The 226305-nt window shown below is 64.7% G+C and carries 220 protein-coding genes and 2 pseudogenes (2 of these 222 running past the window's edge); 112 read left to right on the plus strand and 110 right to left on the minus strand.

The window, feature by feature from the left end; translation table 11 throughout:
* On the minus strand, positions 1-1620 hold the 5' portion of the coding sequence (locus tag EA798_RS09195) for an ATP-binding cassette domain-containing protein (protein WP_122098752.1). The gene continues 291 nt to the left of window position 1, outside the view; the window shows 1620 of its 1911 coding nt (coding positions 1-1620); its start codon is at positions 1618-1620; the stop codon falls past the left edge of the window.
* 69 nt (positions 1621-1689) lie between these two features.
* On the opposite strand from EA798_RS09195, the gene EA798_RS09200 reads away from it, so the two are divergent.
* Positions 1690-2166 (plus strand): TIGR02444 family protein, encoded by a 477-nt coding sequence (locus EA798_RS09200; protein ID WP_106156015.1) that lies wholly within the window; start codon positions 1690-1692, stop codon positions 2164-2166.
* Here EA798_RS09200 and EA798_RS09205 read toward each other — a convergent pair.
* The 9 genes from EA798_RS09205 to EA798_RS09245 all read right to left on the minus strand — a co-directional run bounded on the left by EA798_RS09205 (position 2142) and on the right by EA798_RS09245 (position 10521).
* Positions 2142-2975 (minus strand): AlgP family protein, encoded by an 834-nt coding sequence (locus EA798_RS09205; protein WP_122098753.1) that lies wholly within the window; start codon positions 2973-2975, stop codon positions 2142-2144. The genes EA798_RS09200 and EA798_RS09205 overlap by 25 nt on opposite strands.
* Before the next feature lie 104 nt (positions 2976-3079).
* A complete protein-coding gene (locus tag EA798_RS09210; protein WP_015278405.1) occupies positions 3080-3547 on the minus strand; it encodes an Rsd/AlgQ family anti-sigma factor in 468 nt (155 codons plus the stop codon).
* 257 nt (positions 3548-3804) lie between these two features.
* Positions 3805-4296 carry a disulfide bond formation protein B gene (locus tag EA798_RS09215; protein ID WP_106156017.1) on the minus strand — a complete coding sequence of 164 codons (492 nt, stop codon included), beginning with the start codon at positions 4294-4296 and terminating at the stop codon, positions 3805-3807.
* Positions 4297-4414: 118 nt separating this feature from the next.
* The gene (locus tag EA798_RS09220) at positions 4415-5635 is read right to left on the minus strand and encodes a heme biosynthesis HemY N-terminal domain-containing protein (protein WP_122098754.1); all 1221 of its coding nucleotides are present in this window, start codon (positions 5633-5635) and stop codon (positions 4415-4417) included.
* Positions 5632-6810: a uroporphyrinogen-III C-methyltransferase gene (locus EA798_RS09225; protein WP_122098755.1), complete on the minus strand. Its 1179-nt coding sequence runs from the start codon at positions 6808-6810 to the stop codon at positions 5632-5634. The genes EA798_RS09220 and EA798_RS09225 overlap by 4 nt, the downstream gene beginning before the upstream one ends.
* 16 nt (positions 6811-6826) lie before the next feature.
* Positions 6827-7597, minus strand: coding sequence for a uroporphyrinogen-III synthase (locus tag EA798_RS09230; protein WP_106156020.1), 771 nt, complete (start codon positions 7595-7597; stop codon positions 6827-6829).
* Positions 7594-8532, minus strand: a complete 939-nt coding sequence (gene hemC, locus EA798_RS09235) for a hydroxymethylbilane synthase (protein ID WP_106156021.1) — start codon at positions 8530-8532, stop codon at positions 7594-7596. The genes EA798_RS09230 and hemC overlap by 4 nt, the downstream gene beginning before the upstream one ends.
* A gap of 166 nt (positions 8533-8698) precedes the next feature.
* Positions 8699-9445: a LytR/AlgR family response regulator transcription factor gene (locus EA798_RS09240; protein ID WP_015278411.1), complete on the minus strand. Its 747-nt coding sequence runs from the start codon at positions 9443-9445 to the stop codon at positions 8699-8701.
* On the minus strand, positions 9442-10521 hold the full coding sequence (locus EA798_RS09245) for a sensor histidine kinase (protein WP_204156844.1): 1080 nt from the start codon (positions 10519-10521) through the stop codon (positions 9442-9444). Before EA798_RS09245 ends, EA798_RS09240 begins: the two co-directional genes overlap by 4 nt.
* 186 nt (positions 10522-10707) lie before the next feature.
* Here EA798_RS09245 and argH point away from each other — a divergent pair, with 186 nt between their 5' ends.
* The 8 genes from argH (at position 10708) to EA798_RS09285 (ending at position 18777) form a co-directional block, all read left to right on the plus strand.
* Positions 10708-12102 (plus strand): argininosuccinate lyase, encoded by a 1395-nt coding sequence (argH, locus tag EA798_RS09250; protein ID WP_122098756.1) that lies wholly within the window; start codon positions 10708-10710, stop codon positions 12100-12102.
* Positions 12099-12656: an AAA family ATPase gene (locus EA798_RS09255; protein ID WP_122098757.1), complete on the plus strand. Its 558-nt coding sequence runs from the start codon at positions 12099-12101 to the stop codon at positions 12654-12656. The genes argH and EA798_RS09255 overlap by 4 nt, the downstream gene beginning before the upstream one ends.
* A 25-nt stretch (positions 12657-12681) precedes the next feature.
* Positions 12682-13161, plus strand: a complete 480-nt coding sequence (locus tag EA798_RS09260; RefSeq protein WP_122098758.1) for a GNAT family N-acetyltransferase — start codon at positions 12682-12684, stop codon at positions 13159-13161.
* Positions 13158-14351 (plus strand): NnrS family protein, encoded by a 1194-nt coding sequence (locus EA798_RS09265; protein WP_122098759.1) that lies wholly within the window; start codon positions 13158-13160, stop codon positions 14349-14351. The genes EA798_RS09260 and EA798_RS09265 overlap by 4 nt, the downstream gene beginning before the upstream one ends.
* 90 nt (positions 14352-14441) lie before the next feature.
* Positions 14442-14969, plus strand: coding sequence for a hypothetical protein (locus tag EA798_RS09270; protein ID WP_106156025.1), 528 nt, complete (start codon positions 14442-14444; stop codon positions 14967-14969).
* Positions 14970-15043: 74 nt separating this feature from the next.
* A complete protein-coding gene (locus tag EA798_RS09275; protein WP_122098760.1) occupies positions 15044-15487 on the plus strand; it encodes a hypothetical protein in 444 nt (147 codons plus the stop codon).
* A gap of 78 nt (positions 15488-15565) precedes the next feature.
* Complete coding sequence (locus tag EA798_RS09280) at positions 15566-15811, plus strand: TIGR02647 family protein (RefSeq protein WP_015278419.1); 246 nt, start codon at positions 15566-15568, stop codon at positions 15809-15811.
* Between the two features lie 140 nt (positions 15812-15951).
* On the plus strand, positions 15952-18777 hold the full coding sequence (locus EA798_RS09285) for a class I adenylate cyclase (protein ID WP_122098761.1): 2826 nt from the start codon (positions 15952-15954) through the stop codon (positions 18775-18777).
* 141 nt (positions 18778-18918) lie between these two features.
* Here EA798_RS09285 and rnk read toward each other — a convergent pair whose 3' ends face one another.
* Both rnk and cyaY read right to left on the minus strand, forming a co-directional pair.
* Positions 18919-19323 carry a nucleoside diphosphate kinase regulator gene (gene rnk / locus EA798_RS09290; RefSeq protein WP_015278422.1) on the minus strand — a complete coding sequence of 135 codons (405 nt, stop codon included), beginning with the start codon at positions 19321-19323 and terminating at the stop codon, positions 18919-18921.
* Between the two features lie 159 nt (positions 19324-19482).
* Entirely contained in the window at positions 19483-19815 is a 333-nt protein-coding gene (cyaY, locus tag EA798_RS09295) for an iron donor protein CyaY (RefSeq protein ID WP_106156028.1), read from the minus strand.
* 188 nt (positions 19816-20003) lie between these two features.
* On the opposite strand from cyaY, the gene lptM reads away from it, so the two are divergent.
* The 6 genes from lptM (at position 20004) to EA798_RS09325 (ending at position 24600) form a co-directional block, all read left to right on the plus strand.
* Positions 20004-20144: an LPS translocon maturation chaperone LptM gene (gene lptM, locus EA798_RS09300; protein ID WP_003283423.1), complete on the plus strand. Its 141-nt coding sequence runs from the start codon at positions 20004-20006 to the stop codon at positions 20142-20144.
* Between the two features lie 12 nt (positions 20145-20156).
* Positions 20157-21404, plus strand: coding sequence for a diaminopimelate decarboxylase (gene lysA, locus EA798_RS09305; RefSeq protein ID WP_122098762.1), 1248 nt, complete (start codon positions 20157-20159; stop codon positions 21402-21404).
* 10 nt (positions 21405-21414) lie between these two features.
* Positions 21415-22245, plus strand: a complete 831-nt coding sequence (dapF, locus tag EA798_RS09310; RefSeq protein ID WP_106156030.1) for a diaminopimelate epimerase — start codon at positions 21415-21417, stop codon at positions 22243-22245.
* Positions 22242-22934, plus strand: a complete 693-nt coding sequence (locus EA798_RS09315) for a DUF484 family protein (protein ID WP_106156031.1) — start codon at positions 22242-22244, stop codon at positions 22932-22934. Before dapF ends, EA798_RS09315 begins: the two co-directional genes overlap by 4 nt.
* 68 nt (positions 22935-23002) lie before the next feature.
* Complete coding sequence (gene xerC, locus EA798_RS09320) at positions 23003-23902, plus strand: tyrosine recombinase XerC (protein ID WP_122098763.1); 900 nt, start codon at positions 23003-23005, stop codon at positions 23900-23902.
* Positions 23899-24600, plus strand: coding sequence for an HAD family hydrolase (locus tag EA798_RS09325; RefSeq protein WP_122098764.1), 702 nt, complete (start codon positions 23899-23901; stop codon positions 24598-24600). Before xerC ends, EA798_RS09325 begins: the two co-directional genes overlap by 4 nt.
* A gap of 67 nt (positions 24601-24667) precedes the next feature.
* Here EA798_RS09325 and sutA read toward each other — a convergent pair whose 3' ends face one another.
* From sutA to glnK, 5 genes are all read right to left on the minus strand, one after another.
* Positions 24668-24997 (minus strand): transcriptional regulator SutA, encoded by a 330-nt coding sequence (gene sutA / locus EA798_RS09330; RefSeq protein ID WP_106156034.1) that lies wholly within the window; start codon positions 24995-24997, stop codon positions 24668-24670.
* Between the two features lie 78 nt (positions 24998-25075).
* Positions 25076-25501 carry a secondary thiamine-phosphate synthase enzyme YjbQ gene (locus EA798_RS09335; RefSeq protein ID WP_122098765.1) on the minus strand — a complete coding sequence of 142 codons (426 nt, stop codon included), beginning with the start codon at positions 25499-25501 and terminating at the stop codon, positions 25076-25078.
* Positions 25502-25604: 103 nt separating this feature from the next.
* Entirely contained in the window at positions 25605-26855 is a 1251-nt protein-coding gene (locus EA798_RS09340) for an ammonium transporter (RefSeq protein WP_015278431.1), read from the minus strand.
* Positions 26856-26970: 115 nt separating this feature from the next.
* On the minus strand, positions 26971-28287 hold the full coding sequence (locus tag EA798_RS09345; protein ID WP_122098766.1) for an ammonium transporter: 1317 nt from the start codon (positions 28285-28287) through the stop codon (positions 26971-26973).
* Between the two features lie 38 nt (positions 28288-28325).
* Positions 28326-28664 carry a P-II family nitrogen regulator gene (glnK, locus tag EA798_RS09350; RefSeq protein WP_003096476.1) on the minus strand — a complete coding sequence of 113 codons (339 nt, stop codon included), beginning with the start codon at positions 28662-28664 and terminating at the stop codon, positions 28326-28328.
* A gap of 396 nt (positions 28665-29060) precedes the next feature.
* Between glnK and EA798_RS09355 the strand changes: the two genes are divergently transcribed.
* The 3 genes from EA798_RS09355 to betT all read left to right on the plus strand — a co-directional run bounded on the left by EA798_RS09355 (position 29061) and on the right by betT (position 32957).
* The gene (locus EA798_RS09355) at positions 29061-29321 is read left to right on the plus strand and encodes an accessory factor UbiK family protein (RefSeq protein ID WP_013981620.1); all 261 of its coding nucleotides are present in this window, start codon (positions 29061-29063) and stop codon (positions 29319-29321) included.
* Positions 29322-29357: 36 nt separating this feature from the next.
* Entirely contained in the window at positions 29358-30854 is a 1497-nt protein-coding gene (locus EA798_RS09360) for a YifB family Mg chelatase-like AAA ATPase (RefSeq protein ID WP_106156037.1), read from the plus strand.
* Positions 30855-30983: 129 nt separating this feature from the next.
* Complete coding sequence (gene betT / locus EA798_RS09365) at positions 30984-32957, plus strand: choline BCCT transporter BetT (protein ID WP_122098767.1); 1974 nt, start codon at positions 30984-30986, stop codon at positions 32955-32957.
* A 39-nt stretch (positions 32958-32996) separates the two neighbouring features.
* Here the strand turns inward: betT and EA798_RS09370 are convergent, their stop codons facing one another.
* Positions 32997-34634 carry a putative bifunctional diguanylate cyclase/phosphodiesterase gene (locus tag EA798_RS09370; protein ID WP_122098768.1) on the minus strand — a complete coding sequence of 546 codons (1638 nt, stop codon included), beginning with the start codon at positions 34632-34634 and terminating at the stop codon, positions 32997-32999.
* A 244-nt stretch (positions 34635-34878) separates the two neighbouring features.
* Here EA798_RS09370 and rep point away from each other — a divergent pair, with 244 nt between their 5' ends.
* Both rep and trhA read left to right on the plus strand, forming a co-directional pair.
* Entirely contained in the window at positions 34879-36888 is a 2010-nt protein-coding gene (rep, locus tag EA798_RS09375) for a DNA helicase Rep (RefSeq protein WP_122098769.1), read from the plus strand.
* A gap of 96 nt (positions 36889-36984) precedes the next feature.
* Positions 36985-37602 carry a PAQR family membrane homeostasis protein TrhA gene (gene trhA, locus EA798_RS09380; RefSeq protein ID WP_122098770.1) on the plus strand — a complete coding sequence of 206 codons (618 nt, stop codon included), beginning with the start codon at positions 36985-36987 and terminating at the stop codon, positions 37600-37602.
* On the opposite strand, the gene EA798_RS09385 is transcribed toward trhA, so the two are convergent.
* The 5 genes from EA798_RS09385 to gap all read right to left on the minus strand — a co-directional run bounded on the left by EA798_RS09385 (position 37590) and on the right by gap (position 42894).
* The gene (locus EA798_RS09385) at positions 37590-38384 is read right to left on the minus strand and encodes an IclR family transcriptional regulator (RefSeq protein WP_122098771.1); all 795 of its coding nucleotides are present in this window, start codon (positions 38382-38384) and stop codon (positions 37590-37592) included. The genes trhA and EA798_RS09385 overlap by 13 nt on opposite strands.
* 91 nt (positions 38385-38475) lie before the next feature.
* Positions 38476-39978 carry a CoA-acylating methylmalonate-semialdehyde dehydrogenase gene (locus EA798_RS09390; protein ID WP_122098772.1) on the minus strand — a complete coding sequence of 501 codons (1503 nt, stop codon included), beginning with the start codon at positions 39976-39978 and terminating at the stop codon, positions 38476-38478.
* 4 nt (positions 39979-39982) lie between these two features.
* Entirely contained in the window at positions 39983-41149 is a 1167-nt protein-coding gene (locus EA798_RS09395) for an iron-containing alcohol dehydrogenase (RefSeq protein WP_122098773.1), read from the minus strand.
* 159 nt (positions 41150-41308) lie between these two features.
* A complete protein-coding gene (locus tag EA798_RS09400; RefSeq protein WP_122098774.1) occupies positions 41309-41884 on the minus strand; it encodes a cyclodeaminase/cyclohydrolase family protein in 576 nt (191 codons plus the stop codon).
* On the minus strand, positions 41884-42894 hold the full coding sequence (gene gap / locus EA798_RS09405; RefSeq protein ID WP_122098775.1) for a type I glyceraldehyde-3-phosphate dehydrogenase: 1011 nt from the start codon (positions 42892-42894) through the stop codon (positions 41884-41886). The genes EA798_RS09400 and gap overlap by 1 nt, the downstream gene beginning before the upstream one ends.
* Before the next feature lie 186 nt (positions 42895-43080).
* On the opposite strand from gap, the gene EA798_RS09410 reads away from it, so the two are divergent.
* From EA798_RS09410 to EA798_RS09425, 4 genes are all read left to right on the plus strand, one after another.
* Positions 43081-44616, plus strand: coding sequence for an alpha-amylase family glycosyl hydrolase (locus tag EA798_RS09410; protein WP_122098776.1), 1536 nt, complete (start codon positions 43081-43083; stop codon positions 44614-44616).
* Positions 44617-44618: 2 nt separating this feature from the next.
* A complete protein-coding gene (locus tag EA798_RS09415; protein WP_122098777.1) occupies positions 44619-46238 on the plus strand; it encodes an alpha-amylase family protein in 1620 nt (539 codons plus the stop codon).
* 10 nt (positions 46239-46248) lie between these two features.
* Positions 46249-46833, plus strand: coding sequence for a 3-keto-disaccharide hydrolase (locus EA798_RS09420; protein ID WP_122098778.1), 585 nt, complete (start codon positions 46249-46251; stop codon positions 46831-46833).
* Positions 46834-46969: 136 nt separating this feature from the next.
* Complete coding sequence (locus EA798_RS09425; protein WP_106156050.1) at positions 46970-47542, plus strand: xanthine phosphoribosyltransferase; 573 nt, start codon at positions 46970-46972, stop codon at positions 47540-47542.
* Here EA798_RS09425 and EA798_RS09430 read toward each other — a convergent pair.
* The 5 genes from EA798_RS09430 to dadA form a co-directional block, all read right to left on the minus strand.
* Positions 47532-48068 carry a cupin domain-containing protein gene (locus tag EA798_RS09430; RefSeq protein WP_122098779.1) on the minus strand — a complete coding sequence of 179 codons (537 nt, stop codon included), beginning with the start codon at positions 48066-48068 and terminating at the stop codon, positions 47532-47534. The genes EA798_RS09425 and EA798_RS09430 overlap by 11 nt on opposite strands.
* A 133-nt stretch (positions 48069-48201) precedes the next feature.
* Positions 48202-48627, minus strand: a complete 426-nt coding sequence (locus tag EA798_RS09435) for a c-type cytochrome (protein WP_106156052.1) — start codon at positions 48625-48627, stop codon at positions 48202-48204.
* Positions 48628-48789: 162 nt separating this feature from the next.
* On the minus strand, positions 48790-49338 hold the full coding sequence (locus EA798_RS09440; protein WP_015278449.1) for a cupin domain-containing protein: 549 nt from the start codon (positions 49336-49338) through the stop codon (positions 48790-48792).
* Positions 49339-49455: 117 nt separating this feature from the next.
* Positions 49456-49830 carry a RidA family protein gene (locus EA798_RS09445; protein ID WP_122098780.1) on the minus strand — a complete coding sequence of 125 codons (375 nt, stop codon included), beginning with the start codon at positions 49828-49830 and terminating at the stop codon, positions 49456-49458.
* Entirely contained in the window at positions 49805-51103 is a 1299-nt protein-coding gene (gene dadA / locus EA798_RS09450) for a D-amino acid dehydrogenase (protein WP_122098781.1), read from the minus strand. The genes EA798_RS09445 and dadA overlap by 26 nt, the downstream gene beginning before the upstream one ends.
* 146 nt (positions 51104-51249) lie before the next feature.
* Between dadA and EA798_RS09455 the strand changes: the two genes are divergently transcribed.
* The 4 genes from EA798_RS09455 (at position 51250) to EA798_RS09470 (ending at position 55683) form a co-directional block, all read left to right on the plus strand.
* Positions 51250-51738 (plus strand): Lrp/AsnC ligand binding domain-containing protein, encoded by a 489-nt coding sequence (locus tag EA798_RS09455; protein ID WP_003295466.1) that lies wholly within the window; start codon positions 51250-51252, stop codon positions 51736-51738.
* A 103-nt stretch (positions 51739-51841) separates the two neighbouring features.
* On the plus strand, positions 51842-53176 hold the full coding sequence (locus EA798_RS09460; RefSeq protein WP_122098782.1) for an NAD(P)/FAD-dependent oxidoreductase: 1335 nt from the start codon (positions 51842-51844) through the stop codon (positions 53174-53176).
* Positions 53177-53234: 58 nt separating this feature from the next.
* Positions 53235-54782: a phospholipase D family protein gene (locus EA798_RS09465; protein ID WP_106156056.1), complete on the plus strand. Its 1548-nt coding sequence runs from the start codon at positions 53235-53237 to the stop codon at positions 54780-54782.
* A gap of 157 nt (positions 54783-54939) precedes the next feature.
* Positions 54940-55683 (plus strand): hypothetical protein, encoded by a 744-nt coding sequence (locus EA798_RS09470; protein ID WP_106156057.1) that lies wholly within the window; start codon positions 54940-54942, stop codon positions 55681-55683.
* Positions 55684-55689: 6 nt separating this feature from the next.
* Here the strand turns inward: EA798_RS09470 and EA798_RS09475 are convergent, their stop codons facing one another.
* The 3 genes from EA798_RS09475 to EA798_RS09485 form a co-directional block, all read right to left on the minus strand.
* The gene (locus EA798_RS09475) at positions 55690-56214 is read right to left on the minus strand and encodes an Mpo1 family 2-hydroxy fatty acid dioxygenase (RefSeq protein ID WP_122098783.1); all 525 of its coding nucleotides are present in this window, start codon (positions 56212-56214) and stop codon (positions 55690-55692) included.
* A gap of 103 nt (positions 56215-56317) precedes the next feature.
* On the minus strand, positions 56318-57928 hold the full coding sequence (locus tag EA798_RS09480) for a methyl-accepting chemotaxis protein (RefSeq protein ID WP_420849523.1): 1611 nt from the start codon (positions 57926-57928) through the stop codon (positions 56318-56320).
* A gap of 128 nt (positions 57929-58056) precedes the next feature.
* Entirely contained in the window at positions 58057-59583 is a 1527-nt protein-coding gene (locus EA798_RS09485) for a 3-hydroxyacyl-CoA dehydrogenase (RefSeq protein ID WP_122098784.1), read from the minus strand.
* A 118-nt stretch (positions 59584-59701) separates the two neighbouring features.
* Between EA798_RS09485 and EA798_RS09490 the strand changes: the two genes are divergently transcribed.
* Together EA798_RS09490 and EA798_RS09495 are read left to right on the plus strand one after the other, a co-directional pair.
* Entirely contained in the window at positions 59702-60145 is a 444-nt protein-coding gene (locus EA798_RS09490; protein WP_122098785.1) for a PaaI family thioesterase, read from the plus strand.
* A gap of 3 nt (positions 60146-60148) precedes the next feature.
* Positions 60149-61492, plus strand: a complete 1344-nt coding sequence (locus tag EA798_RS09495) for a hypothetical protein (RefSeq protein WP_122098786.1) — start codon at positions 60149-60151, stop codon at positions 61490-61492.
* A gap of 3 nt (positions 61493-61495) precedes the next feature.
* Here EA798_RS09495 and radC read toward each other — a convergent pair whose 3' ends face one another.
* Positions 61496-62170: a RadC family protein gene (radC, locus tag EA798_RS09500; RefSeq protein WP_122098787.1), complete on the minus strand. Its 675-nt coding sequence runs from the start codon at positions 62168-62170 to the stop codon at positions 61496-61498.
* A gap of 138 nt (positions 62171-62308) precedes the next feature.
* Between radC and coaBC the strand changes: the two genes are divergently transcribed.
* The 4 genes from coaBC to argB are packed head-to-tail and all read left to right on the plus strand — an operon-like array spanning position 62309 to position 67512.
* Positions 62309-63517 carry a bifunctional phosphopantothenoylcysteine decarboxylase/phosphopantothenate--cysteine ligase CoaBC gene (gene coaBC / locus EA798_RS09505; protein ID WP_106156064.1) on the plus strand — a complete coding sequence of 403 codons (1209 nt, stop codon included), beginning with the start codon at positions 62309-62311 and terminating at the stop codon, positions 63515-63517.
* A gap of 1 nt (position 63518) precedes the next feature.
* The gene (dut, locus tag EA798_RS09510; protein WP_122098788.1) at positions 63519-63974 is read left to right on the plus strand and encodes a dUTP diphosphatase; all 456 of its coding nucleotides are present in this window, start codon (positions 63519-63521) and stop codon (positions 63972-63974) included.
* A gap of 46 nt (positions 63975-64020) precedes the next feature.
* Positions 64021-66594, plus strand: coding sequence for a phosphomannomutase/phosphoglucomutase (locus EA798_RS20845; protein WP_122098789.1), 2574 nt, complete (start codon positions 64021-64023; stop codon positions 66592-66594).
* 15 nt (positions 66595-66609) lie between these two features.
* Positions 66610-67512: an acetylglutamate kinase gene (gene argB / locus EA798_RS09520; protein ID WP_045159331.1), complete on the plus strand. Its 903-nt coding sequence runs from the start codon at positions 66610-66612 to the stop codon at positions 67510-67512.
* Positions 67513-67569: 57 nt separating this feature from the next.
* On the opposite strand, the gene EA798_RS09525 is transcribed toward argB, so the two are convergent.
* From EA798_RS09525 to pyrE, 3 genes are all read right to left on the minus strand, one after another.
* On the minus strand, positions 67570-69045 hold the full coding sequence (locus EA798_RS09525; protein ID WP_106156066.1) for a DUF3360 family protein: 1476 nt from the start codon (positions 69043-69045) through the stop codon (positions 67570-67572).
* Positions 69046-69243: 198 nt separating this feature from the next.
* On the minus strand, positions 69244-69837 hold the full coding sequence (locus EA798_RS09530) for a DUF4124 domain-containing protein (RefSeq protein ID WP_208643718.1): 594 nt from the start codon (positions 69835-69837) through the stop codon (positions 69244-69246).
* Between the two features lie 20 nt (positions 69838-69857).
* Positions 69858-70499 (minus strand): orotate phosphoribosyltransferase, encoded by a 642-nt coding sequence (gene pyrE / locus EA798_RS09535; protein WP_122098790.1) that lies wholly within the window; start codon positions 70497-70499, stop codon positions 69858-69860.
* Positions 70500-70584: 85 nt separating this feature from the next.
* Between pyrE and EA798_RS09540 the strand changes: the two genes are divergently transcribed.
* Positions 70585-71364, plus strand: coding sequence for an exodeoxyribonuclease III (locus EA798_RS09540; protein ID WP_015278468.1), 780 nt, complete (start codon positions 70585-70587; stop codon positions 71362-71364).
* A 69-nt stretch (positions 71365-71433) separates the two neighbouring features.
* Here EA798_RS09540 and EA798_RS09545 read toward each other — a convergent pair whose 3' ends face one another.
* Entirely contained in the window at positions 71434-71802 is a 369-nt protein-coding gene (locus tag EA798_RS09545) for a DUF4870 domain-containing protein (RefSeq protein WP_106156068.1), read from the minus strand.
* A 16-nt stretch (positions 71803-71818) separates the two neighbouring features.
* Positions 71819-72541, minus strand: coding sequence for a ribonuclease PH (rph, locus tag EA798_RS09550; RefSeq protein ID WP_122098791.1), 723 nt, complete (start codon positions 72539-72541; stop codon positions 71819-71821).
* Positions 72542-72692: 151 nt separating this feature from the next.
* Between rph and EA798_RS09555 the strand changes: the two genes are divergently transcribed.
* The 5 genes from EA798_RS09555 to EA798_RS09575 all read left to right on the plus strand — a co-directional run bounded on the left by EA798_RS09555 (position 72693) and on the right by EA798_RS09575 (position 77276).
* Positions 72693-73556: a YicC/YloC family endoribonuclease gene (locus EA798_RS09555; RefSeq protein ID WP_106156070.1), complete on the plus strand. Its 864-nt coding sequence runs from the start codon at positions 72693-72695 to the stop codon at positions 73554-73556.
* Between the two features lie 69 nt (positions 73557-73625).
* The gene (gmk, locus tag EA798_RS09560; RefSeq protein WP_122098792.1) at positions 73626-74246 is read left to right on the plus strand and encodes a guanylate kinase; all 621 of its coding nucleotides are present in this window, start codon (positions 73626-73628) and stop codon (positions 74244-74246) included.
* Positions 74247-74361: 115 nt separating this feature from the next.
* Positions 74362-74625: a DNA-directed RNA polymerase subunit omega gene (gene rpoZ / locus EA798_RS09565; protein ID WP_015278473.1), complete on the plus strand. Its 264-nt coding sequence runs from the start codon at positions 74362-74364 to the stop codon at positions 74623-74625.
* 60 nt (positions 74626-74685) lie between these two features.
* Positions 74686-76794 (plus strand): bifunctional GTP diphosphokinase/guanosine-3',5'-bis pyrophosphate 3'-pyrophosphohydrolase, encoded by a 2109-nt coding sequence (gene spoT, locus EA798_RS09570; RefSeq protein WP_165362502.1) that lies wholly within the window; start codon positions 74686-74688, stop codon positions 76792-76794.
* Between the two features lie 101 nt (positions 76795-76895).
* Positions 76896-77276 (plus strand): RidA family protein, encoded by a 381-nt coding sequence (locus EA798_RS09575; RefSeq protein WP_106156073.1) that lies wholly within the window; start codon positions 76896-76898, stop codon positions 77274-77276.
* 42 nt (positions 77277-77318) lie between these two features.
* Here the strand turns inward: EA798_RS09575 and EA798_RS09580 are convergent, their stop codons facing one another.
* Both EA798_RS09580 and EA798_RS09585 read right to left on the minus strand, forming a co-directional pair.
* Positions 77319-77873, minus strand: coding sequence for an OmpA family protein (locus EA798_RS09580; RefSeq protein ID WP_208643720.1), 555 nt, complete (start codon positions 77871-77873; stop codon positions 77319-77321).
* Between the two features lie 23 nt (positions 77874-77896).
* Positions 77897-78358, minus strand: coding sequence for a FecR domain-containing protein (locus tag EA798_RS09585; protein WP_106156074.1), 462 nt, complete (start codon positions 78356-78358; stop codon positions 77897-77899).
* 408 nt (positions 78359-78766) lie between these two features.
* Here EA798_RS09585 and EA798_RS09590 point away from each other — a divergent pair, with 408 nt between their 5' ends.
* Complete coding sequence (locus EA798_RS09590; RefSeq protein WP_122098794.1) at positions 78767-80743, plus strand: AAA family ATPase; 1977 nt, start codon at positions 78767-78769, stop codon at positions 80741-80743.
* A gap of 34 nt (positions 80744-80777) precedes the next feature.
* Here the strand turns inward: EA798_RS09590 and EA798_RS09595 are convergent, their stop codons facing one another.
* From EA798_RS09595 to EA798_RS09610, 4 genes are all read right to left on the minus strand, one after another.
* Complete coding sequence (locus EA798_RS09595) at positions 80778-81395, minus strand: TPM domain-containing protein (protein ID WP_106156076.1); 618 nt, start codon at positions 81393-81395, stop codon at positions 80778-80780.
* Between the two features lie 18 nt (positions 81396-81413).
* Positions 81414-82166: a TPM domain-containing protein gene (locus tag EA798_RS09600; protein WP_122098795.1), complete on the minus strand. Its 753-nt coding sequence runs from the start codon at positions 82164-82166 to the stop codon at positions 81414-81416.
* Positions 82163-82771 (minus strand): LemA family protein, encoded by a 609-nt coding sequence (locus EA798_RS09605; RefSeq protein ID WP_106158765.1) that lies wholly within the window; start codon positions 82769-82771, stop codon positions 82163-82165. Before EA798_RS09605 ends, EA798_RS09600 begins: the two co-directional genes overlap by 4 nt.
* A gap of 61 nt (positions 82772-82832) precedes the next feature.
* Positions 82833-83780, minus strand: a complete 948-nt coding sequence (locus tag EA798_RS09610) for a LysR family transcriptional regulator (RefSeq protein WP_122098796.1) — start codon at positions 83778-83780, stop codon at positions 82833-82835.
* 101 nt (positions 83781-83881) lie between these two features.
* Here EA798_RS09610 and EA798_RS09615 point away from each other — a divergent pair, with 101 nt between their 5' ends.
* On the plus strand, positions 83882-84895 hold the full coding sequence (locus tag EA798_RS09615; protein WP_122098797.1) for a zinc-binding alcohol dehydrogenase family protein: 1014 nt from the start codon (positions 83882-83884) through the stop codon (positions 84893-84895).
* A gap of 17 nt (positions 84896-84912) precedes the next feature.
* On the opposite strand, the gene EA798_RS09620 is transcribed toward EA798_RS09615, so the two are convergent.
* Positions 84913-86136 carry a CaiB/BaiF CoA transferase family protein gene (locus tag EA798_RS09620; protein ID WP_122098798.1) on the minus strand — a complete coding sequence of 408 codons (1224 nt, stop codon included), beginning with the start codon at positions 86134-86136 and terminating at the stop codon, positions 84913-84915.
* 122 nt (positions 86137-86258) lie between these two features.
* The gene (locus EA798_RS09625) at positions 86259-87440 is read right to left on the minus strand and encodes an acyl-CoA dehydrogenase (protein WP_122098799.1); all 1182 of its coding nucleotides are present in this window, start codon (positions 87438-87440) and stop codon (positions 86259-86261) included.
* Between the two features lie 174 nt (positions 87441-87614).
* On the opposite strand from EA798_RS09625, the gene EA798_RS09630 reads away from it, so the two are divergent.
* On the plus strand, positions 87615-88517 hold the full coding sequence (locus EA798_RS09630; RefSeq protein ID WP_122098800.1) for a LysR family transcriptional regulator: 903 nt from the start codon (positions 87615-87617) through the stop codon (positions 88515-88517).
* 147 nt (positions 88518-88664) lie between these two features.
* Here the strand turns inward: EA798_RS09630 and EA798_RS09635 are convergent, their stop codons facing one another.
* The 10 genes from EA798_RS09635 to glcD form a co-directional block, all read right to left on the minus strand.
* Positions 88665-89039, minus strand: coding sequence for an SCP2 sterol-binding domain-containing protein (locus EA798_RS09635; protein WP_020306777.1), 375 nt, complete (start codon positions 89037-89039; stop codon positions 88665-88667).
* A gap of 139 nt (positions 89040-89178) precedes the next feature.
* Complete coding sequence (locus EA798_RS09640; RefSeq protein ID WP_003283322.1) at positions 89179-89451, minus strand: HU family DNA-binding protein; 273 nt, start codon at positions 89449-89451, stop codon at positions 89179-89181.
* A 149-nt stretch (positions 89452-89600) separates the two neighbouring features.
* The gene (locus EA798_RS09645) at positions 89601-90785 is read right to left on the minus strand and encodes an NAD(P)/FAD-dependent oxidoreductase (protein WP_122098801.1); all 1185 of its coding nucleotides are present in this window, start codon (positions 90783-90785) and stop codon (positions 89601-89603) included.
* A gap of 34 nt (positions 90786-90819) precedes the next feature.
* Complete coding sequence (rd, locus tag EA798_RS09650) at positions 90820-90987, minus strand: rubredoxin (RefSeq protein WP_122098802.1); 168 nt, start codon at positions 90985-90987, stop codon at positions 90820-90822.
* 114 nt (positions 90988-91101) lie between these two features.
* A complete protein-coding gene (locus EA798_RS09655) occupies positions 91102-92805 on the minus strand; it encodes an L-lactate permease (protein ID WP_038663923.1) in 1704 nt (567 codons plus the stop codon).
* A gap of 219 nt (positions 92806-93024) precedes the next feature.
* Positions 93025-95205: a malate synthase G gene (locus tag EA798_RS09660; protein ID WP_122098803.1), complete on the minus strand. Its 2181-nt coding sequence runs from the start codon at positions 95203-95205 to the stop codon at positions 93025-93027.
* Between the two features lie 20 nt (positions 95206-95225).
* Positions 95226-95630, minus strand: a complete 405-nt coding sequence (locus tag EA798_RS09665) for a heme-binding protein (RefSeq protein WP_003283314.1) — start codon at positions 95628-95630, stop codon at positions 95226-95228.
* A gap of 73 nt (positions 95631-95703) precedes the next feature.
* A complete protein-coding gene (gene glcF, locus EA798_RS09670) occupies positions 95704-96921 on the minus strand; it encodes a glycolate oxidase subunit GlcF (RefSeq protein ID WP_102820658.1) in 1218 nt (405 codons plus the stop codon).
* 6 nt (positions 96922-96927) lie between these two features.
* Positions 96928-97989, minus strand: coding sequence for a glycolate oxidase subunit GlcE (glcE, locus tag EA798_RS09675; RefSeq protein WP_122098804.1), 1062 nt, complete (start codon positions 97987-97989; stop codon positions 96928-96930).
* The gene (gene glcD, locus EA798_RS09680; protein ID WP_122098805.1) at positions 97989-99488 is read right to left on the minus strand and encodes a glycolate oxidase subunit GlcD; all 1500 of its coding nucleotides are present in this window, start codon (positions 99486-99488) and stop codon (positions 97989-97991) included. The genes glcE and glcD overlap by 1 nt, the downstream gene beginning before the upstream one ends.
* Before the next feature lie 235 nt (positions 99489-99723).
* Between glcD and glcC the strand changes: the two genes are divergently transcribed.
* The 12 genes from glcC (at position 99724) to EA798_RS09740 (ending at position 120485) form a co-directional block, all read left to right on the plus strand.
* Entirely contained in the window at positions 99724-100497 is a 774-nt protein-coding gene (gene glcC, locus EA798_RS09685) for a transcriptional regulator GlcC (RefSeq protein WP_122098806.1), read from the plus strand.
* Between the two features lie 108 nt (positions 100498-100605).
* Entirely contained in the window at positions 100606-101160 is a 555-nt protein-coding gene (locus EA798_RS09690) for a chorismate--pyruvate lyase family protein (RefSeq protein ID WP_122098807.1), read from the plus strand.
* 43 nt (positions 101161-101203) lie between these two features.
* Positions 101204-102097, plus strand: coding sequence for a 4-hydroxybenzoate octaprenyltransferase (ubiA, locus tag EA798_RS09695; protein ID WP_122098808.1), 894 nt, complete (start codon positions 101204-101206; stop codon positions 102095-102097).
* 119 nt (positions 102098-102216) lie between these two features.
* Positions 102217-102906 (plus strand): phosphate regulon transcriptional regulator PhoB, encoded by a 690-nt coding sequence (gene phoB, locus EA798_RS09700; RefSeq protein ID WP_003283304.1) that lies wholly within the window; start codon positions 102217-102219, stop codon positions 102904-102906.
* A 68-nt stretch (positions 102907-102974) separates the two neighbouring features.
* Positions 102975-104276: a phosphate regulon sensor histidine kinase PhoR gene (gene phoR, locus EA798_RS09705; RefSeq protein ID WP_106156089.1), complete on the plus strand. Its 1302-nt coding sequence runs from the start codon at positions 102975-102977 to the stop codon at positions 104274-104276.
* A gap of 101 nt (positions 104277-104377) precedes the next feature.
* Positions 104378-105721, plus strand: a complete 1344-nt coding sequence (locus EA798_RS09710) for a hemolysin family protein (protein ID WP_011911661.1) — start codon at positions 104378-104380, stop codon at positions 105719-105721.
* A 191-nt stretch (positions 105722-105912) separates the two neighbouring features.
* Entirely contained in the window at positions 105913-106674 is a 762-nt protein-coding gene (locus tag EA798_RS09715) for an outer membrane beta-barrel protein (protein ID WP_122098809.1), read from the plus strand.
* 607 nt (positions 106675-107281) lie between these two features.
* Positions 107282-108802 carry a TolC family protein gene (locus tag EA798_RS09720; protein WP_244221264.1) on the plus strand — a complete coding sequence of 507 codons (1521 nt, stop codon included), beginning with the start codon at positions 107282-107284 and terminating at the stop codon, positions 108800-108802.
* Complete coding sequence (locus EA798_RS09725; protein WP_122098811.1) at positions 108799-109578, plus strand: efflux RND transporter periplasmic adaptor subunit; 780 nt, start codon at positions 108799-108801, stop codon at positions 109576-109578. Before EA798_RS09720 ends, EA798_RS09725 begins: the two co-directional genes overlap by 4 nt.
* A 49-nt stretch (positions 109579-109627) precedes the next feature.
* Complete coding sequence (locus EA798_RS09730) at positions 109628-117079, plus strand: VCBS domain-containing protein (RefSeq protein WP_122098812.1); 7452 nt, start codon at positions 109628-109630, stop codon at positions 117077-117079.
* Positions 117080-117081: 2 nt separating this feature from the next.
* Entirely contained in the window at positions 117082-118383 is a 1302-nt protein-coding gene (locus EA798_RS09735; protein ID WP_122098813.1) for an efflux RND transporter periplasmic adaptor subunit, read from the plus strand.
* Positions 118380-120485 (plus strand): site-2 protease family protein, encoded by a 2106-nt coding sequence (locus tag EA798_RS09740; protein WP_244221265.1) that lies wholly within the window; start codon positions 118380-118382, stop codon positions 120483-120485. Before EA798_RS09735 ends, EA798_RS09740 begins: the two co-directional genes overlap by 4 nt.
* A 12-nt stretch (positions 120486-120497) precedes the next feature.
* On the opposite strand, the gene EA798_RS09745 is transcribed toward EA798_RS09740, so the two are convergent.
* Together EA798_RS09745 and EA798_RS09750 are read right to left on the minus strand one after the other, a co-directional pair.
* A complete protein-coding gene (locus tag EA798_RS09745; protein WP_122098814.1) occupies positions 120498-121394 on the minus strand; it encodes a peptidoglycan DD-metalloendopeptidase family protein in 897 nt (298 codons plus the stop codon).
* 142 nt (positions 121395-121536) lie between these two features.
* On the minus strand, positions 121537-122454 hold the full coding sequence (locus tag EA798_RS09750; protein ID WP_122098815.1) for a response regulator: 918 nt from the start codon (positions 122452-122454) through the stop codon (positions 121537-121539).
* 177 nt (positions 122455-122631) lie between these two features.
* Here EA798_RS09750 and EA798_RS09755 point away from each other — a divergent pair, with 177 nt between their 5' ends.
* From EA798_RS09755 to EA798_RS09780, 6 genes are all read left to right on the plus strand, one after another.
* Entirely contained in the window at positions 122632-123444 is an 813-nt protein-coding gene (locus tag EA798_RS09755; protein ID WP_122098816.1) for a universal stress protein, read from the plus strand.
* Positions 123445-123829: 385 nt separating this feature from the next.
* Positions 123830-125035 carry an ABC transporter substrate-binding protein gene (locus EA798_RS09760; protein ID WP_122098817.1) on the plus strand — a complete coding sequence of 402 codons (1206 nt, stop codon included), beginning with the start codon at positions 123830-123832 and terminating at the stop codon, positions 125033-125035.
* The gene (locus EA798_RS09765; protein ID WP_122098818.1) at positions 125032-125832 is read left to right on the plus strand and encodes an ABC transporter ATP-binding protein; all 801 of its coding nucleotides are present in this window, start codon (positions 125032-125034) and stop codon (positions 125830-125832) included. Before EA798_RS09760 ends, EA798_RS09765 begins: the two co-directional genes overlap by 4 nt.
* Entirely contained in the window at positions 125825-126529 is a 705-nt protein-coding gene (locus EA798_RS09770) for an ABC transporter ATP-binding protein (protein WP_122098819.1), read from the plus strand. Before EA798_RS09765 ends, EA798_RS09770 begins: the two co-directional genes overlap by 8 nt.
* Positions 126529-127416 carry a branched-chain amino acid ABC transporter permease gene (locus EA798_RS09775; RefSeq protein ID WP_013981555.1) on the plus strand — a complete coding sequence of 296 codons (888 nt, stop codon included), beginning with the start codon at positions 126529-126531 and terminating at the stop codon, positions 127414-127416. The genes EA798_RS09770 and EA798_RS09775 overlap by 1 nt, the downstream gene beginning before the upstream one ends.
* A complete protein-coding gene (locus EA798_RS09780; RefSeq protein ID WP_122098820.1) occupies positions 127416-128402 on the plus strand; it encodes a branched-chain amino acid ABC transporter permease in 987 nt (328 codons plus the stop codon). Before EA798_RS09775 ends, EA798_RS09780 begins: the two co-directional genes overlap by 1 nt.
* Positions 128403-128428: 26 nt before the next feature.
* On the opposite strand, the gene EA798_RS09785 is transcribed toward EA798_RS09780, so the two are convergent.
* From EA798_RS09785 to EA798_RS09800, 4 genes are all read right to left on the minus strand, one after another.
* Positions 128429-129202 (minus strand): ParA family protein, encoded by a 774-nt coding sequence (locus EA798_RS09785; RefSeq protein ID WP_106156097.1) that lies wholly within the window; start codon positions 129200-129202, stop codon positions 128429-128431.
* Between the two features lie 230 nt (positions 129203-129432).
* Positions 129433-130227, minus strand: a complete 795-nt coding sequence (locus EA798_RS09790; protein WP_122098821.1) for a thymidylate synthase — start codon at positions 130225-130227, stop codon at positions 129433-129435.
* A 104-nt stretch (positions 130228-130331) separates the two neighbouring features.
* Positions 130332-131132 (minus strand): prolipoprotein diacylglyceryl transferase, encoded by an 801-nt coding sequence (gene lgt / locus EA798_RS09795; RefSeq protein WP_011911649.1) that lies wholly within the window; start codon positions 131130-131132, stop codon positions 130332-130334.
* A 10-nt stretch (positions 131133-131142) separates the two neighbouring features.
* Positions 131143-131925, minus strand: coding sequence for a sulfite exporter TauE/SafE family protein (locus tag EA798_RS09800; RefSeq protein WP_122098822.1), 783 nt, complete (start codon positions 131923-131925; stop codon positions 131143-131145).
* A gap of 157 nt (positions 131926-132082) precedes the next feature.
* On the opposite strand from EA798_RS09800, the gene EA798_RS09805 reads away from it, so the two are divergent.
* Positions 132083-132838: an NRDE family protein gene (locus EA798_RS09805; RefSeq protein WP_122098823.1), complete on the plus strand. Its 756-nt coding sequence runs from the start codon at positions 132083-132085 to the stop codon at positions 132836-132838.
* Positions 132839-132844: 6 nt separating this feature from the next.
* Here the strand turns inward: EA798_RS09805 and ptsP are convergent, their stop codons facing one another.
* Positions 132845-135118 carry a phosphoenolpyruvate--protein phosphotransferase gene (gene ptsP / locus EA798_RS09810; protein WP_106156101.1) on the minus strand — a complete coding sequence of 758 codons (2274 nt, stop codon included), beginning with the start codon at positions 135116-135118 and terminating at the stop codon, positions 132845-132847.
* A 24-nt stretch (positions 135119-135142) separates the two neighbouring features.
* On the minus strand, positions 135143-135622 hold the full coding sequence (locus tag EA798_RS09815) for an RNA pyrophosphohydrolase (RefSeq protein WP_015278517.1): 480 nt from the start codon (positions 135620-135622) through the stop codon (positions 135143-135145).
* 182 nt (positions 135623-135804) lie between these two features.
* Between EA798_RS09815 and EA798_RS09820 the strand changes: the two genes are divergently transcribed.
* Entirely contained in the window at positions 135805-136458 is a 654-nt protein-coding gene (locus EA798_RS09820; RefSeq protein WP_106156102.1) for a histidinol-phosphatase, read from the plus strand.
* Between the two features lie 33 nt (positions 136459-136491).
* On the opposite strand, the gene EA798_RS09825 is transcribed toward EA798_RS09820, so the two are convergent.
* A complete protein-coding gene (locus tag EA798_RS09825) occupies positions 136492-136920 on the minus strand; it encodes a DUF2269 family protein (protein WP_122098824.1) in 429 nt (142 codons plus the stop codon).
* A 20-nt stretch (positions 136921-136940) separates the two neighbouring features.
* Positions 136941-138455 (minus strand): threonine ammonia-lyase, biosynthetic, encoded by a 1515-nt coding sequence (ilvA, locus tag EA798_RS09830; RefSeq protein WP_244221266.1) that lies wholly within the window; start codon positions 138453-138455, stop codon positions 136941-136943.
* A 166-nt stretch (positions 138456-138621) separates the two neighbouring features.
* On the opposite strand from ilvA, the gene rpiA reads away from it, so the two are divergent.
* On the plus strand, positions 138622-139293 hold the full coding sequence (gene rpiA, locus EA798_RS09835) for a ribose-5-phosphate isomerase RpiA (protein ID WP_122098826.1): 672 nt from the start codon (positions 138622-138624) through the stop codon (positions 139291-139293).
* A 98-nt stretch (positions 139294-139391) separates the two neighbouring features.
* Positions 139392-139739: a YegP family protein gene (locus EA798_RS09840; RefSeq protein ID WP_122098827.1), complete on the plus strand. Its 348-nt coding sequence runs from the start codon at positions 139392-139394 to the stop codon at positions 139737-139739.
* 31 nt (positions 139740-139770) lie between these two features.
* Here the strand turns inward: EA798_RS09840 and EA798_RS09845 are convergent, their stop codons facing one another.
* The 4 genes from EA798_RS09845 to EA798_RS09860 all read right to left on the minus strand — a co-directional run bounded on the left by EA798_RS09845 (position 139771) and on the right by EA798_RS09860 (position 143822).
* Positions 139771-140667, minus strand: coding sequence for an SdiA-regulated domain-containing protein (locus EA798_RS09845; RefSeq protein WP_122098828.1), 897 nt, complete (start codon positions 140665-140667; stop codon positions 139771-139773).
* A 77-nt stretch (positions 140668-140744) separates the two neighbouring features.
* Positions 140745-141647, minus strand: a complete 903-nt coding sequence (locus EA798_RS09850; RefSeq protein WP_122098829.1) for an SdiA-regulated domain-containing protein — start codon at positions 141645-141647, stop codon at positions 140745-140747.
* Between the two features lie 85 nt (positions 141648-141732).
* Entirely contained in the window at positions 141733-142398 is a 666-nt protein-coding gene (locus tag EA798_RS09855) for a fumarylacetoacetate hydrolase family protein (protein ID WP_122098830.1), read from the minus strand.
* A 29-nt stretch (positions 142399-142427) separates the two neighbouring features.
* Entirely contained in the window at positions 142428-143822 is a 1395-nt protein-coding gene (locus EA798_RS09860) for an FAD-binding oxidoreductase (RefSeq protein WP_106156110.1), read from the minus strand.
* 199 nt (positions 143823-144021) lie between these two features.
* On the opposite strand from EA798_RS09860, the gene serA reads away from it, so the two are divergent.
* Positions 144022-145251 (plus strand): phosphoglycerate dehydrogenase, encoded by a 1230-nt coding sequence (serA, locus tag EA798_RS09865; RefSeq protein ID WP_038665977.1) that lies wholly within the window; start codon positions 144022-144024, stop codon positions 145249-145251.
* 80 nt (positions 145252-145331) lie between these two features.
* Here serA and EA798_RS09870 read toward each other — a convergent pair whose 3' ends face one another.
* From EA798_RS09870 to EA798_RS09885, 4 genes are all read right to left on the minus strand, one after another.
* Complete coding sequence (locus EA798_RS09870; RefSeq protein WP_122098831.1) at positions 145332-145625, minus strand: hypothetical protein; 294 nt, start codon at positions 145623-145625, stop codon at positions 145332-145334.
* A gap of 151 nt (positions 145626-145776) precedes the next feature.
* Complete coding sequence (locus tag EA798_RS09875; protein WP_106156112.1) at positions 145777-146148, minus strand: hypothetical protein; 372 nt, start codon at positions 146146-146148, stop codon at positions 145777-145779.
* Between the two features lie 117 nt (positions 146149-146265).
* Complete coding sequence (locus EA798_RS09880) at positions 146266-147339, minus strand: AI-2E family transporter (RefSeq protein ID WP_122098832.1); 1074 nt, start codon at positions 147337-147339, stop codon at positions 146266-146268.
* A 69-nt stretch (positions 147340-147408) separates the two neighbouring features.
* Positions 147409-149124: an OPT family oligopeptide transporter gene (locus EA798_RS09885; protein WP_122098833.1), complete on the minus strand. Its 1716-nt coding sequence runs from the start codon at positions 149122-149124 to the stop codon at positions 147409-147411.
* A gap of 263 nt (positions 149125-149387) precedes the next feature.
* Here EA798_RS09885 and EA798_RS09890 point away from each other — a divergent pair, with 263 nt between their 5' ends.
* From EA798_RS09890 to EA798_RS09930, 10 genes and pseudogenes are all read left to right on the plus strand, one after another.
* Entirely contained in the window at positions 149388-149972 is a 585-nt protein-coding gene (locus tag EA798_RS09890) for a helix-turn-helix transcriptional regulator (RefSeq protein WP_122099121.1), read from the plus strand.
* Between the two features lie 196 nt (positions 149973-150168).
* Entirely contained in the window at positions 150169-150663 is a 495-nt protein-coding gene (locus tag EA798_RS09895) for a curli production assembly protein CsgB (protein WP_122098834.1), read from the plus strand.
* A gap of 24 nt (positions 150664-150687) precedes the next feature.
* A complete protein-coding gene (locus EA798_RS09900) occupies positions 150688-151569 on the plus strand; it encodes a hypothetical protein (protein WP_122098835.1) in 882 nt (293 codons plus the stop codon).
* Between the two features lie 47 nt (positions 151570-151616).
* A complete protein-coding gene (locus tag EA798_RS09905; protein ID WP_122098836.1) occupies positions 151617-152012 on the plus strand; it encodes a hypothetical protein in 396 nt (131 codons plus the stop codon).
* A 134-nt stretch (positions 152013-152146) separates the two neighbouring features.
* Positions 152147-152752 (plus strand): outer membrane beta-barrel protein, encoded by a 606-nt coding sequence (locus EA798_RS09910; protein ID WP_015278536.1) that lies wholly within the window; start codon positions 152147-152149, stop codon positions 152750-152752.
* Positions 152753-152822: 70 nt separating this feature from the next.
* Positions 152823-153500 (plus strand): response regulator, encoded by a 678-nt coding sequence (locus tag EA798_RS09915; protein WP_049340666.1) that lies wholly within the window; start codon positions 152823-152825, stop codon positions 153498-153500.
* Positions 153497-154894: an ATP-binding protein gene (locus EA798_RS09920; protein ID WP_106156118.1), complete on the plus strand. Its 1398-nt coding sequence runs from the start codon at positions 153497-153499 to the stop codon at positions 154892-154894. The genes EA798_RS09915 and EA798_RS09920 overlap by 4 nt, the downstream gene beginning before the upstream one ends.
* 147 nt (positions 154895-155041) lie before the next feature.
* Positions 155042-155593, plus strand: a pseudogene (locus tag EA798_RS20920) (MCP four helix bundle domain-containing protein); the annotation flags it as partial.
* Positions 155594-155986: 393 nt separating this feature from the next.
* On the plus strand, positions 155987-156691 hold the full coding sequence (locus EA798_RS20925) for a methyl-accepting chemotaxis protein (protein WP_376780544.1): 705 nt from the start codon (positions 155987-155989) through the stop codon (positions 156689-156691).
* 112 nt (positions 156692-156803) lie between these two features.
* The gene (locus EA798_RS09930) at positions 156804-157247 is read left to right on the plus strand and encodes a ketosteroid isomerase-related protein (protein WP_106156119.1); all 444 of its coding nucleotides are present in this window, start codon (positions 156804-156806) and stop codon (positions 157245-157247) included.
* A gap of 8 nt (positions 157248-157255) precedes the next feature.
* Here the strand turns inward: EA798_RS09930 and EA798_RS09935 are convergent, their stop codons facing one another.
* From EA798_RS09935 to EA798_RS09970, 8 genes are read right to left on the minus strand one after another with little or no spacing between them, the layout of a single operon-like run.
* Positions 157256-158908, minus strand: a complete 1653-nt coding sequence (locus EA798_RS09935) for a complex I subunit 5 family protein (RefSeq protein WP_122098837.1) — start codon at positions 158906-158908, stop codon at positions 157256-157258.
* Positions 158905-160401: a complex I subunit 5 family protein gene (locus tag EA798_RS09940; RefSeq protein WP_122098838.1), complete on the minus strand. Its 1497-nt coding sequence runs from the start codon at positions 160399-160401 to the stop codon at positions 158905-158907. Before EA798_RS09940 ends, EA798_RS09935 begins: the two co-directional genes overlap by 4 nt.
* On the minus strand, positions 160398-161822 hold the full coding sequence (locus EA798_RS09945; RefSeq protein ID WP_122098839.1) for a complex I subunit 5 family protein: 1425 nt from the start codon (positions 161820-161822) through the stop codon (positions 160398-160400). The genes EA798_RS09940 and EA798_RS09945 overlap by 4 nt, the downstream gene beginning before the upstream one ends.
* Positions 161819-162100, minus strand: coding sequence for an NADH-quinone oxidoreductase subunit K (locus EA798_RS09950; RefSeq protein ID WP_003283241.1), 282 nt, complete (start codon positions 162098-162100; stop codon positions 161819-161821). The genes EA798_RS09945 and EA798_RS09950 overlap by 4 nt, the downstream gene beginning before the upstream one ends.
* Positions 162097-163005, minus strand: a complete 909-nt coding sequence (locus EA798_RS09955) for a hydrogenase subunit MbhD domain-containing protein (protein WP_122098840.1) — start codon at positions 163003-163005, stop codon at positions 162097-162099. The genes EA798_RS09950 and EA798_RS09955 overlap by 4 nt, the downstream gene beginning before the upstream one ends.
* Positions 162998-163291 carry a cation:proton antiporter gene (locus EA798_RS09960; RefSeq protein ID WP_106156126.1) on the minus strand — a complete coding sequence of 98 codons (294 nt, stop codon included), beginning with the start codon at positions 163289-163291 and terminating at the stop codon, positions 162998-163000. Before EA798_RS09960 ends, EA798_RS09955 begins: the two co-directional genes overlap by 8 nt.
* The gene (locus EA798_RS09965) at positions 163284-163535 is read right to left on the minus strand and encodes an MrpF/PhaF family protein (protein ID WP_106156129.1); all 252 of its coding nucleotides are present in this window, start codon (positions 163533-163535) and stop codon (positions 163284-163286) included. The genes EA798_RS09960 and EA798_RS09965 overlap by 8 nt, the downstream gene beginning before the upstream one ends.
* A complete protein-coding gene (locus EA798_RS09970; protein ID WP_106156132.1) occupies positions 163535-164026 on the minus strand; it encodes a Na+/H+ antiporter subunit E in 492 nt (163 codons plus the stop codon). Before EA798_RS09970 ends, EA798_RS09965 begins: the two co-directional genes overlap by 1 nt.
* 263 nt (positions 164027-164289) lie before the next feature.
* Between EA798_RS09970 and EA798_RS09975 the strand changes: the two genes are divergently transcribed.
* From EA798_RS09975 to EA798_RS09985, 3 genes are read left to right on the plus strand one after another with little or no spacing between them, the layout of a single operon-like run.
* Positions 164290-165966, plus strand: coding sequence for a carbon starvation CstA family protein (locus EA798_RS09975; protein ID WP_122098841.1), 1677 nt, complete (start codon positions 164290-164292; stop codon positions 165964-165966).
* A complete protein-coding gene (locus EA798_RS09980) occupies positions 165963-166229 on the plus strand; it encodes a cory-CC-star protein (RefSeq protein WP_003283230.1) in 267 nt (88 codons plus the stop codon). Before EA798_RS09975 ends, EA798_RS09980 begins: the two co-directional genes overlap by 4 nt.
* Before the next feature lie 4 nt (positions 166230-166233).
* The gene (locus tag EA798_RS09985) at positions 166234-167241 is read left to right on the plus strand and encodes an ArsA family ATPase (RefSeq protein WP_122098842.1); all 1008 of its coding nucleotides are present in this window, start codon (positions 166234-166236) and stop codon (positions 167239-167241) included.
* On the opposite strand, the gene EA798_RS09990 is transcribed toward EA798_RS09985, so the two are convergent.
* The 3 genes from EA798_RS09990 to EA798_RS10000 form a co-directional block, all read right to left on the minus strand.
* Entirely contained in the window at positions 167236-167664 is a 429-nt protein-coding gene (locus EA798_RS09990; protein ID WP_122098843.1) for a DUF2628 domain-containing protein, read from the minus strand. The two genes, EA798_RS09985 and EA798_RS09990, sit on opposite strands and share 6 nt — an antisense overlap.
* Positions 167665-167777: 113 nt before the next feature.
* Positions 167778-168431: a dienelactone hydrolase family protein gene (locus EA798_RS09995; protein ID WP_122098844.1), complete on the minus strand. Its 654-nt coding sequence runs from the start codon at positions 168429-168431 to the stop codon at positions 167778-167780.
* Positions 168428-169096 carry a phosphoribosyltransferase gene (locus tag EA798_RS10000; protein WP_122098845.1) on the minus strand — a complete coding sequence of 223 codons (669 nt, stop codon included), beginning with the start codon at positions 169094-169096 and terminating at the stop codon, positions 168428-168430. Before EA798_RS10000 ends, EA798_RS09995 begins: the two co-directional genes overlap by 4 nt.
* A 203-nt stretch (positions 169097-169299) precedes the next feature.
* On the opposite strand from EA798_RS10000, the gene EA798_RS10005 reads away from it, so the two are divergent.
* Complete coding sequence (locus EA798_RS10005) at positions 169300-170385, plus strand: ABC transporter substrate-binding protein (protein ID WP_122098846.1); 1086 nt, start codon at positions 169300-169302, stop codon at positions 170383-170385.
* Complete coding sequence (locus EA798_RS10010) at positions 170372-172738, plus strand: putative bifunctional diguanylate cyclase/phosphodiesterase (protein ID WP_122098847.1); 2367 nt, start codon at positions 170372-170374, stop codon at positions 172736-172738. The genes EA798_RS10005 and EA798_RS10010 overlap by 14 nt, the downstream gene beginning before the upstream one ends.
* On the opposite strand, the gene EA798_RS10015 is transcribed toward EA798_RS10010, so the two are convergent.
* The 7 genes from EA798_RS10015 to EA798_RS10045 form a co-directional block, all read right to left on the minus strand.
* Positions 172735-173262, minus strand: a complete 528-nt coding sequence (locus EA798_RS10015) for a hypothetical protein (protein WP_122098848.1) — start codon at positions 173260-173262, stop codon at positions 172735-172737. The genes EA798_RS10010 and EA798_RS10015 overlap by 4 nt on opposite strands.
* Positions 173263-173439: 177 nt before the next feature.
* Entirely contained in the window at positions 173440-174114 is a 675-nt protein-coding gene (locus tag EA798_RS10020) for a DUF1028 domain-containing protein (protein ID WP_122098849.1), read from the minus strand.
* Between the two features lie 67 nt (positions 174115-174181).
* Entirely contained in the window at positions 174182-174520 is a 339-nt protein-coding gene (locus EA798_RS10025) for a c-type cytochrome (protein WP_122098850.1), read from the minus strand.
* Between the two features lie 55 nt (positions 174521-174575).
* The gene (locus tag EA798_RS10030; RefSeq protein WP_122098851.1) at positions 174576-175844 is read right to left on the minus strand and encodes a PQQ-dependent sugar dehydrogenase; all 1269 of its coding nucleotides are present in this window, start codon (positions 175842-175844) and stop codon (positions 174576-174578) included.
* A 152-nt stretch (positions 175845-175996) separates the two neighbouring features.
* Entirely contained in the window at positions 175997-176455 is a 459-nt protein-coding gene (locus tag EA798_RS10035) for a YehS family protein (RefSeq protein ID WP_122098852.1), read from the minus strand.
* Positions 176456-176518: 63 nt separating this feature from the next.
* The gene (locus tag EA798_RS10040; RefSeq protein WP_122098853.1) at positions 176519-177907 is read right to left on the minus strand and encodes a sigma-54-dependent transcriptional regulator; all 1389 of its coding nucleotides are present in this window, start codon (positions 177905-177907) and stop codon (positions 176519-176521) included.
* Entirely contained in the window at positions 177900-179378 is a 1479-nt protein-coding gene (locus EA798_RS10045; RefSeq protein WP_122098854.1) for a sensor histidine kinase, read from the minus strand. Before EA798_RS10045 ends, EA798_RS10040 begins: the two co-directional genes overlap by 8 nt.
* 149 nt (positions 179379-179527) lie before the next feature.
* Here EA798_RS10045 and EA798_RS10050 point away from each other — a divergent pair, with 149 nt between their 5' ends.
* Positions 179528-179917, plus strand: coding sequence for a DUF4168 domain-containing protein (locus EA798_RS10050; protein WP_122099123.1), 390 nt, complete (start codon positions 179528-179530; stop codon positions 179915-179917).
* 159 nt (positions 179918-180076) lie between these two features.
* On the opposite strand, the gene EA798_RS10055 is transcribed toward EA798_RS10050, so the two are convergent.
* Positions 180077-180961: an alpha/beta fold hydrolase gene (locus EA798_RS10055; RefSeq protein ID WP_122098855.1), complete on the minus strand. Its 885-nt coding sequence runs from the start codon at positions 180959-180961 to the stop codon at positions 180077-180079.
* 389 nt (positions 180962-181350) lie between these two features.
* Between EA798_RS10055 and EA798_RS10060 the strand changes: the two genes are divergently transcribed.
* Complete coding sequence (locus EA798_RS10060; protein WP_122098856.1) at positions 181351-181797, plus strand: DUF2147 domain-containing protein; 447 nt, start codon at positions 181351-181353, stop codon at positions 181795-181797.
* A gap of 84 nt (positions 181798-181881) precedes the next feature.
* Here the strand turns inward: EA798_RS10060 and EA798_RS10065 are convergent, their stop codons facing one another.
* Complete coding sequence (locus EA798_RS10065; RefSeq protein ID WP_038664133.1) at positions 181882-182607, minus strand: response regulator; 726 nt, start codon at positions 182605-182607, stop codon at positions 181882-181884.
* Positions 182604-184211: a DcuS/MalK family sensor histidine kinase gene (dcuS, locus tag EA798_RS10070; protein ID WP_122099124.1), complete on the minus strand. Its 1608-nt coding sequence runs from the start codon at positions 184209-184211 to the stop codon at positions 182604-182606. Before dcuS ends, EA798_RS10065 begins: the two co-directional genes overlap by 4 nt.
* A gap of 245 nt (positions 184212-184456) precedes the next feature.
* Between dcuS and EA798_RS10075 the strand changes: the two genes are divergently transcribed.
* Entirely contained in the window at positions 184457-185770 is a 1314-nt protein-coding gene (locus tag EA798_RS10075) for a 2-hydroxycarboxylate transporter family protein (RefSeq protein ID WP_122098857.1), read from the plus strand.
* 74 nt (positions 185771-185844) lie between these two features.
* Here EA798_RS10075 and EA798_RS20930 read toward each other — a convergent pair whose 3' ends face one another.
* A complete protein-coding gene (locus tag EA798_RS20930; protein WP_420849544.1) occupies positions 185845-186726 on the minus strand; it encodes a methyl-accepting chemotaxis protein in 882 nt (293 codons plus the stop codon).
* Between the two features lie 246 nt (positions 186727-186972).
* Positions 186973-187482: pseudogene (locus tag EA798_RS20935) on the minus strand (MCP four helix bundle domain-containing protein); the annotation flags it as partial.
* Between the two features lie 518 nt (positions 187483-188000).
* Here EA798_RS20935 and EA798_RS10085 point away from each other — a divergent pair.
* Positions 188001-188492: a cupin domain-containing protein gene (locus tag EA798_RS10085; RefSeq protein WP_167462932.1), complete on the plus strand. Its 492-nt coding sequence runs from the start codon at positions 188001-188003 to the stop codon at positions 188490-188492.
* 115 nt (positions 188493-188607) lie between these two features.
* Here the strand turns inward: EA798_RS10085 and typA are convergent, their stop codons facing one another.
* Both typA and thiI read right to left on the minus strand, forming a co-directional pair.
* On the minus strand, positions 188608-190428 hold the full coding sequence (gene typA, locus EA798_RS10090; RefSeq protein ID WP_106156179.1) for a translational GTPase TypA: 1821 nt from the start codon (positions 190426-190428) through the stop codon (positions 188608-188610).
* 167 nt (positions 190429-190595) lie between these two features.
* Positions 190596-192050, minus strand: a complete 1455-nt coding sequence (thiI, locus tag EA798_RS10095; protein ID WP_122098860.1) for a tRNA uracil 4-sulfurtransferase ThiI — start codon at positions 192048-192050, stop codon at positions 190596-190598.
* 338 nt (positions 192051-192388) lie between these two features.
* On the opposite strand from thiI, the gene glnA reads away from it, so the two are divergent.
* From glnA to ntrC, 5 genes are all read left to right on the plus strand, one after another.
* The gene (glnA, locus tag EA798_RS10100) at positions 192389-193795 is read left to right on the plus strand and encodes a glutamate--ammonia ligase (protein ID WP_106156184.1); all 1407 of its coding nucleotides are present in this window, start codon (positions 192389-192391) and stop codon (positions 193793-193795) included.
* Positions 193796-193958: 163 nt separating this feature from the next.
* Positions 193959-194513, plus strand: a complete 555-nt coding sequence (locus EA798_RS10105; RefSeq protein WP_122098861.1) for a DUF4124 domain-containing protein — start codon at positions 193959-193961, stop codon at positions 194511-194513.
* Positions 194510-195139 carry a DUF4124 domain-containing protein gene (locus EA798_RS10110; protein WP_122098862.1) on the plus strand — a complete coding sequence of 210 codons (630 nt, stop codon included), beginning with the start codon at positions 194510-194512 and terminating at the stop codon, positions 195137-195139. Before EA798_RS10105 ends, EA798_RS10110 begins: the two co-directional genes overlap by 4 nt.
* 169 nt (positions 195140-195308) lie before the next feature.
* A complete protein-coding gene (glnL, locus tag EA798_RS10115; RefSeq protein WP_015278583.1) occupies positions 195309-196391 on the plus strand; it encodes a nitrogen regulation protein NR(II) in 1083 nt (360 codons plus the stop codon).
* On the plus strand, positions 196388-197824 hold the full coding sequence (gene ntrC, locus EA798_RS10120) for a nitrogen regulation protein NR(I) (RefSeq protein WP_106156190.1): 1437 nt from the start codon (positions 196388-196390) through the stop codon (positions 197822-197824). The genes glnL and ntrC overlap by 4 nt, the downstream gene beginning before the upstream one ends.
* An 89-nt stretch (positions 197825-197913) precedes the next feature.
* Here ntrC and EA798_RS10125 read toward each other — a convergent pair whose 3' ends face one another.
* Positions 197914-198363 (minus strand): hypothetical protein, encoded by a 450-nt coding sequence (locus tag EA798_RS10125; RefSeq protein ID WP_122098863.1) that lies wholly within the window; start codon positions 198361-198363, stop codon positions 197914-197916.
* Between EA798_RS10125 and EA798_RS10130 the strand changes: the two genes are divergently transcribed.
* The 5 genes from EA798_RS10130 to EA798_RS10150 all read left to right on the plus strand — a co-directional run bounded on the left by EA798_RS10130 (position 198362) and on the right by EA798_RS10150 (position 203850).
* On the plus strand, positions 198362-198844 hold the full coding sequence (locus tag EA798_RS10130; RefSeq protein ID WP_106156194.1) for a tRNA (cytidine(34)-2'-O)-methyltransferase: 483 nt from the start codon (positions 198362-198364) through the stop codon (positions 198842-198844). The two genes, EA798_RS10125 and EA798_RS10130, sit on opposite strands and share 2 nt — an antisense overlap.
* Before the next feature lie 88 nt (positions 198845-198932).
* Positions 198933-201305: an FdhF/YdeP family oxidoreductase gene (locus tag EA798_RS10135; protein WP_122098864.1), complete on the plus strand. Its 2373-nt coding sequence runs from the start codon at positions 198933-198935 to the stop codon at positions 201303-201305.
* Positions 201306-201442: 137 nt separating this feature from the next.
* Positions 201443-201979, plus strand: coding sequence for an ATP-dependent protease subunit HslV (gene hslV, locus EA798_RS10140; protein WP_003297271.1), 537 nt, complete (start codon positions 201443-201445; stop codon positions 201977-201979).
* A 104-nt stretch (positions 201980-202083) separates the two neighbouring features.
* On the plus strand, positions 202084-203427 hold the full coding sequence (gene hslU / locus EA798_RS10145; protein WP_122098865.1) for an ATP-dependent protease ATPase subunit HslU: 1344 nt from the start codon (positions 202084-202086) through the stop codon (positions 203425-203427).
* Positions 203428-203475: 48 nt separating this feature from the next.
* Complete coding sequence (locus tag EA798_RS10150) at positions 203476-203850, plus strand: gamma-butyrobetaine hydroxylase family protein (protein ID WP_106156200.1); 375 nt, start codon at positions 203476-203478, stop codon at positions 203848-203850.
* Between the two features lie 131 nt (positions 203851-203981).
* Here the strand turns inward: EA798_RS10150 and EA798_RS10155 are convergent, their stop codons facing one another.
* A complete protein-coding gene (locus EA798_RS10155) occupies positions 203982-204257 on the minus strand; it encodes a polyhydroxyalkanoic acid system family protein (protein ID WP_106156202.1) in 276 nt (91 codons plus the stop codon).
* 236 nt (positions 204258-204493) lie between these two features.
* On the opposite strand from EA798_RS10155, the gene ubiE reads away from it, so the two are divergent.
* From ubiE to EA798_RS10205, 10 genes are all read left to right on the plus strand, one after another.
* The gene (ubiE, locus tag EA798_RS10160; protein ID WP_122098866.1) at positions 204494-205264 is read left to right on the plus strand and encodes a bifunctional demethylmenaquinone methyltransferase/2-methoxy-6-polyprenyl-1,4-benzoquinol methylase UbiE; all 771 of its coding nucleotides are present in this window, start codon (positions 204494-204496) and stop codon (positions 205262-205264) included.
* Positions 205264-205887 (plus strand): ubiquinone biosynthesis accessory factor UbiJ, encoded by a 624-nt coding sequence (locus EA798_RS10165; protein ID WP_122098867.1) that lies wholly within the window; start codon positions 205264-205266, stop codon positions 205885-205887. The genes ubiE and EA798_RS10165 overlap by 1 nt, the downstream gene beginning before the upstream one ends.
* Positions 205884-207494, plus strand: a complete 1611-nt coding sequence (gene ubiB / locus EA798_RS10170; protein WP_106156210.1) for a ubiquinone biosynthesis regulatory protein kinase UbiB — start codon at positions 205884-205886, stop codon at positions 207492-207494. Before EA798_RS10165 ends, ubiB begins: the two co-directional genes overlap by 4 nt.
* A gap of 50 nt (positions 207495-207544) precedes the next feature.
* On the plus strand, positions 207545-207940 hold the full coding sequence (gene hisI / locus EA798_RS10175) for a phosphoribosyl-AMP cyclohydrolase (RefSeq protein ID WP_015278594.1): 396 nt from the start codon (positions 207545-207547) through the stop codon (positions 207938-207940).
* Entirely contained in the window at positions 207933-208265 is a 333-nt protein-coding gene (locus EA798_RS10180; protein ID WP_106156212.1) for a phosphoribosyl-ATP diphosphatase, read from the plus strand. Before hisI ends, EA798_RS10180 begins: the two co-directional genes overlap by 8 nt.
* Positions 208266-208285: 20 nt before the next feature.
* Positions 208286-208516 carry a twin-arginine translocase TatA/TatE family subunit gene (tatA, locus tag EA798_RS10185; RefSeq protein ID WP_015278596.1) on the plus strand — a complete coding sequence of 77 codons (231 nt, stop codon included), beginning with the start codon at positions 208286-208288 and terminating at the stop codon, positions 208514-208516.
* A 67-nt stretch (positions 208517-208583) separates the two neighbouring features.
* A complete protein-coding gene (tatB, locus tag EA798_RS10190) occupies positions 208584-209012 on the plus strand; it encodes a Sec-independent protein translocase protein TatB (RefSeq protein ID WP_106156214.1) in 429 nt (142 codons plus the stop codon).
* The gene (tatC, locus tag EA798_RS10195) at positions 209009-209812 is read left to right on the plus strand and encodes a twin-arginine translocase subunit TatC (RefSeq protein WP_015278598.1); all 804 of its coding nucleotides are present in this window, start codon (positions 209009-209011) and stop codon (positions 209810-209812) included. The genes tatB and tatC overlap by 4 nt, the downstream gene beginning before the upstream one ends.
* The gene (locus tag EA798_RS10200; protein WP_106156216.1) at positions 209809-210516 is read left to right on the plus strand and encodes a 16S rRNA (uracil(1498)-N(3))-methyltransferase; all 708 of its coding nucleotides are present in this window, start codon (positions 209809-209811) and stop codon (positions 210514-210516) included. Before tatC ends, EA798_RS10200 begins: the two co-directional genes overlap by 4 nt.
* 173 nt (positions 210517-210689) lie before the next feature.
* The gene (locus EA798_RS10205) at positions 210690-211109 is read left to right on the plus strand and encodes a UPF0158 family protein (RefSeq protein ID WP_106156219.1); all 420 of its coding nucleotides are present in this window, start codon (positions 210690-210692) and stop codon (positions 211107-211109) included.
* A gap of 8 nt (positions 211110-211117) precedes the next feature.
* Here EA798_RS10205 and dtd read toward each other — a convergent pair whose 3' ends face one another.
* Together dtd and pip are read right to left on the minus strand one after the other, a co-directional pair.
* Complete coding sequence (dtd, locus tag EA798_RS10210) at positions 211118-211555, minus strand: D-aminoacyl-tRNA deacylase (RefSeq protein ID WP_106156221.1); 438 nt, start codon at positions 211553-211555, stop codon at positions 211118-211120.
* Positions 211552-212526 (minus strand): prolyl aminopeptidase, encoded by a 975-nt coding sequence (pip, locus tag EA798_RS10215; protein WP_106156223.1) that lies wholly within the window; start codon positions 212524-212526, stop codon positions 211552-211554. The genes dtd and pip overlap by 4 nt, the downstream gene beginning before the upstream one ends.
* A 78-nt stretch (positions 212527-212604) precedes the next feature.
* On the opposite strand from pip, the gene EA798_RS10220 reads away from it, so the two are divergent.
* Positions 212605-213030: a hypothetical protein gene (locus tag EA798_RS10220; protein WP_122098868.1), complete on the plus strand. Its 426-nt coding sequence runs from the start codon at positions 212605-212607 to the stop codon at positions 213028-213030.
* A gap of 12 nt (positions 213031-213042) precedes the next feature.
* Here the strand turns inward: EA798_RS10220 and EA798_RS10225 are convergent, their stop codons facing one another.
* From EA798_RS10225 to EA798_RS10245, 5 genes are all read right to left on the minus strand, one after another.
* A complete protein-coding gene (locus EA798_RS10225; RefSeq protein WP_122098869.1) occupies positions 213043-213576 on the minus strand; it encodes a lipocalin family protein in 534 nt (177 codons plus the stop codon).
* A 26-nt stretch (positions 213577-213602) separates the two neighbouring features.
* Entirely contained in the window at positions 213603-213857 is a 255-nt protein-coding gene (gene bamE / locus EA798_RS10230) for an outer membrane protein assembly factor BamE domain-containing protein (protein WP_106156230.1), read from the minus strand.
* Positions 213858-213935: 78 nt separating this feature from the next.
* Positions 213936-214538, minus strand: coding sequence for a DUF924 family protein (locus EA798_RS10235; RefSeq protein ID WP_122098870.1), 603 nt, complete (start codon positions 214536-214538; stop codon positions 213936-213938).
* Positions 214539-214541: 3 nt separating this feature from the next.
* The gene (locus EA798_RS10240; RefSeq protein WP_106156237.1) at positions 214542-215552 is read right to left on the minus strand and encodes a class 1 fructose-bisphosphatase; all 1011 of its coding nucleotides are present in this window, start codon (positions 215550-215552) and stop codon (positions 214542-214544) included.
* A gap of 180 nt (positions 215553-215732) precedes the next feature.
* Complete coding sequence (locus EA798_RS10245; RefSeq protein WP_106156239.1) at positions 215733-218183, minus strand: glycogen/starch/alpha-glucan phosphorylase; 2451 nt, start codon at positions 218181-218183, stop codon at positions 215733-215735.
* Positions 218184-218368: 185 nt separating this feature from the next.
* Here EA798_RS10245 and EA798_RS10250 point away from each other — a divergent pair, with 185 nt between their 5' ends.
* Positions 218369-218788, plus strand: a complete 420-nt coding sequence (locus EA798_RS10250; protein ID WP_228481835.1) for a YkgJ family cysteine cluster protein — start codon at positions 218369-218371, stop codon at positions 218786-218788.
* 183 nt (positions 218789-218971) lie between these two features.
* Positions 218972-219424: a thioesterase domain-containing protein gene (locus EA798_RS10255; protein WP_003281000.1), complete on the plus strand. Its 453-nt coding sequence runs from the start codon at positions 218972-218974 to the stop codon at positions 219422-219424.
* 65 nt (positions 219425-219489) lie between these two features.
* On the opposite strand, the gene cysQ is transcribed toward EA798_RS10255, so the two are convergent.
* Together cysQ and nudE are read right to left on the minus strand one after the other, a co-directional pair.
* Positions 219490-220308, minus strand: coding sequence for a 3'(2'),5'-bisphosphate nucleotidase CysQ (cysQ, locus tag EA798_RS10260; RefSeq protein ID WP_122098871.1), 819 nt, complete (start codon positions 220306-220308; stop codon positions 219490-219492).
* On the minus strand, positions 220305-220871 hold the full coding sequence (gene nudE / locus EA798_RS10265) for an ADP compounds hydrolase NudE (protein WP_003281003.1): 567 nt from the start codon (positions 220869-220871) through the stop codon (positions 220305-220307). Before nudE ends, cysQ begins: the two co-directional genes overlap by 4 nt.
* Before the next feature lie 116 nt (positions 220872-220987).
* Between nudE and yrfG the strand changes: the two genes are divergently transcribed.
* The 4 genes from yrfG to EA798_RS10285 all read left to right on the plus strand — a co-directional run bounded on the left by yrfG (position 220988) and on the right by EA798_RS10285 (position 225993).
* Positions 220988-221668 (plus strand): GMP/IMP nucleotidase, encoded by a 681-nt coding sequence (gene yrfG, locus EA798_RS10270; protein WP_122098872.1) that lies wholly within the window; start codon positions 220988-220990, stop codon positions 221666-221668.
* 169 nt (positions 221669-221837) lie between these two features.
* On the plus strand, positions 221838-224399 hold the full coding sequence (locus EA798_RS10275; RefSeq protein ID WP_122098873.1) for a PAS domain-containing protein: 2562 nt from the start codon (positions 221838-221840) through the stop codon (positions 224397-224399).
* A gap of 85 nt (positions 224400-224484) precedes the next feature.
* The gene (gene fdhD / locus EA798_RS10280; protein ID WP_122098874.1) at positions 224485-225333 is read left to right on the plus strand and encodes a formate dehydrogenase accessory sulfurtransferase FdhD; all 849 of its coding nucleotides are present in this window, start codon (positions 224485-224487) and stop codon (positions 225331-225333) included.
* Positions 225334-225534: 201 nt separating this feature from the next.
* Positions 225535-225993, plus strand: a complete 459-nt coding sequence (locus EA798_RS10285; protein ID WP_122098875.1) for a hypothetical protein — start codon at positions 225535-225537, stop codon at positions 225991-225993.
* 118 nt (positions 225994-226111) lie between these two features.
* On the opposite strand, the gene EA798_RS10290 is transcribed toward EA798_RS10285, so the two are convergent.
* Positions 226112-226305, minus strand: partial view of an acyl-CoA thioesterase gene (locus EA798_RS10290; protein WP_106156253.1) — the final stretch only. The gene runs 238 nt beyond the window's last position; only the last 194 of its 432 coding nucleotides appear in the window; its start codon lies off the right edge, out of view; it ends in the stop codon at positions 226112-226114.

Genomic DNA, 226305 nt, shown 5'->3' on the forward strand with positions numbered 1-226305 from the left:
GTCGGTCTTGTCCGCCGCGGGCTCTCCGCTGGCAACAGGTTGCTGACGCGCCCGGTAGTCCACCAGCCAGCGCGCATAGTCCTCGAGATCGCCGTCGAAACTCTGCACCTGGCCGTCCGCCACCAGCAGGAACTCGTCGGTGGTGCTCTTGAGCAGATGCCGGTCGTGGGACACCACCAGCACCGCACCCTCGAAATCCTGCAGGGCCATGGTCAGTGCCAGGCGCATTTCCAGATCGAGGTGGTTGGTCGGCTCATCGAGCAGCAACAGGTTGGGCTTGCCCCAGGCGATCAGTGCCAGAGCCAGGCGAGCCTTCTCGCCACCGGAGAAATTCAGCACCGGCTCGTCGCAGCGCGCCCCCCGAAAATCGAACCCGCCGAGAAAGTCACGTAATGTCTGCTCGCGCTCGCTCGGCGCGATACGCTGCAGGTGCAGCAGCGGGCTGGCCTTGGAATCGAGCGAATCGAGCTGATGCTGGGCGAAGTAGCCGACAGCCAGATTCTCGCCGCGCTGCAGCCGGCCACTCAGCGGTGCGAGCTCGGCGGCAAGCGTCTTGATCAGCGTCGACTTGCCCGCGCCGTTCGGCCCAAGCAGACCAATGCGCGCACCCGGGACCAACTGCAGCTTGACCTTCTCCAGGACGACCTTCTCGCCGTAACCGAGGCGTGCTTCGGCGAGGTCCAGCAAGGGACTGGACACCTTGTCCGCCTCACGGAAGCGGAAATCGAATGGCGAGTCCACATGCGCCGGCGCCAGCTCCTCGAGCCGCTCCAACGCCTTGATCCGGCTCTGCGCCTGGCGTGCCTTGGTCGCCTGGGCCTTGAAGCGGCGGATATAGTTTTCCATGTGCGCGCGCTGCGCCTGTTGCTTCTCGAACGCCTGCTGCTGCTGCGCAAGGCGTTCGGCACGGGTGCGCTCGAACGCCGAGTAGCCACCGCGGTAGAGCGTCAGCTTGCGCTGTTCCAGATGGATGACGTGATCGACCACTGCATCGAGAAAGTCACGGTCGTGGGAAATCAGCAGCAAGGTGCCGGGATAGCCCTTGAGCCAATCCTCCAGCCAGAGAATCGCATCGAGATCGAGGTGGTTGGTCGGTTCGTCCAGCAACAGCAGATCGGACGGGCACATGAGCGCCTGCGCGAGGTTCAGACGCATACGCCAGCCACCGGAGAAACTGCTCACCGGCAGCGTCATCTGCTCGTTGGCAAAGCCCAGCCCGGCGAGCAGCTTGCGCGCGCGGGCATCGGCGCTGTAGCCGTCGAGGTTGTCCAGCTCGGTATGCAACCGCGCCAGAGCGTTGCCATCGTGCGCCTGCTCGGCAGTGGCAAGCTCACGCTGGACGCGGCGCAGCTCGACGTCGCCGTCGAGGACGTAATCCACCGCCAGGCGATCGAGGACATCGATCTCCTGGCGCATGTGCGCGATGCGCCAGTCCGGCGGCAACTGGCAATCGCCACCATCGGGCACCATTTCACCGCGCAGCAGTGCGAAGAGGGTGGATTTGCCGGCGCCATTGGCGCCGATCAGGCCGGCCTTCTGGCCGGGGTGCAGGGTCAGCTCGGCGCCTTCCAGCAAACGCTGCGGGCCACGCTGTAGAGTGAGATTCTGAAGTCGGATCATAATGCCGGCGAGTTTATCAGTTCGCCTGGAAAGCCAGCCGAGCTAGCCGCAAAAAAAGGCGCACTGCCAATGCCTGACCTGAACCTGTGGAATTTCGCTGTGCGGTGCTATGCACAACCCGGCGTCGAGAGTGCCTGTCTGGAGCTGCAAAGCCAGGGCGCGGATGTGTGCGTACTGCTTTGCGCTGCCTGGCTGGAAGCTCGAGGGGTGGCCTGCAACGAAGAGCGGCTGCACGCGCTGCAGGACGTCGCCGCGCCTTGGCAGCGAGATGTTGTGGAGCCGTTGCGTGCGTTGCGCCAGGCATGGCGACCATTGGCCCAGAGGGACGAAGCGTTGCGCGAACTTCGCGAGACGCTGAAGACGATGGAGCTGCAAGCAGAACGCCACCTGCTCGCGCGGCTACAGGCAACAAGTGACGATTGGGCCCTGTCTTGCGAACCCAACACGTGGCTGAACGCACTGGCGCCGTCGAACCACTGCTGCGCAGACCTGGAAAGCCTGCGCAGCGCGGCGTATCGGATTCAGCGCGAGCTGGACGACTTTTGAGGGCTGGCGGCTGGCTTGCGCGGAGCGGGCTTCTTCGCGGCAGGTTTGCTGGCTGGCTTGCTGGCGGCAGGCTGAACCGATGCCTGCGGGGCGGGTGCCGCTTTCTCGGCAGCCGCAGGAGCGACCGCAGGCTTGGTCGCCGCGCTAGGCCGGGTACGGGCTGGCGCCTTCCCTGCAGTCGGGCGTGCAGTGGCGGGTTTGGAAGCGGCAGTACTGGCTGACGTCTTGGCCGGCGCTTTGGCCGGAGCCTTTGCCGGGGCTTTAGCGGCTGGTTTTACCGCTGTTTTGGTGGCTTGGGTTCTGGCTGGTGTCGCCGCGGTTTTCGCAGCAGCTTTCGCAGCGACTGGAGCCGGCTTGCGCGCAGTCTGCCGAGGCGCTGCAGCTTTGCCGGTGGTGACGGTCGACTGCTGACGACTCAGCAATTCCTTGTCCGCGGCGTCGGCAACCTGCCGGATGCCCTGCGCCAGCTTCAGACTCTGCTCGGCGTCGCGCTTGAGTTCGGCAAGATAGGTCAGGGTTTCGCTCTGCCGATTCTGCAGCAGCGCGAGCGAGTCCTCGAGTTCGGTGAGCCGCGTGCGCGCCTTGGTCTGTGCCTTGGCTTTGCCGGCACTGCCCGCTTCGTCCAGCTTGGCGCGGGCCTTGGTCAGCTTTTCCTGGGCTTTGCCGCGCTGCTTCTGCAGCTTGGCAAGCGCGCTCTCGGCATCCTTGACTGCCTGGCTGCAGGCTTTGTCCAGATGCTCGATGAGGCTGTGCGAAAGCTGTTGCAGCAGATGCAGCGGTGTAGTGACAGACTTCTTCTTCGCGGGCATGAAGGTGCCTCCTGGCAGGAACGATGCAGCCATACTAGACGGCCCGCAGGGTGGCCGCCAGAGGCCAGGAAGCGCCGCATCTGCCGCAGCGCCTGGTGCGTCATTCAGGCAGGAGTGGCAGCTTGCTTGTGGGCGGTATGCAGCACTTCGATCAGGCAATCTTCCAGCTCGAAACGCTCATGCAGCAGCTGACCAAGCTTCTTCAGCTCATCGGCCAGGCCTGGGCTGCCCAGACAGTCGCCCTTCTCGCAGCGATCATTGAAGCCCAGCGCGACCTGGGTGATGGTCTCGATACGCGGATAGATCTGCTTGGCAAGCTCGATGGCGCGCGCGTCGCCGAAGGCTTCGGCCTCGGCGAGCAATTGTTCGTAGATTTCAAAGTGGCCGGCCGAGACGTAGTCGACCAGATATTCGCAGAACTGCTGCAGACCCTGACGAGCAGCGGCGTCGTCGCGCTCGGTGTGCAACCCGTCGTAAGCATTGATCAAAGCGTGGCGCTCGTGCAGCCAACGGTCGATCAGCAGATGTACACCACCCCAGCGTTCCTGGGCATTCCGACAGCTCTCGAGCATGATGACCTCACTTCCCTAATCGATGATGCTTTACGCCATCCCGAGACGTTTTTGTCTTTCGGTATCGGCCTTTGGGTGAGTGGCGGCAGCGAATGGCAGGAATCCGTCACCGCACGAGCAGACTATGCCGCGACGCTCGATGCATCAAGCAAAATGCCGATGAATCTCGCGAGCGCACAGCGGCCCCCACGGGCCGCGCGTCCATGAGAAGACCGTGCAAGCGCAACGGGAGTTCGACAGGAAGGTAAAAGATCTGCTCAGTCGCGACGAAGCAGTTGCCACAGGCAGAGGATCGCCATGCCGATAAAGCCCAGCAGGCTCCACTCCGGGATGCTCATGCCCAGCATCGTCCAGCTCACCTCGGCGCACTCGGCGGTGCCATGCAGCACCAGGCGGGCGATTTCCTGGAACGGCAACGCCTCCATCATGTATTCCAGGCTCGGCAGACAGCTCGGCAGCTGATCGGCCGGCACGCTCTGCAGCCAGATCTGACGAATTGCCGTGGCGGCGCCCGCCAGCACGAACATCAGAGCAAAGCCGGAGTAAACGCGGCGACCGGTCTTGGCCGGCCCGTGAATCGCCGCCGCCAGACAGATCAGGCCGAAACCGATCACGCAGATGCGCTGGACGATGCACAGCGGGCACGGCACGAGGCCCATCACATGCTCCATGTAGAGCGCGATGGCGATCAGCAGGGCGCTGCCCAGGAAGGCGACGAAGAACAGGGGACGGGGGCTGGCCAGGCGCATGGTGGCTCCGCTAGCTGGAAAAGTTCGCTACGGTAGTGGAAACCCCAGCGGCCTTACAAGCGGCGAGCAAGTCGCACCGATGCGTCAGGCCCGCCAGCTGGCGGGCCTGTCTAGCCCATCACAAGGTAGCGGGCAGATTGCGGCCGAGCAGACCGACGCCCTGCTGGAACAACCGGTTGCTGTTCTCGGTGTCACCCAACTGGGCCAGCAGGCGAGCCAGCTCGGCACAGGTTTCCGGACGATGATCGAAACGCAGGCTCGCCTCGAGATAGTCGCGTGCCTTGCCCCACAGCTCGTTACGCAGGCTCAGACGCCCCAGCGCAAGCAACAGCACCGGGTTTTGCGGGTGATCCTTGAGCCAGCCCTCGGCGTGTGCGAGCTGGCGCGCCGGATCACGGCCCAGCACCCGCCCGTAGCGCTCCACCAGACGATCATCGAACTGCCGTTTGATCGCTGCATACAGGACTTCCTCGGCCTTGGGCTGCGCGCCCAGGCGGGACAGCCCGTCAGCATAAGCGCGTACTACCAGCGGCTCGCTGCGCAGCGCGCTGGGAACGGTCTGCCAGCGCTGGTTGAGCCCTTCGATGCCCGCCTCGGCGGCTACTTCGGACGGCTGCCCGGCCTGCTCGACCGCCGCCGTCCAGGCCAGCACTTCGAGTTCGCTCAGGCGCGCCGGAGGCAGCACCCTATGCTTGCGCAGCTCCGGCAGCAAGCGGCACAGCGCCGCCCAGTCTTCGAGCTGCACGTAGAGCTGCTGCAGTAACGTGAGGACATAGGGGTGGCGCGGATGGTCGTTCTGCAATTCGCTGAGCGAAGCACGGGCTTCGACATACTGGCCCCGGGCAATCTGCAGCTGCGCCTGGGTCAGGCCGATCGCCAGCGCCGCCTCGGGCTCGCGCTCACGCGCCTTGTGCAGCAGCTCGTCGCTCTGGGCATATTCACCCAGCTCGTTGGCTGCCCGCGCCGCACCCAGGTAATGCACCAGGGGCTGGCGATCCTTTTCTGCGGCCAACTGCAGGTGCGTCAACGCCGGGCCCCACTGCCCCTCGGCCAGCTCACGCAGCCCCTTGCGGGAGGCGTTTTCCACGCGCCGTGCGCGGTGCCGCCGTGACCATGGATTGACCAGTGCGCCGGACACCTGCAGCACGCCCAACAACCAGTGCACGACCATCGCCAGCAACCATAGACAGCCAACCAGCGCGAGGAATACCCAGAAGCTCGATTCGTAACGGAACTGGTCGTAGGTGATCAGTACGTAGCCGGCGCTCTGACTGATCGCCCAACCGAGAAAGCCTGCGATCGCAAGCAGAAGGATGAATACCAGGGCCAGGCGTTTCATGTGCGCTCTGCCTCCTGCGCCTCGTTCCGCGTCTCAGGCTGAGACGAAGCTTTGCTCGCCGGGCCTTCGTCGCGGCGTTCGCGCTTCTGCACATAGGCCTGCAGAGCCTGCAACGCCGGCGCCAGATCAGGCAGAGTCACCTCCACCTCGCGCTGGGACAATGCTTCGAGACGCTCGCGCAGACCACGCGCCTGGCCGTTGTCTTCGCTGAAGTGGTCCTTGATTACTGCACTCGCCTGTTCCAGCGACTGCCGGTAGACCTTGGCATTGCCGTTGAGCACTGCCCATTGCGCCTGCTCGATGGCCAGCGACAGCGCCAGACGCACCTGCCCCAGCGTCTGGCCAGCAAGCAGCGGCTTGACGTCGCCGCCGGCATCGAAATCCACCCGCACGTAGCGAGTCAGCTCGTTGAGCCAGCGCTGCCAGGGACTGTCCTGAGCGTTTTCCGGCACTGCCTCGCCGTTGATGAATTCGGGCGCGAGCGCGCTGAGCTGGTTGCTCTGCCCACGCAGCGCCCCGAGCTGCAGGAACAGGCCGGTACGATCAAGCTCCGGCAGGCTGCGCAGCGCCTCGAGGCCCTCCAGCAGTTTCTGCCGTGTGCCGTAGGCGCCGGGATCGTCCTGCTTCTGCAGGATCAGGTCGGCTTCGTGAACCAGCATCTCGGCGCTCTTGATGTCCTGCATTGCAGACAGCTGCAACATGGCCATACGCAACAGATGTTCGGCCTCGGCCAGGCGCCATTCCTCACGGCTGGCGCCCAGCACTTGCTCGACTCGCCCGGAAAGCCGCTGCTGATCGCTCTGCAATGCAGCCAGCAATCGACGCCGCTCCTCCAGCTCGCTGGCCGACGGCAGCTGCTCCAGACGGCCCAGGCGTGCCGCCAGCTCGCGCTCGCGTTCAGCGAGTTGGCGAGTCTGCTCGCCGGTGCTCTGCAACGCTTCGAGCTGGCGATCCTCGCTGGCACCAAGCTGCTGTAGCTGCCAGAGGCCATAGCCGCCGAGTGCTACGCCACCCAGACCGACCAGCAGCGCCAGTGCCGCCAGTGATTTGCCTCCTGCATTGGCGCTGGCAGGCCTGGATGGAGCTGGCTTGGCTGGCTTTGCAGTTTCGACGGTCGGCGTCGGCTCACTGGCGGGGGGTTGCAGCGGTTCTTTCTTGGAATCTGCTTCGCTCACGTTTCCATCCTTTGCTTCAGGAGGCAGTCACCGCGGTTTCCCGCAAGGCCGCCAGCAATGCCGCAACGCCTGCGCCACGGCAATCCACAATTCGTTTGGCGCCTAACTGTCGAGCCATCTCCGCGACCCGCGGACTGGGTACGAACAAGGGTAGCTCAAGCCATTCAGGCCAGGTATCGGCTGCCAGCTCACGCAGCGACAGCAAACCCTGCCCACTGCTGACCACCAGGCCGTTGAGCCGTTCCGAACGGACCGTAGCGACCAGCGTGCCCGGCGGGTAGGCAGGAAGCGTGCGCCGGTAGAGTTCGAGGATATCCACCTGCACCCCGCGCCCGCGCAATGTATCGGCGAGCAACTCACGCCCACCCTCGCCACGCAGGATCAGCACCTTGGGATCGGGTCTGGCCAGTGCCTCGTCGAGGCGCGGCAGCGCCAGCAACGCCTCGCTGTCGTCGCCACGCTCCGGCCAGCTGGTGTCCAGACCGTAGTCGGCGAGTATCGCGCCGGTGGCGGCACCAACGCTGAACCAGGCCTGGCCGAATGGTGGCTGTGGCCAGTAGCGGTCGAGCAGCTCGATGCCCAGCCGGGCCGCCGGCTTGCTGACCACGATGACTGCGCAGTAGCGATCCAGCTCGAGAATCGTGGTGCGCTGCTCGGCGGTTTCCGGCAAGGGCTCGATCGCCAGCAGCGGCAGGCTTGCACTGTGAATGCCGGCTTCAGCCAATGATGCCGCGACCGGCCCGCACTCCTCGGCCGGCCGCGTCAGCAGCAGACGCCAATCGCTCACTCGTGGCCAGCCTCACCGTAAACCGCCTGGAGGATCTGTTCGGCGCCCTGGGCCAGCAGCGCCTCGGCGACCTGTACGCCCAGCGCCTCGGCATCGGCGGCCGGCGCACGGCCCTCGGCGCGCAGCAGCAAGGTACCGTCCGGCTGCCCGACCAGCCCGCGCAACCACAGCTGTTCGCCTTCGAGCACCGCGTAACAGGCGATCGGCACCTGGCAACCGCCGTTCAGACGCTTGTTCAAGGCACGCTCGGCGACGACACGGGTCGCGGTCGGCGCGTGGTTCAGGCATTCCAGCAGCGCATGCAGTTCGCTGTCGGCGGTACGGCACTCGATACCGACAGCGCCCTGACCGCCAGCCGGCAGGCTCTCGTCGACGCCAATGCTGGAGCGGATGCGCTCACCGAAGCCAAGGCGGATCAACCCGGCGGCGGCCAGGATGATGGCGTCATACTCGCCAGCATCGAGCTTGGCCAGTCGGGTGTTGACGTTGCCGCGCAGGAACTGGATTTTCAGGTCCGGCCGACGCGCCAGCAGCTGGGCCTGGCGGCGCAGCGACGAGGTGCCGACCACGCTGCCGGGCGGCAGCGCATCGAGGCTGTCGTAGTGATTGGAGACGAACGCATCACGCGGGTCTTCGCGTTCGCAGATGCAGTACAGGCCCAGCCCTTCGGGAAACTCCATCGGCACGTCTTTCATGGAGTGCACGGCGATATCCGCTTCGTTCTCCATCAGCGCGGTTTCCAGCTCCTTGACGAACAGGCCCTTTCCGCCGATTTTCGCCAGCGGCGCGTCGAGCAGCTTGTCGCCGCGGCTGACCATCGGCACCAGGCTGACCTTCAGCCCCGGGTGCGACGCCTCCAGGCGCGCCTTGACGTATTCGGCCTGCCACAGGGCCAGGGCACTCTTGCGGGTGGCGATGCGAATTTCGCGAGACATGGGCAATTCCAGAACAGTGAATTGCCGGCGATGATAACAGGCCGCGCAACCAGCCTGGGTTGGCCGGAATCAAGTAAAGAGCGGGTATGACGGTGCGCCGATTCCCCAGCCGCGGGCTCGCCAGCCGCGACAGCCGGCAAGCACCGACGCCGCGGACGGCGCTGCGTCAGAGGTTCTGCATCAGCTTGCGCACACCGGCTACATGCCGCCGGCTCACGGTCAGCGCCTCGCCCTCGAGCCCCTTGAGGAACAGCTGGAAATGCCCGAGCGGCGTGCGCTGCAGACGCTCGATGCGATCACGGAACACCAGCGCGTTGCGGTGGATACGCACGAAGCGTTCGCCGAACTCGTCTTCCAGGGACTTCAACGGCTCGTCCAGCAGCACCTCGCCGCCGATGTGGCGCAGCGTGACGTACTTGTGGTCGGCGATGAAGTAGATCACGTGATCCAGCGGGATCAGCTCGATGCCCTTGCGGGTACGCGCGCTGATATGGCTGCGCGGCCCGGCGCCGGAAACCGCCGCCGGACGGGTCAAGGCGGCGAGCTGAACGCGATTCGGCCGCTCCGCTTTTTTCAGCGCCTCGGTCAGGTGTTCCGGGCGTACCGGTTTGACCAGGTAGCCAACCGCGCTGACCTGGAACGCCTCCAAGGCGAATTCATCATGGGCAGTACAAAAAATCACCGCTGGCGGCGCATCCGTCTCACAGAGTTTGGCGGCAACCTGCAGGCCATCGAGCCCGGGCATGCGGATATCCAGCAGCACGACATCAGGGCGCAGTTCCTCGATCAGCGTCAATGCTTCTTCGCCATTGCTGGCAGCAGGCTCGAGGACACGATAGCCGTCGAGGTCACCTACCAGTCGGCTGAGGCGCTCGCGGGCTAGAGGTTCGTCATCGACAATCAGGACATTCATATAGATCTGGCTTCCTGCGTTTGTCTCGCACATGGATAGCGTAGACATGTGTAATGGCGGCCTTCACGGCGCTCCACGCTGAGACTCGCTAGCGGACCGAAAAGTGCCGCTAATCGTGCGTCGATGTTCTGCAGCCCCTGACGCGTACCGCGTGAAGCCAGCGCTTGAGCGGTTTCGTCGAACGGGTTGCTGACCACCAACTGAAACATGCCGTCGGCATATTCGGCGGTTACGCTGACCACTCCTCCCTCGATACGTGGCTGAATGCCATAGACCAACGCGTTCTCCAGCAGTGGCTGCAACGTGAGTTGCGGAATCGGCAGGTCGTCCGGTACGCCGTCGATATGCCAGTCCATCTGCAGCCGGTCGCCCAGCCTGTACTGCTCGATCGACAGGTAGCGCTGCGACAGCTCCAGCTCATCGCGCCAGGCCACCAGCGTACCGGGGCGAGCCAGGCTCGCACGGAACAGGTCGGACAGATCCAGCACCGCCTGCTCGGCCTTGGCGGGGTCGCTGGCAACCAGTGCGGCGATGCTGTTGAGGCTGTTGAACAGGAAATGCGGGCGGATACGTGCCTGCAGCGATTCGATCCGCGCACGCAACTCCGCCTGCTCCTGACGCCGCCATTGGCTCTGCAGATAGAAATAGCGTAGCAGCAGCCCTGACATGATCAGGCTGATCAGCGCATGGCGCAGGTAGAGGTTGACCTCGCCGTCGCGAGAGAGCGGGCCGCCGAGCTGATAGATATCGGCCACCGCGGTGCAGGCCAGGGTCAGCCCAACCACCAGCGCGCAGCAGGCAAGCCCCGCGAATGCCGCCCGGAGCCGGGCCAGCAGAGGCCGCAGCAGGCACATGGTGCCGGCCGACAGCAGCACGATCCACTGCACGAACAGCGAGGTCAGCGCCAGGCGCATCCAGTTGAAGCCCGGCTGCATAGGCTCGGCCAGCACCAGCACGAACACCAGCAATTCGGCGAGCAGGACGAGACCGAGCAGGGCCTCGGGCTGGCACAGCTCGGGTACGAAGAAGTCGTCGGTTAGGGCGGTGGATTTCACACGATTCGGCCTGATGGGTATCCGGAGGGCGAGTTTCCTTGGCCGCCCCGGCAACGGCAAGACGATCGCTCGTCGCCATGCTGGGATTAGTCGGGATTTGCCAGCCAGCTCACCCTTCACGCCGAGGTTCCGAGGTGCCCGATCGCAGCGCCATCCCTGTTATCATCGCGGCCTTTCCTCAGCCTTCGGATTTCAGCGAGCGCATTCATGAGCACCGACAAGACCAACCAGTCCTGGGGCGGCCGTTTCAGCGAGCCCGTCGACGCCTTCGTCGCCCGATTCACCGCCTCCGTCGAGTTCGACAAGCGCCTCTACCGCCACGACATCATGGGCTCGATCGCCCACGCCACCATGCTGGAAAAAGCCGGTGTACTGACCGAAGGCGAACGCGACGCGATCATCGCCAATCTGAAGGATATCCAGGGCGAAATCGAAGCGGGCACCTTCGACTGGCGCGTGGATCTGGAAGACGTGCACATGAACATCGAGGCGCGGCTGACCGACCGCATCGGCATCGTCGGCAAGAAGCTGCACACCGGACGCTCGCGCAACGATCAGGTCGCCACCGACATCCGCCTGTGGCTGCGCGACGAAATCGACGTGATCCTCGGCGAAATTACTCGACTGCAGCAGGGCCTGCTTGGTCTGGCCGAAGCCGAAGCGGGCACCATCATGCCCGGTTTCACCCACCTGCAGACCGCGCAGCCGGTGACCTTCGGCCATCATCTGCTGGCCTGGTTCGAGATGCTCAGCCGTGACTACGAGCGTCTGGTCGACTGCCGAAAGCGCACCAACCGCATGCCGCTCGGTTCGGCCGCGCTGGCCGGCACCACCTATCCGATCCAGCGGGAGATCACCTGCGAACTGCTGGGTTTCGAAGCGATCTCCGGCAACTCGCTGGATGGCGTTTCCGATCGCGACTTCGCCATTGAATTCTGTGCCGCCGCCTCGGTGGCGATGATGCACCTGTCGCGCTTCTCCGAAGAGCTGGTGCTCTGGACCAGCGCTCAGTTCCAGTTCATCGACCTGCCGGATCGCTTCTGCACCGGCTCCTCGATCATGCCGCAGAAGAAGAACCCGGACGTACCCGAGCTGGTGCGCGGCAAGACCGGTCGTGTGTTCGGCGCGCTCGCAGGGCTGCTGGTACTGATGAAGGGCCAGCCGCTGGCCTACAACAAGGACAACCAGGAAGACAAGGAACCACTGTTCGACGCCGCCGACACCCTGCGCGACAGCCTGCGCGCCTTTGCCGACATGGTCCCGGCGATCAAGCCCAAGCGCGAAATCATGCGCGAGGCTGCGTTGCGCGGCTTCTCCACCGCGACGGATCTCGCCGACTACCTGGTACGCAAGGGCCTGCCCTTCCGCGACTGCCACGAGATCGTCGGCCACGCGGTGAAGTACGGCGTGCAGACCGGCAAGGACCTGGCCGAGATGAGCCTGGATGAGCTGCGCCAGTTCAGCGACCAGATCACTGACGACGTGTTCGCCGTGCTGACCCTGGAAGGCTCGGTCAACGCCCGCGACCATATCGGCGGCACGGCACCGGACCAGGTACGCGCTGCCGTGGCACGCGGCAAGAGCCTGCTGGCCACTCGGTGATCACGCCAGGCCGACGTATTTCCGTGGTCGGCTGTTCGGGGGCAGGCAAGACCACCCTATCGCGTCGGTTGGCAGCGCAGCTCGGTTATCGCCATATCGAGCTGGATGCCCTGTATCACCAGCCCGACTGGCAAACCCTGCCCACCGAGCAGTTCCAGTCTCAGGTCGCCGAAGCAATACGCAGTGATGGCTGGGTCGTGGAAGGCAACTATTCCGCGGCCCGCCCTTTGGTGCTGGAGCACGCGGATATGGTGATCTGGCTCGATGTGCCGCGACCGACCGTAATGCGCCAGGTGCTCTGGCGCACCTTACGACGGCTTTTCAGCCGTCAGGTGCTGTGGAACGGCAACCGTGAACGCTGGGCCAACCTGTTCAGCCTCAAGCCCGAACAGTCCATTCTGGTCTGGAGCTGGACGCGCCACGCCAAATACCGCCATCGCTATGGCGAAGAAATGCGCAATGCTCCGGCGCATCGCCAATACCTGCGACTGGATTCACGCCAGGCCGTCGAACGCTTTCTTGCGGGCCTGCCAGCCGGCGCAGCCACTCGATAAACGACCAATTTTCTGGATGAACGAGATGCCATTGAACATTCGCCCCGCGGTGCGCGAAGACGCCGCCCTGATCCTGCGCTTCATCACCGACCTGGCGATCTACGAAAAGGCTGAGCACGAGGTCAAGACCGACGTCGCCGGCATCACGAACAGCCTGTTCGCTGACGGCAGCACCGCCCACGGCTTGATCTGCGAGCTGGACGGCGAGCCGATCGGCTATGCGGTGTATTTCTTCAACTACTCGACGTGGCTGGGCAAGCACGGCCTGTATCTCGAAGACCTCTACGTCACGCCGCAGCAGCGTGGCGTCGGCGCCGGCAAGGCGCTGCTGCGCCATTTGGCCAAGTTGGCAGTGGCACGCGGCTGCGGGCGCTTCGAATGGTCGGTCCTTGACTGGAATCAGCCAGCCATCGACTTCTACGAGTCCATTGGTGCCAGGCCGCAGAACGAGTGGATCGGCTACCGTCTTACCGGCGACGCACTGTCAGAGTTCGCAGCGGGTTGATCAACCGTCCGAACGCGCCTGCACCCGACTCCGCAACTGCGGTTCCGGCGCGCAAGCCTCGCCTGCCCTTTGCCAACGCCTGGTTCTTCCCTGCTGCCGCGCTCTACGCAGCGTTCATCCTGCCGTGCTCGGTCCTTGCACTCCTCGGCCTGCTTCCGGCGTTGCCCGGATTGGCTACACCCGCCGGTCATGCTCACGAAATGATCTTCGGCTTCGCCCTCGCGGTGATTGCCGGCTACCTGCTCGGCCCGCAACCGCTGCGTTTTACCCTGACACTGCTTGGCTGCTGGCTTCTGGCGCGGGTGAGCTTTCTGCTCTGGCCAGACTCCTGGCTGGCACTGGCCAGCGCTGCGGTCTTCGCCGCCGGGCTTGCCTGGAAGGTACTGCCACGCTTTCTTGGCGCCGCGAAGAAGTGGCGCAACCAGACAGTCGCACCCGTTGTGGCCGCGCTGGGGCTGCTCAGCGCAGCGGCCAGCAGTGGCTTCGGCGCGAGCTTTGACCAACGGGTATTGCTCGAAGCGCTGCTTCTGCTCGCAGCGCTGATGTTCTTCATGGGCGGCCGGATCATCGCGCCCGCCGTTGCCGGATACGCACAGAGCCAGGGCCGGCAGCTGGCTGCGCGAGTCCAGCCGAATATCGAGGGTGCCGTGCTGATCCTGCTTGGCCTCGCACTTGTGCTCAACCTTCTGTCCTGGTCACTGACCCGGCAATTGACCGGAGCGGCGCTGATCACCGCCGGCGTGCTCACGATCATCCGTCTGCTGCGCTGGCAGCCTTGGCACTGCGCCCGCCCGGACCTGCTGATCCTGCTGCTCGGCTACACCTGGCTCGCGCTCGGGCTACTGCTGTTTGGCCTGAGCACATGGCTGCCGCGGCTGCCGCTCAGTGCAACGCTACACGCACTGAGCGTCGGCGCACTGGGCAGCCTGACCTTCGCGGTGATGGCGCGCACGCGACTGATCTACCGCTTTCGCGATCCCGCTGCGCAGCCATGGATTCAGGCCGTCGCGCTGCTGATCAGCCTGGCGGCCCTGGCGCGCGTGTTGCCCACGCTGCTCAACCTGTCCAGACCGGGCTGGTTGCTGCTGGCCGCCGCTAGTTGGTCGCTAGCCTTTCTGGCGCTGGCGCTGCTGCTCTGGCGCTGTCGTACTGCGCACCCAGACAGCACTCGCGTGAGACCTGACCGCTGAGCCAGCGCCGGAACTCTCGTGCGTTACGCTTGACCTACATGCAGCCGACGGCTAATTCCAGCCGCGCCTCCCGCACTCATCGAGGCCTGCATGACCGACCTGCGCACCCTGCTGCTGAACCAGGACACCCAGGGCGCCGAGCTCTTCGACTCGCCCAAGGAGCGCCTGATCTTCTACCGCTCCGAGATCCACTTCGAGTCCACGCTGCTGGCCGATCGCACCAGCACCTACCTGTCATCGCAGTCATTCCTGATGATCGCGTTCGCCTCATCCATGGCCAACAGCAACCCAGAATGGGGCGACCTGTTCCGCCTGGTAGTACCGGCGATTCTCTCGGTGCTGGGGCTGATCACGTCGCTCCACGCCATGCCCGGCATCAAATCGAATTTCGAGGTGATCGAGCGCTGGCATCAGAAGCAGTCCGAGCTCCTGCAGCTCGAAGGCCGCGTGGGCATGCTGCCGAACAACGAGTCGGCGCTGTTCGGTGAGGGCACCAGCCCGGTAGGCGGACCTCGCTACAAACGCACCCTGCTATTCTCGTTGCGTACACCCATCATCTTCTCGCTGGTATGGACCGCATTCGGCCTGCTGTGCCTGGCGCTGAGCTTCATGGACTGAACCGTTGTGCCACCGCGGCATTGCCCCGACGGCCGCCAGATGTTTAGCTGAGGGCATCCCTACGGAGGATCTCCATGCCCGAATCCGACCGCCCACGCTATCGCATCGATGCCGATCGCCAGGCCGCTCATCGACGGGTACGCTACGTTGAAACCAACCGTCCGGATGATGGCAGCTGTACGATCTGTCAGCTCGATGAGGAAAATCCGGCACCGCTCGACGAGAAACCCGCCATGGCGCAAGACACCCCTAGCAACGAAGAAGACGAAGACTTCGCCGAATCCCATCTGATTCAGGCCATCGAGAACCAGATCGAAGCCGGCGAGCCGGCGGCGACTCAAGCCACACTGAACAAGCTCACCCTGGTTGGCTACGAGCGCGACGAATGCGTGCAGATGATGGCATTGGTTCTGGCACACGAAATTCGCAGCATGCTGGCCGAAGACCGCCCTTTCGACGCCAGCGCCTACGAGGTCATGCTGCGCAAGCTGCCAGAGCTTCCGGAAGCGAGCGAATAAGACCTGGATCAAGGCAGGGCCACTGACAGCATCTACACTCAGCAAACAGGGCACAAGCCCACCATCCGAGGAGCGAGCATGTCGTACACCCCTGAGTTGGTCGCCGAGCTGGACGTACTTCGACAGTTCAATCTGGAAAACCTGCAGGAAGGCCTGAAGGTTCATCACGACGCCAGTCCTTCGACTATCGCCGCCTTTTCACGTCTGCACGCCAAGGGCCTGATCACCCAGGCCGACGGCGGTTACCTCACCAGCCTCGGTCGTGACGCGGCCGAACAGGCACAAACGCTGCTCACCATCCTTTCGGAAACGGCCACGGCCTGAACAACACTGCTTTACTGCCTCTGCCCGGGTCGGAAAATACCGCCCCGGGCTTCGGTCGGTCGCCGACATGGCCCGAGCCAGCCTCAAGCCCTGCGCCTGCTGGCCGATGAACAAGGTTAGCCAGGCCTGCAAGACCCACCATGATCCGCACTCACCACCCTATTCAGCCGATTCTCGAAGACGGCATCGATCGCAAGGTCCTGACGACCCTGCGTGCGCGCTTTCTCGCATTGAACGATGCCCGGTTGAATCGGGCACTGGCAGCCATGTCGACCCGCCAGCAGCAAGTGCTCAAGCTGTTGCCGCTGCTGTTCCACGTCAACCATCCGATGCTTCCCGGCTACGTGTCGGCGAGCACACCGGCCGGACTCGCCCACTTCGAACCAGACAGCGAGCAGTTGGCCGAAGCGCAGCGCCTGAGCCGTTCGTTTGCCTACAGGACCGTGCGGGGCAAGACTCCCCGGCCGATTCAAGGCCTGTTCCTCATGGGCAGTCTGGGCACCGTAGCGCAGGACGAGCACAGCGATCTGGACGTCTGGGTCTGTCACGATCCGGCGCTGGATGCCCAGGGACTCGACGAACTGCGCCGCAAGTGCGAACTGCTGCAAGCCTGGGCAGCGACCCAGGGCAGCGAAGCGCATTTCTTCCTGGTCGATCCGCAGCGTTTCACCCAGGGCCAGCGCGAGGCCCGGCTGACTTCCGATGACTGCGGCACCACTCAACATTATCTGCTGCTCGATGAGTTCTACCGCACCGCGCTCTGGCTCGGTGGCTGCACACCGCTGTGGTGGCTGGTGCCGGACTACGAGGAACATCGCTACGACGATTATGTGAGAACGCTGCTGGCCAAGCGCTTCGTCCGTGCCGATGAGGTTCTCGATCTCGGTCATCTCGGCCAGGTGCCGCCCGGGGAGTTTGTCGGTGCCGGGCTCTGGCAGCTCTACAAAGCCATCGCCTCGCCATACAAGTCGCTGTTCAAGCTGCTATTGGTCGAGGTGTATGCCAGCCAGTACCCGCAACTGCGCTGCCTGGCGCTGGACTTCAAACGGGCTATCTATCAAGGCCACATCGAGCTGGACGAGCTTGATCCATATATCGCTGCCTACCATGCCATCGAACGCTACCTGAGCGAACGCGGCGACCAGGAGCGCCTGGAGCTGGCACGACGCTGCCTGTACCTGAAGATCAATCGCCCGCTCAGCTGGCCGCCCGTCCATCGCAACAAGAGCTGGCAGCGAACCTTGCTCGAGAGTATGACGCGCAGCTGGCACTGGGATGAACGCCAGTTCGCCCTGCTCGATAATCGCAGCCAGTGGAAGGTGCGCCAGGTCAGTCAGGAGCGGCGCGCGCTGGTCAACGAACTGACCTATGGCTATCGCTTCCTCAGCGACTTCACCCGGCGCCTGCAGGCCGTCAGCCCGCTCACCAGTCGCGACCTGGGCGTACTTGGCCGCCGTCTCTACGCCGCCATCGAGCGCAAGGCCGGCAAGATCGAGGTGGTCAACCTCGGCATATCCCCCGACATGGCCGAGGACAGCCTGACCCTGGTGCACGGCTATGACGCAGCGGGCGACGTGCACTGGTCGCTCTACCAGGGCCAGCTCACGGCGCCGGAACTCTCCAATTTCGCGCCGCTGAAGCGCGCCCGCGAACTGCTCGCGCTGCTCGCCTGGTGCCATCGCAACGGCATTGTCGATACCGGCACCCACCTTTCGCTGTTTCCGGGCGATAGCGGCTTGAGCGAGGCGGAGCTGTTCGCCCTGCTCAGCGACCTGCGTCGGACGATGCCAATGCCACTGCCTCAGGTCGACGAAGAGGCACTGCTGGCGGCGTGCAAACCCAGTCGCGTGCTGCTGCTGATCAACGTTGGCCTGGACCCCACGCTTCAGAACGCAGCCGGGCTTGCAGGTAGCGAGCCGGTACTTCCGAGCGCTGCGGCGGAAAGCCTTGTGCTCAGCATCGACCAGGTCACCCTCAACAGCTGGAACGAGATGCTGGTCAGCCGCTACGAAGGACCAAAGGCGCTGCCCTCGTGCCTGCGCGATTATCTGGAGAATCTCGCGCAGAGGGCGGAGTTACCGCAGCTCCAGGTATTCTGCTTCGCGCGCAACCGCGGGCAGCTCATCGCCCGCCGGGTTGAGCAGCTCTTCGATGACGCCTGCCAAAGCCTCGCCGGCGAGGCTCAAGGGCGCTACCTGTTGAAGATCCGCCAACATTTCCACGTGTTGCAACGCGATGCAGGCGAGCTGCGCCTGATCAATCTTGTCGACCGCTCAGCACTGATCGAACATCTCGGCGAAGCGCATCATGCGTACCTGCCACTGCAGCTCGACCGTGCGGCGCTGGAAGGCGACGACCTGGCGCTGATCCTTGCCCAGCAGCGGGCAGGCTGCCTGCAGCTGTTCTACCGCACGGCGGGCGAGCTTGCCGAAATCAGCGTACTGGACGAATACAACGCGCTGTGGCGCCAGCACCTGCCCTATCGCGACGAACGCTCGCTGTTGCGCCCGCTGATGCGTTTTCTCGAGTCGATGCGCTATCGACGCAAGGCGCAACAGGAGAATCAGGCCCAGCTGCTGGCTGATGCGCCCATCATCTTTTACCGCATCCATCCCGAACAGGGTTCGCAACCCGCACGACTGGAGCGCCGCCCTGCGCCACTGGAAGAAATCAACGACCCATTCTATGACGTGCAGGCCATCGTCGAATCCGGCGAGAACGGTCGGTCGCAGGTCACGCTGTACTGTAACCAGCAGGAGTTCTCCGGCCTGGAGTACGGAGCCGGGCTGTTCGCCGCGGTGGCCCGCGCCATCATCTCCCGCCGCCGTGATGGCGAGCGCTACCCTTGCTACATCACCGATCTCGACCTCACCGGCCTGCACGGCGGCGGGCGCAGCCAGACCGTGCAGTACCTGCGCTACAAGGCGCGGCTGGAGGCTGCGTTGAATGCGGCAATCGAATCGTAGGGAGTTACCAGCTCACACGGGCTTCAGACAGCAAGAAACCTGAACGGGCGAGCCGCAGCAGCTAGCGCACAAACCGTAGCCGGCAATCGGAGAGGGCTGCATGCCCGGCAGCGGATCGTGCCGGGCGAGTGCGCGGTGCGATCAGAACGGATCGCCAGCCGCCTCGGGCTGATATTCGATCGCGAGCAGGGTGAGCTTGATGATCTTGCCGGCCGGGGTTGGCCAGTCGATGTGCTGGCCGACGCTCATCCCCAGCAGCGCGGTGCCCACCGGCGCCAGGACGGAAACAGTGCCTTCCTTGCCGGCGTCGTGAGGGTAGACCAGGGTCAGGTGATATTCCTTGCCGGTTCCCTCGTCCAGGCAATGCACCCGTGAGTTCATGGTGACGACACCGGCAGGCATCTCGCTGCGTTCCACGATCTGCGCCCGCGACAGTTCCTGCTCGAGCGCTTCGGCAGCCGGACCATAGTCGTCGAGGCTGTCGAGCAGCCGCTCAAGGCGCTGCAGATCGAGTTGGGTAAGGATGATCGGCGGTGCACTGGTCATGGGTTCTGGCAAGCTCCTGCGAAAAATCAAAAGACGAAAAAAGCAAAACCCCGCCCGAAGGCGGGGTTTTGTTGACCTGCGAGAGACACTATCACAGCAGCCCGAATAAGCAAGGCCCCTGCCGCCAGCCCCGGAACACGGGGCCTGAGCACCGATGCCCTAGATATCCTCGAACTCCAGGGCTTCGCCACCCTGCTCCAGCGTCACTCGCGTCAGCAGCTCACCGAGGCGCTCGCCGCTGGCATCGCACAACCACAGCTGACCGCCCTCGTCGTAGTCGAAATGAAAGCCGCCGGAACGCGCCGCGACCCACAACTGGCGCAACGCCGGCTGACGACTGAGAATCAGCTGGCTGCCATTGGCGAAACGCACGGTCAGCACACCCCCGGAATTTTCCAGGTCGACGTCCATGCTGGTGTCATCGAATACGTCCTCGACGCTCTCCTGCACAGCATCGACCAGATCGTGATAACGGGCTTCGCTCAGGCTCATGCAACATTTCCTCGAATTGTGCTGCGCGCGACCCTGCCGCACGCGATGGCGGCGAGCTTAGCAGGGGGCGGACGGGTCAAGCGAGCCGACCACCACGGCAGCCGCCGTGTGACGTGCTGCTCGCATAGGCAATCCGCCGGGTGCTGGGTATACTCCGGCGATTAGATTTTTCAAGGATTCCAGCCCCCATGAAGCGCCTCCTGCTTCCCTTCATCGCCCTCGCCGTCTTCGCCGCCGCGCTCAGCGGTTGTGGCCAGAAAGGTCCGCTGTACCTGCCGGATGACGAGCAAACCGTCAAAGAACGTTCCAAAGACCGTTTCGAACTCTAAAGGAGGCTGTTCATGGAGGCCTTCTCGTACCGCGACGGTCAACTCTTCGCGGAAGGCGTGGCACTGCCCGCACTTGCGCAACGCTTCGGCACCCCGACCTATGTCTATTCCCGCGCGCACATCGAAGCCCAGTACCGGGCCTATGCCGATGCGCTGGATGGTATGCCGCACCTGGTCTGCTTCGCCGTCAAAGCCAACTCCAACCTGGGCGTGCTGAACGTGCTGGCGCGCCTTGGCGCGGGCTTCGACATCGTTTCGCGCGGTGAACTGGAGCGCGTGCTGGCCGCCGGTGGACAGCCGGACCGTATCGTCTTCTCCGGCGTCGGCAAGACCCGTGACGACATGCGCCGCGCATTGGAAGTCGGCGTGCACTGCTTCAACGTCGAGTCCACCGACGAGCTGGAGCGCCTGCAGCAGGTCGCCGCCGAGCTCGGCAAAACGGCGCCGGTATCGCTGCGGGTCAATCCGGACGTCGATGCCGGCACCCACCCGTACATTTCCACCGGGCTGAAAGAGAACAAGTTCGGCATCGAGATCGACAACGCCGAGGCGGTCTATGCCCGCGCAGCCGAGTTGCCGAACCTGGAAGTGGTCGGCGTCGATTGCCATATCGGTTCGCAGCTGACCAGCCTGCCACCCTTCCTCGATGCGCTCGATCGCCTGCTCGCCTTGACCGATCGCCTCGCCGCACGCGGCATCCAGATCCGCCATCTGGACCTCGGTGGCGGCCTCGGTGTGCGTTACCGCGATGAGCAGCCGCCGCTGGCCGGCGACTACATCCAGGCCGTGCGCCAGCGCATCGAAGGCCGCGGGCTGGCGCTGGTGTTCGAGCCGGGCCGCTCCATTGTCGCCAACGCAGGCGTATTGCTGACCCGCGTGGAATACCTCAAGCACACCGCGCACAAGGATTTCGCCATCGTCGATGCGGCAATGAACGACCTGATCCGCCCGGCGCTGTACCAGGCCTGGATGAACGTCATCGCGGTGCAGCCGCACGAAGGCGATACGCGCCGCTACGACATCGTCGGGCCGATCTGCGAGACCGGCGACTTCCTCGCCAAGGATCGCGAGCTGGCCCTGGGCGAAGGCGACCTGCTGGCGGTGTGTTCGGCCGGTGCCTACGGCTTCGTCATGAGCTCCAACTACAACACCCGCGGCCGCGCCGCTGAGGTGCTGGTGGACGGTGATCAGGCCTTCGAAGTGCGCCGTCGCGAAAGCGTTCAGGAGCTATACGCTGGCGAAAGCCTGCTGCCCACTTGAGGCCAAGATCATGCTTCTGCGCTTTACCAAGATGCACGGTCTGGGCAACGACTTCATGGTCATCGACCTGGTCAGCCAGCACGCGCACATCCAGCCCAAGCACGCCAAGCAGTGGGGCGACCGTCACACCGGGGTCGGCTTCGATCAGCTGCTGATCGTCGAGCCGCCGCAGAATCCGGACGTGGATTTCCGCTACCGCATCTTCAACTCCGACGGTTCGGAAGTGGAGCAGTGCGGCAACGGCGCGCGCTGCTTCGCCCGCTTCGTGGTCGACAAGCGCCTGACCGTCAAGCGCAGGATCAAGGTCGAAACCAAGGGCGGCATCATCGAGCTGGACATCCGCCCGGATGGACAGATCCGCGTCGACATGGGCCCGCCGCGACTGGTACCGGCCGAGATTCCGTTCCAGGCGGAGCAGGAAGCCCTGAGCTACCCGCTCGACGCCGATGGCCAGCGCGTCGAGCTGGCCGCCGTGTCCATGGGCAACCCCCATGCGGTGCTGCGCGTCGATAGCGTCGAGCAGGCACCTGTGCATGAGCTCGGACCGAAGATCGAACATCACCCGCGCTTTCCGCAGCGGGTCAACGTCGGCTTCCTGCAGGTGGTCGACCGCCGCCATGCGCGGCTGCGCGTATGGGAGCGCGGCGCCGGTGAGACCCAGGCCTGCGGCACCGGTGCCTGTGCGGCCGCGGTAGCCGCCATTCGCCAGGGCTGGATGGACTCGCCGGTGCAGATCGACCTGCCGGGCGGCCGCCTGTCCATCGAATGGGCAGGCCCCGGACAGCCGGTTATGATGACCGGCCCCGCCGTTCGCGTATTTGAAGGACAGGTTCGCCTATGACCGACCAGACCCAGGGCAGCACCCCGCTTCCCGACGCCGAAGCCGTCGCCGCCTACCTGCGCGCCCATCCGGAGTTCTTCGTCGACCACGACGAGCTGATTCCGGAGCTGCGCATTCCCCATCAGCCGGGCACCGCCGTGTCGCTGGTGGAGCGCCAGGTCAAGCTGCTGCGCGAGCGCAATATCGAGATGCGCCATCGCCTGTCGCAACTGATGGATGTGGCACGCGACAACGACCGCCTGTTCGACAAGACCCGTCGGCTGGTGCTCGACCTGCTCGACGCCAGCAGCCTGGAAGAGGTGGTCAGCGCAGTCGAAGACAGCCTGCGCCACGAATTCCAGGTTCCCTATGTCAGCCTGATCCTGTTCAGCGAAGCCACGCTGCCGGTAGGCCGTTGCGTCAGCACCGGGGAGGCACAGCAGAGCATCGGCGGACTGCTTGACGGCGGCAAGACCATCTGCGGCGTACTGCGCCCGCATGAACTGAACTTCCTTTTCGGCGAGGATGGTGGCAGCGTTGGCTCTGCCGCGGTGGTCAGCCTGAACAACCAGCTCGGCGTGCTGGCCATCGGCAGCCCGGACCCGCAGCACTACAAGAGCTCGCTGGGCACGCTGTTCCTTGGCTATATCGCCGAAGTGCTGACCCGCGTGCTGCCGCGCTTCGGCAACCCGCTACGCTCGGTGCGCTGAGCACGCTTGCGGACCACAGCCAAGCCGCACGCCCCTCTGGTCGCACCCTGAGGCCTGGAGTGTTGCTCATGCAGAACGAACTCGACGCCTACTTCGAATACCTGCGTAGCGCCCGGCAGCTGTCGGGCCATTCGCTGGACGGCTACCGCCGCGACCTGAACAAGCTGCTGGCCCATTGCGAGCGCGAACACATCTCCGAGTGGAGTGCGCTGCAAGGCCGCCACCTGCGCCAGCTGGTCGGCGAGCTGCATCGCCAGGGCCAATCCAGCCGCAGCCTGGCGCGCCTCCTGTCATCGGTGCGCGGCCTGTATCGCTATCTCAATCAGGCAGCCATCTGCCAACACGACCCGGCCGCCGGTCTGTCGGCGCCCAAGGGCGAGCGCCGTCTACCGAAGCTGCTGGACACCGACCGGGCCATGCAGCTGCTCGATGGCGGCGTCGAAGACGATTTCATCGCCCTGCGTGATCAGGCGATGCTCGAGCTGTTCTATTCATCCGGCCTGCGCCTGTCGGAACTGGTCGGCCTGAACCTCGACCAGCTCGACCTGCCCGCGGGCCTGGTCAGGGTGCTCGGCAAGGGCAACAAGGTTCGCGAGCTGCCGGTCGGGCGCAAGGCGCGCGAGGCGCTGCTGGCCTGGTTGCCTCTGCGTGCGCTGGCCAATCCTGCCGACGGTGCGGTATTCATCGGCCAGCAGGGACGCCGTCTCGGTGCCCGCGCCGTGCAACTGCGGGTGCGTCAGGCCGGTGTGCGCGAGCTCGGCCAGCATCTGCACCCGCACATGTTGCGCCACAGCTTCGCCAGCCACATGCTGGAGTCATCCCAGGACCTGCGTTCGGTGCAGGAGCTGCTCGGCCACGCCGACATCGGCACCACACAGATCTACACCCATCTGGACTTTCAGCACCTGGCCAAGGTCTACGATCAGGCGCATCCGCGCGCCAAGCGCAAGCAGGACACCGACACATGAGCATTCGCCTGATCACCTTCGACCTGGACGATACCTTCTGGGAAACCACGCCGGCCATCCAGAGCGCCGAGACCGCGCTGCGCGACTGGCTGGGCGTGCATGCACCGCGCCTGGGCGAATTCCCCGTCGAAGCGCTGGGCGCGATCCGCCGCATGCTGATCGAACGGGACCCAGCGCTGCGTCACCGGATCAGCGAGCTGCGCCGGCGCATCCTGCAGCACGCGCTGCACGATGCCGGTTATCCCGCCGCCGAGGCGAACGGCCTGGCCGAGCAGGCGTTTCAGGTGTTCCTCGATGCACGCCATGAGGTGCAGATTTTCCCCGACGTGCAACCGACCCTGGAGTTTCTCGCCAACCACTACACCCTCGGCGTGATCACCAACGGCAACGCCGACGTGCGCCGCCTGGGCCTGGCGGACTACTTCCAGTTCACCCTGTGCGCCGAAGAGCTGGGTGTCGGCAAGCCCGACCCGCATCCGTTCGAGCAGGCCTTGCGCCTGGGCGATGCGCGCCCGGAGCAGGCGGTGCATATCGGCGATCATGCCCTCGACGACATTGCCGGGGCGCAGCAGTCCGGCCTGCGAGCAATCTGGTTCAACCCCAAGCGCGCCGCCTGGCCGCACGACTACCTTCCCGATGCGCAAATCCAGAGCCTGGCCGAATTACCCAAGCTGCTGCTCGACTGGCGCGGAGACTGAGCAAGAATCCGCAGCCCAGACGCGAAAAAGCCCGCCGTAAAGCGGGCTTTTTTGCAATTCGTCTGACTCAGATAGGGCGGCTGCCGTATTTGCTGTCCGGCTTCTTCGGCGGATCGGCGACCACATTGGGTTCGACCTCCTGCACCTGACCGCCACGGGCCAGGAACTCTTCCATGGCTCGCGCCAGCGCTTCGCGCTCTTTCTGCTTCGCTTCCAGGCTCGGCAGCTCGTCGGGCTCGACGGCCTTGGCCTTGGTCTTTTTCGCCGGCGTGGCACGCTCGCTGTCGGTGCCCTCGTCTTCGAGGCTGTCGTCGCCCTCGTCGGCGGCGCTCAGCTCCTCCCCGTCCTCCTCGTCGCTAACGTCCAGATCGTCTTGTTCTAGTTCTTCGTCGCTCATGTTCAACCTCATGGCCATGCCAAAGCGGAGTAAGTTATAGCCCAGCGATGCGGAAAGACCGACACCGCCAAAAAAAATTCAACTTGCCGTCCCGTGCAGCGTTGCCACTATCTGCCGCGCCCCACCCTGGTCGCGGTGCTCCCCGAGATAGATCCCTTGCCAGGTACCGAGCGCCAGGCGCCCCTGAGTGACCGGCAGACTCAACTGGCAGCCGAGCAGGCTGGCCTTGAAGTGCGCCGGCAGATCGTCCGGTCCTTCGTAGTCATGCTCGTAGCCCCCCTCGCCCTGCGGCACCAGGCGATTGAAGAAACGCTCGAAGTCGCGGCGCACCGCTGCATCGGCGTTCTCGTTGATCGTCAGCGACGCCGAGGTATGCCGCAGCCACAGGTGTAACAGACCGACCTGACATTGCCGCAGTTCCGGCAATGCGGCGAGCAGCTCGTCGGTGATCAGGTGGAAGCCACGTGGTCGCGCACGCAAGGTGATCAGGGTCTGTTGCCACATGTTCGCAAAGCTCATGTTCAACGGCTGGTCGCGCGCATTCTAGCGTGGCGCCAAAAAAAACAAAGGGCGCCAAAAGGCGCCCTTGTCATGTACCACCGAATCGTTACTGACGAGTGAACTCCGGATAGGCTTCCAGACCGCACTCGACCACATCCACGCCCTCGTATTCTTCTTCCTCGCTGACGCGCAGGCCCATCACCGCCTTGATGATGCCCCAGACGATCAGGCTGGCGATGAACACCCAGAGGAAGATCGACACCAGACCCAACAGCTGCGCACCAAAGGTGGCATCGGCATTGGTCAGCGGCACGGCCAGCAGGCCCCACATGCCGGCGACACCATGCACGGAGATCGCACCGACCGGGTCATCGAGCTTGAGCTTGTCCAGGCCGAGGATGCTGAACACCACCAGCACGCCACCCACACCGCCGATCAGGGTCGCTTGCAGGGCGCTCGGGGTCAGCGGTTCGGCGGTGATCGCCACCAGGCCGGCCAGCGCGCCGTTGAGCACCATGGTCAGGTCGGACTTGCCGAACAGCAGGCGCGCGGTGATCAGCGCGGCGATCAGACCGCCAGCGGCGCCCATGTTGGTGTTGACGAAGACCTGGGCCACCGCGTTGGCGTCCTCGATGGTGCTCATCTTCAGCTGCGAGCCGCCGTTGAAGCCGAACCAGCCCATCCACAGGATGAACGCCCCGAGGGTCGCCAGCGGCATGTTGGCACCGGGGATGGCGTTGATCTGGCCGTTCGGGCCGTACTTGCCCTTGCGCGCACCGAGCAGCAGGACACCCGCCAGGGCCGCCGCGGCACCGGCCATGTGCACCACACCGGAACCGGCGAAGTCGAGGAAGCCGGCCGCATCGAGGAAGCCGCCGCCCCACTTCCAGAAGCCCTGGATCGGGTAGATGAAGCCGGTCATCACCACCGCGAAGGCGATGAAGGCCCACAGTTTCATGCGCTCGGCCACCGCACCGGAAACCACCGACATGCAGGTCGCGGCAAAGACGATCTGGAAGAAGAAGTCAGCGCGGGCCGAGTAGTACGGTGCATCCTCGCCACCGGCAGCGACCAGGTCGACCGCATGCTCGTCACCGATGAGGAAGCCCAGGCTCGGGAAGATGCCGCCTTCCGGGCTGGAGTACATGATGTAGTAGCCGACCAGCAGGTACATGATCGACGCCAGCGAGTAGAGCACGATGTTCTTGGTCAGAATCTCGGCAGTGTTCTTGGCCCGCACCAGACCGGCCTCGAGCATGGCGAAACCCGCCGCCATCCACATCACCAGCGCTCCGCAGATCACGAAGTAGAAGGTATCGAGTCCGTACTGGACGGGTATCAATGCAGTGCTATCCATGTGTCACCTCTTGCTGTCGCGCTGTGTGCGCTATTCGGTCCGCAGGCCGCCGCACGCTGCTCCGGCGGTCCTGCCCTGACCCCGGGTTGGCTCCGGGGTACTGCGCTGAAATGGGTTACAGGTTGTAGCCGCGCTCGTTGTGCAGGCTGAGGTCGAGGCCGATGGTCTCCTGCTCCTCGTTCACCCGCAGGCCCATCACCAGATCGATCGCCTTGAGGATCAGGTAGGTGACGATGCCGGTGTAGACGACGGTGAAGAGCACGCCCTTGAATTGAATCCACAACTGCAGGCCGATGTTCTCCACTTCGCCGAAACCGCCCAGCATGGGTGCGGCGAAGATGCCGGTGAGCAGCGCGCCGACGATGCCGCCCACGCCGTGCACGCCGAAGGCATCCAGCGAATCGTCGTAGCCGAGCTTGCGTTTCAGGCTGGTGGCGCAGAAGAAGCAGACCACCCCCGAGACCAGGCCGATGACCAGCGCGCCCATCGGCCCTACGGTGCCGGCGGCCGGGGTGATGGCGACCAGACCGGCGACCACGCCCGAGGCGATGCCCAGCGCGCTGGGTTTGCCATGGCCGATCCACTCGGCGAACATCCAGCCCAGCGCAGCCGCGGCGGTGGCGATCTGGGTGACCAGCATGGCCATGCCGGCGGTGCCGTTGGCAGCCACGGCCGAACCGGCGTTGAAGCCGAACCAGCCGACCCAGAGCATCGCCGCACCGATCAGGGTCAGACCCAGGTTGTGCGGCGCCATCGGCGTGGTCGGATACCCCTTGCGCTTGCCCAGCACCAGGCAGGCCACCAGACCGGCGATACCGGCATTGATGTGCACCACGGTGCCACCGGCGAAGTCGAGCACGCCCCAGTCCCACATCAGGCCGCCGTCGCCGCCCCAGACCATGTGCGCGATCGGTGCATAGACCAGGGTGAACCAGACGCCCATGAACACCAGCATCGCGGAGAACTTCATGCGTTCGGCGAAGGCGCCGACGATGAGCGCCGGGGTGATGATGGCGAAGGTCATCTGGAAGGTGATGAAGACGCTTTCCGGGAAGGCGCCGACCAGGCTGTCCGGCGTCAGACCGCTGAGAAACGCGCGATCCAGGCCGCCGACGAAGGAATTGAAGTTGGTAACGCCCGCTTCCATTCCGGTGGTGTCGAAAGCGAGGCTGTAGCCGTAGACCATCCAGAGGATGCTCATCAGGCCGGTGACGGCAAAGCACTGCATCATCACCGAGAGAATGTTCTTCGAGCGGACCATGCCGCCGTAGAACAGCGCCAGCCCAGGGATGGTCATGAACAGCACCAGCGCAGTGGCCGTCAGCATCCATGCCGTGTCGCCTGAATCAAGCGTTGCCTCCTGCGCCAGGGCCAGGCCTGGGCTTATCAGAGACAAAAGGGCTCCTAGCCCTGCGAATTTTCGCAGAGTCATGGTTTTACTCCTGGGGCGTGGGGGTTCGGAGGTGCTGCTTAAATCGCGTCGGTATCGGTTTCGCCGGTACGGATGCGGATGGCCTGTTCCAGGTTGACCACGAAGATCTTGCCGTCGCCGATCTTGCCGGTGTTGGCCGCCTTGGTGATGGCCTCGATGACGCGATCGAGCTGATCGTCAGCGATGGCTACATCGATCTTTACCTTCGGCAGGAAGTCGACGACGTATTCGGCACCGCGATACAGCTCGGTGTGCCCCTTCTGACGACCGAAGCCTTTGACTTCGGTGACGGTGATGCCCTGTACGCCAATTTCCGACAGCGACTCGCGCACGTCGTCCAGCTTGAACGGCTTGATGATGGCAGTGACTAGTTTCATGAAAACTTCTCCCGTTTAGGTGGACTTGCCCCAGAAGTACGAACCCGGCTCAAGTCTAAGCTCAGTGTCTGGCTCTTGTAACGCTCCGGCTGTTGCCGAGCCTCTGTCCGACACCACCAATCTCTCCGACGAAGCGCCGCGAATCACCGATGCACCGCAACCGGTTGGTGCATGCGTCGCTGAGGACAAAGCAGAATCGATGCCAGTTTTGCGCAAGCCGCAGGTTTGCGGGCCCGGGGATGGGAACAGCACGTCCGACGGACGGTTCCGCCGCAGCGATGCATCTTTTTGGTGCGCTCGTGCACCATCCGCTGCTCATTTTCTGTGCACTGCTCGCCGCAAAGGCTTAAAAAGCCGCGTGCTACACTGCGCCCCGTTCAATGACAGGTGTTTTCCATGTTGCCGCCAAAAGCTTTTCTAGATGCCATCGGCTCCCAGGCCTCGCGCCTGTTCAACGGCGAGACGCCACTGCCGCGTGGCGAATTCGAAGCCCAGCTCAAGGGCGTGGTACAGGGTGCGCTGAACAAGCTCGACGTTGTCAGCCGTGATGAATTCGACAGCCAGATGGTGGTGCTCGCCCGCACCCGTGCCCGCCTGGAAGCGCTAGAGGCCAAGGTCGCCGAACTGGAAGAAAAGCTAACGCCGCCCGCGTCCTGACAGACCGGGCCGCGACACGATCAAAGGAGTGATCGAATGTCCCTGGCCATCGTCCATAGCCGTGCGCAGATCGGCGTCGAGGCACCATCGGTGACCGTCGAAGCCCATCTGGCCAACGGTCTGCCGGCGCTCACGCTGGTCGGCCTGCCGGAAACCGCCGTCAAGGAGAGCAAGGACCGCGTGCGCAGCGCCATCCTGACCTCCGGCTTCGACTTTCCGCCGCGCCGTATCACCCTCAATCTCGCACCGGCCGATCTGCCCAAGGATGGCGGTCGTTTCGACCTGTCCATCGCCCTCGGCATTCTCGCTGCCAGCGGTCAGCTGCCCGCCGAGCGCCTCGACAATCTGGAATGCCTGGGCGAGCTGGCGCTATCCGGCGCACTGCGTCCGGTGCAGGGCGTGTTGCCGGCAGCCCTTGCCGCCCGGGCTGCCGGACGCGCATTGGTGGTGCCGCGCGCCAACGCCGAGGAAGCCAGCCTGGCCTCGGGGCTCACCGTCTATGCCGCCGAGCATCTGTTGGAGGTTGCCGCGCACTTCAACGGCATCACGCCGCTCGAACCCTATGTCGCCCAAGGCCTGTTGCGACAGGTTCAGCCCTATCCGGATCTTGCCGACGTACAGGGCCAGCAGGCCGCCAAACGCGGCCTGCTGATCGCCGCGGCTGGCGCACACAACCTGTTGTTCTCCGGACCGCCCGGCACCGGCAAGACCCTGCTGGCCAGCCGCCTGCCCGGCCTGCTGCCACCGCTGAACGAACAGGAAGCGCTGGAAGTCGCCGCCATCCATTCGGTGGCCAGCCACAGCCCGTTGCAGCACTGGCCGCAGCGACCGTTCCGCCAGCCCCATCACAGTGCATCCGGGCCGGCACTGGTCGGGGGCGGCAGTCGCCCGCAACCAGGGGAGATCACCCTGGCGCATCAGGGCGTACTGTTTCTCGACGAACTGCCGGAGTTCGATCGCAAGGTGCTCGAGGTCCTGCGTGAGCCGCTGGAATCCGGCCATATCGTGATCGCCCGAGCACGCGACAAGGTGCGCTTTCCGGCACGCTTTCAGCTCGTGGCGGCGATGAACCCCTGCCCGTGCGGCTATCTCGGCGATCCCAATGGACGCTGCCGCTGCACACCGGATCAGATCCAGCGTTATCGCAACAAGCTTTCCGGCCCGCTGCTGGACCGCATCGACCTGCATCTGACAGTGGCGCGCGAAGCCACCGCCCTCAATGCGCCGCCGCAAACCGGCCAGAGCAGTGCCGTGCTGGCCGCACAGGTAGCCCAGGCGCGGCAACTGCAGCTCGCCCGCCAGGGCTGCGCCAACGCTTTCCTCGACCTCGCCGGGCTGCGCAGCCATTGCCAGCTGACGGCCGAGGACCAGGCCTGGCTGGAGCGCGCCTGCGAGCGTCTGGCGCTGTCGCTGCGCGCAGCGCACCGCTTGCTCAAGGTAGCGCGCACCCTCGCCGATCTGGAACAAGCGGCGAGCATCAGTCGCCAGCACCTCGCCGAAGCGCTGCAATACCGTCCCGGCAACCAGGTCTGAGGCACTCCTGCGCGGGCTCTGGCTCGCGCGAAAGGCCGCGGACAACCGCCGCCTTTCGCGGTCTGTGTTAAGTTGGCTGGCTTTCGCCACAGGCGGCCACTCCCCAGACACAATCCGAAGGAGCGCAGCATGGAGGCAAAACAGCCCTCGTCTTCCCACCTCAACGCCCCGGTCTTCTATGGCTCGGCGGTCATCATCCTGGCGCTGGTTATCTACAGCGTCGCGTTCCAGAGCCACGCACAAACCCTGTTTGGCGACACCCAGGCCTGGATCATCGCCAATGTCAGCTGGCTCTACATTCTTGCCGTCGCACTCATCCTGCTGATGGTGGTACTGCTGGCATTCAGTCGCTATGGCGACATCAAGCTCGGCCCGGATCACAGCGAGCCGGACTACAGCGCGTTGACCTGGTTCGCCATGCTCTTCTCCGCCGGCATGGGCATCGGCCTGATGTTCTTCGGCGTCGCCGAGCCGGTGATGCACTTCCTCTCGCCACCGACCGGCGAAGGCGGCACCACGCTGGCCGCGCGCGAGGCGATGAAGATCACCTTCTTCCACTGGGGCCTGCATGCCTGGTCGATCTACGCCATCGTGGCAATGATCCTGGCCTACTTCGCCTACCGCCATGGCCTGCCGCTGACGCTGCGCTCGGCGCTCTACCCACTGATCGGCGAACGCATCTACGGGCCGATCGGCCACGCCGTGGACATTTTCGCCATCATCGGCACCGTACTGGGGGTCGCCACCTCGCTGGGCCTGGGCGTTACCCAGATCAACACCGGGCTGAACCACCTCTATGGCCTGCCGATCTCCGTGCCGGTGCAGATCGGCCTGATCATGGCCACTACCCTGCTTGCCACGATCTCGGTGGTGACCGGCCTGGACAAGGGCGTGCGCCGACTGTCCGAGCTGAACCTGACGCTGGCAGCACTGCTGTTGCTGATGGTGCTCGTGGCCGGGCCGACGGTGTTCATCCTGCAGACCTTCGTGCAGAACACCGGTAGCTACCTGTCGGACATCGTCGACAAGACGTTCAACCTCTACGCCTACGAGCCGAACGACTGGATCGGCGGCTGGACGCTGTTCTACTGGGGCTGGTGGCTGGCCTGGTCGCCCTTCGTCGGCCTGTTCATCGCCCGTATCTCGCGGGGCCGGACGATCCGCGAGTTCGTCGCGGGCGTGCTGCTGGTACCGACCGCCTTCACCCTGCTGTGGATGACCGTATTCGGTGACACCGCGATTCACATGATCCTCTGGGAACACGTGACCAGCCTCGGCGAGGCCATCGAACAGGACAGCTCGCTGGCCCTGTTCGCCTTTCTCGAACACTTCCCGTTCTCGGCGCTCATCTCGCTGATCGCCATCATCATGGTGGTGGTGTTCTTCGTCACCTCCGCGGACTCCGGCGCACTGGTGGTGGACATGCTCGCTTCCGGCGGAAAACAGGGCACGCCGGTCTGGCAACGAATCTTCTGGGCGGTGTCCATGGGCGGCGTGGCCATCGCGCTACTGCTGGCAGACGGTCTGACCGCACTGCAGACCGCGACCATCGCCAGCGCCCTGCCCTTCACCATCGCCCTGCTCTGCTCGATGTGGGGCCTGCTCAAGGCGCTGCGCCTGGATGCCACCAAGCAGGGGCTGCGCTATCAGGCGCTGAGCACCTCGCCCAGCGCGCCACGCACAGCCGGTGGCTGGCAACGCCGGCTACGCACGCTGATGCTGTTTCCGCGGCGCGCCCATGTGGTGCGTTTCATCACCGAAGTGGTGCGCCCGGCCTACGAGGACATCGCCGAGGAAATGCGCAAGCAGGGTTATGTAGTCGAAATCAGCGAAGGCGAAGACCGTCGCCTGCGCTTCGAAATCACCCATGATGGCGAACCGGATTTCATTTACGAGGTGCGCCCGCGCGCCTACGCCATGCCCAGCTTCGTCGCCACCAGCGAGGACGACGAGCGCGAGGAGCGCAAGTACTTCCGTGCCGAGGTGCATCTGAAGGAAGGCGGTCAGGATTACGACGTGATGGGCTGGAGCCGCGAGGACGTCATCAGCGACATCCTCGGCCAGTACGAGAAGCACATGCACTTCCTGCACATGGTCCGCTGAACCGGGCCGGCGTCCTGGCCATTGCCAGGACGCTCCCGATCAGTGCGCCACACCTGCGGACAGACGTTCGGCACTCATGAAGCTCATCAGCTCGGCCAATGGCAGCGGCTGGCTGACCAGATAGCCCTGCACCTGCTGCGCGCCGAACTGGCGCAGCAGCTCGAGCTGTTCTGCCGTTTCGACGCCTTCGGCAACCACCTCCAGATCGAGGTTGTGCGCCAGCCCGACCATCGCCTGCACCAGCTGCAGTTTCTCCGGCCGCAGGATCATGCCGGCGACAAAGCTCTTGTCGATCTTCAGCAGCGTGATCGGCAGGCTGGACAGGTGCACGAACGACGAAAAACCGGTGCCGAAATCATCCAGCGAGAACCGCACGCCCAGCTCGCCCAGCGCATTCATGGCGCTCTGTACCTGTTCGCTACGGCGCATGACCGCGGTTTCGGTGAGTTCGAATTCCAGCCAGTGCGGATCGATGCCACGCTCGTCGATCAGGCGGTTGAGGGTCGGCAGCAGCTGGCTGTCCTGGAACTGGCGAAACGACAGGTTGATCGCCATGTGCAGCGCATCGGCGCCGCCATCCTGCAGGCTTTGCAGATCACGCAGCGCTCGGGCGATTACCCAGTAGCCGAGCGGCACGATCAGGCCGCTCTCCTCGGCCATGGGTATGAAAGCGTCCGGGGCCAGCAGGCCTCTTTCAGGATGCAGCCAGCGCACCAGCGCCTCCAGCCCGACGATGCGCCCGCTTTCCAGGCACAGACGCGGCTGATAGTGCAGCTCCAGCTCGCCACGACGCAGGGCGCGGCGCAGCTCGCCTTCCTGATCGGCCAGGCTGCGCGCGCTGCGGCTGACCTGCTCGTCATAGAAGCACCAGGTGCAACCTTGGCTCGCCTTGGCCTGGCGCATGGCGATCTGCGCATGCCAGAGCAGCGGATCGGCCTTGATGCCCGCACTGGCACGCGCCAGGCCGATGCTGCAGCCAAGCATCAGGCTCTCGCCTTCCACCCAGTAGGGCTCCGCCAATGCCTCGACGATGCGATCGGCTACCGCCTCGGCGCGCTGCGGATCATCGCGGGTATCGAGCAACAGCGCGAACTCGTCGCCGCCCAGCCGCGCCAGCATGTCGCCGACCTCCAGCTGCGCCTTGAGCCGCGCCACCACCTGCAGGATCAGCCGGTCCCCAGCCTCGTGGCCCAGGGCATCGTTGACGTGGCGAAAGTTGTCGAGATCCAGATAACCCAGCACCAGACCCTGCTCCTGGTGCTCGGCCAGGGCATCGAACAGCAGTGCCTGGAAGCCCTGGCGGTTGACGATGCCGGTGTGCGGGTCCTGCTCGGCGAGCTTCTGCAGCGTGCCCTGCAGGTTGCAGCGCTCACGCACGTAGCGCAGGCAACGGCGCAGCACCTCGGGGCTCAGCTGATCAGCGACCAGCCAGTCCACCGCCCCTTCCGGGGCGTCCGACGGTTCTTCGTCGAGCAGCAGGATCAGCGGCCAGGGGTAGCGCCCGACAGGCGGCCGGCATTGCGGCGTGGCCAGCAGCAGGCAGGGCGATGCAAGCAGCTCGCCGGCCGACTCCCAGCTGGCCGCGATGACCAGCCGCTGCGTGCAATGCGAAGCCTGCAGGCAGTCACGCAGCCGCGTCGCCCATTCGGGGCGATCGGCTAGTAACAGCAGCGGCATGGTTTGCACGGGCGCTGACAAGCGGCCTCCAGACTCGATGGGTATGTAGACGGGCGACACGCACCCGATTCCCGCACAGTCCTTTGCAATTGCCCTGCCTCCTGCAGCGCGCACAAGACTAATCCATTATTCCGATCAGCCAAGCCCCAACTGCGACGATCGGCGTTTTATTGAACCCGCAACGGGCCAGCATCGGCGCAGCAGCCTGTTAAACTCCCGCCCCCGCTTCGAATGACTGAACTCCATGTCCCGACTCAACCCTCGGCAGCAGGAAGCCGTGAACTACGTCGGCGGCCCACTTCTGGTGCTCGCCGGTGCCGGCTCCGGCAAGACCAGCGTGATCACCCGCAAGATCGCCTACCTCGTGCAGCATTGCGGCATCCAGGCCCGCCACATCGTCGCCATGACCTTCACCAACAAGGCCGCGCGCGAGATGAAGGAGCGCGTCGGCAGCCTGCTCAAGGGCGCCGAGGCGCGCGGCCTGACCGTGTCCACCTTCCACAACCTGGGCATGAACATCATCCGCAAGGAATACGCGCGGATGGGCTACAAGCCCGGTTTCTCGATCTTCGATGACGGCGACATCAAGGCGCTGCTCACCGACATCATGCAGAAGGAATACTCCGGCGATGACGGTGCGGACGAGATCAAGAACTACATCGACAGCTGGAAGAACGACCTGATCCTGCCCGACGAGGCCCTGGCCAACGCGCGCAACCCCAAGGAGCAGACCGCTGCCATCGTCTACCTGCACTACCAGCGTACGCTCAAGGCGTACAACGCGGTGGACTTCAACGACCTGATCCTGCTGCCGGTAAAACTCTTCCAGGAGCACGCCGACATCCTGGAGAAGTGGCAGAACCGCATCCGCTACCTGCTGGTCGACGAATATCAGGACACCAACGCCAGCCAGTACCTGCTGGTCAAATTGCTGGTGGGCATACGCAACCAGTTCACCGTGGTCGGTGACGACGACCAGTCGATCTACGCCTGGCGTGGCGCGCGCCCGGAAAACCTGATGCTGCTGAAGGAGGATTACCCCTCGCTGAAAGTGGTGATGCTGGAGCAGAACTACCGCTCCACCAGCCGCATCCTCAAGTGCGCCAACATCCTCATCGCCAACAACCCGCACGTGTTCGAGAAGCAGCTGTGGTCCGAGATGGGCCACGGCGACGAGATCCGCGTGATCCGCACGCGCAACGAGGACGCCGAGTGCGAGCGCGTGGCCCTGGAGATCCTCACCGAGCACCTGCGTACCCAGCGCCCCTACAGCGACTTCGCCATCCTCTACCGCGGCAACTACCAGGCCAAGCTGATGGAGCTGAAGCTGCAGCACCACCAGATTCCCTATCGCCTGTCCGGCGGCACCAGTTTCTTCGCCCGTCAGGAGGTGAAGGATCTGATGAGCTACTTCCGGCTGCTGGTCAATCCGGACGACGACAACGCCTTCCTGCGGGTGATCAACGTGCCGCGCCGCGAGATCGGCTCCACCACCCTGGAAAAGCTTGGCAACTACGCCAGCGAACGCGGCATCAGCATGTACGCCGCCGCCGACGAGATCGGCCTCGGCGCGCATCTGGACAGCCGCTACGCCGAGCGCCTGGCGCGCTTCAAGCACTGGATGGACAACGTGCGCCAGCAGTGTGCGCAGAACGACCCGATCGCCGCCATCCGCAGCATGGTGATGGACATCGACTACGAGAACTGGCTGCGCCAGAACGCCTCCAGCGACAAGGTGGCCGACGCGCGCATGGGCAACGTCTGGTTGCTCGTCGATGCGCTGAAGAGCACGCTGGAAAAAGACGAAGACGGCGACATGACCATCGAGGACGCCATCGGCAAGCTGGTGCTGCGCGACATGCTCGAGCGCCAGCAGGAAGAGGAAGAAGGTGCCGAGGGTGTGCAGATGATGACCATGCACGCCTCCAAGGGCCTGGAATTCCCCTCGGTGTACATCATCGGCTTCGAGGAGGAGATCCTGCCGCACCGCTCCAGCATCGAGGCCGACACCATCGAGGAAGAGCGGCGCCTGGCCTATGTCGGCATCACCCGTGCCAAGCGCAACCTGGCGCTGACCTTTGCCGCCAAGCGCAAGCAATATGGCGAGGTGATCGACTGCACACCGAGCCGCTTCCTCGACGAGCTGCCGCCAGAGGATCTGGTCTGGGAAGGCCAGGAGGACGCGCCGGTGGAGGTCAAGGCCGCGCGCGGCAACGACGCCCTGGCGGCGATGCGGGCGATGCTCAAGCGCTGATCGCAGCGCCTGGGTTCGAGGAGCGTTCAACGCCGGTTTGTATCCCGTCATCTAACCGCGGCATGCTTGGCCGATCGCGGTTTCTGGAGGGATTCGATGTACCACGGTGAACGCTTCAATGCCTGGACGCACCTGATCGGTGCGCTGCTGGCTTGCCTTGGCGCGATCTGGCTGCTGGTCCTCGCCGCGCTCGACGGCTCGCCGGTGAAGATCGTCAGCGTGGCGATCTACGGCCTCAGCCTGATCCTGCTCTACAGCATCTCGACGCTGTACCACAGCCTGCGCGGGCGGGCGAAAGTGGTCATGCGCAAGCTCGATCACCTGTCGATCTACCTCTTGATCGCCGGCAGCTACACACCGTTCTGCCTGGTCACCCTGGCCGGCGCCTGGGGCTGGACGCTGTTCGGCATCGTCTGGGGCCTGGCCGTGATCGGCATGCTGCAGGAGATCAAGCCGCGCTCCGAGGCGCGGGAGCTGTCACTGGTGATCTACGCGGTGATGGGCTGGATCGTGCTGGTGGCGGTCAAGCCGCTGTTCGCCGCCCTCGGTGGCGCCGGTTTCAGCTGGCTGCTGGCCGGCGGCATCTGCTACACGGTGGGCATCGTCTTCTTCGTCTTCGACGAGCGTTTCCGCCACTGGCACGGCATCTGGCACATCTTCGTGATGGTCGGCAGCCTGCTGCATTTCATCGCCATCCTGTTCTACGTGCTCTGATCGGCCTCCAGCGCCGCCGCGCTGCCGAGCACCGCTTCCAGCTCGCTCGCCGCCGCGCGCAGGCGTGGCACGAACTCCAGCAGCTGCGCCATCGAGCAGCGAATCACCGGCGCGTGGCTGAACAGGCAGGCCAGCAGCTCGCCGTCGGATGCTCGTACCGGCACCGCACAGGCGACCATGCCGTCGATGAACTCCTCGCAATCGGTGCCCAGCTGCTCTTCCCGCACCCGCGCCAGGTCGTCGCGCAGCGCGCTGAGGTCGGTCAGAGTGTTGCGCGCCATGCGCTGCAGAGGAAGACGCGGCAGCACCCGTTCCAGTTGCTCCGGCGGCAGCGAGGCGAGGTAGAGCTTGCCGCTGGCGGTGCACCAGAGCGGCGTGTGGCTGCCGATGGGCAGGTTGATCTGCAGCGGCCAGTTGGTCTGCACCCGATCGAAATAGAGCATGTCCAGCCCGTCCGGGATCGCCAGCCCGCAGGTCTCGCCGATGGCTTCGGAGAGCTGGCGCAGGATCGCCTGGCGCAGCGCCTTGTGCCGGCTGCTGCGCAGGATGTTCAGCGCCGCGACATGCAGGCGCTCGCCCGGCAGCAGCCCGCCGCGCAGGCCGAACTGCAGGAAGCCTTCCTTTTCCAGGGTCTGCACCAGCCGGTGCGCGCTGGCCTTGGGGATGTCCAGCCGTTCGGCCAGGGCCGTCGGGCTGAGCGGCTCCTTCGCCGCCGCGACCGCCTCGATGATTTCCAGCACGCGGGTGATGGAGGAGCCTTTCTCGCGGGGAATGCTGCGCATCGTCTGCCTTGTCGTTCGATGAAGATGGACGCCCCACAGGGCGCCCGGGAGTGTAGCGACCGGCACCGCCAGTGCAACGGTACCGCGCGGGTCACTTCATGGTCGGCATGGCGAACTCGGCGCCGGCACGGATACCGGTGGGCCAGCGCCGGGTCACGGTCTTCATCCGGGTGAAGAAACGCACCCCATCCGGGCCGTGCATGTTCAGCGGGCCGAACACCGAGCGCTTCCAGCCGCCGAAGCAATGGAAGGCCATCGGCACCGGAATCGGCACGTTGACGCCGACCATGCCGACCCTGACGTTCTCCTCGAACTGCCGCGCGGTATCGCCGTCACGGGTGAAGATCGAGGTGCCGTTACCGAACTCGTGGTCGTTGATCAGCTTGAGCGCTTCATCGAAGCGCTTCACCCGCACCACGGCCAGCACCGGGCCGAAGATCTCCTCGCGGTAGATGCGCATGCTCGGCGTGACCCGGTCGAACAGCGTCGGGCCGACATAGAAGCCGTTCTCATGGCCCTCGACCTTGATGCCGCGACCGTCGCAGACCAGCGTCGCGCCCTCTTCCACGCCCAGATCGATATAGCCGCTGACCTTCTGCTGGTGCTCGCGGGTCACCAGCGGGCCCATGTGCGGCTCGGGCTCGACGCCCAGACCCGGGCCGGTACGCATCTGGCTGATTTCGCCTTTGAGCATCTCGACCAGCTTGTCGGCCACCTCGTCACCAACGCACACCGCCACGGAAATCGCCATGCAGCGCTCGCCGGCCGAGCCGTAGGCCGCGCCCATCAGCGAGCTGACCACCTGCTGCGGATCGGCGTCGGGCATCACCACCATGTGGTTTTTCGCCCCGCCCAGGGCCTGGCAGCGCTTGCCGTGGGCCGAGGCGGTGGCATAGATGTATTCGGCGATCGGCGTCGAGCCGACGAAGCTGACCGATTGCACCCGCTCGTCGGTGAGCAGCACGTCCACGGCTTCCTTGTCGCCGTTGACGATGTTCAGCACGCCGGCCGGCAGCCCGGCTTCGGCCAGCAACTCGCCGAGCAACATGGTCGCGCTCGGGTCCTTTTCCGAGGGCTTGAGCACGAAGGTGTTACCGCAGGCGATGGCCACCGGCAGCATCCACAGCGGCACCATCGCCGGGAAGTTGAACGGGGTGATGCCGGCGCAAACGCCGAGCGGCTGCATCAGCGAGTTGGAGTCGATGTCGCGGCCGACATTGGAGGAGAACTCGCCCTTGAGCAGATGCGGGATGCCGCAGGCGAACTCCACCACTTCCAGCCCGCGGGTGACTTCACCCAGGGCGTCGGAGAAGACCTTGCCGTGCTCGCTGGTGATCAGCCGGGCGACGTCGTCGCGGCGCCGTTCGAGCAGTTCCTTGAAGCGGAACATGACCCGCGCGCGCACCAGCGGCGGCGTCTTCGACCAGCCGTCGAAGGCGGCCTGGGCAGCGGCAATCGCTTCGCGGGTATCGTCTGCCGAGGACAGCGAAACATACAGCCGCGGCTCGCCGGTGGCCGGGTTGTAGACGGTGGCGTGGCGCTCGGAGCGGCCGGCGACGGCCTCGTTGTTGATCAGGTTGCCGAGGGTCTGCATGGCTTCACTCCTGGTTCCAGACGGTTTCGTAGAGGTCGATGATTTCCGCCTCCGTGGGCACGCGCGGGTTGTTGCCCGGCGAGCCGGAGGCCAGCGCCTGAAGCGCCATGGTCTCGCGCAGCTCGAAGAAGCGTTCGCGGGCGATGCCGAATTGTTCCGGACTCGGCACCTTCAATTCCTGATTGATCGCGCGCAGTTCGGCGAGCAGCTTGTCGTTCGCCACCTCGACGCTGTCGGTCTGCGCGGCAACACCCATCGCCCGCGCGCAGTCGGCGTAGCGCTCGGGCGCGGCGGGAATTGAGAAAGCGGTGATCGCCGGCAGCAGCATGGCGTTGGACAGCCCGTGCGGCACATGGAAGAAGGCGCCGATCGGCCGGCTCATGCCGTGCACCAGCGCCACCGAAGCGTTGGAGAAGGCGATGCCGGCCAGGGTCGCGCCGAGCATCATTGCCTCACGCGCGGCGCGGTTGTCCGGCTCGTGGAAGACTGCGCGCAGGTTCGGCGCGAGCAGTCGCATGGCTTCCAGCGCCTGGGCATCGCTGTAGAGGCTGGCCTTGCGGCTGACATAGGCCTCGATGGCGTGGGTCAGTGCGTCGATGCCGGTGTCGGCGGTGACCCGCGGCGGCAGCGAGAGGGTCAGCTCGTAGTCGATCAGCGCGGCGATGGGCATGAAGCCGAGGCCCGCGCAGAGCATTTTCTCGTCGCTGGTTTCGTCGGTGATGATGGTGAAACGCGTCGCCTCCGAGCCGGTGCCGGCGGTGGTGGGGATGGCGATCAGCGGCAGGCCGGCTTCGCTGACATCGCGCGGGAAGCGGTAGTCGCGCATCTCGCCGCCGAACTTGCCGAGGATGCCGATGGCCTTGGCCGAATCGATCGGGCTGCCGCCGCCGAGGGCGACGATGGAATCGAAATCGCCCTGGCGGACCATTTCCACACCCGCTCGAATCGAAGCAGCGGTCGGTTCGGGCAGGGTATCGGCGAAGCATTGACTGGCGATGCCGGCCTCTTCCAGCAGGCCGGCGATGCGTGCGACATAGCCGAGGTCGATCATCATGCGGTCGGTGACGATCAGCGGGCGATTGCAGCCCAGCTCCTGCAGCACGCGGGCGAGTTGCCCGCTGGCGCCGGCGCCGACTTCCATCAGGCGCGGCAGAACGATGCGATGACTCATGGGCATTCTCCGAGAATGGGCCGCCTGAAGGGCTGGCAGCTTCTTATTTTGAGACTTTATGTCCCACTATGATTCGGAGATTAGGTAGAGCAGGCAGCCGCCGTCAACCTGAAACGAGACCTTTCGTCTCAGGATCAGGGTGTGCTTGGGGAAACAGGATCAGCGTACGCTCAGACGATCGCGAAGCTGAGTCGATTGCTGGCGAAGGCGTTCACAAGCGGACTGCACATCGGCCCGCGCCTGGGCATCCAGCTCGTCCATATCAGCCTCGACATTGAGCAGCACGGCATCGGCGCAGGCGCTCAGCAACAGCACCGCCGCCTCGACATCACAGCGCAGCGACGGCTCGACCATCGGCAAGGCGCGCTCGGCCATGCCCAGCGCCTCGACGCAGGCATGTGCCGTTGCCAGCGGCACTGCGCAGGCCTGTCGCGACAGTTCGGGCGCCTGGTCGCCCTTCAGAAAATCCGAGAAGACCGCCACATCGTCATCGGCGAAGGCACCGGGACGCCCCAGCAGTGCGCGGGCTTCGGCCAGCAGCGCCTCGCAGGACGCACTGCCATGCGCGGCACTGACCCGCAGCGCCTTGACGATCAGCGCCACGGCGAGATCCGCGCTGACCGCGGTTACCGCACCGCAGCCGGGCAACGCACGCTCGGCCACGGCGTGACGAAACTGCGCGAGGCTCAGCTGCCAGAGCCCCTGCCCCGCGCCCGGCCGGTCGGCTTCGGCCATCAGGCCGACTTGGCTCCGTCCCAGTGCAGCAGCACATCGAGCATGCGGTTGGAGAAGCCCCACTCGTTGTCATACCAGGCCATCACCTTGACCAGCTCGCCCTGCACGCGGGTCTGGCTGAGGTCGGCAACGCAGGACGCCGGATAGCCGTTGAAGTCGCAGGAGACCAGGGCTTCCTCGTTGCACTCCATGACGCCGGCCGGCAGCTTCTGCGCCCCGGCACGCAGGATGTCGTTGATCGCCTCGACGCTATCCGGGGCGTTCTCGGCGATGAAGGTCAGGTCGACCAGCGAGACGTTCGGCGTCGGCACCCGCACCGAGAGGCCGTCCAGACGCCCGGCCAGCTCCGGCAGCACCAGGCCGATGGCCTTGGCCGCACCGGTGGTGGACGGAATCATCGACAACGCCGCGGCGCGCGCGCGGTAGAGGTCGCTGTGCGCCTTGTCCAGGAGGTTCTGGTCGTTGGTGTAGGAATGCACGGTGTTGAGCAGGCCCTGACGAATGCCGACCGCCTCGTGCAGCACCTTGGCCAGCGGCGCCAAGCAATTGGTGGTGCAGGAGGCGTTGGAGACGACACGCTGATCGCCCAGCAGCTGATGGTTCACGCCGTAGACCACGGTCAGGTCGCCGCCATCGAGCGGGTGCGAGGCGAACACGCGGCCGGCCCCGGCCTGCAGATGCTGCTCGATCATCGCGCGCTTCTTGAACTTGCCGGTGCACTCGAGCACCACATCGACATTCAGCTCCTTCCACGGCAGCTGGGTCGCATCGCGCTCGGCCAGCAGGCGGATCGCCTGGCCGCGCACCACCATCGAATCGCCCTCGAGCTCTACCGGCTCGGGAAAACGACCGAAGGTCGAATCGAAGCGGGTCAGGTGCACCAGCGTCTTGTGGTCGCTGAGATCGTTGATCGCGACCACCTGTACCCGATCCTGCAATCCACGCTCGAACAGCGCCCGTACGACGGCGCGACCGATACGTCCATACCCGTTGATGGCAATACGTAGCATGCAAATCTCCTCGGAGGGGGGTGAAAGTCTGTCGTTAGCTTAGGCGGAGTATCCACCCTTGCGTTCATCGCGGGCCGACCAGGATCAATTAACTGGCGAACCCATGTGCCATTGACCAGTCGTAAACCTGACAGAGCGGTCGTGCAGCATCGACCGCGACCTGAGACGAATCAGGGGGTGCGTGGCATGAGCGAGACAACCCGAACACCGTGGTGGAAAGGCGCAACCGTTTATCAGATCTACCCGCGGTCCTTTGCCGACAGCAACGGCGACGGCATCGGCGACCTCAATGGCGTGCTGCGCCACCTCGATCATCTGCAGCAGCTGGGCGTCGATGCCCTCTGGCTGTCGCCGATCTTCCGCTCGCCAATGGCCGATGCCGGCTACGACATCAGCGACTATTGCGATATCGACCCGCTGTTCGGCTCGCTGGCCGACATCGACCGGCTGATCGCCGAAGCCCATGCGCGCGATATCCGTGTGTTGCTGGACTTCGTGCCCAATCACACCTCGGATGAGCATCCCTGGTTCGTCGAGTCGCGCAGCTCGCGGGACAACCCCAAGCGCGACTGGTACATCTGGCGCGACCAGCCAAACAACTGGCGTGCCGCGCTGGGCGCCGGCAGCGCCTGGACCTGGGACGAGCACACCCAGCAGTACTACCTGCACCTGTTCCTGGCCAAGCAGCCGGACCTCAACTGGCGCAACCCCGAGGTGGTCGAGGCGATGCACGGCGTGCTGCGCTTCTGGCTCGACCGCGGCATCGATGGCTTTCGTATCGACGTCATCCACTGCACCGGCAAGGACCCGAGCTTCGCCGACGACCCGCGCTGCGGGGCCGGCCAGCCGCTGTCCGACTTCAACGACCAGCCCTACAGCCATGAAGTGCTGCGCGGCCTGCGCAAACTGGTCGACAGCTACCCCGGCGACCGCATGCTGGTGGGCGAGGTGAACATCCGCTCCACCGAGCGCGTGCTGCAGTACTACGGCGCCGGCGACGAGCTGCACCTGGCCTTCAACTTCAACCCGCTCGATGCGCCCTGGGACCCCGTGCTGTTCCGCACCTGCATTCGCGAAGTCCAACACTGGCTGCAACCCGCCGGCGCCTGGCCGACCTGGGTGCTGTCCAACCACGACAATGTGCGTCAGCGCAGCCGCTACCAGGGCTCCGAGCGCGCCGCACGGGCGGCTGCGGTGCTGCTGCTGACGTTGCGGGGCACCCCGTTCATCTACCAGGGCGAAGAACTGGGCCTGGAGGATGCGCATATCGGCGATGAGGCGCGCATCGACCCGGGCGGCCGCGACGGCTGCCGCGCCCCGATTCCCTGGCAGGCCGAAGCGCCCCACGGCTGGCAAGGTGCAGAACCCTGGCTGCCCTTCCCGCCGGATGCCGCGGAACTGGCCGCGGAACGGCAGGTCGGCGCAGCGAACTCGATGTTCGCGCTCTACCAGCGCCTGCTGGCCGCGCGCAAGGCCAGCCCGGCGCTGCATCACGGCGACTTCGAAGAATTGCCATCGCACCCCGAGGTGCTCGCCTACCGTCGGCAGTTCGCCGACGACCACCGTCTGGTCTGCATCAACTTCTCCGACCAGCCCCACGCTCACCCGCACGCCGGCGACTGGCATGTCGAGATCGCCAGTGACGGCGTCGGTGAAAACGCGCCTTACAACGGCACCCTGAACCCGGGGCAGGCGGTTGTGCTGCGCCCAATGGAGAACTGAGCATGCGTCCACTCTGGTACCGCAACGCGGCGATCTATCAGATCGACCCGACCCTGTTTCGTGACAGCAACGGCGACGGTTGCGGCGACCTGCGCGGCATCACCGAACGGCTCGACTACATTCGCGGCCTCGGCTGCACCGCCGTCTGGCTGATGCCGTTCTACCAGTCGCCGTTCGAGGATGCCGGCTACGACATCAGCGATCATCTGCAGGTGGACGAACGCTTCGGTGATCTGGCGGACATCGTCGCGCTGCTGGAAAAGGCCGAGGAACTGGGCCTGCACGTCATCATCGAGCTGGTGGTGCAGCACACCTCCATCCAGCACAAGTGGTTCCAGGAGGCGCGCCGCGACCGCAACTCGCCCTACCGCGACTACTACATCTGGGCCGATGAGCCCGACGACTTCATGGAACCGATCTTTCCGACCGTCGAAGACAGCATCTGGACCTGGGACGAGGAAGCCGGACAGTACTATCGCCACCTGTTCTACAAGCACGAGCCGGATCTGGACCTGACCAACCCGCGGGTCATCCACGAGATCGAGCGGATCATGTCGTTCTGGCTGCGCCTGGGCGTTTCCGGTTTCCGCATCGACGCCGCGGTGCACATGGTGCGCCAGGCTGGCGGCGGGGAACTGGAGAAGGGCTACTGGCTGCTGGAACACATGCGTGACTTCGTCACCATGCGCCGGCCGGAAACCGTGCTGCTCGGCGAGATCGACACCGACCCGGAGAAGTACATCGAGTACTTCGGCGACGAAGCCGACCGCGTCACCCTGCTGCTGGACTTCTGGACCAACAACCACCTGTTCCTCGCGCTGGCTCGGCAGCAGGCCGAGCCGCTGGTCCGGGCGCTGAACAGCCAACCGCTGCCGCCGAGCCATTCGCAGTACGCGCTATGGATTCGCAACCACGACGAGCTGAGCCTTGATCGGCTGGAAGAGGATGAGCGCAAGGAAGTGATGGACACCTTCGCCCCTGACGAGAACATGCGCGCGTACGACCGCGGCATTCGTCGACGACTCGCGCCCATGCTCGACGGCGACGAGCGTCGGATCGCCGCCACCCATGCCCTGCTCTTCTCCTTGCCCGGCACGCCGATCATCCGCTACGGCGAGGAGATCGGCATGGGTGACGACCTCGATCGGCCTGAGCGACTGGCCGTGCGTACGCCGATGCAGTGGTCCAATGAGCCGAACGCCGGGTTCTCCTGCACCAAAGGGGAACTGGCCGCCCCGGTGATCGACGAAGGGCCCTTCGCCTACGAGAAGATCAACGTGTTCGCCCAGACCCTGCGCAGCGACTCGCTGATGGCGCGCACCGGCAACATGATCCGCACCCGCATCGGCCTGCGCGAGATCGGCATCGGCAAGCGCACGACTGTCGATGTGAACGACCCGGCGGTGTTCGCCATCCGCCACGACAACGGCTCCACGGTGCTGATGCTGGTCAACCTGGCAGACCAGGAAACCACGGTGGAGATCACTGACGACGACCTGCAGGACATGGTCGATGTACTTGCCGACTGCAATTACGACCAGCCGGAAGGCACGCCGCTGAAAATCCGCCTGGGCCCGTATGGCTACCGCTGGCTGCGGCGCAAACAGCAATTGTTCGGATGAGGGCTGCAGGATGATTCTCGATGCAACGCAGTGGCGCGCCTGGCAGGGCGACGGTTTTCCCGACGAGAGCTGGTACCGGGACGATGAGCAGATGTGTGCCATCGTCGGCGCACCCAGGGTCGATCTGATTTCCCGCGAGCAATATGGCGATTTCATCCTGCGCTTCGAATACGCCCTGCCGGTGGGTGGGAATTCCGGGGTGTTCTACCGCGTCGACGAAGGCGCCGGACTCGCCTGGCATAGCGGGCCCGAGATGCAGCTGCTCGATGATGAGGTGCACCCCGACGGCAACCAGCCAACCACCCGTAATGGCGCACTGTACGGCCTGCTGGCACCGCAGCAGGAAACGCAGATCGAGCCAGGCAGTTTCATGGAAGGTGCGCTGCTGGTTCGTGGAGCGGAGGTCGAACACTGGCTGGACAATCGTCTGGTGCTGAACTACCGCCTGGACGACCCGGCATTGCGCGCGATGATCGGGACCAGCAAGTTCGCCAGGCTGCCGGATTTCGCCCAGGCGCAGACCGGCCATATCGTCCTGCAGCACCACGGCGAGGCCGTGCGCTTTCGCCGCCTGTCGATCGAACCGCTCAGCTGAACGCCGACCTTGGATCAGCGCCGCGAATTGAGCGAGAATGCGCGGCTTTTCCAGGCTGCGAAACGTGGTGACTGCATAAGCGCGATGGCGCCGAGCACCAGGCGTCACGCGGCCGCCCACGCTTGAGGTAGCGTTCGTGGAACAGCTGAAAGATAAGATTCGCAGTCAGGGCATCGTGCTTTCCGACCGGGTACTGAAGGTCGACGCGTTCCTCAACCACCAGATCGACCCCGTGCTGATGCAGGCGATCGGCAAGGAATTTGCCCGCCTCTTCCGCGATGAGGGCATCACCAAGATCGTCACCATCGAGGCTTCCGGCATCGCACCGGCGGTCATGGCCGGACTGGAGCTGGGTGTGCCGGTGATCTTCGCCCGCAAGCACCAGTCGCTGACCCTGCACGACAACCTGCTGACGGCGACGGTCTATTCGTTCACCAAACAGGTGGAAAGCACCATCGCGGTTTCGACCCAGCATCTGTCGCCGAACGACCGCGTACTGATCATCGATGACTTCCTGGCCAACGGCAAAGCCGCCAAGGGGTTGATCTCGATCATCAACCAGGCCGGTGCCAGCATCGCCGGCCTCGGCATCGTCATCGAAAAAGCTTTCCAGGCCGGCCGCCAGGAGCTGGAAGAAGCCGGTTACCGCGTCGAGTCGCTGGCCCGGGTCGCTTCGCTGGCAAATGGCGAAGTGCAATTCATCGACTGAGCGGTGCCACCTCGCCGCGCCATAGCGGCACCAACGCGCCCTGCGTGCCTGCCAGCGGATCGCTGATGGGCACGCCGACGCCGGCGATCCGCTCACGCGCCGCGTCGAGGGTGGCCGCGTCCGGCCGCTGCATGTCGTACTGCTGATCGATCGGATAGCCGGCAACCACCTGAAAGTCTTCGCTGGCCTGCAGTGCACAATGCCCGGTGCCAGCCGGCAGCACCACGGCGTCACCGGCTTTCAGCTCGACCTCCCGACCGTTCTCACCGCCCAACATGACCCGCGCCCAGCCGCTGGCCACACCGAGCACCTCGTGGGCGGTGGAGTGGTAGTGGTGATAGTCGTAAACCGTCCCGCGCCAGGCGGACGGCCAGAGATGGCTGTCGAAAAGCCGCTCGAAGGCTTCGGCCAGAGTCGGGCCGGCCAACGGCAACTGGCGATAGATCAATACGGGGTGCGGGCTATTGGGCGTGCGTCCGTCACTGGCTAGGCGCAGCTGTTCGGGTTGTGGTGCGGAACTGGGCATGCGGGACTCCTTCGTCGCCATGGAATCCGACCGGTCGGCCGTAACGGATTCGACTCGAACCCCGCCTGCTTTGCTCCCGCAGAAACGACAAAGCCGCCCGGAGGCGGCTTTGCTGGTAACGCTCAGCGATCGATCAGAGACCGGACATGTGCTGGATGGCGGCCTTCAGCTCGTCATCGGAGCAGTCGCCACAGGTGCCCTTCGGCGGCATGGCGTTGATACCGTTGATGGCGTGCTTGAGCAGACCGTCCAGACCACCGGCGGCATCGGCACGCGCCGACCAGGCAGCGTTGTCACCGGTCTTCGGCGCGTTGAGCAGACCCGAACCGTGGCAGGCAGTGCAGAACTTGCCGTACACGTCGGAACCGCTACGAGCGGCACCACCAGCAGCAGCGGCAGCGCCGGCACCAGCAGCGGCACACTCTTCACCTTGAATACATACGCTACCCACCGGCTTGAGGCGCTCGGCGATTGCTTCGTCGGTCGCAGCCTGGGCGCTCATTGCCCACAGGGCCAGTACGGCAGTCTGTGCTACCAGGATCTTCTTAATCAGGTTCACCTTACACCCTCATTGTGGCTAGACACGCCCGCGGCCACGGTATCGCGAGCGGCGGTCAGTATAACGGCAAGCCATGCCGGCCGAAACAATACGAAAGACCCGACGATTCCCAGCGACGCTTTGTCGCATCGCAACTTTCGTACGAATCGAGGGCCGATACGGTTAAAAGTTCGCCGGCGTCGTTGCGCTGATCAACCTGGCGGGCGCGTCGAACGGATTGCGAAAACGATGCGGCTTGCTGCTCTCGAAGTAGTAGCTGTCGCCGCTTTCCAGCACATACACCTGACCGTTCACGGTCAGTTCCAGGCGGCCCTCGACCAGCATGCCGGCCTCCTCACCCTGGTGGGAAAGCATGTCCGTACCGGTATCCGAGCCAGGTGGATAGGTTTCGGCCAGAAAGGCGATGGCACGTCCGGGATGGGCCTTGCCAACCAGCTTCATGCTTACCGCGCCGTCTGAGATGTCGATCAGCTCGCTGCCCTTGTAGACCACCTGGGTATCGCTGTCCTGATCGAAATCGGGCGAGAAGAATTCCACCAGCGACATGGGAATCCCGCTCAGCACCTTCTTCAGCGAACTGATCGAGGGGCTGACGCTGTTCTTTTCGATCATGGAAATGGTGCTGTTGGTAACGCCGGCACGCTTGGCGAGTTCACGCTGGGACAGACCCTTGAGCTTGCGGATGGTTTGCAGTCGAACGCCAACGTCCAATACGGGAGCCCCCTTTCAAGAGCGATACGAAGAGGGGCTATCATGGCTACGGCGTTCAGAATTTACAACACCACCTCCGGACGTCTCGTCGCCCGGCGCACGCGGCTCAGCCCGCTGTCAGAGCACCGGGCCTGCAAGGTCGGGCATGGCAGCGATGACGGTGATCTCAACCCTCACATCCGGCGAATACATCAAAGCCTGGACAGTGGTGCGTGCCGGCGCGGTGCCCGGTGCAACCCACGCGTCCCACACCTCGTTCATCCCGGCGTAATCGGCAGCGATATCCTTGAGGTGAATGGTTGCCGAGAGCAGGCGAGCCTTGCTGGTCCCCGCCTCGTCCAGCAGGCGCTCGATGCTCGATAGCGTCTCGCGGGTCTGCTCGCGGATGTCGCCGCTCAGGTCGTCAGCCAGTTGCCCGGACAGATAGACCGCGCCGTTGTGGATTACCGCTTCGCTGTAGCGCGTTTCAGTGTGCAGCCGCCGGATGGGCATGTTTTTGATTCTCCTTGTGCTTGCCGTAACGGAAGATATCCAGCCCCTCGGTGCTGATCTGCGGACGCTTGGAGGCGAGCAGATCGGCGAGCACCCGGCCAGAACCGCAGGCCATGGTCCAGCCCAGCGTGCCGTGACCGGTGTTGAGGAACAGGTTGCGATACGGCGTCGCGCCGATGATCGGTGTGCCATCGGGCGTGGCCGGTCGCAGCCCGGTCCAGAATACTGCTTCGGCCGGATCTCCGCCCTGCGGATAGAGGTCACCCACCACCATTTCCAGAGTCTCCCGCCGACGCGGGTTGAGCGACAGATCGTGGCCGGCGATCTCCGCCATGCCGCCGACGCGGATGCGCTGGTCGAAACGGGTAATGGCGACCTTGTAGGTTTCATCAAGCACGGTGGACTGCGGCGCCATCGCCGGATCGCTGATCGGCACGGTCAGCGAGTAGCCCTTGAGCGGGTAGACCGGCGCACGGATGCCCAGCGGCTTGAGCATCTGCGGGCTGTAGCTGCCCAGGGCCAGCACGTAGCGATCGGCGGTTTCCAGCTTGCCGTCGATCCACACCCCGGCGATGCGGTCACCGGCATGCTCCAGACGCTGGATGTTCTGTTCGAAACGGAACTCGACGCCCAGTTCTCGGGCCATCTCCGCCAGGCGGGTGGTGAACAGCTGGCAGTCGCCGGTCTGGTCGTTGGGCAGGCGCAAGGCTCCGCTCAGCTTGTGCGCCACTTTCGCCAGGGCCGGTTCGACCCGGGCGATACCGGCGCGATCGAGCAGTTCGTATGGCACGCCAGAGCGCTCCAGCACGGCGATGTCCTTGGCCGCGGCATCCAGCTGGGCCTGGGTGCGGAACAGCTGTGTGGTGCCAAGCTGCCGCCCTTCGTAGGCGATACCGGTTTCGGCGCGCAGCTCGTCGAGGCAGTCGCGACTGTACTCGGACAGGCGCACCATGCGCTCCTTGTTCACCGCATAACGCGCGGCGGTGCAGTTGCGCAGCATCTGCGCCATCCACAGGTACTGGTCCACGTCACCGGTGAGTTTGATTGCGAGCGGCGCATGACGCTGCAGCAGCCACTTCATCGCCTTCAGCGGCACGCCCGGCGCGGCCCAGGGAGAGGCATAACCCGGCGACACCTGGCCGGCGTTGGCGAAGCTGGTTTCCATCGCCACAGCCGGCTGCCGATCGACCACCACCACCTCGAAACCGGCCCGCGCCAGATAGTAGGCGCTGGCGGTACCGACGACTCCGCTACCCAGTACCAGTACACGCATTGCAGCCTCCCGCCCGCTCGAACGGACTTTTCCGGATCACTATTGAAGCGGAGTATAAAAAGGCGCAGGCAGTGTTATTCACCATATAAAAAGCTATCTTTGGCCTTTATTCACGCCAAGTGCGCTTTATTCGGAGGGCATATCCCTTGAGAACCCGCCATCAGACTCGCCGCGAGCTGGACAAGATCGACCGCCATATCCTGCGCATCCTGCAGGCCGAGGGGCGCCTGCCGTTCACCGAGCTGGGCGAGCGTGTCGGCCTGTCCACCACGCCCTGTACCGAGCGGGTGCGACGCCTGGAGCGCGAGGGCATCATCATGGGTTACTCGGCGCGGCTGAACCCGCAGCATCTGAAGGCCGGGCTGCTGGTGTTCGTCGAGATCAGCCTGGCGTACAAGTCCGGCGACATCTTCGAGGAATTCCGCCGCGCGGTGCTCAAGCTGCCGCACGTGCTCGAATGCCATCTGGTGTCAGGCGACTTCGATTACCTGGTCAAGGCGCGCATCTCGGAAATGGCTTCCTACCGCAAACTGCTGGGCGACATCCTGCTGAAACTGCCGCACGTGCGGGAATCGAAGAGTTATATCGTGATGGAAGAGATCAAGGAGTCCCTCGACCTGCCGGTCCCGGACTAGAGCGGCGGGCAGCGCATCCGGGCATGCCGCGAGACCCCATTCACGCCACCGTCGGTCCAGGTCGCCTTTGCTCCGAGACACCGCTCCGGTCTACCCTAGAAAGATGCAGACCCTTCATGACACTTCAGTGAATCATCGTGCATCCGCTTCGAACACCAGCGACCATGCACCTTCCTACTATGCCGCGAGCGTCAACCGCGAACTGTCGTTCGAGCCCCTGCAGGGCGAACAGCGGGCCGATGTGTGTATCGTCGGTGGCGGCTTCTCGGGCCTCAATGCCGCCATCGAACTGGCCGAGCGCGGCCTCAGCGTCGTGCTGCTGGAAGCGCACCGAATCGGCTGGGGCGCCAGCGGTCGCAACGGCGGCCAACTGATCCGCGGCGTCGGCCATGACGTCGAACAGTTCAGCAACATCCTCGGTGAAGAAGGCGTCGACGAGCTCAAGCGCATGGGCTTCGAAGCCGTCGACATCGTCCGCCAGCGTATCGAACGCTACGCCATCGACTGCGACCTGACTTGGGGCTATTGCGACCTCGCCACCAAGCCGCGCCACCTGAAAGGCTTCGACGAGGAATATTCCGACCTGCTGCGCCTCGGCTATCCGCATCCGCTGCAGCGCGTATCGCGCCCCAATCTGGCCACGGTGGTGGGCTCGCAGCGCTACCTCGGCGGTCTGCTGGACATGGGCTCGGGACACCTGCATCCGCTGAATCTGGCGCTCGGCGAGGCCGCTGCGGCGCAATCGCTGGGCGTGCGCCTGTTCGAGCAGTCGGCCGTCGAGCGCATCGAGTACGGCACGCAGGTCACGGTGCATAGCGCCCGGGGCGTGGTGCGCGCGGACAACCTGGTGCTGGCCTGCAATGCCTACCTCAATGGCCTGCAGCCGAAGCTGGCGGGCAAGGTCCTGCCGGCCGGCAGTTACATCATCGCCACCGAGCGACTGCCCGAGCCGCTGCAGCGTGAACTGCTGCCGCAGAACATGGCGGTTTGCGATCAGCGAGTGGCACTCGACTACTTCCGCCTCAGTGCCGATGGCCGATTGCTGTTCGGCGGTGCCTGCCACTACTCCGGCCGCGATCCGAAAGATATCGCGGCCTACATGCAGCCGAAGATGCTCGAGGTTTTCCCGCAGCTGATCGGCATCGGCATCGATTATCAATGGGGCGGCATGATCGGCATCGGCGCCAATCGCCTGCCGCAGATCGGCCGGCTGCCTGAGCACCCCAACGTGTTCTACGCCCAGGCCTATTCCGGGCACGGCCTGAATGCCACGCACCTGGCCGGACGCCTGCTGGCTGAGGCCATCGCCACCCAGGAAAGCCAGGGCTTCGACCTGTTCGCCAAGGTGCCGCATCCGACCTTCCCTGGTGGCCGGGCGCTGCGTTCGCCGCTGCTGGCCCTGGGCATGCTCTGGTATCGCCTGAAAGACCGTTTCTGAATTTTCCGACGAAGCGCAGCGTCCAAGCCTGGATGAATGGACGCATATCGGAGAGACCTTGCGCGCTTACCTGACGCTTCTGCTGGCTCTGCTGCTGGTCGGCTGTGCCAGCCATCCTGCCCCTAGCGAGTCCTATTCGGTGGCGCCGGATGCTTCGCCGCTCGGGCGGCGCATCCAACAGCTCGCTGCAGAGCAGCCGCACGGCTATTCGGGCTTTCGCCTGCTGCCCGAGAGCACCGAGGCTTTCGCCGCGCGTACCGAAATGATTCGTGCGGCGCAGCTCAGCCTGGATGTGCAGTACTACATCGTGCATGACGGCATGACCACCCGCGCGCTGATCGAGGAGCTGCTGCAGGCGGCCGACCGCGGCGTGCGGGTGCGCCTGCTGCTGGACGACACCACCAGCGACGGGCACGACTACCGCATCGGCACCCTGGCAGCACACCCCAACATCCAGATCCGCGTCTTCAATCCGCTGCACCTTGGGCGCAGCACCGGCATTACCCGCACCATGGGGCGACTGCTGCACCTGTCGTTGCAGCATCGGCGGATGCACAACAAGCTGATGCTGGTCGACGGCAGCCTGGCTATCGTCGGCGGCCGCAACCTGGGCGATGAGTATTTCGATGCCGATCAAGCCTTCAACTTCACCGACATCGACCTGCTCAGTGCCGGCCCGGTGGCCGAGCAGCTGGCGCGCAGTTTCGACGAGTACTGGAACAATCAGCTGAGCGTGCCGATCCAGCGCTTTCTCTGGTGGCAGCCGAAACCCAGCCGGCTGGACAAGGCACGCAACCAGCTGCGTGACTACCTGCAGCAGGCCAGGCAGGACAACAGCGAACAGTATCAGCGGCTGATGCAGTACAAGCAGCAGCCGCAACTGCAGCAATGGCTGGACGAGCTCATCTGGGCGCCCGGCGAAGCGATGTGGGACGCTCCGGAGAAGCTGCTCGCCGAAGGCATACCGGCCACCTCACTGCTGCTGACGACCCAGCTCGCACCGACCATGCAGACCGTAAGTCGCGAGCTGACCCTGGTTTCCGCCTACTTCGTGCCCACCGACAGCGGCGTGGAGTATCTGGCTGATCGCACCGGTGCCGGCGTCACCGTGCGTATTCTCACCAACTCCCTGGAGGCCACCGACGTCCCGGCCGTGCACGGTGGCTACGCGCCCTATCGCGAGGCCATGCTGGACCTTGGCGTACGCCTGTTCGAACTGCGCCGGCAACCGGAGCAGGAGCCGTCCTACAGTTTTCTCGGCGAGTCGGAGTCGAGCCTGCACAGCAAGGCGGCAGTGTTCGACCAGGAAAAGGTCTTCATCGGCTCGTTGAACCTCGACCCTCGTTCCGTGCTGTGGAACAGCGAAGTGGGCGTTCTGGTGGAAAGCCAGGAGCTGGCCCGCGAGGTTCAGCGGCTTACGCTGGAGGGTATGTCGCCGGCGCTCAGCTACGAGGTACGCCTGGAGGAGCGCGACGGCCGCAAGCAGTTGGTATGGATCGCCGAGGATGATGGGCGGTTGCGCGTGATCGACAAGGAGCCAGGGGGGCTCTGGCGTCGCTTTAACGCGTGGTTCGCCGAGATCATCGGCTTGGAGAAGATGCTCTAGCGTTCGCGTCCGAACACCGCACGATTGCACCGCGAGGCATTCGCTTCGGCATAAATCATTCTTTGGGGTGATACCACTTGGCCAGCGGTCCGTTAGGCTCAGGAACGCTGCTGCCACGCACGCATAGCTTCTATAAAAATAAAAAAGGAGCACGACAATGGACCGTTCCACTCGCCTCTGGCTATTGCTGATCCTCGCAATACTGCCCGGTTTTACCGAAGCGGCTCAGGCCGAACCGACCTCACCGCTGCAGAGCATGCAGATCCATGCCAACCGCGCGACCAGCAGTTTGCTGCTCTACCGCGGCGAAGGCTTTCAGAAAGCCCATCTGCTGCGCCTGGAGGAAGACATCCGCGCGCTGAACGCAGCCTTGCTGCAGGTCGCCAATCCCACCAGTGCACTTCGCGAAAGCCACCTCGAACTGCAGACCCGGCTGCGGGAGGGCGCCAGCTTCGGTTACAAGGAAGACGACATGCCCTGGGGCTGGCCGCTGCAGATGAGCAAGGCATTGCGCGATTTCCTCACGGCCGCCCGCGCACAGCAGGGCGCCGATGCCGAGGCGGAACTGCCGGCGAAAGTGGAGTATCTGGCCGTGCAATACCTTAGCCGCGCCTATATCGGCTCGTTCGAGATCGCCCGTGAACAGCCGGATACCTACCTAGGGCAGGACGAGCGCAATCTGGTACCGGCCATCGACGCGCAGCTAGCCGGGCTGGACGGCAAGCGCGATCCCGCCCTGGCCAAGCTCAAGACCCGCTGGGATTTTCTCAAGGTGGCGCTGGAGGACATGAACAGCGCCAGCAACAACCTCACCACCGCCTCTGGCCGACCCTTCGCGCCGATCATGGTCGACCGTCACGCCCGCAGCCTCAGTGACCAGTGGATGGCCGCCAAACCCTGACCCCTGTCAGCCGTGGGCGGCCGATTCGCGCAGACGCACCGGACCGACGCGCGCTTCGATGGCGAGGCGCAACGGTTCGCGCAGGCCAAGCATGAAACCGAGTTCAGCCGCGACGAACAGCGGCCCGATGATCAGCCCGGTTAGGTCATCGACGAAGGCCGGCTTGCGCCCCTCGAAATAATGCCCGACGAACTGGATGATCCAGCCGAGCACGAACAATCCCAGCCCAACCCCCAGCCACAACGCCGTCGTCGCGCTGCCAAGGCGCGCCCCCAGCCATACGCACAGCAGCAGCACCGCACTCATCAGCAGGCCATAACGCAGATCGAGGCGTAGATAGAACAGGGCCGCCGCAAGCGAGACCAGTGCAGCCGGGCTGAGCCATATTCCGGCCACGTCCATGCCGGGCCGCGACAGCAGCACGGCAACCGCCAGCACGATCAGCGGAATGCCGATGAAATGGGTCAGCAGGTTGCGCGGATCACGATGATAGGCCGCGTACTGTGCCAGGTGATCAGTGAGGGTTTTCATTGGCGGCATCTCCAGAGGTCGCGTCCGCCAAGCTTAGCCGGTCGGTGCGCCGCCGCCCTCGTCAGCAGACAAGGCAATCACGCCAAGATCGGGGTTGGCTGCGCTATTCCTCGGGGCGATAACCCAGTCGCAGCCCGCCCCAGTGCCGACCATTGACCATGATCGGTACTGACAGATCGTGCATCAGCTCACCGGTATCGCGGCTGTAGGTCTGTAGCAATACCCGGCGCTGATGACTGCCACAGCGCCCGCCGGTGCGATCGTTGAACAGGCGCTTGCTGCGGCTCTTGACCCGATCGATTTCCGGGTTGCCCACCGGCGGCTGGCTGAATGCACGGTTGTGCGTCGGCACATAGCCTTCCGGCGTGGTGGCGATGGCATAGACCAACGCCGAATGCTTCTGCAGCAGCGGCTCCTGAACGGCTGGCAGCACCTCGTCGGCGTAGCGGTCGAAACGGGTCTGGTACTTGACCGGATTGGTATTGGGCTGCGCACGGTAATTGCGATCGAACAGGTCATCGAGACTGACTCGTCCGGCGGCAATGTCCGCCTCGAACCGTGCGGCAATCGCTGCCGCACCCTGGCGAGCCAGATCGAATATCGCCTGGTGGTAATCGTCGAGCTGCACCTCGGCCAGCTGTTCGCTGGCACTCTCGGCCTGCGCCACCAGCCGTTCCGCAGCCTGTTCGAGCTGCCGGGTCTGCTTTTCGCTGTCCAGCGCGTCGGCGCGCAGCTGATCGAGGGCGACGAACTGACCGGTCAGGCGCTGATGGTTGTCGGCGGTGCCGGTGGTGATCTGCTCGACCTGGCTTTCGACGCTGCCAGCCAGGCCGGCAATGCCGCTGAGCTGCTCGCCGGTGGCGGCTATCTGTTCGGCAGCGGCATCCAGCTCGCTGCCCTGGCGCTGGATATAGCTGACTACCGCTTCGCTCTGCTGACGAATGTCGCCAACCATGCGACCGACTTCCTCGGTAGCGCTGGAGGTACGGGCCGCCAGGCTGCGAACCTCATCGGCGACCACGGCAAAACCACGCCCGGCTTCACCGGCACGCGCGGCCTCGATGGCCGCATTCAGGGCAAGCAGGTTGGTCTGGCTGGCAATGGACTGGATCACGTCGGTGATCCGGCGGATCTCTTCAGTGCGTGCGGAGAGCCCGTCGATCAACTCGCGGCTGGCGTGGGTCTGCGCGCTGAGCTGCTGCATCCGCTCGATCGCCTTCTGCAGCTCCGCCTGCCCGGCGTCACTGCGCTGGCGCACCGCCTGCGCGGCGTCCAGCGTATGGCGGGCGCGCTCTGCGCTGTCCTGCTCGGTAGCGGCGATGGCCTGCGCGCCGTTGGCAATCTCACTCACCGCCTGCAGTTGCGATTGCAGCCGGCTGGCCAGCTGCTCAGCGCTGTAGGCAACCTGGGCAGCCGACAATGCGTTGTGACAGGTATTGCGCGAGAGATTCTTGCTCAGTTCGGCGAAGGCACCTGGCGTATCGTCAGCGGTCGCGGCGTCGGCATTCGCCGCCAGGGACGCACTGAACCAGGGCCACAGCGCTGCAGCGAGTAACAATATCGCCGTCACTGCCAGCGGCGGGGCCAGCCAGTAGTGCACAAGCAACAAAGCTATGATCAGCGCGGCGTGGAACGCCACAAGCTTGGGATGGCGGTAGGCGGGGCTCATGGACGGCCTCTTGTTCTTGTCGGATCGATCCGACGTTGTACCCATAGCCCCGGATAAAGAACAGTAGTGCCTTAGTAGCAACGTGCCGTCATCGGAGGCTCACTCCAGGCTTAACGGCCGCTCCCACACAAACTGAAGCCATCCAACCCCAACCACCGGTCGGGACACATCCGTCACCGCAGCGTCCCAGGCTGATCGCCGGCGGTCAGCGGCAGCGAGAGTTGCACGCGTCGACGCAACCAGGGGCTGGGACGGTAACGCGCCTCGCCGCCATAGCAGTTCTGCATGGCTTGCAGGATGGCAAGAATCCGCGCCACACCGTAGTGCTCGGCGAACCCCAGCGGCCCCTTCGGATAACCCAGCGCCAGAGTGACCGCGCGGTCCAGCGTCTGAGGGTCGGCGATACCCTTCTGGGCGATCTCGCAGCCCAGATTGACGATGCTCGCAACCACCCGCTGGCTGACGAAGCCGGGCGAATCGTTGATCACCTCGACCGGCACACCATCGCTACCCAGCGCTTGCCGCACCTGCGCTTCGATGGTCGGCGCGAGCGCGGGCTGACGCATCAGCACCCGGCGCCGATCGAAATCGCAGAACTGATCGAGCGCGACGGAGCGCTCCGCTGGCAGACCAAGCCGGGCGATCATGCTGCTGGCATCTTCGCCCAATGGAGTAATCAGGCAAATGGCGCGCGCCGAGGGCACTTGGCCCGACTCAAGCTCCGTACCCGCCGCCTGCAACAAGGCCGCCAGCCGCGAACGCAACACCGGATCCTGACTATCCAACCAGAACGGCCGCTCGATGCGGACCGGAGAGAACTGCGGCTCCGGCGTGCGGATCTGCTGGCCGTTCTCGTAACGGTAGTAGCCCTGCCCGGTCTTGCGCCCGAGCAAGCCCGCGGCGACCCGCTGCGCCGCTTGATAGGACGGCGTATAGCGCGGGTCCTGATAGAACTGCTGATACACCGACTCCATCACCGCATGGGAAATATCCAGCCCGGTGAGATCGAACAGTTCGAACGGCCCCATGCGGAATCCCGGCCCGTCTCGCAGAATGCGGTCGATCTGCTCGGCATTGGCGATACCCTCGGCAAGGATGCGCTGCGCCTCGGTGCTGTAGGCGCGACCGGCGTGATTGACCAGAAAGCCGGGGGTATCCGGCGTGATTGCCGGAAAGTGCCCAGCCTCTTCGGCCAACTTGACCAGCCGCTCGATGACCTGCGGATCGCTGCGCTCACCGCGCACCACTTCCACCAGCCTCATCAACGGTACCGGGTTGAAGAAGTGAAAACCCGCCACCCGTTCCGGGTGCTGGCAGGCCGCCGCGATACGCGTGACGGAAAGCGACGAGGTGTTGGTCGCCAGCACCGCGCCCTCGGCGAGCAGCGACTCCAGTTCGATGAAGAGCGCCTGCTTGGCCTCGAGATTCTCGACAATCGCCTCGATCACCAAATCGCAACCTGACAGATCGGCCAGCGCGGGCGCTGCCTGCATGCGGGCCAGCGTGGCGTCCAGCTCGGCGACGCTCAGTCGTCCCTTGGCCAGGCCACGTTCGAGCAGCTCGCGGTTGAAACGCAGCGCCTCGCTGATCGACTCACTGCGCGCGTCGTACAGCCACACCTGCTTGCCGGCGCTGGCGAACAATTGCGCGATTCCGCGGCCCATGGCTCCTGCGCCGACGACGCCGATACGCTCAAACATGCAAACCTCCTCACGGGCACCGAGATATTTCGCAGTGCGGAACAAGATTCCATCGAATTGACCGTGAGCGTAAAGACTGCCAATCTCCAGCGCAAGTCAGCCGCCGAACCGCTCGTTCATGTCAGATCAGGCCTATCCCGCCGCCACACTTCAGCAGGTCGAAAGCACCTTGACCGGTTTCTTCCAGGACCTCGGCTGCCGCCTGAGGGCGTACGGCCCGGACTGCGTGGTGGTCGAGCTGCTGTTACAGCCGCGCCACCTGAACAACGCCAGCCACCTGCACGGCGGGGTCACGGCGACCCTGCTGGACGTGGCAATGGGCCTCTGCGGAACCTGGGTCGAAGAGCCGGAGCAGCGTCGCGTGGCGACCACCTTGTCGATGAACGTCAACTTCAGCGCACCGGCGCCGGTCGGCAGCCGCATCCGCGCGGTGGCCGTCTGCCGCTCCGCCGGGCACAAGGTGTTCATGGCCAGCTGCGATCTGCTGGACGAGGAGGATCGGTTGCTGGCGTTCGGCGAAGGCGTCTACAAGCGCGGCAAACTGCGCAACGAGCTGCCCTGAACGATGCTCGCCCTGCTGCCACTGGCACTCGTCTGCGAGCTGCTTGCCCTGGCTACTCGTCTGTCGCCACTGAGTGTGATCAGCGGTGCGCTGCTGGTGCTGTTCTTCGCCTGGCACTGGCGCTCGCTGATGCCCTACCCGCGCCGGCTGGGTCTGGTCACGCTGGGCCTGTTCGGCTACTGGGTGCTGTTCGATGAGCCCGACTGGCAGCAGGCGCAGCGGATGCTCTCGTCAGCAGCCTACTACGCCGCCTTTATCGGCGCGCTCGGACTTGCACATTGCGCAGTCAGGCGGCTGCCACAGCTCGGTGAGCTGCATCGGCTAGTGTTGCGCCTGCCCCGTGCCAGCCTTTATCCGAGCTATCTGCTCAGCACTTTCGCCATCAGCTCGGTGCTGAGCTTCGGCATGCTCAATCTGGTCTGCGGTTCGCTGGAACGCTATCTGGAGCGACAGCCGTACAACCAGCAACAGCGTCGCGAAGGCGCCAGGGGCGTAATGGTTACGGCGCTGCGCGGTTTCGCCCTGGTGCCCTTGCTGGCGCCGACCAGCGTGACCGTGGCAATTCTCACCCGCGAACTGCCCGGCCTGAGCTGGAGCGCCCTGCTACCGTTCGGTCTGCTCTGTGGCGCCATTCTTCTGGCCGTTGGCTGGCCGATGGAGAACCGCCGCTTGCGGCAGTTGCAGCCAACCGCTGAGTCACCGCAGACGGTGGCCCCACCCGACACGGCGGACGGGCTGCGCAGTCTGCTCTGCGCCAGCCTGTTAGGCATCCTGCTGATCGCCCTGCTGGCCAATCTGACGTGGCTGTCGGCAACCCAGGCGGCGATGCTGCTGGTGCCGCTCGCGGTGGCAGGGATGCTGCTGTATCAGGGCGGAGCACCGATGGCCGTCTATACCGAAGTGCGCGACACCCTTGCCGGCATGCGCAACGAGACCTTCATCTTCGCCTGCTCGGCACTGCTCGGCGGACTCACGGCGGTGCTGATCCCGGTCGAGCGCCTCGCAAGCCACTTCAGCAGCACGCCAATGGGACTGTTCGGCCTCGGCAGCGCAGGCATGCTCGCGATCATTGCCCTGGCACTGCTCGGCGTCGCGCCGATCATCTCCCTGAGTCTGTGCGCCGCATTGCTGGCGCAGTTGGCCGGACATGGGGTGGCGATCATGCAGCCCGCAGTGGCATTGCTGGTCGGCTTCTCCCTGGCCATGCTGTTGTCGCCCTACGGGCCTTCGGCGCTGATGCTGGCGCGCCACGCACAACTGTCGCCGTGGCGCATCGCCTTCGGCTGGAACGGCCGTTTCGTGCTGCTGGTGCTCGGCCCGCTGCTGCTGGTGCCGCTGCTGGCCTAGCGCCTACATCCAGCCGTACTCGGCCATCGACAGCGGCTCGCCGTCACCGACGATGAAGTGGTCGAGCACCCGCACGTCGATCAGTGCCAGCGCCTCTTTCAGCCGCTGGGTCAACTGGCGATCGGCCTGACTCGGTTCGGCCACGCCGGACGGGTGATTGTGGGTCAGAATCACCGCCGCCGCATTCTGCGCAAGGGCGCGCTTGACCACCTGCCGCGGGTAGACGCTGGCGCCATCGATGGTGCCGTGGAACAACACTTCGAAGGCCAGGACCCGGTGCTTGGCGTCGAGAAACAGGCAGCCGAACAGCTCGTGCGGTTCGTGGCGCAGGCGCGCCTTGAGGTAATCGCGTACCGCCTGCGGCGATTCCAGTGCCGAATCGCGGCGCAGCCGTTCGGCCAGATGCCGGCGGGCCATCTCCAATACCGCCTGCAACTGGGCGAATTTCGCCGGGCCAAGCCCCAGGTGTGCGCTGAACTGATCGAGATCCGCTTCCAGCAACGCGCGCAGGCTGCCGAACTCGGCGAGCAGGTGTCGCGCCAGATCCACCGCGCTCTTTCCGGCGACGCCGGTGCGCAGGAATATCGCCAGCAATTCGGCGTCGGATAGTGCGGCAGCGCCGTGTTCCAGTAGCTTTTCCCGCGGCCGCTCCGCCGCCGGCCAGTCACGTATGCTCATGTCCTCTCCCTGTCGAGCAAGCCCACTTTTCCGCTGTGGGCGCTGTGCTATCTTAGCCCGTCATTTTTCCGGGGTATCAGGCGTTTTCTGACCTGGCTCTCACTCCGGACAGTCCCTACAAGTCAACAAGGCAGGCCTATGCAGCGGCTGTATCGTAAACGCATCGTCCTGGGCGTCGGCGGCGGCATCGCCGCCTACAAGAGCGCCGAACTGGTCCGCCGACTGCGCGACCACGGCGCCGAAGTCCGGGTGGTGATGACCCAGGGCGGGCGCGAGTTCATCACGCCTCTCACCCTGCAGGCGCTCTCCGGCCACCCCGTCCATCTGGATCTGCTCGACCCCGCCGCCGAAGCGGCAATGGGGCACATCGAACTGGCCCGCTGGGCCGATCTGGTATTGATCGCCCCCGCCACGGCCGACCTCATGGCCCGCCTCGCCCAGGGCATCGCCAACGACCTGCTGACCACCGTGGTGCTGGCGACCAACGCCCCGGTCGCGCTGGCACCGGCCATGAACCAGGCGATGTGGGCCGATCCCGCCACGCAGGCCAATCGTGAACTGCTGCTGGAGCGCGGTATTCGCCTGTTCGGCCCCGGTTCCGGCAGCCAGGCCTGTGGCGATGTCGGCATGGGTCGCATGCTCGAGGCGGACGAACTCGCTCAGGCCGCCGCGGACTGCTTCGCAACCGGGCTGCTGACCGGCAAGCACCTGCTGATCACCGCAGGTCCGACCCAGGAAAACATCGACCCGGTGCGTTACATCACCAACCACAGCTCCGGCAAGATGGGCTTCGCCCTGGCCGAGGCGGCCGCCGAGGCCGGCGCTCGCGTCACACTGGTGACCGGCCCGGTATTTCTGCCGACGCCCGATCGCGTGCAGCGCATCGACGTCGTCAGCGCGCGCGACATGCTCGCCGCATGCGAGGCGGCGATGCCCTGCGACATCCTCGTCGCCGCCGCCGCTGTTGCCGACTACCGTCCCGAAGTGGTGGCACCGCACAAGCTGAAGAAAGATCCCAGCACCGGTGACGGCCTGCTGCTGCAGATGGTGCGCAACCCGGACATCCTCGCCACCCTGGCCAGCCGCCCGGACCGCCCGTTTTGTGTCGGCTTCGCCGCGGAAACCGAGAATCTGCTGGAGTACGCCGCGCGCAAGCTGCGCGACAAGAATCTCGATCTGATCGTTGCCAACGATGTGGCCAACCCCAGCATCGGCTTCAACAGCGAAGACAACGCGGTCAGCGTGATCGACCGCCAGCAACATGAAACCCGCTTCGGCCAGGCCAGCAAGGGACATATCGCCCGCGCGCTGGTGGCCTTCATCGCCGACCGCTACAAAGAGTCCTGACATGCACGCACTCCAAGCCAAGATTCTCGACCCTCGCCTCGGCCAGGACTTCCCGCTTCCCGAATATGCGACACCGGGCTCGGCCGGGCTCGACCTGCGCGCCATGCTGCAGAGCGATACCGTCCTCGAACCGGGCCAGACACTGCTGATTCCAACCGGACTGGCCATTCACATCGGCGACCCGGGACTCGCGGCGCTGATCCTGCCGCGTTCGGGCCTGGGCCATAAGCACGGCATCGTGCTCGGCAACCTGGTCGGGTTGATCGACTCGGACTACCAGGGCGAGCTGATGGTGTCCTGCTGGAACCGCGGCCAGAGTGCTTTCACCATCGCCGTTGGCGAACGCATCGCGCAGCTGATGCTGGTGCCGGTGGTACAGGCGCGCTTCGAGCTGGTCGACAGCTTCGACAGCAGCGATCGCGGCGCTGGCGGCTTCGGGCACTCCGGCAGCCACTGAGCGATACGCCCCCGCTTACTTCTTTCAGGATGATCCGAGGAGCTTCATGGCACTCTTCAAGCGCACCGCCAAGGATTCAGGCGTACTGAACCCGGCCCCCCCCCGCACCAAGCCCGCCGGCCTCACCTTCAAGCCACTGCTGGGCGGTCTTGCCAGCGGCCTGATCGGTCTTGGCGCAGCCGCGGCGCTGCTGTGGCTGGGCCTGCAGAGCGCGCAGCAGCAACAACAGACGCAACTGTCCCAGGCCTGGGGCCAGAGCCAGGCCGGCGCGCTGCAGCAGGCACTGCGGCAACAACGGGCCGACATTCAGGCCATGGTGGACCGCCAGCAACTGGCCGATGTGCTGCGCGGCGACGCCGAACGCAGACGCGACGCCGAAGAGCGCTTGCTTCAGCTGCCCGGTGTTGTCGACGCCCACCTGAACATGCGCGGCAGAGCCGTACCGGATACCAATCGCCCGGGGCCGCTCAATTTCGCAGCACTCGATCTGCTACAACGCGTCGAAGCCGGCCAATCACCGGCGCCGGAAGCCTACAAGGTCGATAACCGCTGGCTGCTCTACAGCGCCGTGCCGCTGCGCGCGGAGGGGCAGCAAGCGATACGCGGTACCCTGCTGCTGGTCAGCGACCTCGAGCGCCTTTTCGCGAGCCTCCCGGCGCTACCCGCCGAGGCTGGCCAGTTGCGCCTGACCCAGCAGTTTTCCGGCACACCGGAACAGCTGCTGCTGCAACGCGGCGCGCCGGCAGACGGTGTCACAGCACTGACCCTCTCCAGCGGTAACGCCAACTGGAAGCTGGTCTACCTCCCCGGCAGCGAAGCCGCGCAGGCGACACTCGCACCGCTGTTCCTGATTGGTGCCACGCTGCTGGCGCTCGCCGGCATGCTCATCAGCCTGCAACTGGTGCTTGGCAGCCAGCAACGCAAGCTGCGCGACGACGTGTTGCGGATCAGCCGCCTGCTGCAGGAACTCTCCACCGGCAAGACCATCCAAGTACCGGCCCTGAGCCTGCCGGTCCTCGACGCACTGGCCAGGAACATGGTCCGACTGCCCGTCCGCCCCGCCGGACCGGCTCCGACCCAGGCACCCGCCGCGGCTCCAGCCGTTCGGCCCGCCAAACCTACCGAGTACGTCGATCCGCGCTTGCCGGAGACCGATATTCTCGACATCGATATTCTCGACGAGGACCAGGACATTTTCGGCCTCGACACCAAGGAGCGAGAAACCGCAATGAGCAGCGCCAAAGCCCCGAACTTGCCAGCCAGTATCTTCCGCGCCTATGACATCCGCGGCGTCGTCGGCGACAGCCTGACCACCGAAACCGCCTACTGGGTCGGCCGCGCCATCGGGTCCGAAAGCCTCGCCAAGGGTGAACCCAATGTGTCGGTTGGCCGCGACGGGCGGCTGTCCGGACCGGAACTGGTCCAACACCTCATCCAGGGCCTGCTCGACAGCGGCTGCGACGTCAGCGATATCGGCATGGTGCCGACTCCGGTGCTCTATTACGCGGCCAACATCCTCGCCGGCAAGTCCGGCGTGATGCTTACCGGCAGCCACAACCCGCCGGATTACAACGGTTTCAAGATCGTCATCGCCGGCGATACCCTGGCCAACGAACAGATCCAGACCCTACGCAAGCGGATCGAGAGCAACGACCTGTCCAGCGGCGTCGGCAAGGTCGAGCAGGTCGACGTGCTTGAGCGCTACTTCGAGCAGATTCGCAGCGACATCGCCATGGCCAAGCCGATGAAGGTCGTGGTCGATTGCGGTAACGGCGTCGCGGGCGTCATCGCGCCGCGCATGATCGAGGCACTGGGCTGCACCGTGATCCCGCTGTACTGCGATGTCGACGGCAACTTCCCCAACCACCATCCGGACCCGGGCAAGCCCGAGAACCTGGTCGACCTGATCGCCAAGGTGAAGTCGGAGAAGGCCGATCTCGGCCTGGCATTCGACGGCGATGGCGACCGCGTCGGCGTGGTGACCAACGCGGGCACCATGATCTATGCCGACCGCCTGCTGATGCTCTTCGCCAAGGATGTCGTTTCGCGCAATCCCGGCGCCGACATCATCTTCGACGTCAAATGCACCCGCCGCCTCACTCCGCTGATCAGCGGCTACGGCGGCCGTCCGGTGATGTGGAAGACCGGCCACTCGCTGATCAAGAAGAAGATGAAGGAATCCGGTGCATTGCTGGCTGGCGAGATGAGCGGCCATATCTTCTTCAAGGAGCGCTGGTTCGGCTTCGACGACGGCATCTACAGTGCCGCGCGCCTGCTGGAGATCCTCAGTCAGGACAAGCGCGACGCCGAGCAGGTGTTCGCCGCGTTCCCCTGCGATATCTCGACACCGGAGATCAACATCACGGTGACAGAGGAAAGCAAATTCACCATCATGGACGCCCTGCAACGCGACGCTCAGTGGGGCGAAGCCAACCTGATCACCCTCGACGGTGTGCGGGTCGACTATCCCAAGGGCTGGGGCCTGATTCGCGCCTCGAACACGACACCGGTCCTGGTGCTGCGTTTTGAAGCCGACAGCGAGGAAGAGCTCAGCCGCATCCAGGACGTCTTCCGCGGACAGCTGCTCAGCGTTGCACCCGACCTCAAACTGCCGTTCTGATTTGCGGAGCCCTGCATGACCCTCAGCCGTGAAGCTGCCACCCAATTCGCCAAGGTACTTTCCGAAGCGCTGCCCTATATCCGCCGATTCGTCGGCAAGACGCTGGTCATCAAGTACGGCGGCAATGCGATGGAAAGCGAGGAGCTGAAGACCGGCTTCGCCCGCGACATCGTGCTGATGAAGGCGGTAGGCATCAACCCGGTGGTGGTGCACGGCGGTGGCCCGCAGATCGGCGACCTGCTCAAGCGCCTGAACATCGAAAGCCACTTCATCGACGGCATGCGGGTCACCGACAGCCAGACCATGGACGTGGTGGAGATGGTCCTTGGCGGCCAGGTCAACAAGAGCATCGTCAGCCTGATCAACCAGCATGGCGGCAGCGCCATCGGCCTGACCGGCAAGGACGCCGGCCTGATCCGCGCCAGGAAACTCAAGGCGACCCGCCAGACGCCGGAGATGACCAAGCCGGAAATCATCGACATCGGCCATGTAGGCGAGGTCACCGGGGTCAACGCAGAGCTGTTGGAGATGCTGGTGCAGGGCAACTTCATCCCGGTCATCGCACCGATCGGCGTGGGCGAGAACGGCGAGTCGTACAACATCAACGCCGACCTGGTCGCCGGCAAGGTAGCCGAGGCGCTGAAGGCCGAGAAGCTGATGCTGCTGACCAACATTGCCGGCCTGATGGACAAGCAAGGCAACGTGCTGACCGGGCTGTCTACTGCACAGGTCGATGCACTGATCGCCGACGGCACCATCTACGGCGGCATGCTGCCGAAGATCCGCTGCGCGCTGGAAGCGGTACAGGGCGGCGTCAATAGCGCACATATCATCGACGGTCGCGTGCCCAACGCAGTGCTGCTGGAGATCTTCACCGACGTAGGAGTCGGCACCCTGATCACCAACAACCAGCGCTGACACCCGTAAACGAAAAAGGGGAGCCCAGGCTCCCCTTTTTTCTTGCGTGCGTGAACCTCAGAGATCGATACGGAACGATTCGAGCATCGCCGGGATACCCGGGAACATGCCGATACCCAGCATCACCGCGCACAGCACGATGAACACGATCGTCGGAATCACCCAGCGGTGCAGGTGGCTCAGCGACTGACCGCGCTCCTTGTCACCGATCAGCCCGAGGTTATCCAGCAGCACGGTCAGCGACCAGCCGAACACCGGATTGACCAGCGCCGAAGAGAAAATCACGATGGCTGCAGACTGCGAGGTCTTGCCCTCGCGGGTCATCTGCATGCCCGCTTCCAGCAACGGCAGGAACACGCCGACCATCAGCGCCACGCTCAGTACCGGCGGCCAGATGGCCAGATCCATCGGATAGCCCCAGAGCGCTGCAACCACGCAGAGCAGGCCGGTGAGCAGCGCACCTGCGGGAATCGGACGCTTGGCGATGGCGGCCGGGACCATGAAGGTGCCCCAGGATGAGGCCAGGTTACCGCCACCCAGCGACGTGCCGACGATCTGCCGTGCCGCTGCGACGCACATGGTGTCATCGATGTTCATCAGCACTTTCTTCGCCTTTGGCGGGTAGTTGAGTTGCTGAAACACGCGATGGCCGAGGAAGTCCGGCGACCACATCGCCACCGCCAGCACGGCGAAAGGCGCGACGGCGATGAAATGGTGCAGATCCGGCAGACCGATCTGCCAGCCAGTGTTCTCGCCCCACCAATACATTGGATTGAGATTCGGCACGCCCGGCTCGGTGGTGAACTCGAACGGAGCGCCCATCACGAAGGCGATCAGCGCAGCCAGAGCTGACCCCAACGGAATCGCCAGCCAGCGCATACGGATATGCTCGAGATAGGCGTACATCACGATCGTCGCGAAGACCACGACGAAGGCGATATAGCCCATATCGAAGCTGTCAGCCCAGCCGAACAGCTTCTTGATCTGCGACGTGATACCGATGAAGCCGAGGTAGAGCAGCAGGCCGCCGCACACCCCGTCACTGGTCAGCCGCGCCAGCAGGCTGCCGCCCTTGAACACGCCGAGGGTAAAACCGAGCACCCCAACCATGATGCCCAGCGCCATCGGATGGCCGCCCGAGGCGACGATCAACGGAATCAATGGAATCAGCGGGCCATGGGTTCCGGCCAGGTTGGCGGTGGGATTGAGAAAGCCGGAGAACAGCACCACGAACAGCACCGCGGCGATCAGCATCTCGTAGCGGGCGTTCTCGATGACGAACTCGTTGGACAGGCCCATCGGCCCGGCGAACGCTGCGACCACCGCGGCCACCATGACAATCTTGCCGATGGTCGCCGCCATGGCTGGCACCCAGTCTTCGTACTCGAAACGGTAGTCGCGAAACGGCAGGTTTATACCCCAGCGTTTCGGCGCCATGATCTCCAGTTCGTGCTCCAGGTACTCAGAGCGAGTCGCGAAATTTCCCTTCGGCTTGTGAAGCTCCTGATAACTGCGTAGGTCCCTATCATTCATGCTAGTCAGCCATACCGAAAAATTTGCGCAACGGTACAGACTGACCCTCCTGAACTCATTCCTACCTTGAAACTATTGAGATAGAGCGGCCGTTGTGATAGCAAGCAAGCTACACATTAGGACCCGAAGGGTGGCATTTAGCCATAAGAAGTAAGAGAACCAGCTACTCGGGCACGCTGGAGAAAGCCAAACGCTTGCTTATCGAGTCTGGCCGAGCAGCTCTGCGATGCGCTGGCGATCATCAGCGAAGCTTACCTTCGCATCGGCGCGCGCCTTCTCGAAGCGCTGCAGATCGCGCAACAGGCTATGCTCTTCCTTCTCCAGATTCGATATTTGCGCCATCAGGTTGTCGGGCACCTTGCGACCCGCTCGCTCGTGATTGGCCGCCTGCTTCTGCAGGCTGCTGCGCTGATTGCGGATTGACTGCAGATTGCCCTGGGACAGGCCAATCACGCTGTCCAGCTCGGCCAGTTTGCGCGTTTCAGCCCGCTCCACATCCTCAACGCTGGCGTACAGCCGCAGCAACTGCGCATCCGACGCATCGCGCGCCTTCTGCGCCTGCAGCCGGGCAAACTCTTCAGCAGTGGGTGCCGGCGGCACCTCACGCACCACCCGCCCCTGCTCATTGAGCACCTGGTAACCGCGGGAGATATGCTGGGGCGGCACGCCGTGCCGATCGAGCACGACCACCCCGCGCTCATCGACATAGCGATACAGCTCGGCAGCCGAGGCCAATACCGGGCATATGGCGCCCAGCAGGAGCAGCGAACGAACGGCTACCGAAATACGCATGAATGAATACCTATCCTGGTTCAGATTCCATACTGCTCGCGGTAAGCCTGTACCGCCGGCAGGTATTGTTTTAGTTGAACGTCATCGGCGAGATATTCCAGCACTTGTTCCAGGGACACAATACTGATTACCGGCATTCGATAATCACGTTCAACTTCCTGAATCGCCGACAGCTCGCCCTGCCCTCTTTCCTGGCGGTTCAAGGCAATGAGCACACCGGCCGCCTCGGCGTTCTGTGCCTGGATGATCTGCATCACCTCACGAATAGCGGTGCCCGCGGTGATCACGTCATCGACGATCAGCACACGACCGGCCAATGGCGCACCGACCAGCGTGCCGCCTTCGCCGTGATCCTTCGCTTCCTTACGGTTAAAGCACCACGGCAAGTCGCGCTGATGCTGCTCGGCAAGCGCAATGGCCGTCGCGGTCCCCAACGGAATGCCCTTGTAGGCCGGACCGAAGATCACGTCGAACTCCAGACCGCTCTGCATCACTGCCGAAGCGTAGAAACGCCCTAGCTGAGCCAGTGCGTTACCACTGTTGAACAGGCCCGCATTGAAGAAATATGGGCTGGTGCGGCCCGACTTGAGAGTGAACTCACCGAAACGCAGCACGCCGCGCTCGATGGCGAAGCGGATGAACTCGCGCTGGTACGCCTGCATGAAGAAATTTCCCGGAAAACCACTGTTTTAGCTAATTGCGGAGAGCTTGGGTTATCATACACGCACGTGTTTTTAGGGGCCATTTATGCGGATCATCAGTGTCAACGTGAATGGCATTCAAGCGGCGGCACAGCGAGGATTGCTCAGCTGGCTGCAAGCGCAGAATGCCGATGTCATTTGCCTGCAGGATACCCGCGCCTCTGCCTTGGAACTCGACGACCCGGCCTACCAGCTGGACGGTTACTTTCTCTATGCCTGCGATGCCGAGATTCCGGAGCAGGGAGGCGTGGCGCTCTACTCCAGGCTGCAACCCAAAGCCGTGATCACCGGCCTGGGCTTCGAGACGGCGGATCGCTACGGGCGTTATCTGCAGGCCGATTTCGACAAGGTCAGCATTGCCAGCCTGCTGGTGCCTTCGGGCCATGGCGGCGACGCCAACCTGAATCACAAGCTCAAGTTCATGGACGACTTCGCCCATTATCTGGACAAGCAGCGCCGCAAGCGCCGCGAGTACATTTACTGCGGCTCGCTGTACGTCGCCCATCAGAAGCTGGACGTGAAGAACTGGCGCGACTGTCAGCAGGATCCGGGCTTTCTCGCGCCCGAGCGCGCCTGGCTGGACGAGATCTTCGGCAACATGGGCTATATCGACGCACTGCGCGAGGTCAATCGCGAAGGTGACCTGTTCAGCTGGTGGCCGGATACCGAACAGGCCGAGATGCTCAACCTCGGCTGGCGCTTCGACTACCAGATTCTCACTTCAGGCCTGCGCCGCTTCGTGCGCAGCGCGCGCCTGCCGCGCCAGCCGCGCTTCTCGCAGCACGCCCCGCTGATCGTCGATTACGACTGGACGCTGAGTCTGTAAGCCCGCGTTGGCGGCCGGCGCGAAACGTGTCGGCCGCCGCTCAGCTGCCAACCGAAGGCCGAAGCCGCCCTATTTGACGATCCGCCAACAGAACGGATAGCGGTAGGGCTTGCCCTCGTTGGCGCGAATACCGGCGATCACCACCAGTACCAGCGCCACCACGCTCACCAGCACCATCAGCGGAAAGCCGATGAGGATCCAGGCCAGCACGCCGCAGATCATCATCGCGATGCTGAAGGTCAGCTGAAAATTCAGCGCCTCCCTGCCCTGCTGATCGACGAAAGGGTCCATGTCCTTCTTCAGCTGCCAGACGATGAGCGGACCGATCACGTTGCCGATCATGGGTGCCAGAAACCAGAAGAATGCCGAGTAATGGCAGAACATCGCCCACTGGCGCGCTTCGCGACTGGGCAACGGCACGAGATCCTGATCGGTCATTTCGCCTACCTCTCGCTCAGTCCGCCAGCGCCGCGCGCTGTAGCTCGAACAGCTGGCGCACGCCATCATGGGCCAGAGCCAGCATCGCATTGAGTTCCTCAGGATGGAACGGTGCACCCTCGGCCGTGCCCTGCACCTCGATAAAGCCGCCTGCGTCGGTCATCACGACGTTCAGATCGGTTTCAGCCGCCGAATCTTCCAGATAATCCAGATCCAGTACCGGTTCGCCCCGATAGATACCGACCGAAACCGCCGCAATCATCTGCTTGATCGGATCGCCCGACTTCAGGCCGCCACGCTTCTTCAGCACCTTGAGCGCGTCGATCAGCGCAACCATGGCTCCGGTGATCGATGCGGTACGGGTACCGCCGTCGGCCTGGATCACATCGCAATCCACGAACAGCGTGTTCTCGCCAAGCTTGCTCATATCCAGAGCGGCGCGCAGCGAGCGACCGATCAGACGCTGGATCTCCAGCGTGCGCCCACCCTGCTTGCCTCGCGAAGCCTCACGCTGGTTCCGCTCACCGGTAGCGCGGGGAAGCATGCCGTACTCGGCAGTCAACCAGCCCTGTCCCTGTCCTTTCAGGAAGCGCGGGACGCCGGTTTCGATGCTGACCGTGCAGATCACCTTGGTATCGCCGAACTCCACCAGCACCGAGCCCTCGGCGTGCTTGGTGTAGTTGCGGGTGATGCGGATCGAGCGCAGCTGATCGGCGGCACGGCCACTGGGTCGCTTCATGGATACGTCCTGCTAGAGAAGAAAGTGAGCGGCATTATAGAGCCCATTACCGGGGAAAAGGGTCGCGGCCGTCCGGCGATCGCTGCAGTGATGGCCGGTTTTACTTTACAATCCTCCGCCTTTCGCAGCCCGCATTCGAGAGGTATCCCCGATGGTCCACAGCATGACGGCCTTTGCCCGCAGCGAGCAGGCCGGCACCCATGGCACCCTCAGCTGGGAAATCCGCTCGGTCAACCATCGCTATCTGGAGCCGCACCTGCGCCTGCCGGAAGCCTTTCGCGACCTCGAAGGTGCGGTCCGCGACGCCCTGCGCAAGGGTCTCTCGCGCGGCAAGGTCGAATGCACCCTGCGCTTCTCCGAAGAAAACAACCGCACCGCGCTGCAGGTCGACCGCGAGCGCGCCAGTCAGTTGATCGCGGCCGCCGAAAGCGTTGCTGCACTGATCAGCCAACCCGCAGCCATCGACCCACTGCAAGTGCTTGGCTGGCCAGGCGTGCTGGTAGGTGACGCGCTCGACCCACAGGCACTCAACCAGAGTGCTCTGCAGCTGTTCCACGATGCCCTCGAACAGCTGAAGGAAGGTCGCCGCCGCGAGGGCGAGGAGCTGGCCAAGCTGCTCAACGAGCGCCTGGACAGCATCCTCGAAGAAGTCGCCACGCTGCGCGAGCAGGTGCCGCAGATGCTCGCAGCCCAGCGCCAGAAAATTCTCGACCGCTTCGCCGAGATGCGTGCCGAGCTCGACCCACAGCGTCTCGAGCAGGAAATGGTGCTATTGGCGCAGAAGAGTGATGTCGCCGAAGAGCTCGACCGCCTGAGCACCCATGTAACGGAAGTGCGCCGCGTGCTCAAGACCGGCGGCGCGGCTGGACGCCGCCTCGACTTCCTCATGCAGGAACTCAACCGCGAAGCCAACACCCTCGGCTCGAAGGCGTTCGATCCGCGCAGCACCCAGGCCGCGGTCAATCTCAAGGTATTGATCGAGCAGATGCGCGAGCAGGTGCAGAACCTCGAATAACCATCAGCTGCCTTAGCGGCTGGTCTATTTTTGTCCCACAGCATTCATAGCGCTTTCCAGGAACCCGTCATGTCCGCCACCACCGGTACGCTCTATATCGTTTCCGCGCCTTCCGGGGCCGGCAAGACCAGCCTGGTCAAGGCGCTGGTCGATGCACAACCGCAGGTGCGGGTGTCGGTTTCCCACACGACCCGCGCCATGCGCCCGGGCGAGGTCGACGGGGTCAACTACCACTTCGTCAGTCGCGAGGATTTTCTCGCCCGGCTGGAGCGCAACGAATTTCTCGAGCATGCCGAAGTATTCGGCAACCTGTACGGCACCTCGCAGCGCTGGCTGGAAGGCACCCTCGCCGAAGGCTTCGACCTGATTCTGGAAATCGACTGGCAGGGCGCCCAGCAGGTGCGTCGGTTGATGCCACAGGCCAAGTCGATCTTTATCCTGCCACCGACCCAGGAAGCCCTGCGCCAGCGTCTCAACAACCGCGGCCAGGACAGCGACGAGATCATCGAAAAACGCATGCGCGAAGCGGTAAGCGAAATGAGCCATTACGTCGAGTACGACTATCTGGTGATCAACGACGACTTCGCTCATGCCCTGATCGACCTGCAATCGATCTTCCGCGCCAACCAGCTGATACAGACGACCCAGCAGCAACGCCATGCCCGCCTGCTCGGCGAACTGCTGGCGTAGCTCGGTTGGCGCACAGCCCGCAGAAACAGCGCTTCCATTAAGGCTGGTGATTTTTTAGACTACTCCGTCCGCTCGCCCATTCGGGCACGCTCTACCGCTATTGATGAGGAACACCATGGCCCGCGTTACCGTTGAAGATTGCCTGGACAACGTCGATAACCGCTTCGAGCTGGTCATGCTCGCTACCAAGCGCTCGCGCCAGCTGGCCACCGGTGGCAAGGAGCCCAAGGTCCCATGGGAAAATGACAAGCCGACCGTCGTCGCCCTGCGCGAAATCGCTTCCGGCCTGGTCGACTACGATGTCATTGCACAGGACGAGATCGTTGACGACGAACCGCTCTTCACCCAGTACGAGGAAGAGCCGAACGAGGCCATCTGAATAAATGCCAGGTCGAAGTCGAACCGATAACATCGAAGCCTGCTGGCAAGGAGCACTGTCTTGCCAGCCATAGACGCGCTTGCGGATCGTCTATCGACCTACCTAGGCCCGGACCAGGTGAATCTGGTTCGCCGCGCCTACTTCTATGCCGAGCAGGCCCATGACGGGCAGCGCCGGCGCAGCGGTGAAGCCTACGTCACCCATCCCCTCGCGGTAGCCAACATCCTCGCCGACATGCACATGGACCATCAGAGCCTGATGGCCGCGATGCTGCATGACGTCATTGAAGACACCGGCATTCCCAAGGAAGCGCTGGTTGCCCAGTTCGGCGAAACCGTGGCTGAGCTGGTCGACGGGGTCAGCAAGCTGACCCAGATGAACTTCGAGACCAAGGCTGAAGCCCAGGCCGAGAACTTCCAGAAGATGGCCATGGCCATGGCCCGCGACATCCGCGTGATCCTGGTCAAGCTCGCCGACCGCCTGCACAACATGCGCACGCTGGAAGTGCTGGCCGGCGAAAAGCGCCGCCGCATCGCCAAGGAAACCCTGGAAATCTACGCGCCCATCGCCAACCGGCTGGGCATGCACACCATGCGCGTGGAGTTCGAGGACCTGGGCTTCAAGGCCATGCATCCGATGCGTTCTGAACGCATCCGGGCAGCCGTGCGCCGTGCTCGTGGCAACCGCAACGAGATCGTCGAGAAGATCGAGCAGTCGCTGATTCACTGCCTGGAACGCGAAGGCCTGGAAGGTGAGGTGCTGGGGCGCGAGAAGCACCTGTACAGCATCTACAAGAAGATGCGCGGCAAGCGCAAGGCGTTCCACGAGATCATGGACGTCTATGCCTTCCGCATCGTGGTGGACAAGGCCGACACCTGCTATCGCGTGCTCGGCGCGGTGCACAGCCTGTACAAACCGCTGCCGGGCCGCTTCAAGGACTACATCGCGATCCCCAAGGCCAACGGCTACCAATCCCTGCACACCACGCTGTTCGGCATGCACGGCGTGCCCATCGAGATCCAGATCCGCACCCGCGAGATGGAAGAGATGGCCAACAACGGCATCGCCGCGCACTGGCTGTACAAGTCCCCCGAGGACGAAGTGCCCAAGGGCACTCACGCCCGCGCCCGCCAGTGGGTCAAGGGTGTACTGGAGCTGCAACAGCGCGCCGGCAACTCGCTGGAATTCATCGAGAGTGTGAAGATCGACCTGTTCCCCGACGAGGTCTACGTCTTCACCCCCAAGGGCCGCATCATGGAGATGCCCAAGGGTTCCACCGCCGTCGACTTCGCCTATGCGGTGCATACCGATGTCGGCAATACCTGCATCGCCTGTCGCGTCAACCGTCGCCTGGCGCCGCTGTCACAGCCACTGGAGAGTGGCTCGACGGTGGAGATCGTCACCGCACCGGGCGCGCGGCCGAATCCGGCCTGGCTGAACTTCGTCGTCACCGGCAAGGCGCGCACCCATATCCGCCATGCACTGAAGCTGCAGCGCCGCTCGGAATCGATCAACCTCGGCGAGCGCCTGTTGAGCAAGGCGCTCAGTGGCTTCGAGACCAGCCTGGAAAAGATCAGTCCCGAGCGCATCCAGCAGGTACTCACCGAGTACCACATGGAATACGTCGAGGATCTGCTGGAAGACATCGGCCTGGGCAACCGCATGGCCTATGTGATCGCGCGCCGCCTGATCCTGCGCGACGACGAGCAGGCGCCAGCGCTCGAAGGCCCACTGGCGATTCGCGGCACCGAAGGGCTGGTACTCAACTACGCCAAGTGCTGTACCCCGATCCCAGGCGATCCCATCGTCGGCCACCTGTCCGCCGGCAAGGGCATGGTGGTGCACCTGGAAACCTGTCGGAACATCGCTGACGTACGCCACAACCCGGACAAATGCATCCAGCTGTCCTGGTCAAAGGATGTCACCGGCGAGTTCAACGTCGAGCTGCGCGTCGAGCTGGAGCACCAGCGCGGCCTGATCGCGCTGCTGGCCGGCAGCGTCAATGCCGCCGACGGCAACATCGAGAAGATCGGCATGGACGAGCGCGACGGCCGCATCAGCGTCGTGCAACTGGTGGTGAGCGTGCACGATCGCGTGCATCTGGCCCGGGTGATCAAGAAGCTGCGCGCGATCAAGGGCGTCACCCGCATCACCCGCGTCAAGGCCTGACCCCCGTCGACTCCGACCTATCAGCAAAACGCCACGGCTGGCCGCTCTCGCCGCCAGCCATTATGCTGGCTGCCCGTTGCGCAATTTCCAGAGGAGTTTCCATGAGCAAGACCGTGATCAACACCGACAAGGCCCCGGCCGCCATTGGCACTTACTCCCAGGCCATCAAGGTCGGCAATACCGTCTACCTGTCCGGACAGATCCCGCTGGATCCGAAGAGCATGGAGCTGGTGGAAGGTTTCGAAGCGCAGGCGGTGCAGGTGTTCGAAAACCTCAAGGCAGTGGCCGAAGCCGCAGGCGGCTCGCTGAAGGACATCGTCAAGCTCAACATCTTCCTCACCGACCTGGGCAACTTCGCCACCGTCAACGAGGTGATGAGCCGCTACTGCCAGCAGCCGTACCCGGCCCGCGCCGCCATCGGCGTCGCCGCGCTGCCGAAGGGCGCGCAGGTTGAAATGGACGCGGTTCTGGTCATCGACTGACCGGACGCCTGCCGGCGCGGCGCCAGTCGCCGCGTCATCGACTCAACGCACCAGAATTTCGACCCGCCGATTGCGCGGCTCGGCCGTGGCATCCGGCGTCGCTATCAGCAGATTGCGCTCGCCGTGGGATTCCACCCGCAACTCCATCGCCTCCAGCCCCTTGACGCGCAGTAGCTCGGCAACCGCCTGGGCGCGTCGCAGACCGACCTGCTCGTTGGCCGCACGATGCCCCAGGGTATCGGTATGGCCGATCACCGTTACCACCGGATAATCCCGACGACGAGCCGCCAGCAGAACGCCGTCGAGCAGCTGCTCAGCGGCACCGTCCAGCTGACCGGATGGCGCAAGATGCAGGGTGAATCGCTCCGGCAGAGCCGGTTGAGCCGCCAGCGCGCGGTCAAAATCCGCCTTGCGCCGCACATCCGACACGGCGAATGCCAGCCCCGCGGCGATCGCGATGCCCTGCCCGGAAGCGTCCAGCCGACGCTCGCCATCTTCTCCGAGCACCACACCACCGAGCCCACCGCCATTGTCCGCCAGCATCACGTAGGACTGCTGGGCACAGCCAGCCAGCGTCGCCATTGCCAGCAGTGCCATGGTTTTCGTCAGCGATATCGGCTTCACGGCCCCACCTTCATCAGCACCTGGCCGCCGCGCACGCCGATCCGGCCGTCCGGCGTCTCGATGGAGATTGCCTGCGGATCGAGGCGGGCCATGTCGCCCGCAATCAGATTGAGAGTGCCCCGGTTGAGCGTCGCGCGCAGCCGCAGCTCATCCGCGGCGGGGGCGAAGCGGTAGTCATCCAGCGTCAGCTCGCTGTGCGGGCCGAACGACAACACGCTGCCGTCACCGAGGATCACTCCCAACGCTCCTTCAGCACCGGTACTCAACCCGACGCCCGGGACGATCGCCTGGCCGACCTTGGCGGCATTGGTATAGCCACGGCTGCTGATATAGGCGGCGCCTTCCACCCGCGCCACATGCCCTACGGGCTCGGGCAGGTTCTCGGCCAAGGCAGGCCCGATCCAGACGGCGGCGACCATGCAGGAGGCTCGCAATAGGTAGTTGTGAGGACTGATCATCGAAGCTCTCATCAGTAAGGCAGAGGGAGCGATGCCGTTCGGCTCCACCGGAGTAAGGCAGTGCAAACCGGCAAAAAATCCCTCGGCCGTTTCGTTTTCATAAATCCATGTGTTTCAACACCGCTTTACGCGCATGCCCATCGGTTCCGTGGGTAACCGGTCATTCGTCGCAAACCCCATCGCCGTTCGTCGCGCAATCATTCAGGGAGCCCCGCTTGCCGTATCCTCGCCGCTGTCGGTTGATCAATAACTGACCAGCGGTCTGGCACAGAACAGCATCCATAAGCTAGCGACCGCACGCACCTTTGCCTTGTGCGCCAGCGGGTACTCCCCGCGCCAGAAAACTGTGGTCTGCCCACTTCGGGCAGTGTTTATCGATGCGTCGGGTCTGGCCCGATTGGATGTGAAATGAAGAAACCACGCCTACTCCAGGGTCGCCGCGGCCTTGCGTTGTCCGTTCTTTCCCTGCTGCTGCTCGCGGCTGTCGCCCTCTGGCTGGTACAACCCAGCGCACCGGCGGACAGCCCCGCCGCCGGCTCGGCTGCCGCCATGCTCGGCGAGCTGCAGAGCTCGCGCGAAAGCTGGGAAGCCAACCGCGGTGACCTGTCGCGGCTGATGGGTGACCTGCGCGGCGGCGCCATTGCCAGCGCCGCGCTGGGTGCCGATGCGGTTTACGTCACCACCACCGGCGAGCAACGTTACTGGGTACCGGACCAGTCCGGGCGGGTTGCCGCTCTGCTGCTCGATCAGTACGCCGCCAGCGGCGCGGAGTTGTTCCCGCTGGCGATGTTCCAGACCGACGCGGAGAAGCCGTTCTACAAATTCCTGCTGCCCTACTCGCCGATCGCCCTGCTGCTGATCGGCGCGGCGATCTTCTTCGCCATGAAGACCCGCGGCTTCGACGTGCAGCGCAAGGGCAGCGGCGTGACCTTCGCCGATGTCATCGGCGCCGCGGAGGCCAAGCAGGCCCTCAGTGACGTCACCGCCTATCTGCGCGATCCGGCCGCCTATGCGCGCCTGGGCGCCCGACCGCCGAAGGGCGTGCTGCTGACCGGCGAACCCGGCACCGGCAAGACCCAGCTGGCCAAGGCGCTGGCGAGCGAGTCGAATGCCAGCTTCATCCAGGTCACCGGCAGCGACTTTTCGTCGATGTACTTCGGTGTAGGCATCCAGAAGGTCAAGTCGCTGTTCCGCACCGCGCGCAAGCAGGCGCCGTGCATCATCTTCATCGACGAGATCGACGGCATCGGCAAGCGTGCGGAACAGACCCGCTCCAGCGACGCCGAGAGCAACCGCATCATCAACCAGTTCCTTGCCGAGATGGATGGCTTCGATGGCGCCGCCGGCGTGCTGGTCCTCGGCGCCACCAACTTCCCGAACTCGCTCGACCCGGCGCTGGTACGTGAAGGCCGCTTCGACCGCTCCATCGCCGTCGGCCTGCCCGGCCTCGACGATCGTGAAGCGCTGTTCCGCCTGTACGCCGGCAAGATCACTGCCGCGGCGGAGCTGGATTTCCCGCAGCTGGCGCGCAATACCGTCGGCCTCACGCCGGCCGCGATCGCCTATATCGTCAACCATGCCGCGCTGCTGGCGGCCCGCGCGGGCGCCAGACAGGTCGATATGGCGCACTTCGTCGACGCGGTGGAAACCTGCCGCATCGGCGAGCAGCCGTCCGGTGTGACGCCGATGTCGCCGACCGATCGCAAGCGCATTGCCGTACACGAGGCCGGCCACGCGCTGGTGGCGGCGGCACTGAATGTCGGCCGGGTCGAGAAGGTCACCATCCTTCCGCGCGGCCAGGCACTCGGCGTGACCCTGGTGACGCCGGTGGAAGACAAGCGCCTGCACATGTACTCCGAGCTGCGCAATCGCATCCAGATGCTGCTGGCCGGGCGCGGCGCCGAGCAACTGTACTTCCATGAGGTGTCTTCGGGTGCCGGGCAGGACCTGCAGGAAGCCTCGAAGATCGCGCTGTCGATGGTCGGTGCCCTGGGTATGGGCCCGCGCGGCTCGCTGCTGAGCTTGCAGGCCGTGCGTGATGCGCACCTGGAAAGCGATCCGCGCGAAGCACTGGAGGCGGCCGACGAGCTGCTGCAGCAGCTCAATCAGGATTGCCTGGCGCTGCTCCAGCGGCTCAAGCCCGCCCTCGATCACATCACCGAGCGCTTGCTCGAATGCGAGACGGTCGCCGGCGAAGAAGTCCTGGCGGCCGTCGCACAGGTGCCCGCCGACCGCGCCCATGCCGTCTCGCCGCTGCACGGCCCCGCCACAGGCCTGGAGCGTGTCGCGGCCTCAGGCTTCGACGACAGCACCGGGGCGCTGTTCGATCTGGTCGCCGGCGAGCCGAAGGACACTGCCGAACCGGAAGGCCCCGGCATGGCCTGAAACATTGCCTGAACGCTCGGCAACGCCCGAGTGCTCAGGGCAACAGCACCAGCCGATTGGGCAGCTCGTTGCGCTCGTGAGTCTTCGGCACATGCTGCGCCAGCAGCGCGCCGCTGGCCTCGATGCAGCCGAGAAAGCCTTCCAGCACCTGCCCCTGTTTCACCCGATCGGTGAAACAGGCGACGATGGATTCCCAGGCCGCATTGTCGATGCGGCTGGATATGCCGCGGTCGACGAGAATCTCCACATAACGCTCGGCTTCGGAAACGAAGATCAGGACGCCGGTATCAGCATCGGTGTGATGCAGATTGAGCTCGATGAACTGCCGCCGCGCCAGGTTGCAGGCACGCCAGCAGCGCACCGAACGCGGAATCAGCCGGCTGGTCAGTGCCGGCATGCGGAATAGCACCGCCAGCACGATAAAGGTCGCCCACTGCACCAGCAGCAGTTGCCAGGCACCGAGCCAACCGCTGAAGAACAGCAGCGCCCCCGGTAGCAGCAGCGCAATCAAACTGGCCCAAAGCAGCGGAATGTAGCGGTAGTCGTCTGCCTGCGCTGCCAGCACCGTTACCAGTTCGGCATCGGTATTGCGTTCGACCTGCTCAATCGCCTCGGCCACCTGTCGCAGTTCGCTTTCGCTGAGTAAGGTCATCGTTCATCCATTATTGAATTACCAGCCGCCGGAAGCACCACCGCCGCCGAAGCCACCACCGCCACCACCGAAGCCGCCGCCGCCGAAACCACCACCACCGAAGCCGCCACCACGGCCCATGCCGCCAAGCAAGGCACCCAGCAGCAGGGCGCGCCGGCCACCCCCGCGGCCACCGCGACCACCGCCGATGACGAAGATCGCCACCAGCATGAGGAAGAAGCCGAGAATCCCGAGGCCGCCGGGTTGTTGCTGGCCCATCGGCATCACTGGTCGCAGCTCGGCAGGCAACGCGTCGCCGCCGAGCACGGTGATGATCGCCTCCGCCCCTTCGGTTATTCCGGCGGCGAAGTCGCCGCGCTGGAATGCCGGCGCGATGATCCGGTTGATGATCACCGAGGATTGCGCGTCGGTGAGCCGGCCTTCGAGGCCGTAGCCGACCTCGATGCGAATCTTGCGGTCATCCCGGGCGACGATCAGCAGCGCACCGTTGTCCTCATCCTTCTGCCCGATGCCCCAGCTGCGGCCCAGCTCCAGCCCGAACTCCTCGATGCTGCGCCCGCCCAGGTCCGGCACGGTGACCACTACCACCTGTTCACCGGTCGCCTGCTCGTGCCCGGCCAGCATGCTGGTCAGGCGCGCCTCGGCCTGGGTATCGAGCAGCTCGGCGCGATCGACCACGCGGCCGGTCAGCGCCGGCAAATCGCTTTCCTGAGCAACGAGGCCTGCGGTCCAGAGCAGCAGGACCAGCAGTAGCGGAAACCTGGACGTCATTGAAACTGCACTTGCGGCGCTTGCTCGGCGTTCTCGGCCGTCGCCTCGAAGTTCTCGCGGATCGGCATATCGCTGTACATCAGCTTGTGCCAGATACGGCCGGGAAAGGTGCGGATCTCGGTGTTGTAGCGCTCCACCGCCGCGATGAAGTCGCGACGTGCCACCGCGATGCGGTTCTCGGTACCTTCGAGTTGCGACTGCAGCGCAAGGAAGTTCTGGTTCGATTTGAGCTCCGGGTAGCGCTCGGACACCGCCATCAGCCGGCTCAGGGCGCCGGTCAACTGGTTCTGCGCCTGCTGGAACTGCTGCAGCTTCTGCGGATCGTCGAGGGTATTGGCGTCGACCTGAATCGAGGTGGCCTTGGCCCGCGCTTCCACCACCGCAGTGAGGGTTTCCTGCTCCTGACGGGCGAAGCCCTTGACCGTCTCGACGAGATTGGGAATCAGGTCGGCACGCCGCTGATACTGGTTCTCCACTTGCGACCAGGCGGATTTCACCTGCTCGTCATAGCGGGGGATGTTGTTGATACCGCAGCCGGCCAGCAGCCAGGACATGAGGACGACAACGGTCAGTTGCCAGGTGTAGCGAAAACGCTGCGTATGCATGGTGCGCTCGTCCATTCTGTTAACCAGTACGCAGATAAGAATAGCCAAGGGCCATAAGAGTTCAGGTCGACGATGAAACTCCCTGCGCCGCGGACAGCGTCCACGGTGCCCGCACCAGCAGGGCCGCGCAACGCGTCTGCAAGTGCTCGTGGAGCAGCCTTACCGGCTTGCTCAGCTGCGCACGGTGGGCGCAGAGCAGGCCGAGCGGCGCCGCTTCGCCGAGGCACTCCGGCAACAGTATTCGCAGACGATCGGCCGCCACATCATCGGCGATGTCCAGCCACGACTTGTAGGCCAGCCCGAGGCCGGCCAGGGCCCAGCGTCGCACCACATCGGCATCGTCGCTGACGCGGTCGCCAGCGACCTGCACGGTGCGCCCCCGGCGCCCTTCCTGAAAGCACCAGCGGTCATGCACGCGGCCGGCGAGCATGAAGCGCAGACAATTGTGTGCTGCCAGCTCGTCCAGCCGCTGCGGCGCGCCGTGGCGCTGCAGGTAGGCCGGCGAGGCGCACAGCACCCGGCGATTGCCGGCCGCCACCGGCAGCGCCACCAGGCTGGAATCCTGCGGCTCGCCGTAACGCAGGACCAGGTCCACCGGCTGCCGGAACAGGTCGGTCAACCCGTCGCCCAGCAGCAGGCGCAGCTGCAACTGCGGATGGCGCGCCTGGAATTCGTCGAGCCAGGGCAGCAGGACGTTGCGACCGAAGTCCGATGGTGCCGACAGCTGCAGCACGCCGCGGATCGCCTCGCGCCCGCCAGCGAGGGTCTGGGCGCCCTCGTGCAGGCTGGCCAGTGCCGCCCGGGCATGCAGCAGATACGCCTCACCCTCGGCAGTCAGGCGCAGGCTGCGTGTGGAGCGCACGAACAGTCGCGCCCCCAGGCTCGCCTCCAGGCGCTTCAAGGCCGCACTGGCCACCGCCGGCGACACGTCGAGCCCGCGCGCGGCCGCGGAAAGGCTACCGCTGTCGGCGGTGCGGACGAACAGCTGCAGGTCATCGATACGCAGCATTTTCAAAATCCTGTTGAAAGAGCCTCGCTTATCACCCCGTTTTTCCGCCGAGTCAAATAGCTGAGCATGCCCTCCCAACCGAATCCATACGGAGCAACAGCATGAAAGCGGTCGCCTACTTCCAATCCCTCGCCATTGACGATCCCCGCGCGCTGCAGGACGTGGAACTGCCCGAGCCGGTACCCGGCCCGCGCGATCTGCTGGTGGAGGTGCGCGCCATTTCGGTCAACCCGGTGGATACCAAGGTACGCCGCAACACGCAGCCCGAGGGCGGTCAGCCGAAGGTGCTGGGCTGGGACGTCGCCGGTGTGGTCGTCGGGGTGGGCAGCGAAGTCAGCCTGTTCAAGGTCGGCGACGAGGTGTTCTACGCAGGCTCCATCGCCCGCGCCGGCGGCAACAGCGAACGCCATCTGGTGGACGAGCGCATCGTCGGGCGCAAGCCGCGGAGCCTGAGCTTTGCCGAGGCCGCCGCACTGCCGCTGACTGCCATCACCGCCTGGGAGCTCTTGTTCGAACGCCTGCAACTGGTGGAAGGCCAGGGCGCCGGGCAGCGGTTGCTGATCGTCGGTGCCGCCGGCGGCGTCGGTTCGATCATGCTGCAGCTGGCCCGTCAGCTCACGAAGGTCAGCGTGATCGCCACCGCCTCGCGCCCGGAAACCCAGGCCTGGGCCCGCGAACACGGCGCCCATCATGTCATCGACCATAGCCAGCCGCTGCACGCCGAGCTGCAGCGCGCCGGTTTCGCCAGCGTCAGCCATGTCGCCAGCCTGACCCAGACCGATCAGCATTTCGACCAGCTGGTCGAGGCACTGGCGCCCCAGGGCCGCCTGGCGCTGATCGACGATCCGGCCCAGCCGCTGGACGTGATGAAGCTCAAGCGCAAGAGTCTGTCGCTGCACTGGGAGCTGATGTTCACCCGCTCACTGTTCGAGACGCCGGACATGATCGAGCAGCACCACCTGCTGCAGCGCGTCAGCCAGCTGGTCGATCTGGGCGTGCTGCGCACCACCCTCGGCGAGCACTTCGGCACCATCAACGCGGCCAACCTGCGCCGCGCCCATGCCCTGCTGGAAAGCGGCAAGGCCAAAGGCAAGATCGTGCTGGAAGGCTTCTGAGCTAGATAGCCTCCAGGCTAGATCACTCCGGCCGCGCGCAGGCCGGCGATCTGCTCGTCGCTCATGCCCAGCAGGCGCTGCAACAGCGCCTCGCTGTGCTCGCCGAGCAGCGGCGGCGGGTTGCGGTACGCCACTGGCGAAGCGGACAGCCGCAGCGGGCTGGCCACCTGCGGCACGCGGCCGGCCAGCGGATGCAGCATATCGACGTTCAGCCCGCGATGCTGCACCTGCGGGTCGGCGAACACCTGCGCCAGGTCGTTGATCGGCCCGCAGGGCACACCGGCCTGCTCCAGCGCACTGACCCATTCGGCCGTGGTGCGGAACACCGTGACCTGGCGGATCAGCGGAATCAGTTCGGCGCGATGGGCAACGCGCGCGCGATTGGTGGCGAAGCGGGCATCGGCCGCCCACTCGGGACGCCCGGCCCCCTCGCAGAACTTGCGGAACTGACCGTCGTTGCCGACGGTGAGGATGATGTCGCCGTCGGCAGTGGGGAAATCCTGATAGGGCACGATGTTCGGATGGGCATTGCCCATGCGCCTGGGCGCCACGCCGGTGGTGAGGTAGTTGAGCGCCTGGTTGCCGAGGCAGGCGACCTGCACGTCGAGCAGCGCCGTGTCGATATGCTGGCCCTCGCCGCTGCGTTCGCGATGTGCCAGCGCAGCGAGCACGCCAACGGTGGCGTACAGGCCGGTGAGGATATCGGTCAGCGCCACGCCGACCTTCACCGGCCCGGCGCCCTCCTCCGCATCGCTGCGCCCGGTCAGGCTCATCAGCCCGCCGAGGCCCTGGATCATGAAGTCGTAGCCGGCACGTGTGGCGTAGGGGCCGTCCTGGCCGAAACCGGTGATCGAGCAGTAGATCAGCCGCGGATTGATCGCCTTCAGGCTTTCGTAATCCAGCCCGTAGGCGGCCAGCCCGCCGACCTTGAAGTTCTCCAGCAGCACATCGCACTGCGCCACCAGCTCGCGGATGATGCGCTGGCCCTCGGGCCGGGTGAAGTCGACGGTCAGCGATTGCTTGTTGCGGTTGGCGGTCAGGTAATAGGCGGCCTCCGAAGTGTTCTCGCCGTGCTGGTCCTTGAGATAGGGCGGGCCCCAGTGACGGGTATCGTCGCCCGTGCCAGGGCGCTCGACCTTGATCACCTCGGCGCCGAGATCACCGAGGATCTGCCCGCACCAGGGCCCGGCGAGCACGCGCGACAAGTCGAGAACACGGATATGGGACAAGGCGCCGGGCATGGACGAAAACCTCGAAGCTCAAGTGAACGTAGGGTGGATCGGGGCGCGTAGCTGATGTTTCACCCATCCACCGTGCGTGGCCAACGGTGGATGAAAAGAGCGTCATCCACCCTACGGCAGCGTCAGAAGAACGCCTGAATGCCTGTCTGCGCGCGGCCGAGAATCAGTGCATGCACATCGTGGGTGCCCTCGTAGGTGTTCACCACCTCCAGGTTGACCAGGTGCCGGGCCACGCCGAACTCGTCGCTGATGCCATTGCCGCCCATCATGTCGCGCGCCATGCGCGCCACGTCGAGCGCCTTGCCGCAGCTGTTGCGCTTCATGATCGAAGTGATTTCCACCGCGGCGGTGCCCTCGTCCTTCATCCGGCCGAGGCGCAGGCAACCTTGCAGGGCCAGGCTGATCTCGGTCTGCATGTCGGCCAGCTTCTTCTGGATCAGCTGGTTGGCAGCCAGCGGCCGGCCGAACTGCTGGCGGTCGAGCACGTACTGGCGCGCGGTGTGCCAGCAGAACTCGGCGGCGCCCAGCGCGCCCCAGCTGATGCCGTAGCGGGCACTGTTCAGGCAGGTGAACGGCCCCTTCAGCCCGCGCACGTCGGGGAAGGCGTTCTCTTCCGGGCAGAACACGTTGTCCATGACGATCTCGCCGGTGATCGAGGCGCGCAGGCCGACTTTTCCGTGAATCGTCGGGGCGGACAGCCCTTCCCAGCCCTTTTCCAGCACGAAGCCGCGAATCTCGCCGGCGTCATCCTTGGCCCAGACCACGAAGACATCGGCGATCGGGCTGTTGGTGATCCACATCTTGCTGCCGGACAGGCGATAGCCGCCGTCGACCTTTTTCGCCCGGGTGACCATCGAGCCAGGGTCGGAGCCGTGGTTCGGCTCGGTGAGGCCGAAGCAGCCGATGTATTCGCCGCTGGCCAGCTTGGGCAGGTACTTCTGCCTGGTCGCCTCGTTGCCGAACTCGAAGATCGGCACCATCACCAGCGAGGACTGCACGCTCATCATCGAGCGGTAGCCCGAATCGATGCGCTCGACCTCGCGGGCGATCAGGCCGTAGCACACGTAGCTCAGCCCGCTGCCGCCGTAGGCTTCGGGAATGGTCGCACCGAGCAGGCCGGTCTCGCCCATCTCGCGAAAGATCGCCGGATCGGTGCGCTCATGGCGGAAGGCTTCCAGCACCCGCGGCGCCAGCTTGTCGGCGGCGAACTGCGCGGCGCTGGCCTGCACCATGCGCTCTTCTTCGGTCAGCTGCTGGTCGAGCAGCAGCGGGTCGATCCAGTTGAAGCTTGCTTTGCCGGCCATTCGGGGGCTCCTCTTGTTGTCTTCGGCACCGCAGGCGCGCGGGCGGGATGAGCTGATCCTAGGCGCCACGACAGCGCGTCGCAAACGAGGATTTCGCATCAAACTGTGCGTTTCCCTCACTCCGAGATAAGCTCTTCGTCCATTAGCAGGCTTATCCCGTGAGGTCTTTGCATAATGCGCCGCAAGATTCCCAGTACCGCCGCGCTGATCGCCTTCGAGGCCGCCGCCCGCCACGAAAGCTTCACCCGCGCGGCCGACGAGCTGGCGCTGACCCAAAGCGCCATCTGCCGACAGATCGGCGGGCTGGAGGGATTCCTCGGCCTGGCGCTGTTCCGCCGTTCGCGGCGCGGCGTGAAGCTGACCGCCGCCGGCCAGTCCTACGCCCGCCGCATCGCGGCGCAGCTGGACGCGGTGGAGCGCGACACGCTTTCGGTGATGGGCCAGCAAGGCGCGATGAGCCTGGAACTGGCCGTGGTGCCGACCTTCGGCACCCAATGGCTGGTGCCGCGCCTCAGGCATTTCCAGGCGCTGCATCCGGAGATCACGGTGAACCTGACCAACCGCACTAGGCCCTTTCTGTTTGCCGATACCGAGTTCGATGCTGCCATCTACTTCGGCGATGCCGACTGGTCCGGTACCGAGGCGCACTACCTGATGCCCGAGGACCTGCAGCCAGTCTGCAGCCCCGCCCTGCTGCGCGACGGTCAGCCGTTCACGACCCAGACCCTGGCCGAACTGCCGCTGCTGCAGCAGACCACCCGGCCCTATGCCTGGCGCCAATGGTTCGATTCGTTGGGGCTGAAAGTCGCCCGCGACATGACCGGCCCGCGGCTGGAGCTGTTCTCCATGCTGGCGCAGGCGGCCGAGCACGGCATGGGGGTAGCGCTGATTCCGCCGTTCCTGATCCAGCGGGAACTGGCCGAGGGGCGGCTGGTGCTGGCGCATCCGCACGCCTATCGCAGCGAGACGCGGGCGTACTACCTGATGATTCCGGAGCGCAAGGTGGAGTCGGCGGGGCTGGTGGCGTTTCGGGATTGGTTGAAGGAGGAAGCGAGGGTTTGGCGGGAGGGGGCGTAGGAAGGTGTGGGGATCTGGCACCAGGAAGGCGGTAGGGTGGAAGCCGCGCAGCGTTTTCCACCACAGGTGGCGCAGGTTTGGGCCTGACGAGCCAGGTGCCAGGACATCCCAGAAATGAGCGCGCCGGATCGCGGGCTCAGGGCGACACTACTTCTTCTTTTTCGGCTTCAGGTATTTGGTCAGCCCCTGAAACCACATCACCAGCGCCGGATTCCCCTGGATCTGGATGTCCTTGTTCTGAATCCCCTGCATGAACGCCAGCTGCTTGTTCTTCGCCGTCATGGTGGCGAAGCCATAGGCGGCATCCTTAAACCCCAGGGAGAACGCCGGCTCACTCGCCGGGCCGCGCTTGCTGGTGACGCGCTGGTCTTTCACCACGAAGTGCCGGGCGACCTTGCCGTCCAGGGTGTGCAGCTGAAAGGTCAGATCCTTGTCGCCCAGCTGCTGCTGGAACTCGGGGTTGGTACGGCTGGCCTTGGCCATCAGGCGGCCAAGCATCCAAAGCAGAAAGCGGAATTTCATGGTGAGGTCCCGACCGGTACGAGAAAAGGCCGCATTGTAGTGGCTTGGTCGGCTGGGGAAAGGATGGGTACGAACGGGTCCGAGGCGGACCGGGCAGTCAGGTTGACCCGGAGCCCGCTGGCTCCGGGTTGGCGCAGCGTCAGTTGACCGCGTCTTTGAGCATCTTGCCGGGCTTGAAGGCAACGGTGTTGCTGGCCTTGATGGTCACCGGTTGCCCGGTTTGCGGGTTTTTCCCGGTGCGGGCGCCGCGGTGGCGCTGAACGAAGGTGCCGAAACCAACCAGGGTCACGCTGTCCTTGCGGTTCAGCGCGTTGGTGATTTCATCCAGCACGGCGTTGAGTACCCGATTGGCCTGATCCTTGGACAGGTCAGCCTTCTCGGCAATGGCTGCGGCGAGTTCCGGTTTACGCATGGGAAGCCTCTGAGACGTTTTTGTTGTTGTGTCCGTACTGTTCACAAGAACAGCGCTAAAGGCGCTGCAACAGCTCTAGGCTGGGGCAGACCCATGGAGAATGGCACGGCGCTAGCACCTGCGCCAGTCCCTCCGGACGCCGCGCAGCCTCAGCTGGGGGACTTTAGCGACAGAATTTGCGGTAGTTCCGCCAGCACTGGCGGCAGCTGCTTGTTCAGCGCCAGGCGTTCCTGTACCGCCGCACCGGTCAGGGCATAGCCGAGCAGTTGGCCCGAAGTACCGAGATAGAGCGCTTTGACGTCGTTACCCTGGGCTTCGACGGTCCAGTTTCCGGCACTGCCAACCGCAGGCAGGGAGACCACTACCGGGCATGCCGGGGTCTTCACCGTGATCGGCATGGGGCCGTAGCTGACAAAGGTAGGATTGCCAAACAGCGTTTTAGCCAGGGCTCGCGCCCCAGCCATCAGCGGCATCACGTAGAGCAGGCTGAGCCCTTCGACTTCGGCGCAATCGCCTAGGGCATAGACGTGTTCCGCCGAGGTCTTGAGCAGGCGATCGACGACGATGCCACGCTTGACCTCGAGCCCCGCCTCGGCAGCCAGTTCGATGCGCGGGCGCAACCCGACGGCACTGACCACCAGATCGCAGCCCCGCTGCGAGCCGTCGGACAGGGTCGCCTGCAGACCATCGGAGCTGCGCTGCAGGCGCTCCAGCGTAGCCCCGAGGTGAAAGCGCGCGCCGATGCCCTCCAGGCCGCGCTTCACCGCCTCGGCGGCCTGCAGCGGCAGCAGGCCGGGCATGACCTGCTCGCTGGGGGCGACCAGATCGACCTCGTGCCCCCCCAGCAGCAGATCATTGGCGAACTCGCAGCCGATCAGCCCGGCACCGAGGATCAGCACGCGACGCTTGCCGGCGGCAGCGGCACGGAAGCGGCCGTAATCGTGCAGGTCGTTGATCGGATAGACCGCGTCCGCCGCATCGCCCTCCACCGGCACCTGAATCGTCTGCGCGCCCCAGGCCAGCACCAGGTCGCGGTAGGGCACCGGCTCGTTGCCGATCCACACACGCCGATTCGCCGGGTCCAGACGGGTGACGCGGGTATGGGTACGAATCTCCGCGTTCAGCTGCTCGGCCATGGCGCCGGCGGTGGCCATGCCGAGATTCTCCGCGTTCTTGTTGGCGGCGAAACCGGTGGAAAGCAGCGGTTTGGAGTAGGAGCGCCCGTCGTCGGCGGTGATCAGCAACAGCGGCGTCTGGGGGTCCAGCTTGCGGAATTCCCGGGCCAGGTTATAGCCGGCCAGGCCGGTGCCGATGATGACTACAGGTGCGCTCACGATCTTGTTCTCCAGAGAAGCGTTGCGAAAGCGATCAGCCGATGGCGATCATTTCGAAGTCCATCTTGCCGACGCCGCAATCCGGGCACACCCAGTCTTCCGGCACATCTTCCCATGCCGTCCCAGGCGCGATGCCCTCGTCAGGCGCGCCCAGTGCTTCGTCATAGATATAGCCGCACACCACACATTGCCATTTTTTCATCGCTAACCTCGATGTTCCGTCGACTGCGACGCACGCTATACCAGAACGGCGCGCCGCACCAAACCCACAAATGAAAACGGGCGGCCTAGGCCGCCCGTTGCGCTACCGCCAGGCTTAGCCTGCGGCACCCACCAGCGGATCGCTGATGCCCATCACGTAGAACCCGATCAGGCCGATGGTGCCGGCCAGGATGAGGTAGTACAGGGTCGGCAGCATGGTCTTGCGCAGGGTGATTCCTTCGCGACCGAGCAGGCCGACGGTGGCCGAGGCCGCCACCACGTTGTGGATGGCGATCATATTGCCCGCCGCCGCACCTACCGACTGCAGCGCCACCATCAGCGCACCGGACAGCCCCAGCAGGCCTGCGGTGTTGAACTGGAACTGCGACAGCATCAGGTTGGACACGGTATTGGAACCGGCGATGAAGGCACCCAGGCCACCGACGGCCGGGGCGAAGAACGGATAGACACCGCCCACGCTGTTGGCCACCAGCTGCGCCATCGCCACCGGCATGGACACCAGGTCGGAGCCGTTCACGCCCGAGTTGATCAGAATCCGCACCATCGGAATGGTGAAGATCAGCACGAAACCCGCGCCGAGCAGGGTCTTGCTCGACTCGGAAATCGCCGCGCCCAGCTCCTGCGCCTTCATGCGGTGCAGGAAGAAGGTGATCAGCACCACGATGCAGAGAATCCCGCCTGGCAGGTACAGCGGCTCCAGCGTACCGGAAACGCCCGTTTCGCCGAGGATGTCCTTCCAGCCGAAGCTGAACGACATCAGCAGTGCCTTGAAGTCAGGGAATACCCGCGAGGCGACCAGCAAACCGGCCAGTACCAGGTACGGCGCCCAGGCCATCGGCACGGAGATCGGCGTCTTGCCGGCGACATCCTCGATCTTCATCTCGATCTTGCCCATCCACTCGGACGGCCATTCCTTCGCCGGAGCGAAGTCCCAGGTGTCCTTGGGCAGCAGGAAGCCGGCCTTGGCCGCCGGTACGACGATGGCCAGACCGACCAGCGCGCCGATCATCGAGGGGAATTCCGGTCCGAGGAACACACCGGCCGCCGCGTACGGAATGACGAAAGCCAGACCGGTGAACACCGCGAACGGCGCGACCGCCAGACCTTCGGTCCAGGATTTGTTGCGACCGAAGTAGCGGGTCATGATGCTGACCATGATCAGCGGCATGAGAATCCCGCACAGCGCATGGATGATCGCGACGCGCGAGAAGATCAGGTGGAAGAACACCTCCCAGTTACTGCCCACCGCCGCCAGCTGTTCGCTGATGCCGGTCTTGTCCAGACCCGCACCGACACCGACCAGGATCGGCGTGCCCACCGCACCGAAGGACACCGGCGTGGACTGCACCATCATCCCCATGACCACCGCCGCCAGTGCCGGGAAGCCCAGCGCGACCATCAGCGGTGCCGCCACCGCCGCTGGCGTGCCGAAGCCCGAGGCCCCCTCGATGAAGCAGCCGAACAGCCAGGCGACGATCAGCACCTGAACGCGACGGTCAGGACTGACATTGGAGAAGCCACGCCGAATCGAACTGATCCCCCCGGAATGTTTCAGCGTGTTGAGCAGCAGAATCGCACCGAAGATGATCCAGAGGATCGCCGCGGTGAGGATCAGACCCTGCAAGGTGGAAGCGATGACCCGGTTGAGGGTCATGTCCCAGGCCAGCAGGCCGATCAGCGCAGTGAGGACGAAAACCAGCGGCATGGCGTACTTGGCCGGCCAGCGAAAGCCGATCAGCAGCACACCCGCCAGCACCAGCGGCACGAAGGCCAGGATGGACAGTAGTGTTTGACTCATTTGTTGGGTCCCTGCGTTTTTTGTTGTGAACCGCTTCTATTGTGTCCGGGCACGCCCGGTGCTTCGCATGAAACGCCCCCACGCGGTGCGCTTCCCAACGGCCCGGCCGAAACCGTGCCGCTCATGCTCGAAAGCCCCGGACGCCAACTCGGCGCCTGGGGCTGCTGTCCTGCACCGCGTGCGCCTGGCTTCAGGCAGCACACGGTTTCCCCGGCCCTGTCAGGCCTGACTTGCCTTGTAGCGCTGACGCCACGCGTGCAGCAGCGGCTCGGTGTAGCCCGCCGGCTGCTCGCGGCCCTTGAACACCAGATCCGACGCTGCCTGGAAGGCGATCGACTGAGTGTAGTCGCTGGACATGGCGCGATAGAGCGGATCGCCGGCGTTCTGCTGATCGACCACCTTGGCCATGCGCTCCAGGGTCTCCTGAACCTGCTCGCGGCTGACCACGCCGTGGTGCAGCCAGTTGGCAATGTGCTGGCTGGAGATACGCAGGGTGGCGCGGTCTTCCATCAGGCCGACGTTGTGGATGTCCGGCACCTTGGAGCAACCGACGCCCTGTTCGACCCAGCGCACCACGTAACCGAGGATGCCCTGGCAGTTGTTGTCCAGCTCCTGCTGCTTCTCCTCAGCGCTCCAGGTGTCTTCGGCGACCACCGGAATGGTCAGCAGATCGTTGAGCAGCCGATCGCGCTCGGCCGCCAGGTCGATCTTCTCCAGCTCGCTCTGCACGGCCTGCACGTTCACCTGGTGGTAGTGCAGCGCGTGCAGGGTGGCGCCGGTCGGCGACGGCACCCAGGCGGTGTTGGCGCCGGATTTCGGGTGGCCGATCTTCTGCTCGAGCATGGCCGCCATCAGATCCGGCATGGCCCACATGCCCTTGCCGATCTGCGCCTTGCCGCGCAGGCCGCAGGCCAGGCCGACCAGCACGTTGTTGCGCTCGTAGGACTGGATCCACGGGGTGGATTTCATGTCGCCCTTGCGCAGCACCGGGCCGGCTTCCATGCAGGTGTGCATCTCGTCGCCGGTACGGTCGAGGAAGCCGGTATTGATGAACGCCACGCGGTGCTTGGCCGCGGCGATGCAGGCCTTGAGGTTGGCGCTGGTACGGCGCTCCTCGTCCATGATGCCCATCTTCAAGGTGTAGCGCGGCACACCGATGAGGTCCTCGACGCGACCGAACAGCTCGTCGGCAAAGGCGACTTCCTTCGGCCCGTGCATCTTCGGCTTGACGATGTAGACGCTGCCGGTGCGCGAGTTGCCCTTGCGCTTGAGATCATGCTTGGCGATCAGGCTGGTGAACACGCCGTCCATGATGCCTTCCGGAATCTCGCGGCCGTCTTCCAGCAGGATCGCCGGGTTGGTCATAAGGTGACCGACGTTGCGGATGAACAGCAGCGAGCGGCCGTGCAGCTTCAGCTCGCCGCCGTTGGGCGCGCTGTACTCACGGTCCGGATTCAGGCGGCGGACGAAGCTCGAGCTGCCCTTGGCCACTTCCTCGCTGAGGGTGCCCTGCACGATGCCCAGCCAGTTGCGGTAGGCCAGCACCTTGTCGTCGGCATCCACCGCGGCGACCGAGTCTTCGCAGTCGAGAATGGTGGAAACCGCGGACTCGACCAGCAGGTCCTTCACGCCGGCGGCATCGGTCTGGCCGATCGGGCTGTTCGGGTCGATCTGGATTTCGACGTGCAGGCCGTTGTTCTTCAGCAGCACGGCCTTCGGCTCGACCGCTTCACCCTGGAAGCCGACGAACTTCTCCGGCTGCTTGAGGCCGGTGACGCTGCCGTTCTCCAGGGTGACCTTCAGCTGACCGTCCTGCACGCGGTAGGCGGTGGCGTCGGCATGGCTGCCTTCGGCCAGCGGCGCGGCCTGATCGAGGAAATTGCGCGCGTAGGCAATGACCTTGGCGCCACGGACTTCGTTGTAGCCCGGCCCCTTCTGCGCACCGCCCTCTTCGGAGATGGCGTCGGTGCCGTAGAGCGCGTCATACAGCGAGCCCCAGCGGGCGTTGGCGGCGTTCAGCGCATAACGCGCGTTCATGATCGGCACCACCAGCTGCGGGCCGGCCTGGGTGGCGATCTCGCTGTCGACGTTGGCCGTCTCGATCTTCACCTCGCCCGGCACGGGCAACAGGTAACCGATGGACTCGAGGAAGGCGCGATAGGCCGCCATGTCCTTGATCGGGCCCGGATTGGCCTTGTGCCAGCTGTCCAGCTCGAGCTGCATACGGTCGCGCTCGGCGAGCAGCTCACGGTTCTTCGGCGCCAGGTCGTGGACCAGGGCGTCCAGGCCCTGCCAGAAGGCGGCGGCTTCGATACCGGTGCCCGGCAGGACTTCGTCTTCGATGAATCGCTGCAGATTGGCCGCAACCTGCAGGCGGCCCAGGGTTACACGCTCGGTCATCTGTCGTTCTCCTTGTCTGTTCAGTTGGCCAGGGCAGCGACGCCGGCCTTGGCGATCTGGGCGTCCTGCGCCGCGGTCACGCCGGAGACACCGACCGAACCGATGACCTGGCCGTCGACCACCAGCGGCACGCCACCTTCCAGCGAGCAGACCACCGGCGCGGAGAGGAAGGCACTGCGACCGCCGTTGACCATGTCCTCGTAACCCTTGGTTTCGCGACGGCCGAGGGCCGAGCTGCGGGCCTTCTCGGTGGCGATGTAGGAGGCGATCGGCGCGCAGCCGTCCAGACGCTCCAGCGCCAGCGGATGGCCGCCGTCGTCGGCGACGACGATGGTCACGGCCCAGCCGTTGGCCTGCGCTTCGGCACGGGCGGCGGCGAGGATGGTGGCGACTTCGGTCTGGCTCAGTACGGCTTTGCTTTTCATCTCGATTCTCCTGTCTTCGTATTTCGGTTGTTCGCTGGTCGCCCTGGCTGGGCGACCGAACCATGAGGCGTTGCTACTGCATCGATTCCTCGACCACTTCGATCCAGTGCTTGACCGGCGTGCGCCCGGCACCGTCGAGGTGGGTCTGGCAGCCGATGTTGGCGGTGACGATCACTTCCGGCTTGCCGCTCTCCAGCGCGTTGAGCTTGTTGTCGCGCAGCTGGTGGGAAATCTCCGGCTGGGTGATCGAATAGCTGCCGGCCGAGCCGCAGCACAGGTGCGCATCGGGCACCGCAGTGAGCTGGTAGCCCAGACGGGTGAGCACGTCTTCGACCGCGCCGCCGAGCTTCTGTGCGTGCTGCAGGGTGCACGGGCAGTGGAAGGCCATGCGCTTGTCGGCGCGCACGTCGAGCTTTTCCAGTTCGGCGCTGCGCAGCACTTCGACCAGATCCTTGGCCAGCTCGCTGACCCGCGCGGCCTTGGCGGCGTAGGCCGGGTCGTCCTTGAGCAGATGGCCGTATTCCTTGACGAAGGCACCGCAGCCGCTGGCGGTCTGCACGATGGCTTCGGCACCGGCTTCGATGGCCGGCCACCAGGCGTCGATGTTGCGCCGTGCGCGGTCCAGACCGGCATCCTGGGCGTTGAGGTGGTAGTCCACCGCGCCACAGCAGCCGGCTTCGCGCGCCGGGCTGACGCTGATGCCCAGACGGTCGAGCACGCGTGCAGCAGCGGCGTTGGTGCTCGGCGACAGGCTCGGCTGCACGCAGCCTTCGAGCATCAGCACGCGGCGGCTGTGCATCACCTGCGGGCGCGGCTTGGCCGGGCGGATCTCGCGCGGCAGGTGATCCTTGAGCGAGGCCGGCATCAGCGGCTTCAGCGCGTTGCCGGCGCCCAGCAGTGCCTTGAACAGGCCGGGACGCGGGATCACCGTACGCAGGCCGCCGCGCACGATGCGCTCGCCCAGCGGGCGCTGCACCTGCTGCTCGATGAAGTCGCGGCCGATGTCCAGCAGGTTGTGGTACTTCACCCCGGACGGACAGGTGGTTTCGCAGTTGCGGCAGGTCAGGCAGCGGTCCAGGTGCAGCTGGGTGCTCTCGGTCACCTCGCCGCCTTCGAACATCTGCTTCATCAGGTAGATGCGCCCGCGCGGACCGTCCAGCTCGTCGCCCAGCAACTGGTAGGTCGGGCAGGTGGCGTTGCAGAAGCCGCAGTGCACGCAGGAGCGCAGGATGCTTTCGGCTTCCTCGGCGCGCGGCAGTTTTTTCGCGGCTTCGCTCAGATTCGTTTGCATACGTCGTCAGACCTCGGAATACATGCGGCCGGGGTTGAAGATCCCCTGCGGATCCAGCGCGGCCTTGAGCTGGCGGTGATAGCGCAACAGCGGCGCCGACAGCGGCTGGAACGGATTGCTCGTGGCGCCTGCGGTAAAGCAGGTGGCGTGGCCGCCGACCTCGATAGCGATGCCGCGAATGGTCACCGCGTCGGCGTCGGACTTCAGCCAGCGCTGGGCACCGGCCCAGTCCACCAGCTGATCGCCCGGCAAGCCGAGCGCCGGCGTGTTGTTCGGCAGCGACAGGCGCCACAGCGGACGCGGGTCGGCGAAGAAGGCCAGGCGCTGCTCGCGCAGCTCGTTCCAGTAGCCAGGGTCGAGATCCTCGCCGCCGATGCGTTCGCGCGCGGCATTGACCGACCCTTCGCCACCTTCCAGGCGCAGGTAAAGGGCCTTGCCGTCATGGCTGGCGGCGCTGATCGGTACCGGCTGCTGGCCCCACTCGGCAAGCTTGAGCAGCGCGCGGTCGAGATCGATTTCCAGACGCAGGCTGGTGCACAGGCGCGGCTTGGGCAGCACCTTGAGCGAGACTTCGGTGAGTACGCCGAGGCAACCGAAGCTGCCGGCCATCAGGCGCGACAGGTCGTAGCCGGCGACGTTCTTCATCACCTCGCCACCGAAACGCAGGTGCTTGCCCTGGCCGGTGATGACCCGCGAGCCGAGCACGAAATCGCGCACCGAACCGCTCCACGGGCGACGCGGGCCGGACAGCCCGGCGGCGATCATGCCGCCGACGGTGGCGCCCTCGGCGAAGTGCGGCGGCTCGCAAGGCAGCATCTGCCCGGCAGCATCGAGCGCGGCTTCCAGCTCCGTCAGCGGCGTACCGGCGCGAACGGTGACCACCAGCTCGGTGGGATCGTAGCTGACGATGCCGCGGTGCTCGCGGGTATCGAGCAGCACACCGTCGGCCTGCCGCCCGAGAAAGCTCTTGCTGCCGCTGCCCTGGATGCGCAGCGGCGTGTTGGCGGCAAGCGCCTGGTTGACCTGGTCCAGCAACTGCGCGCTGGCGTCGTTGGCGATTACGGACATCAGAAACGCTCCAGTTCGGGGAAAGGCAGCTGGCCGTTGTGGATGTGCATGCGACCGAATTCGGCGCAGCGATGCAGGGTCGGAATGTTCTTGCCCGGGTTGAGCAGGCCGCTCGGGTCGAAGGCGGCCTTGACCGCATGGAACAGCGTCAGCTCGTCGGCGTTGAACTGCGAGCACATCTGATTGATTTTCTCGCGGCCGACGCCGTGCTCGCCGGTGATGCTGCCGCCCACCTTCACGCACAACTCGAGAATCTTGCCGCCCAGGTCTTCGGCGCGTTCCAGCTCACCGGGCTGGTTGGCATCGAACAGGATCAGCGGGTGCATGTTGCCGTCACCGGCGTGGAACACGTTCGCCACGCGCAGGCCGAACTGCTCGGACAGATCGGAAATGCCCTTCAGCACGCCCGGCAGCTCGCGGCGCGGGATGGTGCCGTCCATGCAGTAGTAGTCCGGCGAAATACGGCCGACCGCCGGGAAGGCATTCTTGCGCCCGGCCCAGAAGCGCACGCGCTCGGCTTCGTCCCTGGCCAGGCGCACTTCGGTGGCGCCGGCCAGCTTGAGCACTTCGCTGACGCGGGCGCAGTCGTCGTGCACGTCGGCTTCCACGCCATCCAGTTCGCAGAGCAGGATCGCTTCGGCATCCACCGGGTAACCGGCATGGATGAAGTCCTCGGCGGCGCGGATCGACAGGTTGTCCATCATCTCCAGGCCACCGGGGATGATGCCGGCGGCGATGATGTCGCCCACCGCACGACCGGCCTTCTCAACCGAGTCGAAGGCGGCCAGCAGCACCTTGGCCACCTGCGGCTTGGGCAGCAGCTTGACCGTCACCTCGGTGACGATACCGAGCATGCCCTCGGAGCCGGTGAACAGCGCCAGCAGATCGAAGCCCGGCGAATCCAGCGCATCGGAGCCGAGCGTCATGCGCTCGCCCTCGACGGTGAGGATGTCCACCTTGAGCAGGTTGTGCACGGTCAGGCCGTACTTCAGGCAGTGCACGCCGCCGGCGTTCTCGGCGACGTTGCCGCCAATCGAACAGGCGATCTGCGACGAGGGGTCCGGCGCGTAGTACAGCTCATAGGGAGCCGCGGCCTGGGAAATCGCCAGGTTGCGCACGCCGGGCTGGACGCGGGCGAAGCGGCCGGCCGGGTCCACTTCGAGAATCTTGTTGAAGCGCGCCATCACCAGCAGGATGCCCTGCTCCAGCGGCAGCGCGCCGCCGGACAGCCCGGTACCGGCACCGCGAGCAACTACCGGCACGCCGCGCTGGTGACACAGTTTGAGCAGCGTCTCGACCTGCTCGATGCGCTCGGGCAGCACCACCAGCAGCGGCGTGGTGCGGTAGGCGGAAAGCCCGTCGCACTCGTAGGGCTTGAGGTCCTCGCTGCGGTGGAGGATGTCCAGATCGGGTAGCTGCGCCTGCAGCTCGGCCAGCAGGGCGGCCTTGTCGACCTTGGGCAACGCACCATCGACGCGTTCGTCGTAGAGAATGTTCATGGCAGGTTCCGGTTCTCGTGGGTTGCAGCCAGCGCGAACGACTGCGGTGGAATGACGCATCTTTAACGTCGAAGATGGTCACCCGTCCATGAGCTAGACAACTGGTCCTACCAGTTTTTTGTAGTCGCCCGATGAAAGGCACTACCGAATGACCCTCCAGGCGGCACTGTTCCTGGTATGCAGCCATTCAGGGTAAACTCGCTCAAAACTGGTCCTACCAGTGGGGAACAAAGACATGCGGAACGAAAACCACAATGACCGTCGTCAAGTCGCCGATGTCGTCGCCGAACGCATCGAACGGCTGATCGTCGACGGCGTATTGAAGGTGGGCCAGGCGCTGCCATCGGAACGCCGCCTGTGCGAGAAGCTGGGCATTTCCCGCTCGGCGTTGCGTGAGGGCCTGCGCGTTCTGCGCGGGCGCGGCATCATCGAGACCTCCCAGGGTCGTGGCTCCTTCGTTGCCGAACTGTCGGGCAACCATGACGCCAGTCCGCTGATGCACCTGTTCAACTCGCAACCGCGGACGCTCTATGACCTGCTGGAAGTGCGCGCGCTGCTGGAAAGCGAATCCGCCCGGCTGGCGGCCTTGCGCGGCACCGACGCGGATTTCGTGCTGCTGCGCCGCCGCTACGAGGAAATGCTCGCCGCCCACGCCAGCGAGAACGGCGCCGACCCACGCGAGCATGCCCGCCTCGATCATGCCTTCCACCTGGCCATCTGCGAGGCCTCGCACAACCCGGTGCTGGTGCACACCCTGCAGTCGCTGACCGACCTGATGCTGAGCACCGTGTTCGCCTCGGTGAACAACCTCTATCACCGCCCGGCGCAGAAGCGGCAGATCGACCGTCAGCACTCGCGGCTCTACCACGCGGTGATCGAACGCCTGCCGGAACAGGCCCAACGTGCCGCGCGCGACCATATCCACGGCATTCGTGACAACCTCAAGGAGATCGAGCAGGAGGAACAGCGCCTGGTGCGCGCCACCATGCGCCTGGAAGGCTGGACCTGATCATTCTGTAGCGCCGCCGGCGCGACCCTACAGCCGCTGCAGGCGTCGGGTTGTCGCCTGCGTCCTGCAGCGGCCGGGCCGCATGCTAGACTCGCCGATCTTTCCGCTATGCCCGAACGCGCCGTGTCCGAATTCCTTGACTGGCTAAGTGCCGACCGCCTGCCCTCCCCCCTCGAACCTGCCCTGCATGACTGGCTCTACGTCGACAAAGGCTCGCTGACCCGCCGCCTGACGGAGCTGGCCGATGGCGCGTTCAGCGTGACGCCGCTGCACGAAGCCTGGCAGCCCCTGCGCGCCGACGAGTGCGCCGCGCTCGGCGTGCCGACAGAGAGCGAGGGCTGGGTGCGCGAGGTGTATCTGTGCGGCCATGGCCAGCCCTGGGTGTTCGCCCGCAGCGTCGCGGCACGAGCGCAGCTGGAGGATTCCGGCCTCGACCTGCAGCGCCTGGGCAATCGCTCCCTCGGCGAGCTGCTGTTCAGCGATCCGGCCTTCACCCGCGGCACGCTCCAGGCCCGCCATTACCCCGCGCACTGGCTGCCGGATGCTTGCCGTGTCGACGGCCTCTGGGCGCGACGCTCGTGCTTCCGCCAGAATCGCCTCGGCGTGCTGGTCGCCGAAGTGTTCCTGCCTGAGCTGTGGCAGGCTGCCGCCGTCACGCCCTGAGCGCGCCGCTCTGCATGCCCCCTTCCGCCAAGGAGAGCCGCTGATGTATCTGAAACTGCTGCAATCGTGCAATCGCCTCCACCCGCGCGCCTGGGACTTCATCCAGCTGATGCGCCTGGACAAGCCCATCGGCACTTACCTGCTGCTGTGGCCGACGCTGTGGGCGCTGTGGATTGCTGCCGAAGGCGTGCCCAGCGCGAAGAACCTGTTCATCTTCATTACCGGCGTGATCCTGATGCGCGCCGCCGGCTGTGTGGTCAACGATTTCGCCGATCGCAACTTCGATGGCCACGTGCAGCGCACCCAGGCGCGCCCGATGGCCGCCGGTCGGGTCAGCTCGCGTGAGGCCTGGACGCTGTTCGCCGTGCTGGTGGGCCTGAGCTTCGGCCTGGTGCTGCTGACCAACGCGACGACGGTCTACCTGTCCTTCGGCGCGCTGGCCCTGGCCGCCTGCTACCCGTTCATGAAGCGCTACACCTTCTACCCGCAGGTGGTGCTCGGCGCGGCATTCTCCTGGGGCATGCCGATGGCGTTCACTGCCGAAACCGGCAGCCTGCCACCGGAAGCCTGGCTGCTGTTCATCGCCAACCTGCTGTGGACGGTGGCGTACGACACCTACTACGCCATGGCCGATCGCGACGACGACCTGAAAATCGGCATCAAGTCCACCGCCATCCTCTTCGGCGAAGCGGACCGCGTCATCATCGTCACGCTGCAGGGCCTGGCCCTGTTCTGCCTGCTCCTCGCTGGCGTGCGTTTCGAGCTCGGCCAGTGGTTCCACCTCGGCCTTGTGATCGCCGCCGGCTGCTTCGCCTGGGAGTTCTGGAAGACTCAATCGCGCAAGCCACAGGCCTGCTTCAAGGCTTTTCTGCATAACCACTGGGCGGGGCTGGCGATCCTTGCCGGCATCGTGCTGGATTACGCCACCCGGGCTTAAGCCTGCACGCACCGGGCTAGAGCCATCCTTTCGCTGCTGGGTTGCCGTCTGCCTGTCACATGGCTGCAATAATTCCGTTATCTAATGCCGGACGACAAGAACAGACCCGAGGCTTGACCATGAATGGCAAGAGCATACTGATCGTCGATGACGAGGCGCCGATCCGGGAGATGATCGTCGTCGCCCTGGAAATGGCTGGCTATGACTGTCTCGAAGCAGAGAACACCCAGCAGGCCCATGCGCTGATCATCGACCGCAAGCCGGACCTGATCCTGCTCGACTGGATGCTGCCCGGCACCTCGGGCATCGAGCTGGCCCGCCGCCTCAAGCGTGACGAGCTGACCGCCGACACGCCGATCATCATGCTCACCGCCAAGGGTGAAGAGGACAACAAGATCCAGGGCCTGGAAGTCGGTGCCGACGACTACATCACCAAGCCCTTCTCGCCACGCGAACTGGTGGCACGTCTGAAGGCCGTGCTGCGCCGGGCGACACCGGTGGACAGCGAGTCGCCGATCGAGATCGGCGGCCTGTTGCTCGACCCGGTCAGCCACCGCGTCACCATCGACGGCAAGCCGGCCGAGATGGGCCCCACCGAATACCGCCTGCTGCAGTTCTTCATGACCCACCAGGAGCGCGCCTACACCCGCAGCCAGTTGCTCGATCAGGTCTGGGGCGGCAATGTCTATGTCGAGGAGCGCACCGTGGACGTGCATATCCGCCGACTGCGCAAGGCCCTCGGCGAAGCCTATGAGAACCTGGTGCAGACGGTACGCGGCACCGGTTATCGTTTCTCCAGCAAAAGCTGAGCACGCCGGGTGAGCATGCGTCCCGGCGTTTTCCACCCCATCATCGCCACCTCTCTGGAGTGCATCGGTTGAATCAGGACTGGCAAGGAGCCCTCGTTCGTCGTCTGCTGCTCCTGCTCGGCGGCTGCCTGCTGCTGGGGCTGATCACCGGCGAATATGCCTGGGTGCTGGTGATCGGTTTGAGCGGCTATCTCGTCTGGACCCTGCGCCAGCTGCTGCGTCTGCAGCGCTGGCTGCACCGTGCCGATCCGGACGAGCCACCGCCCGATTCGGCCGGCATCTGGGGCGATGTGTTCGACAATCTCTACCAGATGCAGCGCCGCGACCTGCGCCTGCGTGGCGAGCTGCAGGGCATCATCGACCGCGCCCAGGGTTCGACCGCAGCCCTCAAGGATGCGGTGATCATGCTCGACAGCGACGGCAACCTGGAATGGTGGAACCCCGCCGCCAACCGCCTGCTGGGGCTGAAGAAGCCGCAGGATGCCGGCCACCCCATCGGCAATCTGGTGCGCCATCCGGCATTCAAGGAGTACTTCGACAAAGGCAACTACGACCAGCCGCTGGAGCTGGCCTCGCCGGTGGACGATCGCCTGCGCCTGCAGTTCAACATCACCCGCTACGGCAATCGCGAACACCTGCTGCTGGTGCGGGACGTGACTCGCCTGCATCAGCTCGAACAAATGCGCAAAGACTTCGTCGCCAACGTCTCCCACGAGCTGCGCACGCCGCTCACCGTGATCGCCGGCTATCTCGAAACGCTGCTGGAAAATGCCGAAGCGGTGAACCCTCGCTGGCTTCGCGCGCTGCAGCAGATGAACCAGCAGGCCGGCCGCATGCAGCACCTGCTAAACGACCTGCTCTTGCTGGCCCGCCTGGAAACCAGCAGCCGCCCGACCGACAACCAGCCAGTGGCGGTGGGCCTGCTGTTGCAGTCGATCATCAGCGATGCCCGTGCCCTGTCCGGCAACCGCGGGCACCTGATCAGCCTCGACGCCGATCCGGCGTTGCAGCTCAAGGGCAGCGAGGCGGAACTGCGCAGTGCCTTCTCCAACCTGGTGTTCAACGCGGTGAAGTACACACCGGACGGCGGCAGCGTGCATGTGCGCTGGTGGGGTGACGAGGTTGGCGCGCACCTCAGCGTCGAGGACAGCGGTATCGGCATCGAGCAGAAGCATCTGCCACGCTTGACCGAGCGTTTCTATCGGGTCGACTCCAGCCGCGCCAGCAGCACCGGCGGCACCGGGCTCGGCCTGGCGATCGTCAAGCATGTGCTGCTACGCCATCAGGGACGCCTGGACATCAGCAGCACCCCCGGCCAGGGCAGTCGCTTTTCCTGCCACTTCCAGAACAGCCAGGTGCCCGGCCGCTGATTGCGGTATATCCGCGAGCAGCTGGAAAAATCCCGCTGCTCGCTTGAAAAGCCGGCTCGTCGCCGCCATCCTGTCGCGATCATTGGCTACCCGAACCCTTCATGGACCCCTCCCCCAGTTACGCCGCCTCTTCCTACTTCGCCGATTTCGGCCTGATCCTCTTCGCTCTGTTCCTCGTGCTGCTCAACGGCTTCTTCGTCGCCGCCGAGTTCGCCATGGTCAAGCTGCGCGCCACCAAGGTGGAAGCCATCGCCAGCCGGCATGGCTGGCGCGGACACATCCTGCGTACCGTGCACAATCAGCTCGATGCTTACCTCTCCGCCTGCCAACTCGGCATCACCCTGGCGTCGCTGGGTCTCGGCTGGGTCGGCGAGCCGGCGTTCGCGCACCTGCTCGAACCGCTGCTGGCGGGCATCGGTATCCAGTCGCCGGCACTGGTGCATGGCATCGCCTTCTTCACGGCGTTCTTCATCATCTCCTACCTGCATATCGTCATTGGCGAGCTGGCACCGAAGTCCTGGGCGATCCGCAAACCGGAGCTGCTGTCGCTGTGGACGGCCGTGCCGCTGTACCTGTTCTACTGGCTGATGTACCCGGCGATCTACCTGCTCAACGCCAGCGCCAACGCCATCCTGCGCATCGCCGGCCAGGGTGAGCCGGGCATGCACCACGACCATCACTACAGCCGCGAGGAGCTCAAGCTGATCCTGCACTCCAACCGCGCCCGCGACCCGAGCAACCCGCAGATCCAGGTGCTGGCCTCGGCGGTGGAGATGAGCGAGCTGGAAGTGGTGGACTGGGCCAACTCCCGTGAGGATCTGCTGCAGCTGGACCACGATGCACCGCTGGCTGAGATCCTGGAAATCATCCGCCGCCACAAGTACAGCCGTTATCCGGTCTACGACAGCGCCAGGGGCGAGTACGTCGGGCTGCTGCACATCAAGGACCTGCTGCTGGCGCTGGCCGCCAATGGCGCGCTCGCCGAGGACTTCTGCCTGAGTGAGCTGCTGCGTCCGCTGGAGCGGGTGTCCAAACACATGCCGCTGGCCAGCCTGCTGGAACAGTTCCGCCAGGGCGGCGCGCATTTCGTGCTGGTCGAAGAAGGCGACCACAAGGTCATCGGCTTCCTGACCATGGAAGACGTGCTGGAAGTGCTGGTCGGCGATATTCAGGACGAGCACCGCAAGACCGAACGCGGCGTGCTCGCCTACCAGCCGGGCAAGCTGCTGGTGCGCGGCGACACGCCGCTGTTCAAGCTTGAACGCCTGCTGGGCATCGATCTCGACCATGTCGAGGCGGAAACGCTGGCAGGGCTGGTTTACGAAACCCTCAAGCGGGTACCGGACGAGAACGAAGTGCTTCAGGTCGATGGCCTGCAGATCGTCATCAAGAAGATGCGCGGCCCGAAGATCGTGCTCGCGAAAGTCCTGCGGCTCAAGGACTAACCCCTAGCGGATGCAGGCAATTCACAACTTACATTTTCGTTTACATACCTGCCGCTAACCGTTGATTTACAAAGAAATACGACCGCTCGTCGTAATCGTCAGAATTAATCGCGAGCAGTTCCAGTCCACGCCATAGGCGGCTCGCTCGAGCCGCCACCGATTCTCAATCGAATGACGATGGAGCTACCCGCATGCGCATCAATGCTTTGACCACTGCAACCGCCCTGGCCCTCGGCCTGACAGCGACCTCCCAGGCGTTCGCCCAGTCCGCCACCGGTCCAATCTCGAACTTCGGCGTCATTGGCTCGCACAATCAGTACAAGCTGACCGTGAACGACGAAAGCGACAAGGAACGCCTCAACCAGGGCGGGCTGTACTACAACTTCGGCAACAAGATGACCGGCCAGGAAGGCTTCATCTACCAGGCCGGCATCGAAGGTCAGTACCGGGAAAAGGACGACGTGGAATACATGTCCGCCCGCGCCGATATCGACCTGGGCCTGCGCGCTGCGCTGAGCACCAACAACTATGTCGACGTGATCGTCGGCGGTGGCTACGACTGGGGCCGCATCGAGCAGGACGACGTCGATTTCGGCCTGTTCGAGGAAGACGTCAAGCTGACCACCCGCTCGCCGTTCGCCAAGGCCGGGGTTGGCTACAACTACCTGACCCCGGACTACACCGTACGCCTGGAAGTCGGCGCCCGTTACTCCATCGAAGCCGACAGCAAGCTGAAGGTTGGCGGTGAAAGCGACACCGTCGACCTGAAGGACAAGGTCAACCCGTACGGCGAACTGAGCGTGCTGTGGAACAAGGGCATCAACAACATGCCGATCAGCACCAGCCTGTACTACACCCAGACCCGCTACGAACTCGATAGCAGCAGTGAGTTCGCCGAGAACAGCAAGCTCAAGCAGGAGCAGGTCGGCCTGAAGGTTGGCCTGGCGTTCTAAGCTGTTCGACTGCCCGTCGATGCTGCGCGTGCGAGCCGCGACGCAGCAAGGCGGGCAGAGCGAGGCGGCCTTGCCTGGTGAGTCACCCCGTCATACCGGGGCGACCACCTCCACTGAAACCATTCTGCACTCCTCCAACGGCGGCCAAACGGCTTGCTGCACCCCTCCCTCGATACCAACGACCTAAAGAACTAATCCCTTAGTACTGATCGGACGATTGGTACTCGCATTGCGAAACGTTTAGCCACACATTTGACGCCAGAATTTGAGGAATAGACGACAAGAATTAATCCCCATACAGTTCGTCGGGAACTGCGTCACAGCCAGCCTGTGAGGCACATCACTTGCTAATGCCTACTTAACGACAAGAAAACAACATCGGCTGCAGCTTCCTGCGGCAGCCGAATTCTCGGCCTGGTCAGGGTCGAGAGCTAGACCCTCGCCTCAGTGGACTCGAAGCGATCGGAGCACAACGGTGCTGTGAGGACTGCTGGTGCCTGTGCGAAACCGCCGTGCCTGGTGCACGTCCGGCATGGATGCCGGGGATCGACCGATTTCGCGCAGCTACGGCCGCGCGGTAACCCAAACCGTTTCGCAGACGCTTCCGATGACGTATCTACCTTACGCTAAGACCACCCTGGCCCTGGTTGCCGCCCTGTCCCTTACCGCCTGTGCCCAGCTGGAGCCGCGCCCGCTGACCGAGCAGACGCTGATCGATCAGAATCGCGCTGATCAGCAGAGCGCGCAGCAGGACGTGGATCCCATCATCGGCGCCCTGACGCTTGACGAGGCCATGGCCCGCGCCCTCAAGTACAACCTCGATCGCCGCGCACGACTGCTCGAGCAGGCGCTGGCCTTCCAGCAGTACGACGTATCGCGCTACGACATGCTGCCCAAGCTGCTGGCCCAAGCCGGCTACAGTTCGCGCGACAACGACAAGATCAGTCAGAGCCGCAATGCCGAAGACGGCTCTCTGTCGCAATCACGCTTCATCTCCCAGGACCGCGATCACACCGTCAGTTCCCTGGCGCTGAGCTGGAACATGCTCGATCTGGGAGTTGGCTACTACGGAGCGCGCCAGCAGGCCGACCGCGCGCTGGTGGCCGGCGAGAAGCGGCGCAAGGCCATGCACCTGCTGATGCAGGATGTGCGCACCGCCTTCTGGCGCGCCGTGAGCGCACAGAAGCTCGGCAGCGAAGTACGTGCCGCCACCCAGATGGCCGAAGAAGCGCTTGCCGATGCCCGCCAGGCCGAGGCCGAACGGCTGCGCAACCCGCTCGACTCGCTGCGCTACCAGCGCCAGGTGCTGGAAAACCTGCGGCTGCTCGAAGCCATCGAACAGGAACTCTCCACCGCCCAGACCGAACTGGCGCTGCTCATCAACGCCCCGCTGGGCCAGCCGATCACCCTCGTCGAGCCAGCCTTCGAACTCGACCGTCAGGCACTGGCCGTGCCGGTCGCCGTGATGGAAGACACTGCGCTGGGCGCCAACGCCGATCTGCGCGAGGCCCACTACAACGCCCGCATCGCCCGCGAGGAAACCCGCAAGACACTGGTGCGGCTGTTTCCCAGCCTGAACTTCAGCTACGGCCTGAACTACGACACCGACAGCTACCTGGTGAACCGCCAGTGGAACGAAGCCGGTGTGCAGCTTTCCTTCAACCTGTTCAACCTGCTGACCGGCCCGGGACAGCTCAAGCTGGCCGAGGCGGGTGTCGCGCTGGCCGACCAGCGGCGGGTGTCCATGCAGATGGCGGTACTCGCCCAGGTCCACCTGGCACGTCAGCAACTGGCCAACGCCCAGCATCAGTTCAGCCGTGCCGATGCCATCTGGACCATCGACCGCCGCATCAGCGAGCACATGGATAACCGTGAGGCGATGCAGGTGCAGAGCAAGCTCGACCGGGTCGCCAACCAGACCACCACCATTCTCAGCCTGCTGCGCCGTTACCAGGCGCTCGCCCAGGCGCAGACCGCCGAAGCGCGGCTGCAGGCCACGCTCGGCGTGGAGCCGGAGATCGGCAGCGTCGGTGATCTGACGCTGGCCGAACTGGCCCGGACGCTGGCCGCCGGCCACGGCAACTGGCAGACGCTCGCCCGCCGCGACGGCGAGGAATCCAGCCGATGAAGACAATCCCCCTCGTTCTGCTGCTGATCGCCGCGACTGGCATGGCCCAGGCGCAAACCGCGGAAACCGCGCCGGCACGCGCCGGGCTGGAGCGTCAGGAAATCCGCGCACAGCTGTTGCCACGGCAGTTCACCACCCTGGCTGCGGAGATCGGTGCCAAGGTCAACAAGCTGCCGGTTGCCGAGGGCGGCGCGTTCAAGGCCGGACAGCTGCTGGTCAGCTTCGATTGCAGCGTGCAACAGGCGATGTTGCAGAAGGCGCGTGCCGAGCTGAACGCCGCCGAGGCGACCGACAAGGCCAACCAGCGTCTGGCCGAGCTGAATTCCGTCGGTCAGCTGGAAGTGGACCTCGGCCGCGCCGGTCGGCAGAAAGCCGTCGCCGAAGTCGGCGCGCAGCAGGCGGTGCTCGGCAAGTGCGGTATCAGCGCGCCCTTCGCCGGGCGCGTCGCCGAGCAGAAGGTGCGCGAGCAGCAGTTCGTCCAGCCCGGCCAGCCGTTGCTGGACATCCTCGACGACAGCGTCTTGGAGCTCGAATTCCTGGTGCCGTCTGCCTGGCTGGTCTGGCTACGCACCGGGCAGACCTTCGATGTGGAAATCGACGAGACCGGCCAGCGCTACCCGGCACGCTTCGAGCGCATAGGCGCGCGGGTCGACCCGGTCAGCCAGTCGGTCAAGGTCGCCGCCGCCATCGATGGCCGCTTCCCCGAACTGATCGCTGGCATGAGCGGCCGCGTGCGTGTCACGCCGCCCAATGCCAACCAGACGCCCAATCAATAAACGCAGGCATTTCCGCTGGTGCTGCTGACGCTGCCCATCGAGGTCCGACATGGCTGACAAGACCCGAACCAACACCGCCCCCTCCCGCCTGGTGCGCAATCGCCCGCGGCCCATGGCGCTCGAGCAGCGCTTCGTCTTCGACGGGGCGGCAGCGGCCGACGCGGTGGATGCCATCGCCGATGACGGCGGATCCGCCACACACACTTCGATCAACGTAGCGGCAGCGGCCGAAGCGCCATCGATCGTGTTCAATGCGCCGCCGGAAGCGTCATCCGCATTCACCGAAGCCCAAGCAGACGCAAGCCGGATGATCGGCGAGTTTCTGTCCACGGCAGACAACGGAACGCTTTTCAACCTATTCAATGGCGGTCGCAGCTCGCCGGACAGTGACTGGCAGGCTGCGGCGGACGCCTGGCTTAACTCGCTACGAGATGGTACGGCTCAGGTGAAGGTAGAGCTTCGCAGCCATGACGAGTTGCAGGGTGCCCTAGGCGCGTTCGCCGCTAGCGGACCCACCGGCAGTCCTACGGTTTTCGTGAACGCCGATTGGGTCGCGCTTGCCTCAGATAAAGCGATGATTACTCGTGTACTGGTAGAAGAAGCCGGACACGCTATTGACTATGCCATCAACGGACCGCTGGACACAGCAGGCGACGAGGGCGAAGCCTTCGCAGCCGCTGTCTACGGAATCGAGCTGAGTGCTGCCGATGCGCAACGCATCCGCAGCGAGAACGACAGCCGCGAGATAACCCTGGATGGCATCAGCTATGAGGTAGAGGAAGCAGCGGTCACGTTTACGCAGGTGTTCAAGATCACACCGGTGTCGCAAAGTGAAGAAGCAAACAGCTTTATTACCGATCCGCTGGCAGTCAGCGGCACCGGTTTCCGCTTCACGTCCAGCGATCCGTCTGCCCCCTACTTTTCCGGAAACAATGTCTCCGGCGTCCTGAGCTGGACCGATAGCCAGTCGGGTGAAACCAGATCCGTTTTCGGTGTGGTTAGCCGGCTGATCAAGAGCGGTAGCCGTGTCGATGGCCTGTATTTCTATGCGCCCGGCGCGGACGGTGTAATTGGTACAGGCAATGACGACTCAGCCTACGTCCTGCGTGTGAACGAAACGTTCAATTTCACCGGGGCTACCAACTATCGCACCAGTAGCGATCCGGTCGACACGGCGATGAACAAGTTCATTCAGCCGAATCAGGCGCCGAATGTGGTCAATGACAGCGCCACCGTGCTGGAAGACAGCCTGGCACCATTGACCGGCAACCTGTTGACCAATGACAGCGACCCTGATGGCGACCCGCTGCGCGTATCGCAGATCACCTTGAACGGCACGGCCCATGCTATTGCAGCGGGCAGCCAGGTAACCCTGAGCCTGGCCGCTGGCAGCCTGACAGTAGCCAGCAACGGGCAGTACAGCTTTCAGCCAGCGACAAACTACGCAGGTGCCGTGCCGACGGTGGGTTATCTAGTCACTGATGGCAAAGCCAGTGCGGTCGGCAGTCTGATTTTGACCATCGTCCCGGTAAATGACGCACCGGAAGGAACCGACCGCAGCGTGGCGATCAAGGCAGGCGCCAGCTACACCTTTTCCGCGGCGGACTTCGGCTTCCGCGACCCCAACGACAGCCCGGCCCATACGCTGGCAGCCGTACGCATCAGTTCGCTGCCCACAAACGGTACGCTCTACTTCAAGGGCGTTGCCCTGACCGCCGGCCAGATCGCCACGGGCTACGAAGTAGCCGTGGGCGAGCTTACCCAGCTGACGTTCGTCGCCTCCCAGAGCAACGGGACAGCCAGCTTTGGCTTCCAGGTGAGGGACGACGGCAGCACCGCCAACGGCGGCATCGATCTGGACCCAACGCCCAACACCTTTACCTTCAACGTGAGCATCGGTAACCGCGCGCCTGTAGTCACTGGCAGCGTTACCGGCGAAGCAGTGGAAGCGGGCGGGGTGGCCAACGGAACCAGCGGCAGCGCTGCCAGCGGCAGCCTACTCGTCGGCATCAGCGATCCAGACGGCGACAGTTTGACCCTCGCCAGCGTCGGCACCACCGTCGTTTCCGCCAACGGCACCACGCAGATCACAGGCCTCTACGGCACGCTGAGCGTCAGCGCCGACGGCGCCTACAGCTACCAGCCCAATGACAGCGCCGCGGCCGTGCAGGCACTGCGCAACGGGTCCCTGAACGAGACATTTACCTACAGCGTTCGTGATCCCGCGGGGCTGTCGGTAAGCAATACGTTGGTGATCACCATCCAGGGTCGCAACGATGCCCCCGTGGCCGTGGCTGACTTCAACACGGTGAAGGAATCGGCAACCGGTTACGCCGGATCGACCACGGCCACCGGCAATGTGCTGACCAACGACATCGATGTGGATGCGGGCGACAGTAAGACGGTAAGCGGCATTGTCGCTACGGCCAATGCGATTACCAGCTCGTCGGTAACCACGAGCCTGATCAAAATCACCAACGTCAGCGGCTTCGACACGACGAAGGACTACGCGGTTTACCGCGGCACCGACACAACCACTCGAATCGGCACCTATTCCAGAGGATCTGCAATTGTCGACCTCGACGGCGCCGGGGCAGGGACAATCGGCACCATTCAACTTGACGCCAATGTGACGGTGAGTAATGGCGAAAGTCTGACCTTCTACCAGCGCAACGGACAAAGCGCGAACTTCAGCAGCGGATCAATCAGCGCTGCGGCGATCGTCAGCGGGACAAGTAACACAGCGGTGCAACTGACGGATATCAGTGGCAGCGTACTGGTGGGCATGGCGGTCAGCGGCGCAGGTATTCCAGACGGAACCACGGTGACCGCAATCACTGGCAGTACCGCAACACTTAGCAGCGCTGTGTCGCTATCAAGCGCGACACGAATCGATTTCACCCAACCGGTCGGGCTGAACGGCACTACGCTAACCGGGACGCGCGGTAACTTGCTGCTCCGCAGCGACGGCAGCTACACCTACACCCTGACCGATATGGGTCTTTCCTCCGGGGACGTGCGAAGCGATACCTTTACCTACCGCATGCAGGACGCCTCTGGGGCCAGCAGCACAGCGACACTGACCATTCGGATCGAAGGCACCACCGACAACACTGAGCCGGATGCGCAGGACGCGGCCGGCACTGCAGTCGAGCAGGGCTTTGCGGCCAATGGCACTGCCATCGGCAGCAACGCCACCGGCGATGTCTGGAGCGGTACCGGCACAGTTACGCAGGCATGGTCCGAGGCAACGCCGGGCACCACAGGCCTGAGCGTGGCCGGCCGCTACGGCTCGCTGACACTGCAGGCTGATGGCACTTACGTCTACACGCCGGCCAATGCGAACCCGGCAGTGGATGCACTGGCCCTTGGCCAGACCCTGACCGACACCTTCTTCTACCGCGTCAGTAATGGCGCCAAATCTGACGTTGCGCGGCTGACCATTACCCTGCAGGGCGCAAACGACGCACCTGTGGCGGTGGCTGACACTGCGACGGCACGTGAGGCAAGCGGTGCCGCCAACGCCATTGCGGGCTTCGACCCGAGCGGCAACCTGCTGAGCAATGACCGCGATGTGGATGCAGGCGACAGTCTCACACTGACCCGCATCGGCGCAGGGAACGGGGCACCGGCGACCCTCGTGGCCGCTGGCAGTACCTCGGCGAGCAGCGCAACGAGCGTGACAGGCAGCTACGGCACTCTGCTGCTGGGGGCAGACGGCAGCTATCGCTACGCGGTCGACAATACCAACCCTACCGTTGATGCCCTGCTTGGCGGCCAGTCGCTGAGCGAAGTATTTACCTACGAAGTTACCGACAGTCACGGCAAGTCAAGCACGGCCAGCCTTACCATCAGCATCCAGGGCGCCGACGACAGCAACGCTCCGATCAACAGCATGCCAGGCTCGCTTAGCGTCAACGAGTTCGACCGTCTTGCCATACCGCTTGCGGTAGCCGACATCGATGGTGATCTGGCCAGCGCTCGTATCACCGTTACCAGCGGTCGCCTCAGCATCGATGCACTTCACGCGGTGCGGATCAGCAGCGGCAGCAACGGAAGTGATCAGCTGGTTCTTAGCGGTACGCAGCAACAGATCAATGACGCCCTGGCCACCCTGAGCTATCAGCCAGGCGACAACTATGTAGCCCGCGATACCCTGGTGCTGACGAGCATCGACGCGCTGGGCAACCGCGACACCGATACGCTGATCCTGGACATCGTGGCCGACGATCGCGACCTCACAGTAAACAGCCCCACCGTCAACGAGGCATCGCCCTACGTACATTTCAACGTGACCGGCGAAGCCGGGCAGCGCGTAACACTGGCGCTTGCAGCTGGCACCGCCAGCGCCGGACTGGACTACGTGCCGGTGCTCGAATACCTCGAGGGCAGTACCTGGGTCACCTATCTGAGCGGCACCGTCACCCTGCCTGCAGGGGGCGTGCTGCAGGTTCGCGTAGCGATTCTTGGTGACACCCTGAACGAGGGCAGCGAGACGTTCGAGCTGCGCGCTTGTAATTCGGCCAACGAAGTCTTTACCGGTACCGCCACGATCGTCGATGACGGCAGCGGCGTGCTGTTCGATCCCGCGGGCCAGCCTGACACCACCAGCACGCTGGACGACGATAGGCCGCTCTCCGTCAGCAGCGTGGAAGTCAACGAAGGTTCGCCTTACGCAATCTTCCAGGTTGGCGGCGCTACGGGGCAGCGCGTCGCTCTATCGCTGGTCAATGGCAGCGCGGTGGATGCGGATCATGGCACCACCTTGCAGTATCTGGACGGCAACCAGTGGCGAAACTACACCGGCCCGATCAGCCTTTCCGCCCCAACTCTGCTCGTGCGCGTTGCGATCGTGGCCGACGGTGTATACGAGGGCCGCGAAACCTTCGGACTGGTGGCGCAAAACAATGGAGGCGGCAGCGCAGTCGGTACAGCCGGCATCCACGATGACGGCACCGGCGTGATGTTTGATGGAGAAAACAAGACAGGCAACCCGGATACCGCACCGCTCACCGATGACCGCACCCTCAGCGTATCCAGCCCGACTGTGAACGAGGCTTCCGACTGGGCCGTGTTCACCGTCAGCGGCGACGCCGGCTTGTCCGTTTCGCTCTCGGTCGTGCAGCAAAGCGGTACGGGGCGCGCCGATCTGGGGACGCTTCCAGCGATTCAGGTGTGGAACGGCCAGGAATGGACCGATTACACCGCTGCTTCATTGCCCGCCCTGGACGGCCAGGGTCAACTGCTTGTTCGCGTTGACATCAGGGCTGAGCAGGACACCGCCTATGAAGTCGCAGAAACCTTTGAGCTGCTCGCTAATCTTGCCCCGCCTAATGGGCGAGCTGGCGTGACTGGCACGGCGACGATCGTCGACAACGGGAACGGCGTGATCTACCTGCCGGGTGCCCCTGGCGCCAACGGCCTGCCTGCAACTTCAACGCTGGGCCTGGACAACGACAACCCCGGCAACCAGCCCTCCGTGCTGCGGCCCGACAGCCAGACCATCGATGAGGACAGCATCGCAAGGGGCAATGTGCTCGAGAACGACAGCGACCCCGACGACATTCTTAGGGTGGCCGGCTTCAGCATTGGCGGAACCTCCTACATACCGGGGAGCACCGCAACCCTGTCCGACATTGGCAGTCTGGTACTCAACGCCGACGGCAGCTACGTATTCACCCCCGTAGCCGACTGGAATGGCAGCCTGCCGACAGTGACCTACAGCACTCAAACCGGCGCCAGCAGCACACTCGATATCACCGTACGCCCGCAACCGGACGCCGCGGTAATCGGCGGTGTCGATATTGGCTCAGTAACCGAAGACCTCAATATTACAGCGGGCAACCTGACCACCGGCGGCAGCCTGACCGTCACCGACCCGGATGCCGGTGAAGCCAGCTTCCAGCCCACCGTCAGCGCACCGGCCGGAACACTGGGCACTCTGACCATTTCCACCACCGGCACCTGGACCTACAGCGTAACGAACAGCGCGGTGCAGTACCTGAAGTCCGGTGAAACCAAGGTCGAGACCTTTACCGTCAGAACTGTAGACGGCACCCAGCACACCGTCACCGTGACCATCCATGGCGTAAGCGACACTGCCGTCGTCGGCGGCTACGCAGTGGGTTCGGTGACCGAAGATCTCAACGTCACAGCGGGCAACCTGACCACCGGCGGCAGCCTGACCGTCACCGACCCGGATGCCGGTGAAGCCAGCTTCCAGCCCACCGTCAGCGCACCGGCCGGAACACTGGGCACTCTGACCATCTCCACCACCGGCACCTGGACCTACAGCGTGCCGAACAGCGCGGTGCAGTACCTGAAGTCCGGTGCAACCAAGGTCGAGACCTTTACCGTCAGCACCGTGGACGGCACCCAGCAGACCGTCACCGTGACCATCCACGGCGTGAACGATCCAGCGCAGTTCGCGCCGAGCGGCCAGCAGGGCTATGTTCAGGAGGACACCTTGCTCACCTCGGAGGGGCAGCTCAGCGTGACGGATGCCGATCAAGGCGAGGCTGTGATCGTGGCGCAGCCAGCCACCCGCGGACAATTTGGCGAGTTCAGCATCGACAGCACCGGGCACTGGCGCTATACGCTGGACAATACCAATCCGGCCGTGCAGGCACTGGGCACGGCCGATCGCCGCACCGAAACCTTCACCGTGACCTCTGGCGATGGCAGCAGCACGACGGTAGTAATCACGGTTCAGGGGTTGGACGAGCCTGTAGTGTCGCAGCCGCAACCGCAGCCCGTGCCTCCGGTTGTCGTCGCGCCGCCGCAGCCGGCCGCACCGCTGCCCGTTCCGCCTCCTGCGGCACCGGAGCCAGTGGCTCCGCCTGCGCCGCCGGCTCCGTTCGATACCACGGTAGCACCTGCCAATACGCTGGCCGCGCCTGCCGCTGTCGCGGCACCTCTGATTGCAGCTGTGCAGAGTCGCGACCTGGACCTGGCGCTGCACAGCCGAGCCACATTCGCGGACATCTATACCCAGCGCGCCGGCTTCCAGATCGTTGTGATCGAAGCGCCCCAGCCGCGCCTGAGCCTGTATCACGGTGTAGCGGACCAGTATGCAGACGCAGGCACGCAGACCAGTTTCTCGGTGCCATACGATGCCTTTGCGCACACCGATCCGAACGAGCGCATCCTGCTAAGCGCCACGCAAGCCGACGGCCAACCACTGCCGAGCTGGGTGCGCTTCGACCCGCAGAGCGGCAAGTTCGAACTGGCCGCCCCGTCCGGCTATCGCGGCGAGCTGACCATCAAGGTCGTGGCGCGTGACAGCCAAGGCCGGGAAGCCAGCTCGCTGTTCCGCTTCAACGTGGGTGATCGCAAGGCGAGCGATGCCAGCGGCCGAGCCACGTTGTCCGACCAGCTCCGCCAGGCGGCGGGCCAGCGCCCGGTCCAGGCGTTGGAGCGGGCGCTTTCCAGCAGCCGTGCCGAACCTGCCCAGACCGTTCGCGGCCCAGGCGAGTCTCGGCCGGATCACAAGGCAAGTTGAAGGTGGAACGGTCCCCCCTTGCAGGCCTGCTTGAATTAGGCCGTCAGGCTCGGCAAGCCGAAACGCCGGCCGAGCTGCAGTTCCTGCTGGTCAACGATAGCCATGCGCTGTTGCCTTACCGACAGGCAGCGCTCTGGCTCACCGGCAGCGTGCGAGCGCTATCGGGCATCGTTCAGGTCGAAGCCAACGTGCCCTATGTGCTGTGGCTCCAGGCGCTCTGCGGGCGGCTGACGCAGACACCGGAGCCGCGGGTGGTTACGCGCGACGTCTTGCCCGAGGCACTTGCGCAGGACTGGAGTGAGTGGCTGCCAGACCAGGCGCTGTGGGTCCCGCTTGGCGACGATAGCGGCGTGCTGTTTGCCCGCGATCTGCCCTGGCGGGACAGCGAGGTCGCGTTGCTCGTCGAATGGGCCGGAATCTGGCATCACGCCTGGCTTGCACAGCAGGCACCACGGCGGCGCTGGGGCATTCGGCCGCGTAAGATGCAGGGCGGCAAGACTTCGCGTCGCCGCTGGTACTGGGCGCTGGCCGTGTGCCTGCTCGTACTGGTTCCGGTGCGGCTGACGGTATTGGCTCCCGGTGAACTGGTACCGGCTAGCCCTGCGCTCATCCGCGCACCGCTCGAAGGCGTGATCGATACCTTCCATGTGCAACCCAACGAAATCGTTCGCCAAGACCAACCGTTGTTCGGCTTTGACGAAGCGCTGATTCAGAACCGCCTCGAGGTAGCGCGCCAGGCGTTGGTCACCGCTGAAGCCGAGTACCGACAGACAGCCCAACAGGCTCTTGCCGATCCGCGCGCCAAGGCACAATTGGCCGTGCTCACCGGGCGCATCGAGGAGAAGCGCACCGAACTGGCCTTCGGCACCGACCAGCTGAGCCGCGCCCGAGTGCTCGCACCGCGTGACGGCATTGCCCTGTTCGACGACCCGTCCGAATGGATTGGACGGCCGGTCTCGATCGGCGAACGTATCATGCGCATCGCCACGCCGCAGGATGTAGAGGTCGAAGCCTGGGTGCCGTTGGCCGATGCGATCCCAATGGCCGATGGCAGTCGCGTTGCCCTGCACCTCAACGCCAGCCCGTTGGCACCCGCCAGTGCAACGCTGCGCTACTTCGCCCACGATGCCGTGGAGCGGCCGGACGGCAGCTACGCCTATCGGGTGCGAGCGCGCCTGGACGCGCCGACCGAGCATCGCGTAGGTCTCAAAGGCACCGCGCGTTTCAGCGGCGGCTGGGTGCCACTCGGTTACTGGGCGCTGCGCCGGCCACTGGCCAGTCTGCGCGCGATGATCGGCTGGTGAACGTGACCTGGCCACTGCTACGCGAGGAGCTCTCCCTGCTGCCCGGCCCTAAGCTGGCTGACGGCCAGCCGAGCTGGACATTGCACGACCCGGCTCGCAACCGCTTTTTCAGCATCGACTGGTCGACATTCGAGGTACTGCGCCGCTGGTCGATCGCTGACGCAGAGGCCATTGCCGAGAGTGTGAGTCAGGATTCGACTCTGAAACTCGGGGTGGACGATATCGAACAGGTATCGCGTTTTCTTGGCGAGAACCAGCTGCTGCAGGCGCGCCCCGGCAATGCTCGCCAACAGGCCGAGCGCCTGAACAAAGCTCACGGTAGCCGCTTCAAATGGTTGCTGCACCATTACTTGTTCTTCCGCGTGCCCCTGGTTCGTCCAGATGCCTGGCTCGGCCGTTGGCAGGGTCTGGCTGCTCGCTTCAGCAGCCGCAGCTTTGCCCTGTTGACGCTTGCAGCGCTGCTGCTTGGGCTGACTCAGGTCGCCCGACACTGGGAACACTTCGCCGCGTCGCTGGTGGATACCTTCACCTGGAGCGGCCTGGCTGCCTATGGCGTAGCACTGATTGTGGTCAAGCTGCTGCATGAATTGGGACACGCCTTCACCGCCAAGCGCTATGGATGCCGGGTACCGACCATGGGTGTGGCCTTTCTTGTGCTCTGGCCGATGGCGTATACGGATACCAACGAGACCTGGCGCCTTACCAGTCGCTGGCAGCGTCTGCGCATCGCGGCGGCGGGCATCGTCACCGAACTGGCTGTGGCAGCCTGGGCCACACTGGCCTGGGGGCTTTTGCCAGATGGCGAGCTACGCTCTGCCGCTTTCGTGCTGGCGACGACCAGTTGGATCGCCACGCTGGCGATCAACGCCAGCCCCTTCATGCGCTTCGATGGCTACTTCATCCTCTCGGACTGGCTGGACATGCCGAACCTGCACGAGCGCAGCTTCGCCCTGGCCCGCTGGAAATTGCGTGAGTGGCTGTTCGATCTGGGCGAGGAACGCCCTGAGCGCTTCGCTGCCGGCAAGGAGCGCGCGCTGATCGTCTTTGCCTGGGTCACCTGGGCTTACCGACTGGTGGTGTTCCTCGGCATCGCCGTGCTGGTCTATCACTTTGCCGTCAAGGCCATCGGCATCCTGCTGTTCGTGGTCGAGATCGCCTGGTTCATCCTGATGCCAATCCGCCAAGAGTTACGTGCATGGCAGCAACGCTGGCCGGCGATTCGCCGCCGCCAGCGCAGCCTGCTGACCCTCCTCCTGCTAACTGCGCTGCTTGCCTTGGCGCTTGTACCTTGGCCTGGGCGGATCAGCACCAGCGGCATGCTGAGCCCTGTCGCAGTATGGCCGGTGCATGCGCCAGGCCCCGCTCAGCTGGCGGAGATGCCCCACGCCGAAGGCAGCCTCGTCGCTGCTGGCGAGCCAATCGCCCGCCTGGTCTCACCGACCCTGCTTGCGCGACGTGAAACAGCTGCAGCGCAACTCGAGCGGCTGCGCTGGTTGGCGGCTTCTGCCAGCTTCGGTAGTGATTCACGAAATCGCCTGCAGAGCGCTCAGGAGGAACTGGCGACCGCCGAAGCCGAGTTTGCAGGTCTGAACCGCGAGCTGACTCGCTACGAGCCGCGCGCACCGTTCACCGGCCGCCTCTACGATCTCGACCCGGATTTGCATTCCGGCCAATGGTTGGCCGACAAAGAACGTCTGGCCTTGCTGGTTGGCGACGAGGGCTATCGGGTTGAAACCTATCTCGGCGAGGAAGCGGTCAAACGCATCCAGCCGGGGAGCCCGGCGCGCTTCGTCACCGATGGGGGCAATGGAACCGTACTGCGGTTGAAGGTCAGCCATGTCGATATCGACGCAACCCGCGTGCTCGATGACGGTCGTCTGGCCGCACAGACCGGCGGCCATGTGCTGGTTCGTGAGCGACGCGGGCAATTGATTCCCGAGCAAGGGCTCTATCGGGTGACACTGGCGGTGGACTCACCTGTCGGTGCGCTGGCCGGCCAATCCTGGCGGGGCACACTGGTGGTTCATGGAGAGAGGGAATCGCTGGCTGGGCGCTACCTGCGCAACGCCCTTAGCGTGCTCCTGCGCGAAGCAGGTTTCTGATTACCACTGGCCCTACTCACCGCCGACTGCGAAGTTCGGCAGGCTGTTGACCGGCTGGGAGAAGTCGAACGGGATCGACTCGATGGCCAGACCCACATTGCGCTGCACCACGAAGTGCAGGTGCGGGCCGGTGCTGTTGCCGGTGTTGCCGGAGCGTGCGATACGCGTACCGGTCTCGATCCGCTGGCCTTCGCGCACGGCCACCGAGCCTTTCATCAGGTGCAGATAGACGCCCATGGTGCCGTCGTCATGCATGATGCGCACGAAGTTGCCGGCCGGGTTGTTGCCGCGGCCGCTCTGCTCGTTCTCGATCTTCACCACCATACCGCCGCGCGCTGCGACGATGGGCGTGCCTTCGGGCATGGCGATATCCACGGCGTAACGGCCCTTTGGCGTGAAGTGGCTGTACTGGCCGTTGGCGCCCTGGGTCAGGCGAAACGGACCGCCCTGCCAGGGCAGCGGGTATTTGTAAGGCTTGGGAATCAGCCGCGGATCGCCCAGCGCATGGCGCAGCTTGGGCGTGTACTTGAGCGGCTTGCTGGCATCACGCGGCGCCAGGGTCGCCAGGCGGATCTGGCTGCGCGGCGGTAATACCCAGCGGATCGGCTTGGTCGGCGCGCCAATGGCGTTCTCGACGTTCTCCAGCTTCAGCTCGATATCCACTGGGGCGAACAGGTCGTTGCGCACCAGCAGCGTCTCGCCCGCGTCATGCTTGCGGGTTTCCAGTTTCACCTGGGTGTCTAGCTTTTCCACCATGCGATCACGGAAGACGAACACCTGCGCGCCAGCCGCAGCCTGATCGCTGTAGGTCACGACACCATTGGCGTCAGTGTATTTGTAGATGGTCAGGGCCAGCGCCGGCGTGGCCAGCAGCGGCAGCCCGAGCAACAAGAGAATGCGCCCCAGCATAACGGCAGTTTCTAGTGGTTATAGTGTTGGAGCGGGAAGACTAGCAGTGGCGAGCGGCCTGTGCGAGCCACCGACCGTCGGCGTGTGATGCTCGTCAGTTTGTAGAGGATGGCAGGCGCCGAACGGTCGCCTGCCGGGTTGTTCAGGCGCCCGGAACGAAGTGCCGCTGCGCCGTGCCACGGGCGATCAGGCGCGAAAGGTAATCCATCTTCTGCGGATCGCGATCGACGAAGCGGAACGACAGCTGCAGCCATTCGCTGTCGGGCTTGGGTTCGAACGCTGCGACGGCGTGCAGGTAGCCGTTGAGACGGGCAACCTCGCCACCTTCGCCCTGCTCGAGGTCGAGAACGGCGCTTTCCAGTACCTGCGGCAGCTGCTCGCCGCGCTTGACCACCAGCAAAGCCTCCTTGAGGCTCAACGCCTTGATCACGCAGGCCACACTGCCGTTGGCCAGGCGCAGCTGGCCTTGCCCACGACCTGAAGCGGCGCCGGCCGGGGCACTGGCAGGCGCTGCGCTGGGCTGGATCAGTGGCGAGGCCTTGGCTTCGGTGGCAGGCGCGGCAGGCGCCGCGGGACGCACCACCTCAGCCTTGCCACCGGTCAGTGCGGCCAGCGAATCATTGGCCATGCCGGTCGCCATGCTTCTGATCGGAGCGCTGGCTGCCAGCGCATCCAGCTTGCCGGCACGCCCGAGCGCCTTGCGAACCTTGCTGGTTAGCTGCTCGTTGGAAAACGGCTTGCCGACGAAATCCGACACTCCGGCCTGAATGGCCTGTACTACGTTTTCCTTGTCGCCACGGCTGGTGACCATGATGAATGGCGTAGTCTTCAGCGCATCCTGAGTGCGACACCAGGTCAGCAGCTCCAGCCCCGACATCTCCGGCATTTCCCAATCGCAGAGAATCAGATCGAAGCGCTCGCGGCTGAGCATCTGCTGGGCCTTTCGCCCGTTGACCGCATCCTCGATGCGAATGCCAGGGAAGTGACTACGGAGCGCCTTCTTTACCAGATCCCGGATAAAGGGCGCGTCATCCACTACCAGCACACTGACCTTGCTCATCCTTAACTCCTGCTCGAATGCCGGCAAGCATAGCCGCAGGATCGGATCGACAAAAGCACGAGCGACCATAGCCAGCAAAGTTGTTGCGCCCGATCAAGGCAGCGCACCGGCCTTGGCAGGACATGGCGCTGCCGTCGCGGCATACTTGCGGCTTTCGCCAGCTCCGCGAGGTCACCCATGTTTCAGCAAGATCGGGTTCAGCACATTCTGGTCGCCCACGACCTCAGCCCGGACGCCGACCTCGCGCTGCAGCGTGCCGCAGGCCTGGCGCGCCAGGCCGGAGCCCGCATCAGCCTGCTGCATGTGCTCGACGACCGTGATTCGTCGAGCGATGAGCAAGCCGCACGGACGCTGCTGCAGCAGCGACTGCAGCAGAACGAGCTGAGCCAGATCGAGCCGTGGATCCGCCGCGGCCAGCCGGTGGAGGAGATCCTCACACAGGCCGAGGGCCTGGTGGCCGACCTGCTGGTGATGGGCCGCCACCACAAGGGCTCGAACCAGGGATTCGCCGGCACCACGCTGGAGCGCATCATGCTCGAAAGCCCGGCACCGTTGCTGCTGGTGATCACCCCGGCGGACGCTCCGTATCAACGCGCCATGGCCGCGCTGGACTTCTCCCGTTGCGCCAGCCGGGCCATGCAATGCGCCTGGGAGCTGCTCGGCGATGGCGCCGAACTGCACGCGCTGCACGTGCATGAAATGGCCGAGGTGCATGGCCCCGACCCCGAAGGCCTGGCGCTGCAGCAGGAACTGTTCGATCAGCTGGTCGAGGACATTCAGCAGCAGTTGCCGGACAACGGGGCACTGCTGAGCTACAGCCTTTACCAGGGCGAGCGCAACAACTGCATGGACGCTGCCTTGCGCGACCTGCACCCGCAACTGCTGGCACTGGGCAGCCACAGCCGGGGCGAGATGAGCAGCGCGCTGCTCGGCAGTCTGGCCCGACAATTTCTCGACAACCCGCCCTGTGACCTTCTGATCGCCCGCTAAGCCCCTTCTCTCAAGGCCTGCGCGCCGGGCCCCAGGAACACGTCAGACGTCATTGCGCGACCGCCAGGTTGCGCCCGGGCAAACCCCTGCTACGTTTAGAGCCAGAACAACAATAAGAAGAAGACGCCCATGTGCCTCGCTTCGACTCGTTTCTGGTTCAGCCTTTCAACGTCCAACCACCTGTCTTTCCGCGACCTGACGCGAGTGCCGCGCGCCCACCCGTCGCGGTACGGCGCGGCCCGCCATACCACCGCTGCCGCTATGCATTCGGCGCCGCTGGGTTCAGCACAAGCGCCAACCTGCCCGGTTTTTCCCTAACCCCGGCCATATGGATCGCCATGCATGGCGCGCGTCCGTATGCCGAGCAAACGTGAAGGAGACACGCATGAAGCTTTCAGCAATCGCAGCGGCAACCCTTACGGCCGCGGTCGCCGTACCCGCCTCGGCCGAGATTTCCGACGGCAAGGTGAAGATCGGCATCCTCAATGACCAGTCCGGCGTGTATGCCGATTTCGGCGGCAAGTGGTCGTTCGAAGCGGCGAAGATGGCGGCCGAAGACTTCGGCGGCAAGGTGCTCGACGCGCCCATCGAGATCGTCACCGCCGATCACCAGAACAAGCCGGACATCGCCTCCAACATCGCGCGGCAGTGGTACGACCGCGAGCAGGTCGACTCGATCATGGAGCTGACCACCTCCTCGGTGGCGCTGGCGGTACAGGGTATTTCCAAGAGCAAGAAGAAGATCAACCTGGTCACCGGCGCTGCCACCACCGAGCTGACCGGCAAGCAGTGCTCGCCCTACGGCTTCCACTGGGCCTACGACACCCACGCGCTGGCGGTCGGCACCGGCGGTGCGCTGGTGTCCCAGGGCGGCGACAGCTGGTATTTCCTCACCGCCGACTACGCCTTCGGCTATTCGCTGGAGGAACAGACCTCCAAGTTCGTCAAATCCAAGGGTGGCGAGGTCAAGGGCGCGGTGCGCCATCCGCTGGCGAGCACCGATTACTCCTCGTTCCTCCTGCAGGCGCAATCCTCCGGGGCCAAGGTCATCGGCCTCGCCAATGCAGGCCTGGACACCGCCAACAGCATCAAGCAGGCGGCCGAGTTCGGTATTGTCGCCGGCGGTCAGCGCCTCGCCGCGCTGCTCTTCACCCTCGCCGAAGTGCACGGGCTGGGCCTGGACGCCGCCCAGGGCCTGACCCTGACCGAGAGCTTCTACTGGGACCGCGACGACAAGTCCCGCGAGTTCGGCGAGCGCTTCTTCAAGCGCACCGGGCGTATGCCGAACATGGTCCACGCCGGCACCTATTCCGGCGTCATGCAGTACCTCAAGGCGATCGAGAAGGCGGGCACCGACGCCACCGAGCCGGTCGCCAAGGCCATGCACGAGATGCCGGTGGACGACGTTTTCGCACGCAACGCCAAGGTCGGCGCCAACGGCCGGCTGATCAGTGACGTCTACTTGATGGAAGTGAAGAAGCCCGAGGAAAGCAAACGCGCCTGGGACTACTACAAGGTGCTGGCCACCGTGCCGGGTGATGAGGCCTACATCAAGCCGGCCGACAGCGGCTGCGAGCTGGTCGGGCAATGAGCGTGGCCGCCGTTCAGCCCAGCGCGGCTGGCGACGCCGGACGGGATACTCCCGTGATGCTCTCGGCGCGCGGCCTGCGCAAGGAGTTCGGCGGCTTCGTCGCGGTCAACAACGTCGATCTGGACGTGCACCATGCCCGGGTACACGCCCTGATCGGCCCCAACGGCGCGGGCAAGACCACGGTGTTCAACCTGCTGACCAAGTTCCTGCAGCCCACCGCCGGAACCATCCGCCTGCTCGACCATGACATCACCCGCACGGACCCTGCCAAGGTGGCGCGCATGGGCCTGGTGCGCTCGTTCCAGATTTCCGCGGTATTCCCGCACCTCTCGGTGCTGGACAACGTGCGCGTCGCCCTGCAGCGCCCGGGTGGGCTGGCCACCCAGTTCTGGCTGCCGATGCGTTCGCTGAACCGGCTGAACGAACGTGCCCTGCAGCTGATCGAGTCGGTCGGCCTGGCCGACAAGCGCCACGAACTGGCCGCCGATCTGTCCTACGGGCGCAAGCGCGTGCTGGAGATCGCCACCACCCTGGCGCTGGAGCCCAAGGTGCTGTTGCTCGACGAACCCATGGCCGGCATGGGCCACGAGGACGTGCACGTGGTGGCCGAGATCATCCGCGAGGTGGCCACCCAGCGTGCGGTGCTGATGGTCGAGCACAACCTCAAGGTGGTGGCCGACCTCTGCCATCAGGTGACCGTGCTGCAGCGTGGCGAAATCCTCACCTCCGGCGACTACCGCACAGTCAGCCAGGACGAGCGCGTGCGCGAGGCCTATATGGGGACCGACGATGACTGAACCGCTGCTCAGCGTGCGCGAGCTGAATGCCTGGTATGGCGAAAGCCATGCCCTGCACGGCATCGACCTGGACGTCCATGCGGGCGAGACGGTGACCCTGCTCGGGCGCAACGGGGTGGGCAAGACCACTGCGCTGCGCGCCATCGTCGGCATCATCCGCAAGCGCAGCGGAACGATCCGCTTCGACGGCAAGGACATGCTGCGCGTGCCACTGCACCGCACCGCCCGCCACGGCATCGGCTACGTGCCGGAGGAGCGCGGCATCTTTTCCACGCTTACCGTCGAGGAGAACCTCACTCTGCCGCCGGTGATCGCCAAGGGCGGCATGACCCTGACTGAGATCTACCAGTTGTTTCCCAACCTCGAGGAACGCCGCAAGAGCCCGGGCACCAAGCTTTCTGGTGGCGAGCAGCAGATGCTGGCCATGGCGCGCATCCTGCGCACGGGCGCCAAGCTGCTGCTGCTCGACGAGCCCACCGAAGGCCTGGCGCCGGTGATCATCCAGCGCATCGGCGAGGTGCTGCAGACGCTCAAGCAGCGCGGCATGACCATCCTGCTGGTGGAACAGAACTTCCGCTTCGCCAGCAAGGTGGCCGACCGCTTCTACGTGGTGGACCATGGCCAGGTCATCGACACCTTCGACGTTGCCGATCTGCCTGGCCGCATGAGCATGCTCAACGAAGCCCTGGGGGTCTGATGACGACGATTTTCGATGTGCCGATCCAGGCGTTTCTCGGCCAGCTGCTGATCGGCCTGATCAATGGCTCGTTCTACGCCATGCTCAGCCTGGGCCTGGCGATCATCTTCGGCATGCTGAAGATCATCAACTTCGCCCACGGTGCGCAGTACATGATCGGCGCCTTCGCCGGCTACCTGCTGCTGGCGACCCTGGGCATCGGCTACTGGCCGGCGCTGATCCTTGCGCCGATCATCGTCGGCCTGTGCAGCGCGGTGATCGAACGCCTGGCGCTGTCGCGGCTGTACAACCTCGACCACCTCTACAGCCTGCTCTTCACCTTCGGCCTGGCGCTCGCCCTGGAGGGCGCCTTCCGCTACTTCTACGGCTCCTCCGGGCAACCCTATGCGGTGCCCAAGGAACTGGCCGGCGGCTACAACCTGGGCTTCATGTTCCTGCCCAAGTACCGCGCCTGGGTGGTGCTGGCCTCGCTGGTGATCTGCATCGCCAGCTGGCTGCTGATCGAGAAGACCAAGCTCGGCGCCTACCTGCGTGCCGCCACCGAGAACCCGACGCTGGTGCGCACCTTCGGCATCAACGTGCCGCTGCTGCTGACCTTCACCTACGGCATGGGTGCAGCGCTGGCCGGGCTGGCCGGCATGCTTGCCGCGCCGATCTACCAGGTCAGCCCGCTGATGGGCTCGAACCTGATCATCGTGGTGTTCGCCGTAGTGGTGGTCGGCGGCATGGGCTCGATTCTCGGCGCAATCATCACCGGCTACATGCTCGGCATTCTCGAGGGCCTGACCAAGGTGTTCTATCCGGAGGCTTCCAACATCGTGATCTTCGTGATCATGGCGATCGTGCTGCTGGTGCGTCCCGCCGGCCTGATGGGGAGGGACGCCTGATGAACAGCCAGCTGAGCGTCACCCCGACCACCAAACGCCCGCTGCTGCGCCTGGAAACCGTGCTGATCCTGATCGGCGTGGTCGCCCTGGCGCTGGCGCCTTTCTACTTCTATCCGATCTTCCTGATGAAGGTGCTGTGCTTCGCCCTCTTCGCCTGCGCCTTCAACCTGCTGCTCGGCTACACCGGCATCCTCTCCTTCGGCCATGCGGCCTTTTTCGGCGGCGCGGCGTATTTCACCGCCCATGCGGTGAAGGAATGGGGGCTGACGCCGGAACTGGGGATTCTCGTCGGCGTCGCAGGTGCGGCGTTTCTCGGGCTGATCATCGGCTTCCTGGCGATCCGCCGGCAGGGCATCTACTCGACGATGATCACCCTGGCGCTGTCGCAGATGTTCTTTTTCTTCTGCCTGCAGGCTTCGTTCACCCACGGGGAGGACGGCATCCAGAATATCCCCCGCGGCCACCTGTTCGGCCTGATCGACCTGGAAGAGCCGCTGTACATGTACTTCTTCGTGCTCTCGGTATTCCTCGCCGGCATGCTGCTGATCTGGCGGGTGATCCATTCGCCGTACGGCATGATCCTGCGCTCGATCCGCGAGAACGAGAACCGTGCGATCTCCCTCGGCTACACGGTGTCGCGCTACAAGCTGGGCGCCTTCGTGATGTCCGCCGCGCTGGCAGGGCTCGCTGGCGGCTTGAAGGCGCTGGTGTTCCAGTTCGCCACGCTGACCGACGTCAGCTGGCAGATGTCCGGCGAAGTGGTGCTGATGACACTGCTCGGCGGCATCGGCACCCTGGTCGGGCCAGTCTTCGGCGCGGCGCTGGTGACCACGCTGGGCAACTACTTCGCCACCTCGGAGCTGCCGGTGACCCTGGTCACCGGGATCATCTTCATGGTCTGCGTGCTGGTGTTCCGCCGCGGGATGATCGGCGAACTCTATGCCTCGCGGCTGGGCAAGAAGCTGGAGCGGCGCACTGAAGACTAAGTCGCCGGGCGCAGCGACGATCGGATTCAGCCGTGCGCTTCGAGCAGATCGTGCAGCTCCACGAACTGCTGGCTGAGCTTGTGCCGCGGGTCCAGGTACACCAGCGGCGTGCAGGCCTGGTGCGATTCGCGCATCTTTACCGAACTCATAAGGTTGACCGGCAGCACCGGCAAACCCTCACTCAGCAGTTCATCGATCATCTGCTGCGGCAGCGCGGCCCGTGGCTGGAACTGATTGACCACGATGCCCTCGACCTCGAGCGTCTCGTTGTGGTCATCCTTCATCTCCTCGATCTCCGCCAGCAGGCTGTACAGCGCCTGACGGGAAAAGCTGTCGCAGTCGAAGGGAATCAGGCAGCGGTCGGCAGCGATCAGCGCCGAAACGGTATAGAAATTCAGTGCGGGCGGAGTATCGAGGTAGATGCGGTCGTAGTCTTCAGCGAGGCCGTCGAGCAATTTTCGCAGCTTGTTGATCTTGTGCTTGGCCTCCAGCTTGGGCTGCAGGTCGGCCAGTTCGGCCGTGGCGCTGATCAGGTGCAGGTTGTCGAAGGCCGTCTCGAGGATCGGCGGGCGTGCCTTCTTGCCAGCCGTGCCGCCAGCGAGGATCTGCTTGAAGAAGTCGGCGATACCGGTCGGAATGTCATCGCCGGTCAGCCCGGTCAGGTAGTGCGTGGAGTTGGCCTGGGCGTCCAGGTCCACCAGCAGCGTGCGGTAGCCCTGCGATGCGCTGACCGCAGCCAGGTTGCAGGCGATGCTCGACTTGCCGACACCACCCTTCTGATTGAACACGACCCTGCGCATGACTTGGCTCCCAAGAAACCCCGAGGGCCTGCTCACGATCTGCTGCGCGTCGGCCCTGCTGCGTTAAAGAACCGGCTCGGAATGCTCATTTACATAAGTAAATTCCGCTTCCTCACCGGTTTTTGCCTTGCAGGACTCTAGCTCGCGAGATCGTGAAAAGGCCCTGAGCGGTCGAGTCTATACGGCAAATATGACAGCCGCGTTATCCGCGCCGACGAACCCGACCAAAGTCAGACGGCAACGGGCGCCTTGATGTGCGGATGCGCCTCGTAGCCGACCAGCTCGAAGTCCTCGAAGCGGAAGGCGAACAGGTCCTTCACCTCGGGATTGAGCTTCATGGTCGGCAGCGGCAGCGGCTCGCGGGTCAGCTGCAGATCGGCCTGTTCCAGGTGGTTGGCGTAAAGATGGCAATCGCCGCCACTCCAGATGAACTCGCCCGGTTGCAGGTTGCAGACCTGCGCCACCATCAGCGTCAGCAGGGCATAGCTGGCGATGTTGAACGGCACGCCGAGGAAGATATCCGCCGAGCGCTGGTACAGCTGGCAGCTGAGCTTGCCGTCGGCGACGTAGAACTGGAACAGCGCGTGGCACGGCGGCAGCGCCATCTGCTCGACCAGCGCCGGATTCCAGGCCAAGACGATCAGTCGGCGCGAATCCGGATTCTTCCTGATCATCGCCAGCAGGTTGGCAATCTGGTCGATGGATTCGCCGTTCGGCGCCGGCCAGGAGCGCCACTGGTAGCCGTAAACCGGGCCCAGTTCGCCGTTCTCGTCGGCCCACTCGTCCCAGATGCGCACGCCGTTTTCCTTCAGGTACTTGATGTTGGTATCGCCCTGAAGGAACCACAGCAGCTCGTGGATGATGGATTTGAGGTGGCACTTCTTGGTGGTGACCAGTGGAAAGCCTTCGGCCAGGTCGAAGCGCATCTGATGGCCGAACACGCTGTAGGTACCGGTGCCAGTGCGGTCCGTCTTGAAGGTGCCGTGTTCGCGCACGTGGCGCATCAGGTCGAGATACTGTTTCATCGATTGACTCGAAGCAGGCGCCGAAGCGCGGTAAAAAAGGCTGCGCGAATAGTAAAAGCCCGGGGCCCGCTTGTCGCCTTCGCGGCGACAGGCAGGCCTTCGGATCAGGCCGGCGCCCGGCCGGCTTCGCGCCGGTAACCCCAGGCGATCATCCCTGCACCCAGCAGCACCATGGGGATGCACAGCACCTGCCCCATCGTCAGCCAGCCGAACGCGAGGTAGCCCAGCTGGGCATCCGGCACGCGGACGAACTCGACGATGAAACGGAAAATGCCGTAGCACACCGCGAACAGTCCGGAGACCGCCATGGTCGGCCGAGGTTTGCGCGAATACAGCCAGAGGATGACGAACAGCGCGACGCCTTCCAAGGCGAACTGATAGAGCTGCGACGGATGCCGCGCCAGCTGCTGCGGATCGGTCGGGAAGACCATCGCCCAGGGCACATCGGTGGCCTTGCCCCACAGCTCGGCATTGATGAAGTTGCCGATGCGCCCGGCGCCCAGGCCGATCGGCACGAACGGCGCGATGAAGTCCATCAGCTCGAAGAAGCTCTTGCCGTTGCGCCGGGCAAAGATCCAGCTGCACAGCAGCACGCCGATCAGGCCGCCGTGGAACGACATACCGCCCTTCCACACCTGCAGGATCAGACTCGGCTGGTTGATGTAGGCGGCCAGGTCGTAGAACAGCACGTAGCCCAGGCGGCCGCCGACGATCACCCCCATGGCCACCCAGAACACCAGGTCGGAGAGCTTGTCCTTCGGCCATTCCGGCGCGAAGCGCTGCACCCGCAGCGAGGCCAGCCACCAGGCGCCGCCGATGCCGATCAGGTACATCAGACCGTACCAGTGAATCTGCAAGGGGCCGATGGCGATGGCCACCGGGTCGATCTGCGGATAGGGCAGCATCCGTTACTCCTCAAACCAGAAAATTGATGCCGACGCTCAGCAGCAGCAGAGCGAACAGCCGTTTCAGAACCGTTGCCGACAGCCGATGCGCCAGCCGCGCGCCGAGCCTGGCGAAGAACATGCTGGTGGCGGCGATACCGAGCATCGCCGGCAGATAGACGAAGCCGAGACTCCACTCCGGCAACTGTGGCTGGTGCCAGCCGACCCACATGAAACTCAGCGCCCCGGCAATGGCGATCGGCAAGCCACAGGCGGCGGATGTCGCCACCGCCTGCTGCATCGGCACGCTGCGCCAGGTCAGATAGGGTACCGACAGCGAGCCGCCGCCGATGCCGAAAATCGCCGACGCCCAACCGATCACCACGCCGACCAGCGACAGCTCCGGACGTCCCGGCGCTCGTCCAGTGGCTTTGGGCCGCAGGTCGAAGCCCATCTGCACGGCCATCGCCAGGGCGAATACACCGATGACTTTCTGCAGCATCGGCCCCTGGATCGCCGCCGCGGTCAGGCTGCCGAGCGCCGCACCGAGGAGGATGCCGAAGGTCATCCACAGCACCGTCGACCAGCGCACCGCACCTTTGCGATGGTGCGTGAGAATCGAATTGATCGAGGTGAAGACGATGGTGGCCAGCGACGTCCCTACCGCAAGATGGGTGAGGATTTCCTGGGAAAACCCCTGAGCGCTGAAACTGAATACCAGTACCGGCACGATGATCAATCCGCCGCCCACGCCGAACAGACCGGCCAGCACGCCCGCGAAGCCACCCAGCAGCAGATACAGCAGAAACTCCATGTGCCCCGTCCCGGCGAAACAAAGCGGCATGTTAGCGGAAAACCCGCGCAGCACGCTCGCCCGGATGCTCGCGCTGGCAGACGCACGGCCCGCCTGGCGGTGGCTTCCACGTGCGTTGCGCCTGTACTCTGGCGACCCGGCCAGAGAGTAGGAACCCATGTGCCTGATCGTCTTTGCCTGGCGCCCGGACCACTGTCAGCCACTGGTGGTAGCCGCCAACCGCGACGAATTTTACGCCCGTCCCAGCTTGCCTCTGGGCCACTGGGAGGATGCCCCGTGGATCATCGGCGGGCGAGACCTGCAGGCGGGCGGCACCTGGATGGGCATCACCGCCCATGGGCGCTTCGCCGCCGTGACCAACATCCGGGCGCCTGGCCAGCCTGTCGGCCTGCGTTCACGTGGCGAACTGCCGGAACAGTACCTGCGCGCAGAGCTGTCGCCGGCCGATTACCTGACCGAACTGACCGCGCGCCGTCATGACTATGCCGGCTTCAATTTGCTGGTCGGCGATCATCAGAGCCTGTGGCATCTGAATTCCCGTAGCGGCGAAGCAACGCAGCTCGGAGCCGGCGTTTACGGGCTGTCCAACGCGGGTCTGGATACGCCCTGGCCGAAGCTGGAGAAAGCTCGCGCCGCGCTGGCTGCAGGACTCGACCAGCCCGACACCGGCCGCCTGCTGGCCCTGCTCGCCGATCCGCAGCAGGCCGCCGAACATGAGCTACCACAGACAGGCGTTCCGCTGGAGTGGGAGCGACGACTGTCGAGCATCTTCATCATCAGCCCCGAATACGGTACGCGCGCCAGCACAGCGCTGATCCGCCACGCCGACGGCACGCTGGATATCCTGGAGCGGAGTTTCGGCCCGGACGGGCCGTTGGGCGACGTGCGCTACCGCCATCCACCACGCGGCTGAGCGTGCTCAGACGGCGGCAGACGGGTTGATCAGCTTGTCCAGTCCCAGGTTGCGCAAGGTCAGCTGGACCGTACTATGGATCACCTGCGGGCTATCCAGCAGCATGACGCGCGCAAGCAGCTGTTGAGCGGTATCCATGCTGATCTGGCGCAGCAACCATTTTACCTTGGGCAAGTTGGTGGCGTTCATCGACAGGCTGTCGAAGCCCATCGCCAGCAGCAGCACGGCTGCCGCCGGGTCGCCCGCCATCTCGCCGCAGATACTCACCGGCTTGCCTTCGCTATGCGCTTCCTTGACCACCCGCTGCAGCGCCTCGAGCACGGCAGGGTGCAGGTAGTCGTAGAGGTCGGCCACGCGCGGATTGTTGCGATCGACCGCCAGCAGATACTGAGTCAGGTCGTTGGAGCCGACCGAGATGAAGTCCACCTGCCGGGCCAGCTCGCGGGTGAGATAAACCGCTGCTGGCACTTCGATCATCACGCCCACCGGTGGCATGTGCACGTCCAGTCCCTCGTCGCGCACCTCGCACCAGGCGCGATGGATCAGGTGCAGCGCCTCTTCCAGCTCACCGATGCCGGAAATCATCGGCAAGAGGATGCGCAGGTTGTTCAGCCCGGCGCTGGCCTTGAGCATGGCGCGGGTCTGCAGCAGGAAGATTTCGGGATGGTCGAGGGTGACGCGGATACCGCGCCAACCGAGAAACGGGTTCTCTTCCTTGATCGGGAAGTACGGCAGGCACTTGTCGCCACCGATATCGAGACTGCGCATGGTCACCGGCAGCGGATGGAAAGCCTCCAGCTGTTCACGGTAGATCGCCATCTGCTCCTTCTCGCTGGGGAAGCGCTCCTTGATCATGAACGGCACTTCGGTGCGATACAGGCCGACGCCTTCGGCGCCACGCTCCTGCGCACGCACCACATCGGCGAGCAGCCCGGTATTCACCCACAGCGGGATGCGGTGGCCGTCGATGGTCTCGCACGGCAGCTCACGCAATACATCGAGGCCCTCGGAGAGCTGGCGCTCCTGCTCGGCCAGCACTTCGTACTGCTCACGCAGCACCTTGCCCGGGTTGGTGATGATTTCGCCGCGGTAGCCATCGACGATCAGCTCGATGCCGTCGACCTTGGAATACGGCAGGTCCACCGCGCCCATCACCGTCGGAATGCCCATCGCACGGGCAAGGATGGCGACGTGGGAGTTGCTCGAACCGAGCACGGAAACCATGCCCACCAGCTTGCCTTCGGGCACTTCGCCGAGCATCGCCGGCGACAGCTCCTCACTGACCAGGATGGTCTTGTCGGGGTAGGTCAGGGTCTGCTGACGGGCTTCCTGCAGATAGGAGAGCAGGCGCCGACCGATATCCTTGACGTCCGAAGCGCGCTCGCGCAGATAGGCGTCGTCCATCATCTCGAAGCGCCGCACGTGCTCCCTGACCACCTGACGCAACGCGCCCTGGGCCCATTGTCCGGTGCGGATGACCTTGGTCACCTCGCCACCGAGGGCCGAATCGTCGAGCATCATCAGGTAGACATCGAACAGTGCGCGCTCTTCCTTGCGCATCTGCGTGGCGAGCTTTTCCGACAGGTTGCGCATGTCCGCGCGTACGGCTTCAAGCGCGGCTTCGAACAGCGTCAGCTCGGCATCGATGTTATCGATATGCTTATCCGGCACCACATCCAGATCAGCCGGTGGCAGCACCACCAGAGCGGTGCCCACACCGGCGCCCGGCGCACCCGGGATGCCGATGAAGCGGGTTTCCTGAATACCCTTGCCCTGCCGGCCAAGACCACGGATCGAGCCGGTCGCCTCGGCATGAGCGATAACGCCGGCGAGCTGGGCGCTCATGGTCACCAGGAAGGCCTCTTCGCCTTCATCGAACTGACGGCGTTCCTTCTGCTGAATGACCAGTACGCCCATCACCCGCCGGTGGTGGATGATCGGCGCACCGAGGAAGGAGGCGTAGCGCTCCTCGCCGGTCTCGGCGAAGTAGCGGTAGCGCGGGTGTTCGGAGGCGTGTTCGAGGTTGAGCGGTTCTTCGCGGGTGCCCACCAGGCCGACCAGGCCTTCGTTGGGCGCCATGCTGACCTTGCCGATGGCGCGCTTGTTGAGGCCTTCGGTAGCCATCAGGACGAAGCGTTCGGTTTCCGGATCGAGCAGATAGACCGAGCAGACCTGGCTACCCATGGCCTCCCTGACTCTCAGCACGATGATGCCCAACGCCGCCTTGAGGTCCTTGGCGGCATTCACTTCCTGGACAATCTTGCGCAGCGTGCCGAGCATGCTCAGAGGCTTTCTCCCCGAATCTCAGTCCCGCACCGGTAGACGCGGTGCAAGTTCTTTAAGTGCACGACGATAGACCTCGCGCTTGAAGGTGACCACCTGCCCCAGCGGATACCAGTAGCTGACCCAGCGCCAGCCGTCGAACTCGGGCTTGCCGGTCAGGTCCATGCGTACACGCTCCTCGGCACTGGTCAGGCGCAGCAGAAACCATTTCTGTTTCTGCCCGATGCACAGCGGCTGGCTGTGGGTACGCACCAGTCGCTGCGGCAGACGATAGCGCAACCAGCCCCGGGTGCAGGCGAGGATCTTCACATCCTGCTCTTCCAGGCCGACTTCTTCGTTGAGTTCGCGAAACAGCGCTTCTTCCGGCGTTTCACGAGCATTGATCCCGCCCTGCGGGAACTGCCAGGCGTCCTGATTGATCCGCCTGGCCCACAGCACCTGACCGACATCGTTAGTCAGGATGATGCCGACATTCGGGCGAAAACCATCGGAATCGATCACGGCATACAACCTCGCAGACGCATGTCGCGGCATTGTTCCACAAAACGGCAATAAGCCGAAAGCGCGGCAAGCCGCCATTCGGCACGTGCCTGCCCGCGCCGATATAGGCTGGTGAAGGCTGCGCCGGGAACGCTCTAGCCGTTATGCTTGGCGCTGCCCTGTCCATCCCGAGGAAAACAAACGTGCGCCTGGCTCTATTCGATCTCGACAACACCCTGCTGGCCGGTGACAGCGACCACGCCTGGGGCGAATACCTCTGCCAGCGCGGCATCGTCGACGCAAGCCAGTACAAGGCACGCAACGATGCCTTCTATCAGGACTACCTGGCCGGCAACCTCGACGTGCACGCCTACCAGAATTTCTGCCAGGAGCTGCTCGGCCGCAGCGAAATGCCGCAGCTGCAGAAGTGGCATGACGAATTCATGCAGGATTTCATCGAACCCATCGTGCTGAGCAAGGGCGAGGCGCTGCTGCGCCAGCATCTGGAAGCCGGCGACAAGGTAGTGATCATCACTGCCACCAACCGCTTCATCACCGGCCCGATCGCCGCGCGCCTGGGCGTCGACACCCTGCTGGCGACCGAATGCGAGATGCGCGATGGCCGCTACACCGGCCGACTGACCGATATCCCCTGCTTCCAGGAGGGCAAGGTGCAGCGGATCGAACGCTGGCTCGCCGAAACCGAGCAGACCCTGGAAGGCAGCTACTTCTATAGCGATTCGCGCAACGATCTGCCGTTGCTGCAGCGCGTCAGCCATCCGGTCGCCGTGGACCCCGATCCGGTACTGCGCCAGATCGCCACGGAGCGCGGCTGGCAGATCATCTCACTGCGCTGAGCCCGCGCAGCAGCCATGCCCGAGCCGGTCGGATCAGACCGGCTTGGCGCCCATCAGGGCGGTGATCGCGATCAGCACGGCCAGCACCAGCACCGCATAGATAGCGGCATTACGTGCCGCGGTAGGGCTGCCCGGCGCCTGCCAGGCACCGAGACGGCCAGCCAGCAGCAACACCAGTGGGATCAGCACGAGGAACAGCACGGAGCTGGCCAGCAGCCAGAACTGGCCCAGCGGCCAGCCGGCCAGATGCGTCAGCCACCAGCCGGTGACCGGCAGCGACAGACCGATCGCCGCGAGCAACGGCAGCGACAGCCGCCGGGTGCGCTGCAGCTTGCGTTGCAGCACGGCTTCGTCACTGCCGCGTCCGGCTTTCCACAGCATGATCAGGTGCACGATCACACCCAGCAGCAACAGCACCGCGGTGGCGCCATGCACGATTCGTAGGGTCAGATAGTGTTCCATTCGCGATCCTTTATGTCTGTTCAGCCGAGAAACAGCTTGTAAGCCGGGTTCTCGCTTTCGTCCCAGTAGCGGTAGCCGATCTTGTCCAGCGCGGCCGGCACCAGATGGCGCTCGTCGGCCGGCACCTGCAGTCCCGCGACTACCCGGCCATCGGCGGCGCCGTGGTTGCGGTAATGGAACATCGAGATGTTCCAGCGCCCGCCCAGCTTGTTGAGGAAATTGAACAATGCACCGGGCCGCTCGGGAAATTCGAAGCGCAGCACCATCTCGTCGCTGACGCCGGCGGCGTGCCCGCCGACCATGTGCCGCGTGTGCAGCTTGGCCAGTTCGTTATCGGTCAGATCGAGCACCGGGAAGCCCTTGTCGCGCAGCCCCTGCACCAGCGCGGCGCGCGGGTCGTTCTCCGGGTGGGTCTGCACGCCGACGAAGATGTGCGCCTGGCGGTCGGTGTGGTAGCGGTAGTTGAACTCGGTGATCTGGCGCTTGCCGATGGCTTCGCAGAACGCCTTGAAGCTGCCCGGCTGCTCGGGAATGGTCACGGCGATGATCGCCTCGCGCTTCTCGCCCAGCTCGGCGCGCTCGGCAACGTGGCGCAGGCGGTCGAAATTGACGTTGGCGCCGGAATCGATGCCCACCAGCACATGGCCGCTTACACCGTCGCGCTCGACATACTTCTTGATCCCGGCCACGGCCAGCGCGCCGGCGGGCTCGGTGATCGAACGGGTATCGTCGTAGATGTCCTTGATCGCCGCGCAGATCTCGTCGGTGCTGACGGTGATGACCTCATCAACGTAGTGCCGGCAGATCTCGAAGGTATGCTGGCCGATCTGCGCCACCGCCACGCCATCGGCGAACAGCCCGACCTGCTCCAGCACCACACGCTCACCCGCTGCCATCGCCGCCTGCAGGCAATTGGAATCATCCGGCTCGACACCGATCACCCTGGTCTGCGGATAGAGGTACTTCACATAGGCGGCGATACCGGCCACCAGGCCGCCGCCGCCCACCGGGACGAAGATCGCGTCGATCGGCCCCTGGTGCTGGCGGAGGATTTCCATCGCCACGGTGCCCTGCCCGGCGATCACGTCGGGATCGTCGTAGGGGTGGATATAGACGTAGCCCTTCTCTTCCACCAACTTCAACGAATAGGCCAGCGCCTCGGGGAAGGCATCGCCATGCAGCACCACCTTGCCGCCGCGGGCGCGCACGCCCTGAACCTTCAGCTCCGGCGTGGTGCGCGGCATGACGATGGTGGCCTTGATGCCCAACTGCTTGGCCGCCAGCGCAACGCCCTGGGCGTGATTGCCAGCCGACGCGGTGACCACGCCCCGCGCCAGTTCCTCGGCCGACAGCTGCGCCAGCTTGTTGTAAGCGCCGCGTACCTTGAAGGAGAACACTGGCTGCAGGTCCTCGCGCTTGAGCAGAATCTGGTTGCCGATTCGCTCGGAAAGCTGGCGGGCGGGCTGCAGCGGGGTTTCGATGGCGACGTCGTAGACGCGGGAAGTGAGGATCTTCTTGACGTAATGTTCGAGCATTCTGGCTGTCTTGGCGGGCAGTGCGGGGGAACGAGGAGTCTACCCCCCGCAAGCCCCCGGCGACCACCGGCAATCCACGACGGCTTCGGCATCCGCAGCAGACAAGACCCGCCGCCGGCAGAGGGCTATAATCCGAGCCTTCGTCTTTCCCGCCCGGATTCCCGCCATGACCCAGGATCAGCTCAAGCAGGCCGTCGCCCAGGCCGCCGTCGACCATATCGTTCCACACCTCAGCGACCGCAGCATCGTTGGCGTCGGCACCGGCTCCACTGCCAATTTCTTCATCGATCTGCTGGCCAAGCACAAGGGCTTCTTCGATGGCGCCGTGGCCAGCTCCGATGCCACCGCCGAGCGCCTGAAGCAGCACGGCATTCCGGTCTACGACCTGAACTCGGTGAGCGAGCTGGAGTTCTATGTCGACGGCGCCGATGAAGCCAACAAGCACCTCGAGCTGATCAAGGGCGGCGGTGCGGCGCTGACCCGCGAGAAGATCGTCGCCGCGGTGGCCAAGACCTTCATCTGCATCGCCGATGGCAGCAAGCTGGTCGAACAGCTGGGCGCCTTCCCGCTGCCGGTGGAAGTGATTCCGATGGCACGCAGTCATGTCGCCCGCGAGCTGGTCAAGCTGGGCGGCGACCCGGTCTACCGCGAAGGCGTGGTGACCGACAACGGCAACGTCATCCTCGATGTGCACAACCTGATGATCGGCTTCGCCCCGGAACTGGAAGGCAAGATCAACGACATCGTCGGCGTGGTCTGCAACGGCCTGTTCGCCAAGCGCCCGGCCGACCTTTTGCTGCTCGGCACCAAAGACGGCGTACAGACCCTCAAGCGCTGATCCTCCCGAGCGCAGCGCCCCGGCGCTGCGCCAGGTTGGCGGCTACGCTTTGAAGTGCTGCGTCGAGTCCGACGCACCACTTCACAGGAGGTGTCGCCATGTCCGGCAAATTCCACTTGAAGCGCGCCAGCAACGGCCAGTTCCATTTCAACCTGCTGGCCAGCAATGGCCAGGTTGTGCTGTCCAGCGAACAGTACAAGGCCCACGCTTCGGCACTGAACGGTATCGATTCGGTACGCAAGAATGCAGTGCGCGAGGATGCCTTCGAGGTCAGGGAGTCCAGCAACGACAAGTTCTATTTCGTGCTCAAGGCAGCCAACGGCCAGGTCATTGGCCAGAGCCAGATGTACGCCAGCCTGCATAGCGCCGAGCAGGGGTGCGACTCGGTTCGCCGCAACGCGCCGAATGCCGCGCTGCAGGACGAAAGTGCCTCGTCAATCGCGTGAGGTCGCCGGGTGATCGGCTGAAGGTTACCAATCACCCGGCAGGTTTACGGAACACGTAGAACAGATTCGGCTCGCTGACCACATACAGGGTGCCGTCCGGCCCCATCGCGATGCCCTCCGCCTGCGGCACATTGCTTTTCAGCCCATGCTTGCCGGCACTCAGCGACAGGCTGCTCAGCGGCTGACCCTTGCCATCCAGCTCGACTACCAGCCTGGACTCGTCGGATAGCGCCAGCAGATGCCCGGTCTGTTCGTCGAACTGCAGGCTGGACAGGTCGCGCACGAAAAGCCGGGCCTCGTGTTCGTTGATATGCACCGACGGCGTCGGCTCGGCAAACGGAAAGCCGGAAATTTCATAGATGCGCACCGGGTCGCGCTCCTTGGCGACGAACAGGCGCTTGCCAGCCGTATCGTAGGCCAGCCCCTCGAAGCCCTTGTTGCCGTTGAGATCGATGCCCAGCGAAAGCTGCTGGGCCTGCGCCGCATCGATGAGCGTGGTCTGCTCGTTGACCTCGATACGCAGCAGGCGCTGCAGGCGTTCGTCACTGATCACGTAGACGCCCTCGGAAATGTATTCGATGGCCTCCGGATCACCGAAACCCACCAGCGGGATCGCGCGCAGCAGCTCACCCTCCAGACTGAGCTCCAGCCAGTGCGGCTTGCCGTTGGTAACGGCGATCAGGCTGTTGCGATCCGGATCGAAGGTCAGCGCCGAGAGATCGTCATCGATTCCACTGATCACCTTGCCCTGAATGGTCGCCTGGTAATCCGGCAGCCACAGCGAGGCGTCCTGAGCCTGCTCGCCCTGATGCCACTGATTGAGATGGAACCAGCCACGCTCGAACAGGCGGTAATGAACGCCAGCGGCAACCGCCAGCAGCACCGTCACGCCCAGCAGCGCAGGCAGGAGAATTTTCAACGCACGCATAACGCCCACTTTCTTCTAACTCGAGACCGCGATTGTGCTCGGCACGGCTTACACCAAGCTTAACGGCGGGCCATGTCTCAGCGCTTGCGGCTGAAGACGTAGAAACGGTTGGGCTCGCCGACCACGTAGATGTTGCCCTCGCCATCCATCGCCACGCCCTCGGCCTGTGCGATGCCTTGCACCAGACCGTGCAGACCGCCAAACAGCGCGATGAAGCTGCGCGGCTGGCCCTGTCGATCGAGCTCAACCAGCAAGCGCGACTCGTCGGACAGCAGCAGCGTATGACCGCTGCGTGGATCGATCGTCACCGAAGACAGATCGCGAACTATCAGCGGCTGGCTGGGCAGCGCCTCGAGCGCGCCGACTGCGCCGTCTTCACCCGGAAACGGCAGCTCGAACAGGCCCTGCGGGTCGCGCTCCTTGGCCAGCAGCAGGCGTTGCGTATGCGGGTTCCAGGCCAGGCCTTCGAAGCCCTTGTTGCCGGCATCGGCGAAGCCCAGGTCATAACTGGCCAGGTCCTCCAGATCAAGGCTCTCGACATCCGGCTCGAGGAAGAACACCGCCACCAGCCGGCGACGCTCATCGACAATGGCCAGGCGGCCGTCACCCAGCGCCTCCACCGCTTCCGGATCGGAGAAGCCGGTCAGTGCGATGCGCCGCAACACGACGCCGGCCGGGGTGAACTCGACCAGCTGCGGATGCTTGCCGGTGACGGTGAACAGCGTGCCGGTCAATGGATTCCAGGTCAGCCCCGAGGTTTCGTCCTGCTCCAGGCCGGCCAGCGTGGTTTCCAGCGCGAGCTCGTAGTCCGGCAGCCAGATGCCCGCGGCACGCTGTTCGGCGCTGACCGAGTGTTCGCCCCAGTACAGCCGCAGCTGAGCGTCCCAGTGCAACAGGCGACCGGCGACCAGCAGGGCAACGAACAGCAGCAACAGGGCAGCGGCGACGATCAGGCGCCAGCGGGAATAACGGACAGGCATCGAGGAGCGTTCCGGCAGAAGGTGCCGGATTACAGCACGAGAATGGTTCGCAAAGAAGCGGCGGGCTTGCCCCGCCGCGTCCGAATCAGAGCACGCGGCTCTCGAAGCGCGACAGGCCGATCAACTCCAGCACCAGCTGATCGCCCTGGTTGAGCGGGCCGACACCGGCCGGCGTGCCGGTCAGTACCACGTCGCCCGGCTGCAGGCTGAAATGCCCGGCGATGTGCTGCAGCAGCGGCAGGATGGCGCTGAGCATCTGGCTGCTGTTGCCGTCCTGGCGGACTTCGCCGTTGATGGTCAGGCGAATGCCGATGTCGCCCAGATCCTCCACCGCGTCGCCCGGCACGAATGGCGCCAGCACGCAGGCGCCGTCGAAGCTCTTGGCGATCTCCCACGGGTGGCCCTTTTCCTTCAGCCTGGCCTGCACGTCGCGCAGGGTCAGGTCGAGCGCCGGGGCGAAACCGGAGATGGCATCGCGCACCTCTTCCTCGTTGGGCTTGCGCGACAGCGGCTTGCCAATCAGCACGGCGATTTCCGCTTCGTAGTGCACCGCACCCCGATCGCCGGGGATGCTGAAGCCATCTTCCAGCGGCACGGTGCAGCTGCCGGCCTTGATGAACAGCAGCGGCTCGGTCGGCACCGGGTTGTTCAGTTCCTTGGCGTGCTCGGCGTAGTTGCGGCCGATGCAGACCACCTTGCCCAGCGGGTAGTGGATCGGCGTGCCATCGGTGTAGTGGTGCTGGTAGCTCATCGAAGACTCCTGGTAATCCGTGGGCCCATTCAGGCCGCGAAAATCTTGCCCGGGTTCATGATCCCGTTGGGATCGAACACCGCCTTGACCGCCTTCATGTACTCGATTTCCGCCGGCGAGCGGCTGTACTCGAGGTAGTCACGCTTGGTCATGCCGACGCCGTGTTCGGCGGAGATCGAACCGTTGTACTTCTGCACGGTTTCGAACACCCACTTGTTCACCGTCGCGCACTTGCCGAAGAACTCGTCCTTGTCCATGGCATCGGGCTTGAGGATGTTCAGGTGCAGGTTGCCGTCGCCGATGTGGCCGAACCAGACGATCTCGAAGTCCGGGTAGTGCTCGCCGACGATGGCGTCGATTTCCTTGAGGAAGGCCGGCACCTTGGCGATGGTGACCGAGATGTCGTTCTTGTACGGCGTCCAGTGGCTGATGGTCTCAGAGATGTACTCGCGCAGCTTCCACAGGTTCTGCAGCTGCTGCTCGCTCTGGCTCATCACGCCATCGAGCACCCAGCCCTGCTCGACGCAATGCTCGAAGGTCGCCAGCGCCTGGTCGGCACGCTCCTCGGTGGTGGCTTCGAACTCCAGCAGCGCGTAGAACGGGCAGTCGGTTTCGAACGGTGCCGGCACGTCGCCACGGCCGAGCACCTTGGCCAGCGCCTTGTCGGAGAAGAACTCGAAGGCGGTCAGATCCAGCTTGTCCTGGAAGGCATGCAGCACCGGCATGATCGAGTCGAAATCCGGGGTACCCAGCACCAGTGCGGTGAGGTTGGTCGGCTGACGCTCCAGACGCATGGTCGCCTCGACGACGAAGCCCAGGGTGCCCTCGGCGCCGATGAACAGCTGGCGCAGGTCGTAGCCGGTGGCGTTCTTGATCAGGTCCTTGTTCAGCTCGAGGACGTCGCCCTTGCCGGTCACCACCTTCATGCCGGCAACCCAGTTGCGGGTCATGCCGTAGCGGATCACCTTGATGCCACCGGCGTTGGTGCCGATGTTGCCGCCGATCTGGCTGGAGCCGGCGGAGGCGAAGTCCACCGGATAATACAGGCCCTTGTCCTCGGCGAACTGCTGCAGCTGCGCGGTGACCACGCCGGGCTGGCAGACGGCGGTGCGATCCATCTCGTTGAATTGGAGGATCTGGTTCATGTAGTCGAACGACACCACCACCTCGCCATTGGCCGCCACCGCGGCAGCCGAGAGCCCGGTACGACCGCCCGAGGGCACCAGCGCGACCTTGCGCTCGTTGGCCCAGCGCACGATGGCCTGGACCTGCTCGATGCTCTTGGGAAAGACGATGGCCGAGGGCGCCGGAGCGAAATGCTTGGTCCAGTCCTTGCCGTAGGCATTCAGCGAATCGGCGTCGGTCAGCACTTTGCCGGGCTCGACCAGGGTTTTCAGCTCATCGATCAGGGCGGGGTCGGTCATCACGGGAACTCTCATACGATTCATGGTCACCCTGAGCACGCTTCAGCACAGGGGTGGGGGTGTTTCGCGGGGCTCGTATGCTAGCATACGCACCCCTTTGAAACGTGCCTCGGCAGACTCCCGACACCGCCAATCGCGGGTCGGCCAGCCTTCGCTGGACACTTCAGTCCTATCCTTCGGCCTTAAGGTTTTAATGCAGATGAGCCAGACCTCTCTCGACAAGAGCAAGATCAAGTTTCTTCTTCTCGAAGGCGTGCACCAGAACGCCGTCGATACCCTCAAGGCGGCCGGCTACACCAACATCGAGTACCTCAAGGGCGCGCTGTCCACCGAGGAGCTGAAGGAGAAGATCGCCGACGTTCACTTCATCGGCATCCGCTCGCGCACCCAGCTCACCGAAGAGGTCTTCGATGCGGCCAAGAAGCTGATCGCCGTCGGCTGCTTCTGCATCGGCACCAACCAGGTCAACCTGAATGCTGCTCGCGAGCGTGGCATCGCGGTATTCAACGCGCCCTACTCCAACACCCGTTCGGTGGCCGAACTGGTGCTGGCCGAAGCCATCCTGCTCCTGCGCGGCATTCCGGAGAAGAACGCTTCCTGCCATCGCGGCGGCTGGATCAAGTCGGCGGCCAACTCCTTCGAGATCCGCGGCAAGAAGCTCGGCATCATCGGCTACGGCTCCATCGGCACGCAGCTGTCGGTGCTCGCCGAAGCGCTGGGTATGCAGGTCTTCTTCTATGACGTGGTGACCAAGCTGCCGCTGGGCAACGCCACCCAGATCGGCTCGCTGTACGAGCTGCTGGGCATGTGCGACATCGTCTCGCTGCACGTCCCCGAGCTGCCATCCACCCAGTGGATGATCGGCGAGAAGGAAATCCGCGCCATGAAGAAGGGCGCCATCCTGATCAACGCCGCCCGCGGCACCGTGGTCGAGCTGGATCACCTGGCCGCCGCGATCAAGGACGAGCACCTGATCGGCGCCGCCATCGACGTATTCCCGGTCGAGCCCAAATCCAACGACGAGGAATTCGAAAGCCCGCTGCGTGGCCTGGATCGCGTGATCCTGACGCCGCACATCGGTGGCTCGACCGCCGAAGCGCAGGCAAACATCGGCCTGGAAGTCGCCGAGAAGCTGGTCAAGTACAGCGACAACGGCACCTCGGTGTCCTCGGTCAACTTCCCGGAAGTCGCCCTGCCGTCGCACCCGGGCAAGCACCGTCTGCTGCACATCCACCAGAACATTCCGGGCGTGATGAGCGAGATCAACAAGGTCTTCGCCGACAACGGCATCAACATCTGCGGCCAGTTCCTGCAGACCAACGAGAAGGTCGGTTACGTCGTCATCGATGTGGACAAGGAATACTCCGATCTGGCGCTGGAGAAGCTGCAGCACGTCAACGGCACCATCCGCAGCCGCGTGCTGTTCTGATGCATTGACCGGGCGGTACTGAAAAAGGGGAGGCTTCGGCCTCCCTTTTTCGTTTGCACGCCTGGACCGATCGGCTTCCGCTAGCTGCGCAGCACCCGGTTGCCCGCGGCGTCCACTTCCGAGCCGGGCTGCTCATCCCGCGGTTCGGGCATGGGCGGCACATCCGTCTCGATCGGTGCCTGACGCGGCTGCAGCACCGGTGCCTCGAGCTTCTCCGCATCCTGCGGCTGTTCGCCCGTCTCGCCACGCGGTTCGCTGCTGTCCAGCGGATGCTGGCGCGCCTTGTCCGGATGGGTGGGGCCGGTGCCGTCAGCCATGACGACCGAGGCGCCAGCCAGCGAAACCATCAGAATGCTCAAGCGCAGCATGCTCATCGTGCACCTCCGATAAGGATTGGTTCGCTTTCGGCCCAGCTGCGCCGGCAAAGGTTTCCGCTACAACACCACAAGCAGCCGAGCGGTCGACCGCCAGACGCAGAACGGCCCGACAGGCGCTGCCTGCCGGGCCGTTGCTGATCTGCTCCGATCAATAGGCGCCGCGTGCGCCGCCTTCGCCGCCAGTGCCCGTAGTGCCCTGTTGCCCGGTTGCGCCATCGCCGCCGGCATCGACGCCGGTGCCGGTATCACTACCGGGTGTGGTCGCCGGGCGGTCTGCGGAGCCCGGCATATTGCCGGTACCCGTGCCCGCGCCGCTGTCCATTCCGCTGCCCGTGCCAGTTCCGCCAGTACCCATGCCGGTGCCTGTTCCGGTGCCGCCCATGGTGCCTTGTTCATGGGTACCGTGGCCCATCGAATCGTGAGTGCCGGTGCCTGTATCAGTACCGGTGTTGCCAGCCGCGAACGCCGCGCCAGAAATCAGCCCAGCCAGGGTAAATGCCGCAATCTTGTGCATGGTCATGATGTTCTCCTGCAACTTTTCAAGGGGTTCACAGGTTCCGGCAGCACGCCGCAGCAGGGGTTTCCTCGGCAGCCTTTACAAAACATGACAGGGCCCGTGAGGCCTGTTGCAGAGCGGCTATGGGGAAGAACCGTCGGTCGCTTCGCTGCGGTCGCCGAGCAGATCCTCCACATACAGCATGCGCACCAGCACCATTCCAACCGCGGCCAGCGGTGTCGCCAGCAGCAGCCCGAGCGTGCCGGCGAGCAAGCCGAACAGCAGCTGCACGGCTATGGTCAGCGCGGGCGGGATCGAAACGATGCGTTGCTGCATCAGCGGCGTGAAGACGTAGCTCTCCAGCGCCTGGACGAACAGGTAAAGCCCGGCGACATAGAGCACCGTACGGCCACCCTCCAGAGAGGCCAGCAGCAGCGCCGGAATCACCGCCAGCACCGGGCCGATGTTGGGTATGAACGACAGCAACCCGGCGATCAGCCCGAGCACCAGGGCCAACTCGATGCCCAGCAGCCAGAGGCCGAGGGTGGTCAGCACGCCGATCAGCAGCATTTCCAGCAGCTTGGCCAGCAGCCAGGCACGCAAGGTCGCGCCGCCTTCGCCAAGCACCTCGCCGGCACGCGACCGGTAGCCGAGCGGAACCAGCTTCAGCAGCCCTCGAACATAGACCTGCGGATTGATCGCCAGGCAGATGCCGATGGCGAACGCGATGACGAAACTGCTCAAGGCACCCGCCACCGAGCCCATCACCTTGGTCACCACACTGAAGGCGCTGGAGCCGTCAGGAAGAGAGTCTTCCAGGCGATCGCCCTGCTGCATCAGTTCGTTCGCCCAGGGCAGCTGCTCGGCACGCTCACGCAGCTGCGCGACGGCCTGTGGCAAGGAATCGGACAGGGCATCGGCCTGCTCGGCAATATTTGGCGCGACCAGCCAGCCACCACCGCCAAGGGCGAGCAACATCACCAGGAAGAATGCCGGCATGGCCGCTTTGTAGGGCATGGAGGTGTGATCACTGATCCACTGGCTTACGCCATGAATCAACACACCGAACAGGATCGAGGCGAACAGCAGCAACAGAAAATCGAAGGCCAGCCAGGCGACTATGCAGAACAGCACGACTGCGGCGAGCACAGCAGCCTGCACCATGGTGCGGTTGGCCACCTGCTTGGCGTCGTTCTGCGACGTGGATGTGGACATGCTTCTCCCCCTGATGAGTACAAGGGGTACGACAGGCCACGGGACGCTTTAATTCAGGCCCGACGCCAATCAGCGCAGCAGTTGCCAGAGCGAGGCGCCGACGCCGGCCATGCTTTCGCCCGCGACAAGCCCCGCCGCTGCGACGATCACGAAACGCTCGCCGAGGCTGCGCCAGCGCGAGGCGAAGGCCCAGGCCAGCACGGCACCCAGCGTCATCATCAGCGAGATCGAGGCCGGAATGATGAATGCCAGGCCGAGCGCCGCGGAACTCGGCAACCAGCGCAGGCGGCGCTCCGGCAGCACGCCCTCGAGCGTCCCGAGCAGCACGCCACAGAGCGCACCCGCCAGCATCGCCCAGCGCACATCGGCAGCCAGCGCGCCGAGACCGCCGGTCAATGCTTCGGCCACGGCCTTCCAGGTCGCCACCGCCGGGGCGGGCCATTCGGGGGTGATCAACATGCGCTGCGGGTCGGGGATCAGCAGCTGATAGGCCAGCACGCCGACCACACTGCCCAGCAGAATGCCAAAGCACTGGGCCACCGCCTGGCGAGCCGGCGCCGCACCGATGACATGGCCAACCTTGAAGTCGTTGAGCAGATCGGTGCACTGCCCCGCCGCGCCACCGGCGGTGTTGGCGCTCATCAGATTGACCGGCACCTGGCCCGGGGCGAACACGCCGAAGCTCAGCTGCGACAGCTGCCCGATTGCGCCAATCGGTGGAATCCCGGTGGCGCCGACCACCCGCGCAGCGACCATCGCCAGCATCAGCGCCAGCGGAATCGACAGCAACGCCAGCCAGAGATCGATGCCGAACAGGCTGATCTGCAACACCAGCACCAGAAGCACCGCCAGCACGAGACCCGCGATCGGCCAGCCATTCGGGTGCCGCGACATCGCCTGTCGGGGCGCCGCTGACGAGCGCGAACGCAGCAGGCGCAACCCCAGCGAAGTCAGCGTGGCGCAGACCATCAGGCTCACACCCGGCCACAGCAGCCATTCGATCAGCGCGGCGAACTGCGGCCCCTCGGCTCCGGCCGGCAGACGCACCAGGCCTTCGGCCAGCAGCCAGGGCGCGATCAACCCCCAGGCAAGCAGGGCACCGAGCAACAGCGACAGGCCGACACGCAGCCCGATGATGCCGCCAAAACCGAGCAGCAGCAGCGAGGGTTCGAAGCTGAACGTCAGGCGCTCCAGCGACGCCGAAGGCGCCCAGCGCGGCAGCGTCCAGAAGAAGGTATCGACGAGCTTGGTCCCCGCCGCCAGCAGCGCCGCACTGCCCAGCACCCAGAGCCGGCGGCCGGCTTCGGCGCCATGGCTGTAGATCTGCTGCAGCGTCGCCAGGGTCGCCATACCCTCGGGAAAGCGCAGCCCCGACTCGACGATCAGCGAGGGGCGCAGATACCACGCCACCCAGATGCCAAGAAAGCTCACCGAGAACACCCAGGCCATCAGCGGCAGGCTGTCCAGCTGCTGACCGGTGAGCAGCGTATAGGCGGGAATCGGCGCCACCAGCCCGCCGGAGATGATCGACGCGCAGGACGAAGCGGTGGTCTGGTTGATGTTGCTTTCCAGCAACGACCAACGCGCACGGCCGAACGCAACGGACATGCTCTGCCAAAAAGCGAAGCCGATCAGCAGCGCAATGATCGACATATTGAACGACCAGCCGATCTTGAGGCCCGAGTACACATTGGACGGCGCCAACAGCGCACCGAGCAGCAGCCCGGTCAGCAGAGCACGCGCAGTAAGTTCCCGAGGCGAAACGGCAGAGTTGGTCGCAGTCATGCGATTACCTTAGCAGCCACTCCGGTGCAAAAACGCGCCCCCTTCCAAGCGGCTCACCCGCCCCTTGGCCGAGTTGCGCACGTGACGGCGGGATAATGCCCGTTCGCCATCGCTCGGCTGAACTTCGCTGCAAGGTGCTGGTCGTTTAGTAACTTTTTAATCAATCACGCCCGACTGACTAGGTACCGAACATGGACGCGGAGCTTACACGGGATACTTCCTCCCCAACTGTCACGCTGCTAACCGGCAATGAGCTGCTGGGGCTGTTTTTTCGTCACTTCCTCGGCGAGCAGGCGCAAGTCGAGGTGTCGCTGGCCGGACTGGAATCGGCCGAGCACTCGGGTGCCGATCTGTTTCTGGTGGACGCCGGTCATACCGAGGCCGAACAGATTTCCAGCCTGATCGATCAGCTGGATGAGCAGACACCGGTGGCGCTGGTGAACATCGTCCCCGAACAGGCCGAACAACTGGTGGAACGGCACCCGGTGATTCGCGGTGTCTTCTACAGCCACGCCACCCGCGAGCATCTGCTCGAAGGTATCCGCGTGCTGCTGCAGGGCGGCGACTGGCTGCCGCGTGTGCTGACCGAGCGGCTGCTGGGGCAATGGCGGCGGATGCGCCAGCTCGCCGAAACCAAATCGAGCCTGACGCTGCGTGAGCGGGAGATCCTCAGCCTGGCGGGCAAGGGGCTGTCGAACGCGGAGATCGCCGAGCAGCTGTGCCTGAGTCCGCACACGATCAAGAGTCATATCCACAACCTGCTACGCAAGATCGGCGCCTCCAACCGTGCCGAGGCCGCCTATCTGCTGCGCAGTCATCTGGATTGGGACAAGACCTGCAGCGTCTGATGGCGTGACTGCGGGTGGCCGTCCGCACCGCGGGCGGCAGCGCAAGCGGCGCGCTCGATGCCGGAGGCTTCGCGAAAGCGGACCGGCATTAATCCCTGAACACTGGCAAACACGCCTGTTTTTACATCATCGGATGGATATTCAAAGGCGCACGCGGCGTTCAAGAATCCTGTGCACTGTCATCCGGTATACACCAATGACCCGCCCTGCCCTGTCCCGCGCCACGCTTGTACTCGCACTGTTCGCCGGCTTGATCGGCGCGCCCCTGCACGCCGCCGACCTGCTGGATAACGGTGACCTTGCGCCGATCGGCATTTCGCCCGCGGTTTCCGGTGCGCAGCAGGTGGTCCCGCTGTCCTCCTCGCAGGCGGCCTACGTGCAGCAGATGGGCCACGGCAACCTGGCCGAACTGCGCCAGAGCGGCCAGGCGCTGAATGCACAGATACTGCAGCAGGGCTCGGACCAGGAGGCCTTCATCCTTCAGCACGGCGACAACCTGCTGGCCATCGTCGAACAGGTCGGCCAGGGCAACTTCGCCGACATCCGCCAGACCGGCAGCGACAACCAGGCCAGCATCAGCCAGTACGGCGCCTATAACGACGCACGCATCGAACAAACCGGGAGCGGGCTGCGCAGCACCGTCACCCAATTCGGCGTCGGCCAGCAGATCAACATCGTGCAGGGTCGATAACCGCCAGGGACCAAGGAGAAACACATGTTCAAGCCCGTCGCGATCGCCAGTTTGCTTGCCCTCGGCGCCACCCAGGCCTTGGCCGAGAACAGCATCGAACTGGAGCAACGCGGCGCGGACAACGTCGCCGAGCTGCAACAGCTCGGCCTGGTCGAATCCAGCTCGATCGATGTCAGCCAGATCGGCAACCTCAACGAGGCCAGCATCACCCAGATCGGCGAGGCCTACTTCAAGGTCGCCAACCTCCAACAGATCGGCAATGCAAACGTCGCCACGGTCGAGCAGACTGGACGCACCAGTACGCTCAATGCCAGCAGCGTCGGCAACGGCAACCAGATCACTGGCAGCCAGACCAGCTTCGTCACCGCACAGATCGAGCAGCGCGGCGACGACAACCAGCTGACCTTCAGCCAGCAGGGATACTACGAAGGTGCCCGCCTGAATGTGTCCCAGGACGGCCTGGGCAACATGGCCGATATTTTTCAGGGCGACGGCAACCGCATGACGTTCGCTCAAGCCGGCAGCTACAACACGGCGGATATCCACCAGAGCGACTACCACAACGAACTCGACTTCACCCAGAGCGGCGACAGCAACCGGCTAACGGTCGAGCAGAACGGCTTCGGCGGCCGCATCAGCGGTTCGTCGACCGGCAGTGGCAACAGCGTCGACATCGCACAGCGCTTCATGTCCAACCAGGCCACGGTAATCCAGAACGGCAACGACAACCTGGCGAGCATCGAGCAGGGCAACTACAGCCACCAGGCCACCATCACGCAGATGGGCAGCGCCAACGAGGCGATCATTCGCCAGAGTCTGCCGACCAACGATTACACCCGCCTGCCGAGCGCTGCAGCGATCCACCAGAGCGGCACCGGCAACAGCGCGACCATCGTCCAGCAGTAACCCTTCGACTCTCCAGCCACGGACCGGCTTCAACGGAAACAGAACGGATGCTGACCATGACCCTCGCCACCTGGCTGCTCGCCGCCGCCCCCCCGCCAGCTGACGCTGCGGTACGCGCCAGCCTCGAACTGCAACCCGTCGCGGACGATCGACTGTCCCTCGCCCTGTGCTTCAAGGGCAGCGGCCAGCAGGTCCGCTTCCGCCTCAAGGTCCGCTCCAGCGGCAAGGCTGGCAGTGCCCAGACGGCGCAGGGCGGCACCCTCACCGCTACCGCGACGGAGCAATGTCCGCTGCGCAACCGGCTCGGCATCGCGGACGACAGTCGTGTCGAAGCCGAGCTGCAGTGGTGGATCGACGACGCCGAGCAGCCACCGATACTGCGCAGCTACCCGGCGGATGAGGTCGACGTGGACGATAACGACGAGCCACAGCAGATCGCCTAGGTGCGTGCGCCGGACCAACGGTGGCACATGGGCGGGTCGTTCAGCGCAGGTTCAGCCAGGGTTCAGGAAGGGTTCAGTGACAACCGTTCAGGCTAGGGGCCGTCAGTATCCCGCTGCCTGAAAAGGAGTCACCGATGAAAAAACTTAGCACTCTGGCCCTCGCCACCACCCTCGGCATCTTCAGCTTCGGCGCCCATGCCGCCGAGAACTTCGCCGGTTTCACCTGGGGCAAAAGCACCGTCAACACCGACCGCTCCAGCTCGCTGAAGCAGAACATGGACGGCAAGAACCGCTTCGATGACGTGATCAAGAACAGTGGCACCTGGGGCGTGCGCGCCGGTCAGATGACCGACGAAGGCCGTTACTACATGACCTACGAGAACGTTTCGGACGACTACGGCAGCAGCCTCAAGCTGCGTCAGCAGAACCTGATCGGCAGCTACGACATGTTCGTCCCGCTGGGCGACACCACCCGCCTGTTCGGCGGTGCCAGCGCCGGTCTGACCAAGCTGGAGAACGAGTCCAAGGGTTATACCCGTGACAGCGACATCGGCTACCTGGTCGGCCTGCAGGCCGGTATCCTGCAGAAGCTCGGCGACAACACCTCGGTGGAAGCCGGTTACCGCTACCTGCGCAGCAACGCCGGTACCGAAGTGTCCGAGCGCGGCGTCGGCAAGCTGGGCTCGATCGATGTGCACAGCAGCAAGCAGGCCTATCTGGGTCTGAACTATCACTTCTGATGGCATTACGCTGACAGAACGTTGAACAACGGCCGGGCATTGCCCGGCCGTTTGCCCAGGGAGCAGAAAAATGAAAGTGCTGGTGGTGGAAGACGAGGCGCTGCTGCGCCACCACTTGCAGACGCGGCTCGGTGAAAGCGGGCATATCGTCGATGCCGTGCCCAATGCCGAAGAAGCGCTGTATCAGACCCACGAATTCAACCACGACCTTGCCGTCATCGATCTCGGCCTGCCGGGCATCAGCGGGCTGGACCTGATCCGCCAGCTGCGCAGCCGCGGCAAGGCCTTTCCCATCCTTATTCTCACTGCCCGCGGCAACTGGCAGGACAAGGTCGAAGGCCTGGCCGCCGGCGCCGACGACTACGTGGTCAAGCCGTTCCAGTTCGAGGAACTGGAAGCCCGGCTGAACGCCCTGCTGCGCCGCTCCAGCGGCTTCACCCAGGCCACCATCGAAGCCGGCCCGCTGCTGCTGGACCTCAACCGCAAACAGGCCACGGCCAACGGCGAGCCGCTGGCGCTGACCGCCTACGAATACCGCATCCTCGAGTACCTGATGCGTCACCAGCAGCAGGTAGTGGCCAAGGAGCGGCTGATGGAACAGCTCTACAGCGGCGACGAGGAGCGCGACCCGAACGTCATCGAGGTGCTGGTCGGCCGGCTACGGCGCAAGCTCGAGGCGCAGTGCGCGATGAAACCCATCGAAACCGTACGCGGCCTCGGCTATCTGTTCACCGAGCGCTGCCGATGAGTCGACGCTGGCGCCGCCTGCAGGCGCGCGTTCGCAATCAATTGACCGGCGCCATGTCGCTGCGCCTGCGCCTGATGCTCGGCGCCGCGAGCCTGGCCGTGCTGTTCATGCTGGCGTTGCTGCCCGCGCTGCAGGGCGCCTTCAGCCTGTCCTTCGAGAAAGTCATCGAACAGCGCCTGGCCGCCGACGCCAGCACGCTGATCACCGCCGCACAGGTCGAGAGCGGCCGACTGCAAATGCCCGAACGGCTGCCGGACGAGGAGTTCGACCTGCCGGATGCGCAGCTGCTCGGCTTCATCTACGACCGCCGCGGCGAGCTGATCTGGCACTCGCGCTCGGCCGCCGACGAGCGCATCGACTACCGTCCGCGCTATGAGGGCGGCGCCACCGAATTCCTGCGCGTGCGCGATGCCGATGGTGTGGAGTACTTCGTCTATGACGTCGAGCTGCACCTGGCCGGCAGCCGCGACAACGCCTTCAGCTTCGTCACCATGCAGCCGACCAGCGAGTACCTGAGCCTGTTCGATGAGTTCCGCCGGCAGCTCTATCTGTGGCTGGGCAGTGGCTTGCTGGTGCTGCTGGCCCTGCTCTGGCTCGGCCTGACCTGGGGCTTTCGCACGCTCAAGCGGGTCAGCGCCGAGCTCGACCAGGTCGAAGCCAGCCAGCGTGAACGGCTGAGCGACGACCACCCGCGCGAACTGCTGCGCCTGACCCGCTCGCTGAACCGCCTGCTGGACAGCGAACGCCGCCAGCGCGAGCAGTACCGCAACTCCCTGGGCGATCTGGCGCATAGCCTGAAAACCCCGCTCAGCGTGCTGCAGGGCGTCGGCGAGACCCTCTCGGCGCAGAGCCAGAGCCGCGAACAGGCGCAGGTGATGCAGGCGCAGATCGAACGCATGAGCCAGCAGATCGGCTATCAGCTGCAGCGCGCCAGCCTCGGCAAGAGCGGCCTGGTGCGCCACCGGGTCGAGCTGCGGCCGTTGCTCGACAGCCTGTGCAGCACGCTGGACAAGGTCTATCGCGACAAGCGCGTGCAGATCGACATGCAACTGGTCGAGCCCTGTGTCGTGCCGATGGAACAGGGCGCGCTGATGGAGCTGCTCGGCAACCTGCTGGAAAACGCCTACCGGCTGTGCCTTGGGCAGATCCGCATCAGCGCCCGCACCCATGACGGCGACCTGCTGCTGGGCATCGAGGACGACGGCCCCGGCGTGCCGGTGGACCAGCGCGCACGCATCATCCGTCGCGGTGAACGCCTCGACGGCCAGCACCCTGGCCAGGGCATCGGCCTGGCGGTGGTCAAGGACATCCTCGACAGCTACGGCGGCGAACTCAGCCTGGGCGAGTCAGAACTTGGCGGCGCAGCCTTCCAGATCAAGTTGCGGACCGACTAGACGAGTCGTGCACGCCGGTATTCCGACATGGCCTAAGGTAGGAGAAACCCTACCTCGAACGAGGCATTTGTCGTGGAATCGATAATGCCACTATGACACCAGTCTTCCATACCTCCACGGACGGAGCTCGTTGTCAGAGAGTTCGCCATGGCAATTATCTCGTCCGTCAAAGCCAAGCTGGGGCTCAGCTTCGCTGCCCTCACCGCCGTAGTCCTGAGCATTTCCATACTTTCAATTGCTCAACTCGAACAGGCCAACGAAGCGTTCGCGAACTATGTCGAAGGTGTGAACCTGAGAGAGGAGCTTGCGTCCGAGCTGCTGGTTGCTGCACAGCAACGTGCGATTCACGCGCGAAATCTGGTTCTGGTTTCCTCCCGGGCTGAACGTGATGCCGAACATGCCATGGTCAGCAAAGCCCACAATGAAGTAGGCGCCACCCTCAGCAAGCTCAGGGCGGCGATCCTCCAGCTTCGCGCCTCACAGGATAGAGAAGAACAGCTGCTGTTCGATGAACTGGCGCGCGTCGAAGGCTTGTATGGCCCCGTTGCACTGGACATCGTCGGATTGGCTGTCGACGGGCAACGTGAGGAGGCCATCCAGCGTATGAGCGACGATTGCATGCCGCTCCTTCGCCAACTGATTCAGGCTGCCGAAGCGTTTATGCAGCACAGTCGGGCGATTGCCGTAGCCGAGGTTGAGGAGGAAAGAGCTCTGTTCGAGGGCCAGCGCAAGCTGCTGGTAGGTGCATGCATTTTGGCCATCGCCCTGGCGATCGGCCTGGGCCTTGCCATTGTCCGCAGCCTGCTGCGGACACTTGGCGCCGAGCCCGACGTGCTCTCGGCTGCGGCGAAAAAAGCCGCTTCCGGCGATATGCGCAGGTTGACGGACCGAGCAGCGGTTCCGCCTGGTAGCGTGATGGCTTCGTTAGGCGAGATGCAATCCAGCCTGGCCGACCTGATCGGGCAGATTCGGGGCTCCGCAGATGTCATCTCTGGCGCCGCGGAAGAACTGTCTCAGTCAACCGAGCAGGCCAGCAGCAGCGTTATCCGGCAAAAGCAGGAAGTCGAGCAGGTTGCAACGGCCATTCATGAGATGGCTGCAACCGTGCAGGATGTCGCGAGAAACACCGAACACGCCGCCCAGGCTGCGATTTCAGCTGACCAGCACGCGCAACAGGGTGAGGACACCGCTCGCGCAGCCATAGATCAAATCGGTCGACTAGCCAGCGAGGTCGGCCGAGCCACCGACGCGATGATGCGACTCAAGCACGAGAGCGAGCGAATTGGGGGCGTTCTGGACGTCATTCGCTCCGTTGCGGAGCAGACCAATCTCTTGGCCTTGAACGCAGCAATCGAAGCCGCCAGAGCAGGAGATGCGGGGCGCGGATTTGCGGTGGTAGCCGATGAAGTGCGCAATCTGGCCAAACGCACGCAAGACGCAACGCTGGAAATACAGGTCCTGATCCAGGGCTTGCAGGCGATTGCCGACGAATCCGCCTCGACGATGGACACTTGCCGCCACTTGACCGATCAGACAGTCGAAGGGGTGGACAGCACCGGCGCCGCTGTACAAGACATTTCCAGGATGATCGCCAGCATCCAGCAAATGATGCAGCAGATCGCAACCGCAGCAGAGCAACAAAGCGCAGTAGCCGAGGAAATCAACTTGAGTGTTATCCGGGTACGGGACATTTCAGAACGGTCGGCTGTTTCCGCCGAGCACACCGCAAAGGCCAGCGTGGATCTTGCTGAGCTGGGTAGCGACCTGCAAAACAAGGTCGGGAGATTCCGAATCTGATCACCCAAACCCCAAGCGGCATTCCAGATCAGGTTACCGACCGGCTCTCCCACTGCACGCTGGGCGCTGCTAGAGTTCGCTGCCGAGCCAACTGCAGCCTCATGGAGCGCGCATGTCACTGGATGACCGCAAGAAACTCGTTCGCCAGCACATCGACCTGACCTGGAATCGTGGTCACCTGGCGCTCGCCGAGCATCTGCACAGCAAGGACTTTCTCTACAAGAGCTCGTTCATTGGAAGGCCGCTCCACAGTGCCGAGTTTCTCGACATGGTCCGACAGATCCGTCACGCCATGCCGGAGCTGGAGGTGGTGGTCGAGGAATGCATCGCCGAAGGCAACCGGGTGGTGACCTGGAGCACGCTGATCGGCACCATCGAGCATGCGGCGTTCGGCTACCCGCCCAGCGACAAGGTGCTGAGCATTTCCGCCATGGCGTTCTGGTCCATCACCCCGACGCAGCAGGTGCAGGAGATCTGCACCATGTTCGACATGGAAAGCTTCCGCGCCCAGCTGGGCCTGGATACCCGCCCCTACGCCGAAAAAGCCCTGCCCTGAGCAGCGGCTCACCAGAGCCAGCCGAGCCAGAGCAGCGCCACCAGCAGCCAGGCGCTGATCGTCAGTGCGCCGCGCTCCCACTGCCGATTCCAGCGCCGCTCGCGCTGACGCCAGCGATTGCGCTCGAGGCCGATGGCAGGGACAGGCAGTGGCGGCTGACGCAGCACCCGCGTGAGATACAGCGACGCCGTCAGCGCCGGGTTCGGCAACCGTGCCAGACGCGACGGCACTTGCCAGCCACGGCGCAGCGCCCATCCAGCCAACGTCAGGGCAGCCAGCAGCGGCCAAAGCGCCGCCCATAGGCCCCCCGGATAAAGGCCCTCCAGCAGGGGTTCACGCAGCGCCGGCCAGACCCAGGGCAACAGCAGCGAGGCCGTGCTGAGCACCGCCCACGGCAGCCATTGGCCAGCCGGCGGGCGCTGCGCCGGGGCATGCTGCTGATCGCGCCACATCAGCCAGAGTGCGCGCAACAGCAGCAGCGCGGTAGCGAAGCTGGCCAGCGTTAGCCACGGCGCCCAGGCCGCGAAGGCGCTGTCGTGCAGGGCGTCCTTGAACAGGTACTTCACCGCCGCCCCGCTGGTCAGCGGCGCCCCCATGATCGCCAGTGCCGGCGGCAACAACAGTAGCCAGGCCAGCCGGGGCAGACGCCCTTCATGGACCATCCCCGCCGCCAGGAACAGCGCGCCCTTGGCCAGGCCGTGATGCACGCCGAACAGCACCAGCACCGCGAGAACTCCCGCCGACGGTTCATCGAGGCTCCACGCCAGCGCCAGAGTCATCAGCATCCAGCCCATCTGGCTTACCGAGGAATAGGCCAGCACCGCCTTCGACTTGGCAGCACACAGGCCCAACGCAGCCGCATAGAGCGCGCCGAAGATCCCGGCTGCCAGCAGCGGCATGCTCCAGGTGGCCAGCGTCGAATCGGCCTCCGGCACGCAGCGCCAGATGCCGAGGATGCCGGCCTTGAGCATCGCCCCCGAGAGCACCGCGCTGGCCGGCACCGGCGCCTCCGGATGGGCCAGCGGCAGCCAGACGTGCAGCGGCCAGAAGCCGGCCTTCAAGCCGAGGCCGAGCAACAGCAGGGCGAGGGTCAGATGGTCGATCGGTTGTGCCTGCCAGCTGGCGAAGTCGAAGGCCTGGCCGGTGGAATGGGTGCGCAACAGCAGACCGGCGAGCAGCAGCATCTCGCCACAGATCGCCAGCTGCAGATACAGCCGGCCGGCGCGCCGCGGTCCCGGGCCGCCACGGTGGACGATCAGCCCGTAGGCGGACAGGCTCATGGCACTGAAGCCGAGGTAGAAACTCAGCGCGTCGGTGGCCACGATCAGCAACAGATTGCCGGCCAGCGCCAGCTGCCAGAACGCCCAGAAGCGCAACCGACGCGGGTCCCGGCTCAGGCTGCTGTTGGCAAAGACCGCTGCGCAGCCCCAGAGCACGGCGGAAAACCCCAGCCAGGCGCGCGTCAGGATATCGTCCGCGCCCCAGCGCACCCCCTCCCACAGCCAGGGCAGCTCCAGCGCCGCCGGAGGCTGCAGCGCCACCAGCAACGCCGGCACGCAGGTCAGCCACAACCACGACAGGGAGCGCTCACGCAGGCACAGCAGCAGCACGCCGCCGAGCAACGGCGCGAAGGGCACCAGCAGCCAAAGCCAGGGATTCATATGGCGAACTCCCGCTCGACGATCAGCTGGCTCCAGCCCAGCGGGCTGAGCGCCGTGGCCGCCAGCAACCCGACCAGCAGTGACAGCAGCGCGGTGAGCACCGGTGGCAGCAGCAACATCCAGTGGGTTTCGAAACGCTCCTCCGCCCAACGGTTCTCGTGCCAGTCGGCCGGCTCGGCGAACCAGCCGCGCCAGAGCAGCGGCAGGAAGTAGGCGGCGTTGAGCAGCGCCGAACCGAGCAGCACCAACAGCACCCAGTCCTGCCCGACCTCCAGAGCACCGAGGCCGAGCGTCCATTTGCTGATGAAACCGGCGATCGGCGGGATGCCGATCATGCCCAGCGCACCGATGGAAAACGCCGTCATGGTCCAGGGCATCCGCCGGCCGACTCCGTCCATCTCGCGAATGCGGTGAATCCCCAGGGTTTCGGCGAAGTTGCCTGCGCAGTAGAACAGCGTCACCTTCATCAGCCCCTGATGCACCAGATGCACCAGGCCGCCCACCGCGGCGATCGGCCCGAGCAGCGCGACGCCCAGCGTCACGTAGGACACCTGGCTGATGGTCGAGTAGGCCAGGCGCTTCTTCAGCTCCTGCTGCTGCAAGGCGCGCAGCGAGCCATAGAGGATGGTGGCCGCGGCCAGCCAGAGCAGCGGCCTGGTGAGATCCAGCCGGGTCAGCGCTTCGGCACCAAAGACGTCGTAGACCACCCGCACGATACCGAACGCCCCCGCCTTCACCACCGCCACCGCATGCAACAGCGCGCTGACCGGCGCCGGCGCGACCATCGCCTGAGGCAGCCAGCCATGCAGCGGGATCAGCGCGGCCTTCACCCCGAGGCCGAGAATCAACAGTGCGAAGGCGACCCGCAGTGCAATGTCATGTTCGTCGACCTGCTCCAGCAGGTAGCCGGCCGCCTGGAAGTCCGGCGTGCCCGCCAGGCTGTGCAGCAGCCCGACGCCCATCAGCACCAGCGTGCCACCACCGACCGTATAAGCCAGGTAGACACGCCCGGCCCGCAGCGACTCGGGCGTGCCGCGATGCACCACCAGCGGAAAGGTGGCCAGCGTCAGCAACTCGTAGAACAGCAGGAAGCTCACCAGGTTGCCGGCCAGCGCAAGCCCCACCGTGGCGCTGACGCACAGACTGAAGTAGCCGAAGAAACGCGAACGCAACGGCGAGTTTTCCAGATAGCCGATGGCGTAGATCGTGGTCAGCGCCCAGAGCAGCGACGACAGCGCGACGAACAGCAGTGACAGGGCATCGGCCTGCAGCACCAGCGGCGCACCTGGCAGCAGCGGCACGCTGAAACGGTATTCGCTGCCCTGGCTGACGCCGTAGAGCATGCCGCCGACCAGCAGCAGCTTGAGGGTTACACCGAGCAGGTTGAGCGTGACCCGCAGGCGCTGCTGGTCCTCGCGCAGGGCGAAGATCACCAGGCCCGGCAGCAGCGAGCTGAGCACGATGCCGAGCGGCAGCAGGCCGTGCCAGTTCATCGTCCAAGCCCTCCGAGCCAGAGCAGCAGCGGCTCGCTGATCAGCGCCAGCCCCCAGACCAGCAGTGCCGGCAGCAGGGCCAGCCACTGCGCCAGACGATCCGCGCGGATGCTCGGCGGATTGGGCCGTGCCCGGTCGAAGCCGTGGGCAACGACGCGGAACACATAGGCGGCCGACATCAGCGTGCCGAGCAGCACGCCCACCGCCCACGGCCAGTGCTGCGGCTGCTCGAACAGCGGCTGCAGCAGCAGCCACTTGGCCAGAAAGCCGCCACTGGGCGGCAGGCCCACCAGGCTGCCACCGGCTACGGCAAATGCAGCCAGGGCGATGGGCACGTTCTGGCTGGCGCCGCGCATGCCCGTCACCCGCTTGCTGCCGAGAATGCTCTGCAATTCGCCAGCGGCAAGAAACATCGACACCTTGGCCAGCCCATGGGCCAGCACGAACAGCCAAAGGGCCGCATGCAGCCGCGGCTCGGGCAGATGCAGCAGCAGGCCGAGGGCCAGTAGCGCATAGCCCAGCTGGGCGACCGTCGAGTAGGCCACCAGGGTCTTCAGCCGCGGCGCGCGCAGTGCCGACCAACCGCCAGCGAGCAACGCCAGTACCCCGGCGGTGCCGAACAGCAGACCCGCGTCGCGACCGAATTCAGCCGGGGCGATCTCGCTCCAGACCAGCCAGAGAATGTACAGCGGCCCCTTGACCACCAGCGCCGAGAGCAACGCGCTGACCGCCGTCGGTGCTGCGGCGTGGGCCGGCGGCAACCACAGGTGCAGCGGCCACAGCGCGGCCTTGAGCATCAGCCCGAGGGTCATCAGCAGCAACGCCAGGTGAGTCACGCCATCGGCCTCGCTCAGCTGCGCCAGCAAGGCCAGATCGAGCACGCCGTAGCGCCCGTAGAGCAGTGCCACGCCGAGCAGATAGGCCAGCGAACCGGCCAGCGACAGCAGCAGGTAGTTCAGCGCCGGTTTCCAGGCCTTGCGCCCGGCCAGCGACACCAGCGCCACGGCCACCAGGCTGAGCAGTTCCAGGGTCACGTAGAGGTTGAACAGATCGGCCGACAGCCACAGCGCCGCCAGCGCCGCGTGCAGCAGGCAGGACAGCGGCCAGTAATCTTCCTTGCCAGCGGCATGGGCGATGCGCGCTGCATAGAGCGCCACCAGCAAATGCAACCCCGCGGTAAACACCAGCAGCAGTGCGGCCAGCGGTGTCAGGCGAAAGCGGATCGCCAGCCCCGCCTCCCAGCCACCGACAAGCAGGTTGCGCTCACCATGATCGAGCACCACCTGCAGCGCCATGATCGCCGCCATCAGCGCACCCAGGCTCAGCGCGATCACCCAGCGCCCGCTGCGCGCCGGGCGCAGCAGAATCAGCAGCAAGGCGCCGGCCAGGGGCAGCAGCAGGCTGAACAGGGCAGCGTTCATCGCTCGTGCTCCGTCGATGAAGCCAGCGCACTGCTCAGCCGCAACGCCAGGGCAGTCGCGCTCACCGCCACCACCAACCCGGTGACCACCAGCGCCACCAGCAACGGATCGCTTGGGTCATGGCGTGCCGCCAGGGCAATCATCACCAGGAACACCCCGCTGCCCATCAGGTTGATCGCAATGATCCGCCGCAGCGCATGGCGCAGCGTCAGCAGCCCGTGCAGGCCGAGCAACCAGAGCGCGAAGCCGATGGCGATCCAGAACAGCGTGGCGCTCATGGCTGCGGCTCCGGCTCGTCACCGATCACCAGCAGACTCAGGCTGGCCGCGATGGACAGCGTCGCCGCCGCCTCGATGAGCAGAATCAGCGGCTTGGCCCAGCCGGCCGGATAGTGCAGCCAGCCCTCACCGAACCAGGCGCAGGCCGCCGCCACACCGATGAACAGCAGCAAGCCGATCAGTACCAGCAGGCGTAGCGGCCAGAAGCTCCAGAGCAAGGCCGGCAGCGCCCCTGCCAGGCGCAGCAGCACGATGCCTGCCGCGAGCAATGCGCCGGCCTGGAATGCGCCGCCCGGCGAGGCCGCACCACGCCAGAGCACATAGCCGCCGGCCAGCACCAGCAGCGGTGCCAGGGTGCGCCCCCAGGCCTGCAGCAGCGGCCAGGGTTCACTCAACTGCGGCTGCAGCGACCCGAGCTGGCGGGCACCGAGCAGCGCCAGCAGCAGCACCGCCAGTTCCAGCAGCGTGTCCCAGGCACGGAAGTTGAGCAGCACCGCTGTCACCGGATGGTCGACGCCGCTTTGCGCCAGAGCCGCGTCGATCTGCGCTGGCACCGTCGGCTGCAACTCGGCCAGCGGAGCCAACTGCGGCAACAGCAGGATCAACAAGGGCAGCAATACCAGTACCGCGGCCAGGCGACGGCGCCGCGACAGGCGCGGTTCGCTGCCGGCCTGGGGTTGGCGCGCCAATGCGGCGAACAGCAATACGCCGGTCAGCCCCGCACCGATGGCGGCCTCGGCCAGCGCCAGATCGGCGGCGCCCAGGCGCGCCCAGGCCAGCGCCAGTACCAGGCCGAAGGCAATGAACAACAACACCCCGGCATACAGCTGACGCACATGCAACGCACCACCGGCCAGACCCAGCAGCAACAGGCCGAGTACTCCGTCGAGCAGCCACTCACTCATCGCCGCCCTCCTCGTCGCACTGGCGTGCCAGCAGCTGGCAGGCGGTGGCGCCGGAGGCCAGCACCAGCAGCCAGATCAGCAGCATCTGCGCGACTTCCAGCAGACTGTCGGCGCGCAGCGAAAGGCCGGCGACCACCAGACCAAGGCCAAGGGTGTCGGCCTTGGTCAGCGCGTGCAGGCGACTCAGGGTGTCGGGAAAGCGCAGCAGGCCGATGCTGCCGGCGGCGAAGAACAACAGCCCGCCGGCCAGCAGTAGCCAGCTGAGCATATCCAGCAGCTCACTCATGGCGACTGCGCCGCAGCAGTTGCACCAGCGCGGCGCTGATCATCGCCGCCAGTAGCGCCAGAACCAGCGCCGCATCACGCAGGCCGGCGGCGCCCTGCCACTGCGCCATGACCAGCAGCAGGGCGGCACCGGTGGTTCCGAACAGCTGCACCGCCAGCAGCCGATCGACCCGCCCCGGGCCGCGCAGGACGCGCCACAGACCGATGACCAGCGTCAACAGCAGCAGTGCCGAGAACAGCGCCATCAGCGCACCTCCCCGCTACCGAGCAGACGCTCAAGGCGCTGTTCGAGATCGACGACGGTAGCCTGCCAGGGCAGCCGCTCATCCAGCACGTGCACACGCATCTCGTCACCCTCGATGCGCGAAGCGAGCGTGCCAGGCAGCAGCCCGACCAGCGCCGACAGCAGCAGCCGCACCCGCGGCGACTGACTGCTGAGCGAGTAGGGATGCCAGGCCGGCTGCAGCGGGCAGCGCGGTTGCAGGGCGCGCCGCGCCACGTCCCAGCCGCCGAGCAACATGTGTTTGAGGAAAAAACCGAGGAATGCCGGCAGTGCGCCAAGGCGCATGCCCAACGGGCGCAACCCCAGCCACAGGCTGAGGGCAACGGCCAATGCAACGGTCGGCACGCCCAGCAGCCAGCCCTGCCCGGCCGCGAACAGGGCCCAGAGAGCGGCATAGATCAGTGACCAGAAGAGCGCGTCGGTGGCTCCGCGACGCAGTGCGGCCTGTGTCATCACATCCTCCTTGGCATACCGGTCTTTGTATCAAGTCGAGGCGAAGAGTTCGCCGCTGTCCACATCCCGCTGCCAAATGCCTTGTATCAGCAGATTGCCGTTGGGCCTGGTCCGAGTGTGCGCCCGTACTCGGGCGGAACGTCCGTGCGCGGGGCTGGTCTGTCCTCCCTGAGGCCGCGGCGTGGACGCCCGGTCATAACAATCACCCCACGAGGGCAAAACAGGGCTGAGCTGCCGGCGAGCAGCACGCCGAGGAATCCGAGATGAGTGCAATTGCGTTGTTGCTGGTAGGCCTGATCGCCATGGCGCTGGGCTACGTTTTCTACTCGAAGTTCATCGCCGAACGGATCTACCGTCTCGATCCCAACTACCGGACGCCGGCGCACACCATGCGCGACGGCGTGGATTACGTTCCCACCAACAAATTCGTGCTCTGGGGCCACCACTTCACCTCGGTGGCCGGCGCCGCGCCCATCGTCGGCCCGGCGATCGCGGTGATCTGGGGCTGGGGCCCGGCCTTCGCCTGGGTAGTCTTCGGCACCATCTTCTTCGCCGGCGTGCATGACTTCGGCGCGCTCTGGGCCAGCGCCCGCAGCCGCGGCCAGTCGGTCGGCATGCTCAGCGGTCGGCTGATCGGCGCACGCGGACGCAGCCTGTTCCTGGTGGTGATCTTCCTCGTACTGCTGATGGTCAACGGCGCCTTTGCCGCGGTGATCTCCAACCTGCTGGTGTCCACGCCGACCTCGGTGATCCCGGTGTGGGGCGCGATCCTGGTGGCGCTGGTGATCGGCCAGATGATCTACCGCTACAACATGAAGCTGCTCTGGCCGTCGCTGGGCGGGGTGATCGTGCTCTACGCGCTGATCCTGATCGGCAACCAGTACCCCATCGTGCTGCCGGACGAGGTCATGGGCCTGTCGGCCAAGTCGCTGTGGATCCTTCTGCTGTTCCTCTACGCCGCCATCGCCTCGCTGCTGCCGGTGTGGGTGCTGCTGCAGCCGCGCGACTACATCAACGGCCTGCAGCTGTTCGTCGGCCTCGGCCTGCTCTACCTGGCGGTGCTGTTCGGCGCGCCGGAGCTGGTGGCGCCGGCCTTCAACCAGGAGCTGCCGGCCGATACCCCGAGCATCGTGCCGCTGCTGTTCGTCACCATCGCCTGCGGCGCGATCTCCGGCTTCCACGGTCTGGTCGCTTCCGGCACCACCTCCAAGCAGCTGGACAAGGAAACCGACGCCCGTTTCGTCGGCTATTTCGGCGCCATGGGCGAAGGCATGCTGTCACTGGCGGCGATCATCTGCTGCACCGCCGGCTTCGCCACCCTGACCGACTGGCAGCAGGTCTACACCGCCTTCGGCAGCGGCGGCGTCACCGCCTTCGTGCAGGGCGGCGGCACGCTGCTGGCCAACGGTCTGGGCCTGCCTGCCGAGCTCGGCGGGACCATTCTCGCGGTGATGGCGATCCTCTTTGCCGGCACCACCATGGACACCGGCCTGCGCCTGCAGCGCTTCGTCATCCAGGAAGCCGGCGAGCTGGCCGGAATGAAGGTCAACACGCTGATCGGCACGCTGATCGCCGTCGGCGTGTGCATGGCGCTGGCCTTCGGCGCCGGCTCCGATGGCACCGGCGGCATGGTCATCTGGCCGCTGTTCGGCACCACCAACCAGTTGCTGGCCGGCCTGACCCTGGCGGTGATCACCGTCATCCTGATCAAGCTCGGCCGATCGCCGATCTACACCCTGGTGCCGCTGGTGTTCCTGCTGGCCATGTCGATCTATGCGCTACTGGTGCAGATGGGCCAGTTCTACCGCGCCGAAAATTGGCTGCTACTGGGCATGGACGTGATCATTCTGATTGCTGCGCTATGGGTCACCCTGGAAGCGGTGATCGCCATGCGCAAAGGCCGCGACCCGGCCGAACAGGCCTTCGAGGCGCAGCCGTGAGCGAGCCGCTGAGCATTCTCGGCAAGGTCTCGGCGGGGTTGCGCGAGTTCTACGTTGCGCCCTATCGCCGGACCTTCGCCCGCGCCCGGCGTGACGAAGACGACCTGTTCATGCTGCTGGTGTTCTCCGAAACCCTGGGCGTGCCCAACCCGGCCGCCTGGTACACCCTGGAGCTGATGCCGGCACTGTACGAGCGCTTCCATGACTGGCATCGGCGCATGGGCATGGAGCGCTCGCCACTGGATCACATCGGATGTTGCTGACGCCATGTTGCTAGAGCTGGCCGAACAGCGGCGCGTACTGTTCTTCGGCGGCAAGGGCGGCGTCGGCAAGACCACCGTCGCCGCGGCCACCGCCCTCGCTCAGGCGCGAGCTGGACGCCGCGTGCTGCTGGTCTCCACCGATCCGGCACACAACCTCGGGCACCTCTGGCAGCGCCCGGTGGGCCCGCAGAAAGTGCGCCTGGCGGCCGGGCTGGACGGCCTGGAACTGGACCCGGAACTCACCGTGCAGCAGCACCTCGAGGACGTCGGCGCCGCCCTGCGCAAGCTGATGCCGGCGCACCTGGCCGGCGAAGTGGACAAGCACATGGCGCTGTCGCGCGATGCCCCGGGCATGCACGAGGCGGCGCTGCTGGAACGCATCGCTGAAACCGTCGACCAGGGTCTAGCCGAATACGACCTGCTGGTGTTCGATACCGCCCCGTCCGGGCACACGGCGCGGCTGATGGCGCTGCCGGAAATGATGAGCGCCTGGACCGAAGGCCTGCTGCGCCGGCAGGCGCGCGGCTCGCGCTTCAGCCAGGTGTTGAAGAACCTCGGCCAGGACGATCGCGGCTTCGGCCAGTCCATCCTCGGCCAGAACGATGGCGAGGCTGCGCCGGATCGCGACAGTCGTATTCGCCAGATCCTCGACCGTCGCCGCGAGCGCTTCAACCGGCTGCGCGAGGTGCTCGGTGATGCGCAGCAGTGCGCGTTCGTCATCGTCCTCGCCGCCGAGCGGCTGCCGGTGCTGGAAACCATCGAACTGCATGCGCAGCTGCAGCGCGCCGGTACGCCGGTCGGCGCGCTGGTGGTGAACAAGCGCTCGCCGGCCGATGCCGGCGCCTTTCTCGCCGAACGCCACGCCCTGGAGGAACAGCATCTCGCCACCCTGCGCCAGGCGCTGGGCCAGCTACCACTGCTGGAGCTGCCGCTCTTGCCCGGTGATGTGGTCGGCGAAGCGGCGCTGGAGGCGTTCGCTCGCCAGTTGAGTGACGCAACGGCAATGCTATAGCCAGCCGTTGTCGCCCAGCACCTGGCTCTTGTAGAAATCGAGATTGGCGCGCATGCCAAACACGCCGGCGGCACCATAGGCGAGGAAGCGGGCGAACTCGCCGTAACCCGACGCGTCGAGCAGCAGGACGATCAACGTGATTGCGATCAGCGCCAGCAGCGTGAAGCTGATCGCACGGCGCCACATGCCCTTGGCCAGGTAATACAACGGGCCGAACAGAAAGGCGAGGATGTTGAAGGCCAGGGCCTTGCGTCGCTCTGCCGGCGGCAGGCGCTTGAACGCGGGCAGTCGCGGCCCGCCCGCTTGGGCAATGGCCAGGAAGCGACGTTTCCAACTGGCAGAAACCGGCAGCGCCTCGATCCGGGCCGTCTCATCGCCGGCAAGCACGGCGAGAGGGGGTGCATAGGGGTTGCGGGTATCCATAAGACCTCCTTGTCGTCGAGCGCCCTATGATCCCTGCCGCCGATGATCCAAGCCAATCGACGTGTCTGTAGCGTGCTTCACAGCATGTTTCCAGGCCCAGCCAGCGTCAGGTCTCAGCACAGATGCCTCACGAACCAGTCCCCGGCCAGCCGCGCCACCTGTTCCAGCGTGCCGTGTTCCTCGAACAGATGGGTCGCGCCCGGCACCACCTGCAGCTGATGCACGCACTGCAGCCGCGCCGCAGCCGCGCGATTGAGTTCCAGCACTTCCAGATCGCGACTCCCGACGAGGAACAGCGAAGCCGCCTTCACCCGGGCCAGCGATTGAGCAGCGAGATCGACGCGACCGCCACGCGACACCACCGCAGCGACATCCGCCGGGCGCGACGCCGCGGTAATCAGCGCCGCGGCGGCTCCGGTGCTGGCCCCGAACAGGCCGATGCGCAGTTCGCGCAGGCCCGCGTCGTTGCCCAGCTGATCAACCACCCCGCTCAAACGCTGGCTGAGCAACGGAATGTCGAAACGCAGCTGACGGGTAATCTCGTCGATCGATTGCTCATCGGCGGTGAGCAGATCAAACAGCAACGTCGCCAGGCCCAGCTCGTTGAAATAGCGCGCCACGCTCTGGTTGCGCGGGCTGTGCCGGCTGCTGCCGCTGCCGTGCACGAAGACCACCAGGCCAGCGGCGTCTGGCGGTACGCAGAGGTCGCCATGCAGGCGCGCCTTGCCGAGGGTGAAGCGCATCGGGGTCGAGGTCGGTTGGCTCATGCGGGCTGCTCTCCCCGGTTCCAGGCACGCTGCAGCAGTTCAACGACCTGCCAATCCGGCGTCTGATCGAAATTTTCGTACCAGCGGCCGATGGCATACAGATCATGGGGCAGATGCAGACAGACGATACGATCGGCCAGCGACTCCAGCTGCGCGACGCTGTCCGGCGCCGCCACGGGTACGGCGACGGTGATGCCGCTCGCGCCAAGCTGGCGCACGGCCTGCACCGCGGCGCGCATGGTCGCGCCGGTGGCCAGCCCGTCGTCGACCAGGATCGCCGCACGCCCGGCGATGACCGGCTGCGGCCGATCACCGCGGTAGGCCCGCTCGCGGCGCTGCAACTCATGGGTCTCCTGCGCGACGGTTCCGTCTATTTCGGCCTTTGAGACGTGCACGTAGCGCACGATGTCCTCGTTCATCACCCGCACGCCGCCACTGGCGATGGCACCCATGGCCAGCTCGCGATTGCCCGGCGTGCCGAGCTTGCGTACCACCAGAATATCCAGCTCCAGCCCCAGGCGTTGCGCCACCTCGTAAGCCACCGGTACGCCTCCGCGGGGCAGTGCCAGGACCAGCGCGTTTCCCCAGCCACCCTCCTGCGCCAGGCGCTCGGCCAGTGCCGCACCGGCCTGCGTTCGATCGGGGAAAGGAATCTTCAGGGTCATGACAGGCTCCTCGGCGTAACCGCTCTAACAGTTAGGAGTCTGGCTCAATAATCAGTGATCGGCAGGCCTTCTGCGGCGAAACGACACAGGGCGATTCCACCGTCGATCGGATGGGAAAACCGCGGAGCGACAAAAGCATTGCCGCCGGCGATATGGCGCCATTAAAGTGCCACTATTCTGTGCCAGCCGATGGATAGATGCCGATGCTCCATAACAACAAGAAACCGGCGCTTTGGCGTGCCCGCACCCTGCTGTTGATACTGGTCGGCCTGTTATCGCCAACCACCTCGCTCCACGCAGGCGAAACCCTGACGCTGCTCACCTGGGAGGAATACCTCAGCGAAGCGGTGATCGAGCGCTGGCAGGCTGAGACCGGCGTCGAGATCAGACAGGTCTATTTCGACAGCGGCGACAAGCGTGACGAAATCCTCGCCAAACCCGATCACCAGATCGATATCGCCCTGACCGAGCTGATCAGCTCGACCCGTTTCGGCGCCCGCGGCCTGCTGCAGCCGCTCGACGAACCCAGCCTGGCCAAGCTGCACCGTGCAGCGCCGCGCTGGCGCGACAGCTGCGGGCGCTACAGCGTGCCGTACCTGTGGGGCACGCTGGGCATCGCCTATCGCAGTGACCGTCTGGACTTCGTACCGCACTCCTGGGCCGACCTGCTGAAACCGGCGCGCCCGGACGAACCGCACATCATCATGATGGAAGACCACGAGGATATCCTCGCCAGCCCGCTGATCCTGCTGAAACACTCGATCAACACCTCGGACAACGATGAGCTGAAGGCGGCGTTCGAACTGCTGGTCAGCCAATCCGAGGCTGTGCTGACCTACGAATACGCGATCACCGCGCTGCGTAGTCAGCGCCATCTCGATCGTGCCGATATGGCGTTGGCCTATAGCGGCGACCAGCAAGTGCTCAACCAGGTCGAGGGGGTGCAAGGCGAGCCCTGGCGCTACGTCGTGCCCGAAGAAGGCACCCTGCTCTGGGTCGACTGCCTCTCGGTGCCGAGCATCGCCCGCAACAAGCCCCTGGCCTATCGCTTCCTCAACTTCCTGAACCGGCCGGATATCGCTGCGCTGAACGCTGCCGAGCTGGGTGTGGCTACACCGAACGCCGCGGCCCAGGCGCTGCTGCCAGAGGAGATCCGCGCGGATCTGACGATCTACCCGGCGGATGACGTGCTGGCGCGCAGCCAGGTCTACGAGATGCGCCCGCTGGAAGCCACGCAGACCCGCAGACGCATCATCAGCGCCCTGATCAACGCCCATGACGCTCGGTAAACGCGCGCTGCTGGTAATCTTCCCGGTCATTCTGATCATCCAGCTGCTCGCATCGACCACCGCCTACCTGACCCAGCGCGCCTCGCTGCTGGGCCTGGAACAGGCGCGTCTGGAACAGCAGCTGCTGGCGCTGCAGTCGGCCTATCTCGACTACGAGGCATTCAATCGCAGCGTGCTGTACTCGATCATGGATAGCGAGGCATTGCTGCTGTTCCTGCGCGAATCGGATACCGCTTTTCGCAACGACACGCTCGGGCTGCGGATCCAGCAGAGCATCCGTTCGCTGTCCAACACCGAGCTCTCGTTCGTCTCCTTTGCCGTGCTGCAGCCCGATGGCGAGCCGGCCTACTATTTCGAAAGCAGCCTGTCGCCGTTCGCTTCGATGGATGAGACCCAACGACAGATCGTGGCTGAAGCCAGACGCTCGTCCCGCCCCGGTGCGACTCGCTATGTCGCGCACGCCGACGGCGGACCGCTCTTGCTGGACACCGATTTCATCCTGCCGGCCAGCAGCAGCCGCCCCCTGCCAAGTCAGCGCAGCGAAGCCTTTGCCGTGCAGCTGGCGGTGCGCCCGGAGCGTTTTCTCAAGCTCAAGCGCAGCCTTGAAGAGGAATACGGCGCCGCGGTCGAGATCGAGCTGCACCAGCTGCCGGTCGAGTCGGGCCTGTCTGCTGCAATCGCGCTGTCACCGGCATTGCATGCACGGCTGACGCCAGCCGCGACCTATACCGCCGAGCGTCTGCAGACCCTGGCGCTGGCCTTCGTCGCCGGCGGCTCGCTGATCTGCCTGGTGTCCATCGGCCTGTTGCTGTGGCTGATTCGCCGTTACGTCACAGGCCCCATCAGCCAGCTGGATGACCAGCTCACCGACCTGCTGCAGAGCAAACGCACCGCACTCGACGAACCCACCGACGGCGGCGAGATTGGACGCCTGACGGTCAACATGAAGACGTTGCACGAGCGCAACACCGAAGCGCTGGAACGCATCCAGGTCATCTCCTGGACAGACAGCCTGACGCAGATCAGCAATCGCGCGCACTTCGGCGTGCTGGCCAACGCCATGTACGAGCGCTGCCTGCAAGCCCACAGGCGCCTGGCGCTGCTGTTCCTCGATCTGGACAACTTCAAGCAGGTCAACGACCAGCACGGTCACGATGCCGGCGACACGCTGCTGCGAATCTTCGCCCAGCGCGTCCGCGGTTTGCTCAAGCGCCATCAGCTGGAGCATGCGCAAACGGATGTGGCCTTTGCGCGACTGTCCGGCGATGAGTTCGCCATCCTGCTGATGACCGACGCCAGCGACGGCGGGGTCGATGAATTGTGTGCGGCAGTGCTCGATCTTTGCCGCGGCGGTTTTCGCCTCGAAGACCGCCTCTACCCGGTTGGCGTCAGCATCGGCACCGCGCGCTATCCGGATGATGCGGACTCGATCACCCAGCTGCTGACCCGCGCCGACACCGCCATGTATCAGGCCAAGGCGGAGGGCAAGAGCACGGTAGTGGCATTCAGCCGCGAGCTGGAGCAGCGCAACGAGCGCATCCGCCTGATCGAAGACCAGCTGCGGGCGCTGGACGGCGACGACCAGCTGCGCCTGGTCTACATGCCGGCGCTGAATCGCGAAGGCACCGTGGTCAGCTGCGAAGTGCTGCTGCGCTGGCATTCGCCCATTCTGGGCACGGTATCGCCCGGCGAGTTCATCCCCATCGCCGAGCGCGCCGGGCTTCACTCCAGGATCGACAACTGGGTCATCGACCGTGCCCTGGCCGAATATCCCAAGCTGGTCGAGCTGTTCGGTGCCGAGGTCATCCTGGCAATCAACGTATCGTCCGCCCAGCTCGCGGATGACCGCATCTGCAATTACCTGCTCGAGCGTGCCGCACATCATGGCGTCGCGCCGGGCAGGATCGAAATCGAGCTGACCGAAACCTACGCTGCCGAACTCTGCACCGACACCATGCAGGTTGTGCAGGCGATTCGCCGAGCCGGCTTCCGAGTCGCCATCGACGATTTCGGCGTCGGCTATACCTCGATCCAGCAACTGCTCGAATACCCGGCCGACACCATCAAACTGGACATGGCGATCATCACCCGCCTGACACAGCCGGACATGCAGCAGAGCCTGAGCGCCCTCGTCGCGTTCTGCCATGCGCAAGGCAAACGGGTGAACGCCGAAGGCGTGGACAACATGGAAAAGCAGTCGGCGCTACTGCAGGCCGGCTGCGACCTGTTCCAGGGTTACCTGATCTCGCCACCGCGCTCGCTCGCGGCGCTGGAGGACTGGATGGCGGTACGCAACCGTGCCCAGGCTGCGCTGCGTCTGGAACAGCTGGCGCCTGATGCGTTGGCGCGCTAGTAGCGCACCTCGGAAACACGATAGACGCGCCGTGGCGGCCCGAACACCGCCTCCATCTGCGCACGGCTGAGCGGCAGGCTCAGCAGCTCCGACGAAGCGGGCGCGGCGACCTGCGGGTAGAAGCGTTCGCCACGCAGCTGCGAGACCAGGCTGACATACACCAGCCGCCCCTGGCGGAAGCTCACGTAGATGCCGCCGCCCTGGTAGTTGTCATCCTGACGCGCCTTCTGCTTGACGATCTCCGGCCACTGCGGCGGCGGTTCCCAGGGAGGCAGGAACTGCGCGACGAATTCCGGACGCAGCGTGCCGATCGCCACCAATGGTGCCTGCTCGGCCAGTTTGATCTGCGCAGCAAGCACGCGGGTATCGGTTTTTTTCTGCAGATCGATCCAGACCATGGTGTTGCGTGGATCCGGCGACTCGCGCACGGACTCGCTAAAGGCGGTCAGCGGCCCGTTGTCCATCCGCCAGATGTTGGCGCAGCCACCGAGAACGAGGAACAGGAAAACCAGCGCGATACGCATAACATGCACCCTCACGGCCCGACCACCCACGCCGGCGCAGCCGACCGAGCAGCGGCGCCGCGCACGAACAGCGCATTCACTGCCTGGAGCATAGCCAACCGCCAGCATTCGACGGCGTCGTGCTTTGCGTTGCGCGGTCGCTGCCGGCCAGCCCGCCGCTGCAAGCCGGTTCAGCGATCAGATGGTTTCTTCTCCAGCCGCCCCGGCCGGATTGGCGCGGGTCGGCATGGCGAGGATTTCCGGCACCACCTCGCGGGCAAACACCTCGTGCAGCCGGCGCAGCTCGGCGAAGGGGTCACGATGATGGTCGACGCGGATATCCCACAACGGGTATTGCTCCTGGTCGACCACATACACCGTCGCCGAGGATTCGCCATGGCGGTCGCCACCCTCGGCGTCGCCAGCCGCCAGCGCGGCCATCAGGCGCTCCACCAGCGGTAGATGCGAGCTGCCGACATAGGCTTCGCAAGCCGCCTCCAATACCTCGCGCCCCTTGAGCCGGTTGCCCTGCACGCAGAACTGCTCGCCGGCGATGGAGCCGGCCCAGGGCAGGCAGCGCTCGCCGGTCCAGCAGGCGGTGCGCCCGCTACTGTCGATGACCGCACACTGGCGCAGCTCCATGCACGGATCGGTGCGCCGCAGCCGCTCGAGCACTTCGCCGGCCGGACTGAACTCGCGCAGGAAACGCAGGCCATCAATACCCAGGTACGGATTGATCTGCGCCTGGGTCGCCACCGCGCCGACATGCGCCGCCGCGTGGGTCAGCAGCTTGCCGACGGCGGGCATCGCCGTGGCGGCGGCCACGCCGAACTGACCGGTGCGCGGGCAGCGGGCAATGATGGAAAAGGTCATGGGCGTGCTCTCTGGATTCGTCAGGGCTTAGGCCCGGGCCGAGGGGCAAACGTTCAGAGCGGGCGGCTCACTCGGGCAATTCGACACTGACCTTGATCGCCGAATACCAGGCCGTGACCGCGGCGATATCCTCGTCACTCAGTCCGGAGGCGATGACGCTCATCTGTGGATGCTTGCGCTCACCGGAGCGGAAGGCCTGCAGCTGCCGCGCCAGGTACAGCTCGCCGTTGCCGGCCAGGTTCGGTGCATCGGCGACCTTGGCGATGCCATCGATACCGTGACACGCCGCGCACATCTTCGCCTTGGCCTTGGCGGCGGTCAGATCCGCCGCCAGGGCCGGAAGGCAGGCGCTGCCCAGCAGCAGTGCCAGCGCCTGGGACAGCCGCCGCTTGAAAACCATCGACATGCAGGAATCCTCGAATGGCGCCAGCCCGCCATGAACGGCAGGCCGGCGCGGCGGCTCACTTGCCCTGGTAGGAGATGCGATAGATGGCGCCGGCGGTGTCGTCGCTGACCAGCAACGAGCCATCCTTGAGCTGGGCGACATCGACGATGCGGCCGTAGTACTCGCCGGTTTCCTCGTCCAGCCAGCCTTCGGCGAAGGGCACTGTCTCGCCGGACGGACCGCTGCCATCGGCCGCAAACGGCGTGAACATCACCCGCGCGCCAGCCGGCACGGTGCGGTTCCAGCTGCCGCGCTGGGCGCTGAACAGGCCGCCGCGGTACTGCTCGGGAAACTGCTTGCCGGTGTAGAACGTCAGGCCCATGTCGGCGGCGTGGGCGGTGGTTTCCACCACGGGCGGGGTCAGGCCCTCGGGCGGCGTTTCGTCGGCGTACTCGTTGGTACGCACCTGGCCGCCGCCGTACCACGGCATGCCGAACTTCATTCCGGCCTTGGATGCATGATTGATCTCGCCTGGCGGCGTGTCGTCGCCCATGCCGTCGACCTGGTTATCGGTGAACCACAACTCCTTCGTCGTCGGGTGATAGGTGATGCCCACCGAGTTGCGCACGCCGGTGGCGTAGACCTCGCGCTTGCTGCCGTCGCGCTCCATGCGCACGATGCCGCCGATACCGTGCCGCTCGTACAGCTCCAGCTTGTCCTTGGGCGGCACGTTGTGCGGCTGGCCGAGGGAGATGGTGAGCTTGCTGTCCGGGCTGATGGCACAGACCCGCGCGCCGTGGTTGTAGCTCTCCTCGTCCTTGGGGATCAGCTCGCCGGTCGGCACCACGATGTCCGCCGCCACGTCCGGCCCCTCGTAGAAGAATTCGGCGGCCGGGAACACCAGCACGCGGTTGTGCTCGGCGACGAACAGAAAGCCGTCCGGGCTGAAACAGGGACCAGGCTGGGTGAAGGAGATCGCCGGGGCGAAACGCTTCACTTCGTCGGCGGTGCGGTTCTTGGTGCGATCGGTGACCGCCCACAGATCGGTCTTGCGGGTGCCGACGAAGACCACTCCGCTGGACGGCCCGACTGCCATGTGGCGGGCATCGGGCACTACGGCGTAGAGGTCGATGCGAAACCCTTCGGGCAGCTTGATGCGCTTGAGGTTCTCGCGGATGGCATCGGCGGTGGGGCCGTCCTGGGCAATGGTCTTCATGTCCAGGGACTGGCCGGTGGTCTTCATCGAGCGCATGCGCTCCAGGGCTTCGTCACTGGTCGGCGCCGCGATGGCGGCGGCGCAGCTCAGCGCGAGCAGGGCGCTCAGGGTCAGGCAGGGAATCTTCATGGCACGCACCTCGGGGCACCGCCACAGGGGGCGGTCATCTTGTTGTTATGGCGTTCCCGGCGCCGAGCTGCGCACCGGGCATGCGGCTAGCTGCCTGCTTCAGCGTAGCGGCCGCCTGGCCATTTACCACTTGAGGTGCCGTGCGGTGCAGCTCAGCCCTGGCGCAGCGAAAGCCCCTTGAGGAAGTTGCGCAGCAGCTGATCGCCGCAGGCGCGGTAGTTGCTGTGGCCGGGCTTGCGGAACAGCGCGCCGAGCTCGGATTTCGACAGCTGCAGGTCGGCGGCATGCAGGATCGCCTGCAGGTCTTCGTCGCGCAGCTCGAAGGCCACCCGCAGCTTCTTCAGGATCTGGTTGTTGCTGACCGGCAGTTCCAGCGGCGGTGCCGGGCGGCTTTCATCCTTGCCGCGCTTGAAATAGATCAGCCCGTCGAGAAAACGCGCCATCGCCTCGTCCGGGCATTCCTGATAGCCGTCCTCGTCCTCGCGGCTGAGCCAGGCACGAACCTCGGCCTCGGCAACCGTGCAACCACCCAGGGCCGCGATTTCGGCCATCTGTGCATCACTGGCCTTGAGGGTGTAGCGCAGGCTGCGCAGGACGTCGTTGTTGAGCATGTTCGCTCCTCACTGAGAAAAGGCCGGCAGTGTGCGCTTTCGGGCGCCCTGCGGCGAGCCCGATCAACCGTCTTCGCGCTCGCCGAGGCGACGGTACAACGTGCGCCGGCCGATGCCGAGCAGGGCCGCCGCGCGGCGCTTGTTGCCGTCCACCAGCTTGAGCACGTGCTCGATATAACGCAGTTCCAGCTCTTCCAGGGTCGGCAGCAACGGGCCATCGCTGAGCTGGGCAAGCAACTCGGTACCAGCACTGCAGGCCTTGTCGTCACGATAGTCGGCGATGCGGCTGGGCAGGTGCTCCAGCTCGATGCTGCGCCCGTGGCAGAAGGTCACTGCCCGCTCGATGGCGTTCTGCAGCTCGCGCACGTTGCCCGGGAACGGATAGCGGCGTAGCTGCTCCAGCGCCGCTGGAGTCAGGCCACGTACCGGCCGCCCGCTGCGCGCGGCGAAGTGGGCGACGAAGCCGGCGGCCAGCAGTTCGAGGTCCTCCTCCCGATCACGCAGCGGCGGCACCTGCAGGATGAAGGTTTCCAGACGGAAGAACAGGTCCTCGCGGAACGCCTCGCGGCCGGCCTCGGTTTCCAGCGGGCGGTTGCTGGCGGCGATGATGCGCACGTCCACGCTGAGTTCGCGCTCGGCACCCACCGGGCGGATCGTGCCTTCCTGCAGCACGCGCAGGAGCTTGGCCTGCAGCGGCAGCGGCATCTCGCCGATCTCGTCGAGAAACAGCGTGCCGCCGTCGGCCTGCTGGAACAACCCCTTGTGCGCGCGGTTGGCGCCGGTGAAGGCACCGGTGACATGGCCGAAGAACTCGCTTTCCAGGAGCTCGGCCGGCAACCCGGCGCAGTTGATGGCCAGGAACGGGCCTTTGGCACGTTCGCTTTGCGCATGCACGGCGCGGGCGACCAGTTCCTTGCCGGTGCCGCTCTCGCCGATCACCAGTACCGGCCCTTCGGCACGGGCGAGCTGGCGGATCTGGTCGAACAGCCCGCGCATCACCCGGCTGCGGCCGAGCATGCCGTGGAAGCGATCATCGCTGAGCAGCTGCTGGAAGCGTCGCACTTCGTCGCGCAGGCGCCGCGTCTCCAGCGCGCGGCCGACCGCCAGGGCGAAGTGCTCGAGGTCCAGCGGCTTGGTGAGGAACTCGTCGGCACCTTCCTTGAGCGCCGCCACCGCCTGCTGAATGCTGCCGAACGCGGTGATCACCAGAAACGCCGGTGCCGCCTGCATGCTCTTCACCCGCCGCAGCAGCGCCATGCCATCGGCGCCGGGCAGGCGCAGGTCGCTGACCACCAGCGCCGGCTCCCAGCTTTCCAGGGAACCCACCGCCTCCTCGGCGCTGGCCAGCGCGCGCACCTGCAGCCCGCGATCCTCCAGCTCCTCGACCAGCAGCTGGCGCAGGCTGTCATCGTCTTCGACCAGCAGCACACGCTCCTGCACCGCGTCAGTCATGATTCTCCTCCTCGCTCAATGGCAGCGCGATGCGAAATGCCGCGCCCGGCAGCCGGCCGTCGACCAGCTCGATACGCCCGCCGCACTCGCTGACCACGCCATGGGCCACCGCCAGGCCCAGGCCGCTGCCCTCGCCTACTGGCTTGGTGGTGAAGAACGGCTCGAACAGCTCCCCGCGATGGCTTTCGGCAATGCCCGGGCCGTCATCCTCGACCTGCATGAACAACTCGCGACCATCGCCCCACCAGCTCAGCCGTACCTCGCCTCCCGGGCTGGCCTGGGCGGCGTTGCGCAACAGATTGGTCAGCGCCTGCTCGAAACGCGGCGGGTCGACCCGGCAATGCAGTGTCTGCGGCGGCGCCTGCAGCTGCAGGCGGACCTCGAGCGCGGCCAGCTCGTCGGCCACGGCGGCGGCGGCCGAATGCGCCAGCACCTCGGCCGGCACGCGGCGCGGGGGTGAGCCGGCGGCCCGGCCGAAATCCAGCAGCTGACGGACGATCGCGCTGAGCCGCGCCACCTGCTGGCGAATCTGCAACAGCGCGCGGCGATGGCTTTCGGCCAGCTCGTCGTCGCGCAACACCCGCTGCGCCTTGCCATCGATCACGCTCAGCGGGCTGCCCAGCTCGTGGGCCACGCCGGCTGCCAACCGCCCCACTGCCGCCAGCTGCTGGCTCTGACGCAGGCGCGCCTGCAACTGCTCCTCGCGGGCCTGCTGCTCGGCGACCTGGCGTTCGGCGGCGGCGATGCTGTCGAGCATCTGGTTCAGCGCGCCGGACAGCACCATGATCTCCTGCGGCCCGCTGCGCGGTGCACGATGCTCGCGCTCGCCAGCCGCGACGCGCTCCATGCTGCGCGCCAGCTGCTGCAGATGCTTGCCCACGGCCGAACGGTGGCCAAGCAGGATCACCACCAGCGCCACCCCGGCCAGCAGCCCACCCAGCCCGGCAGCGATCAGCCGCAGGCGACGGATATCCTGCTCGAAATCGCCCCAGCGCCGGGTCACCTGCAGCAGGCCATTGATCTGCCCACCGCTTTCTTCCAGCGGAACGAAATAGGAATACACCGGGCGACCGTTGATGCGCTGGTACTCGCCGGTCAGCTCGCCGCCTTCGGTAAGCTGCTGGATCGCCGACGCATCCTGATCCGGCTCCACCGCACCGGCATAGGCCGCGAGCTTGCCGTCACGGTCGTAGACGTAGGCGCCATAGACGCGGCCGACGCCAAGCACCGACTCCAGCACCTGCTGCAGGGTGCGCTCGTGGTTCTTTTCCAGGCTGGCGCTGAGCGGCAGGCGTACCGCCCGCGCGACCAGTTCCACTTCGGCCTGCAGCCGCCGCTCGCTGCTGCGCTCGACCGTCCACAGCACCACCGAACTGAAGCCGAACATGATCGCCATGAGCGGCACGATGACCTTGAGCAAGAGCGCGCCACGCAGGCTGGCTGGCCGCTGCCAGATTGATACATGTGTCATACCGGCACACTACAGACCGCTGCCCGACAGGTCCACCGCACCCCGACGAAACGAAAAATACTATTTAAATCAATAACATGAAGCTTTATGGAAAAGCTGGCACGGCTACTGCACCAAGGAATGCGTCTTTAACCGAAGCAGGAATGAACATGACCCAGCACAACGCTCGTCTCGCCTTCGCCGGTATCTTTTCGCTGTTCCTCGGCCTGGCCGCCCCCCTTGCATCGGCCCAATCAGCCAACCCGGCACCCGCTGCCCAGCCCGCCGCTGGCGCGCAAACGCAGCAGTTCAGTGAAAAGAAACTGGAAAGCTTCGCCGAGTCGCTCGGCGAGATCATGGAAATCCGTGAGGAGTTCACCGGCAAGCTGCAACAGACCGAAGACGCCAACAAGGCCCGCGACCTTCAGCAGCAGGCCAACGAGAAGATGCTTGGCGTGATCGAGGAAAACAACATCAGCATCGAGGAATACAACGCCATTAACGAAGCCGTGCAGACCGACCCGGAGCTGCGCAACCGCGTGATTGCGATGATGCAGTAAGTCGTCCCGGCGCTGCTGCCAGAGCAGCTCGCCGAACGATCGGAGCCCCGCCCGGCCGATGCCGGCGGGGCTCTTTGGGTTTTGGATAACGAAAACCTGATACGCCACGCTTCAACAGCGGCGAGCTTCGAGAAGCCTTGGGCAGAGGTGCGGCGTCGGTCACCGCCCGTGCAGTCTCTGCCTGAAGGCAAAGTAGTGTTCGAGCACCCGCTCTGGCGCCTCGACCTGCGGGTAGTGACCGATGCCCTCCAGCAGCACGGTGTCGGGCGCCGGAATCAGCTCGCGGTAGCGGGCCACCATGTGGGCGCCGGAGATTGGATCGGCCGCGCCGTCGATCACCCGCAGCGGCACATCGCAGCGCTGCATGGCCGCCACCCAACGCTCGCGTTGCGCCACCCGCTCCGGCATGTAGCGGATCAGCCGGTGCATCACCGCCGGTCCGTTGCCTTCGGCGATCAGTCGCCAGTAATCGTCCAGTTCGGCGTTGCTCGGCTGCGTCTGCGCACCGAACACCCGCCCGAACGTCGCCCCTAGCGTACGCCGCGAGAACAGCCGGCCCAGCAGAAAGCCGAACGGGCCGAGCAGCAGTTTCTGCACCCGCACCGGGTGATGGGTTTCAGGGAACAGCCCGCCATTGAGGAACACGCAACTGGCCAGCGCGATGCGCCCTTCGCAATGCCGCGCCAGCAGCTCCTGGGCGACGCTGTCGCCATAGTCATGTGCCAGCACATGGATCGCGCAGTCGATGCCCAGCTCCGCCAGCAGTGCCTGCTGCAGATCGGCCTGCTCGATCAGGCTGTAGGCATGCCCGCGCGGCTTGGCCGAATAGCCGAAGCCGAGCATGTCGCAGGCAATCAGCCGATAGCGCGCCGCCAGCGGCTGCCAGACCTTGTGCCAGTCCCAGCTGGCGGTGGGAAAGCCATGGATCAACAGCAGCGGCTCACCTTCGCCGGCCGTCCAGTAGCGAATGCGCTTGCCGCCAAAATCGAACTCTCGAGCGCTGGCGCGCCACGAATCCAGCGCTATGCAGTCAGTGCTACTCATTCGTTTTTCTTGTTCTAGTGGAGACGAAGCCAGTCTAGCGGGATGGCATGGCATGGCGACTTGCCGTGCCGGCCAGCTTAGTGGCTCCGCGAGTCAGGCAGGCACAGACCGATCGGGTTGGCCGCTTTGTCCATCGATTAGGCAAAGCGAAACTGGCCGTGACTGACAAAGTGACTCGCAAGGTCAAAAGCACAGGCTGGCGTTAATCGACGCAAGGCGTTCGCCTGAATCCACGCCCAGGCAACAGCGCGGCGCCAGCTCGATCCAGCCGAAACAGGACGACTAAAAGGGCGTATGTGACGAGAACCAACCGGTCAGCCGGCAAGCGGCAGCCGGGCTGTATCGCCGGTGATAGAGTCGGTGCCACCTATTCGATCACTGGAGAAACCATGCGCTCAATCTTCAATGCCTTGCTGCTGGCCCTGCCACTGTCGCTCTCGTCCCTGGCTATCGCGGCCGACTCGCCTGCCGGGCGCTGGCAGACCATCGACGACGAGACCGGCAAGCCCAAGTCCATCGTCGAAATCCAGCAGGCGGCCGACGGTACGCTGACTGGCAAGGTCGCGGAGATTCTCAAGTCGGATCAGGGTGCCAATCCGGTGTGCAGCCAATGCGAAGGCGAGCGCAAGGACCAGCCCATCACCGGCATGACCATCCTGCAGGACCTCAAGCCGGACGGCGAGCAGGTGTGGAGCAACGGCACGATCCTCGACCCGGCCAAGGGCAAGACCTACCGCGCCAAGGCGAAGCTGCTGGAAGGCGGCGACAAGCTGGAAGTGCGCGGCTACCTCGGCATCGAGGCCCTGGGCCGGACGCAGACCTGGGTCCGCCAGTAAGGCGACGCTCGCCGCGGCAGGTCAAACGGTGCGTCATCATCGTCAATGGCCCAAGCCTTGCTGGCAGGGCCGGCGACAGACGCGTCAGCCTTGTGCCAGCCGCTGCAACGCCGCGCGATCCAGGCAGCGATAACGGAACGACGGCCGGCCGATCTGCCCGTAGTGAAAGGATTCTTCCAATAGCTGCATGTCGTTCAGGTGCTTGAGGTATTTGCGCACCGAGACGCGCGACATGCCGGTGGCGGGCAGCAGGGTTTCGCTGGTGAAGCCGTCGTCCTCCAGCGCAAGGATCGCCTGCGCCACCTGTGCCAGTGACGCCGGGGTCAGCCCCTTGGGCAGATCGCCGGGACGGCGCACCTCGACTGCAGCAGGCTGGCTGAACAGCCGGTCGATATCGCCCTGGCCGAGCTGATCCGGCAGCCGGGAGAGCGACTCGCGGGCGCGGCGGCACGTCTCGATGGCATCGCGAAAGCGCTCGAAGCTGAACGGTTTGACCAGGTAATCACGCGCGCCGAGGCGCTGCGCCGCGCGTACCGTGTCGATCTCCGAAGCCGCGGTGATCAGCACCGCATCGGTATTGCGGTCCTGCGCGCGCAGGTGACGGAGCACCTCGAGGCCGGAGCGATTGCGCAGGTAGACATCAAGCAGCAGCAGGTCCACCGGCTCGCGTTCGAGCATCTCCAGCGCTGCTGGCACGCTCTCGCACTGGCCGACCAACTCGATGCCGTCGAGACGGGCGAGGTAGTCGACATTCAGGCGCATGACCATCGGGTCGTCCTCGACGATCAGCACGCGCATGGCGGTTTTCATGGTGCCTCCCCTTCCGCGGCGGTCCGATAGGGCAATTCGACCTCGAACAGGCTGCCGCGGCCCGCTTCGGAATAGACCGCCAGGCTGCCACCCCAGGCCTCGACCTGCTCCTGCACAGCAGCCAGGCCGATGCCGCGACGCTCGCCCTTGGTCGACACGCCGCGCTCGAAAATCTGCTCGCGCACGGTGGCCTCGATACCGCCACCACTGTCCTGCACATGCAGCGAGAGCAGCGCTTCGTCGTAGTTCAGCGTCAGGCTGACCCGACGCTCGTCCTGCTCGGCCACCGCCTCGAAGGCATTTTCCAGAAGATTGCCGAGGACGGTGACGAGGCCATGAATCTGCTCGGGCGCGGCAGCTGGCAGGGGATGTTCGACGTCGACCTGAAAGTCGATGCCACGTTCGCGGGCTTCGCTCTGCTTGCCCAGCAGAAAACCCGCCAGCACCGGTTCGCCAATCCCCTCGACCAGCACTGTCGCCGGCGCCAGCTGGTGGTCGGCAAGATCGCGCAGGTAGACGCGCAGGGCTTCCAGATCACCCAGCTGTGCCAGGCCGAGCAACACATGCAGCTTGTTCTTGAATTCGTGGGTCGCGGCGCGCAGCGCTTCGGCATAGCGACTGACGCCGGTCAGCTGTTCAGCCAGTGCGTTGACCTCGCTCTTGTCGCGGAAGGTGGCGATGGCACCGATCACCCGGCCCTGGTGACGAATCGGTGCACGATTGGCGAGGATCGCCCGGCCGTTGAGGTTGAATTCACGATCCAGCTGCTCGGTCGCGCTGGCCAGCACTTCTGGCAGACCGCTGGCAGGCAGGTACTCGGCAATCGGCCGGCCCAGTGGCGGTTTGCCCAGCCCGGTGCTGACCAGCAACCGTTCCGCTGCCGGGTTGACCAGGGTGATGCGCGCCTGATCGTCGACCGCCAGCACGCCCTCGCGCACCGAGGCCAGCATCGCCTGGCGCTCCTCCACCAGCCGGGTGATCTCGTAGGGCTCAAGGCCCAGCAACACCCGCTTGATATAGCGCGCCAGCAGGTGCGCGCCGAGGGCGGTGACCAGCATCAGCGCCAGCACGCCGAAGACCACGCCGCGTTGATGCGCCCGCAACAGTTCGCCGAGCGAGGCCAGGGTGACGCCAACGGAAACGGCACCGATCACCGCACCCTCGTCGTCCAGCACCGGGGCGAAGCCGCGAATGCTGCTGCCCAGACTGCCATCGGCCCGCGAGGCATAGGTTTCCCCTGCCAGCGCGCGACCTTCGTCGTCGCCGCGAAAGGCCTGCCCGATGAGGGTCGGCTGCGGGTGCGTCAGGCGCAGCGCCCGCGGATTCATCACCACGATGAAGTCCACGCCCAGGCGCTGGCGCAGGCCGTCGATGTCCCGTTGCAGCGGGTTATCGAGGCTGAAATCGGCATTCGGGCTGGCCAGCGCTCGCTGCACGTCGGCACGTGCGGCCACGCTCTGCGCCAGGTTGGTGACCCGCGAGGCCTGCCCCTCTTCCAGGGTGTCCTGCAGCTGCACGTTGAACAGCCAGAGGGCCAGCGCCAGAGCCAGCACCACCATGACGGCGACCAGCAGCGAGATCAGCGTGTTCAGGCGCAAGCGCAAAGCCATTCTCCCATCGTTGATCGGCGCAAAACGCCGCGGTAAAGGCCCGGATCGAGCCAGCCCGGCAATCGCGGGTCAAGCTCGGCGCTGCTTTTTTTAGTTTCGTAATGGTTTTTTAACTTCGCCAAACATTGGCGGCGAAGCAACTCTGCTTAAGGTAGCCCCGCTGCGGTTGTCCGACCGCGCATTCGCAACCATCACCCGTGCGTGCGCCACCCGGCTGCCACGTTCGAAGGAGTACAACAATGAATCGGACCACGCTGAGCCCTGCCGTGTCTGAAGGCACCCCGAACGTTCCGCTGCTTTCCCAGCGCATCTTCAACCTGCCGCTGCCGCTGTTCGCCATCGCCCTGCTCGTCATGGCCGCCGCCATTGCTACCGACACCCTGCCCACCGGCATGATCGGCGCGTTGCTGGTGATGATGCTGCTGGGCGAGCTGCTCGGTTTCGCCGGCGACCGCCTACCCATCATCAGGACCTACCTCGGCGGCGGCGCGATCATGGCGCTGTTCGGCGCCGCATCCATGGTCTATTTCGGCTGGCTGCCCGCCGCAGTCGCCGATGACGTCGCCAGTTTCATGAAGGGCGGCGGCTTTCTCGACTTCTATATCGCCGCGCTGATCACCGGCAGCATCCTCGGCATGGATGCCAAGGTGCTGGTGAAAGTCGGCTCGCGCTATGCACTGCCGCTGCTGTGCTCGGTGCTGTTCGCCGCGCTGTTCGCCATGGCCGTGGGCGCGCTGCTCGGCTTCTCGCCGCAGGATGCGGTGGTGGTCATCGCCATGCCGATCATGGGCGGTGGCATGGGCGCAGGCGCAGTGCCGATGAGCCAGATCTACGAGCAGCTGCTCGGCCAGCCGGCCAGCTACTACATCTCGATCCTGGTGCCGGCCCTGGCCCTGGGCAACGTCTTCGCGATCATCATCGCCGGATTGCTCAACGGCCTGGGCAATCGCTACCCGTCACTGACCGGCAACGGCCAGATGATGCCGGGCGTGGATGTCAGCGACAAGGAAGGCCCGATCACCCTGCCCGCGCTGGGCATCGGTCTGGTCGCGGCACTGAGCTTCTTCATCGCCGGGCAGATCCTCGGCAAGTTCGTGCCGCTGCATCCGTACGCGCTGATGATCGTCCTGGTGGCGCTGCTCAAGGTGAGCAACCTGGTGCCCGAGTCGATCAACGACGCCGCCTCCCAGTGGTTCCGCTTCGTTGCGCGCAACTGGACCTTCGCCCTGCTGTTCGGCATCGGCGTGGCCTTCACCGACCTCGGCCAGGTGATCGACGCCATCTCGCTGACCTACGTGCTGATCGTCTTCGCCGTGGTCGCCGGCGCCGCCTTCGGCGCGGGCCTGGTGGGCCGACTGGTGGGCTTCTACCCCATCGAATCGGCGATCACCGCCGGTCTGTGCATGGCCAACATGGGCGGCACCGGCGACGTCGCGGTGCTCTCCGCGGCGCGACGCATGTCGCTGATGCCCTTCGCGCAGATTTCCTCGCGCCTGGGCGGCGCGCTGATCCTGCTGATCTCCAGCGTGGTGGTGCCGTTGTTCTTCACCTGATCGGCGCTTTCAGCCATCAGCCAGTGAAAAAGCCCCGACCTTGCGTCGGGGCTTTTTCGTTGACTACCGCGCCATCAGCCGCGGAAGTAATTCACCCGACGGTTCAGCTCCTGCGCCAGCGCTGTCAGATCCTGGCTGGAGGCTGCGACCTGGTTCGATGCCGCCGAACTGGTCACCGTCGAGTCGTGAATGCGCGTTACGCTCTGGTTGACCTCCTCGGCCACCGCGCTCTGCTCCTCAGACGCGGTCGCGATCTGCGCATTCATCTCGTTGATCGCGCCTACTTCCTGGCGAATCTTGGCCAGAGCATTCTCTGCCTGCAGGGTCTGTTCCACGGTCAGCTGTGCCAACTGCTTGCTCGATTGCATCACCTCCACCGCCCTGCCGGCACCTGCCTGCAGCGAGGCGATCATTTCGCTGATCTCGCTGGAAGACTGCTGCGTGCGGTTGGCCAGCGAGCGCACCTCGTCGGCCACCACGGCAAAGCCACGGCCATGCTCGCCGGCGCGTGCCGCCTCGATGGCAGCGTTGAGCGCCAACAGGTTGGTCTGTTCGGCGATGGCGGTGATCACCTGCAAGATCTTTTCGATATCCCCGCTCTGCGCCGAAACCTGATTGACGGTATCGGTAGCGCTCTCCAGCACCTTGGCCAGGTTGTGAATCGACACGGCCGTCTCACCGACGATGCGAGTGCCGGTCTCGACCTGCTCGTCCGCGCTTTTCGCCGCGGTCGCGGCATTGGCGGCGAAACTGGCAACCTCACTCACGGTGGCAGCCATCTGGTTGATCGCCGTGGCCACCTGCTCGGCCTCGGCCGACTGCCGCTGGATCTGCTGATTGCTGCTCGCCGAGGACGTCAGCAACTCGCTCGATGCCATGCCGACACCATCGGCTGCCGTCCGCACCTCGGCGATGATCGAGGTGAGCCGGCTGGCCATCTTCGCTGTCGCCCCCATGACACTGTCCGGGTATGGCGTGACGATCCGCTGCCCCAGATCACCGTTGGCCAGATTGCCGATCACACGCGCCACCTCGTCGGGCTCGGCGCCGAGGGTCGAGCGCAGCTTGCGAATGATGACCACGGCGATCGCAGCACCGAGCAGCACCGCAACCCCCGTCACCGCAACGATCAGGGCGAGGAAGCCACTGGCAGTATCGCGGACGATCGCCACGTCCTCGCTGATGCTCAGTTCCTGATGATCGATGAACGCATTGATCAGCCGCAGCCATTCGCTATAGGCCCCGGCCACGTTTTCCAGAAGAAATTCATAGGCGCGATCCGACCCCTCGTTGAACCGCAGCTCGACCACCTGGCGGGTCAGCGCGTTGGTCTTCGCCTCGATGGTCTCGATCTGCTGCATCAGCTGCTTTTCCACGGCGTCGGCGGAGGGCTGCACCAGCATCGCCTTCATCGGTACTGCCGAGTCGACGTACAGCTGCGCCAGCCGCTCGATTTCCGCTACCTGCTCACGGGCAAACGCCGGATCGGCCGTACTGACCGCATCACGCACGGCAATCGCACGATCATGCACGCTGCCGCGGAAGTTGATCGCATAGCGCTGCTTGAGGCCGGCCTGCGAGCTGATCTGGCTCATGCTGCGGTCGATGATGTCGACCTTGAGCGCGCTGACCACGGCGACCGCCACCATCAGCGCCAGGATGACCAGAAACCCCAGGCCCAGGCGCATGGATACCGACATCTGCTTGTTCATCGAACACTCCTCCAGCCAGACTGCGAGGCAGCCTTCAGTCAGTCGTTGATGCTCTGAGCGATACTCGGAGCGGGATAAAACTTGTACAACATGATGTCATCGCGACATTACCTGTACAAGTTTTATCGACCGACGGACAGCTGAAAGCAGCTGAATCTGGGCGGATGAGCGTTCGCGGCATGCTCAAGAGCAGGGCTTGCAGAGGATTTGTACAATTTTCGGAATCGCCGGTCGCCAGTTGTGACGACATGCGGTTGCACGCAGGCTCTCGCCCTGCACTCCAGGCGAGCTACCCGGGCCCCTGCCGAGCGGGATACCAGCTGGCGCGCCAGGCCTCCTTCGCTACATAGAAGGTATTGCTTTTATCGGCTTTTGGTATCGGTGCAGGCGCGCACGCCCAAGCCCCGCGGGATACCTGAGTATGCTGGTACATGCTAGCGCGCCGACACTCTGCAGCTTGTCTGCGGAGGCGTGGCGACTCGCGCCATCTCATACAAGCCTCGTGCAGGACCCTTTCCATGAAAACAATAGCGATGTTCGCCGCTGTGCTTATCGCCCTGGCAAATCCGGCCTGGGCAGCCGACGCCATTGAGCGGCTCGCCGTAAGCGATATGCAGGCATTCCGCCTGGGACAACTCGACTGGCAGGCTGAAACGAGCCTGCCGCCCGGGGCTCAGAGTGCGCTGCTTGTGGGCAACCCTAGCCAGGACGGGGTGTTCGTGGTCATGTTGAAGTTTCCACCGAACTATCCGATTCCAGCCCACACACATCCGTTCAGCGAGGTGATAACCGTACTCAAGGGCAAGCTTGGCAACGGCATGGGAAAGACGTTCGATAAGGCCCGGGGGGAGGTGCTGCAGGCTGGTGACAGCTTTGCTCTGCCCGCCGAGCATGCCCACTACGTCTGGACCGAGGATGAGGAAACCATCGTACAGCTGATTGCCACCGGACCCTGGGGCATCAGTTATCTCGACCCGGCGGATGATCCGCGCAACGGCTCAAAACGCTGAGCGATACGACGGCTTGCTTTTTTGGCTCCACGACCCAGGCCTTTGGCCATATGAACGAAAGGACAGACAGCAAAAAGGCGCCCGAAGGCGCCTTTCTGTTGTCTCGCAACGGGTGTCAGACCTTGCTGCGCTCGAAGCGCTTGCGGTCGTTCTCGTTGAGGTACTTCTTGCGCAGACGGATCGACTTCGGCGTCACTTCCACCAGCTCGTCGTCGGCGATGAATTCCAGCGCCTGCTCGAGGGTGAACTTGATCGGCGGAACCAGGGCGATGACCTCGTCCTTGCCGGAAGCGCGCATGTTGTCGAGCTTCTTGCCTTTGGTGGGGTTGAGCACCAGGTCGTTGTCACGGCTGTTGATGCCGCACAGCTGGCCTTCGTAGATCTCGTCGCCCGGCGCCAGGAACAGCTTGCCGCGTGCCTGCAGGGTTTCCAGCGAGTAGGTCAGCGCGGTACCGGTGGCCATCGAGACCAGCACGCCGTTCTGGCGGTTGGTCACTTCGCCGGCCTTGATCGGGCCGTAGTGGCTGAAGGTCGAGGTCAGGATGCCCGAGCCCGAAGTCAGGGTCAGGAAGTTGTTACGGAAGCCGATCAGGCCACGCGCCGGGATGGTGTACTCCAGGCGGACACGGCCCTTGCCATCCGGAACCATGTTGCTCAGGTCGCCCTTGCGCAGACCCATCTGCTCCATCACCGGACCCTGATGCTGCTCCTCGATGTCGATGGTGACGTTCTCGTACGGCTCCTGCTTCTCGCCGGCCTCGTTCTCGATGATCACCACTTCCGGACGGCCAACGGCCAGCTCGAAGCCTTCGCGACGCATGGTTTCGATCAGTACCGACAGGTGCAGCTCGCCACGGCCGGAAACCTTGAACTTTTCAGGGCTGTCGCCCGGCTCGACGCGCAGGGCGACGTTGTGCAGCAGTTCCTTCTCCAGGCGATCCTTGATGTTGCGGCTGGTGACGAACTTGCCTTCCTTGCCGGCGAACGGCGAGTCGTTGACCTGGAAGGTCATGCTCACGGTCGGCTGGTCGACGGTCAGCGGCGGCAGGGCCTCGACGGCGTTCTGGTCGCACAGGGTGTCGGAGATGTACAGCTCGTCCATGCCGGATACGCAGACGATGTCACCGGCTTCGGCTTCCTGGACTTCAACGCGCTGCAGACCGGAGTGGCCCATGATCTTCAGGATGCGGCCGTTGCGCTTCTTGCCGTCGGCGCCAATGGCGGTGACCGGGCTGTTGGCCTTGATGGTGCCGCGGGCGATGCGGCCGATGCCGATCACGCCGAGGAAGCTGTTGTAGTCCAGCTGCGAGATCTGCATCTGGAACGGACCGTCGAGGTCGACTTTCGGCGCCGGAACGTGGTCGATGATGGCCTGGAACAGCGCATCCATGTTGTCGTCCATCTTCTCGTGGTCCATGCCGGCAATGCCGTTCAGGGCACTGGCATAGACGATCGGGAAGTCGAGCTGCTCGTCGGTGGCGCCGAGGTTGTCGAACAGGTCGAAGATCTGGTCGATGACCCAGTCAGGACGCGCGCCCGGACGGTCGATCTTGTTCACCACGACGATCGGACGCAGGCCGGCCTTGAACGCCTTCTGGGTGACGAAACGGGTCTGCGGCATGGGGCCGTCCTGAGCGTCGACCACCAGCAGTACGGAGTCGACCATGCTCATCACGCGCTCGACTTCACCGCCGAAGTCGGCGTGGCCGGGGGTGTCGACGATGTTGATGTTGTAGCCGTTCCACTTCAGCGCGGTGTTCTTGGCCAGGATGGTGATGCCGCGTTCCTTTTCCTGGTCGTTGGAGTCCATCACGCGCTCGTTTTCCAGCTCCTTGCGGTCCAGGGTGCCGGACAGACGCAGCAGCTTGTCGACGAGGGTGGTCTTGCCATGGTCGACGTGGGCGATGATGGCGATGTTGCGTAGATTCTCGATCACTGATTCTTTTCTCTGTAGATAGCTTCGAGCTGAGGCTGGAAGCTTGAAGTAGTCCGGACGAAGACAGTCTGTCCGAGGGTTGTACGGCCTGGCCTTGCGATCAGTGCCGGTCGGGAGGGCGGTGGCGGATGCTGCCGCCAAGCAGCCCCGGCTGTTTCACCGATGAGTCAGGCCGGACGATAGACGCGTACATTGACATGCCCCTCGCTCAGCAGATGGTGAGCATGCAGGCGGCTCATGACACCTTTGTCGCAATACAGCAGGTACTGGCGGTTTTCATCCAGTTCCTTGAATCGGTTGTTCAGCGCATAGAACGGCAGCGTCTGTACTTCGATGCCAGCCAGTTCGAGCGGTTCGTCCTCGGCGGCATCGGGGTGACGAATGTCGATGATCACCTGGCCGGCGCTCGGCTCGACGACTTCTTCGACCTGCAGATCCTGGCCCAGCTCGTCGATCACGCGGTCGATGGCGACCTGGCGGGCGTTGGCCAGGGCGCGTTCGAGAATCGCCATGTCGAACTGCTTTTCTTCGTGTTCGATGCGGTAGCGCTTGGCCTTGGTGGTCGGGTTCACCGAAATCACGCCGCAGTACTCGGGCATGTTCTTGGCGAACTCGGCGGTGCCGATCTCGAAGGCGGTGTCGATGATGTCCTGCTTGTGGCTGGCGATCAGCGGGCGCAGCACCAGCATGTCGGTGGCCGAATCGATTACCGAGAGGTTCGGCAGCGTCTGGCTGGAGACCTGGGAGATCGCCTCGCCGGTGACCAGCGCATCGATGTGCAGGCGCTCGGCGATCTGCGTGGACACGCGCAGCATCATGCGCTTGAGGACGACGCCCATCTGGCTGTTGTCGACCTTCTGCAGGATCTCGCCGACCACTTCCTCGAACGGCACGCTGATGAACAGCACGCGGTGCGAGCTGCCGTATTTCTTCCACAGATAATGGGCCACTTCCATCACGCCCAGCTCATGGGCGCGGCCGCCGAGATTGAAGAAGCAGAAATGCGTCATCAGCCCGCGGCGCATCATCTGATAGGCGGCGACGGTGGAATCGAAGCCACCGGACATCAGCACCAGGGTCTGCTCCAGCGCGCCCAGCGGGTAGCCGCCGATGCCGTCATGCTGCTCGTGCACGACGAACAGGCGCTGGTCGCGGATCTCCATGCGCACTTCGACTTCCGGGGCCTTCAGCGAAATGCCGGCGGCGCCGCACTGCTGGCGCAGCTGGCTGCCGACATGGCGTTCGACGTCCATGGAGCTGAACGGATGCTTGCCGGCACGCTTGCAGCGTACGGCGAAGATCTTGCCCGGCAGGCGCTCGGCGTAGTGCGCCTTGCACTTGGCGACGATGTCGTCGAGATCGCCCAGCGGATACTCGTGCACTTCCAGGCAATGGGCGATGCCGGGCGTGCAGCGCAGGCGCTCGATCATCTCGCGCAGCAGCTTGGGTTCGCTGAGCGCGGTTTCCACTTCGATGTTGTCCCACACGCCCTCGACCCGCAGGTCGGGATCGAGCTCGCGCAGCACGGTACGGATATTCTTCGCCAACTGACGAATGAAGCCCTTGCGCACCGGCGGACTCTTGATGGTGATTTCGGGGAAAACCTTGACGATCAGCTTCATGGAAACAGCGCGGCGCCGACGTGGCAGGAAAAGAGGGGCGCGGAGTATAGCGGAAACTGCTCAACATTTAACCGCTTTCTTCAAACGCAGCAGAACGCACCAAAACAAGGCGACCAATCCAGCATTCGCACCAATACGGAGCAGCATTTATTCAAGACAGCTACGCTTTTGCCCGTTAAAACGCGGCGGCGGCGTCGCTGCGGGCCTGCGGTACCAATACGGAGCACTGGCATGCAATTTGCTCCCTTGTGAGGCAGGTCGCCTTGGCGGAACATCGCCGCCCGGCTTCACCCTGATTCGGAAGCTCACTGTCTCGCTTCCACCACTTGGAGAACACCATGTCGAAGTCGCTTCAACTGATCAAAGATTACGATGTGAAGTGGATTGATCTGCGCTTCACCGATACCAAAGGCAAGCAGCACCACGTCACCGTTCCGGCTCGTGATGCCCAGGATGAAGACTTCTTCGAGCACGGCAAGATGTTCGACGGTTCTTCCATCCATGGCTGGAAAGGCATCGAAGCCTCCGACATGATCCTGATGCCGGTCGACGAAACCGCTGTGCTCGATCCGTTCACCGAAGAGCCGACCCTGATCCTGGTCTGCGACATCGTCGAGCCGAGCACCATGCAGGGCTACGACCGCGACCCGCGCTCCATCGCCAAGCGCGCCGAAGAGTTCCTCAAGACCACCGGCATCGGCGACACCGTATTCGTCGGCCCGGAGCCGGAGTTCTTCATCTTCGACCAGGTCAAGTTCAAGTCGGACATCTCCGGCTCGATGTTCAAGATCTACTCCGAGCAGGGCTCCTGGATGACCGACCAGGACGTCGAAGGCGGCAACAAGGGCCACCGCCCGGCCGTCAAGGGCGGTTACTTCCCGGTTCCGCCGTGCGACCACGACCACGAAATCCGTACTGCCATGTGCAACGCCATGGAAGAGATGGGCCTGGTCGTCGAAGTGCACCACCACGAAGTGGCGACTGCCGGTCAGAACGAAATCGGCGTGAAGTTCAACACCCTGGTCGCCAAGGCTGACGAAGTTCAGACCCTGAAGTACTGCGTGCACAACGTTGCCGATGCCTATGGCAAGACCGCGACCTTCATGCCGAAGCCGCTGTATGGCGACAACGGTTCGGGTATGCACGTACACATGTCCATCTCCAAGGATGGCAAGAACACCTTCGCTGGCGAAGGCTATGCCGGCCTGTCCGAAACCGCTCTGTACTTCATCGGCGGCATCATCAAGCACGGTAAGGCCCTGAACGGCTTCACCAACCCGGCCACCAACTCCTACAAGCGCCTGGTTCCGGGCTTCGAAGCACCGGTCATGCTGGCCTACTCGGCTCGCAACCGTTCCGCCTCGATCCGTATCCCGTACGTTTCGAGCCCGAAAGCCCGTCGTATCGAAGCGCGCTTCCCGGACCCGGCTGCCAACCCGTACCTGTGCTTCGCCGCACTGCTGATGGCTGGCCTGGACGGCATCCAGAACAAGATCCACCCTGGCGATGCCGCCGACAAGAACCTGTACGACCTGCCGCCGGAAGAAGGCAAGCTGATCCCGCAGGTGTGCGGCAGCCTGAAGGAAGCTCTGGAAGAGCTGGACAAGGGCCGTGCGTTCCTGACCAAGGGCGGCGTGTTCTCCGACGAGTTCATCGATGCCTACATCGAGCTGAAGTCCGAGGAAGAGATCAAGGTGCGCACCTTCGTGCACCCGCTGGAATACGACCTGTACTACAGCGTCTGATCCAGCTCGCGTGACAGGAAGGCCGCCCTCGGGCGGCCTTTTTCGTTTCTGCGTGCCATGCCGACCCGCGCAGCTTGTGCCGCCTCGCAAATCACACCGTTGGGGCTTGCCTGCAGGCCGGCGCGGTGCAAGGCTTCCGCAGTCCAACTCCGCGGAGTCTCCCATGCGTAGCGCACTGCTCAGCCTGCTATTGATCATCAGCCTTCCGGCGCTCGCCGAGATCTACAAGTACACCGATGCGCAAGGCAACACGGTGTTCACCAACCAGCCACCGGAAGGCGTGCAAGCCGATACGGTAGACCTGCCGCCAGCCAACACCGTGAACATCCGCACGCCCGAGCCGCCACCACCACTGCCGGACCGTCAGCAGAACCAGCGGGCGCCTTACCAGACACTGATGCTGAGCGGCATTCCGGATGCCGAGGCACTGCGCGCCAACAACGGCACCTTCGTCGTCAGCGCTCTACTGGAACCTTCGCTGCAGCCCGGGCATACCCTGCGCTTCCTGCTCGATGGCATTCCTCAGGCCGCGCCCAGCCCGGCCACCTCGCTGCAACTGAACAACATCGAGCGCGGCGACCATCGCCTGCAGGTCGAGGTGCTCGCCGGCGAGCGAGTGATCCAGCGCAGCGAGGCGGTGCCCTTCACCGTGCAGCGCGTGAACACTTCGAGTCCCGCGCTGCGTCCGCCGCCCCCCAAGCCGAAGCCGGCATCTTGAGCATCGTCCGCCAGGCAGCGGCCATCCTGCTGCTGGCCACCGCCCTGCCGGCCCTGGGCGGCATCTATTCCTACACAGATGCCGAGGGCAATCGGGTCTTTACCGACCGCCCTACCGGACAGGCGATGGAGGAAGTCCAGCTGAAGCCCTCCAACAGCATGGCGGCGCAGCCGACACCCGCCCCGCGCGTGGTCCAACCGCCGAAGCCGCAAGAGGCAACCATCCGCTATCAGCTGCAGATCCTCAGCCCGGCGGCAGACGAGGCGATCCGCAACAACGCCGGCTCGGTCAGCGTCACCGTGCAGGCGGAGCCCGCATTGCAACCCGGCCATGCCTATCAGGTATTGCTCGACGGGCAGCCTTTCGGCGCACCTGGTGAAGAGACGACCTTCGAGCTAAACAATGTCGATCGCGGCACCCACCAGCTGGCGGTCGCGGTGGTAGACGCACAGGAGCGGGTCTTGCAGCAATCCGAAAGCCTGTCCTTCCATCTGATCCGCACCTCCTTGGCCCAGAGGCGCATGGTCAATCCGTGCAAGAAAGCCGATTACGGCGTGCGTCCGGAATGCCCGCTCAAGGACAAGCCGGTAGAAAAACGCGACATTCCGTTCGTGCCCTTTCTATGATCACTGGATGCACCTGTTTGGTGCGCCCAGCAGATGAGCGGATTGCTCATCACCAATTTGGGTCACCGGACAGCCCGTAGGGCTGCAGCATCACGCCAATCCGCGCCGCAATGGCGCGTTTGGTTTGGTTCTTGCATTTCCTGCCAGAACTTCCGGACGCAGACCTGCCATGATCAACGAAGCCCTGCAACGCCTGCTGATCGAGAATCTGACCACCGCAACGCTGCTGCTCAATTCGCGCTTGCGCCTGGAATACATGAACCCGGCGGCGGAAATGCTGCTGGCCGTCAGCGGTCAGCGCAGCCATGGACAATTCATCAGCGAGCTGTTCACCGAATCGCCGGAAGCCCTGGCCGCACTGCGCCAGGCGGTTGAAGAAGCCCACCCTTTTACCAAACGCGAAGCCACCCTGACCTCCGCAACCGGCCAGTCGTTGACCGTGGACTACGCCGTGACCCCGGTGCTGACCCGCCAGGAGACCATGCTGTTGCTGGAGGTGCTGCCGCGTGACCGGTTGCTGCGCATCACCAAGGAAGAAGCCCAGCTGTCCAAGCAGGAAACCACCAAGATGCTGGTGCGCGGCCTGGCCCACGAGATCAAGAATCCTCTGGGCGGCATCCGCGGCGCCGCGCAACTGCTGGCCCGCGAGCTGCCGGAAGAACATCTGAAGGACTACACCGAAGTCATCATCGAGGAAGCCGACCGGCTGCGGAATCTGGTCGACCGCATGCTCGGCTCCAACAAGCTGCCGTCGCTGGCGATGACCAACATCCACGAAGTGCTCGAACATGTGGCCAGCCTGATCGAGGCCGAATGCCAGGGAAGCATCATTTTGGTGCGCGACTATGACCCGAGCATTCCCGAGGTCCTGATGGACCGCGAACAGATGATCCAGGCCGTGCTCAATATCATGCGCAACGCCATGCAGGCCCTGGCCGGGCAGAACGATCTGGGCCTGGGCCGCCTTACCCTGCGCACCCGCACGTTGCGCCAGTTCACCATCGGCCATATCCGTCATCGCCTGGTGGCGCGCATCGAGATCATCGACAACGGCCCGGGCATCCCCGCCGAACTGCAGAACACGCTCTTCTACCCGATGGTCAGCGGTCGCCCGGATGGAACCGGGCTGGGCCTGGCCATCACCCAGAACATCATCAGTCAGCACCAGGGTCTGATCGAATGCGAGAGCCATCCTGGCCACACCGTGTTCTCGATCTTCCTACCGCTGGAACAAGGAGCCACATCAGCATGAGCCGAAGCGAAAACGTCTGGATCGTCGACGACGACCGCTCCATCCGCTGGGTCCTGGAAAAGGCCCTGCAACAGGAAGGCATGGCCACGCAGAGCTTCGACAGCGCTGACGGCGTGCTGGCCCGCCTCGCCCGCCAGCAGCCGGATGTGATCATCTCCGACATCCGCATGCCCGGCCTCAGCGGCCTGGACATGCTCTCGCAGATCCGCGAGCAGTACCCGCGCCTGCCAGTGATCATCATGACCGCGCACTCGGACCTGGACAGCGCGGTGGCTTCCTACCAGGGCGGTGCCTTCGAGTACCTGCCCAAGCCGTTCGACGTCGACGACGCCGTGTCGCTGGTCAAGCGCGCCAACCAGCACGCCCAGGAACAGCAGAACCAGCAGCAGCCGGCCAACCGTCATCACACGCCGGAGATCATCGGCGAGGCACCGGCGATGCAGGAGGTGTTCCGCGCCATCGGCCGCCTCAGCCACTCCAACATCACCGTGCTGATCAACGGCGAGTCGGGTACCGGCAAGGAGCTGGTGGCCCATGCGCTGCATCGCCACAGCCCGCGTTCGGCATCGCCGTTCATCGCGCTGAACATGGCGGCGATTCCCAAGGACCTGATGGAATCCGAGCTGTTCGGTCACGAGAAAGGTGCCTTCACCGGTGCGGCCAACCAGCGCCGCGGCCGCTTCGAGCAGGCCGACGGCGGCACCCTGTTCCTCGACGAGATCGGCGACATGCCGGCCGACACCCAGACCCGCCTGCTGCGCGTGCTGGCCGATGGCGAGTTCTACCGGGTCGGCGGCCACACGCCGGTGCGGGTCGATGTGCGCATCATCGCCGCGACGCACCAGGACCTGGAAACCCTGGTGCAGGCCGGCAAGTTCCGCGAAGACCTGTTCCACCGGCTCAACGTCATCCGCATCCACATTCCGCGCCTGGCCGATCGCCGCGAAGACATTCCCGCACTGGCCGAACACTTCCTCGCCAGCGCCGCGCAAGAGCTGTCGGTAGAGACCAAGGTGCTCAAGCCGGAAACCAAGGAATACCTGCAGCATCTGCCCTGGCCGGGCAATGTGCGCCAGCTGGAGAACACCTGCCGCTGGATCACGGTGATGGCGTCCGGGCGCGAAGTGCATGTCGACGACCTGCCGCCCGAGCTGCTCAACCAGCAGGCCGAGGCGCAGCCGGCGCACAACTGGGAACAGGCGCTGCGCAACTGGTCGGATCAGGCCCTGGCGCGAGGCCAGAGCAACCTGCTCGACGAGGCGGTGCCGGCCTTCGAGCGCATCATGATCGAAACCGCGCTCAAGCACACCGCCGGACGCCGCCGCGATGCCGCTCTGCTGCTCGGCTGGGGTCGCAACACCCTGACGCGCAAGATCAAGGAGCTGGGCATGCGCGTCGATGGCGCGGACGACGACGAAGGGGACGACAGCTGACGCTGCCCGTGGTCGGCGAACCATGAAGAGTGACCGCGAACCCCGCTGCTAGCGGGGTTCGTCATGTCTGGCGCCGCGAATCGTTCAGCTCACGGTCGCTTGGCCGCCACCACCTGTACCGCGAGATGCCAGCCGCCATCGTGGCGTTCGCCTCGCCACTGCCCCTGCAACGGACGCGCCGCGACCAGGTGCAGCAACAGACCTTTCCCGGTCTGCTGCACGCGCCAGGCCACCGGCATGCCGTCGATCTGCAGCTGACCGGACTGCGCCTCGCCCTCGGCCTGGAACAGCAGGGCGAACGCCCCCTCAAGGTGCTCGTCATACACCTCGGGCTCGCGGTCGAACTGCAGCGAAAGGCCTTGCGGCTGCACCTGCACCAGTTCTAGTTGCACCGACCCCGGCGCGGTAAGCCGGCCGATCATCAGCCCGATCAGCAGACCGATCAGCACCAGCGAGCCGAAAAAGCGCCGCCGCAGCCGCGGCATCGGATCCTGCTCCCCGGTAGAATGCCGCCGATCCTCAACCTCGGTGCTGCGCATGTTTCACGTGATCCTGTTCCAACCGGAAATTCCGCCCAATACCGGCAACATTATCAGGCTCTGCGCCAATACCGGCTGTCACCTGCACCTGATCGAACCGCTGGGTTACGAGCTGGATGACAAACGCCTGCGCCGCGCCGGCCTCGATTACCACGAGTACGCCACGCTGGAGCGCCACGCCGACCTGCCAAGCTGCCTCGCGCACATCGGCATCGACGCGGCAAACCCTGACGGACCGCGGCTGTTCGCCTTCACCACCAAGGGCTCGCAGCCGTTTCACGAGGTGCGCTACCGGCGTGGCGACGCCTTGCTGTTCGGCCCCGAAAGCCGCGGCCTGCCGCCGGAGATCCGCGACGCCCTGCCCAACGAGCAGCGCCTGCGCCTGCCGATGCGTCCCGACAGCCGCAGCCTGAACCTGTCGAACACCGTCGCCGTTGCGGTGTACGAGGCCTGGCGCCAGCACGGTTTCGCCATGGAGTGAATCGCACAACCTTGTGACAAAGCGCCCTGAACGATCCGGCGCGGGTCCCGTCGTAAACAGACAAGCTCCCTGCGAAAGGAGGAACGACGTGTCCCAGACCAAGTTCAAACCCTACCGTGCACCGGCCGGTGGCTGGGGATCGGCCTACTCCGTCGCCAACATCCTGCTGCGTGAGCGGGTCTCGCCGGCCGGCATCGGCCTGCTGCTCAAGCAGAACAAGCCGATCGACGGCTTCGCCTGCGTCAGCTGCGCCTGGGCGAAACCACATCCTTCACGACCGCTGTCCTTCTGTGAAAACGGCGCCAAGGCGACTGCGTGGGAAACCACGTCGCTGCGCTGTGGCCCGGAATTCTTTGCCAAACACAGCGTCGGCGAGCTGCTCAACTGGAGCGACTACGATCTGGAGCAGCAGGGTCGCCTGACCCATCCGCTGCGCTACGACGCCGCCAGCGATCATTACCGGCCGGTCAGCTGGGATGAGGCCTTCGCCGAGATCGGTGCCGAACTCAAGGCCATGGCCGATCCCGATCAGGTGGTGTTCTACATGTCCGGTCGCGCGGCGCTGGAGACGGCCTACATGTATGGCCTGCTGGCGCGGCTGTACGGCACCAACAACCTGCCGGACAGTTCCAACATGTGCCACGAGAGCACCTCGGTGGCGCTGCCGGAAAGCATCGGCGTGCCGGTGGCGACCGTCACCCTGAACGATTTCGAACACACCGACGGGTTGTTCTTCTTCGGCCACAACACCGGCACCTCCAGCCCGCGGATGCTGCATCAGCTACAGGAAGCCCGTGAACGCGGCGCGCAGATCGTCACCTTCAACCCGTTGCGCGAGCGCGGACTGGAGCGCTTCGTCAACCCACAGTCGCCGCGCGAGATGCTCACCCCCGACAGCACGCTGATCAGCACCCAGTATCACCAGCTCGCCATCGGCGGCGACATGGCCGCCATCGCCGGCATGTGCAAGGCGCTGTTCGAAATGGACGACAAGGCGGTGGCCGAGGGCCGCAAGCGTGTGCTCGACGTGGATTTCATCGAGCAGCACACCCATGGCTTCGAGGATTTCGAACAGCGCATCCGCAGCTACAGCTGGCCGCATCTGGAGCGCCGTTCGGGCTTGAGCCGGACCGCCATGGAGGCAGCGGCCACCGTTTATGCCAGCTGTGAACGGGTTATCGCGCCATACGGCATGGGCCTGACCCAGCATCGCTACGGCGTGCAGACGATCCAGATGCTGGTCAACCTGCTGCTGTTGCGCGGCAACATCGGCAAGGAAGGTGCAGGCATCCTGCCGGTGCGCGGCCACTCCAACGTGCAGGGCCAGCGCACCGTCGGCATCACCGAAAAGGCAGCAAAGGTGCCGGCGGACAACCTGCGCCGGCAGTTCGGCTTCGAGCCGCCGGGCGAGGATGGCGTAAATACCGTGGAAGCCTGCGAAGGCATTCTCGACGGCAGCATTCGTGGCTTCATCGGCCTGGGCGGCAACTTCGTCCGCGCCATTCCCGATACCCTGCAGATGGAGCCGGCCTGGCGCAGGTTGCGCTTGTCGGTGCAGGTGTCGACCAAGCTCAACCGCAATCACCTGATCACCGGCCAGGTGTCTTACATCCTGCCCTGCCTGGGGCGCACCGAGATCGACCGCCAGGCCACCGGCGAGCAACGCCACACCACCGAAGACAGCACCGGCTGCATCCGTGCCTGGCGCGGCGCCGCCGAGCCGGCCGGCGAACTGCTGCTGTCGGAACCGGCGATCATCGCGCGGCTGGCCAAGGCCACGCTGGCACCCAACCCGATGCTGGACTGGGACGCCTGGGTCGCGGACTACAGCCTGATCCGCGACGCCATCGCCGAGAGCTACCCGGAGATCTTCCACGATTTCAACGTGCGCATGATGGAGCCCGGCGGCTTCCACCGCCCGCTCGGTGCCAGTCAGCGGCGCTGGGACACCGAGACCGGCAAGGCCAACTTCATCAACCCGCCCTCGCTGAACATGGACCCGGATACCGAGGAAGGCGGCCACGAGCAGCACGACGTGCTGCAGATGATGACGCTGCGCAGCAACGACCAGTTCAACACCACCGTCTACGGCTACGACGACCGCTTTCGCGGCATTCACGGCACCCGCGCGGTGATCCTGATGAACCGCAACGACATCGTCCGCCTCGGCCTGGCCGAGAACGACCGCATCGAGGCGATCACCGTGGTCGACGACGGCGTGCACCGCGCGGTCGGCCCGCTGCGGGTGACGCCCTACAACATTCCGGAGGGCTGCTGCGCCGGCTACTACCCCGAATGCAACGCCCTGCTGCCGGTCTGGCACCATGCCGAACGCAGCAAGGTGCCGGCGGCCAAGTCGATTCCGGTGCGCCTGCGCAAGCTGATCGCCGCGGCGGTAGCCGGCGACGTGCCGCGCCAACCCAGTCGGCCGCAGCGCAGCGAAGAGCCCGGACCGGCCTGAGCGACCGAGTGCTGCAAAGCAAAGCGCTGTAACACGGCTGTCGAGGAACCTCACCGACAGCCGTTGAAAAGCCGGCAGCAGTCCCCCATATCAACCGCATTCGGGCATTCATCGCCCCGCAGTGTGGAGATTTTCCTTTGACCACCATCGTTTCAGTGCGCCGCAACGGCAAAGTCGTCATGGGCGGTGACGGCCAGGTTTCCCTGGGCAACACCGTCATGAAGGGCAACGCCAAGAAAGTGCGGCGCCTCTATCACGGCCAGGTTCTGGCGGGATTCGCCGGCGCCACCGCCGATGCCTTCACCCTCTTCGAGCGCTTCGAAGGCCAATTGGAGAAGCACCAGGGCCATCTGGTGCGCGCCGCCGTCGAGCTGGCCAAGGACTGGCGCACCGACCGCTCCCTGAGCCGTCTGGAGGCCATGCTCGCCGTGGCCAACAAGGACGCCTCGCTGATCATCACCGGCAACGGCGATGTGGTGCAGCCCGAGGACGACCTGATCGCCATGGGTTCGGGCGGCGGTTTCGCCCAGGCCGCGGCCAAGGCGCTACTGCTCAAGGCCGGCGACGACATGTCGGCCCAGGAGATCGCCGAGACGGCGCTGAACATCGCCGGCAGCATCTGCGTCTTTACCAATCAGAATCTGACCATAGAGGAGCTGGACAGCGCGATCTGACAGGCCGATGAAACACTGGCTGCGTTGGCAATACTGCGTTGCCCGCCTCGCCCAGGTTTTTCAAGCTGCCTGTTCGTTCCCTGCCCAGCTCCCGGAGTATTGAAATGTCCATGACGCCCCGCGAGATCGTCCACGAACTCAACCGCCACATCATCGGCCAGGACGACGCCAAGCGCGCCGTGGCCATCGCCCTGCGCAACCGCTGGCGGCGCATGCAGCTGCCCGCCGAGCTGCGCCAGGAAGTCACGCCGAAGAACATTCTGATGATCGGCCCGACCGGCGTCGGCAAGACCGAAATTGCCCGCCGCCTGGCCAAGCTGGCCAACGCACCGTTCCTGAAAGTGGAAGCCACCAAGTTCACCGAGGTCGGTTATGTCGGCCGCGACGTCGAATCGATCATCCGCGACCTGGCCGACGCGGCGCTGAAGATGCTGCGCGAGCAGGAGGTGCACAAGATGCGCCACCGCGCCGAAGACGCCGCCGAAGAGCGCATCCTCGACGCCCTGCTGCCGCCGGCGCGACCAGTGGGCTTCTCCGAAGAGCCGATGCAGAGCAGTGATTCCAACACCCGCCAGCTGTTCCGCAAGCGCCTGCGCGAAGGCCAGCTGGACGACAAGGAAATCGACATCGAGGTCGCCGACAGCCCGGCCGGGGTGGAGATCATGGCTCCGCCCGGCATGGAGGAAATGACCAACCAGCTGCAGAACCTCTTCGCCAACATGGGCAAGGGCAAGAAGAAGAGCCGCAAGCTGAAGATCAAGGAAGCCTTCAAGCTCATCCGCGACGAGGAAGCCGCGCGCCTGGTCAACGAAGAAGACCTCAAGGCCCGCGCCCTGGAGGCGGTGGAGCAGAACGGTATCGTCTTCATCGACGAGATCGACAAGGTCGCCAAGCGCGGCAACACCAGCGGCGCCGACGTTTCCCGCGAGGGTGTGCAGCGCGACCTGCTGCCGCTGATCGAGGGCAGCACGGTCAACACCAAGCTCGGCATGGTCAAGACCGACCATATTCTCTTCATCGCCTCCGGCGCCTTCCACCTGTCCAAGCCCAGCGACCTGGTGCCGGAACTGCAGGGTCGCCTGCCGATCCGCGTCGAGCTCAAGGCACTGTCACCGCAGGACTTCGAGCGCATCCTCACCGAGCCGCATGCGGCGCTCACCGAGCAGTACCGCGAGCTGCTGAAGACCGAAGGCCTGCACATCGAGTTTCTCGAGGACGGCATCAAGCGCATCGCCGAGATCGCCTGGCAGGTCAACGAGAAAACCGAGAACATCGGTGCCCGTCGCCTGCACACGCTGCTCGAGCGACTGCTGGAGGAGGTTTCCTTCAGCGCTGGCGATATCGCGGCCAAGCAGGACGGCGAGGCGATCCGCATCGACGCCGCCTACGTCAACGAACACCTCGGCGAGCTGGCGCAGGACGAAGACCTGTCGCGCTACATCCTCTAACCGTCGCGGCCGTGGCGACCGCCGCGGCCGGTTTTTCCGGAGCGTTGCATGCGCATCCCCACCGCAATCAAGCTGCACAAGGCATCGAAAACCCTGGAGCTGGAATACGGCGCCGACGAGCGCTACGTGCTGCCCGCCGAGTTCCTGCGTGTGCATTCGCCCTCGGCGGAAGTCCAGGGCCACGGCAATCCGGTGCTGCAGACCGGCAAGTTGAACGTCGGCCTGGAGCAGCTCGAGCCGGCCGGCCAGTACGCCCTGAAGCTGACCTTCAGCGACGGCCACGACAGCGGCCTGTTCACCTGGGACTATCTGGAGCGCCTGGCACTGAATCAGCAGGCGCTGTGGGAAGACTATCTCGCGGCACTGGCGGCAGCCGGCAAGTCACGCGACCCGAACGAATCCGTGGTCAAGCTGATGCTCTGAAAGCAAAACCGCAGGGTGGATCACGCTTCACCGATCAGAGCCGCGGCTCAGCGGCGGTGGATGTAAAAAGCGACATCCACCCTACGCCGACGCCTCGCCGCGTATGCAATGCACGAAACGGCAGCGCTGAATCAGGCCAGCGCCTTGTCCAACGCGCGCTCGATCTGGCCCTGAATGCTGCTGCCCATTGCCGAGAGCAGCAGACCGAGGTTGAGCAGCACCTTCACGCTGTCCTCGTGGACCTCAATGCGCCCATCCGCGCCGCTGCGCTTGACTGCCAGCACATCGCCCTGCCACTGACAGCTCACACCAAACTCGCGAGCCAGGCGTGCAGCCAGTTCGTCGGCCTTCTCGCGTGCGATCTCGCGGCCAAGATTGTGGGTACGTTCGACGATGATCTGGGCCATTAGGACTCCTGGCTGCGCCCGAAAAGGCGCGCACTATAACAAAGCGGCGACGAACGGCGGAGGGAGTCCCTGGGGGTGCTCGCAAGAGGCTGCAGACGCGCAGGGCGATTTCCTCGGCCTCCGCAACCCTGCGACATGTCGCCGCTAGACCTTTTGCCGGCCGCCGCCAGCTCGACGCTTATCAGCCGGCCATTTAGGTTTAGAATGCCGGGCACATTCTTCTCGGCGAAAGTGACATGACCGACCCTCGCAAAGCGCATGACGCAGAACCGACCACTCATTTCGGCTACAAGAACGTGCCGGAAAGCCAGAAGGCGCAGAAGGTGGCCGAGGTGTTCCACTCAGTGGCCGCCAAGTACGACCTGATGAACGACCTGATGTCCGGTGGCGTTCATCGCCTGTGGAAGCGCTTCACCATCGAACTGTCCGGCGCCCGCCACGGTAACCGCGTGCTGGACATCGCCGGCGGTACCGGCGACCTGACCCGCCAGTTCTCGCGTATCGTCGGCCACACCGGCGAAGTCGTGCTGGCCGACATCAACGCTTCGATGCTCAAGGTCGGCCGCGACAAGCTGCTGGACAAGGGCGTGGCCGGCAACGTCAGGTTCGTCCAGGCCGACGCCGAGAAGCTGCCCTTCCCCGACAACTATTTCGACGTGGTCACCATCGCCTTCGGCCTGCGCAACGTGACGCACAAGGAAGACGCCATCGCCTCGATGCTGCGGGTGCTGAAGCCGGGCGGTCGTCTGCTGGTGCTGGAATTCTCCAAGCCGACCAACCAGCTGTTCTCCAAGGCCTATGACGCCTACTCGTTCAGCCTGCTGCCGATGATGGGCAAGCTGATCACCAACGACGCCGACAGCTATCGCTACCTGGCCGAGTCGATCCGCATGCACCCGGATCAGGAAACCCTCAAGAGCATGATGGAGACCGCCGGCTTCGAGCGCGTCAGCTATCACAACATGACCGGCGGCATCGTCGCCCTGCACCGCGGCATCAAGCCCTGATGCTGCGCGCTGCCCTGCTGGCCGGCGCCGAGCGCGGCATCAATCGCATTCTGCGCCTCGACCCCACGGCGCTGCCGCGACTGGCACGCCTGAGCGGCAGGATCATCGAGATCGACTGCACGGCACCGGCCTGGCGGCTGTTCATCCTCGCCGATGACGAAGGCCTGCGCCTGGCCAGTGATTGGGGTGCGGATGCCGATTGCCGCCTGCGCGCGCCGGCGAGCAGCCTGCTGAGCCTGGCCGTGAGCCGCAACAAGACTGCGGTGCTGCACGGGCCGGAGGTCGAGATCAATGGCGACAGCGGCCTGCTGATGAACCTGGCCGAAGTGCTGCAGGATCTGGAGCTGGACTGGGAATACGAGATCTCCCGCTGGCTCGGCCCGGTCGGCGCACAACTGCTCGGCTCCAGCCTGCGCAGCCCGGTGGAGTGGGCGCGCGACAGTGCCGGCTCGCTACGTCAGGATCTGGCCGACTACCTCAGCGAGGAGTCGCGGATGCTGGTCGGCCAGGCCGAAGCCCAGGCACGCTTCGACGAGCTGGACGACATGAAACTTGCCCTCGACCGTCTCGAAGCCCGTATCGAGCGCCTCGCCCTCCACCTGAATCCAGAACGCCCCGAATGAAGCTGTTCGCCGCCGCACGCCGCCTGTTTCGCATCCTGCTGGTGGTGATCCGCTACCGCCTCGATGACATCATTCTCGACTTGCCGATGCCCTGGTGGTTGCGCGCCACCAGCTATCTGCTGCCCTGGCGCTGGATTCCGCGCCGGCGCAGCGAGCTGTCGCGCGGCGCTCGGCTGCGCCTGGCGCTGGAAGGGCTGGGGCCGATCTTCATCAAGTTCGGGCAGATCCTCTCCACTCGCCGCGACCTGCTGCCGCCGGATATCGCCGAAGAGCTGGCGATGCTGCAGGACCGCGTGCCGCCTTTCGATTCGGCCGTCGCCACGGCACTGATCGAACGCCAACTGGGAGCGCCGGTAGGAGAGATCTTTGCCCGCTTCGACAGCAAGCCGCTGGCTTCCGCCTCGGTGGCTCAGGTGCATGCGGCGAAGCTGCGTTCCGGCGAGGAGGTGGTGGTCAAGGTGGTGCGCCCGAACCTCAAGCCGATCATCAGCCAGGATCTGGCCTGGCTGTTCATGCTCGCCAACAGCGCCGAGCGCATCTCCATCGACGCGCGCCGTCTGCACCTGGTGGAAGTGGTCGACGACTACGCCAAGACCATCTACGACGAGCTGGACCTGTTGCGCGAAGCCGCCAATGCCAGCCAGCTCAAGCGCAATTTCGAAGGCTCGCCGCTGCTCTACGTGCCGCAGGTCTACTGGGACTACTGCCGCCCACAGGTGCTGGTGATGGAGCGCATCTACGGCGTCCCGGTGACCGACATGGCCGGGCTGGCGCGGCAGAACACCGATATGCGCCAGCTGGCCGAGCGCGGCGTGGAGATCTTCTTCACCCAGGTGTTCCGCGACAGCTTCTTCCACGCCGACATGCACCCCGGCAACATCTTCGTCAGCACCCATCAGCCGTGGAGCCCGCAGTACATCGCGGTGGATTTCGGCATCGTCGGCAGCCTGACACCCGAGGACCAGGACTACCTGGCGCGCAACCTGATGGCCTTCTTCAAACGCGACTACCGCAAGGTCGCGCAGCTGCACATCGACTCGGGCTGGGTGCCGGCGGAAACCAAGGTCAACGAGTTCGAGGCGGCAATCCGCACCGTCTGCGAGCCGATCTTCGAGAAACCGCTGAAGGACATCTCCTTCGGCCAGCTGCTGGTGCGTCTGTTCCAGGTGGCGCGACGCTTCAACATGGAAGTGCAGCCGCAGCTGGTGCTGCTGCAGAAGACCCTGCTCAATATCGAAGGTCTCGGCCGCGAGCTTTACCCGGATCTCGACCTCTGGAGCACCGGGCAGCCTTACCTCGAGCGCTGGATGCGCGAACGCATGAGCCCCAAGCAGCTGATCAAGAATGTGCACGCACAGATCGAACAGCTGCCGCACCTGGCGCACATGACCCGCGAGCTGCTCGAGCGTATGTCGCATCCCCATGCGAACAATCCGCCGCCGCCATGGCGCGAGCGCCATCGCGGCTGGCCGCTGCGTCTGATCGGCGCGCTGCTGCTTGGCAGTGGCGCCACGCTGGCGGCCAGCGCCGAGAATATTGCGACTATCAGCGCCTGGCCGGCCTGGGTCATGCTGGTGGCCGGCATCTTCATCGTGGTGCGCCGATAGCCATCGCTGGTGCGGGCTGGCACACTTGAGCGCATTGAGCGGAGAACCCGATGAACTGGCTGGACGAAATCAACTGGAACGCCGACGGCATGGTCCCGGCGATCGCGCAGGACTACCAGAGCGGTCGCGTGCTGATGATGGCCTGGATGAACCGCGAGGCGCTGGCGCTGACCGCACAGGAAGGTCGCGCCATCTATTGGTCACGTTCGCGTGGCAAGCTGTGGCGCAAGGGCGAGGAGTCCGGGCATGTGCAGCGACTGCATGAGCTGCGCCTGGACTGCGACGCCGACGTGATCATCCTGATGGTCGAGCAGATCGGCGGCATCGCCTGCCATACTGGCCGGGAAAGCTGCTTCTACCGTGTCTTCGAAAATGGCAGCTGGAAAGTCGTCGAGCCGGTTCTCAAGGACCCGCACGCCATCTATGCGGAGCACAAGCATGAGTGACACCCTGACCCGCCTGGCCGAGGTGCTGGAGGCCCGCAAGGGTGCGGCGCCGGACAGCTCCTACGTTGCCAGCCTGTATCACAAGGGGCTGAACAAGATTCTCGAGAAGGTCGGTGAGGAATCGGTGGAAACCATCCTCGCCGCCAAGGACGCCGCCGCGAGTGGCGACGCCAGCGACCTGATCTACGAAACCGCCGATCTGTGGTTCCACAGCATGGTCATGCTCGCCGCGCTCGGCCAGCACCCGCAGGCCGTGCTGGATGAACTGGATCGACGCTTCGGTCTCTCCGGACACGCGGAAAAAGCCGCGCGTCCGCAAACCTGATTCACATCGGAGATATCACCATGGGTTTTGGCGGCATCAGCATCTGGCAACTCCTGATCATTCTGCTCATCGTCATCATGTTGTTCGGCACCAAGCGCCTCAAGGGCCTGGGCTCCGATCTCGGTGATGCGATCAAGGGCTTCCGCAAATCCATGGGCACCGACGAGGAAAAGCCCGGCGTCGAGGACAAGCAGAACCACACCATCGATGCGCAAGCGCGCAAGGTCGAAGAACCGACCAAGAAAGACTAGTCCCTGGCTCGACGCGGGCGCGCAGTTGCTGCGCGCCCGCTCTCTCTATTGATGTGAGCACGTCCTGATGTTCGATATCGGTTTCACCGAACTGCTACTGGTCGGCCTGGTGGCGCTGATGGTGCTCGGCCCGGAGCGCCTGCCGGGTGCGGTGCGGACCACCGGGCTTTGGGTTGGCAGGTTGAAACGCAGCTTCAGCAACATCAAGGCCGAAGTGGAGCGCGAAATCGGCGCCGACGAGATCCGTCGCCAGCTGCATAACGAGCGCATCCTCGACCTTGAGCGGGAGATGAAGCAGAGCATCATGCCACCAGCGCCATCCACTACCTCGACTGCCGCCACGCCGCCACCGGCTGGCAACGCGACCGAGGTCGCCGCCAGCGCTGGCAGCAGCGCAGCCGACGTCAGCAGCACGGTAGCGCCACCTGCGGAATCGCCTGCCTCCAGTGCCGAACCCGCGCCCACTCCTCGCCCCGACAGATCACCCGAACCATGAGCCAGTCTTCCATCGACGACCAGGAAATGCCGCTGGTTGCGCATCTGACCGAGCTGCGCAAGCGCCTGCTGCGTTGCGTCGTGGCGATCGCCCTGCTGTTCGGCGGGCTGTTCTATTTCTCGCAGCAGATCTACGCGCTGGTCGCAGCACCGCTGCGCGCCTACCTGCCCGAAGGCGCGACGATGATCGCCACCGGCGTCGCCTCGCCCTTCCTGACGCCGTTCAAGCTGACCCTGATGGTTGCGCTGTTCCTGTCGATGCCGGTCATTCTGCATCAGATATGGGGCTTCATCGCGCCGGGGCTGTACAAGCACGAAAAGCGCATCGCCGTGCCGCTGCTGGTTTCGAGCATCTTTCTGTTCTACGCAGGTATGGCGTTCGCCTACTTCGTGGTGTTCCCGATCATGTTCGGCTTCTTCGCCAGCGTGACACCGGAAGGCGTGGCGATGATGACCGACATCGGCCAGTACCTGGACTTCGTGCTGACGCTGTTCTTCGCCTTCGGCGTGGCCTTCGAGATCCCGGTGGCGACATTCCTGCTGATCTGGGTCGGCATCGTCGATGTCGCGACCCTGCGCAAGAGCCGCCCGTACGTGATCGTTGGCTGCTTCGCCGTCGGCATGGTGCTGACACCACCCGACGTGTTCTCCCAGGCGCTGCTGGCCGTGCCGATGTGGCTGCTGTTCGAGGCCGGGGTGATCTGCGGCAGCCTGGTGAAGAAACGCGATCCGCATTTCCGCGGCGATGCCGAGGACGAAGCGCCGGAAACCGGTGACCAGCCCCCTGCCCCACGCCCGTGAACCTGCTACTGCTCGATCAGGCGGACTTCGTCGCCGCCGACCGCGTGCTGCTGCGTGATCGCCGCCTGACACACCTGCAACAGGTACATCGCGCCGAAGTCGGCGAAAGCCTCAAGGTCGGCCTGCTCGGCGGCGACATGGGCAGCGGCCGCCTGCTGCGTCTGGATGCCGGCGAAGCGGAACTGCAGGTCAGCTTCGACCAACCGCCACCGGCCAAGCTGCCGCTGACTCTGCTGCTGGCACTGCCGCGGCCGAAAATGCTGCGCCGCGTGCTGCAGACCGTCGCGACCATGGGCGTGCCGCGACTGGTGCTGCTCAACAGCTACCGGGTAGAAAAGAGCTTCTGGCAAACCCCCTTTCTAGAGCCGGCCGCGATCCATGAACAACTGATTCTGGGCCTGGAGCAGGCGCGCGACACCGTGTTGCCGGAAGTCATCATTGAAAAGCGCTTCAAGCCCTTCGTCGAGGATCGCCTGCCGCAACTCACCGCAGGCACTCTGGGCCTGGTCGGTCATCCCGGCGACTATCCGCACTGTCCGCGTGCTGTCGTCGAGCCTGTCACGCTGGCGATCGGGCCGGAAGGCGGCTGGATTCCCTACGAAGTGGAAAAGCTCGCGGCGGCGGGGCTGCAACCGGTGCAGCTGGGCGAGCGCATACTGCGTGTCGAGACGGCGGTCAGCGCCCTGCTGGCCAGGCTGTTCTAAGCCCTTCCCATGGCCCAGCCAGGCCCAAGCTCGCCGCGCTGGCTGTCGCGCCCCGATGAACGTAACGCACCCACCCGGTGCAAGGGAGTCAGAGGCTAAGACTGCTCACGTTTCCGTGCGACCGCACGAGAACCCTGACCTATGCCCTAATCCAATAAAGAGCCGTTCTTGCCATGCGACCATTGACCATCGACATGCACCGTCTGGAGTACGCTCTGGATGGACGCGACAGCGCCGAGTACTACCTGGATCTGGAGAACGGCGAGATCCGTGCCGTCTTCCCGAGCGAGCCAGCACCCGGCGTCATGGAGAAATACGACGTACAGCAGGATCGCTACCTTCACATCGAGCCGCTGGAGCTGGCGCAATCGATCGCCATGCGTGAAGCCTTCCTGTTCACCCAGCACGACCCCATCGCCCATGCGGTGCTGAGCAACGCGCTCAACGGCCGCAAGCCGTTACGCACATTCGATTTCAAGCTGGAGGACTTCCCCGAGGTCAGGGAGGCCTGGCTGCACTACCAGACCGTGCAGCTGCGCGAATATGCAGTCACCTGGTTGCGCGATAACGACCTGGAGCCGGTACGCCACTGACGCTGCAGTCAGCTTTCGAGAAGGAAGGTCACCGGGCCGTCGTTGACCAGATGCACCTGCATATCGGCGCCGAAGCGCCCGCAAGCCACCTGCGGATGCTGCGCGCACGCTTGCGCCAGCAGGTAGTCATATAACGCTTCGCCCTGTGCGGGTGGCGCTGCACTGGAAAAACTCGGCCGCAGCCCGCTGCGGGTATCGGCCGCCAGGGTGAACTGGGAGACCAGCAGCAGGCCGCCGCCGATATCCTTCAGCGAGCGATTCATCTTGCCCTGCTCGTCGCTGAATACCCGGTAGTTGAGCAGCTTGTGCAGCAGCTTGTCGGCCCGCGCGTGGTCATCTTCACGCTCGACGCCTACCAGTACGAGCAACCCCTGGTCGATGGACCCGACAACCTCGCCCGCTACCTCGACGCGCGCCTGGCGCACGCGCTGAATCAGCCCCTTCATTCGGCGTCGGCCGGTGGCAAATCGAGCAAACGATGGGCGATCTCGACGGTCGCGCGGACCAGGGCATCGGTAATACCCAGCTCTGCCGCCGAGTGCCCGGCATCGCGGATGATCTGCAACTCGCTGTTCGGCCACGCCTGATGCAGTGCCCAGGCATTGTCCAATGGGCAGATCGCATCGTAGCGGCCATGCACGATGATGCCCGGCAGGTGGGCGATCTTCGGCATGTCGCGCAGCAGCTGGTCCGGCTCGAGAAAGGCCTGATTGACGAAATAGTGGCATTCGATGCGGGCCATCGACAGCGCCCGATGGGTATCGGCAAAGCGGTCGACCACCTGATTGTTCGGGCGCAGCGTCGCGGTGCGCCCTTCCCAGCAGGACCAGGCCTTGGCGGCATGCATCTGGGCGATCTGGTCGGTCCCGGTGAGGCGCCGATGGAACGCCTGCATCAGGTCGTCACGCTCTTCCGGCGGAATCGGGGCGAGGAAATCCTGCCAGTAGTCAGGGAACAGTCGACTGGCACCGTCCTGATAGAACCAGGCGAGATCCTGTGGCCGGCAGAGGAAGATGCCGCGCAGAATCAGGGCATGCACATGTTCGGGATAGGTCTGGGCATAGGCCAGCGAGAGCGTCGAGCCCCAGGAGCCACCGAACAGCACCCATTTGTCGATGCCCAGATGCTCGCGGATACGCTGCATGTCGGCGATCAGATGCGCTGTGGTGTTGTTTTCCAGACTGGCATGGGGTGTCGAACGACCACAGCCGCGCTGATCGAAGGTGATGATGCGGTACAGGCTCGGATCGAAGAAGCGCCGACTCATGGCATCACAGCCGCCGCCGGGGCCGCCGTGGACGAACAGCACGGGCAGACCATCCGGCGACCCACTCTCGTCGACATAGAGCACATGCGGTTCTTCTACCGCCAGCTCGTGCCGGGCGTAGGGTTTGATCTCCGGATACAAGGTCTGCATGGCACACTCCTGATCTGCGGCGGGCCGGCCGGCCCCCATGACGTTAGCGGCATCATAACGAGGTTAACGGAGTTGAGCATGTCAGCATGGAAAATAGCGGCGCTGGCGGTACTGCTGGCACTCGTCGGCTGCGGTGGCAACACCCCGGAAGCGGCCTTGCAGCAGGCTGCGGAGCAGTTGCAAACAAGGCTGGAGAGCAAGCAGACCGGGGCGCTGATGGAGCTGTTGCATCCGGATTTCCAGGCTCAGCGCCAGTACGATCGCGAGTGGGCAAGACGCACCGCCACGCTGATGTTCGTCCGTCATCGCAATGTCCGAGTAATCGCCCTCAGTCAGCGCAGCTGGATCGATCCGACCTACCCGGATCGCGGCCATACCGAGGCGCAGGTCGCGCTCACCGGCGCCGAGGCATTGCTGCCGCAGCAGGCAGGGCATTATCAGGTCAGGCTCGAGTGGCGCCAGGAGCAAGGTCAATGGCAGCTGGTGCGCCTGGAATGGGACTGACAGGTCGGACGATCACTGGCGCCAGAGCAGCTCACGGGTGTCATAACCGCGTCGTTCGGCCTCGGCGAGCAGACGCCCGCGTGTCGCCTGATCGACTTCGGTATCGCGCGCCAGCAACCAGAGGTATTTGCGATCGGGGCTTCCAACCAGCGCCGTGCTATAGCCCTCATCCAGATAAAGCACCCAGTAGTGCCCCTTGGTCAGATCGGGAAAGAGCCGGCTGAACCAGTTATCGAAGCGTACCCAGAGCCGATCGGTGCTGCCGGCTTCCTGCGGCACCGCTTCGCCTTTGGCCTCCTGCCAGTCACCGTCTTCCGTTTCGCAGCGGTTGGTCACTGCCACGCTGCCGTCAGCCTGCAACGCGTAATGGGCTTCGGAGCGCACGCAATCACGCTGAAAGAACATCGGCAAGCGCGCCAGCTCGTACCAGGTGCCCTGATAGCGCTGAAGGTCCACATCGCCTACGGTCTCGGGCGGCTGTTCGCGGCCACCACCCACGCATCCGCTCAACAGCACCAGGCACAGCAGGGCAACACTCGCACGCATGGGACTCTCCAGAACTACATTGGTAGCTATTTCAGGCCCTTGCCGGAAAACATCATTACCTGGTCGCCGGCGAACTGGACGCTGATGAAACGGTTCTTCTCACCCCAGGTGCAGCTGGACATCCCCAGCGCACCCGCGCATTCGGAGGGCTTGCCGAGCAGCTTTTCCACTTCCGCCCGTTCCATGCCGGGCTTGAGCTTGGCGAAGTTCTCCTGGGTGACGGGACTGCAGGCAGCCAGCAGTAAGGCGCAGGCAAGCAGAAATGGGGTACGCAATGACATATCGAGCTCCTTGCTTGTTCTAAGGTTCAATGCCCGGCGCAAAGGCGCCACAGGGCGTTGCCCGAGTAGTAACCGACCTCAGAAGGACGAGCCCGGCTGTTCCAGAAATAATTGCTCGGTGTCGCTGGCCTCACGACCGAGAATGGCGTTGCGATGCGGGAAGCGGCCGAAGCGCGAGATCACCTCGCGGTGGCGCTCGGCATAGTCGAGGAAGTCGAGGAACAGCGGCTGTTCCTGCTCATCGGCAATGTCACGCAGAGCACTGAAGTGCGCGACCGCAAGGTCCTGCACCGCCAGGTTTTCCGCGTGCTCGAGCACCAGATAGATGAACACGCGCTGGATCGGCGCGAGCAGCATGTCACCGCCATGCGCCAGGCCGTCACGAACCAGCTGCTGCGCGCGCTCGTCGCCGGCGAAGGCTCGTGGTGTGTGGCGATGGATCATGCGGGGTAGCTGATCGAGCAGCAGGATCAGCGCCAGCCAACCCTCCGGCAGCTCCGCCCAGTCGTGCAGCTCACCGTTCAGCGCCTGCTCGACCCGATCGCCGAAGCGCTCGCGTGCCTCGGCATCCTGCTGTGCCCGGTAACCGAACCAGAGCTGCTGCTTTTCGGCAGCGATCTCGGTTGCACGGGTGCCCTGGCCGAACCACCAATCCAGCAACTCTTGCCAGGGCGCATGCATCGGTCAGCCCTGATGATAGCCGGTGACGCGTTCGACTTCTTCCTTCGAGCCGAGGAACACCGGTACCCGCTGGTGCAGCGACTCAGGCTGGATCTCCAGAATGCGCTGCGTGCCGTTGGTGGCGGCACCGCCGGCCTGCTCGACGATCATCGCCATCGGATTGGCTTCGTACATCAGACGCAGCTTGCCGGCCATGGACGGATCGCGATTGTCGCGCGGGTACATGAACAGGCCGCCACGGGTGAGGATGCGGTGCACGTCGGCGACCATCGAGGCGATCCAGCGCATGTTGTAGTTCTTGCCCAGCGGGCCGTCCTTGCCGGCCAGCAGCTCGCCGACATAGCGCTGTACCGGTTCTTCCCAGTGGCGCTGGTTGGACATGTTGATGGCGAATTCGGAGGTGCTCTGCGGAACGCTGAGGTTCTCGTGGGTGAGCACGAAGCTGCCCAGCTCGCGGTCCAGGGTGAAGCCCATCACGCCATGGCCGAGGGTCAGAATCAGCATGGTCTGCGGGCCGTAGATGGCATAACCGGCAGCAACCTGCTTGGAACCCGGCTGCAGGAAGGCCTCCTCGCCGAGCGCGTCGTTCTGGCTGAAACAGGCATCCGGGCAGCGCAATACGGAAAAGATGGTGCCGACCGAGACGTTGACGTCGATGTTGCTGGAGCCGTCCAGCGGGTCGAAGACCAGCAGATAGGCACCTTTCGGATACTTGCCGGGAATCTGGTAGGCGTTGTCCATTTCCTCGGAGGCCATGCCGGCCAGGTGGCCGCCCCATTCGTTGGCCTCCAGCAGGATCTCGTTGGACAGGACGTCGAGCTTCTTCTGCACTTCGCCCTGGATGTTCTCGCTGTCGGCGCTGCCGAGTACGCCGCCGAGGGCGCCCTTGGAGACCGCATGGCTGATTTCCTTGCACGCTCGCGCCACGACCTCGATGAGAAAGCGCAGATCAGCAGGCGTGTTGTTACTGCGAGTCTGCTCGATGAGGTAGCGACTGAGGGTTACGCGTGACATGGAAATGACTCCGGAGGAAGGATAAACCCGCGCAGTTTAGCAGGCCGTAGGAAAACTAACTCCCCTCAGACCGGTCTGCCCCCCGTAGAGTTCAGCGCAGCGGCGACCAGTCTGCCAGCACGGGCGGCGCTGCCTGCGGGACCGCCGCGCGCCGGGAGCGGTGTCCCGGCGCAGGTGCCGTCACATCACTTTCCAGATCTCCCGGGCGTATTCACGAATGGTGCGGTCCGAGGAGAACCAGCCGGTACGCGCGGTGTTCAGCACCGAGGAGCGCCACCAGCGGTCAGGGTCGCGCCAGCACGCTTCGACATCCAGCTGCGCCTGCCAGTACGCCTCGAAATCGGCGCAGACCATGAAGGTGTCGTGCCAGCTGATGCCATCCACCAGCCCGGTATAGCGCCCCGCATCGCCAGGCGAGAACGCGCCACCGCGAATCGCCGAGAGCACTTCAGCGAGCCGCGGCGAAGCACCGATGATGGCCTCGGCGTTGTACTCGTTGGCCTGCTTGCGCGCGTTCACCTCCTGCGCGGTCAGGCCGAAGATGAACATGTGCTCCAGACCGATCTGCTCGCTCATCTCCACGTTGGCGCCATCCAGCGTGCCGATGGTCAATGCGCCGTTGAGCGCGAACTTCATGTTGCTGGTGCCGGAGGCCTCCAGCCCGGCGGTGGAAATCTGCTCGGACAGGTCCGCCGCCGGGATGATGTCCTCGGCCAGGCTGACGTTGTAGTTGGGCAGGAACACCACCTTGAGCAGCCCGCGCACCGTGGGGTCGGCGTTGATGGTGTTGGCGATGTCGTTGGTCAGCTTGATGATCAGCTTGGCCTGGTGATAGCTGGCCGCCGCCTTGCCGGCGAAGATCTTCACCCGCGGCACCCAGTTGCCGCCCGGATCGGAGCGAATCGCCTGGTACAGCGCGACGGTGTGCAGCAGGTTGAGCAGCTGGCGTTTGTACTCGTGGATGCGTTTGACGTGCACGTCGAACAGCGCATTCGGATCGACACTGATGCCCAGCCGCTCCTGAATCACGTTGGCCAGATGACGCTTGTTGGCCAGCCGCTGTTCGGCGAAGCGCTGGCGGAACGCGGCCTGCTCGGCATAGGGCTCGAGCTCGCGCAGGCGGGTTTCCGGCTCGTCGAGGACCTCCTCGCCGAGGTGCTCCACCAGCAACTGGGTCAGCTGCGGATTGGCCTGATAGAGCCAGCGGCGGAAGGTGATGCCATTGGTCTTGCTGTTGATCCGCTGTGGATACAGGCCGTGCAGATCGGTGAACACGGTCTTGCGCATCAGCTGGGTGTGCAGCGCGGAAACGCCGTTGGTGCTGTGCGAACCGAGGAAGGCCAGGTTGCCCATGCGCACCCGACGACCATGATCTTCTTCGATCAGCGACACCGAGCGCAGCAGTTCGGCATCGTGAATGCCCCGCTCGCGCAGGCAGTCCAGATGATGGGCGTTGATCAGGTAGATGATCTGCATGTGGCGCGGCAGCAGGCGCTCCATCAACCCCACCGGCCAGGTTTCCAGGGCTTCGGGCAGCAGCGTGTGATTGGTATAGGACAGCGTCGCCGTGGTCAGGCGCCAGGCGTGCTGCCACTCGTAGCTGTGCACGTCGACCAGCAGCCGCATCAGCTCGGCCACGGCGATGGCCGGATGGGTGTCATTGAGCTGAATCGAGGTGTAGTCGGGCAGGCTGTCCAGCGAGCCGCGCTGCTTGATATGACGGCGCAGCAGGTCCTGCAGCGAAGCGGCAACGAAGAAATACTCCTGACGCAGGCGCAGCTCCTGGCCCGCCTCGGTGCTGTCGGCCGGATAGAGCACCCGCGAGATGCTCTCGGCTCGGGCCTCTTCCGCCGCGGCGCCGATGTGGTCGCCAGCGTTGAAGCGCGCCAGGTGGAAGTCCGCCTCCGGACGCGCACGCCACAGGCGCAGCGTGTTCACGCCGGCGCCGCGCCAGCCGACGATCGGCGTGTCATAAGCGATCGCCCGTACCCCTTCGGCCCAATGCCAGAAGTGCTGAACCTCGCCCTTCTCGTTGGTGGTCGCGGTGACACTGCCACCGAAGCCGATCAGGTACTTGACCTCGGAGCGCTCGAACTCCCAGGGGTTGCCGAAGTCCAGCCAGGTCTCGGTCTGCTCGTGCTGCCAGCCGTCGACGATGGCCTGGCGGAACAGTCCGTGGTCGTAGCGGATGCCGTAGCCGTGGGAAACCACTCCCAGGGTCGCCATGCTCTCCATGAAGCAGGCCGCGAGCCGCCCCAGGCCGCCATTGCCGAGCGCCGCGTCCGGCTCCAGCAGGCGGATGCGATCGATGTCCACATCGAGCCCGGCCAGCGCCTCGCGGGCCACCTCGAACAGGCCGAGGTTGCTCAGACTGTCGACCAGCAGCCGACCGATGAGGAATTCCAGCGAGAGGTAGTAGACCCGTTTCTGCCCACCGGTATAGGCCTCGCGCGTGCAATCCATCCAGCGATCGATAGTGCTGTCGCGCGTGGCCAGGGCTACCGCATGGAACCAGTCGTAATCGGAAGCGTTCTCCGGATCCTTGCCCACCGAATAGGTGAGCTTGCGCAACACCCGCTCACGGAAAGCGGCAACTTCTTCGGCGGTGGCAATGGCTGTTTCCTGCGTCATGGACAGACCTCGGTTAGCGAAGACACACAAGAGGGACTCGCGGCAGCCGTGCCCGTTCACCTCCGTTCGACGTTCCAGAAAAAGCGTTGCAGGTTTCCTTTACATCTGCGCTACCGCCCGTCCGGTCGCCGCTGTCGGACAACGCTGGCAATCGCCGTGCGGCTCGCTATGATGCGCGCGCCCGAATGCCCGAAAGACCGCCCGTGAAGACAAGACTGATCGCCTCCGCCGACCCGGAACGCCTGGAAACCTGGGTGCGCTACAGCGCCGGCCTGTGCCGCGACTGCCATGCCACCTGCTGCACGCTGCCGGTGGAAGTGCGCATCGATGACCTGATCCGGCTGGAGCTGGTCGACGCCTTCGAGCGCGACGAGCCGGCGAAGAACATCGCCAAGCGGCTGAGCAAGGCGGGCATCGTCGAGCACTTCAACCACAAGCATGAAATCTTCACCCTGACGCGCCTGACCAACGGCGACTGCCTCTATCTGGACCGCAAAACCAGACTTTGCACGGTCTATGCCAAGCGTCCGGACACTTGCCGCAACCACCCACGCATCGGCCCGCGCCCCGGATACTGCGCCTATCGCAGCAAGACAGCCGGCTGAGCGGCGCACCATCGAACGTCGCCGCCGACCTCGTCAGCACCAAAATCGGAACACCTGCAACGCAGCGGTAGAGCGGCTTTTACTCGCCCCGGCAAATGCCGTGAACGGACTGGCCAAACCGTGACTCAAGAGTCATGCTTGGCGTCTGTCTGTATCTTCGCAACGTTTAGGAACCTACCCGGCATGAGCCGCGATAGCCGCTACCTGGAAGCCATTCTCCATCACGACATCCCGCTGACCCGCTCGCTAGGGCTGCGCGTCGAACAGTGGGAAAATCACGAGCTGCGCCTGCAGGTACCGCTGCAGCCGAACATCAACCACAAGAGCAGCATGTTCGGCGGCAGTCTGTATTGCGCCGCCGTGCTGGCAGGCTGGGGCTGGTTGCATCTGCGGCTGCGCGAAGCCGGTATCGAAGACGGGCATATCGTCATCCACGAAGGAAAGATCGAGTACCCGTTGCCGGTAGTGGACGATGCGATCGCCATCTGCTCGGCGCCAAGCCCCGAAGCCTGGGAGCGTTTCGAGTCGATCTACCGCCGCCGTGGCCGTTCGCGCCTGGAGCTCAACAGCCGCATCCTCGCCGCCGATGGTCGTGACGCTGTGCGCTTCACCGGGCAGTTCGTCCTGCACAAGTAGGCCATCGACATGGAGCCGCCGTCGCGGCGGTTCCGCTCAGGCGCTACATGGCAGCCGCGCCAGCTTCAGGGGCGGTTGGCCAGCTCGATCAGCGACTCACGCCAGTCGACGCCCTTTGGCAACGCCAGGAATGACGGATTCAGGTAGCTCTCGCGCGCCTCGTAGCGCAACGGCGCGCCGCTGACATCCAGCACCTCACCGCCCGCCCCCTCCAGCACGCCTTGCGCCGCAGCAGTGTCCCACTGCGAGGTCGGCGCCAGACGCGGATAGCAGTCAGCGGCACCCTCGGCGAGCAGGCAGAACTTCAGCGAGCTGCCCACGTTGGCCAGCGCCAGCTCGCCGAAACGTTCGCCCAGGCGGCTCAGCAGCAGCTCCTGTGCCGGGCTGCTGTGGCGCCGACTGGCTACCACGGTGAACGCGCCGGCAGGCTGCCTGCGCACACGCAAGGGCTCTGCCGCGCCGTTCGCCTCGCTGCGCCAGGCACCGAAGTCCTCGCCACCGTAATAGCAGCGTCCGGATGCCGGGATGCCGACCACACCGAAACGCACCTTGCCCTCTTCGATCAGCGCGACATTGACGGTGAACTCTTCGCTGCCGGCGATGAACTCCTTGGTGCCATCCAGCGGATCGACCAACCACCAGCGCGTCCAGCCGGCGCGCTCGGCCAGCGACAGCTCGCAATCCTCTTCCGATAGCACCGGAATTGCCCCGTCCAGCGCTCTCAGTCCGTCCGCCAGAACGCGATGGGCAGCCATGTCGGCAGCGGTTACCGGCGAGTCATCGGCCTTCGCCTGCACCGCCAGTTCGCTGCGCCAGTGCGGCAGGATCACCGCGCCGGCCTGGCGCACCAGATCGATGACCGACGACAGATACGGATGGTTCATTGGCCGAATTCTCCGCGCTGGGTGAGAAGATCGCGGGCCAGATAGAGCGCCGCCAGTGCACGCCCCTCGCTGAACTGCGGATGCTGCACCAGGCTCGACAGCTCGTGCAGGCTGACCTTGTCGAGCCGCATCGGCTCGGGTTCGTCGCCTGGCAGCTGCTCGGGATACAGATCGCGCGCCAGCACCACCTGGATCTTCTGACTCATATAACCCGGCGACAACGACAGCTCGGTGAGCAGCTCCAGGCGCCGCGCACCGAACCCGGCCTCCTCCTTGAGCTCTCTATTTGCAGCCTCGAGCACATCCTCTCCCGGCTCGATCAAGCCCTTGGGCAGCGACAGTTCGTAACTGTCGGTGCCGCCGCAGTATTCCTCGATCAGCAGGGCGTTTTCCGCGTCGGCCAGCGCCACGATCATCACCGCACCATAGCCGCTGCCCTTGCCGACCAGGCGTTCATAGGTGCGCTCGACACCATTGGAAAAACGCAGCTGCAGCTCTTCGACACGGAACAGGCGACTGCTGGCGACGATCTCTCGGGCAAGTACAGTGGGTTTCTGGCGCATGGGAAACTCCTGGAAACGCGAGCGGCTATCATAACCCGGCTTATTGCACTGGCCGCGAATGCTTTGCGACCAGCTGACCGCAGCCCCATCCCCTCCACTGCCGACCGAGCCTGCCAATGACCGCCAACCTGCCCTGGCCCGACATCGATACCGTCCTGCTCGACATGGACGGCACGCTGCTGGACCTCCACTTTGACAACCATTTCTGGCTCGAACTGCTGCCGCAGCGCTACGCCGAATTGCACGGCATCAGCCGCGCCATGGCCGAACTGGAACTCGCGCCGCTGTTCAACGAACACGTCGGCAAGCTCACCTGGTATTGCCTGGACTACTGGACCCGCGAGCTGAACCTGCCGATCCGTGAAATGAAACGCGAGATCGCCGAACTGATCGCGCTGCGCCCCGCTGCCGACGAGTTTCTCGCCGCGCTGCGCGAAGCCGGCAAACGTGTGGTGCTGATTACCAATGCGCACCGCGACTCGTTGTCGCTCAAGCTGGAGAAAGTCGAACTGGCGCCCTGGTTCGACCGGCTGATCAGCTCCCACGACTATGGCTACCCGAAGGAGGAGCCACAGTTCTGGCACGCACTGCGTCAGGATCTGGACTTCGATCCGGCACGAGCGCTGTTCATCGACGACAGCCTGCCGATCCTGCGCAGCGCCGGGCGTTTCGGCATCGCTCATCTGCTCGCCGTTCGCGAGCCGGATAGCCGGCGCCCGGCCAAGGACACCGAAGAATTTGCCGCGGTCGACGACTATCGGGAGCTGGTGCGCAACCTGCTCGGCGAGCAAGCGTGACGGCAGGCGCTGCCACTGACGTCTGAAGGCCTTACACTAGGTCGGTAGTTGCCGTCGGCAGCAAACCCGCTCAGGACGAGCCGGGCCGACACGCATCGAAACAGCGGACGGAAAGGCAGCAGACGCCTTGCGCTCGTAGTTCAGCCACGGATGATCGATAGGAAGCAACATGGCAGCAGTAGGCGCCGAACTCTGGCCCCATAGTCACAGCGAGATGAGCGAGCGCATTCGCCGGTTCGACTGGGGCACGACCGTGCTCGGCGCGCCGGACACCTGGCCGCCGGCGCTACGGCTGCTGCTGGACACCCTGCTCGAAGCACCGCTGCCGATGTGCATCCTCTGGGGCGACCAGGCGCTGCAGCTGTACAACGATGCGCATGCAGCGCTGATCGGCGACCGCCATCCAGCCGAACTCGGCCAGCCAGCCTGCCACCGCTGGGGTGCGACCTGGGAACTGCTCGATCCGGCCTGCGACACTGCCCGCCGCGGCGAGCCACGGGTACTGCGCAACCAGCAGCTGGTGATCGAGCGTGAAGGCGTGCCGGAGCAAGCCTGGTTCGACCTCGCCCTCAGCCCCATCCGCGACACCCCGCGCAGCATCGGCGGCCTGCTGCTGTGCCTGAGCGAAACCAGCGAGCGTGTGCGCACCGAAACCCGCCTATCGCAAACCGCCCTGCACTACAAGCTCAGCGCCGAAGTCCACCGGGCCAGCGAGCAGCGCCTGCAACTGGCACTCGAAGCCAGCGACCTGATCGGCATCTGGGACTGGGCCATCCAGGCCAGCGAAATACCGCCGGGCGCTGAGCTGTCGCGCATCCTGCCGGTGGCGCAGTCCGGGCCGAAGGGCCTGAGCAGCGAAGCCTTTTTCGATCACGTGCATCCCGACGACGTGCCACGGCTGCGCGCCGCACTGCAACGCTGCATCACCGAGCGCGGCAATCTCGACGTGCGCTACAGGCTGCGCGGCGAGCATGGCACCACGCGCTGGGCGCTAGCCCGTGGCCGCTGCCATTGCGACGATCAGGGCCGGCCACTGCGCTTTCCCGGCGCGGTGATGAACATCACCAGCCAGCAGGCCAGCGAAGATACGCTGCGCCAGCGCGAGGCCGAACTGAAGATGATCACCGATGCCCTGCCGGTGCTGATCGGCTACATCGACTCCGAGGAACGCTTCCGCTTCAATAATCGCTACTACACCGAGTGGTTCGGCCATTCCACCGAATGGCTGCTGGGCAAGACCGCGCGTGAAGTGCTCGGCGAGCGCGGTTATGCCGAGCGACGGACGAACATCCGCGCCGCCCTTGCCGGCCAGGACGTGACCTTCGAGGCCTATAGCCCGCATCGAGACGGCCAACCCCGTCGAATGCTAGTGCATTACCTGCCCCGCCGCGACTGCAACGCAAACGTGCTCGGCTTCTTCGTCATGGCACTGGACGTCACCGAGCGCTGGCGTGCCGAACAGGCCCTGCGCGAGCTCAACGAGACACTGGAGAGCCGCATCCAGGAGCGCACCCAGGCGCTGGCCGAAGTCTACGAGCGCCTGCTCAAGGAAATGGCCAGCCGCGAGCAGGCGCAGGACGCGCTGCGTCAGGCGCAGAAGATGGAAGCCGTGGGCCAGCTGACCGGCGGCATCGCCCATGACTTCAACAACATGCTGACCGGCATAATCGGCGGGCTGGACCTGATCCAGCGCTATATCCAGTCCGGACGCCATGGCGAAACCCAGCGCTTCATCGATGCGGCGGTAACCTCGGCCAATCGCGCTGCAGCGCTCACGCACCGCCTGCTCGCCTTCGCCCGGCGCCAGCCATTGAACCTCAAGCGGGTCGAGCTCAATCAGCTGATCGAATCGATGCACGACCTGCTCAGCCGCACCCTGGGTCGTCACATCCACATCGATAACCGTCTGCAGCACGGGCTGTGGCCGGTTTCCAGCGACGAGAATCAGCTGGAAAGCGCCCTGCTCAACCTGGTGATCAACGCCCGGGATGCCATGCCAGACGGCGGCAGCCTGCTGCTGGAAACCCGCAACGTGGAGCTGTACAGCCAGGGCGAGGTGGGCGATCTGGCTGCTGGTCGCTATGTCATCCTGAGCCTGACCGACAGTGGCTGCGGAATGAGCGCCAAGGTGCTTGCGAGCGTCTTCGAGCCGTTCTTCACCACCAAACCCCTTGGCCAGGGGACCGGGCTCGGCCTGTCCATGGTCTACGGCTTCACCCGGCAGGCGGGCGGCCATATTCAGATCGCCAGCGAACCCGGAGAAGGCACCCAGGTCAGTCTCTACCTGCCTGTATATGAGGACGAGGGCGTCGCAGCGGTACCGGCCAGCGAGATCGAAGGCCCCCTGCGAGCCAGGCAGGGCGAAACGGTCCTGGTAGTCGAAGATGATCCCGCCGTGCGCCTGCTGGTGATCGACGTACTGGAGATGCTCGGCTTTCAGGCATTGGAGGCGGCGGACGGCAATGCGGCGATACGCATCCTCGAAAGCAGTGCGGCCGTCGACATGCTGGTCACCGATGTCGGCCTGCCGGGCATGAACGGCCGCCAGCTCGCCGATGTCGCGCGGCAGGCGCGCCCCGGTCTGCCGGTGCTGTTCATGACCGGCTACGCCAAGCAGGCGGCCAGCTCGGACTTCCTCGAACCCGGGATGGACATGATCAGCAAACCGTTCAACCTGGATGCCCTGGCCAAGCGCGTATGCGACATGCTGACGGAGAACGACCAACGGTGAATCGTCCGCGGCCGGATGGGGTCATAACCCTATCTGCCGGACTGCCCAGCACACGGCCTTGCATCACTCAGGAACCAAGCTGCCGATGAACGCTCCGTCACGCCTGACCGCTGCCTTCGCCGGCGCTGTGCAATCGCCCGCCGGCGCCAGCCAGCGCTATTGCTATCAGCCAATCGACGAGTCCGAACAGCGCTCGGTCGATCTAGCCGAGGAATGTGCGCTGGCAGTTGCCTACAACGGCCTCAGCCAGGCGGTGATGATGATCTCTCCGGCCGACCTCGAGGACTTCGTGGTGGGCTTCAGTCTGGCCAACGGCTTCGTCGACAGCCTGGACGACATCTACGACATCCGCCTGCATGGCTGCGGCAATGCCCGCCGGGCCGAGGTGGACATCGCCAGTCGCGCGTTCTGGCGGCTGAAGCAACAACGCCGCCAATTGCCCGGCAACAGCAGCTGCGGGCTTTGCGGCGTCGAGGCGCTTGAACAGGCATTACCCAGGTTGCCGGCGCTGGCGCCGTCAGCGCTGCCGCCTTCGCACTGGCTGCAGGACCTACGGCAGCGTATTGGTGAGTTTCAGCCACTGGGACGAGACTGCGGTGCCGTCCACGCCGCGCTGTTCATGGATGCCAATGGCGAGATCCGTCTGGGCCGTGAGGACATTGGCCGACATAACGCGCTGGACAAGCTGATCGGCGCCATGGCCCGCGGGCGTCAGGCCGCGGCTGGCGGCCTGGCGATCGTCACCAGCCGCTGCAGTCTGGAGTTGGTGCACAAGGTACAGCGGGCCGGCATTCCGACTCTGGTGAGTCTGTCCTCTCCCACCGGGCTGGCCGCTCAGTGGGCACAGCGGCACAACCTGAACCTGATCCATCTGCCGCACCACAGCCCGCCACGCATCTACAGCCCGGCACTATCGACGGCCGATGCTCGCTGAGCAATCGCACCGCAACCGGCTCTGCAGCTGTCGTTGCGTGGCGCGCAAGCAGATCGAGACAGCCGTTAAATCCTGAAGTTCCGCTGCAAAATCAAATAGTTAACAAACAGGAACTGCATCACGCATTTCATCGGGAAGCCCTTGCTGGAAGCGAAGCGGCGAGTAAGGATCACGCCGCAATTCCTCATACGGGATCACACCATGAAGTACGCCTCGATTTTCCTGTTGTCTGCCAGCCTGCTCAGTGGTGCCGCCGTTGCCGGTAGCAACACCGAAGCAGCCGTCGGCGGTGCGCTCGGCGGCGCGCTGGGCTCCGTAGTTGGAGAACATCTGGGTGGCTCTACCGGCGCCACCATCGGTGCCGGGGTCGGCGGCGCAGCCGGCGGCATGGTCGGCGCAGACAAACGCAGCCGCACCGAAGCGGCCATTGGCGGTGGTCTGGGCGCAGCCGGCGGCAATGTCATCGGCCAGAAAGTAGGCGGTAGCACCGGCGGCCTGATCGGCGCGGCCGTGGGGGGTGGTGCCGGCGGTGCGATCGGTAATGCCTACGGCGACGATGATGACCGCTACCGCGGCGACCGCCGCTATCGCGATAGCCATTACTACGGCCCGCCCGGCAAAGCCAAGGGGCACTACAAACATCGCCACAAGCACCATTGACCGCTTGAGCCGACAACGCACAGCGCCCTGCTGAAAGCGAAGCCACACCCATCGCCCGGACTCGGCCCTGCCGTCTCCGGGCGATTTGCTTGTCACACGTAGACCGCCAGGATGCCCGCTACGCCAACGCCTCCAGCGCCGCCCGCAGGCGCGGAGGAATGGCAGTCGGCCGGTTGCTTGCCCGATCGACGAACACATGCACGAAGCGGCCCGCAGCACTGGCCTCCTGCTCACCCTCGCGGAAGATCGCCAGCTCGTACTGCACCGAGGAATTGCCCAGCTTCGCTACGCGCAGGCCGACCTCGATGACGT

The organism is Pseudomonas songnenensis, assembly GCF_003696315.1.
In the GTDB taxonomy this organism is placed as follows: domain Bacteria; phylum Pseudomonadota; class Gammaproteobacteria; order Pseudomonadales; family Pseudomonadaceae; genus Stutzerimonas; species Stutzerimonas songnenensis.

Excerpts from the sequence above, each read along its gene's own strand:
- EA798_RS09200 (WP_106156015.1), top strand. The coding sequence starts at position 1,690 with ATGCCTGACCTGAACCTGTGGAATTTCGCTGTGCGGTGCTATGCACAA.
- EA798_RS09205 (WP_122098753.1), bottom strand. The coding sequence starts at position 2,975 with ATGCCCGCGAAGAAGAAGTCTGTCACTACACCGCTGCATCTGCTGCAA.
- EA798_RS09210 (WP_015278405.1), bottom strand. The coding sequence starts at position 3,547 with ATGCTCGAGAGCTGTCGGAATGCCCAGGAACGCTGGGGTGGTGTACAT.
- EA798_RS09215 (WP_106156017.1), bottom strand. The coding sequence starts at position 4,296 with ATGCGCCTGGCCAGCCCCCGTCCCCTGTTCTTCGTCGCCTTCCTGGGC.
- EA798_RS09220 (WP_122098754.1), bottom strand. The coding sequence starts at position 5,635 with ATGAAACGCCTGGCCCTGGTATTCATCCTTCTGCTTGCGATCGCAGGC.
- hemC (WP_106156021.1), bottom strand. The coding sequence starts at position 8,532 with ATGTCTCGCGAAATTCGCATCGCCACCCGCAAGAGTGCCCTGGCCCTG.
- EA798_RS09240 (WP_015278411.1), bottom strand. The coding sequence starts at position 9,445 with ATGAATGTCCTGATTGTCGATGACGAACCTCTAGCCCGCGAGCGCCTC.
- argH (WP_122098756.1), top strand. The coding sequence starts at position 10,708 with ATGAGCACCGACAAGACCAACCAGTCCTGGGGCGGCCGTTTCAGCGAG.
- EA798_RS09260 (WP_122098758.1), top strand. The coding sequence starts at position 12,682 with ATGCCATTGAACATTCGCCCCGCGGTGCGCGAAGACGCCGCCCTGATC.
- EA798_RS09270 (WP_106156025.1), top strand. The coding sequence starts at position 14,442 with ATGACCGACCTGCGCACCCTGCTGCTGAACCAGGACACCCAGGGCGCC.
- EA798_RS09275 (WP_122098760.1), top strand. The coding sequence starts at position 15,044 with ATGCCCGAATCCGACCGCCCACGCTATCGCATCGATGCCGATCGCCAG.
- EA798_RS09280 (WP_015278419.1), top strand. The coding sequence starts at position 15,566 with ATGTCGTACACCCCTGAGTTGGTCGCCGAGCTGGACGTACTTCGACAG.
- EA798_RS09285 (WP_122098761.1), top strand. The coding sequence starts at position 15,952 with ATGATCCGCACTCACCACCCTATTCAGCCGATTCTCGAAGACGGCATC.
- rnk (WP_015278422.1), bottom strand. The coding sequence starts at position 19,323 with ATGACCAGTGCACCGCCGATCATCCTTACCCAACTCGATCTGCAGCGC.
- cyaY (WP_106156028.1), bottom strand. The coding sequence starts at position 19,815 with ATGAGCCTGAGCGAAGCCCGTTATCACGATCTGGTCGATGCTGTGCAG.
- lptM (WP_003283423.1), top strand. The coding sequence starts at position 20,004 with ATGAAGCGCCTCCTGCTTCCCTTCATCGCCCTCGCCGTCTTCGCCGCC.
- lysA (WP_122098762.1), top strand. The coding sequence starts at position 20,157 with ATGGAGGCCTTCTCGTACCGCGACGGTCAACTCTTCGCGGAAGGCGTG.
- dapF (WP_106156030.1), top strand. The coding sequence starts at position 21,415 with ATGCTTCTGCGCTTTACCAAGATGCACGGTCTGGGCAACGACTTCATG.
- EA798_RS09315 (WP_106156031.1), top strand. The coding sequence starts at position 22,242 with ATGACCGACCAGACCCAGGGCAGCACCCCGCTTCCCGACGCCGAAGCC.
- xerC (WP_122098763.1), top strand. The coding sequence starts at position 23,003 with ATGCAGAACGAACTCGACGCCTACTTCGAATACCTGCGTAGCGCCCGG.
- EA798_RS09325 (WP_122098764.1), top strand. The coding sequence starts at position 23,899 with ATGAGCATTCGCCTGATCACCTTCGACCTGGACGATACCTTCTGGGAA.
- sutA (WP_106156034.1), bottom strand. The coding sequence starts at position 24,997 with ATGAGCGACGAAGAACTAGAACAAGACGATCTGGACGTTAGCGACGAG.
- EA798_RS09335 (WP_122098765.1), bottom strand. The coding sequence starts at position 25,501 with ATGTGGCAACAGACCCTGATCACCTTGCGTGCGCGACCACGTGGCTTC.
- EA798_RS09340 (WP_015278431.1), bottom strand. The coding sequence starts at position 26,855 with ATGGATAGCACTGCATTGATACCCGTCCAGTACGGACTCGATACCTTC.
- EA798_RS09345 (WP_122098766.1), bottom strand. The coding sequence starts at position 28,287 with ATGACTCTGCGAAAATTCGCAGGGCTAGGAGCCCTTTTGTCTCTGATA.
- glnK (WP_003096476.1), bottom strand. The coding sequence starts at position 28,664 with ATGAAACTAGTCACTGCCATCATCAAGCCGTTCAAGCTGGACGACGTG.
- EA798_RS09355 (WP_013981620.1), top strand. The coding sequence starts at position 29,061 with ATGTTGCCGCCAAAAGCTTTTCTAGATGCCATCGGCTCCCAGGCCTCG.
- EA798_RS09360 (WP_106156037.1), top strand. The coding sequence starts at position 29,358 with ATGTCCCTGGCCATCGTCCATAGCCGTGCGCAGATCGGCGTCGAGGCA.
- betT (WP_122098767.1), top strand. The coding sequence starts at position 30,984 with ATGGAGGCAAAACAGCCCTCGTCTTCCCACCTCAACGCCCCGGTCTTC.
- EA798_RS09370 (WP_122098768.1), bottom strand. The coding sequence starts at position 34,634 with ATGCCGCTGCTGTTACTAGCCGATCGCCCCGAATGGGCGACGCGGCTG.
- rep (WP_122098769.1), top strand. The coding sequence starts at position 34,879 with ATGTCCCGACTCAACCCTCGGCAGCAGGAAGCCGTGAACTACGTCGGC.
- trhA (WP_122098770.1), top strand. The coding sequence starts at position 36,985 with ATGTACCACGGTGAACGCTTCAATGCCTGGACGCACCTGATCGGTGCG.
- EA798_RS09385 (WP_122098771.1), bottom strand. The coding sequence starts at position 38,384 with ATGCGCAGCATTCCCCGCGAGAAAGGCTCCTCCATCACCCGCGTGCTG.
- EA798_RS09390 (WP_122098772.1), bottom strand. The coding sequence starts at position 39,978 with ATGCAGACCCTCGGCAACCTGATCAACAACGAGGCCGTCGCCGGCCGC.
- EA798_RS09395 (WP_122098773.1), bottom strand. The coding sequence starts at position 41,149 with ATGAGTCATCGCATCGTTCTGCCGCGCCTGATGGAAGTCGGCGCCGGC.
- EA798_RS09400 (WP_122098774.1), bottom strand. The coding sequence starts at position 41,884 with ATGGCCGAAGCCGACCGGCCGGGCGCGGGGCAGGGGCTCTGGCAGCTG.
- gap (WP_122098775.1), bottom strand. The coding sequence starts at position 42,894 with ATGCTACGTATTGCCATCAACGGGTATGGACGTATCGGTCGCGCCGTC.
- EA798_RS09410 (WP_122098776.1), top strand. The coding sequence starts at position 43,081 with ATGAGCGAGACAACCCGAACACCGTGGTGGAAAGGCGCAACCGTTTAT.
- EA798_RS09415 (WP_122098777.1), top strand. The coding sequence starts at position 44,619 with ATGCGTCCACTCTGGTACCGCAACGCGGCGATCTATCAGATCGACCCG.
- EA798_RS09420 (WP_122098778.1), top strand. The coding sequence starts at position 46,249 with ATGATTCTCGATGCAACGCAGTGGCGCGCCTGGCAGGGCGACGGTTTT.
- EA798_RS09430 (WP_122098779.1), bottom strand. The coding sequence starts at position 48,068 with ATGCCCAGTTCCGCACCACAACCCGAACAGCTGCGCCTAGCCAGTGAC.
- EA798_RS09445 (WP_122098780.1), bottom strand. The coding sequence starts at position 49,830 with ATGCCCATCCGGCGGCTGCACACTGAAACGCGCTACAGCGAAGCGGTA.
- dadA (WP_122098781.1), bottom strand. The coding sequence starts at position 51,103 with ATGCGTGTACTGGTACTGGGTAGCGGAGTCGTCGGTACCGCCAGCGCC.
- EA798_RS09460 (WP_122098782.1), top strand. The coding sequence starts at position 51,842 with ATGCAGACCCTTCATGACACTTCAGTGAATCATCGTGCATCCGCTTCG.
- EA798_RS09470 (WP_106156057.1), top strand. The coding sequence starts at position 54,940 with ATGGACCGTTCCACTCGCCTCTGGCTATTGCTGATCCTCGCAATACTG.
- EA798_RS09475 (WP_122098783.1), bottom strand. The coding sequence starts at position 56,214 with ATGAAAACCCTCACTGATCACCTGGCACAGTACGCGGCCTATCATCGT.
- EA798_RS09480 (WP_420849523.1), bottom strand. The coding sequence starts at position 57,928 with ATGGGTACAACGTCGGATCGATCCGACAAGAACAAGAGGCCGTCCATG.
- EA798_RS09485 (WP_122098784.1), bottom strand. The coding sequence starts at position 59,583 with ATGTTTGAGCGTATCGGCGTCGTCGGCGCAGGAGCCATGGGCCGCGGA.
- EA798_RS09490 (WP_122098785.1), top strand. The coding sequence starts at position 59,702 with ATGTCAGATCAGGCCTATCCCGCCGCCACACTTCAGCAGGTCGAAAGC.
- EA798_RS09495 (WP_122098786.1), top strand. The coding sequence starts at position 60,149 with ATGCTCGCCCTGCTGCCACTGGCACTCGTCTGCGAGCTGCTTGCCCTG.
- radC (WP_122098787.1), bottom strand. The coding sequence starts at position 62,170 with ATGAGCATACGTGACTGGCCGGCGGCGGAGCGGCCGCGGGAAAAGCTA.
- coaBC (WP_106156064.1), top strand. The coding sequence starts at position 62,309 with ATGCAGCGGCTGTATCGTAAACGCATCGTCCTGGGCGTCGGCGGCGGC.
- dut (WP_122098788.1), top strand. The coding sequence starts at position 63,519 with ATGCACGCACTCCAAGCCAAGATTCTCGACCCTCGCCTCGGCCAGGAC.
- EA798_RS20845 (WP_122098789.1), top strand. The coding sequence starts at position 64,021 with ATGGCACTCTTCAAGCGCACCGCCAAGGATTCAGGCGTACTGAACCCG.
- argB (WP_045159331.1), top strand. The coding sequence starts at position 66,610 with ATGACCCTCAGCCGTGAAGCTGCCACCCAATTCGCCAAGGTACTTTCC.
- EA798_RS09525 (WP_106156066.1), bottom strand. The coding sequence starts at position 69,045 with ATGAATGATAGGGACCTACGCAGTTATCAGGAGCTTCACAAGCCGAAG.
- EA798_RS09530 (WP_208643718.1), bottom strand. The coding sequence starts at position 69,837 with ATGCGTATTTCGGTAGCCGTTCGTTCGCTGCTCCTGCTGGGCGCCATA.
- pyrE (WP_122098790.1), bottom strand. The coding sequence starts at position 70,499 with ATGCAGGCGTACCAGCGCGAGTTCATCCGCTTCGCCATCGAGCGCGGC.
- EA798_RS09540 (WP_015278468.1), top strand. The coding sequence starts at position 70,585 with ATGCGGATCATCAGTGTCAACGTGAATGGCATTCAAGCGGCGGCACAG.
- EA798_RS09545 (WP_106156068.1), bottom strand. The coding sequence starts at position 71,802 with ATGACCGATCAGGATCTCGTGCCGTTGCCCAGTCGCGAAGCGCGCCAG.
- rph (WP_122098791.1), bottom strand. The coding sequence starts at position 72,541 with ATGAAGCGACCCAGTGGCCGTGCCGCCGATCAGCTGCGCTCGATCCGC.
- EA798_RS09555 (WP_106156070.1), top strand. The coding sequence starts at position 72,693 with ATGGTCCACAGCATGACGGCCTTTGCCCGCAGCGAGCAGGCCGGCACC.
- gmk (WP_122098792.1), top strand. The coding sequence starts at position 73,626 with ATGTCCGCCACCACCGGTACGCTCTATATCGTTTCCGCGCCTTCCGGG.
- rpoZ (WP_015278473.1), top strand. The coding sequence starts at position 74,362 with ATGGCCCGCGTTACCGTTGAAGATTGCCTGGACAACGTCGATAACCGC.
- EA798_RS09575 (WP_106156073.1), top strand. The coding sequence starts at position 76,896 with ATGAGCAAGACCGTGATCAACACCGACAAGGCCCCGGCCGCCATTGGC.
- EA798_RS09580 (WP_208643720.1), bottom strand. The coding sequence starts at position 77,873 with ATGGCACTGCTGGCAATGGCGACGCTGGCTGGCTGTGCCCAGCAGTCC.
- EA798_RS09585 (WP_106156074.1), bottom strand. The coding sequence starts at position 78,358 with ATGATCAGTCCTCACAACTACCTATTGCGAGCCTCCTGCATGGTCGCC.
- EA798_RS09590 (WP_122098794.1), top strand. The coding sequence starts at position 78,767 with ATGAAGAAACCACGCCTACTCCAGGGTCGCCGCGGCCTTGCGTTGTCC.
- EA798_RS09595 (WP_106156076.1), bottom strand. The coding sequence starts at position 81,395 with ATGACCTTACTCAGCGAAAGCGAACTGCGACAGGTGGCCGAGGCGATT.
- EA798_RS09600 (WP_122098795.1), bottom strand. The coding sequence starts at position 82,166 with ATGACGTCCAGGTTTCCGCTACTGCTGGTCCTGCTGCTCTGGACCGCA.
- EA798_RS09605 (WP_106158765.1), bottom strand. The coding sequence starts at position 82,771 with ATGCATACGCAGCGTTTTCGCTACACCTGGCAACTGACCGTTGTCGTC.
- EA798_RS09610 (WP_122098796.1), bottom strand. The coding sequence starts at position 83,780 with ATGCTGCGTATCGATGACCTGCAGCTGTTCGTCCGCACCGCCGACAGC.
- EA798_RS09615 (WP_122098797.1), top strand. The coding sequence starts at position 83,882 with ATGAAAGCGGTCGCCTACTTCCAATCCCTCGCCATTGACGATCCCCGC.
- EA798_RS09620 (WP_122098798.1), bottom strand. The coding sequence starts at position 86,136 with ATGCCCGGCGCCTTGTCCCATATCCGTGTTCTCGACTTGTCGCGCGTG.
- EA798_RS09625 (WP_122098799.1), bottom strand. The coding sequence starts at position 87,440 with ATGGCCGGCAAAGCAAGCTTCAACTGGATCGACCCGCTGCTGCTCGAC.
- EA798_RS09630 (WP_122098800.1), top strand. The coding sequence starts at position 87,615 with ATGCGCCGCAAGATTCCCAGTACCGCCGCGCTGATCGCCTTCGAGGCC.
- EA798_RS09635 (WP_020306777.1), bottom strand. The coding sequence starts at position 89,039 with ATGAAATTCCGCTTTCTGCTTTGGATGCTTGGCCGCCTGATGGCCAAG.
- EA798_RS09640 (WP_003283322.1), bottom strand. The coding sequence starts at position 89,451 with ATGCGTAAACCGGAACTCGCCGCAGCCATTGCCGAGAAGGCTGACCTG.
- rd (WP_122098802.1), bottom strand. The coding sequence starts at position 90,987 with ATGAAAAAATGGCAATGTGTGGTGTGCGGCTATATCTATGACGAAGCA.
- EA798_RS09655 (WP_038663923.1), bottom strand. The coding sequence starts at position 92,805 with ATGAGTCAAACACTACTGTCCATCCTGGCCTTCGTGCCGCTGGTGCTG.
- EA798_RS09660 (WP_122098803.1), bottom strand. The coding sequence starts at position 95,205 with ATGACCGAGCGTGTAACCCTGGGCCGCCTGCAGGTTGCGGCCAATCTG.
- EA798_RS09665 (WP_003283314.1), bottom strand. The coding sequence starts at position 95,630 with ATGAAAAGCAAAGCCGTACTGAGCCAGACCGAAGTCGCCACCATCCTC.
- glcF (WP_102820658.1), bottom strand. The coding sequence starts at position 96,921 with ATGCAAACGAATCTGAGCGAAGCCGCGAAAAAACTGCCGCGCGCCGAG.
- glcE (WP_122098804.1), bottom strand. The coding sequence starts at position 97,989 with ATGTCCGTAATCGCCAACGACGCCAGCGCGCAGTTGCTGGACCAGGTC.
- glcD (WP_122098805.1), bottom strand. The coding sequence starts at position 99,488 with ATGAACATTCTCTACGACGAACGCGTCGATGGTGCGTTGCCCAAGGTC.
- glcC (WP_122098806.1), top strand. The coding sequence starts at position 99,724 with ATGCGGAACGAAAACCACAATGACCGTCGTCAAGTCGCCGATGTCGTC.
- EA798_RS09690 (WP_122098807.1), top strand. The coding sequence starts at position 100,606 with ATGCCCGAACGCGCCGTGTCCGAATTCCTTGACTGGCTAAGTGCCGAC.
- ubiA (WP_122098808.1), top strand. The coding sequence starts at position 101,204 with ATGTATCTGAAACTGCTGCAATCGTGCAATCGCCTCCACCCGCGCGCC.
- phoB (WP_003283304.1), top strand. The coding sequence starts at position 102,217 with ATGAATGGCAAGAGCATACTGATCGTCGATGACGAGGCGCCGATCCGG.
- EA798_RS09710 (WP_011911661.1), top strand. The coding sequence starts at position 104,378 with ATGGACCCCTCCCCCAGTTACGCCGCCTCTTCCTACTTCGCCGATTTC.
- EA798_RS09715 (WP_122098809.1), top strand. The coding sequence starts at position 105,913 with ATGCGCATCAATGCTTTGACCACTGCAACCGCCCTGGCCCTCGGCCTG.
- EA798_RS09720 (WP_244221264.1), top strand. The coding sequence starts at position 107,282 with ATGACGTATCTACCTTACGCTAAGACCACCCTGGCCCTGGTTGCCGCC.
- EA798_RS09725 (WP_122098811.1), top strand. The coding sequence starts at position 108,799 with ATGAAGACAATCCCCCTCGTTCTGCTGCTGATCGCCGCGACTGGCATG.
- EA798_RS09730 (WP_122098812.1), top strand. The coding sequence starts at position 109,628 with ATGGCTGACAAGACCCGAACCAACACCGCCCCCTCCCGCCTGGTGCGC.
- EA798_RS09745 (WP_122098814.1), bottom strand. The coding sequence starts at position 121,394 with ATGCTGGGGCGCATTCTCTTGTTGCTCGGGCTGCCGCTGCTGGCCACG.
- EA798_RS09750 (WP_122098815.1), bottom strand. The coding sequence starts at position 122,454 with ATGAGCAAGGTCAGTGTGCTGGTAGTGGATGACGCGCCCTTTATCCGG.
- EA798_RS09755 (WP_122098816.1), top strand. The coding sequence starts at position 122,632 with ATGTTTCAGCAAGATCGGGTTCAGCACATTCTGGTCGCCCACGACCTC.
- EA798_RS09760 (WP_122098817.1), top strand. The coding sequence starts at position 123,830 with ATGAAGCTTTCAGCAATCGCAGCGGCAACCCTTACGGCCGCGGTCGCC.
- EA798_RS09765 (WP_122098818.1), top strand. The coding sequence starts at position 125,032 with ATGAGCGTGGCCGCCGTTCAGCCCAGCGCGGCTGGCGACGCCGGACGG.
- EA798_RS09770 (WP_122098819.1), top strand. The coding sequence starts at position 125,825 with ATGACTGAACCGCTGCTCAGCGTGCGCGAGCTGAATGCCTGGTATGGC.
- EA798_RS09775 (WP_013981555.1), top strand. The coding sequence starts at position 126,529 with ATGACGACGATTTTCGATGTGCCGATCCAGGCGTTTCTCGGCCAGCTG.
- EA798_RS09780 (WP_122098820.1), top strand. The coding sequence starts at position 127,416 with ATGAACAGCCAGCTGAGCGTCACCCCGACCACCAAACGCCCGCTGCTG.
- EA798_RS09785 (WP_106156097.1), bottom strand. The coding sequence starts at position 129,202 with ATGCGCAGGGTCGTGTTCAATCAGAAGGGTGGTGTCGGCAAGTCGAGC.
- EA798_RS09790 (WP_122098821.1), bottom strand. The coding sequence starts at position 130,227 with ATGAAACAGTATCTCGACCTGATGCGCCACGTGCGCGAACACGGCACC.
- lgt (WP_011911649.1), bottom strand. The coding sequence starts at position 131,132 with ATGCTGCCCTATCCGCAGATCGACCCGGTGGCCATCGCCATCGGCCCC.
- EA798_RS09800 (WP_122098822.1), bottom strand. The coding sequence starts at position 131,925 with ATGGAGTTTCTGCTGTATCTGCTGCTGGGTGGCTTCGCGGGCGTGCTG.
- EA798_RS09805 (WP_122098823.1), top strand. The coding sequence starts at position 132,083 with ATGTGCCTGATCGTCTTTGCCTGGCGCCCGGACCACTGTCAGCCACTG.
- ptsP (WP_106156101.1), bottom strand. The coding sequence starts at position 135,118 with ATGCTCGGCACGCTGCGCAAGATTGTCCAGGAAGTGAATGCCGCCAAG.
- EA798_RS09825 (WP_122098824.1), bottom strand. The coding sequence starts at position 136,920 with ATGGAACACTATCTGACCCTACGAATCGTGCATGGCGCCACCGCGGTG.
- ilvA (WP_244221266.1), bottom strand. The coding sequence starts at position 138,455 with ATGCTCGAACATTACGTCAAGAAGATCCTCACTTCCCGCGTCTACGAC.
- rpiA (WP_122098826.1), top strand. The coding sequence starts at position 138,622 with ATGACCCAGGATCAGCTCAAGCAGGCCGTCGCCCAGGCCGCCGTCGAC.
- EA798_RS09840 (WP_122098827.1), top strand. The coding sequence starts at position 139,392 with ATGTCCGGCAAATTCCACTTGAAGCGCGCCAGCAACGGCCAGTTCCAT.
- EA798_RS09845 (WP_122098828.1), bottom strand. The coding sequence starts at position 140,667 with ATGCGTGCGTTGAAAATTCTCCTGCCTGCGCTGCTGGGCGTGACGGTG.
- EA798_RS09850 (WP_122098829.1), bottom strand. The coding sequence starts at position 141,647 with ATGCCTGTCCGTTATTCCCGCTGGCGCCTGATCGTCGCCGCTGCCCTG.
- EA798_RS09855 (WP_122098830.1), bottom strand. The coding sequence starts at position 142,398 with ATGAGCTACCAGCACCACTACACCGATGGCACGCCGATCCACTACCCG.
- EA798_RS09860 (WP_106156110.1), bottom strand. The coding sequence starts at position 143,822 with ATGACCGACCCCGCCCTGATCGATGAGCTGAAAACCCTGGTCGAGCCC.
- serA (WP_038665977.1), top strand. The coding sequence starts at position 144,022 with ATGAGCCAGACCTCTCTCGACAAGAGCAAGATCAAGTTTCTTCTTCTC.
- EA798_RS09870 (WP_122098831.1), bottom strand. The coding sequence starts at position 145,625 with ATGAGCATGCTGCGCTTGAGCATTCTGATGGTTTCGCTGGCTGGCGCC.
- EA798_RS09875 (WP_106156112.1), bottom strand. The coding sequence starts at position 146,148 with ATGACCATGCACAAGATTGCGGCATTTACCCTGGCTGGGCTGATTTCT.
- EA798_RS09880 (WP_122098832.1), bottom strand. The coding sequence starts at position 147,339 with ATGTCCACATCCACGTCGCAGAACGACGCCAAGCAGGTGGCCAACCGC.
- EA798_RS09885 (WP_122098833.1), bottom strand. The coding sequence starts at position 149,124 with ATGACTGCGACCAACTCTGCCGTTTCGCCTCGGGAACTTACTGCGCGT.
- EA798_RS09895 (WP_122098834.1), top strand. The coding sequence starts at position 150,169 with ATGACCCGCCCTGCCCTGTCCCGCGCCACGCTTGTACTCGCACTGTTC.
- EA798_RS09900 (WP_122098835.1), top strand. The coding sequence starts at position 150,688 with ATGTTCAAGCCCGTCGCGATCGCCAGTTTGCTTGCCCTCGGCGCCACC.
- EA798_RS09905 (WP_122098836.1), top strand. The coding sequence starts at position 151,617 with ATGCTGACCATGACCCTCGCCACCTGGCTGCTCGCCGCCGCCCCCCCG.
- EA798_RS09910 (WP_015278536.1), top strand. The coding sequence starts at position 152,147 with ATGAAAAAACTTAGCACTCTGGCCCTCGCCACCACCCTCGGCATCTTC.
- EA798_RS09915 (WP_049340666.1), top strand. The coding sequence starts at position 152,823 with ATGAAAGTGCTGGTGGTGGAAGACGAGGCGCTGCTGCGCCACCACTTG.
- EA798_RS09920 (WP_106156118.1), top strand. The coding sequence starts at position 153,497 with ATGAGTCGACGCTGGCGCCGCCTGCAGGCGCGCGTTCGCAATCAATTG.
- EA798_RS20925 (WP_376780544.1), top strand. The coding sequence starts at position 155,987 with ATGGCTGCAACCGTGCAGGATGTCGCGAGAAACACCGAACACGCCGCC.
- EA798_RS09930 (WP_106156119.1), top strand. The coding sequence starts at position 156,804 with ATGTCACTGGATGACCGCAAGAAACTCGTTCGCCAGCACATCGACCTG.
- EA798_RS09935 (WP_122098837.1), bottom strand. The coding sequence starts at position 158,908 with ATGAATCCCTGGCTTTGGCTGCTGGTGCCCTTCGCGCCGTTGCTCGGC.
- EA798_RS09940 (WP_122098838.1), bottom strand. The coding sequence starts at position 160,401 with ATGAACTGGCACGGCCTGCTGCCGCTCGGCATCGTGCTCAGCTCGCTG.
- EA798_RS09945 (WP_122098839.1), bottom strand. The coding sequence starts at position 161,822 with ATGAACGCTGCCCTGTTCAGCCTGCTGCTGCCCCTGGCCGGCGCCTTG.
- EA798_RS09950 (WP_003283241.1), bottom strand. The coding sequence starts at position 162,100 with ATGAGCGCCACGCTGTTCTGGATCGCCATCGGCTTCGCGCTCTGGTTG.
- EA798_RS09955 (WP_122098840.1), bottom strand. The coding sequence starts at position 163,005 with ATGAGTGAGTGGCTGCTCGACGGAGTACTCGGCCTGTTGCTGCTGGGT.
- EA798_RS09960 (WP_106156126.1), bottom strand. The coding sequence starts at position 163,291 with ATGAGTGAGCTGCTGGATATGCTCAGCTGGCTACTGCTGGCCGGCGGG.
- EA798_RS09965 (WP_106156129.1), bottom strand. The coding sequence starts at position 163,535 with ATGGCGCTGTTCTCGGCACTGCTGCTGTTGACGCTGGTCATCGGTCTG.
- EA798_RS09970 (WP_106156132.1), bottom strand. The coding sequence starts at position 164,026 with ATGACACAGGCCGCACTGCGTCGCGGAGCCACCGACGCGCTCTTCTGG.
- EA798_RS09975 (WP_122098841.1), top strand. The coding sequence starts at position 164,290 with ATGAGTGCAATTGCGTTGTTGCTGGTAGGCCTGATCGCCATGGCGCTG.
- EA798_RS09985 (WP_122098842.1), top strand. The coding sequence starts at position 166,234 with ATGTTGCTAGAGCTGGCCGAACAGCGGCGCGTACTGTTCTTCGGCGGC.
- EA798_RS09990 (WP_122098843.1), bottom strand. The coding sequence starts at position 167,664 with ATGGATACCCGCAACCCCTATGCACCCCCTCTCGCCGTGCTTGCCGGC.
- EA798_RS09995 (WP_122098844.1), bottom strand. The coding sequence starts at position 168,431 with ATGAGCCAACCGACCTCGACCCCGATGCGCTTCACCCTCGGCAAGGCG.
- EA798_RS10000 (WP_122098845.1), bottom strand. The coding sequence starts at position 169,096 with ATGACCCTGAAGATTCCTTTCCCCGATCGAACGCAGGCCGGTGCGGCA.
- EA798_RS10005 (WP_122098846.1), top strand. The coding sequence starts at position 169,300 with ATGCTCCATAACAACAAGAAACCGGCGCTTTGGCGTGCCCGCACCCTG.
- EA798_RS10010 (WP_122098847.1), top strand. The coding sequence starts at position 170,372 with ATGACGCTCGGTAAACGCGCGCTGCTGGTAATCTTCCCGGTCATTCTG.
- EA798_RS10015 (WP_122098848.1), bottom strand. The coding sequence starts at position 173,262 with ATGCGTATCGCGCTGGTTTTCCTGTTCCTCGTTCTCGGTGGCTGCGCC.
- EA798_RS10020 (WP_122098849.1), bottom strand. The coding sequence starts at position 174,114 with ATGACCTTTTCCATCATTGCCCGCTGCCCGCGCACCGGTCAGTTCGGC.
- EA798_RS10025 (WP_122098850.1), bottom strand. The coding sequence starts at position 174,520 with ATGTCGATGGTTTTCAAGCGGCGGCTGTCCCAGGCGCTGGCACTGCTG.
- EA798_RS10030 (WP_122098851.1), bottom strand. The coding sequence starts at position 175,844 with ATGAAGATTCCCTGCCTGACCCTGAGCGCCCTGCTCGCGCTGAGCTGC.
- EA798_RS10035 (WP_122098852.1), bottom strand. The coding sequence starts at position 176,455 with ATGCTCAACAACGACGTCCTGCGCAGCCTGCGCTACACCCTCAAGGCC.
- EA798_RS10040 (WP_122098853.1), bottom strand. The coding sequence starts at position 177,907 with ATGACTGACGCGGTGCAGGAGCGTGTGCTGCTGGTCGAAGACGATGAC.
- EA798_RS10045 (WP_122098854.1), bottom strand. The coding sequence starts at position 179,378 with ATGACACATGTATCAATCTGGCAGCGGCCAGCCAGCCTGCGTGGCGCG.
- EA798_RS10050 (WP_122099123.1), top strand. The coding sequence starts at position 179,528 with ATGACCCAGCACAACGCTCGTCTCGCCTTCGCCGGTATCTTTTCGCTG.
- EA798_RS10055 (WP_122098855.1), bottom strand. The coding sequence starts at position 180,961 with ATGAGTAGCACTGACTGCATAGCGCTGGATTCGTGGCGCGCCAGCGCT.
- EA798_RS10060 (WP_122098856.1), top strand. The coding sequence starts at position 181,351 with ATGCGCTCAATCTTCAATGCCTTGCTGCTGGCCCTGCCACTGTCGCTC.
- EA798_RS10065 (WP_038664133.1), bottom strand. The coding sequence starts at position 182,607 with ATGAAAACCGCCATGCGCGTGCTGATCGTCGAGGACGACCCGATGGTC.
- EA798_RS10075 (WP_122098857.1), top strand. The coding sequence starts at position 184,457 with ATGAATCGGACCACGCTGAGCCCTGCCGTGTCTGAAGGCACCCCGAAC.
- EA798_RS20930 (WP_420849544.1), bottom strand. The coding sequence starts at position 186,726 with ATGGGGGCGACAGCGAAGATGGCCAGCCGGCTCACCTCGATCATCGCC.
- EA798_RS10085 (WP_167462932.1), top strand. The coding sequence starts at position 188,001 with ATGAAAACAATAGCGATGTTCGCCGCTGTGCTTATCGCCCTGGCAAAT.
- thiI (WP_122098860.1), bottom strand. The coding sequence starts at position 192,050 with ATGAAGCTGATCGTCAAGGTTTTCCCCGAAATCACCATCAAGAGTCCG.
- glnA (WP_106156184.1), top strand. The coding sequence starts at position 192,389 with ATGTCGAAGTCGCTTCAACTGATCAAAGATTACGATGTGAAGTGGATT.
- EA798_RS10105 (WP_122098861.1), top strand. The coding sequence starts at position 193,959 with ATGCGTAGCGCACTGCTCAGCCTGCTATTGATCATCAGCCTTCCGGCG.
- glnL (WP_015278583.1), top strand. The coding sequence starts at position 195,309 with ATGATCAACGAAGCCCTGCAACGCCTGCTGATCGAGAATCTGACCACC.
- ntrC (WP_106156190.1), top strand. The coding sequence starts at position 196,388 with ATGAGCCGAAGCGAAAACGTCTGGATCGTCGACGACGACCGCTCCATC.
- EA798_RS10130 (WP_106156194.1), top strand. The coding sequence starts at position 198,362 with ATGTTTCACGTGATCCTGTTCCAACCGGAAATTCCGCCCAATACCGGC.
- EA798_RS10125 (WP_122098863.1), bottom strand. The coding sequence starts at position 198,363 with ATGCGCAGCACCGAGGTTGAGGATCGGCGGCATTCTACCGGGGAGCAG.
- hslU (WP_122098865.1), top strand. The coding sequence starts at position 202,084 with ATGTCCATGACGCCCCGCGAGATCGTCCACGAACTCAACCGCCACATC.
- EA798_RS10150 (WP_106156200.1), top strand. The coding sequence starts at position 203,476 with ATGCGCATCCCCACCGCAATCAAGCTGCACAAGGCATCGAAAACCCTG.
- EA798_RS10155 (WP_106156202.1), bottom strand. The coding sequence starts at position 204,257 with ATGGCCCAGATCATCGTCGAACGTACCCACAATCTTGGCCGCGAGATC.
- ubiE (WP_122098866.1), top strand. The coding sequence starts at position 204,494 with ATGACCGACCCTCGCAAAGCGCATGACGCAGAACCGACCACTCATTTC.
- EA798_RS10165 (WP_122098867.1), top strand. The coding sequence starts at position 205,264 with ATGCTGCGCGCTGCCCTGCTGGCCGGCGCCGAGCGCGGCATCAATCGC.
- ubiB (WP_106156210.1), top strand. The coding sequence starts at position 205,884 with ATGAAGCTGTTCGCCGCCGCACGCCGCCTGTTTCGCATCCTGCTGGTG.
- hisI (WP_015278594.1), top strand. The coding sequence starts at position 207,545 with ATGAACTGGCTGGACGAAATCAACTGGAACGCCGACGGCATGGTCCCG.
- EA798_RS10180 (WP_106156212.1), top strand. The coding sequence starts at position 207,933 with ATGAGTGACACCCTGACCCGCCTGGCCGAGGTGCTGGAGGCCCGCAAG.
- tatA (WP_015278596.1), top strand. The coding sequence starts at position 208,286 with ATGGGTTTTGGCGGCATCAGCATCTGGCAACTCCTGATCATTCTGCTC.
- tatB (WP_106156214.1), top strand. The coding sequence starts at position 208,584 with ATGTTCGATATCGGTTTCACCGAACTGCTACTGGTCGGCCTGGTGGCG.
- tatC (WP_015278598.1), top strand. The coding sequence starts at position 209,009 with ATGAGCCAGTCTTCCATCGACGACCAGGAAATGCCGCTGGTTGCGCAT.
- EA798_RS10205 (WP_106156219.1), top strand. The coding sequence starts at position 210,690 with ATGCGACCATTGACCATCGACATGCACCGTCTGGAGTACGCTCTGGAT.
- dtd (WP_106156221.1), bottom strand. The coding sequence starts at position 211,555 with ATGAAGGGGCTGATTCAGCGCGTGCGCCAGGCGCGCGTCGAGGTAGCG.
- pip (WP_106156223.1), bottom strand. The coding sequence starts at position 212,526 with ATGCAGACCTTGTATCCGGAGATCAAACCCTACGCCCGGCACGAGCTG.
- EA798_RS10220 (WP_122098868.1), top strand. The coding sequence starts at position 212,605 with ATGTCAGCATGGAAAATAGCGGCGCTGGCGGTACTGCTGGCACTCGTC.
- EA798_RS10225 (WP_122098869.1), bottom strand. The coding sequence starts at position 213,576 with ATGCGTGCGAGTGTTGCCCTGCTGTGCCTGGTGCTGTTGAGCGGATGC.
- bamE (WP_106156230.1), bottom strand. The coding sequence starts at position 213,857 with ATGTCATTGCGTACCCCATTTCTGCTTGCCTGCGCCTTACTGCTGGCT.
- EA798_RS10235 (WP_122098870.1), bottom strand. The coding sequence starts at position 214,538 with ATGCATGCGCCCTGGCAAGAGTTGCTGGATTGGTGGTTCGGCCAGGGC.
- EA798_RS10240 (WP_106156237.1), bottom strand. The coding sequence starts at position 215,552 with ATGTCACGCGTAACCCTCAGTCGCTACCTCATCGAGCAGACTCGCAGT.
- EA798_RS10245 (WP_106156239.1), bottom strand. The coding sequence starts at position 218,183 with ATGACGCAGGAAACAGCCATTGCCACCGCCGAAGAAGTTGCCGCTTTC.
- EA798_RS10250 (WP_228481835.1), top strand. The coding sequence starts at position 218,369 with ATGCCCGAAAGACCGCCCGTGAAGACAAGACTGATCGCCTCCGCCGAC.
- EA798_RS10255 (WP_003281000.1), top strand. The coding sequence starts at position 218,972 with ATGAGCCGCGATAGCCGCTACCTGGAAGCCATTCTCCATCACGACATC.
- cysQ (WP_122098871.1), bottom strand. The coding sequence starts at position 220,308 with ATGAACCATCCGTATCTGTCGTCGGTCATCGATCTGGTGCGCCAGGCC.
- nudE (WP_003281003.1), bottom strand. The coding sequence starts at position 220,871 with ATGCGCCAGAAACCCACTGTACTTGCCCGAGAGATCGTCGCCAGCAGT.
- yrfG (WP_122098872.1), top strand. The coding sequence starts at position 220,988 with ATGACCGCCAACCTGCCCTGGCCCGACATCGATACCGTCCTGCTCGAC.
- EA798_RS10275 (WP_122098873.1), top strand. The coding sequence starts at position 221,838 with ATGGCAGCAGTAGGCGCCGAACTCTGGCCCCATAGTCACAGCGAGATG.
- fdhD (WP_122098874.1), top strand. The coding sequence starts at position 224,485 with ATGAACGCTCCGTCACGCCTGACCGCTGCCTTCGCCGGCGCTGTGCAA.
- EA798_RS10285 (WP_122098875.1), top strand. The coding sequence starts at position 225,535 with ATGAAGTACGCCTCGATTTTCCTGTTGTCTGCCAGCCTGCTCAGTGGT.